This window comes from Actinomyces oris (assembly GCF_006546825.1).
In the GTDB taxonomy this organism is placed as follows: Bacteria; Actinomycetota; Actinomycetes; order Actinomycetales; family Actinomycetaceae; genus Actinomyces; species Actinomyces oris.
The window spans coordinates 227,935-458,620 of record NZ_VICC01000004.1; the positions used below are offsets into that span (position 1 = coordinate 227,935).

At 69.3% G+C, this 230,686-nt stretch carries 198 protein-coding genes, 3 tRNA genes and 1 pseudogene (2 of these 202 running past the window's edge); 136 read left to right on the forward strand and 66 right to left on the reverse strand.

Features of this window, described 5'->3' with window-relative positions:
• The 9 genes from FK267_RS05235 to FK267_RS05280 all read left to right on the forward strand — a co-directional run.
• Positions 1 to 1,096 carry the 3' portion of an ROK family transcriptional regulator gene (locus FK267_RS05235; protein ID WP_141406535.1) on the forward strand. Its footprint begins 113 nt before the window's first position, so the window shows 1,096 of its 1,209 coding nt (coding positions 114–1,209); the start codon falls outside the window, past its left edge; its stop codon occupies positions 1,094 to 1,096.
• Positions 1,093 to 2,466 (forward strand): anaerobic sulfatase maturase, encoded by a 1,374-nt coding sequence (locus tag FK267_RS05240; protein ID WP_141406536.1) that lies wholly within the window; start codon positions 1,093 to 1,095, stop codon positions 2,464 to 2,466. The genes FK267_RS05235 and FK267_RS05240 overlap by 4 nt, the downstream gene beginning before the upstream one ends.
• Positions 2,467 to 2,472: 6 nt before the next feature.
• Complete coding sequence (locus FK267_RS05245) at positions 2,473 to 3,258, forward strand: sulfite exporter TauE/SafE family protein (protein ID WP_141406537.1); 786 nt, start codon at positions 2,473 to 2,475, stop codon at positions 3,256 to 3,258.
• Positions 3,259 to 3,347: 89 nt separating this feature from the next.
• Positions 3,348 to 3,674, forward strand: a complete 327-nt coding sequence (locus tag FK267_RS05250; protein WP_141406663.1) for a HigA family addiction module antitoxin — start codon at positions 3,348 to 3,350, stop codon at positions 3,672 to 3,674.
• A 58-nt stretch (positions 3,675 to 3,732) separates the two neighbouring features.
• Positions 3,733 to 5,166, forward strand: coding sequence for a dihydrolipoyl dehydrogenase family protein (locus tag FK267_RS05255; RefSeq protein ID WP_232622518.1), 1,434 nt, complete (start codon positions 3,733 to 3,735; stop codon positions 5,164 to 5,166).
• Between the two features lie 104 nt (positions 5,167 to 5,270).
• On the forward strand, positions 5,271 to 5,720 hold the full coding sequence (locus tag FK267_RS05260; protein ID WP_075378668.1) for an RpiB/LacA/LacB family sugar-phosphate isomerase: 450 nt from the start codon (positions 5,271 to 5,273) through the stop codon (positions 5,718 to 5,720).
• A gap of 175 nt (positions 5,721 to 5,895) precedes the next feature.
• Positions 5,896 to 6,243 (forward strand): VOC family protein, encoded by a 348-nt coding sequence (locus FK267_RS05270; RefSeq protein ID WP_141406540.1) that lies wholly within the window; start codon positions 5,896 to 5,898, stop codon positions 6,241 to 6,243.
• 313 nt (positions 6,244 to 6,556) lie between these two features.
• Positions 6,557 to 7,213, forward strand: a complete 657-nt coding sequence (locus tag FK267_RS05275; RefSeq protein WP_141406541.1) for a TetR/AcrR family transcriptional regulator — start codon at positions 6,557 to 6,559, stop codon at positions 7,211 to 7,213.
• Between the two features lie 96 nt (positions 7,214 to 7,309).
• A complete protein-coding gene (locus FK267_RS05280) occupies positions 7,310 to 9,025 on the forward strand; it encodes an MDR family MFS transporter (protein WP_141406542.1) in 1,716 nt (571 codons plus the stop codon).
• 28 nt (positions 9,026 to 9,053) lie between these two features.
• Here the strand turns inward: FK267_RS05280 and FK267_RS05285 are convergent, their stop codons facing one another.
• Positions 9,054 to 11,258, reverse strand: a complete 2,205-nt coding sequence (locus FK267_RS05285; RefSeq protein WP_141406543.1) for an NHL repeat-containing protein — start codon at positions 11,256 to 11,258, stop codon at positions 9,054 to 9,056.
• 248 nt (positions 11,259 to 11,506) lie between these two features.
• Here FK267_RS05285 and FK267_RS05290 point away from each other — a divergent pair, with 248 nt between their 5' ends.
• The 14 genes from FK267_RS05290 to FK267_RS05355 all read left to right on the forward strand — a co-directional run bounded on the left by FK267_RS05290 (position 11,507) and on the right by FK267_RS05355 (position 24,023).
• Positions 11,507 to 12,001: a methyltransferase family protein gene (locus FK267_RS05290; protein WP_141406544.1), complete on the forward strand. Its 495-nt coding sequence runs from the start codon at positions 11,507 to 11,509 to the stop codon at positions 11,999 to 12,001.
• A gap of 83 nt (positions 12,002 to 12,084) precedes the next feature.
• Positions 12,085 to 13,152 (forward strand): LLM class flavin-dependent oxidoreductase, encoded by a 1,068-nt coding sequence (locus FK267_RS05295; protein ID WP_141406545.1) that lies wholly within the window; start codon positions 12,085 to 12,087, stop codon positions 13,150 to 13,152.
• Between the two features lie 48 nt (positions 13,153 to 13,200).
• Positions 13,201 to 13,650: a hypothetical protein gene (locus FK267_RS05300; RefSeq protein WP_232622519.1), complete on the forward strand. Its 450-nt coding sequence runs from the start codon at positions 13,201 to 13,203 to the stop codon at positions 13,648 to 13,650.
• Between the two features lie 181 nt (positions 13,651 to 13,831).
• Positions 13,832 to 14,044, forward strand: a complete 213-nt coding sequence (locus FK267_RS05305) for a hypothetical protein (protein ID WP_003780572.1) — start codon at positions 13,832 to 13,834, stop codon at positions 14,042 to 14,044.
• Positions 14,044 to 14,259, forward strand: a complete 216-nt coding sequence (locus tag FK267_RS05310) for a hypothetical protein (protein ID WP_060957359.1) — start codon at positions 14,044 to 14,046, stop codon at positions 14,257 to 14,259. Before FK267_RS05305 ends, FK267_RS05310 begins: the two co-directional genes overlap by 1 nt.
• Before the next feature lie 65 nt (positions 14,260 to 14,324).
• A complete protein-coding gene (locus tag FK267_RS05315) occupies positions 14,325 to 15,737 on the forward strand; it encodes a Rep family protein (protein ID WP_232622520.1) in 1,413 nt (470 codons plus the stop codon).
• Positions 15,734 to 16,324: a hypothetical protein gene (locus FK267_RS05320; protein ID WP_009212769.1), complete on the forward strand. Its 591-nt coding sequence runs from the start codon at positions 15,734 to 15,736 to the stop codon at positions 16,322 to 16,324. Before FK267_RS05315 ends, FK267_RS05320 begins: the two co-directional genes overlap by 4 nt.
• Positions 16,321 to 17,607, forward strand: a complete 1,287-nt coding sequence (locus FK267_RS05325; protein WP_141406547.1) for a relaxase/mobilization nuclease domain-containing protein — start codon at positions 16,321 to 16,323, stop codon at positions 17,605 to 17,607. The genes FK267_RS05320 and FK267_RS05325 overlap by 4 nt, the downstream gene beginning before the upstream one ends.
• Before the next feature lie 37 nt (positions 17,608 to 17,644).
• Positions 17,645 to 18,100, forward strand: coding sequence for a hypothetical protein (locus FK267_RS05330; RefSeq protein WP_008731400.1), 456 nt, complete (start codon positions 17,645 to 17,647; stop codon positions 18,098 to 18,100).
• A gap of 88 nt (positions 18,101 to 18,188) precedes the next feature.
• Positions 18,189 to 18,557 carry a Cd(II)/Pb(II)-sensing metalloregulatory transcriptional regulator CmtR gene (cmtR, locus tag FK267_RS05335; RefSeq protein ID WP_003780589.1) on the forward strand — a complete coding sequence of 123 codons (369 nt, stop codon included), beginning with the start codon at positions 18,189 to 18,191 and terminating at the stop codon, positions 18,555 to 18,557.
• Positions 18,554 to 20,458: a heavy metal translocating P-type ATPase gene (locus FK267_RS05340; RefSeq protein WP_029574305.1), complete on the forward strand. Its 1,905-nt coding sequence runs from the start codon at positions 18,554 to 18,556 to the stop codon at positions 20,456 to 20,458. Before cmtR ends, FK267_RS05340 begins: the two co-directional genes overlap by 4 nt.
• A gap of 28 nt (positions 20,459 to 20,486) precedes the next feature.
• A complete protein-coding gene (locus tag FK267_RS05345) occupies positions 20,487 to 21,311 on the forward strand; it encodes an LLM class flavin-dependent oxidoreductase (protein WP_141406548.1) in 825 nt (274 codons plus the stop codon).
• A 218-nt stretch (positions 21,312 to 21,529) separates the two neighbouring features.
• Positions 21,530 to 22,090, forward strand: a complete 561-nt coding sequence (locus tag FK267_RS05350; RefSeq protein ID WP_249039338.1) for a hypothetical protein — start codon at positions 21,530 to 21,532, stop codon at positions 22,088 to 22,090.
• A 574-nt stretch (positions 22,091 to 22,664) separates the two neighbouring features.
• A complete protein-coding gene (locus tag FK267_RS05355) occupies positions 22,665 to 24,023 on the forward strand; it encodes a PAS domain-containing protein (protein ID WP_141406549.1) in 1,359 nt (452 codons plus the stop codon).
• Between the two features lie 25 nt (positions 24,024 to 24,048).
• Here FK267_RS05355 and FK267_RS05360 read toward each other — a convergent pair whose 3' ends face one another.
• On the reverse strand, positions 24,049 to 25,338 hold the full coding sequence (locus FK267_RS05360) for a M48 family metallopeptidase (protein ID WP_141406664.1): 1,290 nt from the start codon (positions 25,336 to 25,338) through the stop codon (positions 24,049 to 24,051).
• Positions 25,339 to 25,615: 277 nt separating this feature from the next.
• Here FK267_RS05360 and FK267_RS05365 point away from each other — a divergent pair, with 277 nt between their 5' ends.
• Positions 25,616 to 26,428, forward strand: a complete 813-nt coding sequence (locus FK267_RS05365) for a peptidyl-tRNA hydrolase (RefSeq protein ID WP_373693185.1) — start codon at positions 25,616 to 25,618, stop codon at positions 26,426 to 26,428.
• Positions 26,429 to 26,686: 258 nt separating this feature from the next.
• On the opposite strand, the gene FK267_RS05370 is transcribed toward FK267_RS05365, so the two are convergent.
• Together FK267_RS05370 and FK267_RS05375 are read right to left on the reverse strand one after the other, a co-directional pair.
• Positions 26,687 to 27,250, reverse strand: coding sequence for a GtrA family protein (locus tag FK267_RS05370; protein ID WP_141406550.1), 564 nt, complete (start codon positions 27,248 to 27,250; stop codon positions 26,687 to 26,689).
• A gap of 96 nt (positions 27,251 to 27,346) precedes the next feature.
• Complete coding sequence (locus FK267_RS05375; protein WP_141406551.1) at positions 27,347 to 28,000, reverse strand: HAD-IA family hydrolase; 654 nt, start codon at positions 27,998 to 28,000, stop codon at positions 27,347 to 27,349.
• 82 nt (positions 28,001 to 28,082) lie between these two features.
• Between FK267_RS05375 and FK267_RS05380 the strand changes: the two genes are divergently transcribed.
• Entirely contained in the window at positions 28,083 to 29,417 is a 1,335-nt protein-coding gene (locus FK267_RS05380) for a M18 family aminopeptidase (RefSeq protein WP_141406552.1), read from the forward strand.
• Between the two features lie 2 nt (positions 29,418 to 29,419).
• Positions 29,420 to 29,875 carry a YchJ family protein gene (locus FK267_RS05385; RefSeq protein WP_141406553.1) on the forward strand — a complete coding sequence of 152 codons (456 nt, stop codon included), beginning with the start codon at positions 29,420 to 29,422 and terminating at the stop codon, positions 29,873 to 29,875.
• Positions 29,876 to 29,924: 49 nt separating this feature from the next.
• Here FK267_RS05385 and FK267_RS05390 read toward each other — a convergent pair whose 3' ends face one another.
• The 3 genes from FK267_RS05390 to FK267_RS05400 all read right to left on the reverse strand — a co-directional run bounded on the left by FK267_RS05390 (position 29,925) and on the right by FK267_RS05400 (position 32,855).
• Entirely contained in the window at positions 29,925 to 30,965 is a 1,041-nt protein-coding gene (locus FK267_RS05390) for a zinc-binding alcohol dehydrogenase family protein (RefSeq protein WP_141406554.1), read from the reverse strand.
• A gap of 309 nt (positions 30,966 to 31,274) precedes the next feature.
• A complete protein-coding gene (locus FK267_RS05395) occupies positions 31,275 to 31,610 on the reverse strand; it encodes a winged helix-turn-helix transcriptional regulator (protein WP_141406555.1) in 336 nt (111 codons plus the stop codon).
• Between the two features lie 138 nt (positions 31,611 to 31,748).
• Positions 31,749 to 32,855: an NADH:flavin oxidoreductase/NADH oxidase gene (locus FK267_RS05400; protein ID WP_141406556.1), complete on the reverse strand. Its 1,107-nt coding sequence runs from the start codon at positions 32,853 to 32,855 to the stop codon at positions 31,749 to 31,751.
• Between FK267_RS05400 and FK267_RS05410 the strand changes: the two genes are divergently transcribed.
• A complete protein-coding gene (locus FK267_RS05410; RefSeq protein ID WP_373693186.1) occupies positions 32,830 to 33,999 on the forward strand; it encodes a patatin-like phospholipase family protein in 1,170 nt (389 codons plus the stop codon). The two genes, FK267_RS05400 and FK267_RS05410, sit on opposite strands and share 26 nt — an antisense overlap.
• Before the next feature lie 2 nt (positions 34,000 to 34,001).
• Here the strand turns inward: FK267_RS05410 and FK267_RS05415 are convergent, their stop codons facing one another.
• A complete protein-coding gene (locus FK267_RS05415; RefSeq protein WP_141406557.1) occupies positions 34,002 to 34,568 on the reverse strand; it encodes an NUDIX domain-containing protein in 567 nt (188 codons plus the stop codon).
• 388 nt (positions 34,569 to 34,956) lie between these two features.
• Between FK267_RS05415 and FK267_RS05420 the strand changes: the two genes are divergently transcribed.
• The 18 genes from FK267_RS05420 (at position 34,957) to FK267_RS05505 (ending at position 60,330) form a co-directional block, all read left to right on the forward strand.
• Positions 34,957 to 35,982 carry an alpha/beta hydrolase gene (locus FK267_RS05420; RefSeq protein ID WP_141406558.1) on the forward strand — a complete coding sequence of 342 codons (1,026 nt, stop codon included), beginning with the start codon at positions 34,957 to 34,959 and terminating at the stop codon, positions 35,980 to 35,982.
• Positions 35,983 to 36,113: 131 nt separating this feature from the next.
• Positions 36,114 to 36,701, forward strand: a complete 588-nt coding sequence (locus tag FK267_RS05425; protein WP_141406559.1) for a biotin transporter BioY — start codon at positions 36,114 to 36,116, stop codon at positions 36,699 to 36,701.
• 114 nt (positions 36,702 to 36,815) lie between these two features.
• The gene (locus tag FK267_RS05430) at positions 36,816 to 37,931 is read left to right on the forward strand and encodes an LLM class flavin-dependent oxidoreductase (protein WP_141406560.1); all 1,116 of its coding nucleotides are present in this window, start codon (positions 36,816 to 36,818) and stop codon (positions 37,929 to 37,931) included.
• Positions 37,932 to 38,094: 163 nt separating this feature from the next.
• Entirely contained in the window at positions 38,095 to 39,720 is a 1,626-nt protein-coding gene (locus FK267_RS05435; protein WP_141406561.1) for an ABC transporter substrate-binding protein, read from the forward strand.
• Between the two features lie 19 nt (positions 39,721 to 39,739).
• Complete coding sequence (locus FK267_RS05440; protein WP_141406562.1) at positions 39,740 to 40,669, forward strand: ABC transporter permease; 930 nt, start codon at positions 39,740 to 39,742, stop codon at positions 40,667 to 40,669.
• The gene (locus FK267_RS05445) at positions 40,662 to 41,621 is read left to right on the forward strand and encodes an ABC transporter permease (RefSeq protein ID WP_141406563.1); all 960 of its coding nucleotides are present in this window, start codon (positions 40,662 to 40,664) and stop codon (positions 41,619 to 41,621) included. Before FK267_RS05440 ends, FK267_RS05445 begins: the two co-directional genes overlap by 8 nt.
• Positions 41,618 to 43,501 carry a dipeptide ABC transporter ATP-binding protein gene (locus FK267_RS05450; protein WP_141406564.1) on the forward strand — a complete coding sequence of 628 codons (1,884 nt, stop codon included), beginning with the start codon at positions 41,618 to 41,620 and terminating at the stop codon, positions 43,499 to 43,501. The genes FK267_RS05445 and FK267_RS05450 overlap by 4 nt, the downstream gene beginning before the upstream one ends.
• Before the next feature lie 240 nt (positions 43,502 to 43,741).
• Positions 43,742 to 44,701 (forward strand): ABC transporter permease, encoded by a 960-nt coding sequence (locus FK267_RS05455; RefSeq protein WP_003787284.1) that lies wholly within the window; start codon positions 43,742 to 43,744, stop codon positions 44,699 to 44,701.
• 30 nt (positions 44,702 to 44,731) lie between these two features.
• Positions 44,732 to 45,718 carry an ABC transporter permease gene (locus FK267_RS05460; protein ID WP_141406667.1) on the forward strand — a complete coding sequence of 329 codons (987 nt, stop codon included), beginning with the start codon at positions 44,732 to 44,734 and terminating at the stop codon, positions 45,716 to 45,718.
• The gene (locus FK267_RS05465) at positions 45,715 to 47,922 is read left to right on the forward strand and encodes an ABC transporter ATP-binding protein (RefSeq protein WP_141406565.1); all 2,208 of its coding nucleotides are present in this window, start codon (positions 45,715 to 45,717) and stop codon (positions 47,920 to 47,922) included. Before FK267_RS05460 ends, FK267_RS05465 begins: the two co-directional genes overlap by 4 nt.
• 119 nt (positions 47,923 to 48,041) lie before the next feature.
• On the forward strand, positions 48,042 to 49,709 hold the full coding sequence (locus FK267_RS05470) for an ABC transporter family substrate-binding protein (RefSeq protein WP_141406566.1): 1,668 nt from the start codon (positions 48,042 to 48,044) through the stop codon (positions 49,707 to 49,709).
• A 73-nt stretch (positions 49,710 to 49,782) separates the two neighbouring features.
• On the forward strand, positions 49,783 to 50,478 hold the full coding sequence (locus tag FK267_RS05475) for a hypothetical protein (RefSeq protein ID WP_232622523.1): 696 nt from the start codon (positions 49,783 to 49,785) through the stop codon (positions 50,476 to 50,478).
• A gap of 75 nt (positions 50,479 to 50,553) precedes the next feature.
• Entirely contained in the window at positions 50,554 to 51,756 is a 1,203-nt protein-coding gene (locus FK267_RS05480; protein WP_170198602.1) for an MFS transporter, read from the forward strand.
• A gap of 208 nt (positions 51,757 to 51,964) precedes the next feature.
• Positions 51,965 to 53,887: a translational GTPase TypA gene (gene typA, locus FK267_RS05485; RefSeq protein ID WP_075379182.1), complete on the forward strand. Its 1,923-nt coding sequence runs from the start codon at positions 51,965 to 51,967 to the stop codon at positions 53,885 to 53,887.
• A gap of 15 nt (positions 53,888 to 53,902) precedes the next feature.
• A complete protein-coding gene (locus FK267_RS05490) occupies positions 53,903 to 56,731 on the forward strand; it encodes a VanW family protein (protein WP_141406569.1) in 2,829 nt (942 codons plus the stop codon).
• 288 nt (positions 56,732 to 57,019) lie between these two features.
• On the forward strand, positions 57,020 to 57,370 hold the full coding sequence (gene fdxA, locus FK267_RS05495; RefSeq protein WP_009394099.1) for a ferredoxin: 351 nt from the start codon (positions 57,020 to 57,022) through the stop codon (positions 57,368 to 57,370).
• Positions 57,371 to 57,424: 54 nt separating this feature from the next.
• Positions 57,425 to 58,633, forward strand: a complete 1,209-nt coding sequence (gene dapC / locus FK267_RS05500; protein WP_170198603.1) for a succinyldiaminopimelate transaminase — start codon at positions 57,425 to 57,427, stop codon at positions 58,631 to 58,633.
• A 275-nt stretch (positions 58,634 to 58,908) separates the two neighbouring features.
• Complete coding sequence (locus FK267_RS05505) at positions 58,909 to 60,330, forward strand: citrate synthase (RefSeq protein WP_141406571.1); 1,422 nt, start codon at positions 58,909 to 58,911, stop codon at positions 60,328 to 60,330.
• Between the two features lie 394 nt (positions 60,331 to 60,724).
• On the opposite strand, the gene FK267_RS05510 is transcribed toward FK267_RS05505, so the two are convergent.
• From FK267_RS05510 to FK267_RS05525, 4 genes and pseudogenes are all read right to left on the reverse strand, one after another.
• Positions 60,725 to 60,973 (reverse strand): ribbon-helix-helix domain-containing protein, encoded by a 249-nt coding sequence (locus tag FK267_RS05510; protein WP_075379185.1) that lies wholly within the window; start codon positions 60,971 to 60,973, stop codon positions 60,725 to 60,727.
• A 65-nt stretch (positions 60,974 to 61,038) separates the two neighbouring features.
• Positions 61,039 to 61,887: a VOC family protein gene (locus FK267_RS05515; RefSeq protein ID WP_075379186.1), complete on the reverse strand. Its 849-nt coding sequence runs from the start codon at positions 61,885 to 61,887 to the stop codon at positions 61,039 to 61,041.
• A gap of 96 nt (positions 61,888 to 61,983) precedes the next feature.
• Positions 61,984 to 62,085: pseudogene (locus tag FK267_RS13600) on the reverse strand (LPXTG cell wall anchor domain-containing protein); the annotation flags it as partial.
• A 312-nt stretch (positions 62,086 to 62,397) separates the two neighbouring features.
• Positions 62,398 to 63,552, reverse strand: a complete 1,155-nt coding sequence (locus tag FK267_RS05525; protein WP_170198604.1) for an MFS transporter — start codon at positions 63,550 to 63,552, stop codon at positions 62,398 to 62,400.
• A gap of 104 nt (positions 63,553 to 63,656) precedes the next feature.
• On the opposite strand from FK267_RS05525, the gene FK267_RS05530 reads away from it, so the two are divergent.
• The 3 genes from FK267_RS05530 to FK267_RS05540 all read left to right on the forward strand — a co-directional run bounded on the left by FK267_RS05530 (position 63,657) and on the right by FK267_RS05540 (position 66,176).
• Positions 63,657 to 64,016: a MerR family transcriptional regulator gene (locus FK267_RS05530; protein WP_075378600.1), complete on the forward strand. Its 360-nt coding sequence runs from the start codon at positions 63,657 to 63,659 to the stop codon at positions 64,014 to 64,016.
• 172 nt (positions 64,017 to 64,188) lie between these two features.
• Positions 64,189 to 65,016, forward strand: coding sequence for a class I SAM-dependent methyltransferase (locus FK267_RS05535; RefSeq protein ID WP_141406572.1), 828 nt, complete (start codon positions 64,189 to 64,191; stop codon positions 65,014 to 65,016).
• Positions 65,017 to 65,186: 170 nt separating this feature from the next.
• Positions 65,187 to 66,176 (forward strand): IS481 family transposase, encoded by a 990-nt coding sequence (locus FK267_RS05540; RefSeq protein ID WP_141406573.1) that lies wholly within the window; start codon positions 65,187 to 65,189, stop codon positions 66,174 to 66,176.
• Positions 66,177 to 66,259: 83 nt separating this feature from the next.
• Here the strand turns inward: FK267_RS05540 and FK267_RS05545 are convergent, their stop codons facing one another.
• The 4 genes from FK267_RS05545 to dapD all read right to left on the reverse strand — a co-directional run bounded on the left by FK267_RS05545 (position 66,260) and on the right by dapD (position 70,915).
• Positions 66,260 to 67,015 (reverse strand): succinate dehydrogenase/fumarate reductase iron-sulfur subunit, encoded by a 756-nt coding sequence (locus tag FK267_RS05545; protein ID WP_141406574.1) that lies wholly within the window; start codon positions 67,013 to 67,015, stop codon positions 66,260 to 66,262.
• Positions 67,012 to 68,973 (reverse strand): fumarate reductase/succinate dehydrogenase flavoprotein subunit, encoded by a 1,962-nt coding sequence (locus FK267_RS05550; RefSeq protein ID WP_141406575.1) that lies wholly within the window; start codon positions 68,971 to 68,973, stop codon positions 67,012 to 67,014. The genes FK267_RS05545 and FK267_RS05550 overlap by 4 nt, the downstream gene beginning before the upstream one ends.
• Entirely contained in the window at positions 68,970 to 69,749 is a 780-nt protein-coding gene (locus FK267_RS05555) for a succinate dehydrogenase cytochrome b subunit (protein WP_081379345.1), read from the reverse strand. The genes FK267_RS05550 and FK267_RS05555 overlap by 4 nt, the downstream gene beginning before the upstream one ends.
• A gap of 182 nt (positions 69,750 to 69,931) precedes the next feature.
• On the reverse strand, positions 69,932 to 70,915 hold the full coding sequence (gene dapD, locus FK267_RS05560; protein WP_141406576.1) for a 2,3,4,5-tetrahydropyridine-2,6-dicarboxylate N-succinyltransferase: 984 nt from the start codon (positions 70,913 to 70,915) through the stop codon (positions 69,932 to 69,934).
• 60 nt (positions 70,916 to 70,975) lie between these two features.
• On the opposite strand from dapD, the gene FK267_RS05565 reads away from it, so the two are divergent.
• Together FK267_RS05565 and FK267_RS05570 are read left to right on the forward strand one after the other, a co-directional pair.
• Positions 70,976 to 71,716 carry a histidine phosphatase family protein gene (locus tag FK267_RS05565; RefSeq protein WP_141406577.1) on the forward strand — a complete coding sequence of 247 codons (741 nt, stop codon included), beginning with the start codon at positions 70,976 to 70,978 and terminating at the stop codon, positions 71,714 to 71,716.
• Complete coding sequence (locus tag FK267_RS05570) at positions 71,713 to 72,483, forward strand: hypothetical protein (protein ID WP_232622525.1); 771 nt, start codon at positions 71,713 to 71,715, stop codon at positions 72,481 to 72,483. The genes FK267_RS05565 and FK267_RS05570 overlap by 4 nt, the downstream gene beginning before the upstream one ends.
• A 45-nt stretch (positions 72,484 to 72,528) precedes the next feature.
• On the opposite strand, the gene FK267_RS05575 is transcribed toward FK267_RS05570, so the two are convergent.
• Positions 72,529 to 72,972, reverse strand: a complete 444-nt coding sequence (locus FK267_RS05575; protein ID WP_141406578.1) for a PLD nuclease N-terminal domain-containing protein — start codon at positions 72,970 to 72,972, stop codon at positions 72,529 to 72,531.
• 109 nt (positions 72,973 to 73,081) lie between these two features.
• Between FK267_RS05575 and FK267_RS05580 the strand changes: the two genes are divergently transcribed.
• On the forward strand, positions 73,082 to 74,446 hold the full coding sequence (locus FK267_RS05580) for an AMP-binding protein (protein WP_141406579.1): 1,365 nt from the start codon (positions 73,082 to 73,084) through the stop codon (positions 74,444 to 74,446).
• Here FK267_RS05580 and FK267_RS05585 read toward each other — a convergent pair.
• Together FK267_RS05585 and FK267_RS05590 are read right to left on the reverse strand one after the other, a co-directional pair.
• On the reverse strand, positions 74,430 to 75,362 hold the full coding sequence (locus tag FK267_RS05585) for a PfkB family carbohydrate kinase (protein ID WP_141406580.1): 933 nt from the start codon (positions 75,360 to 75,362) through the stop codon (positions 74,430 to 74,432). The genes FK267_RS05580 and FK267_RS05585 overlap by 17 nt on opposite strands.
• Positions 75,359 to 76,420 carry an ADP-ribosylglycohydrolase family protein gene (locus FK267_RS05590; protein ID WP_141406581.1) on the reverse strand — a complete coding sequence of 354 codons (1,062 nt, stop codon included), beginning with the start codon at positions 76,418 to 76,420 and terminating at the stop codon, positions 75,359 to 75,361. Before FK267_RS05590 ends, FK267_RS05585 begins: the two co-directional genes overlap by 4 nt.
• 177 nt (positions 76,421 to 76,597) lie before the next feature.
• On the opposite strand from FK267_RS05590, the gene FK267_RS05595 reads away from it, so the two are divergent.
• Positions 76,598 to 77,578 (forward strand): 1,4-dihydroxy-2-naphthoate polyprenyltransferase, encoded by a 981-nt coding sequence (locus FK267_RS05595; protein ID WP_141406582.1) that lies wholly within the window; start codon positions 76,598 to 76,600, stop codon positions 77,576 to 77,578.
• 45 nt (positions 77,579 to 77,623) lie between these two features.
• Positions 77,624 to 78,379, forward strand: a complete 756-nt coding sequence (locus FK267_RS05600; protein WP_232622527.1) for a hypothetical protein — start codon at positions 77,624 to 77,626, stop codon at positions 78,377 to 78,379.
• 555 nt (positions 78,380 to 78,934) lie between these two features.
• Here the strand turns inward: FK267_RS05600 and FK267_RS05605 are convergent.
• A complete protein-coding gene (locus FK267_RS05605; RefSeq protein ID WP_075378495.1) occupies positions 78,935 to 79,516 on the reverse strand; it encodes a YagU family protein in 582 nt (193 codons plus the stop codon).
• 276 nt (positions 79,517 to 79,792) lie between these two features.
• Positions 79,793 to 80,329, reverse strand: coding sequence for a hypothetical protein (locus FK267_RS05610; RefSeq protein ID WP_075378496.1), 537 nt, complete (start codon positions 80,327 to 80,329; stop codon positions 79,793 to 79,795).
• Between the two features lie 224 nt (positions 80,330 to 80,553).
• On the opposite strand from FK267_RS05610, the gene FK267_RS05615 reads away from it, so the two are divergent.
• Genes FK267_RS05615 through FK267_RS05625 form a run of 3 tightly spaced genes read left to right on the forward strand, consistent with a single transcriptional unit; the run spans position 80,554 to position 83,870 of the window.
• The gene (locus tag FK267_RS05615; protein ID WP_075378497.1) at positions 80,554 to 82,260 is read left to right on the forward strand and encodes a cytochrome c biogenesis protein CcdA; all 1,707 of its coding nucleotides are present in this window, start codon (positions 80,554 to 80,556) and stop codon (positions 82,258 to 82,260) included.
• A gap of 39 nt (positions 82,261 to 82,299) precedes the next feature.
• Complete coding sequence (locus FK267_RS05620) at positions 82,300 to 82,932, forward strand: sigma-70 family RNA polymerase sigma factor (RefSeq protein WP_081379346.1); 633 nt, start codon at positions 82,300 to 82,302, stop codon at positions 82,930 to 82,932.
• Positions 82,929 to 83,870 (forward strand): anti-sigma factor, encoded by a 942-nt coding sequence (locus FK267_RS05625; RefSeq protein ID WP_075378498.1) that lies wholly within the window; start codon positions 82,929 to 82,931, stop codon positions 83,868 to 83,870. Before FK267_RS05620 ends, FK267_RS05625 begins: the two co-directional genes overlap by 4 nt.
• 384 nt (positions 83,871 to 84,254) lie before the next feature.
• Here the strand turns inward: FK267_RS05625 and FK267_RS05630 are convergent, their stop codons facing one another.
• The 4 genes from FK267_RS05630 to FK267_RS05645 form a co-directional block, all read right to left on the reverse strand.
• Entirely contained in the window at positions 84,255 to 85,334 is a 1,080-nt protein-coding gene (locus tag FK267_RS05630; protein ID WP_141406583.1) for a 1,4-dihydroxy-2-naphthoyl-CoA synthase, read from the reverse strand.
• Positions 85,335 to 85,399: 65 nt separating this feature from the next.
• Positions 85,400 to 86,071, reverse strand: a complete 672-nt coding sequence (locus FK267_RS05635) for a response regulator (protein WP_003787214.1) — start codon at positions 86,069 to 86,071, stop codon at positions 85,400 to 85,402.
• The gene (locus FK267_RS05640) at positions 86,064 to 86,867 is read right to left on the reverse strand and encodes a sensor histidine kinase (protein ID WP_232622528.1); all 804 of its coding nucleotides are present in this window, start codon (positions 86,865 to 86,867) and stop codon (positions 86,064 to 86,066) included. Before FK267_RS05640 ends, FK267_RS05635 begins: the two co-directional genes overlap by 8 nt.
• 525 nt (positions 86,868 to 87,392) lie before the next feature.
• Positions 87,393 to 87,587: a hypothetical protein gene (locus tag FK267_RS05645; RefSeq protein ID WP_101585841.1), complete on the reverse strand. Its 195-nt coding sequence runs from the start codon at positions 87,585 to 87,587 to the stop codon at positions 87,393 to 87,395.
• A 195-nt stretch (positions 87,588 to 87,782) separates the two neighbouring features.
• Here FK267_RS05645 and FK267_RS05650 point away from each other — a divergent pair, with 195 nt between their 5' ends.
• Positions 87,783 to 89,126, forward strand: a complete 1,344-nt coding sequence (locus FK267_RS05650; protein WP_141406585.1) for an arginine deiminase — start codon at positions 87,783 to 87,785, stop codon at positions 89,124 to 89,126.
• A gap of 19 nt (positions 89,127 to 89,145) precedes the next feature.
• Here the strand turns inward: FK267_RS05650 and FK267_RS05655 are convergent, their stop codons facing one another.
• From FK267_RS05655 to FK267_RS05690, 8 genes are all read right to left on the reverse strand, one after another.
• Complete coding sequence (locus tag FK267_RS05655; protein WP_249039339.1) at positions 89,146 to 90,411, reverse strand: galactokinase family protein; 1,266 nt, start codon at positions 90,409 to 90,411, stop codon at positions 89,146 to 89,148.
• The gene (locus FK267_RS05660) at positions 90,408 to 91,250 is read right to left on the reverse strand and encodes a nucleotidyltransferase family protein (RefSeq protein ID WP_020991768.1); all 843 of its coding nucleotides are present in this window, start codon (positions 91,248 to 91,250) and stop codon (positions 90,408 to 90,410) included. Before FK267_RS05660 ends, FK267_RS05655 begins: the two co-directional genes overlap by 4 nt.
• A 22-nt stretch (positions 91,251 to 91,272) precedes the next feature.
• The gene (locus tag FK267_RS05665; RefSeq protein WP_003787203.1) at positions 91,273 to 92,691 is read right to left on the reverse strand and encodes a phosphoglucomutase/phosphomannomutase family protein; all 1,419 of its coding nucleotides are present in this window, start codon (positions 92,689 to 92,691) and stop codon (positions 91,273 to 91,275) included.
• 88 nt (positions 92,692 to 92,779) lie between these two features.
• Complete coding sequence (locus FK267_RS05670; RefSeq protein WP_141406586.1) at positions 92,780 to 93,643, reverse strand: carbohydrate ABC transporter permease; 864 nt, start codon at positions 93,641 to 93,643, stop codon at positions 92,780 to 92,782.
• Positions 93,640 to 94,593 (reverse strand): carbohydrate ABC transporter permease, encoded by a 954-nt coding sequence (locus tag FK267_RS05675; RefSeq protein WP_003787199.1) that lies wholly within the window; start codon positions 94,591 to 94,593, stop codon positions 93,640 to 93,642. Before FK267_RS05675 ends, FK267_RS05670 begins: the two co-directional genes overlap by 4 nt.
• A gap of 66 nt (positions 94,594 to 94,659) precedes the next feature.
• Positions 94,660 to 95,952, reverse strand: a complete 1,293-nt coding sequence (locus tag FK267_RS05680; protein WP_083303154.1) for a type 2 periplasmic-binding domain-containing protein — start codon at positions 95,950 to 95,952, stop codon at positions 94,660 to 94,662.
• Between the two features lie 142 nt (positions 95,953 to 96,094).
• A complete protein-coding gene (gnpA, locus tag FK267_RS05685; protein ID WP_141406587.1) occupies positions 96,095 to 98,305 on the reverse strand; it encodes a 1,3-beta-galactosyl-N-acetylhexosamine phosphorylase in 2,211 nt (736 codons plus the stop codon).
• Positions 98,306 to 98,402: 97 nt separating this feature from the next.
• A complete protein-coding gene (locus FK267_RS05690; RefSeq protein ID WP_232622530.1) occupies positions 98,403 to 99,614 on the reverse strand; it encodes an ROK family transcriptional regulator in 1,212 nt (403 codons plus the stop codon).
• Between the two features lie 644 nt (positions 99,615 to 100,258).
• Between FK267_RS05690 and FK267_RS05695 the strand changes: the two genes are divergently transcribed.
• The 3 genes from FK267_RS05695 (at position 100,259) to FK267_RS05705 (ending at position 103,299) form a co-directional block, all read left to right on the forward strand.
• Complete coding sequence (locus FK267_RS05695) at positions 100,259 to 101,479, forward strand: quaternary amine ABC transporter ATP-binding protein (RefSeq protein ID WP_141406671.1); 1,221 nt, start codon at positions 100,259 to 100,261, stop codon at positions 101,477 to 101,479.
• A complete protein-coding gene (locus FK267_RS05700) occupies positions 101,479 to 102,357 on the forward strand; it encodes an ABC transporter permease (protein ID WP_075378509.1) in 879 nt (292 codons plus the stop codon). Before FK267_RS05695 ends, FK267_RS05700 begins: the two co-directional genes overlap by 1 nt.
• Positions 102,358 to 102,423: 66 nt before the next feature.
• Positions 102,424 to 103,299, forward strand: a complete 876-nt coding sequence (locus FK267_RS05705; protein ID WP_141406589.1) for a glycine betaine ABC transporter substrate-binding protein — start codon at positions 102,424 to 102,426, stop codon at positions 103,297 to 103,299.
• Positions 103,300 to 103,543: 244 nt separating this feature from the next.
• Here FK267_RS05705 and FK267_RS05710 read toward each other — a convergent pair whose 3' ends face one another.
• Together FK267_RS05710 and FK267_RS05715 are read right to left on the reverse strand one after the other, a co-directional pair.
• Entirely contained in the window at positions 103,544 to 104,128 is a 585-nt protein-coding gene (locus tag FK267_RS05710; RefSeq protein WP_141406590.1) for a hypothetical protein, read from the reverse strand.
• A gap of 102 nt (positions 104,129 to 104,230) precedes the next feature.
• A complete protein-coding gene (locus tag FK267_RS05715) occupies positions 104,231 to 104,803 on the reverse strand; it encodes a hypothetical protein (protein WP_020991766.1) in 573 nt (190 codons plus the stop codon).
• Between the two features lie 214 nt (positions 104,804 to 105,017).
• Here FK267_RS05715 and FK267_RS05720 point away from each other — a divergent pair, with 214 nt between their 5' ends.
• From FK267_RS05720 to FK267_RS05730, 3 genes are all read left to right on the forward strand, one after another.
• Entirely contained in the window at positions 105,018 to 106,118 is a 1,101-nt protein-coding gene (locus tag FK267_RS05720) for an o-succinylbenzoate synthase (RefSeq protein WP_141406591.1), read from the forward strand.
• 124 nt (positions 106,119 to 106,242) lie between these two features.
• Entirely contained in the window at positions 106,243 to 108,015 is a 1,773-nt protein-coding gene (gene menD, locus FK267_RS05725; RefSeq protein ID WP_141406672.1) for a 2-succinyl-5-enolpyruvyl-6-hydroxy-3-cyclohexene-1-carboxylic-acid synthase, read from the forward strand.
• A 211-nt stretch (positions 108,016 to 108,226) separates the two neighbouring features.
• Positions 108,227 to 109,930 (forward strand): S1C family serine protease, encoded by a 1,704-nt coding sequence (locus tag FK267_RS05730; protein ID WP_170198605.1) that lies wholly within the window; start codon positions 108,227 to 108,229, stop codon positions 109,928 to 109,930.
• Between the two features lie 21 nt (positions 109,931 to 109,951).
• Here the strand turns inward: FK267_RS05730 and FK267_RS13605 are convergent, their stop codons facing one another.
• The 4 genes from FK267_RS13605 to FK267_RS05750 form a co-directional block, all read right to left on the reverse strand.
• On the reverse strand, positions 109,952 to 110,755 hold the full coding sequence (locus tag FK267_RS13605; RefSeq protein ID WP_232622531.1) for a hypothetical protein: 804 nt from the start codon (positions 110,753 to 110,755) through the stop codon (positions 109,952 to 109,954).
• 252 nt (positions 110,756 to 111,007) lie between these two features.
• Positions 111,008 to 111,250 (reverse strand): hypothetical protein, encoded by a 243-nt coding sequence (locus FK267_RS05740; protein WP_198498135.1) that lies wholly within the window; start codon positions 111,248 to 111,250, stop codon positions 111,008 to 111,010.
• A 109-nt stretch (positions 111,251 to 111,359) separates the two neighbouring features.
• Entirely contained in the window at positions 111,360 to 112,730 is a 1,371-nt protein-coding gene (locus FK267_RS05745; protein ID WP_141406593.1) for an isochorismate synthase, read from the reverse strand.
• A 34-nt stretch (positions 112,731 to 112,764) separates the two neighbouring features.
• Complete coding sequence (locus FK267_RS05750) at positions 112,765 to 113,490, reverse strand: demethylmenaquinone methyltransferase (protein WP_141406594.1); 726 nt, start codon at positions 113,488 to 113,490, stop codon at positions 112,765 to 112,767.
• Between the two features lie 377 nt (positions 113,491 to 113,867).
• On the opposite strand from FK267_RS05750, the gene FK267_RS05755 reads away from it, so the two are divergent.
• The 17 genes from FK267_RS05755 to FK267_RS05835 all read left to right on the forward strand — a co-directional run bounded on the left by FK267_RS05755 (position 113,868) and on the right by FK267_RS05835 (position 134,937).
• Positions 113,868 to 115,169: a geranylgeranyl reductase family protein gene (locus tag FK267_RS05755; protein ID WP_101558708.1), complete on the forward strand. Its 1,302-nt coding sequence runs from the start codon at positions 113,868 to 113,870 to the stop codon at positions 115,167 to 115,169.
• Entirely contained in the window at positions 115,166 to 115,525 is a 360-nt protein-coding gene (gene ndhC / locus FK267_RS05760; protein ID WP_003787163.1) for an NADH-quinone oxidoreductase subunit A, read from the forward strand. Before FK267_RS05755 ends, ndhC begins: the two co-directional genes overlap by 4 nt.
• 62 nt (positions 115,526 to 115,587) lie before the next feature.
• A complete protein-coding gene (locus FK267_RS05765) occupies positions 115,588 to 116,202 on the forward strand; it encodes an NADH-quinone oxidoreductase subunit B (RefSeq protein WP_175284728.1) in 615 nt (204 codons plus the stop codon).
• Positions 116,199 to 116,975, forward strand: a complete 777-nt coding sequence (locus FK267_RS05770; RefSeq protein ID WP_141406595.1) for an NADH-quinone oxidoreductase subunit C — start codon at positions 116,199 to 116,201, stop codon at positions 116,973 to 116,975. Before FK267_RS05765 ends, FK267_RS05770 begins: the two co-directional genes overlap by 4 nt.
• Entirely contained in the window at positions 116,975 to 118,363 is a 1,389-nt protein-coding gene (locus FK267_RS05775) for an NADH-quinone oxidoreductase subunit D (RefSeq protein WP_141406596.1), read from the forward strand. The genes FK267_RS05770 and FK267_RS05775 overlap by 1 nt, the downstream gene beginning before the upstream one ends.
• The gene (nuoE, locus tag FK267_RS05780) at positions 118,363 to 119,133 is read left to right on the forward strand and encodes an NADH-quinone oxidoreductase subunit NuoE (protein ID WP_141406597.1); all 771 of its coding nucleotides are present in this window, start codon (positions 118,363 to 118,365) and stop codon (positions 119,131 to 119,133) included. The genes FK267_RS05775 and nuoE overlap by 1 nt, the downstream gene beginning before the upstream one ends.
• A complete protein-coding gene (gene nuoF, locus FK267_RS05785) occupies positions 119,130 to 120,461 on the forward strand; it encodes an NADH-quinone oxidoreductase subunit NuoF (RefSeq protein ID WP_101558704.1) in 1,332 nt (443 codons plus the stop codon). Before nuoE ends, nuoF begins: the two co-directional genes overlap by 4 nt.
• 3 nt (positions 120,462 to 120,464) lie before the next feature.
• Positions 120,465 to 123,215 carry an NADH-quinone oxidoreductase subunit G gene (locus FK267_RS05790; RefSeq protein ID WP_075378519.1) on the forward strand — a complete coding sequence of 917 codons (2,751 nt, stop codon included), beginning with the start codon at positions 120,465 to 120,467 and terminating at the stop codon, positions 123,213 to 123,215.
• Complete coding sequence (nuoH, locus tag FK267_RS05795; protein ID WP_075378520.1) at positions 123,212 to 124,852, forward strand: NADH-quinone oxidoreductase subunit NuoH; 1,641 nt, start codon at positions 123,212 to 123,214, stop codon at positions 124,850 to 124,852. Before FK267_RS05790 ends, nuoH begins: the two co-directional genes overlap by 4 nt.
• Positions 124,845 to 125,546: an NADH-quinone oxidoreductase subunit NuoI gene (gene nuoI, locus FK267_RS05800; protein WP_075378521.1), complete on the forward strand. Its 702-nt coding sequence runs from the start codon at positions 124,845 to 124,847 to the stop codon at positions 125,544 to 125,546. The genes nuoH and nuoI overlap by 8 nt, the downstream gene beginning before the upstream one ends.
• Complete coding sequence (locus FK267_RS05805; RefSeq protein WP_141406598.1) at positions 125,543 to 126,544, forward strand: NADH-quinone oxidoreductase subunit J; 1,002 nt, start codon at positions 125,543 to 125,545, stop codon at positions 126,542 to 126,544. The genes nuoI and FK267_RS05805 overlap by 4 nt, the downstream gene beginning before the upstream one ends.
• Positions 126,541 to 126,846: an NADH-quinone oxidoreductase subunit NuoK gene (nuoK, locus tag FK267_RS05810; protein ID WP_003787144.1), complete on the forward strand. Its 306-nt coding sequence runs from the start codon at positions 126,541 to 126,543 to the stop codon at positions 126,844 to 126,846. The genes FK267_RS05805 and nuoK overlap by 4 nt, the downstream gene beginning before the upstream one ends.
• Positions 126,847 to 126,863: 17 nt before the next feature.
• On the forward strand, positions 126,864 to 128,858 hold the full coding sequence (nuoL, locus tag FK267_RS05815; protein ID WP_075378523.1) for an NADH-quinone oxidoreductase subunit L: 1,995 nt from the start codon (positions 126,864 to 126,866) through the stop codon (positions 128,856 to 128,858).
• Between the two features lie 13 nt (positions 128,859 to 128,871).
• Positions 128,872 to 130,476 carry an NADH-quinone oxidoreductase subunit M gene (locus FK267_RS05820; protein ID WP_075378524.1) on the forward strand — a complete coding sequence of 535 codons (1,605 nt, stop codon included), beginning with the start codon at positions 128,872 to 128,874 and terminating at the stop codon, positions 130,474 to 130,476.
• Complete coding sequence (gene nuoN / locus FK267_RS05825; RefSeq protein ID WP_075378525.1) at positions 130,473 to 132,086, forward strand: NADH-quinone oxidoreductase subunit NuoN; 1,614 nt, start codon at positions 130,473 to 130,475, stop codon at positions 132,084 to 132,086. Before FK267_RS05820 ends, nuoN begins: the two co-directional genes overlap by 4 nt.
• On the forward strand, positions 132,083 to 133,189 hold the full coding sequence (locus tag FK267_RS05830) for a polyprenyl synthetase family protein (protein ID WP_141406599.1): 1,107 nt from the start codon (positions 132,083 to 132,085) through the stop codon (positions 133,187 to 133,189). The genes nuoN and FK267_RS05830 overlap by 4 nt, the downstream gene beginning before the upstream one ends.
• Positions 133,190 to 133,557: 368 nt before the next feature.
• Entirely contained in the window at positions 133,558 to 134,937 is a 1,380-nt protein-coding gene (locus tag FK267_RS05835) for an OmpA family protein (protein WP_141406674.1), read from the forward strand.
• A gap of 12 nt (positions 134,938 to 134,949) precedes the next feature.
• Here the strand turns inward: FK267_RS05835 and FK267_RS05840 are convergent, their stop codons facing one another.
• On the reverse strand, positions 134,950 to 137,520 hold the full coding sequence (locus FK267_RS05840; protein WP_141406600.1) for an HNH endonuclease: 2,571 nt from the start codon (positions 137,518 to 137,520) through the stop codon (positions 134,950 to 134,952).
• Positions 137,521 to 137,984: 464 nt separating this feature from the next.
• On the opposite strand from FK267_RS05840, the gene FK267_RS05845 reads away from it, so the two are divergent.
• From FK267_RS05845 to FK267_RS05875, 7 genes are all read left to right on the forward strand, one after another.
• Complete coding sequence (locus tag FK267_RS05845) at positions 137,985 to 139,472, forward strand: FAD-dependent oxidoreductase (RefSeq protein ID WP_009406996.1); 1,488 nt, start codon at positions 137,985 to 137,987, stop codon at positions 139,470 to 139,472.
• A 114-nt stretch (positions 139,473 to 139,586) separates the two neighbouring features.
• Positions 139,587 to 140,171 carry a GNAT family N-acetyltransferase gene (locus FK267_RS05850; protein WP_075378528.1) on the forward strand — a complete coding sequence of 195 codons (585 nt, stop codon included), beginning with the start codon at positions 139,587 to 139,589 and terminating at the stop codon, positions 140,169 to 140,171.
• Between the two features lie 33 nt (positions 140,172 to 140,204).
• Positions 140,205 to 141,074, forward strand: a complete 870-nt coding sequence (htpX, locus tag FK267_RS05855; RefSeq protein WP_141406601.1) for a zinc metalloprotease HtpX — start codon at positions 140,205 to 140,207, stop codon at positions 141,072 to 141,074.
• Between the two features lie 3 nt (positions 141,075 to 141,077).
• Positions 141,078 to 141,620, forward strand: coding sequence for a P-loop nucleotide/nucleoside kinase family protein (locus tag FK267_RS05860; protein ID WP_141406602.1), 543 nt, complete (start codon positions 141,078 to 141,080; stop codon positions 141,618 to 141,620).
• 14 nt (positions 141,621 to 141,634) lie between these two features.
• Positions 141,635 to 142,633, forward strand: coding sequence for a phosphotransferase family protein (locus FK267_RS05865; protein ID WP_232622532.1), 999 nt, complete (start codon positions 141,635 to 141,637; stop codon positions 142,631 to 142,633).
• 95 nt (positions 142,634 to 142,728) lie between these two features.
• The gene (locus tag FK267_RS05870; RefSeq protein WP_141406604.1) at positions 142,729 to 143,994 is read left to right on the forward strand and encodes a sensor histidine kinase; all 1,266 of its coding nucleotides are present in this window, start codon (positions 142,729 to 142,731) and stop codon (positions 143,992 to 143,994) included.
• Entirely contained in the window at positions 143,982 to 144,626 is a 645-nt protein-coding gene (locus FK267_RS05875) for a response regulator (protein WP_070512283.1), read from the forward strand. Before FK267_RS05870 ends, FK267_RS05875 begins: the two co-directional genes overlap by 13 nt.
• A 20-nt stretch (positions 144,627 to 144,646) precedes the next feature.
• On the opposite strand, the gene FK267_RS05880 is transcribed toward FK267_RS05875, so the two are convergent.
• Complete coding sequence (locus FK267_RS05880; protein ID WP_003787109.1) at positions 144,647 to 145,144, reverse strand: YajQ family cyclic di-GMP-binding protein; 498 nt, start codon at positions 145,142 to 145,144, stop codon at positions 144,647 to 144,649.
• A 159-nt stretch (positions 145,145 to 145,303) separates the two neighbouring features.
• Here FK267_RS05880 and FK267_RS05885 point away from each other — a divergent pair.
• The 6 genes from FK267_RS05885 (at position 145,304) to FK267_RS05910 (ending at position 147,998) form a co-directional block, all read left to right on the forward strand.
• A tRNA-Tyr gene (locus FK267_RS05885) sits at positions 145,304 to 145,385 on the forward strand.
• 110 nt (positions 145,386 to 145,495) lie between these two features.
• Positions 145,496 to 145,568: transfer RNA gene (locus FK267_RS05890), tRNA-Thr, on the forward strand.
• A 38-nt stretch (positions 145,569 to 145,606) separates the two neighbouring features.
• Positions 145,607 to 145,680, forward strand: a tRNA-Met gene (locus FK267_RS05895).
• A 60-nt stretch (positions 145,681 to 145,740) separates the two neighbouring features.
• Positions 145,741 to 145,911 (forward strand): 50S ribosomal protein L33, encoded by a 171-nt coding sequence (rpmG, locus tag FK267_RS05900; protein WP_003779904.1) that lies wholly within the window; start codon positions 145,741 to 145,743, stop codon positions 145,909 to 145,911.
• Between the two features lie 103 nt (positions 145,912 to 146,014).
• Positions 146,015 to 146,821, forward strand: coding sequence for a MaoC/PaaZ C-terminal domain-containing protein (locus FK267_RS05905; protein ID WP_232622533.1), 807 nt, complete (start codon positions 146,015 to 146,017; stop codon positions 146,819 to 146,821).
• A 505-nt stretch (positions 146,822 to 147,326) separates the two neighbouring features.
• On the forward strand, positions 147,327 to 147,998 hold the full coding sequence (locus FK267_RS05910; protein WP_020991756.1) for a MarR family winged helix-turn-helix transcriptional regulator: 672 nt from the start codon (positions 147,327 to 147,329) through the stop codon (positions 147,996 to 147,998).
• 13 nt (positions 147,999 to 148,011) lie between these two features.
• Here FK267_RS05910 and FK267_RS05915 read toward each other — a convergent pair whose 3' ends face one another.
• Positions 148,012 to 148,677 carry a Maf family protein gene (locus tag FK267_RS05915; RefSeq protein ID WP_075378532.1) on the reverse strand — a complete coding sequence of 222 codons (666 nt, stop codon included), beginning with the start codon at positions 148,675 to 148,677 and terminating at the stop codon, positions 148,012 to 148,014.
• A 34-nt stretch (positions 148,678 to 148,711) separates the two neighbouring features.
• Here FK267_RS05915 and FK267_RS05920 point away from each other — a divergent pair, with 34 nt between their 5' ends.
• The 4 genes from FK267_RS05920 to FK267_RS05935 all read left to right on the forward strand — a co-directional run bounded on the left by FK267_RS05920 (position 148,712) and on the right by FK267_RS05935 (position 152,919).
• Positions 148,712 to 149,629: a biotin--[acetyl-CoA-carboxylase] ligase gene (locus FK267_RS05920; protein ID WP_075378533.1), complete on the forward strand. Its 918-nt coding sequence runs from the start codon at positions 148,712 to 148,714 to the stop codon at positions 149,627 to 149,629.
• Positions 149,630 to 149,718: 89 nt separating this feature from the next.
• Positions 149,719 to 150,867, forward strand: a complete 1,149-nt coding sequence (locus tag FK267_RS05925; RefSeq protein ID WP_075378534.1) for an adenylate/guanylate cyclase domain-containing protein — start codon at positions 149,719 to 149,721, stop codon at positions 150,865 to 150,867.
• A 217-nt stretch (positions 150,868 to 151,084) separates the two neighbouring features.
• A complete protein-coding gene (locus FK267_RS05930) occupies positions 151,085 to 151,756 on the forward strand; it encodes a response regulator transcription factor (protein WP_009406998.1) in 672 nt (223 codons plus the stop codon).
• Positions 151,757 to 151,842: 86 nt separating this feature from the next.
• Positions 151,843 to 152,919, forward strand: coding sequence for a sensor histidine kinase (locus tag FK267_RS05935; protein WP_075378535.1), 1,077 nt, complete (start codon positions 151,843 to 151,845; stop codon positions 152,917 to 152,919).
• A gap of 51 nt (positions 152,920 to 152,970) precedes the next feature.
• On the opposite strand, the gene FK267_RS05940 is transcribed toward FK267_RS05935, so the two are convergent.
• From FK267_RS05940 to FK267_RS05950, 3 genes are all read right to left on the reverse strand, one after another.
• Complete coding sequence (locus FK267_RS05940; RefSeq protein ID WP_075378536.1) at positions 152,971 to 153,684, reverse strand: VTT domain-containing protein; 714 nt, start codon at positions 153,682 to 153,684, stop codon at positions 152,971 to 152,973.
• A 111-nt stretch (positions 153,685 to 153,795) separates the two neighbouring features.
• Complete coding sequence (locus FK267_RS05945) at positions 153,796 to 154,356, reverse strand: GtrA family protein (protein WP_075378537.1); 561 nt, start codon at positions 154,354 to 154,356, stop codon at positions 153,796 to 153,798.
• Between the two features lie 40 nt (positions 154,357 to 154,396).
• Entirely contained in the window at positions 154,397 to 155,668 is a 1,272-nt protein-coding gene (locus FK267_RS05950; protein ID WP_075378605.1) for a hypothetical protein, read from the reverse strand.
• A 66-nt stretch (positions 155,669 to 155,734) separates the two neighbouring features.
• Here FK267_RS05950 and FK267_RS05955 point away from each other — a divergent pair, with 66 nt between their 5' ends.
• The 3 genes from FK267_RS05955 to galE all read left to right on the forward strand — a co-directional run bounded on the left by FK267_RS05955 (position 155,735) and on the right by galE (position 159,505).
• Positions 155,735 to 157,030, forward strand: coding sequence for a 5-(carboxyamino)imidazole ribonucleotide synthase (locus FK267_RS05955; protein WP_075378538.1), 1,296 nt, complete (start codon positions 155,735 to 155,737; stop codon positions 157,028 to 157,030).
• 74 nt (positions 157,031 to 157,104) lie between these two features.
• Positions 157,105 to 157,656, forward strand: coding sequence for a 5-(carboxyamino)imidazole ribonucleotide mutase (gene purE, locus FK267_RS05960; RefSeq protein ID WP_075378539.1), 552 nt, complete (start codon positions 157,105 to 157,107; stop codon positions 157,654 to 157,656).
• Between the two features lie 859 nt (positions 157,657 to 158,515).
• The gene (gene galE, locus FK267_RS05965; protein WP_075378540.1) at positions 158,516 to 159,505 is read left to right on the forward strand and encodes a UDP-glucose 4-epimerase GalE; all 990 of its coding nucleotides are present in this window, start codon (positions 158,516 to 158,518) and stop codon (positions 159,503 to 159,505) included.
• An 84-nt stretch (positions 159,506 to 159,589) separates the two neighbouring features.
• Here galE and FK267_RS05970 read toward each other — a convergent pair whose 3' ends face one another.
• Positions 159,590 to 161,086, reverse strand: a complete 1,497-nt coding sequence (locus tag FK267_RS05970) for an LCP family protein (protein ID WP_075378541.1) — start codon at positions 161,084 to 161,086, stop codon at positions 159,590 to 159,592.
• 15 nt (positions 161,087 to 161,101) lie between these two features.
• Positions 161,102 to 162,376 carry an LCP family protein gene (locus FK267_RS05975; protein WP_003787091.1) on the reverse strand — a complete coding sequence of 425 codons (1,275 nt, stop codon included), beginning with the start codon at positions 162,374 to 162,376 and terminating at the stop codon, positions 161,102 to 161,104.
• Positions 162,377 to 162,495: 119 nt separating this feature from the next.
• On the opposite strand from FK267_RS05975, the gene FK267_RS05980 reads away from it, so the two are divergent.
• Entirely contained in the window at positions 162,496 to 163,449 is a 954-nt protein-coding gene (locus FK267_RS05980; RefSeq protein WP_232622535.1) for a glycosyltransferase, read from the forward strand.
• A gap of 35 nt (positions 163,450 to 163,484) precedes the next feature.
• On the opposite strand, the gene FK267_RS05985 is transcribed toward FK267_RS05980, so the two are convergent.
• Both FK267_RS05985 and FK267_RS05990 read right to left on the reverse strand, forming a co-directional pair.
• Complete coding sequence (locus tag FK267_RS05985; protein ID WP_075378543.1) at positions 163,485 to 163,898, reverse strand: DUF2304 domain-containing protein; 414 nt, start codon at positions 163,896 to 163,898, stop codon at positions 163,485 to 163,487.
• 22 nt (positions 163,899 to 163,920) lie between these two features.
• Positions 163,921 to 164,637 (reverse strand): glycosyltransferase family 2 protein, encoded by a 717-nt coding sequence (locus FK267_RS05990; protein ID WP_075378544.1) that lies wholly within the window; start codon positions 164,635 to 164,637, stop codon positions 163,921 to 163,923.
• A gap of 253 nt (positions 164,638 to 164,890) precedes the next feature.
• Between FK267_RS05990 and FK267_RS05995 the strand changes: the two genes are divergently transcribed.
• From FK267_RS05995 to FK267_RS06015, 5 genes are all read left to right on the forward strand, one after another.
• On the forward strand, positions 164,891 to 166,294 hold the full coding sequence (locus FK267_RS05995) for a glycosyltransferase (protein ID WP_232622536.1): 1,404 nt from the start codon (positions 164,891 to 164,893) through the stop codon (positions 166,292 to 166,294).
• Positions 166,295 to 166,514: 220 nt separating this feature from the next.
• The gene (locus tag FK267_RS06000; protein ID WP_075378545.1) at positions 166,515 to 167,171 is read left to right on the forward strand and encodes an acyltransferase; all 657 of its coding nucleotides are present in this window, start codon (positions 166,515 to 166,517) and stop codon (positions 167,169 to 167,171) included.
• Entirely contained in the window at positions 167,171 to 168,304 is a 1,134-nt protein-coding gene (locus tag FK267_RS06005) for a DegT/DnrJ/EryC1/StrS family aminotransferase (protein ID WP_075378546.1), read from the forward strand. Before FK267_RS06000 ends, FK267_RS06005 begins: the two co-directional genes overlap by 1 nt.
• 1 nt (position 168,305) lies before the next feature.
• Entirely contained in the window at positions 168,306 to 169,373 is a 1,068-nt protein-coding gene (locus tag FK267_RS06010; RefSeq protein WP_003787084.1) for a Gfo/Idh/MocA family protein, read from the forward strand.
• Positions 169,374 to 169,399: 26 nt separating this feature from the next.
• Positions 169,400 to 170,749, forward strand: coding sequence for a lipopolysaccharide biosynthesis protein (locus FK267_RS06015; RefSeq protein WP_075378547.1), 1,350 nt, complete (start codon positions 169,400 to 169,402; stop codon positions 170,747 to 170,749).
• Here the strand turns inward: FK267_RS06015 and FK267_RS06020 are convergent.
• Positions 170,743 to 171,861 carry a glycosyltransferase family 4 protein gene (locus FK267_RS06020; RefSeq protein WP_075378548.1) on the reverse strand — a complete coding sequence of 373 codons (1,119 nt, stop codon included), beginning with the start codon at positions 171,859 to 171,861 and terminating at the stop codon, positions 170,743 to 170,745. The genes FK267_RS06015 and FK267_RS06020 overlap by 7 nt on opposite strands.
• A 29-nt stretch (positions 171,862 to 171,890) precedes the next feature.
• The gene (gene wecB / locus FK267_RS06025; protein WP_075378549.1) at positions 171,891 to 172,973 is read right to left on the reverse strand and encodes a non-hydrolyzing UDP-N-acetylglucosamine 2-epimerase; all 1,083 of its coding nucleotides are present in this window, start codon (positions 172,971 to 172,973) and stop codon (positions 171,891 to 171,893) included.
• A 290-nt stretch (positions 172,974 to 173,263) separates the two neighbouring features.
• On the opposite strand from wecB, the gene FK267_RS06030 reads away from it, so the two are divergent.
• From FK267_RS06030 to FK267_RS06040, 3 genes are read left to right on the forward strand one after another with little or no spacing between them, the layout of a single operon-like run.
• Positions 173,264 to 174,418 carry a glycosyltransferase gene (locus tag FK267_RS06030; protein WP_075378550.1) on the forward strand — a complete coding sequence of 385 codons (1,155 nt, stop codon included), beginning with the start codon at positions 173,264 to 173,266 and terminating at the stop codon, positions 174,416 to 174,418.
• A complete protein-coding gene (locus FK267_RS06035) occupies positions 174,415 to 175,836 on the forward strand; it encodes a glycosyltransferase (protein WP_075378551.1) in 1,422 nt (473 codons plus the stop codon). Before FK267_RS06030 ends, FK267_RS06035 begins: the two co-directional genes overlap by 4 nt.
• Positions 175,833 to 177,935 (forward strand): DUF6541 family protein, encoded by a 2,103-nt coding sequence (locus FK267_RS06040; RefSeq protein ID WP_141406605.1) that lies wholly within the window; start codon positions 175,833 to 175,835, stop codon positions 177,933 to 177,935. Before FK267_RS06035 ends, FK267_RS06040 begins: the two co-directional genes overlap by 4 nt.
• Positions 177,936 to 177,990: 55 nt before the next feature.
• On the opposite strand, the gene FK267_RS06045 is transcribed toward FK267_RS06040, so the two are convergent.
• The gene (locus FK267_RS06045; RefSeq protein ID WP_232622537.1) at positions 177,991 to 179,661 is read right to left on the reverse strand and encodes an asparagine synthase-related protein; all 1,671 of its coding nucleotides are present in this window, start codon (positions 179,659 to 179,661) and stop codon (positions 177,991 to 177,993) included.
• 102 nt (positions 179,662 to 179,763) lie between these two features.
• Between FK267_RS06045 and FK267_RS06050 the strand changes: the two genes are divergently transcribed.
• Positions 179,764 to 181,068: a nucleotide sugar dehydrogenase gene (locus FK267_RS06050; protein ID WP_141406606.1), complete on the forward strand. Its 1,305-nt coding sequence runs from the start codon at positions 179,764 to 179,766 to the stop codon at positions 181,066 to 181,068.
• Between the two features lie 31 nt (positions 181,069 to 181,099).
• On the forward strand, positions 181,100 to 183,166 hold the full coding sequence (locus FK267_RS06055; RefSeq protein ID WP_141406607.1) for a DUF6541 family protein: 2,067 nt from the start codon (positions 181,100 to 181,102) through the stop codon (positions 183,164 to 183,166).
• A 21-nt stretch (positions 183,167 to 183,187) separates the two neighbouring features.
• Here the strand turns inward: FK267_RS06055 and FK267_RS06060 are convergent, their stop codons facing one another.
• Both FK267_RS06060 and rfbB read right to left on the reverse strand, forming a co-directional pair.
• Positions 183,188 to 183,472: a putative quinol monooxygenase gene (locus FK267_RS06060; protein WP_141406608.1), complete on the reverse strand. Its 285-nt coding sequence runs from the start codon at positions 183,470 to 183,472 to the stop codon at positions 183,188 to 183,190.
• 117 nt (positions 183,473 to 183,589) lie between these two features.
• Positions 183,590 to 184,585 carry a dTDP-glucose 4,6-dehydratase gene (gene rfbB, locus FK267_RS06065; protein ID WP_141406676.1) on the reverse strand — a complete coding sequence of 332 codons (996 nt, stop codon included), beginning with the start codon at positions 184,583 to 184,585 and terminating at the stop codon, positions 183,590 to 183,592.
• Between the two features lie 410 nt (positions 184,586 to 184,995).
• Between rfbB and FK267_RS06070 the strand changes: the two genes are divergently transcribed.
• The 11 genes from FK267_RS06070 (at position 184,996) to FK267_RS06120 (ending at position 200,654) form a co-directional block, all read left to right on the forward strand.
• A complete protein-coding gene (locus FK267_RS06070) occupies positions 184,996 to 187,476 on the forward strand; it encodes an N-acetylmuramoyl-L-alanine amidase (protein WP_141406609.1) in 2,481 nt (826 codons plus the stop codon).
• Positions 187,477 to 187,599: 123 nt separating this feature from the next.
• A complete protein-coding gene (locus FK267_RS06075) occupies positions 187,600 to 189,642 on the forward strand; it encodes a rhamnan synthesis F family protein (protein ID WP_141406610.1) in 2,043 nt (680 codons plus the stop codon).
• Between the two features lie 97 nt (positions 189,643 to 189,739).
• A complete protein-coding gene (locus FK267_RS06080; RefSeq protein ID WP_020991747.1) occupies positions 189,740 to 190,795 on the forward strand; it encodes a glycosyltransferase family 2 protein in 1,056 nt (351 codons plus the stop codon).
• Positions 190,792 to 191,259 (forward strand): GtrA family protein, encoded by a 468-nt coding sequence (locus tag FK267_RS06085; protein WP_075374382.1) that lies wholly within the window; start codon positions 190,792 to 190,794, stop codon positions 191,257 to 191,259. The genes FK267_RS06080 and FK267_RS06085 overlap by 4 nt, the downstream gene beginning before the upstream one ends.
• On the forward strand, positions 191,249 to 193,258 hold the full coding sequence (locus tag FK267_RS06090) for a hypothetical protein (protein WP_075378557.1): 2,010 nt from the start codon (positions 191,249 to 191,251) through the stop codon (positions 193,256 to 193,258). Before FK267_RS06085 ends, FK267_RS06090 begins: the two co-directional genes overlap by 11 nt.
• Before the next feature lie 35 nt (positions 193,259 to 193,293).
• Positions 193,294 to 194,136 carry an NAD-dependent epimerase/dehydratase family protein gene (locus tag FK267_RS06095; RefSeq protein ID WP_075374384.1) on the forward strand — a complete coding sequence of 281 codons (843 nt, stop codon included), beginning with the start codon at positions 193,294 to 193,296 and terminating at the stop codon, positions 194,134 to 194,136.
• Positions 194,137 to 194,210: 74 nt separating this feature from the next.
• Positions 194,211 to 196,091 (forward strand): rhamnan synthesis F family protein, encoded by a 1,881-nt coding sequence (locus FK267_RS06100; protein WP_070510634.1) that lies wholly within the window; start codon positions 194,211 to 194,213, stop codon positions 196,089 to 196,091.
• Complete coding sequence (locus tag FK267_RS06105; protein WP_075374385.1) at positions 196,088 to 197,194, forward strand: acyltransferase family protein; 1,107 nt, start codon at positions 196,088 to 196,090, stop codon at positions 197,192 to 197,194. Before FK267_RS06100 ends, FK267_RS06105 begins: the two co-directional genes overlap by 4 nt.
• A 184-nt stretch (positions 197,195 to 197,378) precedes the next feature.
• Positions 197,379 to 198,473, forward strand: a complete 1,095-nt coding sequence (locus tag FK267_RS06110) for an NAD-dependent epimerase/dehydratase family protein (protein ID WP_141406611.1) — start codon at positions 197,379 to 197,381, stop codon at positions 198,471 to 198,473.
• A 4-nt stretch (positions 198,474 to 198,477) separates the two neighbouring features.
• The gene (locus tag FK267_RS06115) at positions 198,478 to 199,344 is read left to right on the forward strand and encodes an ABC transporter permease (protein ID WP_141406612.1); all 867 of its coding nucleotides are present in this window, start codon (positions 198,478 to 198,480) and stop codon (positions 199,342 to 199,344) included.
• 8 nt (positions 199,345 to 199,352) lie between these two features.
• Positions 199,353 to 200,654 carry an ABC transporter ATP-binding protein gene (locus FK267_RS06120; RefSeq protein WP_141406613.1) on the forward strand — a complete coding sequence of 434 codons (1,302 nt, stop codon included), beginning with the start codon at positions 199,353 to 199,355 and terminating at the stop codon, positions 200,652 to 200,654.
• 27 nt (positions 200,655 to 200,681) lie between these two features.
• Here the strand turns inward: FK267_RS06120 and FK267_RS06125 are convergent, their stop codons facing one another.
• The 3 genes from FK267_RS06125 to FK267_RS06135 form a co-directional block, all read right to left on the reverse strand.
• A complete protein-coding gene (locus tag FK267_RS06125) occupies positions 200,682 to 201,755 on the reverse strand; it encodes a glycosyltransferase family 2 protein (RefSeq protein WP_141406614.1) in 1,074 nt (357 codons plus the stop codon).
• A gap of 136 nt (positions 201,756 to 201,891) precedes the next feature.
• Positions 201,892 to 202,902, reverse strand: a complete 1,011-nt coding sequence (locus FK267_RS06130; protein ID WP_141406615.1) for a glycosyltransferase family 2 protein — start codon at positions 202,900 to 202,902, stop codon at positions 201,892 to 201,894.
• Positions 202,899 to 204,005 carry a glycosyltransferase family 4 protein gene (locus tag FK267_RS06135; RefSeq protein WP_141406677.1) on the reverse strand — a complete coding sequence of 369 codons (1,107 nt, stop codon included), beginning with the start codon at positions 204,003 to 204,005 and terminating at the stop codon, positions 202,899 to 202,901. The genes FK267_RS06130 and FK267_RS06135 overlap by 4 nt, the downstream gene beginning before the upstream one ends.
• 173 nt (positions 204,006 to 204,178) lie before the next feature.
• Between FK267_RS06135 and FK267_RS06140 the strand changes: the two genes are divergently transcribed.
• The 3 genes from FK267_RS06140 (at position 204,179) to FK267_RS06150 (ending at position 207,998) form a co-directional block, all read left to right on the forward strand.
• Positions 204,179 to 205,300 carry a glycosyltransferase family 4 protein gene (locus FK267_RS06140; protein ID WP_101558649.1) on the forward strand — a complete coding sequence of 374 codons (1,122 nt, stop codon included), beginning with the start codon at positions 204,179 to 204,181 and terminating at the stop codon, positions 205,298 to 205,300.
• Between the two features lie 148 nt (positions 205,301 to 205,448).
• Positions 205,449 to 206,378: an SDR family oxidoreductase gene (locus FK267_RS06145; protein WP_141406616.1), complete on the forward strand. Its 930-nt coding sequence runs from the start codon at positions 205,449 to 205,451 to the stop codon at positions 206,376 to 206,378.
• A gap of 54 nt (positions 206,379 to 206,432) precedes the next feature.
• Positions 206,433 to 207,998 (forward strand): DUF2142 domain-containing protein, encoded by a 1,566-nt coding sequence (locus FK267_RS06150; protein WP_141406617.1) that lies wholly within the window; start codon positions 206,433 to 206,435, stop codon positions 207,996 to 207,998.
• Between the two features lie 91 nt (positions 207,999 to 208,089).
• Here FK267_RS06150 and rfbA read toward each other — a convergent pair whose 3' ends face one another.
• Complete coding sequence (rfbA, locus tag FK267_RS06155) at positions 208,090 to 208,962, reverse strand: glucose-1-phosphate thymidylyltransferase RfbA (RefSeq protein WP_141406618.1); 873 nt, start codon at positions 208,960 to 208,962, stop codon at positions 208,090 to 208,092.
• Positions 208,963 to 209,165: 203 nt separating this feature from the next.
• On the opposite strand from rfbA, the gene FK267_RS06160 reads away from it, so the two are divergent.
• On the forward strand, positions 209,166 to 209,747 hold the full coding sequence (locus FK267_RS06160) for a dTDP-4-dehydrorhamnose 3,5-epimerase family protein (protein WP_141406619.1): 582 nt from the start codon (positions 209,166 to 209,168) through the stop codon (positions 209,745 to 209,747).
• Between the two features lie 32 nt (positions 209,748 to 209,779).
• Entirely contained in the window at positions 209,780 to 210,970 is a 1,191-nt protein-coding gene (gene manA / locus FK267_RS06165) for a mannose-6-phosphate isomerase, class I (protein WP_141406620.1), read from the forward strand.
• Between the two features lie 32 nt (positions 210,971 to 211,002).
• On the opposite strand, the gene FK267_RS06170 is transcribed toward manA, so the two are convergent.
• Complete coding sequence (locus tag FK267_RS06170; protein WP_141406621.1) at positions 211,003 to 211,794, reverse strand: TIGR03089 family protein; 792 nt, start codon at positions 211,792 to 211,794, stop codon at positions 211,003 to 211,005.
• Positions 211,795 to 212,122: 328 nt separating this feature from the next.
• Between FK267_RS06170 and FK267_RS06175 the strand changes: the two genes are divergently transcribed.
• From FK267_RS06175 to FK267_RS06185, 3 genes are read left to right on the forward strand one after another with little or no spacing between them, the layout of a single operon-like run.
• Positions 212,123 to 212,443: a WhiB family transcriptional regulator gene (locus FK267_RS06175; protein ID WP_003787027.1), complete on the forward strand. Its 321-nt coding sequence runs from the start codon at positions 212,123 to 212,125 to the stop codon at positions 212,441 to 212,443.
• Positions 212,440 to 216,489, forward strand: coding sequence for a glycosyltransferase (locus FK267_RS06180; RefSeq protein WP_141406622.1), 4,050 nt, complete (start codon positions 212,440 to 212,442; stop codon positions 216,487 to 216,489). Before FK267_RS06175 ends, FK267_RS06180 begins: the two co-directional genes overlap by 4 nt.
• A complete protein-coding gene (locus tag FK267_RS06185) occupies positions 216,486 to 218,441 on the forward strand; it encodes a DUF5719 family protein (RefSeq protein WP_141406623.1) in 1,956 nt (651 codons plus the stop codon). Before FK267_RS06180 ends, FK267_RS06185 begins: the two co-directional genes overlap by 4 nt.
• A gap of 30 nt (positions 218,442 to 218,471) precedes the next feature.
• On the opposite strand, the gene FK267_RS13610 is transcribed toward FK267_RS06185, so the two are convergent.
• Complete coding sequence (locus FK267_RS13610; RefSeq protein WP_009407400.1) at positions 218,472 to 218,948, reverse strand: metallopeptidase family protein; 477 nt, start codon at positions 218,946 to 218,948, stop codon at positions 218,472 to 218,474.
• Between the two features lie 60 nt (positions 218,949 to 219,008).
• Between FK267_RS13610 and FK267_RS06195 the strand changes: the two genes are divergently transcribed.
• Positions 219,009 to 219,443, forward strand: coding sequence for a DUF3499 domain-containing protein (locus FK267_RS06195; RefSeq protein WP_003787014.1), 435 nt, complete (start codon positions 219,009 to 219,011; stop codon positions 219,441 to 219,443).
• Positions 219,440 to 219,679 (forward strand): Trm112 family protein, encoded by a 240-nt coding sequence (locus tag FK267_RS06200; RefSeq protein WP_003787012.1) that lies wholly within the window; start codon positions 219,440 to 219,442, stop codon positions 219,677 to 219,679. Before FK267_RS06195 ends, FK267_RS06200 begins: the two co-directional genes overlap by 4 nt.
• Before the next feature lie 58 nt (positions 219,680 to 219,737).
• On the opposite strand, the gene FK267_RS06205 is transcribed toward FK267_RS06200, so the two are convergent.
• A complete protein-coding gene (locus tag FK267_RS06205; protein ID WP_141406624.1) occupies positions 219,738 to 220,619 on the reverse strand; it encodes an RDD family protein in 882 nt (293 codons plus the stop codon).
• 14 nt (positions 220,620 to 220,633) lie between these two features.
• Between FK267_RS06205 and FK267_RS06210 the strand changes: the two genes are divergently transcribed.
• Positions 220,634 to 221,629, forward strand: coding sequence for a stage II sporulation protein M (locus FK267_RS06210; RefSeq protein WP_075378577.1), 996 nt, complete (start codon positions 220,634 to 220,636; stop codon positions 221,627 to 221,629).
• 23 nt (positions 221,630 to 221,652) lie between these two features.
• Here FK267_RS06210 and FK267_RS06215 read toward each other — a convergent pair whose 3' ends face one another.
• The 5 genes from FK267_RS06215 to FK267_RS06235 form a co-directional block, all read right to left on the reverse strand.
• A complete protein-coding gene (locus tag FK267_RS06215) occupies positions 221,653 to 222,945 on the reverse strand; it encodes a DUF58 domain-containing protein (protein ID WP_141406625.1) in 1,293 nt (430 codons plus the stop codon).
• Between the two features lie 65 nt (positions 222,946 to 223,010).
• Complete coding sequence (locus FK267_RS06220) at positions 223,011 to 224,114, reverse strand: AAA family ATPase (RefSeq protein WP_141406626.1); 1,104 nt, start codon at positions 224,112 to 224,114, stop codon at positions 223,011 to 223,013.
• Positions 224,111 to 225,322: a DUF4350 domain-containing protein gene (locus FK267_RS06225; protein WP_141406627.1), complete on the reverse strand. Its 1,212-nt coding sequence runs from the start codon at positions 225,320 to 225,322 to the stop codon at positions 224,111 to 224,113. Before FK267_RS06225 ends, FK267_RS06220 begins: the two co-directional genes overlap by 4 nt.
• The gene (locus FK267_RS06230; protein WP_141406628.1) at positions 225,319 to 226,005 is read right to left on the reverse strand and encodes a DUF4129 domain-containing protein; all 687 of its coding nucleotides are present in this window, start codon (positions 226,003 to 226,005) and stop codon (positions 225,319 to 225,321) included. The genes FK267_RS06225 and FK267_RS06230 overlap by 4 nt, the downstream gene beginning before the upstream one ends.
• Positions 226,006 to 226,012: 7 nt before the next feature.
• The gene (locus FK267_RS06235; protein ID WP_141406629.1) at positions 226,013 to 227,332 is read right to left on the reverse strand and encodes a DUF7847 domain-containing protein; all 1,320 of its coding nucleotides are present in this window, start codon (positions 227,330 to 227,332) and stop codon (positions 226,013 to 226,015) included.
• Positions 227,333 to 227,600: 268 nt separating this feature from the next.
• Between FK267_RS06235 and mtrA the strand changes: the two genes are divergently transcribed.
• The 3 genes in view from mtrA to FK267_RS06250 are tightly spaced (at most 34 nt apart) and all read left to right on the forward strand, a layout consistent with a single transcriptional unit that may run on beyond the window.
• Positions 227,601 to 228,281 carry an MtrAB system response regulator MtrA gene (mtrA, locus tag FK267_RS06240; RefSeq protein ID WP_003786992.1) on the forward strand — a complete coding sequence of 227 codons (681 nt, stop codon included), beginning with the start codon at positions 227,601 to 227,603 and terminating at the stop codon, positions 228,279 to 228,281.
• Between the two features lie 34 nt (positions 228,282 to 228,315).
• On the forward strand, positions 228,316 to 230,199 hold the full coding sequence (gene mtrB / locus FK267_RS06245) for an MtrAB system histidine kinase MtrB (RefSeq protein WP_141406630.1): 1,884 nt from the start codon (positions 228,316 to 228,318) through the stop codon (positions 230,197 to 230,199).
• Positions 230,196 to 230,686: the 5' portion of an LpqB family beta-propeller domain-containing protein gene (locus FK267_RS06250; RefSeq protein WP_141406631.1), read on the forward strand. The gene runs 1,315 nt beyond the window's last position; 491 of the gene's 1,806 nt are visible here — the first part of the coding sequence; its start codon is at positions 230,196 to 230,198; its stop codon lies off the right edge, out of view. The genes mtrB and FK267_RS06250 overlap by 4 nt, the downstream gene beginning before the upstream one ends.

The following is a 230,686-nucleotide window of genomic DNA, read 5'->3' on the forward strand; positions in this document are numbered from 1 at the left end:
GGCCACCCGCGGCGAGCTGTGCGACCGTCTGGACGTCTCGCGCACCGTCCTGGGCCGGGCCCTGACCGAGCTGCGTCAGGACGGTGCCGTGCGCGTCGTCGCCTACCGCTCCCGCTCGGAGGGGCGGGGCCGCCCCGTGGAGCAGCTGGGCCTGGCCGAGCGCATCGCCTGCGCCGTCGGCCTCGACGTCTCCCGCACCAGCGCCGGCGGCATCATCCTGGACCGCAAGGGCGAGGTGCTCGCCTCGGTCCTGACCCCACTGTCCTTCGACGGCTGGCGCGAACCCCTCGACGAGCTGTGCCAGGCCCTCAAGAAGGCCGCCGACGACGACGGGGTGGACATGTCCTACGTCTCGCGCATCGGCGTCGGGCTGCCCGTGCCGGTGGGGCAGGGGACCGGTCCGGGAACCGCCCTCGGCGAGGACCTGTTCAGCACCGTGGAGCAGATCGTCTCCCCCTACTGGAGCGGATCGCTGCTCGTGGACAACACGATCCGCATGACCGCCCTGGCCGAGGCCCGCTGGGGCGCCGGGCAGGGGGCGCCCGAGCAGATCTACGTCCACCTCGGGGGAGGGGTGGGGGCCTGCGTCATCGTCGCCGACCGCATCGGCGGGGGCAGCACCGGGTATGCCGGCGAGCTCGGGCACATCACCGTCCCCGGCGGGGATCGCCCCTGCCAGTGCGGCAAGAACGGCTGTCTGGAGACCCTGGCCTCGGCCCCCGCCGTCACCGAGATCGCCGGGGCGGCAGACCTGGAGGACCTGCGGCGCATGCTCGACGCCCACGCCCCCGACGCCGTCGGCGCCCTGGCCGAGGCGAGCCGGGCCGTGGCCCAGGCCTGCGCGATGGCGGTCCTGCTCATGAGCCCCAGCCGCATCGTGCTGGGAGGCGAGCTCGTGACCGCCTGCCCCGAGCTCGTCCCACAGATTGCCGCCGACATCGCCGGCCGCCTCGTGCCGGGAACCAGCTGGGGCGTCGAGGTCGTCGCCGCACGGCTCGACGGGCTCGGCTGCGCCCAGGGGGCCGCCGCCGCCGCGGACTCCTACGTGACGGCCTGCCTGGAGGAGGCCAAGCGCCACCAGAGGAGCTACGCATGAGCGCCGTCACCCTGCCGATGCCTACGATCCGGCCGATCGCAGGGGCGGGGCCTGCCTCACCCTCGGCACCCGGGGCCGCCAGGGCGCAGCTGAATGCGACGGCGGGGCCGCTCCAACGACGCCGCCTGCCCCTGTCCGTCGTCGCCAAGCCGACCGGGGCCGCCTGCAACCTGGACTGCCAGTACTGCTTCTTCCTGTCCAAGGAGTTGCTCTACAACGTCCCGCGCCAGCTCATGAGCGAGGAGACCCTGGAGACCTACGTCGCCGAGTACCTGGCCGCCAGCGGTGACGGAGAGGTCACCATGCTCTGGCAGGGCGGTGAGCCGACCCTGCGCGGCCTGCCCTTCTTCCGCCGGCTCATCGAGCTGTGCGAGACCTACCGGCGCCCCGCCCAGAAGGTGGTCCACGCCCTGCAGACCAACGCCACCCTCATCGATGAGCAGTGGGCCGCCTTCCTGGCCGACAACGACGTGCTCGTGGGAGTCTCCATGGACGGCCCGCCCGCCATGCACGACGCCTACCGGCTCAACCGGGGCGGCCGCGGCACCCACGCCATGGTGCTGCGCGGCTGGAGGCACCTGGTGGACGCCGGCGTGCGCCGCAACATCCTGTGCACCGTCCACGCCGCCAACCAGGACCACGGCGCCGAGGTCTACCGCTACTTCCGCGACGAGCTGGGCGCCACCCACCTGCAGTTCATCCCGATCGTCGAGCGGGTCGAGCCCGAGCAGTTGGCCGCCGCGGAGGCCGGCTGGCGCGCCGACTCCGGCACCCGGATCCTCTACCGGCAGTCCGGCAGCGCGGTGACCTCCCGTAGCGTCGACCCGCGCGCCTACGGGGAGTTCCTCTGCGCCGTCTTCGACGAGTGGGTGACCCATGACGTCGGGCGCGTCTTCGTCCAGGACATCGACTCGGCGCTGTCGGCCATGTTCGGCATCCACCCCACCTGCGTACACGCACCCGAGTGCGGAAACAACATGGCCCTGGAGTTCAACGGGGACGTCTACGCCTGCGACCACTGGGTCGAGCCGGAGTGGCGGCTCGGCAACGTCACCGACGAGCCCTTCGCCGACCTGGCCCGGGGAGCCACCATGCGGCGCTTCGCCACCAAGAAGAGCGCCCAGCTGACCGACCAGTGCCGGCGCTGCCCCGTGGTGCAGCTGTGCTGGGGCGGCTGCCCCAAGGACCGCTTCACCCTCTCGGCCGACGGCCAGGAGGGTCACAACTACCTGTGCGCCGGATACGGCGCCTTCTACTCCCACATCACCGCCGACCTGCTCACCATGGTCCGGCTCCTGGGGGAGGGGCGCCCACCGGCCGACATCATGGACCCGGGCGTCAGGCGCGCCCTGCGGCCCGAGGAGGAGTAGAGGACCGTGGCTGTGCTCACCGCCCTGGGGGTCGGGGTGCTGGTTGGCGTCGTCGTCGGCGCCCTCGGGGCAGGAGGGGGAATCCTGTCGGTCCCGGCCCTCATCTACCTGCTCGGCCAGGATCCGCACGACGCCTCCGCCGGCTCGCTCGTCGTCGTCGGACTGACGGCCATCGTCTCCCTCATCGCACCCGCCCGGGCGGGGCGGGTGCACTGGCGCGACGGGGCGACCTTCGGGCTCATGAGTGTGCTCGGGGCCCTGGTGGGCTCGCGCGCCTCCGTGGCTGTTGACGGCACCGTCCTGCTGACTCTGTTCTGCGTGATGCTGGCCGTGGTCGGCGTGGTCATGCTCCTGCGTGGGCTGCGCTCGCGGCCGGGAGCCGATGATGGAGAGGGCAGTGGGACGGGCGGGGCCTCGGAGCGGCGCGGCCTGCTGGTCGTTGCGGCCGCCGCAACCTTCACCGGATTCCTCACTGGCTTTTTCGGGGTGGGCGGCGGATTCATCGTGGTCCCGATGCTCGTGCTGGCCCTGGGCTTCCCAATGAAGGAGGCTTCCGGGACCTCGCTGCTGGTCATGATCGTCGCCTCGTTGGCCGGGCTGGCGGCACGGGTGGGGACGCACTCGAATGTGGACTGGCCCGTGGTACTTGCCTTCGCGGCGGCATCGATGGTGGGAGGGCTCCTCGGTGGGCCGCTGACGAAGCGGGCCTCGGCATCGACCCTGACGACCGCCTTCGGCATCCTCCTCCTGGGCGTCTGCGCCGTGACCGCCTACGACCTCCTGGCCGCCTGATCCAGGGGAGGGGGCCGACGCACTGAACCCGCGGGCGACGGAAACCAGCCTGGCCTGTATGACGCCATACGTTATACACTGCTTATGTGATGGGAACCGGGTCGGCGCTTACCACTGAGGCGAACAGCAAACTCGCCCCTGTTCATCCGGGGGAGGTCCTTATGGAGGACTTCATCGAGGGGTTCGGTATCACCCAGAACAAGCTGGCTGTTGCTATCGGTGTGCCGCCGAGGCATATCAATGAAATCGTGCACGGTCAGCGTGCGGTGACTGCGGATACGACGCTGCGGCTCGGCAAGCACTTCGGGGTACCCGCGCAGTTCTGGTTGAACCTGCAGACCCAGTATGCCCTTGACGTGGCGGAGGACCGTCTTTCGATGCAGATCGATGCCATCACTCCTCTGCGAGTGGCCTGAGGTTCGACATGCCGCGCAGGTTGGTCGGCCGGCCAAGATGTGTGGCAGCATCGGTGGCATGAGCAAGGAGACAGAGGCTGAGCAGACCAGCACCTACGATGTCGTCGTGATCGGTGGCGGGCCGGCGGGGGAGAACGTCGCCCAGTACGCCATCGAGGGCACCGACCTGACCGCGGTTCTCGTCGAGGGCGAGCTCCTGGGTGGCGAGTGCTCCTACTACGCCTGCATGCCCAGCAAGGCGTTCCTCGTGCCTATCGAGGTCGCGGCGGCGTCCGCCAACCTCGGCGGCTTGCGCCCTGCCGAGCTGTCCGCGCTCGATCTGCTCGAGCGTCGTGACGAGTGGGTTTCCCACTACAACGACGCTGGTCAGGTGCGCTGGGCCGAGGGTGCCGGTCTCGACGTCGTTCGCGGATGGGCACGCCTCGACGGCGAACGGCGCGTCGCCGTGAGAACCGCTGAGGGAGAGCGGGTCCTCCACGCCCGCCGCGCCGTCGTTCTCGCCACTGGCGCGCAGCCCGTCGTGCCCGCTGCGTTCCAAGGCCTCGAGGCCTGGGACTCGCGTGACGCCACCGGCGTGCAGGAGATCCCGCAGCGTCTCGTCGTCGTCGGCGGCGGGGTCGTCGCCTGTGAGGCCGCCACATGGATGTCCGCCCTGGGCAGTGACGTCACCATGCTGGTGCGTGGCCCCCGTCTCCTGTCGGCCGCGGAGTCCTTCGCCTCCCGGCTCATCGAGGAGTCTCTCGCTGCCCGCGGTGTCACCGTCATGACGAATGCTCAGGTGACTGCCGCCGAGCGGTCCCAGGCCAGTGACACCGGGCTCGGTCGTATCCATGGCGGCCCTGTCACGGTCACCTGCGCCGGTCGAACCATCGAGGCCGATGAGATTCTGGTCGCCACCGGCCGTCGCCCGCTCCTGACCGGCATAGGGCTGGAGACCGTCGGCCTGGAGCCCGACGACGTCCTGGCCGGTCGCCTGCCCGACTGGCTCTACGCCGTCGGCGACGCCAGTGGTGAGGCCCAGTTGACCCACATAGGCAAGTACCGAGCACGCGTTGTAGGGGAGAGGATCGCCGCCCATGCGGCGGGCTGCGAGCCCGAACCAGTGCCCGAGAGCATCCCGGTCCCGCAAGTCGTCTTCACCGATCCCCAGCTCGCCTCCAGCGGCCTGACCGAGCAGAGGGCCCGGGCCCTCGACCACGACGTCGTCACCGCCCAGGTCGGTTACACCTCGGCTGCTGGAGCTGCCCTCCTGCGCGACGATGCCCACGGTGAGGCCAAGCTCGTCGTCGACCGGCAGACGGGGGCCGTGCTGGGAGCCACCTTCGTGGGCCCTGGTGCGGGTGAGCTCATCCACGCCGCCACCATTGCCATCACTGCGGGCGTCTCCGTCCATCGGCTGCGTCACGCCGTGCCCGCCTACCCCACCGCCAGTGAGATCTGGCTGCGACTCATCGAGTCCCTCCCGAGCGAGTTGCTCCACCCGAAGAGGTGATATGCGGCGTCACGCGGCGTCCTTGGGAAACGGATGAGAGGTCTTCAGTGATGTCAGCCTGGAGCAGCCTCGCCTTGAGTGGCACCGTCTGAGAGACTGGGCGCATGCGAATCGCCATCGGTGCCCCGGGCAATGGAGCTCTCCTGAAGGACGCTCTTGAGGAACGACTGGTCGGGGACGGGCGCGTGAGCGACGTCGTCGACCTGTCCACGCCGGACATCACCTACCCGGAGGTCTCCTTCCAGGTCGCCCGGGCAGTCGCCGAGGGGCGGGTCGACCGTGGGCTTCTCATCTGCGGTACTGGCGTGGGAACCGCCATCGCCGCCAACAAGGTGCCGGGGGTGCGCGCGGCGACCGCGCACGACCTGCTCACCGTGCGCGGCTCGGTGGAGAACTACGACGCCCAGATCCTGTGCATGGGACAGAACGTCATCGCGGCCCCCGCCGCCTGGGCGCTCATCGACATCTGGCTCGACCTGCGCCACGACCCCACCGGCAGCTACGGCCCCAAGGTCGGCGAGATCGCCGCCTACGAGGCGCGCCTCAACTCCTGACGGCGCCCACGCGAGCCGCCTCACGCGACGCGGGCCGCGCGGGAACTGCGTGCGCCGGCGCGGAGACCCTGGTGTCGAAGCGTGTGCCGGCCAGGCGGAGCTCCACAACCACTCGCCCCTCGGTGAGGAGGAGGCCCGCTGCGGTCAGTCCCAGAGTGTCTGGGACAATTGCTCGGTGCGTATCACTGGAATCGACCACATCGTTCTGACGGTCCGCTCCATCGAGACAAGCATCGACTTCTATTCGCGGGTTCTGGGCATGGGGGTCATCACCTTCGGGCACGGGAGAACGGCCTTGCGTTTCGGGGACCAGAAGATCAACCTCCATGCCGCGGACGATCCGATTGCTCCGCATGCCACGCAGCCCATCCCTGGGAGCGCAGACCTGTGTCTGGTTGCTGACGGCACGATCGACGAGATTCGTGAGCATCTTGCTGCCAAGGCGGTCCCTGTGGAACTCGGCCCCGTCAAGCGGACAGGTGCCCAGGGCACTATCTGCAGTCTCTACGTGCGTGGCCCCTGACGGAAACTCATCGAGGTCGCTGTCTACGAGGGTGCCTGAGGATTGCCCGGGTGCCACAAGAGCATCCGTGTCCAAATCGGATACAAAGGAGTCCGAGGCCCGACATAGTCGCTGACTGAACCGCGGAATCACGCGGTTTCTTTCTGCGCGTCTGAACTGAGGGGCGAGCCTTTGTGTCCGATTTGGACACCGCCCTACACATTGTGGCCGGTCGCGCTGTGCGCGGGGCTGTGATGCCGGTGCACGACCTGCGTGAGGAACCTCGCGCACCACTGCATTGAGTGCAATGATGCACCGAGTGCAAGATGGTGGGGTGACCCGAGCCGACCTGCGCGCCACCCAGGCGCAACGCACCCGCGCCGCCATTCGCGCCGCCGCACTCACCCTGACCCGGGAGCGCGGCTACACCGCGATGACGGTCGATGATGTCGCCGCCCTCGCCGGAGTCTCCCGGCGCACCGTCTTCAACCACTTCTCCTCCAAGGCCGACCTCCTCGTCGTCGGCCTGGAGCCCCCGGCGCCCGCGGTTGTCGAGGCCTTTGTCCACGGCTCGGGAAGCCTTCTGGAGGACCTCGGCGTCCTGCTCACCTCCGGCGCCGAGGCCGTCGAGTCCGAGCGCGGCTGGCTCCTGTCCTTCCCAGAGATCGTGCGGGACAACCCGGAGGTGGAGCGCGCCGTCCACGAGCGGCTGCGCATCGTCGCCCAGTCCTTGGCGGAGGCCGCCGGCCGCCGCCTGGGAGCCGAGCCCGACGACCCGCGCACCCGCGCCGTCGTCGCCTTGGCCATGGCCATCCAGCGCAGCTCCCTGGACCTGTGGTGCGGGCGCTCCCACCCCTGGGAGGAGGCCCGCTTGGTCGACGCCGTCCGCACCATGGTCGAGGCGATCTCCGAGGTGGTCTCCCCACCCCGGTCCGATGCCTCAGCCTCCACCGTTGCTAGCGGCCCAACGCCGTCGAGCTCGCCGGGGTAGCCGCGCGGGCGGCTCGCCCCGTCCTTCTCGCAACTGACTGAACCGACTGCTTCCGCCCTTTTCCATCCTTCGCCCTCAACCGACAAGGCCACACTGATGACTCAACACGCCTCGACGTCGGCCTCCGCCGGCACCGCCCTCCACGAACCGGGGGCGGAGTTCCGCCCCGACCGCCGCTTCTGGGCGGTCTATGCCTCACTCCTGATCGTCATGTTCCTGTCCGCCATGGACCAGACGATCGTCGGCACGGCCCTGCCCACCATCGTGGGCGATCTCGGCGGCGCTGCCCACATGGCCTGGATCCTGACCGCCTACACCCTGGCCATCACCGTGGCCATGCCGGTCTACGGCAAGCTCGGCGACCTCGTGGGACGCAAGAACCTCTTCCTGGTGGCCATCGCCCTGTTCCTGATCGGCTCAGCCCTGTGCGGCACCGCCGACTCCATGACCCAGCTCATCATCTACCGCTTCATTCAGGGGCTGGGTGGCGGCGGCCTCATGATCTCCTCCCAGGCGATCACCGGCGACCTCATCCCGCCGCGGGTGCGCGGCACCTACATGGCCCCCATGGGAGCCATGTTCGGCATTGCCTCCATCCTGGGACCCATCATCGGTGGCTGGCTCACCGACTCGGTCTCCTGGCGCTGGACCTTCTGGATCAACCTGCCGCTGGGCGTCCTGGCCTTCATCGCCATCTTCCTGGTGCTGCGCCTGCCCAGCAGTCGCCTGACCAGCCCCATTGACTGGTGGGGGCTCGGGCTCATGAACGCCGGCGCCATCGCCATCGTCCTCATGGCCACCTGGGGCGGCAACCAGTACGAGTGGACCAGCCCGGTCATCATCGGCCTGGGCGTGGTCGGCCTGGTGTGCTGGGGGCTGTTCGGCTTCGTCGAGACGCGTGCCACCGACCCCATCCTGCCCTGGACGATCCTCACCAGCCGCACCTTCATCGTCTCCACGCTCGTCGGCATGCTCGCAATGGGCGGCATGATCGGTGTGCTGAGCTACCTGCCCACCTACCTCCAGATGGTCTACGGATACTCGGCCACCACCTCCGGCCTGCTCCTGGTGCCCATCACCATTGGGATGCTCATCTCCTCGATCCTCTCCGGTGTGCTCGTCTCGCGCACCGACCGCTACAAGATCTACCCGGTCGCGGGACCCCTGGTTGCCGCCGGCGCCGCCTTCTGGCTCTCCCGCCTGTCGACGACGTCGCCCGTCTGGCAGATCTCCGCGGCCACCTTCCTCATGGGGGCGGGTATCGGGCTGTTCTTCCAGCTCCTGGTCACCGTGGTGCAGAACGCCCTGCCGGCCAAGCACCTGGGCACGGCCACCAGCGGCAACAACTTCTTCCGCGAGGTCGGCGTCTCCCTGGGCGCCTCTCTCATCGGTGCGGCCTTCTCCTCCGGCCTGACCTCCAACCTCACGGATCGGATCGGGGCGCTGGCCCGCAGCGCGGACCCGTCCGTCCTGGGGATGCTGGCCCAGTTCAAGGACGCCGACACCTCCTCGCTCACGCCCGCCCTGGTCAACCAGCTGCCCGCCGCCCTACACGACGCCGTGGCCGGCTCCTACGCCGACGCCCTCCTGCCGATCTTCGGCTGGATGATCCCGCTGTTCGTGGCGACCTCCGTCGTCGCCCTCTTCCTGCCCGAGGTGCCCCTGTCCCAGAAGACCGCCATGGAGCAGGTCGCCGAGGCGGAGGCCGAGGATGAGCTCAGTGGGCCGACGTCGCCGCAGGAGCCGGACTCGGCGCCGCAGCAGGCGGAGCGGGAATCGACGGAGCCGGCGATGGCGGCTGACGCAGAGTGATGGGCGGCCCGGTGGCCGGGCGCCCGCCTCAGCCCGCCGGGAACCGGTAGCGGTAGATCCTGCTTCCCCGCGCGTAGTAGAGACTGCCGTCGGCGCCGAGGGCCAGGGAGTTGACGTAGACCTTTCCTTGAGGCGTGGTGGCGAAGTCGGCGATGACGGTGCCCTCATCCTGCAAGGACGTGCTCAGGGCCCGCAGGCGCCCCGCCATGATCCCGTAGAGCACGCCGTCGCGCTCTATCAGCTGACTGCGGTTGGCGTCGGCGTAGCCCTGCCTGGTCAGCGCCCGGCTGCGTCCGATCGTGAAGTCGGCCGGGCTCATGGCGAAGACGTGCATGCCGGTAGTCCCGTACACGGTGCCGTCGCTGCCCAAGGTCAGGGCCGTGATGGAACGCTGGTCCTTGAACGGCGTCATCACCCGGGTCACCTTCCGCGTCTTCAGGTCGAACTCGAAGAGCCTGGGCGCGCTCGCCTCCGTCTGGTCGGGGTTCATGCCGTTGCCGCTGGCACTGGTCCCCACGTACAGCTTGTCCTGGTGGTGGACGATCGACAGCGGCCGGCGGTCGCTCAACAAGCCCCGCAGCGACGGAGCCGCATAGTTGATCGTGTCCAGCGGGTAGGTGTCGATCTTGTTGTGCGCGGCGTCGTAGATGGACAGTGCCCCGGAGCCGGCCTTGTTCTTGGGAGAGGTGCCGACGGCGAACTCGTCGTCATTGATCGGCACGATGGCGTACGGTCGCGCCTGGCGGGCATCAGACGTGATCCTCACCGACTGGTGATTCTCCAGCGTCGGCCCCGAGGCCCCCATCTCGTACCTGACCAGCTCGCCACTGGGGTAGATGCCCGTGACGAACCACTTGCTGCTGTGCCCGAAGCCCTCGACCTGACCCAGCGGGGCCTGGGGCAGGCTGTACTGCGTCTTGTCCACCTGCGCGTTGGGGGTGGCGCGAAGGAGCATCGGGGCGGTCATGTACCAGGAGGCGTAGAGGTCTCCGCCGGGGACTGCCGTCAGGGACTGGATGTCGCGAGGTGATCCCTGGATCGCGTTGCCTCCGTTCGCGTCCTTGGGAAGGTCCGCCGCGCTGCCGTCGGAGGCGTGGACAATGGCGATGCTGGCGTCGTCCTTGCCCGCTGAGATGAAGTGCTCGTGCGTCGCCCAGCTCGACTGACTCGGCCTGGCTGTGGAGACCAGTCCTTGGGCCAGCGTCCGTGAGGTGTCGGTCCGGGGGTCGTACTCCTGGAGCGTCGGTGTGTTGTCGCTCTGGACGGTGTAGTAGACCTTCTCGGCCTCGCCGGGGCGAGTGACGACCTGGCTGGACCAGGTGCCCACCTCAAGCGGCTTGCCGTCCTTCATCTTCTGCGCCCCGGTGGCCGGGTCCAGGACGCAGGTTCCCCCGCAGGTCGGCCGGACGCCGCCCGGGACGCTCGTGCCGACGTACAGGTTGCCGGCCTTGACCTGCAGCCGCTCGACGTGGGAGAGGCCGGCGATGACGTGACCGGGCACCGCCAGCCTGGTGGTGGCGTTGGTGGAGGTATTGATCCGGACGATGGACGGGTTCTTCGTACCCGTCCCGGCGTAGAGGAACCCGTTGTCGTAAGCGAGGCTGCGCACGTCGCTCTCGCCTGCCTGAACGCCACCCGGCAGCAGGTCGGTCCACTGGCCCCGTCCCTGGTTGGCGGAGGGGTCGTATCGCAGGATGTGGCCGCCGTGAATGCTCTGCGCGGCCACATAGACCCGGTCGTGCTCGTCGACGGCGACGTCCCAGAGGAACGTGCTGTAGGCGGCGACCTGCTCGTAGCCGGGCCGGGACGGATCGCTCAGATTCGTCGCCTTGTGCCCCTTGGGGGCGTCCGGATCGATCTCGAAGAGCTGTCCGCCGCCGCTGGCGAGCATGACGTGCCGGTTCGACAACGTGGCGAACTCCCAGGGCTGCACGTCGGTGTTCTCCGGGACGAGCCGCTCGCGCGACCTCAGTGTGCGGGTACTGAGGTCCACGACATGCAGCAGGCCGCCGTTGCCGCCGGCCACGACGATGCCGACGGGGGTGCCGTCACTCAGGACGGTGGTTCCGACGCTCGGCACGCTGGGGGTGGGTGGCGGTGTGGTGGGCAGGGCCTCCTCCCGGCCTCCCGGGTCAAGGGCGACGGCGGGCGCGGTGATGGACAGGGACAGGGCGAGGGCGGTGGCGAGCGCGCACCACAGGGTGAGAATGGTTGTCCTGGCTGGCTGCTTCATCGCTGTTCTCGCCTTGTGTCGGGGGAGGGGGAGCGGGCCGCCGCCCCGACGGGCTGAGCCCGTCGAAGCGGATGGAACCGCCCGGCCATTGTTCACCGGGGTGAGGTGACGGGCGGCGAAACCAACCGTGAAGTTGATCGATAAATCACTGGGAGGATGCTGGTCGAGGTGCTCTGGTGGTCGCTGGGGGCGTGTTGGCTGAGCCCGGTGTGCTGTCGGGGTGCAGGAGGTGAGAGGATGGCCCGGTGATGAAACGGATCTTCAGGCGACCGCCCCCGGCAGTGCTGCTGGCGATGGCGGGCGCGGCGCAGGGCGCCATGGCTCGTGGTCGGACAGTGACGCCCGCGTCGGTGGCGGCGGCCACCGCCGTCGTCGGAGGCTCGCTGTGCCTGCTCGCCGGAAGTGCGGGTAACTTTCTTCGCCACCGCACCACGGTCGACCCAGTGAGGGTCGAGCGGGCCCAGCACCTCGTTGTGGACGGCCCCAACCGGCTGACGCGCAATCCCATGTACCTGGGCCTGACGGGCCTGCTGCTCTCGCACGCGATCGCGCGCAGGAGCCCGTCCGCGCTGATCCCGCTGGCCGGCTTCGTCTGGCTCATCGACCGCCACCAGATCCCGGCCGAGGAGAAGGCTCTGGAGGAGAGGTTCGGGCAGGACTACCTCGACTATAAGGAGGCCGTCCCCCGCTGGCTGGGTGTGCCGTGCGCTCGAGGGTGCTGTCAGGCGCGCTGCCGGCGCTGAGGGTGTGCGGCGCATGAGGGTGGGGTGAGCTGAATCGCGCGGTCGGCCGGAATGATCCGGCGGAGCGCGTAGTTGAAGGTTGTATGAAAGCATTCGGGTTTCTCAGCTTCGGACACTATGGACACGGTCGCGGCCCTGGCGACCCCGACGCCGGCCAGGCGCTCAAGGAGGCCGTCGAGATCGCCGTCGGCGCTGACGAGATCGGCGTCAACGGCGCCTACTGGCGCGTCCACCACTACGCCCGCCAGGCCGCCGCCCCCATCCCGCTGCTCTCCGCGGCCGGCGCCCGTACCCGGCGCATCGAGGTCGGCACCGGTGTCATCGACATGCGCTACGAGAACCCGCTCTACCTGGCTGAGGAGGTCGCCGCTCTCGACCTGCTCACCGACCAGCGCATTGCCATTGGCATCTCCCGCGGTTCGCCGGAGCAGGCCCGCCGCGGCTGGGAGACCTTCGGCTACACCGGCGGCGTCGACCCGCGCGGGGCCGACGTCGCCCACGCCCACACCGCCCAGTTCCTCGACGCCGTCCGGGGCGTCCCGCAGGCGGACCTCGACACCAGCGGTGGCATGGCTCCCGGCGCCAGCTCCCGCCTGCGCATCGAGCCGCACGCCCCCGGCGTGGACCGCCGCCTGTGGTGGGGCGCCGGCTCTCGGGAGACTGCCGAGTGGACCGCTCGCCAGGGTCTGAACCTCATGAGCTCGACCCTCCTGACCGAGGCCACTGGGGAGGGCTTCTCCCACCTTCAGGCCGAGCAGATCCGCCGCTACCGCGAGGCGTGGAAGGAGGCCGGCCACAACTGGACCCCGCGCGTGAGCGTCTCGCGCTCCATCTTCCCGATCGTCTCCGAGGTGGACCGGAAGTTCTTCGCGCTGCGGGGCGAGGACTCCCACGACCAGATCGGCGTCATCGACGGCCTGCAGTCGACCTTCGGGCGCACCTATGCCGCCGAGCCCGACGTCCTCGTCGAGCAGCTCGCCCGGGACGAGGCGCTCCATGCCGCCGACACCCTCATGCTCACCATTCCCAGCCAGCTCGGCGTCGACTTCAACCTCCACATCTTGCAGGCCTTCGCCGAGCATGTCGCCCCGGCACTGGGGTGGCAGCCCAATACCGCCGGACCGGTGACGGGCTATTCCCTGGAGGTGTAGACCTCCGGCAGCGGTCACCGTCCCGTCTGGTCGCGATACGGTTCCGTCATGGAGGGCGCAGGCGATCAGGCCCCGGTGGTCGTGCACGACCTCGTGATGCCACAGGAGGACGATGGGCCGGATCGCGAGGAGCTGCTGACGGAGCGGAACGCCCTGGTCGATCGGGTGAAGGAGCTGAGCCCGCTGCTGCGCGACATCCATCAGCCGGTCCTGGAGATAACGGCAGCGATCAACGACGTGAAGGCCCGCATCGACGAGATCGACGCGGAGCTGCTCGACCGTTCGGTGTCGGCGGCGGCGAAGCTGCTCGCGGACGTCGAGGAGCCGGTCGGCACCGCGGAGCGCCGCGAGGTGGTCGAGGCGAAGTGGAAGGTGTTGGACGTGGACCGCCGCCGGATGCTCGTGGACGAGCTGGTGACGGTGACCATCGAGCCCATCACGCCCGGTCGCGTGAAATTCGACCCCGACCTGATTCGGATAGAGCCGCGTCGCGACTGACTCATGAGTCGACTCGTCATTGCAATGGTGAGTCGACTCGTGGGAGAATGGTTGCAGACAAGAAGATCCCACCGGGGCCGCGACTTAGAAGCGCGGGGTTCTGCTCCCGGATGAGTAGCCGGTCAAACAGCCCAATTACCGTGGCGGGGAACCGGAAGATACTCATGTCTGAGGACTTCCGATGTCTGTCGTTATCGACGTTCCCCGCGCATCCGCGCTCGACCGCCCTGGCCTCGATCAGGGCTCCACTCCTTCTCCGCAGGCAGACGGCCTCGATCCCGTCATCGCCGCCGCTCGTGCTGCTGGTCGTCTGGCCGGTGAACGCCTGGCTCGCACGCCCCTGACCCCGCGACAGCGCGCCGCGGTCGCCGCCGTGATGGGCGGTGGTCACTGATGAGCGCCAACTCCGCCGCCTTCGACCACGTGAACGGCTTCCGCTGGCGACAGGGCGACCCCTCCCTCGCCGAGTCCGAGGCACGTCTCTACGACCTCGGCGTGCTCCGCTCCGTGCTGGAGGAGTCCGTCGAGATCGCCGTCGCCGTCGCCGACGCCCGCGCTCCGTCGCGTGGCCTCGTGGGATCATTTTGGGTCTCATTTGGGGGTCAATAGGGGGTCATTTAGGCGCCGCACTCTCTCTGAGGCCCTCCGCGCTGTCCGCGGCGGGGGTGGTCGCTGTGGCTAAGCAGGAGAACAACCCGACGAGCATCGGGCTCACGCAGTACCTCGATCCGTCGTACTGGACCTGGGCTGCCGAGGACCCGAACGGGGCCGCGCTGCTCCAGCAGGGAGCCGAGGCGATCCTCGCCTACGTGGTGCAGCGGCTCGAGGCCACCGGCTGCGAGGTCGTCGAGGCCTACGGCATCGTGCATGACAAGGACGAGCGCGAGGTCTGGAGCGACACGGAGAAGGCTCTGGTGATCGAGCCGAAGCCCGATCACCTGCACGCGGTCATCAAGTTCGCCAGCCGTGCGAAGAGCGCACCGCTGGATCGGCTCGCGTTCGGCATCGGCGTCGAGCCCCAGTACGTCGAGAAGCCGGGCCGCGGGCGGTACGCCTACGACAACATGCTGTCGTATCTGACGCACGTGAAGTACGCGGACAAGCACCAATACGCGCCTTCGGAGGTCGCTACGGTGCGTGGGCCTGACTACCTCGGGATCGACGCCCAGCGTCGGGAGACCTGGCTCAAGGGGCGCGCGCACGTGAAGAAGAAGGTCGTCGCCGAGAACTTCGAGGACATGCGCGAGCACGTGCTCCAGGGCGAGTTCACGCGGGATCAGATCATGCTCACGGACGAGCTGTTCGACATCTACTCGCGGCATCAGCGGGAGATCGACGACGCGCTGTCGGCCTACGGCCAGCGCCGCGCATACCGGGCGGCGGCGAAGCTCCGCGCCGGTGAGTTCTCGACGCACGTGGTGTTCGTCCATGGGGATGCCGGGATCGGCAAGACCCGGTTCGCCACGGACTTCATCACCGAGGCGATCAACGCGGCGAACGCGCACGGCGAGCGGTGGCAGGTCTACCGGGCCGCGACGGGGAACCCGCTTGATGACTGGCGAGGCGAGGAGGTGCTGCTGCTGGACGATCTGCGGGCCTCGGCGATGGATGCGAACGACTGGCTGCTGCTGCTTGATCCGTACAACGCCTCGCCTGCGAAGGCTCGGTACAAGAACAAGGGCGAGGTGGCCCCGCGCCTTATCGTCATCACGGCGACGATCGAGCCTGTCGAGTTCTTCTACTACGCCCGCCAGAAGGGCAACGTGGACGAGGCGTTGGACCAGTTCATCCGCCGCTTGGCCTCGGTCGTGAAGGTCTATCGTGCCGACGACATCAATCGTTACCTCGTGCAGCACATTGGGAAGATCGAGCCCTACGAGTGGCACCAGTGCAGCATCCCGACCGCCGCACACACGCCCGGCATGTACGGCAACGCGTATCACCAGAACGTCGGGTCGCGGGAACTGACCTACGGTCCGGAGACCTCGGCGGAACATGACGCTGAGGGCGCGGTTGCTGAGCTGCTGGGCGGGCTCGCGGTGCGGAGCCCTGACGTGCCGCTGGCGCTGATCGGAGGTGCCGCATGAGCACCGAACGCGATGCGCTCTTCCAGGGGGTCGAGGGGGCCGGAGGCCCCTCGCAAGCAGCCGGGGAGGACATGAGCGCCAGCGAAATGTCCGACACGGCTACTGCTTGCCACTCTGGCGTACAGGTGGAGCAGCAGACCGACTCCCAGGTGAACACCGGTCGGGCTGATGCGGAGGCTGTGCGTCAGAGTCACGGCGGCGCGAAGCGTCGTCGTGGGGGCCGCGCGAAGCTCGATACCGACTTCGGAGAGGAGACGCTCGCGGCGCTTCGCACTCGTGCGAAGCGGCTCGGGCTGGCTCCGAGCACGTGGGTGCGGACCGTCGTCCGGGATGCCCTCCACGCCTCTCGGAGCGAGGAGTTGGACGCCGCCGTGGCCGCGCACCTGCTCGGGGTCGAGGCGCGGGTGCAGGCGTCGGCGGATGCTCGCGAGCTGGCCGCGCAGATTCGCCCGCTGGCGATCAACGTCAACGACCTCGACCGCCGGGCGCGGGCTGGTGAGTCAGTGGCGCTGTCGGCGGAGGTGCCCGAGCTGATCGAGTTGCTGCGCGAGGTCCGCGCCCTGCTCGGGGATCGGGCGGCCTCATGAGCACCACGCACTACAGCCCGAGCGCCAGCGCCGCCGACACGGAGCGCTATATCCGTGGCAAGGAGGACGAGCGGGGCATCGCGATCACGTGCGATGTGCCGGGAGGCCCCGGCGCGTTCTCGGCGCGCGCTCGGTCGCTCACGCAGAACACGACGCGCGAGGTCGAGGCGGTGCATTACCGCCAGTCGTTCAGCGACGAGGAGTTCGACCCGAAGAGTCCGGAGGACGTGCAGCGGGTGAACGATCTCGGTTATCAGCTCGCGAAGAAGATGCACCCGGATTCCGACTGCCTCGTAGTCAGTCATGTGGATGGGCGGGGCAAGAAGCCGCACAACCACATCTTGGTCATCAACCACAACAACCGGACGGGGAAGGCGCTCTCGGACTATCGCACGTTCCACGACCGCAAGGCCGGGAATCAGCGGGGCGTCCAGTCGGCGAACGACCAGCTGATGCGAGAACACGGGCTCTCGGTCGTGAAGCGGCTGGAGCACGCACCGAAGGACTGGGAGCTGCGCCGCGAGGACTTCGCCGAGGGATCGCTCGACCGCGAGATGGGCGACCGGATGAGCGCGGCGCTGGCCGATCCCCGGGCGGTGGACAAGGCCGGTCTGGTCTCGGTGATCGAGGAGCAGAACCAGCGGCTCGGCGATGACGGGGAGCGGGTGCCGCGGATGCGGTTGCACAGCCCCGTCAGCAAGAAGGGCAAGCGCGCCGGGCAAGAGACCTGGACGCTCTACATCGAGGATCGCCGCGGCGAGTCCGGCCGCGCCGAGCGCCGCAAGCGCGCGAGCGCCCTCTCGGCGGACTTCACCCCGGAGGGCGCGCAGGCGTTCTTCGACTACCACCAGCAGCAGAAGGAGAAGGAACATGAGCGCAGCGCTCGACAGGCTGAAGCAGCAGAACGAGCCCGAGCAGTCGCAGCAGCAGCTCGGCAGTCCGGAGACGATGGAGCTGTTGACCTCGATCCTCGCCGCCGTCGAGGCGCAGAACACGAGGATCGCCACGCTGACCGAACAGCAGAAGAAGCTCGCGGGTTTCGTGAAGGTCATGGACGAGGAGACGACGAGGCGGCTGGAGCGGATCACGGCCCCGGCGTCGACCTCCTCGCCCTCCAGCGACGTGTCCGCGAGGATCGCGAGTATCGAGAGCAGGCAGAACGAGATCGCGAGCACGCTCGGCGAGTTCGCGCAGAGTCTCAACGGCGAGAGCTTGAACGCCGCTTCGCGGAGCTTGGTCGCGGAGGCGCAGAAGAATCGCGCGGCTACGGCCTCGGCGATTGAGGGTCTGAAGGCGCAGGTCACAGCGAACCAGAAGCTCGTGAGCCAGGTCGGCGGCGCGGTCCAGCGGATCGAGAAGCGCACCGAGGAACGGGTCGAGAAGGCTGTCGAGCAGGTCGCCGGGGAGGCTTCGGCCACGATGACCGCGAGCCTCGACGCCTCGAACGCGCGGGCGGAGCGGATCATCGCCGCGACGGCGAAGCTGGAGGCGCGACAGCTCTGGTCCGCCGCCGCCGCGATGTGCCTCGTTCTCCTGCCGGTGGCCGTGGTCGTCGCCGGTCTCTGGATGGGCATCGCCGGGCTCATCACGGGTGTTCAGTGGGCGCTGGACGTGGACGGGAGCGTGTGGCTCGGCATCGGCCGGTGGCTCGTGGTCGGCGCTGGCCTCGCCGGGGCCGGCTACGGGCTCTTCGCGTCCGTCAGCTGGGTTGCGGGTCTCGTGGAGACCTGGAAGGGCCGCGGGATGCCGAAGTGGCCCCGCTGGCGCAAGAGGTGATCACGCCTCACGAGGGCAAGCGCGCGCAGCGCGTGCGGCAGCCGCGACAACTGGACATTAGGTCAGCGGCTGCTGTATAGTTCAGTGCATGCTGACCATTGCTTCGCGTCTTGACGTCATGAACCGGCTCGGCCGGGCCATGGCCGACCCGACGCGCTCCCGCATCCTGATGTCCCTGCTCGACAGCCCGAGCCACCCCGCGGTGCTCTCGCGCGAGCTGGGGCTGACCCGCTCGAACGTGTCCAACCACCTGACCTGCCTGCGCGACTGCGGGATCGTGGTCGCCGAGCCCGAGGGCCGCCAGACTCGCTACGAGATCGCCGACCCGCACCTGGCTGCGGCGCTGACGGCACTGGTCGATGTGACCCTCGCCGTGGACGAGAGCGCGCCGTGCATCGACCCGGCCTGCTCGGTGCCGGGCTGCTGCGCCGCGAGCAGTTCGGGGGACGCCTCGTGAGCGCCGCCTGCGGCTGCGACGAGCCGACGACCAGCCCCGCGGACGAGGCAGAGGAGGCAGAGCGCCCGTGGTGGCGTGATCCCGGCCTGGTCGTGCCGATCCTCTCCGGCGTCGCGTTCGGCACCGGCCTGGCGCTGGAGTGGTCGGGGCTGCACATCGCGGCGCTGGTCGCGTTCTGGGCGGGCCTGCTGCTGGGCGCGTACACGTTCGTGCCCGGTGCGATCCGGAATCTCGTTGTGAAGCGCAAGCTCGGGATCGCGCTGCTGATGACGATCAGCGCCGTGGGCGCGGTGATCCTCGGCTACGTCGAGGAGGCGGCCGCGCTGGCGTTCCTCTACTCGATCGCCGAGGCCCTGGAGGACAAGGCGATGGACCGCGCCCGCGGCGGGCTGCGCGCGCTGCTGAAGCTCGTGCCGGAGACCGCGACCGTGCTGCGCGACGGGACCTCCGCCTCGGTCCCGGCCAGGGAGATCGCCGTCGGCGACGTGCTGCTGGTCCGCCCTGGCGAGCGGGTCGCGACCGATGGGCTGGTCCGCTCGGGCCGGTCGAGCCTGGACACTTCGGCGATCACCGGTGAATCGATCCCGGTCGAGGTCGCGCCCGGAGAAGCGGTGTCGGCGGGCGCGATCAACAGCGCCGGCGTGCTGGAGGTCGAGGCGACCGCCGCGGGCACCGACAACTCGCTGACCACGATCGTGGAGCTGGTAGAGCAGGCCCAGGCCGAGAAGGGCGACCGAGCCCGGATCGCTGACCGGATCGCCCGCCCGCTGGTGCCCGGCGTGATGGTCCTCGCCGTCCTCGTCGGCGTGCTCGGGTCCCTGCTCGGCGACCCGGAGACCTGGATCACCCGCGCCCTGGTCGTCCTCGTCGCGGCCAGCCCCTGCGCGCTGGCGATCGCGGTGCCCGTCACCGTGGTCTCCGCGATCGGCGCGGCGACCAAGTTCGGCGTCGTCATCAAGAGCGGGGCCGCCTTCGAGCGCCTCGGCGGCATCCGGCACCTGGCCGTGGACAAGACCGGCACTCTGACCCGCAACCGGCCCGAGGTAACCGCCATCGTCGCCGCCCATGGGTTCGACGATGCGCAGGTGCTTGCTTGGGCTGCCGCCGTGGAGCAGCACTCGACGCACCCACTCGCCGCCGCCATCGCCGCCGCGGGCCGGGGAACCCCCGCCGCGCAGGACGTGGCCGAGGAGGCCGGGCACGGCATCGGTGGCCTGGTCGACGGCCGCAGGGTGGCGGTGGGCAGTCCGCGCTGGATCGACGCCGGTCCGCTCAAGGCCCGGGTCGAGGACCTGGAGGCCGAGGGGCAGACCTGCGTGCTCGTCACCGTCGACGGCTTCCTGGCCGGGGCGATCGGCGTCCGCGACGAGCTGCGCCCCGAGGTCCCCGAGGTCGTGCGGAGCCTGCGCGACCAGGGCGTCGAGGTGAGCATGCTCACCGGCGACAACTCCCGCACCGCTGCTGCGCTGGCGAAGCTGGCCGGGATCGGCGACGTGCACGCCGAGCTGCGTCCCGAGGACAAGGCTCGCATCGTCGCCGGGTTCTCGGAGACGTCGCCGACCGCGATGATCGGCGACGGCATCAACGACGCGCCCGCCCTGGCCGGGGCGACCGTGGGCATCGCGATGGGCGCGACCGGCTCCGACGCCGCGATCGAGTCCGCCGACGTCGCCTTCACCGGCCACGACCTCGGCCTCATCCCGCAGGCTCTGCGCCACGCCCGCCGCGGCGGCAGGATCATTAACCAGAACATCGTGCTGTCCTTGGCGATCATCACTGTGCTGCTGCCGCTGGCGATCACCGGCGTGCTCGGCCTGGCAGCGGTCGTCCTCGTGCACGAGGTCGCCGAAGTCGTCGTCATCGCCAACGGACTGCGGGCTGCGCGTGCCCGCAAGCAATAGGTGTTCCGTCCAACGCCATAACTCAGACATGCGCTACGAGAACCTGCTCTACCTGGCCGAGGAGGTCGCCGCCCTCGACCTGCTCACCGACCAGCGCATTGCCATCGGCATCTCCCGGGGCTCGCCGGAGCAGGCCCTCCGTGGCTGGGAGACCTTCGGCTATACCGGCGGCGTCGACCCGCGCGGAGTCGACGTCGCCCGTGCCCACACCGCCCAGTTCCTCGACGCCGTCCGGGGTGTCCCGCAGGCGGACCTCGACACCAGCGGTGGCATGGCACCCGGCGCGAGCTCCCGTCTGCGCATCGAGCCGCACGCCCCCGGCGTGGACCGCCGCCTGTGGTGGGGTGCCGGCTCGCGGGAGACCGCCGAGTGGACCGCCCGCCAGGGCCTGAACCTCATGAGCTCGACCCTCCTGACCGAGGCCACTGGCGAGGGCTTCTCCCACCTTCAGGCCGAGCAGATCCGCCGCTACCGCGAGGCGTGGAAGGAGGCCGGCCATGACTGGACCCCGCGTGTGAGCGTCTCGCGCTCCATCTTCCCGATCGTCTCCGAGGTCGACCGGAAGTTCTTCGCGCTGCGCGGCGAGGACTCCCACGACCAGATCGGCGTCATCGACGGCCTGCAGTCGACCTTCGGGCGCACCTATGCCGCCGAGCCCGACGTCCTCGTCGAGCAGCTCGCCCGGGACGAGGCGCTCCATGCCGCCGACACCCTCATGCTCACCATCCCCAGCCAGCTCGGCGTCGACTTCAACCTCCACATCCTGCAGGCCTTCGCCGAGCACGTCGCCCCGGCACTGGGCTGGCAGCCCAACACCGCCGGACCGGTGACGGGCTACTCCCTGGAGGCGTAGACCTCCGGCACCGGTCGCCGTCCCGTCCGGTCGCGACACGGTTCCGTCATGGAGGACGCAGGCGATCAGGCCCCGGTGGTCGCGTGGATGGAGCACCACCAGGTGGTCCTGTACCTGGGGGCGCTCGTGGCCGGCGCCGGCCTGGGGCTGACTGCTCCTGCAGCCGGCCGCCTTCTTGAGGCGGCGATCTCCCCGGTGCTGGTCACGTTGCTGTTCCAGTGCTCATGCTCATCCAGGCCCTTGTCCTGCCACTGTGGCTGGCCGTTGCTGCCGGCTCACCTGGGGTCCAGGGCGGTGGTATCAGCTGGCGACCCTTCGCGCAGGCCTTCATCCTCATGATCGCACTGCCTATGGGGCTGTCGATCCTCACGCGGCGCGCCGCACCCCGGGTCCGGTCCGCCGCCCGGCTCGCATCAGCGACGACGGCGCTCATGGTTCCGCTCATGATGGCGACCCTGGTGCTCGTCGTCGCCTCCCAGGTTCCCCACGTCGCCTCCCGGCCCGACGTCGTCGCCCGGGTGGTTCCGCTCTTCGTGACTTTCGCTCTGGTGATGCCGGTTGTGGGAGACGTCGCCGGGCGCATGGCCCGCCAGGGACGTCAGGCGCGCCTGGCGCTCGCCTTCTCCGGGACCACCCGTAACTCGCTGGTGGTTCTGCCGTTGGCTCTGGCGCTGCCTGATTCCATGGGGATGGCACCGATTGCGGTGGTGACTCAGACCCTGGTGGAGCTCGTGGTCATGGCAGTCGGTGTCCGTCTGCTTCCCCGCCTTATTCGATAGAGCGGGGACAGAGGGGTTGTGGAGACGAAACCGCCGCAATGATGTCGATAAATGACGTGGCCTGTGGGTCTCGGACTTCTCCGAGCCCCACAGGCCCCTGTCGTTGAGGGCGGCATCGCCTCTGGATCCCATATTCCAGAGGGGACTCAACCCTCCTTCGCCAGAGCGGCTCACGCCGAGCTCCCTATCAACTCGGGCGGCCTCGAAATCCGATCGGTCATTGGGCTCCCCAACCCTCGCGACCAGTTCCGTCCGGCGGCGGTCACTATGTAACCCACTGCTCCTGAGGGAGCACTTCAATGTACCTGAGAATATTCTGGGAATCTAGTTGCGGAATTTGTTTCGTTTTCCTGGGGCTGGAGAAGGCCTTTTCAAAAGAGGGAAATATTGTCAATCTTTGATGTATTTTAAACGTATAGGCAACCCTTTTGTGTTGATTCTCGTCGGTGTTGTCCCGGAAGTGCCGTGTATTGTTCAGCCGTCCAACCGTTAATCAACGGGCGGAAGGTAGTGGTTGTCCGGCTCAGGGCGCCGGATGCCGCCAGCCCCCGATCTCTCCAAGGAGCAGTTGCCTATGCCGCAGGTCACCGGAGCCGTTCATGAAGTGGGTGTCGACCAGCTCTTCTTCTCCACCACTGATGCACGTGGCGTCATCCGCCACTCGAACAACGTCTTCATCGAGCTCTCGCGCTATCGGCGTGACGAGCTCTCCGGCGCCCCGCACAACATCATCCGCCACCCGGAGATGCCCGGTGGCGCTTTCAAGGCCATGTGGGACACCCTCAAAGCCGGCAGCCCCTTCGCCGCCTACGTGCGTAACCTCGCCGCCGACGGCAGTGAGTACGACGTCTTCGCCACCGTCACCCCACTGTCCGACGGCGGCTACCTCTCGGTGCGCACCCGTCCGGTGTGCTCCGACCTGTTCGACACCGCCTGCGCCATCTACAGCGACGCTCGCGCCGTCGAGGATGAGGCCATCCACGCCGGGGCCAACCGCCGGGCGGCGGCCGAGGAGGGGTTGAACCGCATCGCCGAGAAGCTGGCCGGAGCGGGCCTGTCCTCCTACGAGGAGTTCCAGAACACGGCCCTACCGGCGGAGGTGGCGCGTCGGGAGGAGCTCTCCGAGGGCATCCCGGTGCGCCCCGACGCCACCGGGGACCTGCGCGTCATGCTCGACTCGGTCACCAGGATCGCCGCCGGGCTCGACTCGTGGATGTCCGGTCAGCAGCAGCTCGCCGAGCTCTCCGCCTCCCTCAAGGCCGCGGGGAAGGGACTGACCCGAACCCTGGAGGACCCTCGTCTGAACGCCTCACACATCGCTGCTCTGGACCGCTCCGACCCCCGGGTCAAGCCCCTGGCCGACCTGCTGGACCTGTGGACTCAGATGCAGAGCCTGGTCAGTCCCCTCGTGGCGAGGCTCGTCGACACCCTGGCCCAGCTCGACACCAACGGCGCCCGCACCCGCTTCCGTATCGCCCTGGCCCGTCTGCACACCACCATCAGCTCGCTGTTCACCGTCGAGCTCATCGACGGCGTCGGAGACCCGCAGTACTCGGCGCAGGCCATCCCCGACCTCATCGAGTCGCTGCGTGAGGGCATCGCCGAGATGGAGCGTCAGACCCAGGCCCACAGTGCGCTCGCGGCCCAGGCGGTCGCCTACATCGGCGAGGCCAGCCGCATGATGACGATCCCGAACCAGCTCCTCATGCTGTGGACCGGTTCAGCCGCGTCGAGCGACCCGGAGCTGCCCGCCATCGCCGCAGAGCTCTCCAGTGCCGCCTCCGGCGTGGTCGAGTCCGTGGGCCGTCGCCTGGCCGAGCTCGATGACCTCGCCGCCCGCTGCCAAGCCACTCATGTCGCCGACAACTTCGCGGAGCTGGGGGAGGCCCTGGACTCCTTCACGACGGCGGCCGGAGCCGTCGCCCCGAGCTGAAAGGGCTCGCCCCGCCCGACCGGGCTCAGTAGGAGTCGGTCTCGGAGCGCGGGGCGTCCTGAGCCGTTGCCTCAGTGGGCGTCGCCCCCGGGTAGTCCACGTGTCGGTCCTGCACGGGGCTTGCCGGTGAGGCGTACCCGTAGGGGCCGGGTTGCTGCGGCCCGGTGGAACCGGCCGCGCTCGGGGGTGCTGAGAGGGCGCCCTGTCCGACAGACGCGGTTCCCACCGGAACGGGCACGGGAACGGGGGAGGCCCAGCGCAGCTCATCGCGAGGGATCTCGTAGACCACACCGGGGTAGCGACCGAACTGCTCCTCGCTGGGCACGGCCGAGGAGGTGGAGTCCAGCACCGCGAGCATCTGCTCCGGCGTCGGCCACGAACCGGACGGCCCGCTGCCGCTGGGAGCCGGCGGCGGGAACCACGCCGTGAACTCCGGCGGACGGATCATGATCCGCCCCGGGCGGGTGCGGTCGCGCAGGGCGTGGGCGCGCCAGGTGATGACCGGGTGCGTGGACCGCCAGACGGTCATGTGGAGCCACAGTCCCTTCTCCCGCGTGGCGCGATCCGCCAGGGCGTGGGTGTTGACCTCCGCACCCAGGTACTTGCCGCCGGAGAGCACCCCCACGACCCCGGGCACGCCCGCAGGCGCGTAGGTGTAGCCGTGGTTGTCCGCCGTGTACTCCTGGGCCCGAACCAGCGCTTTGCCCAGAAGCGGGACGTTGAGGCCGAGGGTGACGAACAGCAGGCGCAGCATGGAGATGTGACCCGCGGCGAGGTGCCCGACCTCGTGCCCGATCACGAAGCGCAGCGCCTCAGGGTCGCGGGCCCGGCCACCGATCTCGAACATGTCGGAGTGGACGACCACGAAACGCCGGTAGCCGTGGCCGGCCGCGAAGGCGTTGATCTGACCGTTGCCCATGGTCACGTAGGCATCGGGGACCCGGCGCAGGCCGAACTGCTGGGCCGCCTCGACAACCATCCGATAGCCCTCCGGGAACTGGGTGGGACTCATCTGGACCGCGGTCGCGCGGAGCTTGGCGTACAGCATCGCGCGCCCTACCCACAGGATGATCGGGATGAGGGGCACCAGCAGGAGGAACTGCATGCCGCTGTTCTCCTGGCTGAGGAAGAAGTCGCGAACCTGAGCCCCCAAACCGGTGGGCTCGGGCACGGTGACCAGCCAGATCACCAGGGCGATCCACACCAGGTAGGCCAGTGCAGTCGCCATGCTGGTCGCGATCAGGAGTGGGATCTCGGCGGGGTGACGCAGCTTGCGGATGCCCTTGATGCCGTGAACGGTCGCGCCGTTGAACATCCGGGGGTGGGAGGGTGGCACAGCCGGCGGCGGCGAGCCGAGGGGACCGGGGAGGGTGGGTGGAACATGTGGTGGCATGACGGCAACCTAAACGACTCGCCGCTGGGTTCATCTCCTGCCCCAGGAGGATCTTCACCTCTGGCTTATCGGCCGTCTGGTGGGAAAAGGTGTGGTTGGTCGCTTCCCTCGAACGGCGCTGTCGCTCCAGCAGTCCTGCGGGAGGTGGGGATCCGGCGGGACCTGACGCCGTCGATCGCGACCCCGTAGGCTCCTGCCCGTGCCGCACTCCGCCTCGCCGTCTTCGCCGTTCCTGTCCTCGCAGCCTCTGCCCTCCCTGTCCGGGAACCCGGACCACGCCGTGCCCTGGGGCATGCAGATCGCCGTGCGCTACGACAAGGTCCACCCGCCCCGGAGGATCGACGTCGCCGAGGCGGCCGCCCGCGCCGTCGTCTCCCTCCTGGCCTCACCCGCCGCCGCCCCCGGCGGGCCGTGGAACCCGGCCGTCGACTACTGGCGCGACGGGCGCATCCGCAAGCTCGTGCGCCGGGCCCGCGGCAAGCGCTGGGAGGAGGTCCAGGACATCGACGGCGTCACCGTCACCCAGGACGGCCCGGCCGGCTGGGGGCAGGCGGCCGCCCGCGCCTTCGTGCCCGGCCCGGTGCGCCCCCTGCCCGGGGCCCTGGCCAAGACCCAGGTGGAGGGCACCCACTTCCCACCCGGTGACGAGCTGCCCCCACCGCCCGCCGAGATCACTGCGCGCGTCGCCCAGGATCCGGCCGCGGCCGAGCGGATCGCGCTCACGGCGGCGTCGGCCTCCAGCGGGGCCCTCGTGACGATCGAGGTGACCCCCCTGCACGAGATGACCTCGGGCAAGCTGGCCGCCCAGTGCGGCCACGCCGCCCAGCTGGCCTGGGAGAGCAGCGCCATGCCCCCCGCCATGAGGCGGGCCTGGGCCGAGGACGGCTACCGGGTGCGCGTCGTCGTGCCCAGCCGGGAGCAGTGGGAGACCACCACCCGGCCCGTCAGCGTCACCGACGCCGGCTTCACCGAGCTCGACGGCCCCACCGAGACGACTCGCGCCTCCTGGTGAGGGCGCGGTACCTGGGTGTCCCTTCGCGCAGGGGCACCGGCGACCCGCCAGACATCCTCCATCAGCCCGCCATCGCCGCCGGGGCGGCCTGTCCCCGGACTCCCGCCCGGGCGAGCGTCTCAGGAGTCGTGGCGCCCTGGATCGGGAACTGCGTTTCCCGCCCAGAACGTACTTGTCCTCCAGATGACTGAGGCCGGACCTCAGTCATCTGCAGGACAACGCAGTCCTCGTCGAAGAAGGACGTCCCCGATCGGGTACCTACTGGGACTGCTCCTCGGGCTCCGGCACCCCGCGAAACACCCACAGCCGGATGAACACGTAGAGGTAGATGCCCTCGCAGCAGGCCGAGATGACGCGCGCCAGCTCGGCGTTGACCCCGAACCAGTGCAGCAGTGAGGACAGCCCCAGGATGAAGATGACGTACTGGCTGACGACCCCGGCCATGTAGCCCGCCCCCTGCTGGACGACGTGCCCGTGGGCCTGGAAGTTCAGCCACCGGTTGAGCAGGAAGGAGTAGACGGCCGCGATGGCGTAGCCGACCGTGACCGCCACGGGGTAGAACCAGTGAAGGTGGTTGTAGAACACCCACAGGCAGGTGATGTCCAGGAAGAAGGCGGAGCCGTTGATGATCGCGTAGCCGATGAAGGTCACCGGCAGCCGACGGCGCACGAAGCCCGGCAGGACGGAGTGGATCGCCGTGATGAGGCGCAGGAAGACCTCCGGGGCGCGGCGGGTCGTGGAGGCGGAGGACTCGACGGTGGACGCAGCTCCTTCAGCGGTCGTGGTCCCGGGGGCGTGGTCGTCCGTCGCAGTTCCTGCCATGAGGTGTCCTTCCCTGTGAACGCTCCTGTCAGGGGGAGTCTTCCCCGACCGCGCCGGTTGGGCAAGTTCCGGAAGGAGGAACAGCGGCCCGCCGGCTCATCCTTGCGGCGGAGAGGCGACCGGCGTCAGGGCCTGGGCGACCTCGCGGCGTAGGAGCTCGCCGCCGGCGTCGGCCGGGTGGTGGATAGTGCGCAAACCCACCTCGCGGGCCGCGGCGATGTTGGTGGCGTTGTCGTCGACGAACAGGGCCTGGTCGGCGGCCACCCCCGCCAGCTCCAGCAGTCGGTGGAAGTAGGCGGCATCCGGCTTGGCCACCCCCAGCGTGCAGGAGTAGCCGTCGATGTCGCACAGGCCGTCATAGCCCAGCTCCTCGCGCATCCAGGCCCGGCGTTCCCACTGCTGGTTGGTGGCCAGGACCGTGGTGTAGCCCGCCTCGCGCAGGTCACCCACCAGCTGCCAGGCCAGCGGGTCGGGTGTGGCCCGGTGCCACATCTCAAGCAGGTCCGATGCGTTCAGTTCCAGCCTCAGATTGCCCACTACCCGCTCCAGCAGCTCGGTGAGGGTCTCCCGGCCCGTCAGGGCGTCAGTCTCACCATCGATCATGGCCTGGGCGAAGGTAGGGCCGCCGCCGCGGGTCAGCGCCTCGCCCCACGGGGTGCCGATGAGCTGCAGAACGCCGTCGGCATCGAGCAGGACGGCGCGCACGGGCGTGGACGAGGCGGGCGGGATGACTGGCTGAGAGATACTCACACCCCGATTCTGCCCTACCTCACGGTGGGTTTGCTTGGGAGGTCGGTCGGGGCGTGGGGCGCACCGGTGGAAGACTGGGGCCATGACTGATGCCGCCAGCACCCCCACCCGTGACGCTGCCGAGATCCTGCGCGACGACGACGCCTACACCGATTCGCTCATCGACTTCGTCACCGCCTCTCCCAGCTCCTACCACGCCGCCGCCGAGGTCGCCCGCCGCCTGGAGGGGGCCGGCTTCACCGGCGCCGATGAGACCGTCTCCTGGCAGGAGGACCTGCCGCGGTGCGGCTACGTCATCCGCGATGGCGCCATCGCCGCCTGGGCTCTGCCCGAGACACTCGCCCCGAGGGCAGGCCTGCGCATCGTCGGCGCCCACACCGACTCCCCGGCCCTCAAGCTCAAGCCCGCCGCCGCCCTCGTCCGCTCCGGCTGGCAGCTCATCAACGCCGAGGTCTACGGCGGCCCCCTGCTCGCCTCATTCCTCGACCGCGAGCTGGGCCTGGCCGGGCGCCTGACCACCCGCGACGGTGCCGTCCACCTTGTGCGCACCGGCCCCATCGCCCGCGTGTCCCAGATCGCCCCGCACCTGGACCGCAGCGTCAACGACACCCTCCACCTGGACCGCCAGACCCACCTGCTGCCCCTGTGGTCGCTGGCCGGACCCGATACCGCCCCCGACGCCGTCGAGACCCACCTGTGCGAGATTGCCGGCATCGATCCGGCCGAGCTCGCCGGCCACGACGTCCTGACCTACCCCACCCAGGCGCCCGCTCGCTTCGGCCGCGACGGAGAGTTCCTGGCCTCCTCCCGCCTGGACAACCTCTCCTCCGTCCACGCCGGACTGGTCGCCCTCGAGGCGCTCGCGGCCGCCGAGACCGAGCCCGCCGAGCCCGTCATCCTGGTCGCCTTCGACCACGAGGAGGTCGGCTCGGACACCCGCTCCGGGGCGGGTGGCCCCTTCCTCGAGACGCTCCTGCGGCGCCTGGCCCGGGTCCTGGGCGTCAGCGGTGACGGCCTCGAGGCCCTCATGGCCCGCTCGACCTGCGTGAGCGCCGACGCGGGGCACTCCGTCCACCCCGCCTACTCCCACCTGCACGACCCGGCCGTCCAGCCGCTCATCAACCATGGCCCCCTGCTCAAGATCAACGCCCAGCAGCGCTACGCCACTGACGCCACGGGCGCTGCGATCTGGGCGCGGGCCTGCACCGCCGCGGGCGTGCCCAGTCAGGACTTCGTCTCCAACAACGCCGTGCCCTGCGGCTCCACCATCGGCCCCATCACCGCCACCCGCCTCGGCATCACCACGGTCGATGTCGGCGTGCCCCTGCTGAGCATGCACTCGGCCCGCGAGATGTGCGGCGTCAAGGACGGACCCTGGCTCGCCCAGGCCCTGCACGCCTACTGGCAGGGGGCCTGAGCGTGGCGGGGAAGCGGGGCGGACGCAGGGGCCGGCCGGACTCGCCGATCCGCGCCGCCGGCGTGCACGGCGCCTCCCCCTGCCCCTGCGGCAGCGGGCGCACCTACGCCCAGTGCTGCGAGCCGCTCCACGACGGCGCCCCGGCGCCCACCGCCGAGGCCCTCATGCGCTCGCGCTACACGGCTTTCGTCGTCGGCGACGAGGACTACCTCTTCCGCACCTGGCACCCGCGCACCCGTCCCGAGGGGCCCTACTGCCACCCCGGGACCCGGTGGACGGGACTGACCATCCACGAGACCGTCGATGGCGGGGCGGACGACGAGACCGGCATTGTGGAGTTCACCGCCACCTACCGCAGCGGCGACGGGTGCGGGGGAGTGGTGGACGACGCCCTGCACGAGCGTTCCCGCTTCACTCGCCGCGCCGGCCGCTGGCTCTACCTCGACGCCGTCGGATAGCCCGCTGCATACGGCGATCGGGGCCCGCTTCGGTCCCGATTCGGTCGACTCAGCCGGCGTCGGTCACAACGATCTTTCCTATTGTGCGCCCGCTCTCGATGAGGCGGTGAGCTGCCCGTATCTGCGCAGCATTGCGAGGCGTGAGCGTCTGGGACGCACTGCCACGGATTCTTCCGCTGTCGATGAGCTCGGCGATGGTGGAGAGGATGTGGTGCTGGGTGATCAGATCGTAGCCGTGCCTGGGGCGGGCGAACATGAACTCCCAGTGCCATGAGATGGCCTTGTCCTTGAGCGCGTACAGGTCCAGGTCTCGCTCGTCGTCGATGGCGACGATCTCCCCGAAAGGACGAACCACCGTGGTCAGCAGCGGCACGCGCCCTCGGCTCTGCGGGGTGAAGACGTAGTCGACGCCGTCCGGTGCGATGGCGAGAACCTGCTGTGCGAGGTCCTCGGCGAAGTGGTCCACCACGGCGTCGGCACCCAGTGACCGGACCCAGTCGCGGGACTCCTCACGTGAGGCAGTGGCGATGACGGAGACATCAGTGAGGGCCTTGGTCAGCTGGATCACCATGGAGCCCACCCCTCCGGCGGCTCCCAGCACAAGGATCGTGCCTGCGGAGTCCCTGCTCAGGTGGAGCTTGTCGAAAAGAGCCTCCCACGCGGTGAGGGAGGTCAGGGGCAGCGCCGCCGCACTCGCGTAGTCCAACGAGCTCGGCTTCGGTCCAACGATGCGTTCGTCCACGAGCTGCAGCTGTCCGTAGGAGCCAGGACGCTCCAGTGCTCCGGCGTAGTAGACGTCATCGCCGGGCTGGAAGAGGGTGGTCTGCTCGCCGACCGCGATGACCGTTCCCGCTGCATCCCATCCCAGGATGCGTTCCTCGCCGCCGGCGTGGTTGAGGGCGGCGCGCACTTTGACGTCAACGGGGTTGACGGACAGTGCCTTGACCTCCACGAGGATGTCGTGGCCAGTGGGAGCCGCCGGGGCGGGGACGGTGGCATCGACCAGGGCATCCGGGATGTCCACCGAGCCTCCGGATCGAGTGACGACAGCGGTCATGGTGCGTTGGGTGTCAGGGCTGCTTGAGGGCATCGATAGCTCCTTGCTCTCCTTGCTCATCGGCTTGTGCCAGGTTCGACGGACGTGCACCGTCAACGAGCACACACCGTAGTCAGAAGAAAGTGGTTACCCGCAATGACCCCTACTATCAAGAAGATAGTGTGGTGCTGGTGCGTCGGCCGTGACGACGTCCGGATACCCAGGGACTCGTGGGCGCGCCGTAGGCCCGCAGCACCTTCAGCGTCCGATGTCGAGGGCTCGGGTGTGTTCCCGACGAACTGTGCGCAGTGGTGATTCCCCGGGACATGGCCCTGGGGAATCACCTTCGCATCGACACGCGACCTACGGCGTCGACCTCGCGTGAGTCAGCGCATGCGCGTATCGGGACTCGGCCCATTCGCGAAGCGCGAATACCGGTTCGACGGCGCTCCGGCCGACCTCCGTCAGGGAGTACTCCACGTGAAGAGGAACCTCCGGGATCACCTCTCGGTGCACGAGCCCATGGTCCTCCAACCGGCGCAGCATAGCGGTCAGTACCTTCGGCGAGATGCCTTGAAGGCGCCGTTGCAGCTCCCCGAAGCGCAACGGTCCCTCGGCCAGTGCGCCGATGGCCAGCGCGGACCACTTGTTGGCCACGACCTCCAGAAGATCGCGGCACGGGCACTGCGAGGAGTACACGTCCCCGCGGTGCCTTTGCGCACTGGGTGCCGTCGAATGGCTGCTGCCCAAGGATCTACCTCCAGAAGATGGATACGTCGCATGCGACTGAGGACTTCCCAAGAGATAGTACTAGTGTCGGGCGGTCCGAGGACTCGCTCAGCTCCAGGTGCCGCGCCAGTACTGGATGGGCCAGGGGGCCTCGTCCCAGGAGCGTGCCCCCAGGTCGGCCGCCCAGCGCAGCGGCAGGTAGGGGTCGCGCAGGGCGGCCCGGCCCACGGCGATCGCGTCGGCCTGCCCGGCGATGAGCGCCTGCTCGGCCTGGGCCGCCTCCTCAATGAGACCCACGCCCACCACCGGGACGTCGCTGCCGGCCACGGCCCGCTTCACCTGCTCGGCCAGCGGCAGCTGGTAGCCGGGCCCCACCGGCACCGCGGCCGGGACGTTCCCGCCGCTGGAGATGTGCAGGACGTCGACGCCGGCCTCCACCAGCTCGCGGCTGAAGGCGGCGGTCTCCTCACCGGTGACGCCGCCCTCGGCCCAGTCCGAGGCCGACAGCCGGATGTCGAGCACCGTCTCCGACCCGATGGCCTCGCGCACGGCCCGCACCACCTCAAGCGGGAAGCGTTGCCGGTTCTCCACGCTTCCGCCGTAGGAGTCGGTGCGCTGGTTGGACAGGGCGGAGCGGAACTCGTGGATGAGGTAGCCGTGGGCCCCGTGGATCTCGACGACGTCGTAGCCGGCCTCGACGGCGCGCCGCGCGGCCGCCGCGAAGGCCTCCACGATTCGACCGATCCCGGCCTCGTCCAGCTCGGTGGGAACCGCGTGCTGGGTGAAGGGGATCGCGCTGGGGGCCAGCAGCTCCCATCCCTCCAGGGTGCCGGTGCGCGCGCCCTCCACCTTGGGGCGCCACGGTGGGGTCCCTGACTTGCGGCCGCCGTGCCCGATCTGGATACCCGCCAGGGCCCCGCCGGCGTGGATCGCCTCCACCAGGCGGCGCTGGCCGGCGACCTGCTCATCCGACCACAGCCCCAGGTCGTTGGGGGACAGGCGCCCCTCCGGGGTGACCGCCGTGGCCTCCACGATGACCGTGCCGAAACCTCCCACCGCGCGGCTGGCGTAGTGGACCACGTGCCAGTCGGTGACGACGCCGTCCTGCGCCTCGACCGAGTACATGCACATCGGCGGCAGCCACAGGCGGTTGCGGGCGGTCAGCCCGCGCATGGTCATCGGCTCAAGAATGCGCAGCGCGCTGGAGGAACTCATGGCCTCACGCTACTCTCCCGACCGCTCGGCCGACATGGGGCGGGAATCACCCGTGCGATGGCGCCATGGAACCCATAGGCTCCCGGGCGTGATCTCGCGTCCCGTCCCCGTCTCCGACCCTGTCCAACGGCCCGTCCCCGTCTCCGACCCTGTCCAACGGCCCGTCCCCGTCTCCGACCCTGTCCAACGGCCCGTCCCCGTCTCCGACCTTGTCCAACGGCCCGTCCCCGTCTCCGACCCTCACCACCGGCCCGCTCCCATCACCCACGGACCCGACGACGTCGCCCTCGTCTTCGAGAGCGGCGGCATGCGCGGGGCCTACACGGCCGGCCTCGTGCGCGTCATGCTGGAGGCCGGTCTCTCCTTCCCCTGGGTCGGGGGTATCTCAGCGGGCTGCACCAACACCTGCAACTTCGTCTCCCGGGACACCTGGCGCACCCGTGAGGCCTACCTGGGACTGACCACCGATCCCCAGGCCGGCGGCTGGGGCAGCTTCGTGACCGGCAAGGGCTACTTCAACTCCGAGCACATCTACCTGCACACCTCCGCCCCCGACGAGTCCATCCCCTTCGACTGGGAGACCTTCGCCGCCTCACCCACCACGGTGCGCCTGGGCGCCTTCCGCTGCGACACCGGCGAGGAGGTCTACTGGGGCCTGGAGGACATGCCCACCATGGGTGACCTGTTGGTGCGGGCCCGGGCGTCGTCGTCGATGCCGGTGCTCATGCCCATGGTCGAGGTCGACGGCGCCCCCTACGTGGACGGCGCCGTCGGGCCCACCGGCGGCTTCGCCATCGATGCCGCCCGCGTGGACGGCTACGACAAGCTGCTCGTGGTCATGACCCGCCCCGAGGGCTACCGCAAGCCGCCCATGCGTCGCCACGAGATCGAGATCCTTCAGCGGCTCTACCCCCGCTACCCGGCCCTGGTCCAGGCCGTCATCGACCGCCCCGAGAACTACAACCGCACCGTCGAGGAGCTGGAGCAGCTGCGCAGCCAGGGGCGCGCATACCTCTTCCGGCCCGAGCGCATGCCCATCGCCAACGGCGAGCTGCGCTACGACCGCATCGTCACCGCCTTCGAGGCCGGACTGGCCCAGGCCCGCCGCGAGCTTCCCGCCATTGAGGCCTTCCTGGCGAGCTGAGCTCAGTGCGGCAGGGCGACGCCATAGCGGTCGATGTCTTGGCCCTCATCGAATCCGAAGGTGATGATCGGGGGCACCGGCCTCCCGCCGTCGAGGGAGGCGGCCAGCAGCTCCAGGACGTGGCGCTCGTGCGGCGGGACCGCCTCGGGCAGGTCGGTCAGTGAGAACCAGCGCAGACCCGCGTTCTTGGCCGGCTCACGCACGGCCGGCGTGCCCGTCCAGGTCCGCAGCGTGAAGAACAGGTCGATGCGCTGCTCCAGGGCCGCGCCGCCCAGGTCATTGGTGCGGTGCATCGCCGTCAGCGCGTCGAGGTCCTCCGCCTCGACGCCGATCCCCAGCTCCTCATCGGTCTCGCGCAGAGCCGTCTCCAGGACGCTCTCGGCGGCCTCGACGTGCCCCGAGGCGCCGCAGGCCCAGTGCCCGTCCATGTAGCCGGTGTTCCGCCGCAGCTGGAGGAGCACCTGGGTCGCGCTGCTCGCCGCTCCGGCGGCCCGGTCCACGGCACCCGGATCGGGACGCAGGAGGTAGACGTAGGCGGCGGGAACGAGGGTGAAGGAGTGGGCTGCCATGGCGACCACCGTAGACCAGGTGCCGGAGCGGAGCCGGACGGGTGGGGGATATGAGGAGAACGGTCGGGATACGGAAGACGGGGACTCATGAAACCATCAGGAATGTAGGCAATGCTCCGGTGCAGTCAGTCATCAGTGGCCGTCTACGGCAGCTTTGCAGCGTGCCCGTCCTGGGGCATCTGAGAATCACCTCGACGGTAACGCTGCCGGCTCGACGTCGGACAACTAGGATCCACCCTGGGGTGACGGGAGATCTCGGCCCCAGTCCGCGGATCCGACGTCGCCGCCGACCGCCAGTCGTCGACACGATCAATGATGACCGATGCCGACCTGAGCCCGACCGACGCCCCGTTGACGTCGATTGACGACGCTGCTTGAGGAGGACCCGATGCAGACCAGCCTTACTCGGCTCACAGCCGACGACGGAACGCGTCTGGTCGTGCACATCTGGCTCCCCGAGTGGCTCATCGACGGCTCCCTCCTGGTGGCCGACGCCCCCGAGACCGACTCCCCAGCGCCCACCTCGGCCGCGCCGCGTCCGCAAGTACCCGGCGCCGCCCGCCCCCGGGGCATCATCGTCATCGCCCACGGCATGGCCGAGCATGCCTCGCGCTACGCCCGCTTCGCCGCCTCGGCGGTGGAGGAGGGCTATGCGGTCCTGGCCGGCGACCACCGCGGCCACGGGGCCACCGCCGCCCCGGGCGGCTTCGGCTTCGTCGCCGAGAAGGGCGGCTGGGAGAGGGTCGTGGCCGACATGGGCACCGTGCTGGACGCGGCTCGGCGGGCCTGGCCCGATGTTCCGGTCTTCCTGGTGGGCCACTCCTGGGGCTCCTTCCTGGCCCGCGACCTGGCCGCGCGCCGCGGCGGTGAGCTGGCCGGCCTCATCCTGCTGGGGACCGGCTCAGGAACTGGTGCGCTGACCCGTCCCGCCGTCGCGGTCTGTGCCGGGGAGTCCCGGCTGCGCGGCCCGCGCCACCCCTCTCGGCTGCTCAACGCGCTCGCCTTCGGCCCCTACCAGCGCCACTTCGCCCCCAACCGCACCGAGGCCGACTGGATCAGCCGGGACGTTCATGAGGTCGACCGCTACGTCGCCGACCCCTGGTGCGGATTCGTGTGCACCGCCAGCTTCTTCCGCGACCTCGTTGCCGGAGGAAGGGCCGTCAATACGGCCGCCCACGCCACGGCCGTGCCCGCGCAGCTGCCCATGCTCCTGGCCTCCGGTGACCGGGACCCGGTCGGCGCCATGGGGCGGGGCGTCCAGCGCTCCGCCACCCTTTACCGTCGCGCCGGCGTGCGGGAGGTCTGCGTCATCCTCTATCCGGGCGGGCGCCACGAGCTGCTCAACGAGACTAATCGGGATCAAGTCACCGGCGACATCCTCACCTGGATCGACGGACACCTGCCTGAACTGTGAGAACCGACGGGTAATCACGGATTTCAAGGCAGTTAACCGCGCCATCGTTGTAGGAAACCTACAAGTTGCGCGGTGGCTCTTCGGTGGGAACCGGTCGTTCGTCAGTTCTGTGATCCCCGTAGGGTGGGGCCATGGTCACCAAACTCTCCTCCACGTCAGCCGCCGGCAGCCTCGCCCACAGTCCCGCGCTCGCCCGCGTTCGCGAGGCCGGCCTGGTCCTGGCCGGAACGCTCTCCCTGATCCTCATCGGCCAGATCACGATCCCCCTGCCCTTCACTCCCGTTCCGATCACCATGGGCACCTTCGCGGCCCTGGGTGTCGGTGCCGTGCTCGGCTCGCGCCGTGGCGCCCTGTCTGCGCTGCTCCTCGGTGCCCTGGCCGCTGTCGGTGCCCCGGTCCTGGCCGGTTGGAGCGGCGGCACCGTCGTGACCTTCGGTTACGTCATCGGCTACACCCTCATCGCCGCCATCGCCGGACGCGCCGCCACCGTGTGGTCGCGCCACTCCGGCTCTGTGACCTCCCGGGTCGCCACCGGCATCGCCCTCATGCTGCTGGCCTCGGCCTCGGTCTACGTCCCGGGCCTCATCTGGCTGAAGGTCGCCACGGGCGCCAGCTGGAGCACTGCCCTGAGCCTGGGGCTGGTGCCCTTCATCGTGGGAGACATCCTCAAGTCCGTGGTCGCCACCGGCCTGCTGCCCGCGCGCATTCGCCTTCGCTGACCGTCTGACAACGCGGGTCTGACCCTCCGTGTGCCCCGCCGGGTTCCGCGCTCGGTGGGGCACACGGGCCTCAAGGCCCGTTTCGGGGTGGTCGGCGGGGGTTAGAGTGCCCGTATGAGTCAGCCCGAAAGGCGGGCCGCACCCGTCCTGTCCGTCATGGACATGGTCCCCGTCAGCGCCGGATGCAGCCGCACCGACGCTCTCACCGACATGATTGCCCTGGCTCGAGCCGCCGACGCCGCCGGCTACGAGCGCTACTGGTTGGCCGAGCACCACGGCTCCACCACCTACCTGTCCTCGGCGACCATCGTCCTCATGGGGCAGGTCCTGGCCGCCACCGAGCGTCTGGGTGTCGCCTCCGGTGGGATCATGCTGCCCAACCACGCCCCGCTCGTCGTCGCCGAGCAGATCGGAACCCTGGCCACCCTCTACCCCGGTCGCGTCGACCTGGGGCTGGGGCGGGCCCCGGGCACCGACCAGCGCACGGCCGCCGCGCTGCGACGAGGGGCCTCCGATCCAGGGCGTTTCGCCGAGGAGATCCTGGAGATCCTCACCTATCTCGGCGACGAGCCCGTGCCGGAACGGGTCCCCGGCTCCCTTTTCCTGGGCGCCCCCGGCATTCCCGACGACGCCCTCCACGCCCCTGAGCCCGGTGGCCCCCGGGTGCGGGCCATCCCCGGGGAGGGCACCCACCCGACCGTGTGGGTGCTCGGCTCCTCGGTCAACGGCGCCCGCGTGGCCGGCCGGCTCGGACTGCCCTTCGCCGTCGCCTCGCACTTCGCCCCGGTCCAGGCCGAGGCGGCGATCGCCACCTACCGCTCCGTCCTGGAGTCCCGCACGGAAGGTGCCCCCGTCCCCCAGAGCGCGCCGGACGTCCCGCGGGTCGCGGCCGCCGTCAACGTCATGGTGGCCCCCAGCCAGGAGGAGGCCCGCCTGCTGTTCAGCACCGCCATGGCCGCTGCCGCCCGCATCGTCGGCAACCGGCCCGGGCCCCTCGATCCGCCCAGCCAGGACCCTCATGCCTGGCGCGCCTACGCACCCGGCAGGGAGGATGCCGTCGAGGCGGCCATGTCCCTGTCCTTCGTGGGCACCGCCGACGACGTCGCCGCCCGGCTACGTGAGCAGGCCGCCCGGTGGGACCTTGACGAGATCCTCGTAGTCACCTACGCCCACGCCCCGGCCCTGCGACGCCGCTCCTACGAGCTGCTCGCCCGAGCCTGGAACGCCTGAACGCGCTGGTATCTCACGGTTTGACGCGTGTTCCACGTGTCGGTCCTGTTTCCTCGGTGGACGTAGTATCCCCGCCTATGGGCGGTGCCTGAGCCCCTCAGCGCGCCGGAAACCCTGTGTCCCAGTGATCATCCCAGTCAGTTCCATGCCCCATGGAGGTCGCATGAACAACGCCCTGACAGTGTCGCGCCGTGGCTTCGGGCTCGGCGCGGCCGCCTTCGGCCTGCTCCTGGTCTCAGGATGCTCGCGCGGATCGGGTTCGGAAGGAGGTGGGCTAGGCAGCGGCAGCGGCAAGCTGACTCTGGCCTACAACTCCGACGGTCCTCACAAGACCTGGGTTGAGGCCGTGTGCCACTCGGTGTCCAACGTCCTGGGCATCACTATGGAGCCCTTGCCGGTGGCCCAGTTCTCCGAGATGCGCACCGCCATCACCAATCACACTCTGCTCGGCGTCTTCCGCTCCGGATGGTCGGCCGACTACCCCTCGCTGGAGAACTTCCTCAACGCCACCTTCCAGACCGGCGCCAGTGCCAACGACTCCCAGTACTCCTCGAAGACCTTCGACGACCTCCTGGCCAAGGCGGCAGGCTCCGCTGACCCCCAGACCGCCTACGGCTACTTCCGTCAGGCCCAGTCCCAGCTCTTCGCCGACCTGCCCGGCATCCCGCTGTGGTACCAGAACGGCTTCGGCGGCTACTCCCGCAACGCCTCCAACGTCGACTTCAACTGGACCGCTGTCCCGGTCTACGAGGAGGCCCGCTCCAGCGCCAACGGCGGCGTCGTCCTGGCCAATCTCTCGGAGCCGCAGAACTCCTTGCTGCCCACCAACACCAATGAGTCCAACGGTGGGCGGGTCCTCGACCTGGTCTTCGCCGGCCTGGTCCGCTACGACAAGGACGGCAACGTCATCAACGAGGTGGCCTCCTCCATCGAGACCAAGGACAACCAGCATTACACGATCACCCTCAAGCCGGGCTGGACCTTCTCCGACGGCAGCCCGGTGACCGCCGACTCCTTCATCAAGGCCTGGAAGTTCGGCGCCCTGCTGTCCAACGCTCAGCTCGGCTCCTCCTTCTTCGAGAGGATCAAGGGATTCTCCTACGACGAGGACTCCGAGCTGACGGGGCTGACCAAGGTGGATGACCTCACCTTCACGGTCGAGCTGAACGCTCCGGCGTCGGACTTCAAGATCAGCCTGGGGCACTACGCCTACTATCCGATGCCCGAGTCGGCCTTCGCCGATCCCAAGGCCTACGGCGCCAAGCCGGTGGGCAACGGGCCCTACCGGCTTGTCTCCTGGGACCACGACAGCCGGATCGTCCTGGAGCCCAACCCCGCCTACGCCGGCGGGCGCACCGTGGCGAACAAGGGCATCACCTTCAAACTGTACACGAGCTATGACTCGGTCTACAACGACCTGCTGGCCGATGCCATCGACATCACTGACGGAGTCCCCGACTCCTTCCTGCCCATCTTCCAGAAGCAGCTGGGCGAGCGTGCCATCAACAAGCCGGCCGCCTACTTCCAGGGACTCGCCATCGACGTCACCCACGAGCACTGGAAGATGGACGAGGAGGGACGCGCCCGCCGCGCCGCCATCTGCCGGGCCATCGACCGCAAGCTCATCTGCGACAAGCTCTACTACGGCACCCGCACGCCCGCCAAGGACTTCACCGCTCCCACCGTTGTGGGCTGGACGCCGGATGTCCCGGGCAACGAGGTCCTCACCTACGACCCGGACGAGGCCAGACGCCTGTGGGCCAAGGCCGAGGCCATCTCCAGGTTCTGATCGGGAGGAAGAAGGAGACATGCTTCGCTACGTCGCACGCAGGCTGCTGCAGATGGTCCCGGTGTTCTTCGGTGCCACGCTGCTCATCTACGCCATGGTCTTCGCCCTGCCGGGCGACCCGATCGCCGCGCTCGGGGGCCAGCGCTCGCTCAGCCCCGAGGTGATCGACCAGATCAAGGCCAGCTACCACCTCGACAAGCCCTTCATCGTCCAGTACCTGCTCTACCTCAAGGGACTGTTCACCCTGGACCTGGGCCAGTCGCTGCGGGGGACCGAGTCCGTCCTCGACGTGCTGGTGCGGGCCTACCCGATCACCATCAAGCTCTCCCTCATGGCCCTGGCCTTCGAGGCCATCGCGGGCATCGGCTTCGGCCTCATCGCCGGAGTGAGGAAGGGCGGCTGGTTCGACGCCACCGTCCTGGTGCTCTCCCTGGTGGTCATCGCCGTGCCCACCTTCGTCATCGGCTTCGTCCTGCAGTTCATCGTCGGGGTCCGCCTGGGATGGCTGCCCGTGACCGCCGGCGAGAGCCCCGGCTTCACCGAGCTCCTCATGCCCGCCATGGTGCTGGGTGCCGTCTCCTTCGCCTACGTGCTGCGCCTGACCCGTACCGAGGTGGCCGAGAACCTCACCGCCGACCATGTGCGCACTGCCCGGGCCAAGGGCCTGAGCGGGGCCCGCGTCATGATCGTCCACGTCCTGCGCAACTCCCTGGTCCCCGTCGTCACCTTCCTGGGTGCGGACCTGGGGGCCCTCATGGGAGGCGCCATCGTCACCGAGGGCATCTTCAACATCAAGGGAGTGGGAGGCACCCTCTACTCCGCCATCATCCGCGGCGACGGCCCCATGGTCGTGTCTTTCACCACCGTGCTCGTGCTCGTCTTCATCATCTCCAACCTCCTGGTGGACCTGCTCTACGCCGCCCTGGACCCGAGGATCCGCTATGCCTGAGAACACCACGTCCCCCACTACCCGTCCGGGCCAGGAGCGCTTCGTCATCGCCGACGACGAGATCGGCCTGGGCGCCGTCGACGCCGTCGCCGACGAGTCCGCCCCGGCCTCCGTCTGGGTCGACGCCTGGAGGCAGCTGCGCCGTCGGCCCATCTTCTGGGCGGCCTCGGTGCTCATCGCCGTGGCCGTGGCCTTCTCCCTGGTCCCCGGGCTCATCGCCCCGCGCGACCCCGGCTACTGCACGCTGGTCAACTCCTACCAGGGGCCCTCCTGGGGCCACCCCTTCGGATTCGACATCCAGGGCTGCGACATCTTCGCCCGCACCGTCCACGGCGCCAGGGCCTCGGTGAGCGTGGGCATCTTCACCACCCTCATCGTGGTCCTCGTGGGCTCGGCCGTCGGGGCCCTGGCCGGGTTCTTCGGCGGGTTCTTCGACGCGCTGCTCTCGCGCGTCACCGACATCTTCTTCGCCGTGCCCTTCGTCCTGGCGGCCATCGTCGTCATGCAGATGTTCCGCAACGACCGCTCGATCCTGACCGTCATCCTGGTCCTGGCCCTGTTCGGCTGGCCCCAGATCGCCCGCATCACGCGAGGCTCGGTGATGAGCGTCAAGAACGAGGACTATGTGACCGCCTCGCGGGCGCTGGGCTCGGGACGCGTGGCCATGCTGCTGCGCCACGTCATGCCCAACGCCGCCGCCCCCATCATCGTGACCGCTACCGTCGAGCTCGGCGTCTTCATCGTCTCGGAGGCCACCTTGAGCTTCCTGGGCATCGGGCTGCCCTCCTCGGTCGTCTCCTGGGGCGCGGACATCGCGGCCGCCAAGGACGCCCTCAACAGCCACCCCAGCGTCCTGCTCTTCCCCTCCGGCGCACTGGCCCTGACCGTGCTCGGCTTCATCATGCTCGGCGACGTCGTCCGCGACGCCCTGGACCCGAAGGCCCGCAAGTGACACCCTCCAACGCATCCACCGCCACCGCCTCAGGCGCCTCCGACAAGACCTTCGCCCCCGCGCCCTCCTGGAAGGCCGAGAGCGACCCCCTCCTGGAGATCCGTGACCTGGAGGTCGCCTTCCGCTCCTCGACCGGGCTCGTCCCGGCCGTGCGCAAGGCGAACCTGACCCTCTACCCCGGCCAGTCGGTCGCCATCGTGGGGGAGTCGGGCTCGGGCAAGTCCACCCTGGCCCACGCCGTCATCGGGCTGCTGCCCGGAACCGGTCGGGTCACCGGCGGCACGATCCGCTTCCAGGGCCGCGACATCACCCACCTGGGCACCCAGGAGCTCACCGCCCTGCGCGGCTCCTCCATCGGCCTGGTGCCCCAGGACCCCATGTCCAATCTCAACCCGGTGTGGTCCATCGGCTTCCAGGTCAAGGAGGCGCTGCGGGCCAACGGCCTGGCCGGCGTCGCCGACGACCGCCTCGCCCACCTCATGGCCGAACATGCCGGGCACGCCGGACACACCGGGCACGCAGACCGCGCCCAGAAGGCGGCCACCTCGGCCGGCGGGCGCATCGACGTCGACGAGCAGGTGGCCCTCCTGCTGGAGCAGGCCGGTCTGCCCGAGGCCTCCCGGCGGGCCAAGCAGTACCCCCACGAGTTCTCCGGCGGCATGCGCCAGCGCGCCCTCATCGCCATCGGCCTGGCCGCCCGCCCCGACCTGCTCATCGCCGATGAGCCCACCAGCGCCCTGGACGTCACCGTCCAGCGGCGCATCCTCGACCACCTCCAGACCCTCGTGCGCGAGCTGGGCACCGCGATGCTCTTCATCACTCACGACCTGGGGCTGGCCGCTGAGAGGGCCGAGCACATCGTCGTCATGCACCGCGGCCGGGTCGTCGAGTCCGGTCCCAGCCTCGAGGTGCTCCAGGACCCCCGTCACCCCTACACCCAGCGGCTGGTCAAGGCCGCCCCCTCCCTGGCCTCCCGGCGCATCGAGTCCGCCCACGCCCGCGGCATCCAGGTCACCGACGACGAGCTCCTGGGCGCCAGCCTGGGATCGAGCGCCACCGAGGAGATCCTGCGCGTGGAGCACCTCACCAAGGTCTTCGAGGTGCGCGGCGCCAAGGGCAAGGACAAGACCCTCACCGCCGTCGACGACGTCAGCTTCGGTATCCGCAAGGGCACGACGACGGCGCTCGTCGGCGAGTCCGGCTCGGGCAAGTCCACGGTCGCCAACATCATCTTGAACCTCATCGACCCCACCTCCGGCAAGGTGTTCCACGACGGGGTGGACCTGTCCACCCTGGGGCCCAAGGAGCTCTTCGCCCTGCGGCGCATCATGCAGCCGGTCTTCCAGAACCCCTACGGCTCCCTGGACCCGATGTACTCGATCTTCCGTGTCGTCGAGGAACCGCTGCGGGTCCACGGGATCGGCACCGCCAAGGAGCGCGAGGCGCGCGTCGCCGAGCTGCTCGACATGGTCTCCCTGCCGCGCTCGGTCATGCGCCGCTATCCCCACGAGCTCTCCGGCGGTCAGCGCCAGCGCGTCGCCATCGCCCGCGCTCTGGCCCTCAAGCCGCAGATCGTCGTCCTCGACGAGGCGGTCTCCGCCCTGGACGTGCTGGTCCAGGCCCAGATCCTGCGCCTGCTGTCCGACCTGCAGTCCGAGCTGGAGCTGACCTACCTGTTCATCACCCACGACCTGGCCGTCGTGCGCCAGATCGCTGACGACGTCGTCGTCATGGAGCACGGGCGCATCGTGGAGTCCGGGGCCGCCGACGAGCTCTTCGCCAACCCGCGCCAGGACTACACCCGCGAGCTCATCCGGGCCGTCCCCGGAGCCGGCATCGACCTCTACGGCGATGAGGCACCCTCCGGGTCCGAGAGCTGAGGATAGACGTCTGACGACGCGGCGGTGGACTTTCAATCCACCGCCGCGTTTCCTTTCCCCTCGAATATCGACCAGTTGGGCATTTCCTGAATGCTGGAAATGTATCCATTGAGTTTCGCTCGGCAGGTATTGTGACCCTGTTCATTTGTTCGTACACGGTGTCACCTTCACGGCTGTCAGGTGCTCGTGCCACGGGCTGGTGTTCCATGCACCGGTGGGTTGTCCGAAGGAGGAGAACGCATGCTCCCGTACCTGGCGCGCCGGATCGCGAACTACGCGGTCCTGCTGTTCATCGCAACGTCGTTGGCCTATCTGCTGGCCTCGGCCTCCCTGGATCCCTCGGCCCTGTGGAACCGTCAGGATCCCTCCCTCAACTGGGACGCCATTCACGCCAACCTCGTGAAGTACAACATCAGTCACGACCTGCCCGTGTGGGACCGCTACGTCACCTGGCTGCGCAACGTGCTCTTCCACTGGGACTGGGGGCGCACCCCCAAGGGTGAGCTCATCAACACCCTCATCGGCACCAAGATCTTCGTCTCGGTGCGGCTGGTCTTCCTGGGTGCAGCCATCGGCATGGTCGGGGGAGTGGCCCTGGGGGCCTGGACCGCCACGCGCCAGTATCGCTTCTCCGACCGCGCGATCTCCCTGATCTCCATGATTATCATCTCCACCCCCGCCATGGTCATCGCGATCCTCCTGCAGGTCCTGGCCGTCCAGATCAACCGCAGCTCCGGCTTCCAGATCTTCGAGTTCACCGGTGAGGGGGAGGGCGCCCTCGGTCGCCTCCAGCACCTGCTGCTTCCCACCCTGTCGATGTCGCTGGGCGGTATCGCCTCCTACTCCCGCTTTCAGCGCAACCTCATGCTCGACACCCTGGGCGCCGACTACGTGCGCACCGCCCGCGCCAAGGGCCTCATCAAGCGCAAGGCGCTGACCCGCCACGCGCTGCGCACCGCGCTCATCCCCATGGCCACCTACTTCGCCTTCGCCCTGGCCACCCTGTTCACCGGTGCTGCCATCACCGAGCGGGTCTACGGCTGGCACGGCATGGGCGAGTACTCCATCAGCGCGATCTCCGGTATGGACATCAACGGAGTGACGGCCGTGGTCGCCTTCTCCGGGCTGTGCACCCTCACCGGCGCGCTCCTGTCCGATGTCTTCGTGGCGATCGTCGACCCGAGAGTGAGGGTGAGCTGACCCATGGCGCGCAATGCTGAACCCAACGGGATGGCCTCCATCGGCAAGCAGATGACGGTGGGCGGCTACGCCGCCGTCGAGCAGGGCGGGGAGGCCCCGCTGAGCCCCGATGACCTGGGCGACATCACCAAGGAGACCCCCAGGGACTCCCGGCGTCTGACCCGCAGGCAGATCATCACCCGGCGCTTCTGGCGCAACAAGGGGGCCGTCGTCGGCGCGATCGGCTTCCTGCTCATGGTGCTCTTCGCGCTCCTCGGTGACGCCGCGACCCACTGGACCTTCACCGACGTCGACTCCTCCGCCTTCCTGCAGGCCCCCAGTGCCGATCACTGGTTCGGCACCACCCAGGGCGGCCGCGACGTCTACGCGATGGTCGTGGAGGGCACCCGCAAGTCCATGATGATCGGCGTCTTCGTCGCCCTGCTCCAGACGGGCATCGCCGCCGTCATCGGGTCCTCCGCCGCATACTTCGGCGGCTGGTGGGAGAAGATCGCCCTGTGGGCCACCGACCTGCTCCTGGTGGTGCCCTCCTTCCTCATCATCGCGATCCTCTCCCAGCGGGCCGGAGCCGCCAAGGGCTCCATCGCGCTGTTCATCATCCTGCTGGCCGGCTTCGGGTGGATGCTCACGGCCCGCGTGGTGCGCTCCCTGACGCTGAGCGTGAAGAACCTGGAGTACGTCAATGCCGCCCGCTTCATGAACGTGCCCAGTCCCGTCATCATCGCCCGGCACATCCTGCCCAATATCGCCTCCCTGCTCATCGTGGACGCCACCATCAACGTGGCCTACGCCGTCATCAGCGAGACGACGCTGTCCTACTTCGGTTTCGGGGTCCAGTCGCCCAACACCTCCCTGGGCACCCTCATCGCCGAGGGGCAGCGCTCCGCGACCACCTACCCCTGGATCTTCCTGGCCCCGGCCGCCGTGCTCGTCCTCATGCTCCTGTGCGTCAACGTCATGGGTGACGGTCTGCGCGATGCCATCGATCCCTCGTCCAAGTCAGGAGGCAAGGCATGAGCCCCACGAGCAGCACCCGCACGTCCGCCGAGGCCACGAAGAGTGCCGCGGCCGTGCCCGCCGTCGATGCCCGCAGAGGCGACGACGCGCTGCCGGACCCCACCAGCACGGCTCCGCTGCTGGAGGTCACCGACCTGCAGGTCTCCTTCCCCTCCGAGGACGGGCGCGTCAACGCCGTGCGCGGAGTCAACCTGTCCGTCGCCCGCGGTGAGGTGCTGGCCCTGGTCGGCGAGTCCGGCTCGGGCAAGTCCGTCACCTCGACGGCGGTCATGGGACTGCTCGACGAGTCCGCCGAGGTCACCGGCTCGGTGCGCCTCCACGGCACCGAGCTGCTGGGGCGGCCCGACGGCTACATGTCCCGTATCCGCGGCTCCCAGGTCGCCATGGTCTTCCAGGACCCGCTCAGCGCCCTGACCCCCGTGTACACGGTGGGCGCCCAGATCGTCGAGGCCCTGAGGATCCACCAGCCCGGCATGAGCGAGGCGGACGCCCACAAGCGCGCCGTCGAGCTGCTCGACCTGGTGGGCATCCCCAACCCGCAGGTGCGTGCTAAGGCTTACCCCCACGAGTTCTCCGGCGGCATGCGCCAGCGGGCCGTCATCGCCATCGCGATCGCCAACGACCCCGATCTCATCATCGCCGACGAGCCCACCACGGCCCTCGACGTCACCATCCAGGCCCAGATCCTTGACGTGCTGCGTACCGCCCAGAAGGAGACCGGTGCCGGCGTCATCATGATTACCCACGACCTGGGGGTCGTGGCCGGTATGGCGGACCGGGTGGCCGTCATGTACGCCGGGCGCATCGTGGAGACCGGCGACGTCGACGACATCTTCTACCGCTCGCGCATGCCTTACACGATCGGCCTGCTCGGCTCCCTGCCCCGTCTGGACGCGCGCAAGGACTCGGCCCTGGCCACCCTGGAGGGCAATCCGCCCTCCCTGCTCGAGCTGCCCCGAGGGTGCCCCTTCATCCCCCGCTGCCCCATGGCCCAGGCCGAGTGCGCCCAGGAGGAGCCGGAGCTCACCCTCGTGGAGCGCGACGGGACCGACGGCCAGGAGGCCGGCTCCGGCGCCCAGTACTCGGCCTGCCACCGCCGCGACGAGATCGAGCGGGACCAGCTCGACTACTCCCACATCTACCCCGTCCCGGCGCTCAAGACTCCCGAGACCATGAGCCTGCCGCACGCCGAGCGCCCCGAGGTCCTGCGCGTCACCGACCTCGTTAAGGAGTTCCCCCTCATGAAGGGCGCCGTCTTCAAAAGACGCGTGGGCACCGTCCACGCCGTCGACGGCGTCTCCTTCGACGTCCGCCGGGGTGAGACCCTGGCCCTGGTCGGCGAGTCCGGATGCGGCAAGACCACCACCCTCATGGAGGTCCTCTCCCTCCAGGCGCCCCAGGAGGGCACGATCGTGGTCCTGGGCAAGGACACGGCCGACCTGGGGCGGGCCCAGCGCCGCCAGGTGCGCCGCGACCTGCAGATCGTCTTCCAGGACCCCATGGCCTCCCTGGACCCGCGCCTGCCGATCTTCGACATCATCGCCGAGCCGCTGCGGGCCAACGGCTGGAAGAAGGCGGATATCGGGCCGCGCATCGAGGAGCTCATGGAGCTCGTCGGGCTCGAGCCCAGCCACGCCAACCGCTACCCGCGCAACTTCTCCGGCGGGCAGCGCCAGCGCATCGGCATCGCCCGCGCCCTGGCCCTCGAACCCAGCCTCCTGGTCCTCGATGAGCCGGTCTCCGCCCTGGACGTGTCCATTCAGGCCGGTGTCATCAACCTGCTCGACGAGCTGCGCGCCACCATGGGCCTGAGCTACCTCTTCGTGGCCCACGACCTGTCAGTGGTGCGCCACATCGCCGACCGCGTCGCCGTCATGTACTTGGGGCGGATCGTGGAGATCGGCGACGTCGACACCATCTTCGAGGCCCCGGCCCACCCCTACACCCAGGCCCTGCTCTCGGCGATCCCCATCCCGGACCCGGCCAAGGAGCGCGGCCGCAGCCGCATCGTCCTGGAGGGCGACATGCCCAGCCCCGCCAACCCGCCCTCGGGTTGCCGCTTCCGCACCCGCTGCCCGAAGTTCGCCTCAGGACTCACCGACGACGAGCGCTCGGCCTGCCTGGGAGCCATGCCGGAGTTCCGCTCCCAGGGCGAGGACCACGACGTCGCCTGCTACTACCCCGAGCGCACCGCGGTCTTCTGAGGTCCCCCGCCCCGAGTCCTCCCATCGCACTGTCCACCGATCCAGTCCACCGATCCAGTCCACCGATCCTGCCCACCACCGCGCGCCGACGACGGCGCCCTTAGTGAACGGAGATTCCCATGAAGCTCAACCGTCGCATGTTCCTTGCCACGACGGCCTCCGCGGCCGTCCTGACCGCCCTGGCCGCCTGCGCCAAGAACGGCTCCGGCTCCTCGGGCTCCACCGCCGGCGTGCCCACCGCCGCCCCCGACGAGCTCCAGGACGGGGGCACGCTGCGCTTCGGCATCGGCTCGGCTCCGGCGAACTGGAACGTCGCGACCGTGGACGGCAACGTCGTCGACACACGGCTGGTCATGAAGTTCGTCGCCCCCTACGTCGTCGACTGGGCCGAGGACGGCAAGGCGACGCCGAACCCCGACTTCCTCACCAAGCTCGAGGCAGCGGAGGCCGGTGGCAAGACCGTGGTCACCGTGGCCGTCAACGAGAAGGCCACCTGGGGCAACGGACGCAAGTGGGACTCCGAGGACATCAAGGCGTTCTTCGACCACGTCAAGGACCCCAGCTACTCCTGGGCCACCGTCGAGGGAATCGACAAGGTCGAGAAGGTCGAGATCGTGGACAAGCAGACCGCCAAGGTCACCTTCAACTCGGTCTACCCCGACTGGTCCTACGCCCTGGCCGGCATCAGCCCCAAGGAGCTCATGGCCGATGCCAAGACCTTCAACGAGTCGATGGCCGGCGCCACCAAGTTCAACAACGACTACTTCGCCGGCCCCTTCAAGATCAAGAGCTACGACGAGTCCAAGCAGGTCATCACCCTGGAGCGCAACGACAAGTGGTGGGGCGCCGCCCCCAAGCTCGAGACCGTCACCCTGCACGTCCTGGACGACTCGGCCATGGGACAGGCCTTCGCCAACAAGGAGATCGACGTCCTGGACTACATCTTCTCCGCCGACGTCTACCAGCAGGCCAGCGGCCGTGACGACGCCGAGGTCCGCCAGAACACCGGCCTGCAGTGGCGCCACATCATGTTCAACGCCTCCTCCGGCCCCCTGGCGGACAAGGCCGTGCGCCAGGCCATCACCCGGGCCTGCGACCGCGAGGCCATCGCCGCCTCCGACCTGGCGGGCCTGCCCGTGGACGCCAAGAAGACCCTCATGGGCAACCGCTTCTTCCTGCCCGTCCAGGAGGGCTACCAGGACAACTCCACCAGCTGGGGACACGACGTCGAGGCCGCCAAGAAGCTGCTCGACGGCGCCGGCTGGGTGGCCGGCTCCGACGGCGTGCGCGCCAAGGACGGCACGAAGCTCGAGCTGGTGATGACCATCCCCTCCAACGCCCCGGTGGCCACCAACGAGGCCAACCTCCTTCAGAAGCAGCTGGGCGAGGTCGGCATCAAGCTCAGTGTCTCCACGGTCGAGATCGACAAGTACTTCCCGGAGTACATCAACAAGAAGAACTACGCGCTGACGGCCTTCACCACCGAGAACACCCAGTACCCCCTGGCCAACGTGGGCCAGTACTACGCCTCGACCAGCCAGTCCAACTACACCGGACTGTCCGTTCCCGAGGTCGACCAGCACGTCGCCAAGATCGGCTCGACCCCCGACGGCGCTGAGCGCAACAAGCTCGCCAACGAGCTCGACAAGATCCTGTGGGAGAACGTCTTCAACATCCCGATCTACCAGCGCATGCAGCTGACCGCCGTGCCCAAGACGCTGCGCAACTTCGGCGCCCAGGGGCTGGCCTCCTTCCGGCCCGAGAGCATCGGCTACGTCAAGAGCTGAGCCGGTGCCCTCAACCGGAGCGGATGACGACGGACGCGAGCCGGTGCGGCATGATGCGCCCGTGCAAGAAGACGTGCCCACCACCGTGACCACCACTGTGCCTCCGGTCATGCCGACCGTCGTCATCCGCTCCCTGCCGGCCCGCCTGGGCACCGTCCTCATCGGCCTGGCCGCGGTGGGGATGTCCCTGACGATCGGCCTGGCCGACGGCGCCGCCCACGGGCTGCGCACCCTGGCCTGGGCGGGGCTGCTCACCTTCCTCACCTGGCTGCTGTGGTGGGCCCCGCAGATCACCCTGGCCCCGCGGGCCCTCACCATCCGCAACGCCTGGCGCACTCACGTGCTGGGCTGGGACGAGGTCGAGATGTGCCGCACCCGTTGGGGGCTGTCGGTCATCACCCGTGACGACGTCGAGGTGCGGGCCTCGGCCGCTCCCCGCCGCGGCGGCATGGCCGAGTCCTTCCGGCGCCGCCAGGAGCTGCGCGAGCAGCAGGAGCGGCGCGACGGCCTGCGGGACACCGAGCCGGCCCCGGCGGTGCGCCCGGAGTACCTGGTGGGGGAGGGGACTCACCGCACCAACCTCGACACCGGTGATGCCGGGGCCCTCATCGAGGCCTACGCCGAGCAGGTGCGCAGCCTTCCCGCTCGGGCCGCGGACGATGCGGCGCCCGGCGCGGCTACCGGCGCCACCAGCGGCCTCAACCGTCCGGTCGTCGCCGCCGCCGGACTGCTCGCCGTCGCGCTCGCGGCAGTGACCGTGCTGCTGTGACGTGGCCTACCACTGCTCCGATGGACGGCGAGACGGACGAGTGCGCACTGGGAGTGCGGCGGGAGGGGTAGTCGAATGAAGCTGATGGCGGAGGACTACGTCGTTGAGTTTCTTGTGTCGCGAGGCCTGTATGTTCTGGCGAATTCGGCAGTTCCAGTATTGCTGGCGATAGCTGTCGCATCGGAGGGCTACAGCGCCTCCGGTGTCGGGCTCGTTCTCGGCGTGGGTGCGCTGCCGGGCATCCTGGGTGCGTTGTTGGCTCCGCAGATGCTGGTCCACGTCAGCCCCAAGACCATGTTCGGCGGTGCGGCAGCCGCATGGATCGTCATTTGTGGCGGGATCGCGATACTGAGTCGTGCCGGATCGGTTGGCCTCGGCGTCTACGTCACTGTGTCGTTCACATTGGAGTTTGTCGCATCGATCATGTATCCAACGATGGGGTCCTATGTCGCAGACCTTGTGCGATCGGATCTGCTGGATCGGATGAATTCTGCCAGGGCTGTCGTCGCTGGTCTGTGCGCGGTCGCCGGCCCTGGAGTTATCGCGCTGGTGCAGTCATGGCGAGGTGTTTCAGACGCTTGGTGGTTGGTATCCCTACTGATGCTCGTGTGCCTGCTCTCCCAGAGCCGCCTGCCGAAGGGGCGCAGAACGGGTGGTGCGGATCGCGTGACCGCGCTGAAGCGGGGACTGCAGGCCGCTGCACGTTCCCGAGGTGTTCTCGTTGTGCTGGTCGCCTCCGGGGTGTGGCACTTTACTGTGTGGGGGAGTTACATGACGCTATTCCCCGTCGTGCTGCGCGATGAGTATCAGGCGTTATGGTTCATCGGTGTCAGCGAGTCCTTGTTTGCGGTCGGTGGAATCGTGGGGTCCATGGTTCGTCTGCCATCCCGCTTGTCGCGCCCAGTGCTCTGCCTGGTTGCGCTTCTCAGCTTCGTTCCGGTTCCGGTCAGCGTGGTGCTCGGTGCGCCTCTGTGGCTGGTCGCTGTGTCCCTCTTCGTGTCAAGTGCTGTGATTGCGTCGACGAGTGTGGCTTGGGAGACGTTTCTTCAGTCTCGAGTCGAGCGTGATGCACTGCCTTCTGTGCTCGCCTTGGACTACCTCGCCGGGGATGGTGTCGCGCCGCTTGGCTATGTGGCTGTTCCTGCCCTTGCGGTGTGGCTGGGGCAGGGCGAGGGTGTGCTGATGACCGCTGGGGCATGCGTCGTGGTGCTGCTCGGGTGCCTGTGGGCATATGCCGTTTCTCCGGAGGTGGAGGACGTCGAATCGGCTGCGGAGTGATCGGCAGCTCGTGGTTCGCAGTTTCGCGATGCGGTTGATGCTGCCGGTGCCTGAATGGTCGAGGTGAGGGGCGGCACATGCCGGGTGTTGGCCCGGCCATGGCAGGTCGCGACCGGCGTCCTCTAGTCTTTCTCTGTTTCGTGCCCTGTGGTCGGTGCCTGAGCGGTGCCTGGCCCGCGGCGTCCTCCCACCGGAAGAAGTGCCCCCTATGAGCGTGCGCCAGGATCTGCGCAACGTCGCCATTGTCGCCCACGTCGACCACGGCAAGACCACTCTTGTCGACGCCATGCTCTGGGAGGCGGGGGCCTTCGGGGCCCGGGCCACCGAGGAGACCACCGGTGAGCGCGTCATGGACTCCGGCGAGCTGGAGCGCGAGAAGGGCATCACGATCCTCGCCAAGAACACGGCGGTCCACTACTCGGGCCCCTCGGCCGCGGACGCCGGCTGCCCCGAGGGCATCGTCATCAACGTCATCGACACCCCCGGCCACGCCGACTTCGGCGGCGAGGTCGAGCGCGGGCTGTCCATGGTCGACGGTGTCGTCCTCCTCGTCGACGCCTCCGAGGGGCCCCTGCCCCAGACCCGCTTCGTGCTGCGTAAGGCCCTGGCCGCGAACCTGCCGGTCATCCTCGTGGTCAACAAGGTGGACCGCCCCGACTCCCGGCTCGACGAGGTCGTCTCCGAGTCCACTGACCTGCTGCTGTCCCTGGCCAGCGACCTGGCTGACGAGCACCCCGACATCGACCTCGACGCCGTCCTGGACGTGCCCGTCATCTACGCTTCCGCCAAGGCCCGCCGCGCCGACACCGAGGCCCCGGCCGACGGCGAGCTGCCGGCCAACGAGAACCTCGAGCCGCTCTTCCGCACCATCATCGAGCGGATCCCCGGCCCCTCCTACGAGGAGGGCGCCCCCCTGCAGGCCCACGTCACCAACCTGGACGCCTCACCCTTCCTGGGCCGCCTGGCGCTGCTGCGCATCCACAACGGCACCCTGCGCAAGGGGCAGACGGTGGCCTGGGCTCGCCACGACGGCTCCCTGTCCTCCGCCCGCGTCTCCGAGCTCCTCGTCACCGAGGGGCTGGATCGCAAGCCCGCCGAAGAGGCGCACGCCGGCGACATCGTCGCCGTCGCCGGGATCGAGGACATCACCATCGGCGAGTCCCTCGTCGACCCCGAGGACCCGCGCCCGCTTCCGCTCATCACCGTGGACGACCCGGCCATCGCCATGACCATCGGCATCAACACCTCCCCGATGGCCGGGCGCACCAAGGGCGCGAAGGTCACCGCCCGCCAGGTCAAGGACCGCCTGGACCGCGAGCTCATCGGCAACGTATCCCTGCGGGTCCTGCCCACCACCCGGCCCGACGCCTGGGAGGTCCAGGGGCGCGGCGAGCTGGCGCTGGCGATCCTCGTGGAGCAGATGCGCCGTGAGGGATTCGAGCTGACCGTCGGTAAGCCCCAGGTGGTCACCCGCACCATCGACGGCAAGCGCCACGAGCCCATCGAGCGCATGACCATCGACGTCCCCGAGGAGTACCTGGGCGCCGTCACCCAGCTCATGGCCGCCCGCAAGGGCCAGATGGAGACCATGACCAACCACGGCACCGGCTGGATCCGCATGGAGTTCCTCGTGCCTGCCCGCGGCCTCATCGGCTTCCGTACGCAGTTCCTCACCGAGACCCGTGGCACCGGCATCGCCTCCTCCATCGCTGAGGGCTACGCCCCCTGGGCCGGGAAGATCGTCTCGCGCACCACCGGCTCCCTCGTCTCCGACCGCGCCGGGGCCGTGACCGCTTACGCGCTCATTCGCCTGCAGGACCGCGGCAGCTTCTTCGTCGAGCCCACCCAGGAGACCTACGAGGGTCAGGTCGTGGGGGAGAACCCCCGCGGCGAGGACATGGACGTCAACGTGGTCCGTGAGAAGCAGCAGACCAACATGCGCTCCTCGACCGCGGACACCTTCGAGGCCCTTGTGCCGCCGCGCCGTCTCACCCTGGAGGAGGCCCTCGAGTTCGCCGCCGACGACGAGTGCGTCGAGGTCACCCCGGAGGCCGTGCGCATCCGCAAGGTCATCCTCAACTCCCAGGAGCGTTTCCGCGAGAACGCCCGCCGTCGTCGTGCCGAGGCCTGAGAGGAACCGCCGCCCATGAGCCAGTCCGTCAACCGCGGGGAGAAGCCTGCCGCTCCCGAGGCCGCAGCCGACGCCGTCGAGCCCGCCGCGCCTGTCGCAGTTGTTGAGTCCGTCGAGCAGGCCGAGGAGTCCGGGGAGGCTGCGGAGACTCTGGCCGCCGAACGGCCTGAGGACAGGGCTGCCGATGGCGACTCCGCCGAGGGCGAGCACGCCGACGACACGCCGACCCTCAACCTCGATGAGGAGTCCCAGGACGATCCGGACGAGGAGCCCGGCGCCGAGGCCCACGAGCCGCAGGAGGCCGCTGAGGCTGTCGAGGCAGTGAAGCCCGCGGAGGTGGCCGAGCCGGCCGAGTCCATCGAGCAGGCCGAGGAGGTTCCGGCCGTCGAGCGGCCCGAGGATGGGACGGCCGAGGGCGACTCCGCTGAGGGCGGGGACGCCGATGGCACCCCGACTCTCAACCTCGACGGCGAGTCCCAGGACGAGCCGGTGGAGACTGCCGAATCGGTCGAGCCGGCTGAGGAGCCCGGTGCCGAGGCCCAGGAGGGGGAGCCCGCCGGGACAGTTGAGGCCGTGAAGCCCGCTCAGGTGGCCGAGGCGGCCCAGCCTGCTGCGCCTGCCGAGTCCGCTGTGCCTGTTGAGCCGGCTGAGTCCGTCGAGCACTCCGAGGAGTCTGAGGAGGCTCCGGCCGTCGTCGAGCAGCCTGAGGAGAAGGCTCCCGCCACTGAAGCCGCCGAACCGTTGGCGACGCCGGCATCGATGCGCGTCGTCGACGAGGCGGCCACCCCTGCTGAGGCCCTCTCGCCCTATGAGTCGGCCGGCGCCGATGCGTCTGCCGAGACCCGGCGGGGCACCGCATGGAGCCCCGATTCCGGCGACATGCCGCCGTCAATCACACCGAAGAGCCTGTCCGGGGCGTCGCCCTCGGCACCCGAGCAGTCCACACCCGCCGTCGACGCCGACCGAGCCGCTGAACCCGCCAAGGGCGATGCCGATCTGCTGGGGGACAACGCCGCCCCCGCAGCCGTCCCCGGGACCCTGGCCGCGGCCGCGACGACGCACAAGCCCGCCAAGGCCCAGAACGTTGCGAAGAAGACCAACAGCGCAGCAGTCGGGTCGGGCTCCTCGCGCCGTCGGCGCCTCGTCCCCGCTGCCTGCGCCGCCGGGGCTGCGGCCCTGCTGCTGGCCTGGGGCGGCATCGCCTGGTGGACCACCCAGCACATTGCCTCTGGCACCACCGTCTCCGGCGTCGATGTCTCCGGCCTGAGCCCCAAGAAGGCCCACGAGCGCATCGGTAAGGGAGTCGGCGACCAGCTCGCCCAGCCCGTCACCCTCACCGTCGGGCAGGGCAGTTCCGAGCTCGTGCCCGCTAAGTCGGGAATCTCGGTCGACACCGACGCCTCGGTCAAGAAGCTCACTGGATTCACCCTCAACCCCCTCACCCTGGCTCAGCGCCTTGGCGGCCAGCACACTGACGCCGTCATCCGGGTCGATTCCACCGCGCTGCGCGGTGCCCTGGAGGACCGGGTCGACACGATGGCCAATGGTGCGGTCTCGGCGACCGTGACCCTGGATGGCACCAAGCCGGTCACCACGCCCGCGAGCAACGGCATCGGACTCGACGTCGAGGCTTCTCTCAAGCAGATCGGCGGCACCTGGCCTCTGGGGAAGAAGACCCTGGCCATGGCCGAGGGTACCGCGACCCCCGCCATCACCGACGAGGAGGCCTCCGAGTTCGTTGACGGCACCCTCACGCCGCTGCTCTCCAGCGGACTGACCGTGAACACGGCCGGCGCCGGCGCGCAGAGCAAGAACCCTGGCGCGGCCGCGGCCTTCTCCCCGCAGGACACCGCTGAGATGCTGAAGATCTCCTCCGAGGGCGGCACCTTGAGCGCCACCTTCGACCCGACCGCGCTGCGCGACGCCATCGTCGCCAGAGTCGGCCAGGTCGAGACCCCCGCCCAGAACGCGACCTGGAAGATCGACGGCTCCGCCACTGGTGCCCCCGGGGCGCGTCCCCAGTACGTCCCCGCCGCTCAGGGGAAGACCATCGACACCGCCGCCCTGTCCGCGAGCCTGCTCAAGGCCGGCACCTCCGCCTCCGACGTCGCCGGCCGGACCGTGACCCTGCCGATGGTCGTGTCCGAGCCGACGGTGAAGACGCCGCAGAACGAGTGGGGTATCAGCGAGGCGATCGGAGAGTTCGCTACCCCGTACAACGCCGGGGACGCGCCGCGCACCCAGAACCTCACTCGCGGGGCCGAGCTCGTCAACGGCACCGTCGTCAAGCCCGGCGAGGTCTTCTCCCTGGAGAAGACCCTCGGCGAGGTCGACTACGAGCACGGCTTCGCCGACGCCGGAGTCATCTCCAACGGGCAGCACGTCGACTCCCTGGGCGGCGGGCTGAGCCAGGTGGCCACCACCGTCTTCAACGCCGGCTTTGAGGCCGGTATGGACGACACCGAGCACCACGCCCACCAGTACTACTTCGACCGCTACCCGGCCGGGCGCGAGGCCACCTTGTGGACCGGCAAGCTCGACGTGAAGTTCACCAACTCCACGTCCCACGCGGTGTTGGTCCAGGCCTGGCTGGACGGCGAGCAGATCCACGTGCGGATGTGGTCCACGAAGTACTACGACGTGTCGATCACCTCCTCGGACCGGTTCAACTTCCGCCCGGTGTCCACTGAGCGCAAGTCCGGCCCCGGCTGCGAGCCCTACTCGGGCGGCAACCCCGGCTTCGACATCACCGTCACCCGCACCCGCAAGCACGACGGCAAGGCCTTGCCTGACGACGTGCTCACTACCCAGTACGCCGCCGACAACGACATCGTCTGCTCCTGAGACAGGGCGCCCCCCGGCAGCCTGGAGCCCTGCCGGGGTGCAGCGCCGGTGCGGCGTTGATGTCAGCGCCATGGACACTGAGGCCTTTCTCGGCGCTCCTAGGGCGGTGTTACCTGTGACATTCGCGCTGCGGCAGTGACGTAATCACGGTGTGGCAACCCTGAGTTTTCGGCGTGCTGACGGCCACTCTTTCGCCTCTTGGGCCGACGGGCGCCGGGGGACCATACTTGGCCCGACCCCGCTCACCCTCGCGGGCGGATTCCCCTGAGAAGAAAGGACACTGCTGCCATGACGTACGTCATTGCCCAGCCCTGCGTCGACGTCAAGGACCGCGCCTGCGTCGACGAGTGTCCCGTCGACTGCATCTACGAGGGTGAACGCAGCCTCTACATCAACGCCGACGAGTGCGTCGACTGCGGTGCCTGCGAGCCCGTCTGCCCCACCGAGGCGATCTTCTACGAGGACGATGTTCCCGAGGAGTGGGAGGACTACACCCGCGCCAACATCGACTTCTTCGAGCTCAAGGGACTCGGCTCGCCAGGCGGCGCCCAGAGGACCGGCGCGCTGGACTACGACGACCCCATGATCGCCGCCCTGCCCCCGCAGAACGAGGAGTGGAAAGAGGCCAACGGCTACTGAGTCGACGGGCCGGGGGTGGAGACGCCCCCGGCCCGTGAGGAAGAATCAGGGCCCGTGACCACCAGCGCGACACCTGAGACCCTCCCCAGCCTCCACCTGCCCCGCCGACTCGCCCTGCCCGACTTCCCCTGGGACTCGCTGACCCCCTACCGGGAGCGGGCCGCCCAGCACCCGGACGGCGTCGTTGACCTCGCGGTGGGCACGCCCGTCGACCCCACCCCCGAGATCGCCCGCAACGCCCTGTTCTCGGCGGCCAACGCCCCCGGCTACCCGACGGCGGTCGGCGCCCCCGTGGTGCGTGCCGCCATCACCGAGTGGATGGAGCGACGTCGGGGCGTGGCCGGCCTGGGCGATGACGAGGTCATCCCCACCATCGGCTCCAAGGAGTCCGTGGCCCTCCTACCGCTGCACCTGGGGGTGTGTCCCGGCGACCTCGTTCTGCACCCGCGTGCCGCCTATCCCACCTACGACGTCGGCGCCCGCCTCGTGGGGGCCGCCCCCGTCCCGGTGGACCCCGATGCCGACCCCGCCACCTGGGGGATCGCTGAGGACGCGCCCGTGGCCGTCGTCTGGCTCAACAGCCCCGGCAACCCCGACGGGCACGTCCTGAGCGTCGAGCAGATGGCCCGGATCGTCGCCTGGGCCCGGGCGCGGGGCGCCGTCGTCATCTCCGACGAGTGCTACGCCGAGCTCGGCTGGGAGGCGCCGTGGGACGCCCAGCCGATCCCGAGCCTCCTGGACCCCCGGGTCGGGGGAGCCGCGGGCCGAAGCGGCCTGCTCGCCCTGTACTCCCTGTCCAAGCAGTCCAACCTGGCCGGCTACCGGGCGGCCTTCCTCGCCGGTGACGCGCGGCTCGTGGGCGCTGTCACCGAGGTGCGCAAGCACACCGGCATGCTCATGCCGACTCCGGTGCAGGCGGCCCTCGTGGCCGCCCTCGGTGACGAGGCGCACATGGAGGTGCAGAAGGAGGTCTACCGGGAGCGCCGCGAGGTGCTCGTTGAGGCGACCGCCGCCGCCGGGCTCGTCAATGACCCGGCCTCCGTGGCCGGCCTGTACCTGTGGCTCCGGGGGCCCGAGTCGATGAGCGCCTACGAGCTCGTGGGGGCCTTCGCCGAGCTGGGGATCGTCGTGGCCCCCGGCGACTTCTACGGCGAGGCCGGGGCCGGGCGGGTGCGCATGAGCCTGACCGACACCGACGAGCGAGTGGCCGCCGCCGCCGCACGCCTGCGCTCGCCCGAGGCTGCCGCCCTCTTCGCCGGCTGAGACTGGAACAGCCGGCCGAATCAGCCGCTGACCAGCGCCTTGATAAACTTATCAGCCGCCGCCGTGCTTGATAAGTTTATCAAGCATGGGTGGGTATCCGGCTGCTGCCCCGGCGGGCTGATCCGGGCTGATCGGCCGATCCGGTCGTCCGCGGTGGGTCCATGAAACGACGCCGTGACGGCGCACCCCGTACAGTGGGCGCTGGGCCCGCCGGAACCCCGTGGGCCCAGGTCTCGCCGTCGCGATGCGTGCGGCCCCGAGCCCCAGGAGGCATGATGACGAGCACCCCCACCACCGCCGCGGCCGAGCAGCCCGAGCAGAGCCGGCCCAGCGCCGTCGGCGGTCCTGGCCTGCTGGCCGTTGACGGCACCAACCTCGAGCTGCCGCGCACCCCGGCGACCGACGGCGCCGACGGCCTGGGCGTGTCCAAGCTGCTGGGCTCCACCGGCGTGGTGACGCTCGACCCGGGCTTCACCAACACGGCGTCGTGCACCTCGCAGATCACCTACATCGACGGCGCTGCCGGGATTCTGCGCTACCGCGGCTACCCGATCGAGGAGCTGGCCAAGTCCTCGACCTTCCTGGAGGTCGCCTACCTCCTCATCAACGGTGAGCTGCCCGACCGTGAGTCCTTCGCGCGCATGGAGCGGCGCATCTCGCGCCACCGGCTCCTGCATGAGGACTTCCGTGGCTTCTTCACCTCCTTCCCCTCCTCTGGCCACCCGATGGCGATCCTCCAGGCGGGGATCGCGGGCCTGGCCACCTACTACGAGGACACCCTCGACCCGCACGACCCCTACGAGCGCGAGCTCGCCACCGTGCTGCTGCTGGCCAAGATGCCCACGATGATCAGCTACATCGCCCGGCGCGCCATCGGACTGCCGCTGCTCTACCCCGACCCGCAGCGCTCCTACGTCGAGGACTTCATCCGCCTGACCTTCGGCATGCCCTACCAGTCCTACGAGATCGACCCGGCCGTCGTGCGGGCACTGGACATGCTGCTCATCCTGCACGCCGACCACGAGCAGAACTGCTCGACCTCCACCGTGCGCCTCGTGGGATCGGCCGACGCCAACATGTACGCCTCCGTGGCCGCGGGCGTGGGTGCCCTGTCCGGGCCGCTGCACGGCGGCGCGAACGAGGCGGTCCTGCGGATGCTGGACACGATCCAGAGCTCGGGGATGAGCACGGCCGAGTTCGTCCGCAAGGTCAAGGACAAGGAGGACGGCGTGCGGCTCATGGGCTTCGGCCACCGGGTCTACAAGAACTACGACCCGCGCGCCGCCATCGTCAAGGAGACCGCCCACGACGTCCTGACCCGCCTGGGCTCCGACGACGGCGACCGCAAGCTCGAGATCGCCATGGAGCTGGAGGAGACGGCGCTGCGCGACGAGTACTTCGTCTCGCGTAGCCTCTACCCGAACGTCGACTTCTACACCGGCCTCATTTACCAGGCGATGGGCTTCCCCACGAAGATGTTCACGCCCCTGTTCGCCCTGGGGCGCCTGCCGGGCTGGATCGCCCAGTACCGCGAGATGATCGCCGATCCCGCCAAGCGCATTGGACGGCCCCGACAGGTTTACGACGGCTCCACCGAGCGCCACTACGTGGCCATGCACCGGCGCAAGCACGACGACGGCCAGTACCCGGCCACCCGCGCCGGTGTCCCCAGCCTCGACCGCGTCACGAGGGTCTGAGTCACCAGGGTCTGAGGTTCACGGGCCACGCCGGTTGCCCAGGGCTGATTGTCTGTGGCCGGTTGTCTGGGGCCGGGCGGTGCGGTTCGGGAACGTACATTCCCGACGACGACTGCGTTCTCCCCCAAACCACTGAGGTCCGCCCGCAGTGGTTTGGGGGACAAGTACGTCCCCGACGCAAAAGTACGTCGTCGATCATCCGCTCGTGGGATGCCACCAACTGCTCGTAGATCGGACGGCTGTAACCGAGGGTGAACAGGGGACTTCCGGTCGGCACGAAGGTCACCACCGGGCAGTACTCCACCGCATCACGAGGGGCTGCCTGGCCCTCCATCGAATCAGGATGTCTGTTGCAGAGGTGAGGTGGGCCCCTGGTCTGCTGGGCGTCAGTCGATCACGCGACAAAGGCTCGTACGGCTGAGCGGATGATCTCGGAGCGGCTGGTGCCGTCCTTCTCAGCACGTTGGTCGACCGCGGCTACCAGACTGTCGTCCATGCGGACTGGGACGACTCGCGCCGCACCATTCCCGATGGGACGGCGTCCTCGCTTCTTCAGCACTTCGACGTCGTATCCACGTTCCGCTTCGTCAGCCCACTCCTGGATCGTCTCGTCGATGACTGGCACGCCATCAATGGTTTCCATGCGACAAGTGTAATACGAAATACCTGCCTGAACGTCGTCGAGACCGTCGTGGTGAGCTCGGTGGCCTACAGGCCGGCCAGGTTGATCTTGCCCATGTGCAGGAGCTTCTCGCGGGTGGCGGCGTCGGCCATGAGTTCGGCAATGTTGTGGGGGACGACCTGCCAGGAGACGCCCCAGCGGTCGACGCACCAGCCGCAGTGCTCGGCCTCGGGCACGGCCGACAGTCCCGCCCAGTAGCGGTCGATCTCCTCCTGGTCTCGGCAGGAGACGATCATGGAAACCCCGGGTGTGAAGGTGAAGTCGTGGAAGGCCCCCGAGTCCATGGCTGCCATCCAGGTACCGCGCAGCGTGAAGTCGGTGAACATGATGGTCCCCGCCTCCATCGGCCCGCCCTCCCCGTAGCGACGCAGGGCCCCGCGGCGGGCGTCGTCGAACAGTGCGATCCAAGCCTCGGTGGCCTCCTCGGCGTTGGCGTGGTTGGTGCCGCCGAACATGAAGGAGGGCAGGATGAAAGGGCGCGGCTCGCCGGCTGGGTCGGTGAGCATGAGCCGCCAGGTCATGCCGAAGCGGTCGCGGACCCAGGCGTAGCGCGGCGAGAAGGGGTACTCGCCCAGCTCCATGAGCACACCGCCGGTGGACAGACGCTCGTAGAGCTCATCGAGGTAGGCCCGGGCCTGCTCCTCGCCACCGAACAGGAGCGGATCGAAGTTCAGGATGCAGCTGATCGACGGGTTTGGGGCGTCCTGGTCGCCGCCGTTGATAAGCGAGAGACGGAACCCGTGGATGCTGACCGTGGCCGCGTAGCCGGACACCTGCTCGACGACGGAGCCCTCGCGGAAGACGTCGGCGTAGAACTGGGCTGCCTCATCGGCGTTGCCGTTGCACCGAATGGCGGGAGTGATGAGCTGGTCCATGTGGACACCGTAGCGTGACAAGTATTGGGGCCGTTCCGGAGAGGAACGGCCCCAACACTGTGATCGGCAAGCCGGGTCATACCCGGGTATCACCGGCTACGAGGTGACCTTGCGGCGGTAGTGGAGAACTGCTGCGCCGGCGAGCAGCCCGAGGATCGCCAGGGCTGTCAAACTGTTCGCGTTGATCCCTGTGTTGGGGAGGGGGCGCTTTGTAGCAGTAGTTGTCGGAGCGGCCGTGGGCGCCTGGGTGGGTGCTGGTGCGACGGCAGGAGTGGGCGTCGAGCCTCCACTGGGCGCAGGAGTCCGATGAAGGCGTGCCGGGAGACCACTGCATTACGGAGCTCCGAGCCGTACCGGATCCACGTACTGTCACCGATTTGTGTATCCTGATCGGCTAGAATATTATCTTCCATGAACGGAGCGAAGTCGGTACTGGTTTCGCTGGCACATGTCGGCGATTGTTGTCCACTTTCGATGACGGATGGTGGCTACCTCAGTGCATTCTCCATGTTACTGATTTATCTCCTCTCCGAGGCTGCTTGGACGGATCATTATCGCGCTGAAGGTGCTCAGTAAGAATGCGGTGATGCCGATAGCGGTGAAGTTGCCGGTGAGAGTGAGCAGTGGGCCGCCGATAATCCCTGCCACTGTTGTACCGAGGTACATCACCGCGCTGGTGAGGGTGGAGATGGTGCCGCGCGCTGTGCTGTCGAGCTGTTGCAGGTGGAGCATTCGGACGCTGAGCATTGCGCCTCCGCAGGCGAAGAGGGGCAGGAATACCAACCCCACAACGATCGGAGGCGGAGATATGGCGAGCGTCAGATAGGCGATGCCCATCACTACGGCACTCAGGTAGATGGACCGGACCGGGGGCATACGGCCGGTCAGGCGGACGCCGAAAAGGCTGCCGACCGTATTACCGATCCCGCCGGCCAGGATGATGAGCGCCACGGTGACCTTCGACGTGCCCAGGCCGTCCTCCAACCAGGTCGGTGCGTAGGTGAACACGGTGAAGAACGCCAGGGTGTACACGAGGTAGGAAAGGAATCGTGTGATCGCCTGCGGCGCGTGGAGCAAGGTCAGGTATGGCACCTTCTTAGCCGCCGCGGTTGGGTGGATATCGGGGATCTGGCACCAGAGCGTGACTGTTAGCCCCAACGAACAGACCCCGATGATGGGGAAGACAATGCGCCAGTCGATGATTGCGAGGAGGCTCCCGAGAGGAACCCCGACGACCTGAGCGATGGACAGCCCGGCGGTCGTGTATCCCATAACGCGCAGAACGCTTTTCTGATCCGGGCCGACGAGGGTGGGGATCATTGCCCACACTTGCGGTGCAGCGATGGCCGCCGCACCGCCAGTGATGAAACGGAAGATGAACATCATCCAGAATCCTGGGGAGACTGCGCAGGCGGCTGTTGCCAACGCGAAGACCACCATCCCAAGCGTAAGGATGATCCGGCGGTTACCTCGGTCCGAGATTGGTCCGGACACCAGGCCGGTGAGCGCGTATCCGATCGCATAGACGCTGACCAGCCAGCCACTCTGTGTCGTCGACACGTCGTATGCCTTGGCAAGCGATGGCAGTAGTGGTGCGACGACGAAGGTGTCCGAACCGATCAGGAACATGACCGCGAACCCGAGTAGTGAAAGTTTTCGGTCCATAACGTCCTCCAGTCCGTTGAGAGCGCCTCAACGCTAAGCCTTGACAGTGCTGTCAATGTCAAGAGATGCTGGCGCGGTCCAGTAAGTTGATCGAAGAGGGGCGTATGCGCATCACCGAAGCTGCCCGGCATACTGGGACCAGTCCACGGATGCTGCGCTACTACGAGGCTGAGGGGCTGCTGGCGCCCGTGCGTCGTGACAACGGCTATCGCGACTACGGTGCTGGAGAGGTTCTCGCTGCCCGCCAGATCGTCGCGCTGTCCCACGCCGGCTTGCCCCTCTCGCTCATCAGGACGGTGCTGCCATGTGCCACAGAAAGTGGTGCGTTGAGGGCGTGCCCCTCGGTCGCGCCCGAGCTGCGCCGTCGGCTCCGCGACGTTGAAGAACAGATTGACGTGCTCGCGAGCGGCGCTGAGGTCATCAGGAGCCTCCTCAACAACCTTCAAGACGTCGCATCTGCCTAGCCCGCCTTATAGCTGCGTGCTGGTGTCTTACTTGGCGGGCGCGAGCCGAACTTGGCTGCCACGCTGGCGTTTATCTTCTGAGGCCTGAGCCGTCGGGGAGCCCTGCTCGCGTCGTAGAGTCATCGATGTCAGGCTCTGTCCGTGGCAGAACCGATACGGTTAGGCTTGCCTTATGAGCAAGAAGCCCGCTGCCTCTGCCGCCTCGACCGACCTGCCTCTGCCCCATGCCGACCGTCCCATCGCCTCCGCTCCCGGCCACTGGGTCCTGGCCCGCGCCGGCAAACGCGTCCTGCGCCCCGGCGGCGCCGCCCTGTCCGCCGCCATGCTCAACCATGCCGGTCTGACCGGCGCCGACGTCGTCGAGCTCGCCCCGGGCCTGGGGCGCACCGCCGCCGAGATCATCAAGGATCACCCCGCCTCCTATACGGCCATCGACCGCGACCCCGACGCCGCCCGGCGCGTGGCCGCCGTCGTCGGGGACCTCGGCACCGTCCGCCAGGGCGAGGCCGCCGACACCGGCCTGGACGAGGCCAGCGCCGACGTTGTTGTCGGCGAGGCCATGCTTACCATGCAGGGGGACAAGGGGAAGGCCGCCATCGTCGCCGAGGCCGCCCGCGTCCTGCGTCCCGGCGGGCGCTACGCCATCCACGAGCTCGGCGTCACCCCCGACGACATCGACGAGGAGTACTACACCCAGCTGCGCCGCGACCTGGCCCGCTCCATCCACGTCAACGCCCGCCCCATGACGGCGGCCGCCTGGAAGGAGCTCATGGAGGGCGCCGGACTCGTCGTTGACTGGGTCGACACCGCCCCCATGGCCCTGCTCAAGGTCGGCCGCAACATCCGCGACGAGGGACTGGGCGGCTTCCTGCGGATCGCCCGCAACGTCGCCGCCGACAAGGCGCTGCGCCACCGTGTCCAGGAGATGGCAGCCACCTTCAAGCGCTACGAGAAGGACATGGTCGGCATCGCCCTCGTCGCCCACAAGCCCGAGTCCTGAGCCCCGCTTCTCCCCGGTCGTCGACGTCGCGGTCGTACCTTAGGTGTACTGATCGGGAGGGTTGGTTGAGGGGGTGTGATCTGAGTCTTTGAGGTGAGGAGAGCGCCTTGGGCTGGTTGAGTGGAGGTATTGCAGTTCCCCATCAGCCAGACACGAAAGGTGCTCTCCTCATGTCCCACGCTAACGCAGCCCTAACCCCGCGTGCTCGTGTGAAGGTCGCCCGCCTGGTGGTTGAGGAGGGCTGGCCCGTCAGCGAGGTTGCTGCCCGGTTCCAGTGCTCATGGCCCACCGTCAAGCGCTGGGCCGACAGGTACAGGGCCGGCCAGCCCATGACCGACCGCTCCAGCCGCCCACGCTCGTGCCCTCACCGCACACCCAAGGCAGTGGTCAAACGGATCGTCTCGCTGCGCATGCGCCTGCGTGAGGGCCCCGTCCAGCTCGCTGCCCGCACCGGGGTCGCGGCCTCGACCGTCCACCGCATCCTGCGAGCCGCCCACCTCAACCGCCTGTCGTACACCGACCGGGCCACCGGTCAGGTCGTGCGCCGCTACGAGCACCCCTACCCCGGATCTCTGGTCCACGTCGACGTCAAGAAGATCGGCAACATCCCCGACGGTGGTGGATGGCGCTACGTCGGTGCGCGCCAGGGCGCGCGCAACCGCGCCTCCACCCCCGGCAAGGCCCGTAGCCAGGCCAGCCGCAGACCGGTGATGGGCTACGCCTGCGTGCACTCGGTGATTGATGACTACTCCCGCGTGGTCTACAGCGAGATCCACGACGATGAGAAGGCCGATACCGCCGTCGGAGTGCTCCAGCGCGCGGTGTCATGGTTCAGCGCCCGAGGAGTCAAGGTGGAGCGAGTCCTGTCCGACAACGGTTCTGCCTACCGCTCCCAGGCCTGGCAAGCCGCCTGTCAGGACCTGGGCATCAAGGCCAGGCACACCCGCCCCTACCGCCCCCAGACCAACGGCAAGATCGAGCGCTTCCACCGCACCCTGGCCGACGGCTGGGCCTACGCCCGCCACTACACCTGCGAGACCCAACGCCGCCAGGCCCTACCCGCATGGCTGCACCTCTACAATCACCACCGACCCCACACCGCCACCCAAGGCCACCCACCCATCACCCGCCTCACCAACCTCCCCGATCAGTACACTTAGGTCGCGCGTTCGAGGGGTAAAGGGTGTGAACGCGCGACCTAAGGTACGAACTCGCGGATGCGTCCCTACTTGTGCGATGGGCCCTAGTCGTCGTGGGTCGCCCCGCGCAGACCGGCGCGCAGCACCTCCCGGTTGAGCAGTGCGATCGCCTCGATCGGGATCCCCGCCGGGCACGCCGGCAGGCACTCGCCGAACTCAGAGCACGGCCCGAAGAACGCATCGAGCTCCCGCGTCATCGCCCGAGCCCGGCGGCCCCGTTCCATGCGACCGGCCGGCATGAGCGACAGGTGCGCCAGCTTCGCCCCCGCGAAGAGCGCCGCCGCCCCGTTCGGGCAAGCCGCCACACAGGCCCCGCAGCCGATGCAGGCGGCGAAGTCCAGAGCCCGCTCCGCCTGCAGGTGCCCCTGGGCGACGTCGTCGGCGTCCGGTGCGGTCCCCGCGGCCACGTCCACGGTCCCGCCCGCCCGGATGAGCTCGTCGAGTGCCGTGCGGTCCACCACCAGGTCCCGGATGACCGGGAAGGCCGCCGACCTCCACGGCTCCAACCGGAAGCGCGTGACCCCCGGGAAGGCCCGCAGGTGCTGACGGCAGGCCGGCGTCGTGTCCAGCGGCCCGTGCGGCACCCCGTTGACGAGGAAGCCGCAGGCCCCGCACACCCCCTCCCGGCAGTCCGACTCGAAGACCACCGGCTCGCCGCCGTCCTCAATGATCTGGTCGTTGAGGCGGTCGAGCAGCTCCAGCAGACTCATCTGCGGCTCGGCGTCCTCCACCACGTGGCTCTCGAAGAAACCCCGCGCCCGCGGCCCGTCCTGCCGCCAGATCTCCAGCTCGATCCTCATCGGTAGTCCCTCACCTGCATGGGCACCAGCGAGAAGCTCAGTGGCTCCGTGCGGCGCGTGTGCCCGCCGTCGTCCCCGGTCTGCCAAGCCGATACCGAGCACCAGGTCTTGTCATTGCGTTGGGCCTCGCCGCCCTGGGTCGCATACTCCTCGCGGAAGTGGGCGCCGGCGGACTCGCGCCGGTCCAGGGCGTCGAGGACCATGACCTCCGCCAGCTCCAGGAAGTCGGCGACCCGCAGCGCCTTCTCCAGCTCCTGGTTGAGGCGCGCCTGGCCACCGACCACGGTGACGTCGGCCCAGAACTCCTCGCGCAGGGCGCGCACCTCCTCCAGGGCGCGCAGCAGTCCCGCCTCGGAGCGGCTGACCCCGCAGCCGGCGTAGAGGACCTCACCCAGTCGGCGGTGGAACCACACCGGACGGTGGGTCCCGCCCACCGCCATGAGCGCCTCAATGCGCTCGCGGGTGTCGGCCACGGCCTGGAGCGCCTCCGGTGCGTCGGGGCTCAGGGGCTTGCTGCCCACCAGCCCGGCCAGGTAGTTCGGCACGGCCAGTGGCAGCACGAACCATCCGTCCACGCTGGCACTCAGCAGCGAGTTCGCCCCCAGGCGGTTGGCGCCGTGGTAGTTGTTCGAGGCCTCCCCGCCCACGAACAGTCCCGGGATGGTGGACATCTGGTCGAAGTCCACCCACAGCCCTCCCATCGTGAAGTGGGCTCCCGGGGCGATGCGCATGGGCACCTCGTAGGGGTCCTCCCCGGTGGCATCGAGGTACATCTCGAACAGGTTGCCGTAGCGCGAGGCGATGGTCTCCTTGCCCAACCGCTCCAGCGCGTCGCGGAAGTCGAGGTAGACCGAGTTGCGCAGCGGCCCGACGCCGCGGCCGGACTCGATCTGCTCGCGGGCGTTGCGCGAGGCCACGTCGCGCGGGGTGAGGTTGCCGAAGGCCGGGTACTTGCGCTCCAGGTAGTAGTCGCGCTCGTCCTCGGGGATCTCGTTCGGGGCCCGCTCGTCCCCGGGGCACACGGGCACCCAGATGCGCCCGTCGTTGCGCAGCGACTCGCTCATGAGCGTCGTCTTGGACTGCCAGTGGGAGCTCACCGGCAGCGCCGTGGGATGGAACTGCACCATGCAGGCCGAGGCGAAGGCCGCCCCACGCCGGTGGGCGCGCCAGGTGGCAGTGGCGTTAGAGGCCATGGCCAGGGTCGAGTAGTGGTAGACGCTGCCGTAGCCGCCGGTGGCCAGCACGACGGCGTGCGCGGTGTGGGCCTGTACCTCGCCGGAGAGCAGGTCTCGGGTGACGATGCCCTGTGCGCGGGAGTCGGCCACGATGAGATCGAGCATCTCGGTGCGGGTGTGCATGCGGACGCTCCCGGCAGCGACCTGCTCCTGGAGGGCCTGGGCGCAGGCGATCTCCAGCTGCTGGCCGGTCTGTCCGCGCGTGTAGTAGGTGCGTGAGACCTGCACCCCGCCGAAGGAGCGGGTGGCGAGCTGGCCGCCGTACTCGCGGGCGAAGGGCGCCCCGATCGCCTCCATGTGGTCGATGACCCGGCCGGACTCCAGCCCCAGGCGCACGACGTCGGCCTCCCGTCCCCGGTAGTCCCCGCCCTTGACGGTGTCCTTGACGAAGCGCGCCAGGGAGTCGCCGTCGACCTTGCGGGCCCTGGCGGCGTTGATCCCACCCTGCGCGGCCACCGAGTGGGCGCGCCGCGGGGCGTCGTGCAGGCTGAAGCACTCCACCCGGTAACCCAGGCGCCCCAGGGTTGCCGCCGCCCCGGCGCCGGCCAGCCCGGTGCCCACCACGATGACGGTTAGCTTGCGGCGGTTGGCGGGATTGACCAGGCGGTACTCGTCGCGCCGGCGCTCCCAGGCCTGCTCGGGCGGACAGTCCGGCAGGTGCGCATCCAGGTCCTCACCGACGTCGTACAGGCCGCCGACGGCCCCCGGCGTACTCGCGCTCATCCGATCACCCCCGTGCAGATGAGCACCGGCAGCAGGCCGTTGACGACGGCGACGGCCAGGGCCACGCCCAGGGCGAGGGCGCGGCAGGCCTTGCGCAGCCTGGGGCCGGTGCCGCCCAGGTCGATGACCACGTTCCACAGGCCCTGCGCCAGATGGAGGGAGAGTGCCAGCATGACCAGGCTGTAGAAGAGCGCCATGCCGGGGCGCGACAGGCTTGCCACGAGGTTGTGGTAGGCGCTGACCTGCAGCTCGCCGTTCGACGTCGTCGGCGCCTGAAAGCTCTCAGGGGCGATGAGGCGGCCGATGGTCAGGTCGAGGACGTGGATGAGGACGAAGACCCCGATGAGGACGCCGGTCGCCAGCATGGAACGGGCGCCGATGGTGCGGGCGGGCAGGGCTCGGCGCCGGAAGGCCCCGCGAGCGCTCCTCGCCCGGCGCCACAGCGCGATTCCCGCAGCCATGTGCGCCACGACGCAGGCCCCCAGGGCCAGGCGCATCGCCCACAGGAGCCCCTCGTGCGGCAGGAGCGGGTAGGCGACCTGCCGCAGCCAGGCGGCGTAGCCGTTGAAGGCGTGCGGGCCTGCGAGAACCTTGAGGTTGCCGACCATGTGGACCACGACGAACAGGGCCATGATCGTGCCGGTGATCGCCATCGTCGCCTTGAGGACGCGCTGTGAGGCCCACACGGGGGTGCGGCGCCTGCGCCGGGGCGGCAGCGCGTCGCCAACAGGCTGAGCAGCCTCGGGGACATGGGCGGCCGTGGATGTCGCAGCCATCTGTCCTCCCCTCCATTGCGTAGAACAACCCATCACTATGATAACGAACACTGTGGTGCTGGTGTGGGGAATGCACCGTGTCCTTCGGGGGTCGTCGGACGCGACCGGCCGCCTTCCGCGGTTGAGGCGGAAGACGGCCGGTACGAGAAGCGCGGCGGCGGGGGAGTCGGAGAAGAGGATCCTTACTTGCCGGCGTGCTGCGTCGAGCCCAGCTCGATGCTCTTGCCGCCGCGGGCCAGGGCCTCGACGGCGCCGGACTGGGAGTTGCGGCGGAACAGGACGTTGGAAGCGCCGGCCAGCTCACGGGCCGGGACCACGCGCGGCTCCTTGAACAGGCCGTGGTTGCCGGGCACCACGCCGCCCTGCGGCATGAGGGAGACCTTCGTGCCGGCCGTCAGGTACAGGCCGGCCTCGACGACGCAGTCGTCACCCAGCGGGATCCCGAGCCCCGAGTTCGCCCCCAGCAGGCAGCGCTTGCCCAGGGCCACGCGCTGGCGCCCACCGCCCGAGAGCATGCCCATTGTGGAGGCGCCGCCGCCGACGTCGGAGCCGTCGCCGATGACGACCCCCTGGGAGATGCGGCCCTCGACCATGGAGCGCCCCAGCGTCCCGGCGTTGTAGTTGACGAAACCGGCGTGCATGACCGTGGTGCCCTCGGACAGGTAGGCGCCCAGGCGCACGTTCGCGCCGTTGCCGATGCGCACCCCCGAGGGCAGCACGTAGTCAGTCATGCGGGGGAACTTGTCCACCGAGTGCACCTGGATGGGGCGCCCCACGGCGGCGCGCAGGCGCATGCGGGTGGTTTCGAAGTCCTCGGTGCGGCAGGGGCCGGCGGAGGTCCACACCACGTTGGGCAGGCGGGAGAAGATCCCGTCCAGGTTGACGGTGTTGGGGTGGGCCAGGCGGTGGGACAGCATGTGCAGGCGCAGGTAGGCGCCGGCCACGGTCTGGGGGGCGTCGTCGAGGTCGGCCCAGGTGCGCACCACGGTGGTGTGGACGCCGCGGGCCTCATCGCGCCGCTCCATGGCGCTCAGGGAGGCCAGGAGGTCGGCGTGCCCCTCCTCGGGCTCGTCGCCGAGAACCGGTCGGGGGTACCACACGTCGAGGGTGTTGCCGTCGTCGGTCACGGTCGCCAGGCCGAGACCCCATGCGCTGCGAGTCGTCATGGGAACACCCTACGGTCCCTGGTGGCTGACCGTTGCCGGTGGGCGTGCGAGAATCACCGCATGGCGCGCACGACGATCCACCTCATGCGGCACGGCGAGGTGCACAACCCAGGCGGCATCCTCTATGGCCGTCTGCCCGGGTACCACCTGTCCACCCTGGGGCACCAGATGGCCCAGCAGGTCGCCGACGTCCTGTCCGCCTCCGGGCACGACATCACCCGGGTCATCACCTCACCCCTGGAGCGGGCCCGGGAGACCGGCGCCCCCACCGCCGCCGCCTTCGGCCTGGCGCCGACAACGGATCCTCGCCTCATCGAGGCCGGCAACTCCTTCGAGGGCGTGGCCGTCAACCGCAACCGCTGGATCCTGGCCCAGCCCACCTACTGGTCCAGCTACGTCAACCCGCTGCGCCCCTCCTGGGGCGAGCCCTACCGGGAGATCGTCGAGCGCATGCGCGGCGCCGTCGTCTCCGCGCTCGACCTTGCCGAGGGCCACGAGGCGCTCCTCGTCTCCCACCAGCTGCCTGTCTGGTCGCTGCGCCTCTTCCTGGAGGGCCGCCCCCTGGCCCACGACCCGCGCCGCCGCCAGTGCGCCCTGGCCTCCCTGACCTCCCTGACCTTCGAGGACCGCACCCTGGTGGGGCTGGCCTACTGGGAGCCGGCCGGCGACTTGCTGCGACAGGCCCGCGACATGGTGCCCGGCACCTCCTCCGCCCAGACCGCGGGCAGTGTCAGCCCCGGCAGCCCCGGCAGTTCTGCCGGCCCCGTCGGCCCCGCCGGGCACGCCGAGGCGGCCCGGTGACCCAGCAGCCGCCCTCGCGCCCGCTCGGCGGCGAGGTCGTGCGCACTGGCCCGCCCGGTAAGGTCAGCCGCCCCGGCCGCGCCCGCCCCGCCCCGCGCCGCCCCTGGACCGGACAGGACTTCGTGTGGTGGCACACCGCCGCCGTCCTGACCGCCACCCGCCAGGGCTGCCGCCCCAACCCGGTCTCACCGACCATCGACCCCGTGCGCCCCGCCCTGGGATCCGGGGAGGTCATGCTGGCCACCTGCGACGCCGAGCTGCTCATGTGGCGGCGCGGGGACGCCACCTACAACCCCTCCCGGGGCTTCTTCCTGGCGGGCGGCCCCGTCGGCCTGGCCCTGACGGCCGCCTTCTTCGGCGGACAGGCCTACCTCAACCACCGGCGACGACGCGCCGCCGAGGCCGACGCCGTCGAGAAGTGGCGCCACCTGGCCGGCGCCCGCCTGAGTGTGTCCACCCACGGCATCTACCTGGGCACGGGGGAGGGCGTCATGCCCATCTCCTACGCCGACATCCAGGAGGTCCAGCTCACCGCCACCGGTGAGATCGTCGTCGCCGCCGCCAACGCCTCCGGCTCGGTGCGCCTGAAGATCCGGGCCCAGTGGGCCGAGCTCGTCCTCATCCTGTGGTCGGTGCGCTACATGCCCGAGCACCCCCAGCTCGTCGGGCGCACCTGGATCCCCGGTGACTGGCTCATCCACGCCGCCGCCCACGGCTACGACGTCGACACCACCCCCTGGCCGCAGGCCCGCCCCGCCCTGCCCTGAGGCCGGAGCGCAGAGGCCGGGCCGGCGCGCACCCGTCAGTGCTGGTCAGTGTGAGTCGGTCCCGGAGCGGTCGGTCCCGCCCGTCTCGCCGGTCTCAGGATCCTCGTCAGTTCCGTCATTGCTGGCGTCGGGAGCGCCGGTGGGCTCTTGCGGGTGGTGCTTGCGACGACGGATGTCCTGCTCCAGGTCCCTGAGGAACTCCGGGTCGTCGTCGGGCGCCATGGGCCGGGGGCGTTGCGGGCGACGGAAGGTCGTGCCCTCCTTGGAGGACCACACGGTGGGCTCGATGTAGCCGCCGCGCTCCTCAGCGGCCTTGACCCGCGAGAAGATGATCCAGGCGATCGGGCCGATGGTCGGGAACAGGACGACCAGGGTGATCCACAGGTACTTCGGCATCCGCGCCGGCATGCTCTCATCCGGCGTGCGTGCGCAGTCCAACAGGGCGTACAGCGTCAGAGCGAACACCAGGACGATGAGGACGATACGCATGGGCCAACCCTAACCGAGCCGGAGAGCCCCGTAGACCCCTCACCTGCCCGAACCCTCTCGGTGCCCCCGCCTCGTCCCCAGCCGGCCGGGGCCGTGGCACGATCATGGGGTGCCCGCCCCGCCCGCCCTCCGCCTCCTGACCGGTGGAACCGCCCCCGACGACGTCGCCGCCCTGCGCACCGCCCTCGCCGAGCGCCTGGCCCTGCGCGGCCTGCTCACCAGCGCCGATGGCCGCCCCGCCCCCGCCGCCGAGGACAGGCAGGACCGGGCGGGCTTACCACTCCCGTTGCTCGTCCCCATCGCCCCCGGGGAGGACCCAGCCCAGATCCGCGCCGACCTGGCCCGCCGCATCACCCGCGTCCCCGCGCGCACGGACCTCATCCTGCGCACGTCGGGCTCCACCACCGGTACCGGCCGACTCATCGCCATGAGCGCCGCCGCCCTTGTGGCCTCCGCCCGCGCCACTCACGCGCGCCTCGGCGGCCCGGGAACCTGGCTCCTGCCCCTGCCGGCCCACCACGTCGCCGGCCTGCAGATCCTCATCCGTTCCCTGGACGCAGGAACCGAGCCCGTCGTGGTCGACACGAGCTCAGGATTCAGCCCGACGGCGCTCGCGGAGGCCCTGAGCTCGGCGCGTCGGTCCACCGGGGCGTCCGCCTCCCGGCTCTACGTCTCCCTGGTCCCCACCCAGCTGGTGCGCGTCCTGCAGGACCCGCAGGCCCGCCGGGCCCTGGCAGGAGCCGGCGCCGTCCTCCTGGGCGGCGCCGCCGCGGACCCCGCGCTCCTGGACCGGGCTCGCGGGGCGGGCGTCACCATGGTCACCACCTACGGTATGAGCGAGACTGGCGGGGGCTGTGTCTACAACGGCCGCCCCCTGGAGGGGGTCGAGATCGCCATCCAGGCCCCCGACGCCGAGGGCGCCGGCCGCATCCTCATCTCCGGTCCCGTCCTGGCCGAGGACTACCTCCACACCCCCGGCCACAGCCCCACAGGCAGTCCCAACACCGGTGAGGGATTCCACCGCAGCGGCACTAGGCGCGTCCTGGCCACCTCCGACCGCGGCCGGCTGCACCCCGACGGGCGCCTGGAGGTCCTGGGCCGCCTGGACGACGTCATCATCACCGGGGGCGTCAAGGTCGAGCCCCGCCACGTGGAGGAGGCCCTCACCTGTATCGACGGCGTGGCCGAGGCCTGCGTCGTCGGCCTGCCCGACGAGCAGTGGGGAAGCACCGTCGTTGCCGCCGTCGTGCTTGAGACGGGGAGGGAGCCGGGCAGCCCGAAGCGGCGGGACGGCGCCGCCCTGCGCGAGGCGGCCCGCGCCCGGCTGGACGGCGCTCACGCTCCCAAACGGGTCCTCGTCCTGGAGGCCCTGCCGTTGCGCCCCAGCGGGAAGGTCGACCGGCGCGAGGTCGCCCGGCTCCTTGCCGCGACCACGACAGGTGTGACCGCCGAGCCTTCTACACCAGAGCCCTGATCTCCGCCTCAGTCGGGCAGGTGGCCGGGCCGAAGTGCGTCACGGTCAAGGCTCCGGCCACATTCGCCCAGCGCAGCGCCGTCGTCAGGTCGATGCCCCGGGCCAGGGCCGCGGCCAGGACACCGGAGTGCGCGTCACCGGCCCCGTTGGTGTCCACCGGTGTCACCGGGATGCTTGGAGTATGGTGCGCCGCGCCGCCGTCGGAGAACCAGGAGCCCTGCTCCCCGGCCCGCACCAGCACCGTGCCGAGCCGACCCGATAGTGCCTCGCAGACGCCGGCGTGGTCACCGGCCTCCACCCGCAGCCCCAGGCGGTCGGCGAGCAGCCTGGCCTCACGCTCATTGAGAGACCAGACGGGCCCCAGCGCACCGAGGTGCTCCAGCGAGCTCATGGGGACCGAACCAACCATGGGGGAGACGTCGAACAGTGCCGTGCACCCCGCTCGGGCCTTGGTCAGTCTCCCGGCCAACCGCTCCAGCGCCGTCCTGGAGGCCTCATCGGCCAGGGAGTAGCCGGAGAGGTAGATGACGTCGTCGCCACTCACCTCCAGGTGGTCGAAGGCATCCACCGGGCCACGAGTCTCGGCCCCGCAGGTGGAGATGAAGGTGCGCTCGGCCCTCGCATCGGTCATGGCCACGCAGTAGCCCTGGTCGCCGGCTGCGACCGGGCCGACATGATCCACCCCGATCTCCTCCAGGGCCCGCCGGGCCGCCTCGGCGAAGGGCCCCTCGCCCAGCGGCCCGGCGTACAGGGTCTCGACCCCCATCCGGCGGGCGGCGGCCAGCACGTTGAAGCCACCACCGACCGCCATGGAGGACTCGTCGGCGAACACGTCCCCGCCGGGCTCGGGAATCGCCTCGATGCGCAAGGTCAGGTCAATGACGACCTGGCCGGTGTGAATGACCCGTCCCATCATGGCCGCCTCTGCTCCGGAGCGTCTGGCTGACAGCGCCCGCTGCCGCCGCGCAGCGCCAGCAGCGCCTCACAGATCGGCTCGAGCCGCAGGCCGGAGCGCTCCACCACCCGATCGACCAGCTCGACGGGAAGAAGATGGGGCACGCTCGCCCCCAGGACCGCACCGGCCATCGCGGCAATGGTGTCAGTGTCTCCCCCGAGCTCAGCGGCGAAGCACAGCCCGTCCAGGGGCCGCTGCGCGAACTCCCGCACGATCACCAGCGCGCAGGGGACCGACTCGGCCGACTCCACCGAGGTTCCGACGTAGGTGTGCAGATGCTCGGCCAGGGCCTCCCCGTGCAGGTCGCGACTCGTCTCCAGGGCCAGGCGGGTGCGGGCGGCAACGGAGGCCTTCTCCGTCCAGTGGCCCGCCTCGGGGTGGGCGGCCACGAAGTCCAGCGCCGCCTCCAACGCCCCCGCCGCGTCGACGCCATCGATGGCCGCGCTGACCGCTGCGGCGAGGAGACCTGCGGCCTCGAAGCCCTGCCGGGTGTCGTGGGTGACCAGGCAGGAGGCCTGAACGGCCCGGGCCAGCGCGTCGCCGTCGGCGCTCAGGGAGAAGGCGATGCCGACTGGAGCCACCCGCATCGCGGCGCCGTTGGTGGTGCCCTGTCTGCCGGTGCAGTGTGGGTCCGCCCCGGCGCGCACCCGCTCCAGAGCGAGCTTGGTGGAGGGTCCCAGCAGGTCCAGGGACCCACGGGCGCGCATATCGTCCTCCCAGCGCAGGAGGGCATCGGCGAGCTGGTGGGGGTCGATGCGGCCGCCACCGTCGATGAGGAGACCGGCCAGGATGAGAGCCTGCTCGGTGTCATCCGTGACGCTGCCCGCAGGCACTGAGGGGGCGATGGGCTGCTCGGCGACGGCGTCTCGCAGCCCGGTGATCTCGCCGTAGCACCGGCAGATCTGTGCCGGGCTCATCGACTGGGTGGGCATCCCCAGTGCGTCGCCGAGGGCCAGCCCGGTCAGCGCTCCCAGGGCGCGTTCGCGTGCCGGGGGCTCAGCCGCCGCGGGCTCAGGCATGGGTGAAGGAGTGCGAGGGCGGGGATCGGGCTGTCTCACGGAGGTCCTTCTGGCGATCGCGGTGCCGGCTGCCTTACCGGCCGAGGTGTGGCTCAGGCGCCGCACCGGTGAGGGCCACGGCGCTGGTAGGGTCACTGCCGCCTACCCTAGAGGACTGCGAGAGGATCGGAGGAAGCCGTGAGCGGCGAGAACGGCGAGCACGCGCAGGACAGCGGCCCCCGCGCCACCAGCTGGGGGGAGGTGGTGCGACTGCGCACCCTGCCGGCCGCCGTCGCCCCCGTCATCCTGGGTGCCGGGGCGGCCGCCGCGATGGGGGAGCTCTCAGTGCTGCGGAGCCTGCTGGCCGCGGGCGTGGCCCTGGCGCTGCAGATCGGCTGCAACCTGGCCAATGACTACTCCGACGGCGTGCGCGGCACCGACGACGATCGCACCGGGCCGCCGCGCCTGACCGCCTCCGGGCAGGTCGCCCCCCGCACCGTCAAGCTCGCCGCCTTCGGATGCTTCGGGATTGGAGCCCTCCTGGGCCTGGCACTCGTGGTCCTCAGCGGCCAGTGGTGGCTGCTCGCCGTCGGGGCCGCGGCGATCGCGGCCGCCTGGTTCTACACCGGAGGCTCCCACCCCTACGGCTACGCCGGCCTGGGGGAGGTCTTCGTCTTCGTCTTCTTCGGCCTGGTGGCCACGGTGGGCACCACCTATGTCCAGGCCGGCACGGTGCCGGGGTGGCTGTGGCCCTCGGCCTGCGGGATCGGCCTGCTCGCCTGCTCCCTGCTCATGGTCAACAACCTGCGCGACATCGACACCGATCCCGCCCACGGCAAGATGACCCTGGCAGTTCGCCTGGGGGAGGAGGGCGCCCGGCGCGCCTTCTCCCTCATGCTTCACGTGCCTCTGCTGCTGGGGCCGGTCGCCCTGGTGTGGGCTCGCGAGACCGGTTCGGCCAGCCCCGTCGACGGCGGCGGGCACATCAGCCCGCTGCTGACCCTGGTCATCGCGCTGGCGGCACCGCTCCTGCTCCTGCCACTGGTGCGCCGGGCCACCGCGCCGGTCCGCTCCGGCGCCCGGGGGCGCGCTCTTATTGCCTCCCTGCGTGACGCCGGCCTGCTGGAGCTGGCCTACGGCGTCGTCTTCGCCGCCGCCACCGTCATCATCACCCTGTGAGCCCGGGTTCTGGAGAGCGTTAATCTCATGCGGGGAGATCTCAGGGTGTCAACGAAGTACATCGACTGGGCGCTGGTTCCGTCCCGCTGGATCGAGCGGCGATTCCTCATCTTCACCGCACTGCGCAACCCGGGGTACATCCTGCTGCATCTCGTTGCGGGCCCGCCTCTGGCGGCTGTCGTGGGAATCACCATCGGAGTGCCTCTGGGGCTGATGGGGGTGCCCGAGGGGAAAGGAGTGTGGGCCTTTGTGTTGGGGGCCCTGCTCGTGGCCTCTCTCATGGGGATCCGGCTGCTGAGCTTCACCGTGTTCAACGCCTCGGGCGTGCACATCTTCCGGTTCATCGGATGCTGGTGGTGGCGCAAGGACATCCCCTGGGTGGCCTTTCGCGAGACGGCGCGTGTGGACCTTCAGGAGGCGCCCTATGACATTCACGGCTTCACACCTCCCGATACTCACAATCTGGCGTTGCATCTGACGACCATGGAGGAGTGGGCCAGGTTCGTTGGGGCCAGGGCGGTACAGGGGGATCGCCCTGATCCGCTGGCGGGTCTCCCGCCGAGGGACCGCATGGCGCTGATCGAGGCATTCGGCAAGCAGGGCACGTTCTGGCGGTTGGACAGAGCTTCGACGATCATCCCCGGATTCGTGCGCCTGTCTCGACCTGACGACCGGCGTCAGGAGGCTCAGGAGCGCATCGCCCGCGACTGGCGCGCCCTCATCGAGTGGGCGGAGCAGAAGCAGTACCTGCCCAGGCGGCTCTACCCCTTCGAGTCCTACCCGGGCTTCCTTCCCTGGTAGCCCGGACCTCACGCCTCCGGGTGCCGGCGGTCGGAGTCGGCCTTCGCCCCGCGACCGGTACTGCATCAGTGTGGGCAGAGGGGGAGAGGTCTGGAGGGCCGCTGGTGTCCACGGTGCTGACATCACCCCCTCACCGGCGTTGCACGCCGAGGAGAAATCGCGGAATTTCAACGATTCTTGGCGAGGGCTTTCGCGGTGAGCTCGTTGATGTCAGCACTGTGGACACTGAGCCGTAGGGCTGAACGACTCTGCGGGGTCTAGGTGGCGGGGTGGGCTCTCTCACCTGCGCTGGCCGGTCCTTCCCCTGCCTGTCCCCTTTCGGCTCCTGCTCAAGAACACGGAGGCCATAGTTCGACGTCGGCTCCGGCCCACTCCCGTCCCGAGTCGCCCTACTGCACGAGGATGGGGGTGCACTGGCCGAGGTTTGTGCGTACTGCACGAGACCCCGGCCCCCGTGGAGTACACCCGAGGCTCCCCCAGTAGCCCCCGACCCTCGTGGAGTACTGGCGGACGCCGACCGCCGCACCGATGAGAGACGCACCAAGCCCTGAGGGCTCAGCGGGCCGGTTCGGCGTCGAGCGGAACCCACGGGTCGGGCTGGTGGGTGATGCGGTTGCGCACGTCCCGGCGCACGAGCTCGATCGACCACAACCAGATGACGTGCCCCAGCGCCTCGGAGAAGTGCTCTGCCCAGGTCTGCCCACCGGCGACCCACGGGAAGGGCGAGGGCACCGTGCCCGTCAGCGGCATGAGCACCAGGTGCGCCCCCACCCACACGAGCAGACCGAAGGTGGCCCCCTGCCACAGCGTGATCGACTTGTAGTACTCCGCCATGACGCAGTAGAAGACGGCGAAGACGATCGCGAAGCTGAAGTGGATGATGAAGGAGTAGATCGGCAGCCCCTCATTGCCGTTGAAGGTGACGGCGGTGTGGGACTGCTCCGGGGTCATCCCCAGCTGCTCCAGGAGCTGCTGGGGCGGGTTGGTGGCATTGCGCTCCGGCGTGCGGGGCGGGAAGGGGACCTCCCAGCCGAACTTGACGATGGCGGAGAAGAATCCTCCGATGATGCCGACGATGATCGCGGTGCCGACTCGGCGCCGCGCAGGGTCGGTCCTCTTCAGCAGAGTGGACAGCATGGGTGTCTCCAGGTTGAGGGAACAAACACGGAGACCGGGCCGGTGGACGGCTTGCAGATCGAACGGTGTCTTAGTCGTCCGTTGTCCACCGGCCCGGCTTCCCGGAAGCCTGGCACGGGAGGCGGCCGGGCCGCAACGTCGTCAGGATCCCCTCGCTCGCCTCCGTTGCGCCGTGGTACGGCCGACGTCGAACCGTGGAGAAAAGCCGGCGAGGGCCTCGCCGCAGCCATTGCTGCCACGAGGCCCTCGCCAGACGGATAACGCAGATCTACCGGCTCAGTTGCCGCCGCCCTGCTGGCCCCCCTGCTGGGCACCGGCGCTGCTGTCCGCACCACCCTGCTGGCCGGGCTGCTGGCCACCCTGCTGCTGACCGGGCTGCTGGCCTCCCTGCTGGTTGTCACCCTGAAGGGAACCGCCCTGCTGCTGGCCACCCTGCTGGTTGTCGCCGCCCTGCTGCTGGCCACCGGGCTGGTTGTCACCGCCGGGCTGCTGACCACCCTGCTGGGTGCCTGCGCTGCTGTCCGCACCGCCCTGCTGACCGGGCTGCTGGCCACCCTGCTGGTTGTCACCGCCGGGCTGCTGACCCTGGGGAGCAGTGGGCTGGGCGCTTCCACCGGTGGCGCCACCGGTCATCTTGCTGTCAGCGCTGGGTGTGGCAACACCACCGTCGCTGGTCTTGCCCGCGGTCTGCTTCGTGGCGGGAGTGGTCGAGTCACTCGAGCTGGAACCCGAGCAGGCCGCCAGACCGAGGCCGGCGGTCACGATGAGGAGCGAGGTGGCGAGGGTCTTGGCACGTGTAGCGGTGAATCGCATGAGTTCTCCTATGCGGTTGCTGGTGCAGTGTCAGAGCGGGATGGCCCGCTCTTGCGGGTCCGGAACGCCGTCGTCCATGGAGTTCGAGGAAGAACCCGACGACGCCCGTCACGAGTGATGATCGTCATAGACGGCTATGTGGTTGTTCGACAATCCCCGTTGCCGATGGCTCCGAACCTCTTTCGAGACTAGCAACAAGAAACTGACCGAAAGGGTGAAGTATCGTGACAACCGTCTCGAGTCTGGTGGCCATCGGGCTGCTGGGAGGGCTCATCACGGGTATCTCCCCGTGCGTTCTTCCCGTACTCCCCGTCATCCTCCTCTCCGCAGGAGCACAGGGCGCACGCGGTGATGGCGGCGATGACAAAGGGGGCGACGGCGGCTTCGCCTCCCGCTTCCACCCCTACCTCGTGGTAACCGGCCTTGTGGTCAGTTTCACGGTCTTCACACTCCTCGGATCGACCGTGCTGAGCCTGCTCCACCTGCCGCAGGACCTCATCCGCTGGATCGGCATCGTCATGCTCGCCCTGATCGGCCTGGGCATGATGGTCCCGAAGGTCATGGAGATCCTCGAGCGCCCCTTCGCGCGCTTCCAGCGCTTCGGCGGCTCGAAGAACCCCTCCAACGGCTTCCTTCTGGGCCTGGTCCTGGGGGCTGCGTACGTGCCCTGCGCGGGCCCGGTCCTGGCGGCCGTCGCTGTCGCGGGAGCCACCGGGAGGATTGGCGCCGACACCGTCGCCCTGGCCGTGTCCTTCGCCGTTGGCACAGCGATCCCGTTGCTGGCCTTCGCCCTGGCCGGACGCGGTATCACGGAGAGGATTCAGGCCTTCCGCACCCGCCAGCGCGCCATCCGCATCACCGCCGGCGTCGTCATGCTCGGGCTGGCCGTGGCCCTGGTCCTGGACGCCCCGGCCGCTCTCCAGCGCCGCCTGCCCGACTACACCGCCTCCCTTCAGGCCCGCACCGATGACCTCCTCCACGGTGACTCCTCCTCCGGCCCCTGCCGTCCCGGAGCCGCCACTCTCGGTGACTGCGGCCCCCTGCCCGCCATCGACGGCGCAGTGGCCTGGATCAACACGCCCGGCGACCAGCCCCTGACCCAGCAGAGCCGCGCCGGTAAGGTCACCCTGGTCGATTTCTTCGCCTACTCGTGCATCAACTGCCAGCGCTCGGTCCCCGGCATCGAGAAGCTCTACGAGACCTATGCCGCCTCCGGCCTGCAGGTGATCGGCGTCCACTCCCCGGAGTACGCCTTCGAGAAGGAGGTGGACAACGTGCGTGGCGGCGTCAAGCGCCTCGGCATCACCTACCCCGTGGCCGTCGACTCCAACCTGACCACCTGGACCAACTTCGACAACCACTACTGGCCCGCCCACTACCTGGCCGATGCCCAGGGCAACGTCCGCCAGACCCATGTCGGAGAAGGCGGGGAGGCGGCCACGGAGAAGCTCGTCCGTGAGCTGCTCATGCAGGCCAACCCGAAGGTGACCCTCCCCGCCCCCGTCTTCTCCGAGGCGAAGGACGACGCCGGCACGAACAGCCCCCGCACCCCCGAGACCTACCTGGGCTCCGACCGGGCCTCCGGCTTCGCCCAGGGAACCCTCGACAAGGGGCAGCACACCTTCTCCTTCCCCTCCCGGCTCCAGGCCGACACCTTCGCCCTGGACGGCACGTGGACAGTGGAGCCGCAGTACATCACCCCGACTGAGGGCAAGGGCCGCCTGCGCCTGTCCTACCGAGGTAAGCAGGTCAACCTCGTCGTCTCCGGCGAGGGGGACCTGACCTGGACGGTCAACGGGAAGACCCGTACCACCCACGTCTCCGGCGTGCCCAACGGGATGGAGCTGGTCCACAGCGAGGAGGTGGGATCGGGCGAGCTCGAGCTGGAGGCCTCGCCCGGACTGCAGCTCTACTCCTTCACCTTCGGGTGACCCGGCGGTGAGAGCGGACATGACTCAGGAGACGGTGCGATGAGCCTGGCGACGCTGGAGGCGCGGACCGGGACGCGCACCGTCTCCACCCGCGGTCTGGCCTACCATTCCCCTGTGACACGTAGCAGTTGCGCCGGCTCGGAGGGAGAGTGGATCGCGCAGGTGGCCGATGGTGACGCCGACGCCTTCGCCCGCCTCTACGACGCCTGGTCCTCTCGGCTGTTCGCGCTGATCCTCCAGATCGTCGTCGATCGCGCCCAGAGCGAGGAGGTCCTCCAGGAGGTCTTCCTCGAGGTGTGGCGCACGGCCGGCTCCTACTCCCCGGCGCGGGGCAGCGTCCGGGCCTGGCTGGTGACCATGGCCAGGCGCCGGGCCATCGACCGGGTCCGCTCCTCCCAGTCCTCCCGGGAGCGGGAGAGCCGCTGGCGTGACTACATGCCCGACGTCGACCAGACGGTCCAGCAGGTCGAGGACAGACTCGTGGGCGAGCAGGTGCACCGGGCGCTCGAGGCGGTGGGGGAGCCCTACCGCTCCACCATTGAACTCGCCTACTTCACGGGCCTGACCCACCGCGAGATCGCCCGCCGCACGGGCACGCCACTGGGAACGGTCAAAACCCGCATCAGGGACGGAATGGCACGGTTACGACGAGAGCTGGGGGTGCAGTCATGAGCGACCGCGACGACACTCACGAGGACGCCATCAACGGTGAGGCCGATCTGCAGGGCACCGAGGGGCTCGACGGCGCGCAGGAGCGTGACGTGGTCGAGCTCTTCGACGACGAGCTCGACTCGGAGGCGGCCGCCCTGCTGGGTGCCTCGCTGCAGCCCGTGGACCCGCCGGCCGCGATCCGCTCCTCCCTTCTGGAGACCATTGCGCGCGAGCCTCAGACGGAACGCGTCGACCAGGCTGAGGACACCGCGGAGGAGGACGCCGGCGACCGCGACGCTGTCGGCGGCAGCAACGGTGGCAGTGGCAGTGATGGCGACAGTGATGGCGACTCGGTGGACTCTGAGGTCCTCAGTCTCGATGCGCACCGCCGTCGCCGCTCGGCCTGGCGCACCGGCCTGCTGCGGGCGGCCGCGGCCGTGGTCCTGCTCGGTGTCGGTATCGGTGTGGGGCGCTGGAGCGTGCGGGGCGCGGTCGATGAGGCCATGGACTCCATGGCGAGCTCCATGGCGTCGACCCAGCACTACGCCCACCTCAACCAGGCCCAGGACGTCCAGCGGGTCACCGACACGATGCCCGACGGGCACGTCGCGACCCTCACCTGGTCCCGGGACATGAGCATGACCGCGCTGACCCTCCCGGCCGCCATGAAGGAGTCCGCCGGTGGGCGCAGCCTCCAGGTCTGGCTCAAGGAGGGGGAGACGATCACCTCACTGGGCGTCTACGACCCCCGTGACGGGGCCGGCTTCTCCTTCCTCGATGTCATGCCCAAGCCCGGTCAGCAGATCGTCATCACCATGGAGCCGGCCGGAGGATCGGCCCAGCCGACGACGCCGCCCCTGGTCACCCTGCGAGTGAGTGAGGACGCCGGCCGGTCCGGCGCCGACACCGGCTCGCCCAGTCCTGCGTCCTCGGCCACTCCCACCGGAGACTCCGCCTAGCGGTGGACCGGGGTGGGGCGCGGTGCGCCGGGGCGACACGAGCACCTGAATCGTGATGTATGTAACAGCAAAGTCGCTCTCGAGACACTGAGCCCAATGCTGATGGACGTCAGTACCTCTCGGGTGATTTCCCGTCATTCCGCGGTTTCCTGAGGTCGGGCGGATGCGGCCGGCGACGAGGGCGGTCATCTCCGCGATGAGCGGACAACAATGCGCACTTCTATTTCCGACTCCGGCGGGAATCAGTGGAGAATCTCGAAGGTGCGATCCCCATTGAGATCGTTTTCTTCATTTCGATACTCGCCACAATTCTCGCCGCAATTCTGAATGCCCTCGATATATCGCGCCTGTTCCCTCATATGTGGTCGTGGCGGCGGCTCCGGGTCAGAAGTAGTACGGGAAGGGCGACCAGTCGGGAGTGCGGCGCTGGAGGAATGCATCGCGCCCCTCCACGGCCTCGTCGGTCATATAGGCCAGACGAGTGGCCTCGCCGGCGAAGACCTGCTGGCCGGCCAGGCCGTCGTCGGCCAGGTTGAAGGCGAGCTTGAGCATGCGGATGGCCTGCGGGGACTTGCCCGCCACGGTGGCCGCGTACTCCAGGGCTCGTTCCTCGAGCTCGGCGTGGGGGACCGCCTCATTGACGACGCCCCAGCGCTCGGCGGTGACGGCGTCGTAGGTGCGGGCCAGGAAGAAGATCTCGCGGGCCCGCTTGTCCCCGACCTGCCGGGCCAGGAGCGCGGAGCCGTAGCCGGCGTCGAAGCTGCCCACATCGGCGTCGGTCTGTTTGAAGCGCGCGTGCTCGATCGAGGCCAGCGACAAGTCGCACACGACGTTGAGGCTGTGACCGCCGCCGGCGGCCCAGCCCGGGACGGCGGCGATGACGGCCTTGGGCATGGTGCGGATGAGGCGCTGAACCTCCAGGATGTGGAGTCGGCCGGCCCGTGCGGTGTCGAGGCGGGCCTGGGCGGCGGCGACGTCGGCCTCGTGGCTGTAGGCGCGGTCCTCGGGCTCGCCGGCGGCCGTCGGGGACTGTGGTGAGGTCTCCCGCTCGTAGCGGTAGCCGTCCCGGCCGCGGATGCGCTGGTCGCCGCCGGAGGAGAAGGCCCAGCCGCCGTCGCGCGGCGAGGGGCCGTTGCCGGTGAGGATGACGGCGCCGACGTCGCCGCTCATGCGCGCGTGGTCCAGGACCCGGTAGAGCTCATCGACGGTGCGGGGCCGGAAGGCGTTACGGACCTCGGGCCGGTTGAATGCCACTCGGACCACCGGCAGGTCCCGGAGCCAGGTGCCGTGCTCGTCTCGGACGCAGCCCCTGTGGTAGGTGATGTCCGTCAGGGCCTCCACCTGCTGCTGGGAGGGCTCCGTGCCGGCCTCGGCGTGGGGAAAGCCGGACACCTCCCGCCAGCGGTCGGGGGAGAAGATCTCTGAGACTCGGCGTGGCAACGGGTGGGCGGTGGTGGCGTTCATGGCCTCAGCGTAGGGCCGCCGAGGCTCGTCCCGCCCCAGGTGCCGGTGCGGTCGTCGCAGCCCCCTTAGTTCCCCAGGGCCGCGGCGATGAGCTCGGTGCGCGAGGTGTGGCCGAGGCGGTGGAGGACCTCGGAGACGTAGATGCGCACGGTGTTCTCAGAGATGCCGAGCTTGCGGGCGATGCGCCGGTTGGTCAGTCCCTCCAGGAGACAGGTGTAGATGTCTCTCAGGCGGGGTGGCAGCTCGTTGACCAGCTCCTGAATGCGGGCCTCCGCAGTGGCGCGCTTCTGCTCGGACTGGTAGGCGCTGACGAGCATCTTCGTGGGGCGCGAGGACATGACGGGCTCACCACGGCTGGCGCGCAGCAGCGCCGCAGCGACGTTCTCGGTGCTCTCGTCCTTGGTGATGAAGCCGTTGACGCCCTCGGCCAGGGCCTCGGCGAGCATCTCGTCACGACTGAAGACGGTGAACATGACAATGGGCATCCGGGGGAAGCGCTCATAGATCGCTCTCGCGGTCTGGGCTCCGTCCATATCCGGCATGTCGCTGTCCAGCAGGACGACGTCGATGGGCTGCTGCCCGGTCATGAGCAGGCTGATGGCCTGGCGTCCGCCGGAGGCGGCGGCGACGACGGTAATGGCCCGCTGCGAGTCGAGCTGTTCGGCGAAGGTGGTGCGAATGAGCGGGTCGTCATCGACGATGAGGACTCGCAGGGAACGCAGGGTGTGGCTAGGCATAAGCGGCTCCGTCCGGTGGCGACATGAGGGATCTCGCAGTAGTGGTCGGTGTGGCGATATCGTTCCAGGGAAGACTGGCGAGAACGGTCCAGGAGGCTCCGATCCGGTTTGAGCTCAAGGAACCCCCGGCATTCTCGAACCGGTCCTGAAGGGCCCATAAACCGTACCCCCCGTGCATCTCCTCAGGCACCTTCTGATCATGCCAGGGTGAGCTGAAGCTGATGAAAAGAGTGTCCTGCTCCTGCTCCACGACGAGGGAGACAAGATCGCGGGGGAAGTTGTACTTGAGGGCGTTGAGAGTGTTCTCGCGGATGAAGGCGACCAGGAGCCGGCCGAGCTCGGAACGATGCAGCGTCGGAATCCTCTGGATGCCGTCGAGGTCGGCATCCAGAACGATCTCGCGCTGCGCCAGCGTGGAGGCGCTGGAGTCGACGATCTCCTGAAGGGTGGGCTCCTCCTTGGGTGGCCCCTGGGAGACGGCGAGGTTGTGAATGAGCAGGCGCAGGTGGGCGAGGGCCTGCTGAGTCCGGTCCTGCAGGTCGAGGACGCGGTCGCGGTCATCGCCATGGGGGAGTCTGATGGATCGGGAGATGATGAGCATGCGCGTGAGGTCGGCGGCCAGGTCGTCATGGAGGCTGTCGGCGATGTCGCGGCGCAGCTGCTGAATGAGCTCGGCGGCGATCTCCTTGGAACGCTCCGCCTCCCGCTGCATCTCCTCCAGGCGGTCTTTGGTGTTGCGGATCAGGACCCCGAAAGAGGCGGATAGGGTTCCCCAGAATAGTGTCCAGACTGTCACGGGAAGGAGGGGGAGCCCAGATATGAGCTGCGCCAGAAAGAATGTAGAGAGTGAAATAAGAGTAAGCTTGAATTTTCTGGCCACCGTGAGGTCGGCGACTATGATGTACACAAGAATCCATGCCCATGCCAGGCGTGATCCTGCAACAGAAAAGATGGTGAGGAGTGCGGTAGAGAAAGTGGCTACTCCGACTCGCCGGTCTTTTGCGTAGACGTACGGAAGGAATGAGAGTATCTGAAATAGTTCCCCGAGAAAAATCGGGCCTATATTTTCTCTAGTTGTGAGATAAGTGTAGGTGTCTAGGAGAATTAGGGGGATAATGAATGAAATGAGCGTGGCTCGCCTCAGGTGCGGCAAATACCTCTGGTGTCGTATCCAGAGTCGCGAGAGAAAACTGCTGTTCTGCATGGTCCTTGAGGTGAGTGCTGAAACTGTGGTCGGAATCTGTTCTATCTCAGATGCTCGGCACTGGAAAAAGCTGCCACCTCTAAGGGATGGGCTTAGGGGTGGCAGCGGAGATGTTTCTCAGGAGAACCAGCGGTTGTTCTTTCGGTCGCACCAGAGGGAGGGTGGGAAGACGCACCAGTCGTAGTAGGGCTTCCCGAAGACGCTCGCTGAGTCGTCGTGGCGGGCGGGGGCGGTGGCCGGCGCGGCGCTGGCCGGCGCCGCGAAGCCCGCCATGAGGAGGGCGACAAGGGAGATGCGGACAACAGATTTCATGAAGGGAACTCCTGTCTCAGGGGGTGTTATGAACAATTTATCTTACCATTCCTGTGGTTTGCGCCAACTGCGTTCTTCGCCGTGCCGGTTGATTCTTCGCTCAACAAAACCAGCCGATGGTGGGCGACGACGGTGGCACGGACCATTCCTCGCGACCGGGCTGAGACGCCCCTGACCTCCGACTACTCTGGGCCCATGACACAGACCGGTGCGACCGCCAGCCGTCCCTTCGTTCCCGTGGCCGAAGGCGGAGGGAGAATCGACTCCGAGACCGGCGCCCTGCGCGAGGTGATCGTCCACCGTCCCGGCGGGGAGATCGCCCGCCTGACCCCCATCAACGCCGACTCCCTGCTCTTCGACGACGCCCTCAACATCCCCCGGGCCCAGGCCGAGCACGACGCCTTCACTGCGATCCTGCGCTCCGAGGGCGTCATCGTCCACGACTTCCGCGAGCTGTTCACCGAGGTCCTGGCCGTCCCCGAAGCCCGCCGGCTGGTCCTGGACGAGGCCGTCGGCCCCGACGTCGTCGGCGTCTCCGCCTCCGAGCTGCTCATCGACTACTTCCAGTCCCTGCCCGACGCCGACCTCGCCGAGGTGCTCCTGGGCGGCATCACCCGCAGCGAGCTGCGCGAGCGCCTCAGCTCTTCCGAGGGGCGCGACCTGTTCTCCTCCACCTACCTGTCCACCCTGGAGGGGCCGTTCGTCGTCACTCCGCTACCCAACCTGCTCTTCACCCGCGACGCGTCGGCCTGGCTCTACGGCGGGGTCTCGGTCAACTCCATGGCCCTGGAGCCGCGCCGTCGTGAGGCCATTGGCTACGAGGCCGTCTACCGCCACCACCCGGCCTTCGGTCCACGTCTGGCCGAGTTCGCCGGCTCCGATGGCCCGGAGGCCCGCCTGTGGCGCGAGGTGGGGCGGGTCTCGGCCGCCTCAACCATCGAGGGCGGCGACTTCCAGATCCTGGGCAACCGGACCCTCGTCATGGGCCTGACCCACCGTTCCACCGCCGCCGGCGTGGAGCGCCTGGCCTCCCAGCTCTTCGCCTCCGGCGTGGCCGACCGGGTCGTCGGCGTCCACATGCCCGACGCCGCCTTCTACACCCAGCTCGAGGCCGTCATGCACCTGGACACCCTCATGACGATGGTCAGCCCCGACACCTACCTGCGCTTCCCCGGCTTCACCGAGGTCACCACTGTGGAGATCGAGCCCGCAGCGGCTGGACGCTCCCTCCAGGTGACGGTCCACGAGGGCTCTCAGATGGATGCGGTCCTCGCCCGCGCCGCCGGCATCGACTCCTTCCGTGTCATCAGCCCCGGCGCCTCCGACGAGGCCGAGGCCCTGCGCGAGCTCGCCCGGGACTCCTGCAACGTCGTGGCCCTGGCCCCCGGGCGCGTCATCGGCTACGCCCACAACCAGCGCGCCAACGACGCCCTGCGCAAGGCCGGCATCGAGGTCGTCGAGACCCCCGGCGTCGAGCTCGTGCGCGGCCGCGGCGGCTCGCACTGCATGACCTGCCCCGTCACCCGCGACGCGGTGTGAGACCGGCCGGTCAGGGCGCTCAGAGCAGCCGGCAGGCCCCCGGCCCCGGCCTGGTAACGATCACCGCGGCCTGCTCCGCGCCCGGCTTGCGGTCCCGGTAGGCCTCGATCCACTGCGCGGCGAAGGCCTCGGCCTCATCGGCCCGCACCAGGGCGTACACCGACCCGCCCCACCCGGCGCCGAAGGAGGAGGCGCCAATGGCGCCTGCCTGGCGGGCCAACGACACCATGAGCCGGGTCTGCGGCACCTGGTTGCCCAGGCCGCGGTCGGCCAGCTCCTGGGAGCGCCGGAGGACCTCACCCACACCCGGGTCGGCCGCAGCGATCATCCGGGCACCGGCGGGAACCAGGACGAGGGACTCGATGAGGAACTGCTCGATGCGCTGCCTCTCGTAGCCGGGCTCGCACAGCCCCAGCAGCTCCTTCAGGGCCGGGTCGCCGGCCGCCTGCTCGCCGGTGGCCTCCCCGACCAGGTGCCTGACCGCACCGGCCATGGAGGCGTCAGTGCGTCCGGTGGTCTCATTCCACCTGGCCAGCACCGCCTGGACGGTGCTCGGCCCGCGGTTGTAGTCCTCCAGGGCCGCACCCGTCTTGTGGGCCAGCACCCCGCTCACACCGACGACGAGCGCCCACTGGGTGGGGAAGGAGATGGTCTGATCGATGCGCATCGGGTCGAATCCGGCCAGGAGCAGCCGGTCCTGGGCGCCGCACAGCATGCCGGTGTGGTCCTCGCTCCCGCCGCGGGTGCCCACCCCTCTGGTCCCCGGCAGGTCCCGCCACGCCCGTCCGCCCTCCACGGCGGCGAGGTATCCGGCCAGGGACAGCCGGTCGGGCATCGACTCGACCCACCGGGGATCCTCGTCCCAGCCGTTGAGGGAGGCCAGGGCCAGGGCCGTGGCGCACACCAGTGCGGAGGACGAGCTCATCCCGGAGGCCGGCGGCAGGTCCGAGGAGAGGGACAGGTGGGCCGCGGCGCCCGCCCCGAAGTTGAGGGTGAGGCGGTCCAGCACGGTCTGAAGGTAGCGGCCCCAGTGGCCCGGCTCCAGGCCCGGGTCCACCCCGGCGCGCAGGGTCACCGGATCGCCGTAGTCCGTGGTGGCGGTCAGGGACCCCGGCGGCCCCGCCACGCGACGCGCCCGAGCCGTGATCGCCCGGTCGACGGCACCGACCAGGACCGAGCCGCCGGCGTAGTCGGTGTGCTTGCCCAGCACCTCGACGCGCCCGGGCACCCGCCAGGCGGTCTCCTCGGGCGCCTCACTCAACGCCCCGTGCGTCTCCTGGCTCACAGCGACACCGCCGTCCCGGACAGGCGGGCCTCGACTTCGGCGATGTCCTCACGCCGCGACAGGTCCAGGACCCCGCCGGTCACAGGGAGGACCGAGACCGGACCGGGCAGGGCGCGCACGGCGTCGACGATCTCCAGCTCCCCGCGCGGCGAGGGGGTGATGCGGCGGCAGGCGGCGAAGATCTCCGGGGTGAACCGGAAGGCGTTCATTGACACCGGGGCGTGGGGCCCGGCGGCCCGAACCACCTCCGCTGAGGGCTTCTCCACGATCTCCTCCAGCGCCCCGTCGCGGGCGCGCACGAGGGCGAAGGCGGCGATCCGCTCGGCGGGGATGTTGGACTCGGCCACCAGGGCGGCGCGGTCGAAGCCTGCCAGGGCGTTGCCCCGGTGGCGGGCCAGGTCGCGCAGCACCTGACGGGGGTAGTAGTTGTCCCCGTTGACCATGAGGAAGGGCTCCCCGCCTACGGCGGCCTCGGCGGACAGGACGGCGTCGGCCGTCCCCAAGGGGTTGACCTGGACGGCCAGGTCGATCGTGAGCCGGGTGAGCTCCAGGGAGTCGATGTGGCGGCGGAAGTCCTCGTGCTCGGGCCCCACGACCAGGACGGCCCGCTCGATCCCGGCGTCGACCAGGGCCGAAAGGCTGTAGTCGATGAGCCGGTGCTCGCCGATGGGCATGAGGGCCTTGTAGCCGCTGGCCGCGGCCGTGGCCTGCTGAGAGGTCAGGCCGGAGCCGGCCGGGCTGCTCGCCCGCATGCGTGTGCCCAGGCCCCTGGCCAGGACGACGGCGACACGGGTGCGCTCCGCCGCGCCGTCCACCGTCTCAGTGATCGCGTCTGTCATGGGTTCCTTCCTCCTACCCGTCTCAGGCATCCAGGCCGTAGTGGCTCGCGACGGCGGCCGCGGTGGCCCGGGCCTCGTCACCGGTGGGCATCTCGGCGAAGACCCGCAGGAGCGGCTCGGTCCCCGAGAAGCGGATCGTCACCCAGCCGCCGCAGGTGAAGTAGACCTTGCAGCCGTCCTCCCACGAGACGCGCTCGACATCGTGGGTGAAGTCGGGCAGGTCGTGAGCCCCGAAGATGCGCTCCTCAAGCTCGGTGCGCCGCTCGGAGGTGAAGCCGTAGGCGTTCTCCACCATGACGAGCTCACCGTACCGGGCCACGATGTCGGCGTAGAGCTCGGAGAGCCGCTTGCCCGAGGCCGCCACCGCCTCCACCAGTAGCGAGCCGGCGTAGACCCCGTCCTTGCCGGGGATGTGACCGCGCACGGTCAAGCCCCCGGAGGACTCGCCCCCGATGACGGCCCCGGTCTCGGCCATCTTGGCGCTGATCCACTTGAAGCCCACGGGCACCTCGTAGCAGACCTGCCCGTGGGCGGCCGCGACCCGGTCCAGCAGGTGAGTGGTGGACATGTTGCGCACAGCCGGACCGCTCCACCCCTTGCGGGTCAGCAGGTAGTCGTAGAGCAGGACCAGGACCTGGTTGGGGGTGAGGTAGGCGCCGGTGTCATCGATGATGCCCAGGCGGTCCGCGTCCCCGTCGGTGGCGATGCCCAGGTCCGCGCCGGACTCGACGACGGCGTTGCGCAGGGTGGTGACGGTCCCCTCAGTGGGTGAGGGCATGCGGCCCCCGAAGAGAGGGTCGTGGCGGTCGTGGATGACGTCCACCTGGCAGCGGGCGGTCAGCAGGATCGTCTGCAGGCTCGTCTCGGAGACCCCGAACATCGGGTCCAGCACGATGTGCATGTGGGCGTGGCGGATGGTCTCGGTGTCGAGCTTGTCGATGATGGCGTCCAGGTACCAGTTGATGGAGCGCTGGATGGTGACGAACTCGCTGGAGCGGGCCTCATGAGGCTCGACGCTGCGCACGTCCGCGTCGGTCAGGCCGTGCAGGGATGCGGTGAGCTCGTCGGTGACCGCCAGGTTGGCGTCGCGGCCGCCGGGCAGGAAGATCTTGATGCCGTTGTACAGGGCCGGGTTGTGGGAGGCGGTCACGGCCATCCCGTAGGCGGCCCCCAGGCGGCGCACCGTCCACATGGTGGTGGGGGTCGGGGAGGGGCGGTCGATGAGGGTGACCCGGATGCCGTTGCCGACGAGCACCTCAATGGCCCACCAGGCGGCGGTATCGGACAGGAAGCGCCGGTCGTAGCCGATGACGACGCCCTGCTCGGCCGTGCCCTCCTTCAGGATGCGGTTGGCCAGCCCCTGGGTCAGGAGCCTGACATTGGCGCGGGTGAACTCATCGCCGATCACGGCTCTCCAGCCGCCGGTGCCGAAGTGGATCATGGGGGTTCCTCTGCGGAGGCGCCGTTGCCCGGAACGGGGCGGCGAGGTGGATAGGGGTGTGGTGAGGGAGAGGCGCTGGGGGAGGGGCTCAGCCCTTGACGGCGCCGGCCGCCAGACCGGACTGCCAGAAGCGCTGCAGGCCCAGGAACAGCACGATCAGGGGGATGACGCCCAGGAGAGTGCCCTGGAGGAGCGCCCCGTACTGGGGGTTGAAGTAGGTCGACATGCCGTAGAGCCCCAGGGTGACGGGCTTGAGCTCGGCGGAGTTGATGGTCATCAGCGGCAGGAAGAAGTTGTTCCAGGTGGCCACGAAGATGAACAGGAAGATGGTCACCATCGCCGGTGCGAGCAGCCGCAGCACGATGGTGAAGAAGATACGGATCTCGCTGGCCCCGTCGATGCGGGCGGAGTCGATGATCTCGTTGGGCACCGAGGAGTCGGCGTAGACGCGGCCCAGGAAGACCCCGAAGGGGCTGACCGAGCACGGCAGGATGATCGACCAGACGGTGTTGGTCAGGTGCACGGCGTCGAGGACCAGGTACAGCGGGATGGTCAGCAGCGCGATGGGCATGAGCAGGCCGGAGAGGATGACGACCTGGACGGCGCCCCTGCCCGCGAACTCGAACTTCGCCAGGCCGTAGCCGGCGGCCACCGACAGGAGTGTGCCCAGCACCCCGGCGACGCTCGAGTAGATCAGGGAGTTGAGGATCCAGCGCCAGAAGAGCCCCTGGGTCCAGCTCATGAGCGCGCTGTAGTTGGTGGAGAAGCTGTTGCGTCCGGAGAACCACCACCCGGAGGTGGTCAGCAGGTCGGAGTTGGACTTGGTGGAGGAGATGATGAGCCAGTAGACCGGGCCGAGCATGTAGGCCAGGACGATGACCAGGACCGCGATGGTCACGGCCCGTGCGGGCACCGACGGGCGCAGCGAGCGAGGAGTGTCGGTGGGCTTCACTTGTCGATCCTGTTCTGCACGAGGGCGTAGAGGGCGGCCAGGACGCCGGCCACCAGGGCGATGAGGACGGAGATCGCCGAGGCCGGCCCCGAGCCGGACGGTGAGAGCGCACCGGTCATCGAGTTGTAGGCCATCATCATTGGCGTGTAGTCCAGCCCCATCCACTGGTTCTGGCTGTAGAGAACAGTGGGTTCGTTGAACAGCTGCACCGTCCCGATGATGGAGAGCAGGACCGCCAGCAGCGAGGCGGAACGAACCATGGGGATCTTGATACGCCGGACGATCTGCCAGCCGGTGGCCCCGTCGATGCGGGCGGCCTCGTAGAGCTCGCGGGGCACGGACTGCAGCGCCGCCAGGAAGATGAGCATGTTGTACCCGGTGAAGGTCCACGTCGTGATGTTGGCCATCGACCACAGGATGATGCTGCGACCGAAGAAGTCGACCTTGAGACCCACCAGTCCCAGCAGCTCATTGATGGGGGAGAAGCTGGGGTTGTACATGTAGAGCCACATGATCGCGGCCACGATCCCGGGGATCGCGTAGGGCAGGAAGAAGCCCAGGCGGAAGACCGTCACCCGCTTGACCAGGAGGGAGTCGAGCACCAGTGCCAGGGCGAGGGCCGCCAGGATCATGACCGGGACCTGGACCACGCCGAACAGCAGGACCCGCCCCAGTCCCTTCCAGAAGGCGGGCTGTCCCGCCGCCTGGACGTAGTTGTCCAGGCCCACGAAGGTGCTCACCTTCTCCCCGCCGCCGTAGAGGTCCGAGCCGGAGGCGACGTCGCGGAAGAAGGACCGGTAGACCGACACCACGATCGGAATGAGGAAGACGACGGCGAACATGGCCAGGAACGGGGCCACGAACCCGATGCCCGCCCGGGCCTCCCTGCGCTTTCGCAGCGAGGTGGTGCGGATGGCGGATGCGCCCGTGGTCGTTGTCGTCGTGCTCATGATGCTCTCACTTCGATCGTGGTGCCGGTGGCTGCCTGTGTCTGCCGGTGGGCTGTGCTCGATCGCCTACTCGGCGACGGGCAGGTTGGCGTCCTTCAGGGAGCTGACCGAGGTCTTCTGGGCCGCCTGGAAGATCTCATCGACCTTGCCGGTCCCCTTCCCGGCCGCCTCGGCGGCCTTGGTCATGGGGTCGGCCAGGGAGGGCCAGGTCGGCATGAAGCCGAACTTGGAGTTCACGGCCGCATTGGCCTTGGTGAACTCGGCGTAGACGTCCTGGCCTCCGAAGAAGGTGGAGATGGTCTGCGGGGTCTTCACCGGGGCCTTCGCGGTCAGGACCAGTCCCTGGGTGGCCAGGTCGTCGACCTGGGTGTTGAACCAGTCGTTGAAGGCCATGGCTCCCTCGGGGTTGGAGCAGCCCTTGAGGACGGCCACGCCCGAGCCGCCGTCGGGACCGGACATGGCCTTGTCACCGAAGGCGGGCAGCTGGGCGACCGCCCAGGACCCGGCATTGGGGGAGTCCTTCATGGTGTCGGCCAGGAGCGCGCCCTCCCAGGCGGCCCCGATGGTGCCGATGAGCTGCTGGTCGACCAGCGCCTTGCCGAAGGAGTCGTCCCAGCGGTTGGCCACGAGGGCCGACTTGGAGTCCAGGACCCCCTGCCAGAAGGAGGAGACCTTGGCGGTCTCGGGGCTGGAGACGTTGACCTTCCACTTGTCGTTCTCAGCGCTGAACCACTGGGCATTGGCCGCGGCTGCCTGGCCCGCCAGGGTGTTGGGGGCCTCGTCGGGCTCGAAGGCCAGGGCGTACTTGCCCTGCTCGGCCGCCTTCTTGGCGACCTCGGCCAGTTCGGCGCTCGTCGTGGGCACCTTCAGCCCGAGCTGGTCGAAGGCGGCCTTGTTGTAGAAGTAGACCAGTGGGCCGGAGTCCTGCGGCAGGCCAACGACGGTCTTGCCCACGGTCATCAGCGACATCGACCCCTCGGAGAAGTGCTCCTTGTACTTCTCGGCCTGGGCGGAGACGTCGGTGAGCAGGCCGGAGGCGTAGAGCTTGGGGATCTCGGCGTAGCCGACCTGGGCCAGGCAGGGGCCGGTCCCGGCCTTGACGTCGTTCTCCAGCTTGACGTTCATGTCCGCGGCCTTGCCGTCGAACTTGGTGGCCTCGACCTTCATGTCGGGGTGCGCGGCGTTCCAGCGGGCCACGATGTCGTTGACCTTCGTCATCCCCTCGCCATCGGGCAGGCGGTGCAGGTAGCGGATGACGCCGCCGGAGGAGGCCGAGCCGGATGAGCCGGTCGTGGCCGAGCATCCGGCGGTGAGCATCGCGAAGGCGAGCAGCGAGGCGGCCAGTGCGTGTTTCTTCATGGGAGTTTCCTTCTTCGTCATTGAAAAGGCCCGGCGTCTGCCGGAAGGAGTGGGGGCGCGGCGGAGCGGTGACGCGGAGTCGTCGATGCTGTTGGTGCCGGTGCGCGCCCGAGAGCGGAGAGTGGATATGGAACGGGGGTGCTCACTGCGAGGCAGCGGTGAGCCACTGGTGCCCTCCTTCCTCCAGACGGACCGTCCGGGGGCCCTGGGGGGTTGGCACCGTCGTGGTGACGGGCTCCAGGGAGTTGTTGATGACGAGGGTGGTGCGGCCGTCGGGGTAGGCGGCCACCTCCACCCTGGGGTCGAGGGCGGCCCACTGGGAGAACTCCTCCTGGCGGCCCGCGGCCCAGAAGACGGCCCGGTGCAGCAGCCGGGAGTTCTGGGCGCTGTACGGCAGGCCCGTGGCGTACACCGCCCGGCCCCGACCCGGCTCGTGGACCGCGAGGCGGACCTGGCCGTCCTCGGCGTCGAGAACCCGGGTGGCGGGACTGGTGACGACGATGTCGGGGGTCCCCTCGCCGTCGTCGAGGCCGCCGGTCAGGTCCTGGGTGATGAAGTGCTCCTGCACCTCGGGAGGCCGACGGCGTGTGCTCAGGCCCCAGCCGATCTCCCGGTCGACGCCCAGGACGTCGGCGAGCTGGAAGGTGACCCCGTGGGCGGGGTGGGCGCTGGGAGCCCCCACCCCGATGAGGCCGCCGCCGCCGGCCACGAAGGAGCTGACCGCGGCCACCAGCTCGGCATCCGCCCACTGCTCGCCCCCGGAGAAGGCGGTGCCCTCGGCGCCGGCGCAGATGAGGACCTTCACGTCCGGGGCCAGGCCGGCGCGCACGTCGTCGAAGGACAGGAACTCCACGTCCACCGGCAGGCCCGACAGCGCCTCGAGGACCCCCAGGTAGGTGTAGGTCTGGCGGTACCACAGCGCGTGCGCGACCATGTGCGTCATCCAGGAGCGCAGGCGGCCCCAGGAGTTGACGACCGCGACCTTGAAGCCGGGGGTCAGCGGCCGCCGCCCCGCGGAGCGCTCGTGGATGGAGCGGAACTCCGCGACGATCTGCTCGACGCGGTCGATGAAGTCGGGGTGCTCCACGGCCAGGGACAGGTAGCCGCCGTAGCCGATCCGGTCCAGGGGGGAGCGCACGATGGCGCGCCGGGCCTCCAGCCAGCTGCGGTTGGCCTCGGAGACGGGATCGCCCCCCGGGTGGAAGACATCGGGGAAGAAGTACGGCAGGAACCGACCCTCGGTGTAGCGCACGTGCGGGATGTCGGCGATCATCCGGCAGGTCGCCCCGGATCCGACCGAGCCGACGACGGCGTCCAGGCCGGTGCTGGCGAAGTGCTCGCCGTAGGGCTCGGTGCCGATCCAGTTGTCACCCAGGAACATCATCGCCTCCTTACCCTGGGCGTGGACGGCGTCGGTCAGCTCGCGCACCCGGGAGCACACGAAGCGCTGCTGGAAGTCGATCCAGTCGCGGAAGGCACGGGTGGGAACCCGGAAGGGGGAGTTGTAGTAGCCGGAGTCGACGAAGTCCTCGGCGGTCAGGCGGTAGCCGTACTCCTCCTCGAAGGCCTCCAGGGCGGGGACACTCACCGAGGCGGAGTAGCCGAACCAGTCGACGAAGCGCTCGGTGGCGTCGGCGCCGTAGACGAGGGTGAAGTGGTAGAAGAAGGTGGTGAAGCGGACCACGTCCACCTCGGGGTGCTCAGTGAGCCAGGCGCCCAGGTGGGTGCGCACGTGCGACCACGTGGCCTCGTGGCGCACGTCGAAGGGCTTCTCCTTGACGCGCGTGGGGTCCTCGTCCCAGCCGTTGGTGAGGTAGTTGTACATCTGGGTCGGGTCCCAGGTCTGGACCGCCAGGAAGCTGACGGTGTAGACGTGCCCGGCGAGGGCCTCGTGCACGGTCACCGTGCGCCCGTCGGCCTCGATGCTCCACGCGGAGGTGGGCAGCTCCTCACCGGTGGTGCGGTCGTGGGCCTGCCACCAGCGCGTCACGTCGCAGCCGGTGTCGGGGCGGACTTGGTCGGCGAACCAGGAGGCCAGCAGGTCGATGCTCACGGGGCCATCGGCAGTGGCGGCGACCCTGTCGGACATGAGGAAGATGCGCGTGGCCTCATCGGGGTGGGCGTCGGCCCAGGCGTTGTCGCCGCGGCCCACGAAGTAGGTCGAGTAGACCTTGGTGGCCAGCTCCGAGACGATGCCGGGCAGCTCGGTGCCGTCGGAGTTCCGCACGGCGTCGGCGCCCAGGCGGGCGATGAGGCGGCGGACCTCCTCATCCATGCCGGTCTGGATCGGCAGGGTGAGGCGTCCCCCCGCCTGAGAGGGGAGCGGCGCCGCGGGCTGGGTCTGAAGAGACATCAGCACTCCTTCGGGCTGAATAGTCTGAACTCCGAACAAACTACAGCATGCGGCTCCCGTCCGCTACTGGCGAGGCGGTCGATATGCCTGGTGGTGGCTAGGAGGCGGGCCTGAGATCGACCAGGGTGGGGTTGTCGAGCACGGACTCCAGCGCCACCAGGGCCGCCCCGTACGACGAGGCCCATTGGCCCAGGTGGGAGGTCTCCAGCCTCACGGCGGCGCGCTGGTCCAGCAGCCGGTCCTGCAGGGCGGAGGCAGTGGGGGAGATGAACACGTCGGCGAAGGCGGCCAGGTACCCCGACAGTACGATCACCTCGGGGTTGAGGACGTCCGTCAGGATCGCCAGGGCGCGCGCGAGCGCCCGCTGGGAGAGCTTCAGCCTCCGGGTGAGCTCGGCATCTCCGGCGTCGAAGCGCCGGCGCAGGAACTCGATGCGCTCATCCAGGGAGGTGGTCTCATCGCGCACCGCGTCGCCCGGCGGGTAGATCGAGGTCAGGGCCTGCAGTCCGGAGCGGGTCTCCCAGCAGCCGCGCCGCCCGCAGCGGCACTCCAGGCCCTCGGGCTCCACGGGCATGTGGCCAACCTCGCCGGTCAGGCCCAGCCAGCCGCGCAGGAGGTGGCCGTCGGAGATGATGCCGGCGCCGATCCCCTCACCTCCCGACAGATAGAGCAGGTTGCGCACCCCGTCCTGCGCGTAGCGCTCATAGGTGGCCAGTGCAGCGAGCTTGGCGTCGTTCTCCAGTGTGATGGTGGGGACGCTCCGGCCGGGGCCGATGCGGCGGGCGACTGCGTCGCGGACCCGGGCCGCCACGGCGACGTCGTGCCACTCCAGGGTGGAGGAGTAGCGCACGGTGTTGTCGGCGTAGTCGATGATCCCGGGCTGGGCCAGGACGATTCCCGGAACCGTCGTCCCCTGCCGCCTCAGCTGCTCCAGGGCCTGGGACAGCATGGCCGCCACGTGCTCGATCATCGTCTCGGGGCGGTGTCCGGCGTCGTCGACGAGCTCGCAGCGGCGCGCGACGACCTCTCCGGTCAGGTCCGTGATGGACAGCAGCAGTGAGGCGCCACTGATCTCCAGGCCGATGCCGGCCGCCGTGCGTGGAGCCGTGCGCAGGCCCGTGCTCGGTCTGCCGACGTTGCCCGACAGGTCCGGCTCCTCCTCGATGAGCAGCCCCCGGGAGCACAGGTCGGCCACCAGGGTTGAGACCGTCGCCTTGGACAGCCCCGTCTCACGGGCCAGGCGCGTGCGCGACAGAGCGGGACTCGTCTGAAGGTGACGCAGGATGAGGGACATGTTCGAGATGCGCACGTCGGCGTGGGCCTTGGGTCTGTGCGCGCCCGGGCCTCCGAGGGGTCCCCAGAGATCCGGTCCGTCCGCCGGGATCCATCCTGCAGCCGGCACGGCAGTCTCCTCCTCCGTCGGTGCCCGGTTGGTCCTGCGGACCGCGGGCGTGTCCCTCAGCGTAGTGATTCCAGGCGAGAGGGGAGTGGGTTTGGATGCGCGCCATGTTTGTTCCGCTGAGGGGTGGAGTAAGCCTGCGAAGCAAATATGACTATTGTCACACTTTAAGGCTCTGCGGACTTCCAGTTGCGTGTATGGACGTTGTTGGTTATGTGTTGCCGTTGGGTGCGTGCTTTGTGGGACTCTGGGGAAGACTCGATGTTCGTGATGATTTCAAGCATTCTCGATGCTCGTGGACCGCGGTGTCCGGCTGTGTGCGGCGGGTGGGTCCTGCCCCGTTCTGCGGCCGTGGCGCCGGGCACGCCCGCGGGCGTGTCAAGGCCTGAAGTCCCCTGAATTCGCGGGATTCTGCGCCTACTCAAATTGACCACTCGAACACTGCGCAGGACCATAAGACGGGCTTGCCGTCGTCGTTGGGTCCGGACGCGGCTCTCACAACTCGTCTTCCGGACTCTCGCGGCCAGGCCAGGAGTTAGATCGTGAGGAGTGCAGTGAAAGTCATTGAGGCCAACCATGTCTACAAGGTCTTCGGGCGGCGACCGTCCGATGGCGTCAAGAAGCTCAAGGCCGGCAGGACGCGGGACCAGCTGAGGAAGTCAGGGCAGACCGCCGCCGTCATCGACACCTCCTTCGATGTCGACAAGGGCGAGATCTTCGTGGTCATGGGTCTGTCGGGCTCGGGCAAGTCCACTCTCATCCGCATGGTCAACGGCCTGCTGCCCATCACGGCCGGCAGTATGACCCTCTACGGGGAGGACCTGGCGCATATCTCGAAGACGAAGCTGCGCGAGCTGCGCCGCGAGCGTGTCTCCATGGTCTTTCAGAACTTCGCCCTTCTGCCGCACCGGACGGTGGGGGAGAACGCCGCCTACGGTCTGGAGATTCAGGGAGTGAGTCGCTCCGAGCGCGAGCGCCGGGCAGAAGAGGCCCTGTCCCTGGTGGGCCTGGAGGGGTGGGGCGGCTACAAGCCCGGTGAGCTCTCGGGTGGCATGCGTCAGCGGGTCGGCCTGGCCCGGGCCCTGGCCGCCGAGACCGACATCCTGCTCATGGACGAGGCCTTCTCCGCGCTCGACCCGCTCATCCGCCGGGAGATGCAGGACCAGCTCATCGACCTGCAGGGCAAGCTCGGCAAGACGATCCTGTTCATCACCCACGACCTCAACGAGGCCATGCGGCTGGGGGACCGGATCGCGATGATGCGCGACGGCCGCGTCGAGCAGGTCGGCACCGCCGAGGAGATCCTGCGCGACCCGGCCTCCGACTACGTCTCCCGGTTCGTGGCCGACGTCGACCGCACCCGGGTCCTGACGGCGGGCTCGATCGCGGAGCCCCCGTACGCGATCCTGGGCTCGGACCGCAGCCCGCGCGCCGCCCACAAGCTCCTGCGGGAGAACCAGCCCCCGTGGCTGCTGGTGCAGAACCGGGACCGCACGCCCTTCGGCTATGTCTGGGAGGACGATGTCGCCCGGGCGGTCAAGGAAGGGTCCAACGCCCTGCCGCTGTCCACGGTTCACGAGATGCCGGTCGTGTCGCACTCGACCCCCGTCAACGAGCTGTTCTCCTACGCCGCGCAGCACGCGGCCCCCATCGTCGTCGTCGACGACGACGGACGGGTCTCCGGCGTCATCCCGCGCGTCACGCTGCTGGCGGCCATCAGTGAGCAGGCCGTCGAGGCCAGCGAGACCAACGAGTCCGAAGGAGCCGACGCCTGATGATTCCCTCACAGACCCCTCTTCCCAAGATCCCTCTGGGCTCCTGGGTCGAGACCCTTATCAACTGGATCCAGACGCATCTGCACGGCTTCTTGGGTCTGATCTCCCAGAGTGGGACCTCGGTCAATGACGCCCTCGTCGACGTCCTGCTGGCCATCCCACCGCTCGTCATGGTGGTGGTCTTCGTACTGATCGCCTGGCTGGCGAAGTCCTGGAGGCTGGCCGTGGGGACCGCCGTCACCTTCCTGCTCATTATCTCGATGGGCCAGTGGACCAACGCAATGGAGACTCTGGTCCTCGTCACCCTGGCCACGGTCACCGCCCTCATCTTCGCCATCCCCTTGGGGATCTGGGCCGCCCGGAACAAGTACGTCAGCGCGCTGGTCCGCCCGGTCCTTGACCTCATGCAGACCATGCCGGCCTTCGTCTACCTCATTCCCTCGGTGCTGTTCTTCTCCATCGGCGTGGTTCCCGGCATGTTCGCCACGCTCATCTTCGCGATGCCCCCCGGGGTGCGCATGACCGAGCTGGGTATCAAGCAGGTGGATAAGGAGACTGTTGAGGCGGGGCGCTCCTTCGGAGCGACCGACTGGCAGATCCTCAGGGGCATTCAGCTTCCGCTAGCCGTCCCCACGATCATGGCGGGCGTCAACCAGGTCATCATGCTGGCGCTGTCGATGGCCGTCATCGCGGGCATGGTTGGTGCCGACGGCCTCGGGAAGGAGGTCGTCAAGGCGCTCGCGACGATCGATATCGCCAAGGGCACCGAGGCGGGACTGTCCATCGTGTTCCTGGCGATCTTCCTGGACCGGGTGACCGCGGCCCTCGGAGCACCGCGGGAGGAGGGCTCGCTGCTCTCGTTCCTCAAGAAGCGGTGACCCATGACTCGACGACGCTTTTCCGCTCCGCCCTCGCAGGCGGCAGGCGCACACCGAAGGAATGCTATGCAGGCCTCCCGTCGTACCTTCACCACGGCTCTCGCCTCCCTCATGGCAGGAGGTGCGCTCGCCGCCTGCGGCCGAGGCTCGGGTGGCGGTAAGACACTCCGACTCGGCTTCATCCCCTCCTGGAGTGACGGTCTGTCCATGACGCATCTGGTCAAGACCCAGCTCGAGAAGGCCGGGTACCGGATCAAGCTGACCGACCTGAGTGAGGCGGGGCCTCTCTATGCCGGGCTCAGCCAGGGGGCGGTTGACCTCTACCCGTCGGCCTGGCCGGACGTGACTCACAAGGAGTACATGGACAAGTACCGCACCTACATCGAGGACCTGGGGACCTACTACGACGCCGCCAAGCTGACCTGGGCGGTTCCCTCCTACTCCTCAATGAAATCGATCGAGGACATCAAGTCCCACGCCTCGCAGATCGGCAACAAGATCATCGGTATCGAGCCGGGTGCGGGTCTGACCAAGGTGTCGCAGGAGGACGTGATCCCCGCCTACGGTTTGGGGGACATGAAGTTCCTGACCTCCTCCACCACCGGGATGCTGGCCGAGCTCAAGAAGGCCGTCGATGCCAAGCGGGAGATCGTCGTGACCCTGTGGCACCCCTTCTGGGCGAACACCACCTATGGCATGCGGGACCTGAAGGATCCCAAGGGTGCGCTCGGTAAGGGGGAGGGGCTTCACTTCCTGGGGCGCGAGGGCTTCGCGCAGGACTACCCGGAGATCGCGAAGTGGCTCAAGTCCATCACGATGGATGAGGCCACCTACGGCAGCCTCGAGGACCTCGTCGTCAACACCTACGGCGAGGGCCGGGAGGATGAGGCCGCCATCGCCTGGTCCAAGAAGCACCCGCAGTACGACTTCAAGAAGTCCTGACGCCGGAGAGTCGAAGGGCTTGGGTGGGGTGCCCGCCAGGTGGTGCAAGTGCAAGCCGCCGGGCGGTGCGGGTGGGGCCCACCGACGGGGACATTTCGTGCGGCCGGGTGCGGCCCGCTCCAGCCGGGGGTATTCGACGCCGTCGGGGACCACAATCCGGTCCCCGCACGCGCAGGATGTCCCCGGCCAGGACCGGCGCCGCCGCAACTCGCGCTTTGAGCGCAGTGACCGTGGGAGGGCCCTCTCAGTCCTCGATGCGGTTGCCGTCCTCGTCGAGGTAGTAGCCCTCGTCGTCGATGGGGCGGAAGGTCATCCGGCCATCGGCGATCTCCTCGGCGAAGTGCTCCCGGGTCATCAGCCGGGTCTGACGACCGCGTTCCTTCATCTCCTCATAAGACATCGGTGTCTTCCATGGCCGATCCACTGCGCAGAAGATGAGCAGGGAGGTCGCCCAGGTCAGCAGCGTCAGGTGAGTGAGGCGGTGCGGTGCGAAGACCATGGCCGCCACTGCTCCGCCAATAGCTGGGCAGATGAGAGCGGACAGGATCCGTTGCGCCGTGCTCATGTCGTTGGTGCGTCGGATGCGCATGGTCAGGCGCATGGATATCGCATCCAGGGTCTCGTACACCGCGGTCGTCAGGATGGCGAATCCTGAGATCTGGTCGTAGGTGAGTCCGGCGCGAGTGAGGGCGGACCAGATGGCCAGCACGACTCCGACAGCGAGTGCGTCGAAGACTCCCAGGAAGACTCTTCCCCCAATCACCGCTGACAGGGGGACAGCCGGCTTCCAGGGCCGGTCTGGTGTGCTGGTGACGTCGCGTGTGCTCATATGCCTTCCCCTGACGCTCCACGCTCACAGATGACGCTCTCTCACCCTGACAGGCCTGTGATCGTCATCGCAGTTGAGGTCTGTCGAGGTCGGGTTTGATGGCTACAGCGCCGCGTGGGCCTGTGCGATGCGGCGGAGCTCGGGCAGGTACTTGCGGGCGTCGCGGAAGTCGGCGGTGACGTACTCCGGCGGGATCGGCTGGGGCTGATGGATGCGCTCCTGGAGGGCGTCGTATCCGAGCGAGGTGTCCCACGGCCTCTCAATGAGAGCGACGAAGGCCATGAACGGCAGCCACGTGAGAGCCGTCAGCGCCGTCGTCGATGCCGGGGCGAGGAGGCGAGCGGCCAGGAATCCTGCGACCGCGGGGCAGGTCGCGGCGATGATCGTCAGCAGCAGGCCGTGCGGATCCCTCGAGCGCCAGGCCCGCATGATGAGCCGGTGGGCCGAGGCGTCGATGAGCTCGCGAATCGCCACCGCTACCAGGGAGAACACGCACGCCCTGCCGAATCCCAGCCCGGCGCGGGTCAGTGTCGACCAGACCAGCACGATGATCGTCAGGCCGACGGCGCTGGGCAGCCCGAGAACCAGGCGGCCCACAACCATCGCGGAGACGGGCGTGACGGGCTTCCAGTGATGGTGCCCCGCGTCCCCTGACCCCGTGCTGCCCTCGTTCATGGCTTCCCCTTGGCGTGATCGCGAATTCAACCGCACGAGCCATTCTACAAAGGCCCGCGGACAGGGGCCTGCGCTCACGGCCACGCTCGACGCCGGCACGGGGCGCGAGACGGCGCCGGACAGTCCAGTGCTCAGCCCCGTGGGCGTTTGCCGAGGTGGGCCCTGCCACCCTTGTCCCGGTTTCGTCGTCTTGATTGAAGATCGTGCGTATTCTGTGCCCGTGAGTCCGGACCATCAGCATGCCAACGGCGAGATCGACATCGCCTCTCTTCATGCTCAGGACTCCACCGGACTGCTGGATCGCATCGACCGCGCGGTCGTCTGGGACATTCCTCTGACGACGCCGTTTCGCGGCATCACCCGCCGCGACGGAGTCCTGCTCCACGGCCCCGGGGGCTGGGGTGAGGTCGCGCCCTTCTGGGACTACGGGTTGGAGGCCAGCGCTCCCTGGCTCGCCTCCGGACTGTGCCAGGCCCTGGGAAACTCCCTTCTTCCCCGCTACCGCGAGACCATCTCCGTCAACGTGACCGTCCCCGAGGTCGGCGCTCAGGACGCCTCCGATCTGGTGCGGTCCTCCGGAGCCAGGACTGCCAAGGTCAAAGTCAGCGGCAGCAGCGACAAGCGCTCGGCGGACCTGGAGCGCCTCGAGGCGGTCCGCTCGGCCCTGGGGCGTTCCGGCAAGGTGCGTATCGACGTCAACGGCGCCTGGGACCTGGACACCGCCCGCGAGAACCTGCCCCTCATGGACCGGGCTGCCGGAGGGCTGGAGTACGCCGAACAGCCCTGCGCCACCGTCTACGACCTGGCCGACCTACGCCGCGCCGTCGACGTGCCCATCGCCGCTGACGAGTCGATCCGGCTGTCTGCCAACCCCCTGGAGATCGTCCACCGGCGCGCTGCCGACGTCGCCATCCTCAAGGTGGCCCCGCTGGGCGGGGTGCACCGGGCCCTGGACATGGCAGAGCGCCTTGGACTGCCCGCTGTCGTCTCCTCCGCCCTGGACACCTCCGTGGGCATCATGGCCGGCGCGACGCTCGCCTTCAGCCTGCCCTCCCTCAGTCACGCCTGCGGCCTGGGGACCACGCGCCTGCTGACTCAGGACGTCGCCGAGCCCAGCGTTCGCCCCAGCAACGGGATCCTGCGTCTAGACGCCGCCGCCCCCGTCTCCGAACGCCTTCTGAACGAGGTCAAGGCGGGGCCCTACCTCACCAAGCACTGGCAGACGCGTCTGCTGCACCTGGCCGGCGCCCTGCACGCCCGCCGCCAGCGCGAGGCCCGTGACCCCAGCCGGGCCGTGGCGGGGCTGCCGCTGTAGACCCACCCCAGCCGTGCGCATGGCTCACCGGACTGTGACCAATCGCAGCGCAGTGCAGGCGGTGCGCTCTCGTATCCTCGCCCCTGTGACCGACTCCCCGGAGCGCCCGCAGCTCCCGCCCGCCATGGCCGACGCGCGCAGCCTCGTGGCGGCCCTCCTGGCCGAGGGCGTGCGCGAGGTCGTCCTGTGCCTGGGATCGCGCAGCGCCCCACTGGCGGAGGCCCTGGCCGACGCCGCCGACGCCGGGCGCCTACGGCTGCGCGTCGTGCTGGATGAGCGCAGTGCCGGCTTCATCGCCCTGGGGGCCGCCCGCGCCCACGTCCTGAACGGGCGCGGTCGCTGCGCCGCCGTCGTGACCACCTCGGGCACGGCCGTCTCCAACCTTCACCCGGCCGTCAGTGAGGCCGACGCCGCCGGCATCCCCCTGCTCGTCATCAGCGCTGACCGGCCCCACGAGCTGGTCGGCACCGGTGCCAGCCAGACCACCGAGCAGACCGGGCTCTTCGCACCGGCCCTGCGCCTGGGGGTGGATCTGCCCGCCGACCTGGCAGCCGACCTCGGGGGCCATGCGGCCGACGCCGCCATCGCCGGGCAGGTGCGCCGCGCCGTCTCCGCCGCCACCGGGACCCTCAGTCAGGATCCCGGGCCGGTCCAGATCAACGCCCGCTTCCGTCCGCCCCTGACGGTGGAGAACTCAGCGGAGAGCTCAGTGGGGGACACCGTGGAGGATGCGGTGCCGGCCGCTCCGGCGCCGCCCTTCCCGCCCATGGTCCCGGCTGCCCGGGCAGCCGTGCTGGCCGGAACCCCGGAGGCCGGTGCCGGCCAGCCGGCCGGCTCTGGCTCTTTAGCGCAGGGGAGAGGGATCGTCGTCGCCGGGGATACCGCCCACCCGGGCGTTGGCACCCTGGCCAGATCTCTGGCCGAGCACCTCAACTGGCCACTCCTGGCCGAACCCACCTCCCAGGCCCGCAGCGGCCCGCAGGCCCTGAGCCGTTACGCCGAGCTGCTGGGCACCCCTGCGGGTCGCGCGCTCGCCCAGCAGGCCGAGCACCTCCTCGTTCTGGGGCACCCCAGCCTCAGTCGTTCCATCACCGCGCTCCTGGGGCGCGAGGACCTCGACATCACCGTCCTGACCGAGCGCGCCCGGTGGCCCGACGTCTCCGGGCTGGCTCGACGGGTCGTTCCTATTGACGGTCCCGATCATGAGCCTGCCGACGCCGCCGCCCTCCGTTCGGCCCGTCTCGTCGCCTCCCTCGGCCTGGAGAGCGCCGACACGGCCTGGACCGACTCCTGGCGCCAGGCCGTGGCGGATCTTCCCGAACCGGACCACTCCAGCAGCGCCGACGCCCTGGCCCGGGCCGTGTGGGAGGCGAGCCTGGCCCCCGGCGCCCCCACCCTCCTGGTGGGCTCGTCCATGACGGTGCGGCGCCTGGACCGACTCGCCCAGCCCGGCGCCGCTGCCCCGAAGGCGGTCGCGAACCGCGGCCTGGCGGGCATCGACGGCACCATCGCCACCGGGATCGGACTGTGGATGGCCTCAGGGGAACCGGTTCGCGCCGTCATGGGAGACCTCGCCTTCCTCCACGACGCCATGTCCTTGAACCGGGGCGTGCGAGAGGAGGAGGCCGACCTGCAGGTGATCGTCGTCGACGACGGCGGGGGCGCGATCTTCTCCCACCTCGAGTACGCCCGCACCACGCCAGCGGGCCGGTTCGAACGGCTCTTCACCGCCCCTCAGCGGGCGGATATCGCTGCGCTGGCCGCAGCCCTGGGGGCCCGCGTCCAGGTCCCCCATGATGTCGAGGCCCTCCGCGGACTCCTGGCTGAACCGGTCGACGGCGTGAGCGTCGTCGTCTGGGAGACCACGAGGCACGGTCCTCACACCGTGACAACATGAACGACGATAGAGATGGACGGCAACCAGCGGGATAGGACCTGCGGCGGTGGCCCCGGCTCAGCCCGAACCCACCGCCGGGCTCTCAGCCCGCTGCGATACAACAGTTACACGATCCACAGCACAGCCTCAGGGAATCATCGGAAACGGCACAGAGCCCTGGTGTTGTCTACCCGTGGATCTGAGAGGGCGACACGCCCGAGGAGGAGCACAGATGAGCGGATACGACGAGACGAACCCGGAGGCATACCGGCCCACTGAGCCCGAGGCGGCGGCGGACGGCGCTCACTCCGGTGTCGACTCCTGGTCCGCCAGCAGCCAGGCCAGCCCGGCAACGGCGTCTTCCGTCAGCGAGGGCGCGAGCGTGACCGAGGACCACGGCGGCTACGCGGATCTCTCCCAGGCCTACACCGCCGACGCCTCCCAGCCCGAGCCGCCCACCTCTCAGCTGCCTGCCGAGCCGCCGACCTCGCAGTTGCCTGCCGAACAGACCGCGTCGCTCTACGCGCAGCTCGCCCAGGGGCAGTACCAGCCCCAGCAGCCGTCCTACCAGCCGCAGCAGCAGCCTCAGGGGCAGTACCCCGCCCCTCAGGTGCAGCAGGCGGCGCCGCCCAGTTACTCATCCGCCCAGCAGCCCTACCAGGGGCAGCAGACGCACCTCGGCTCGCCCTATATGAGCGTCCCGACGACGCCCGGTGGCTACGCGCCGGCCGGCGCCCCCACCGGGGAGTCCTTCTATGCGGCCTCGAAGGCCACAGGCGCTGACAGCGGCACCAAGAGGCGCCGGCGGGGGCCGGGCTGGTTCGCCCTGGTCGCCTCCGTACTGGTCGCCTCCCTGCTGGGGGCCGGTGGGGCTGTGACCGCGGTCAGGTACATGGACGCTCGCGGCGGGGATGTCTCATCGCGTTCCACGACGGCGCCCACCGCCATCGCCACCGGGAGCACGACCAAGACCGTCGACAGCGCCGGCCAGGCCCCCGACTGGGAGGCCGTCTCGGCCGCCGTGTCCAACGCCGTCGTCTCCATCGGCGTCGTCACGGACAGGGGCGAGGCCCTGGGCTCCGGAGTCATCTTCGACAAGGAGGGGCACATCATCACGAACAACCACGTGGTGGCGGGGGCCTCCAAGATCCAGGTGACGCTGGCTGACGGCCGCGTCTATGACGCTGAGACCACCGGTACCGACCCCGCCACCGACCTGGCGGTCATCCAGCTCAAGGACGCCCCCGACAACCTCACGGTCGCCCAGCTCGGAGACTCCGACAAGCTGGCCACCGGTCAGGACGTCATGGCGATCGGTAACCCGCTGGGCCTGTCCTCGACCGTCACCACCGGAATCATCTCGGCCCTCGATCGGCCCGTCGTCAACTCCCAGAATGAGGACGGATCGGGCGGTTCGGCGGTCTACACCAACGCCATCCAGATCGACGCCGCCATCAACCCCGGCAACTCTGGAGGGCCGCTTTTCGACGAGAAGGGGCGGGTCATTGGGATCACCAGCTCCATCGCCACCATGGGCCGCTCCGGCGGTGGCGAGGGAGGCTCGGGAAGCATCGGCATCGGTTTCGCCATCCCCGTCAAGCTGGCCGACAAGGTCGCCAAGCAGCTCATCAAGTCCGGTACGGCCACGCACGCCTACCTGGGAGTCACCCTTGACACCGCTGGTGCCAGGGCCGACGGCGAGAAGCGAGCCGGCGCCAAGATCACCTCGGTCGAAGGCGGCTCACCGGCCGACAAGGCCGGACTGAAGAAGGATGACGTCGTCATCGCCATCGATGGGAAGACCACCGCCCAGGGGTCGGCTCTCACCGGCTACGTGCGCCAGTACTCCGCCAACGACAAGGTCAAGCTCACGGTCATCCGTGACTCCAAGAAGCAGGACATCGACGTGACCCTGGCTGAGCGCAAGGACTCCTGACCGGGGCAGCTCCTGACTGCTCTACCGAGACCGACGGCTCCAGGTCCAGGAGCCGTCGGTCCGTTCTTCCTCGGTGGGTTCCAGGACGGCGAGGACGGTGCTGAGAGCCTCTGGGCCTGAGATCCTGGCGCGCAGCCGGCCGTCGGTGGAAAAAGTGTTCAGGAGGCGTTCGAACTGGCGCATGCTCAGGGGCAGGTAGCCGATGGGGTATCGGGTCTCTCGATGATTCTTGAGAACGATGACGGCGTCGGCCTGGTGTACTCCGATGAGACGCGGGTGCTCCTTCCATGGAATCTCGTGGCTGTGTCCGTTGGTCTGAGTCAGCTCGATGCCGCTCTTGCTGACCGTAATACGACGTCTCACGGGGCGAAAGCCTTGAAGGGCCTGTAGGAGATAGGGGAGGCTCAGTGTTCCCAGTGCTGCTAAGGCTGCTGATCCGATCCAGTCACCCTGGCGGTGCAGCAACCAGGCGACTGCAGCGAGCGGTACTCCCAGAACACCCAGCAGTGGAACACCGACTTCAAATAAGAGCATGCCGGTTGGGGTCGTCATGACGACTTGATGGCTGTCGTGACTCCAGTATGTTCGGCCGGCTGAAAGAAAGTACTTGAGGCACCAGGCTGCAACCGCGTAGCTGACAATGAAGATAGCGAGGTAGATCATGGCCAGCGCTGTGGTGGTGCTTCCTGTGAGAAACATGGGGATGCTGAACATGGCTGCGGCCACGGCAATCGCTCCGAAGAACAGAGGTGCCCGATACCGGTTCTTGTCGATGCGTTCCGGCGTGATGATGGGCTGGGCTGCCTTGCCTGTCAGGAAACTCATTGCGGTCATCCTTGCGTTGGCGTATGTGCTGTCTAACGGCTCCAGATCCAGGAGCCATCGGTCCGTTCTTGCTCGGTGGGTTCCAGGACGGCGAGGACGGTGCTGAGGGCATCGGGTCCTGAGAGCTTGGCACGGAGCCGAGGTGGCCGTGGATCTCCTGCTAGTTCTTGAAGGCGATGACCGTCTCACCCCGCGGGGTGGGATGGTCTGCGTCAATCGATGAAGGTGATTTCTATTAATAGGTCGTCAGAATCAGCCTGCTGTCAACATACTCACCCAGGAACACGTCCTCATAACCATTCGCCCCTTGCCGTCAATGAGCTGCTTCGCTTTGACGTTGTGCTGCTTGATCCGCTTCGGTGACAGGACGTAGTTCTGAACCTGTTCACTCGCAGATGACGGAGCCAGGTTGCCTTTTCCAGAAAGGTTGATGATGATCGTCAGGGCAAAAAAGCCGATGAGTAGCTTTAATGTCACCAGAACGAATCCGCTCATCATTTTCTCGTTTCTCGTTTCTCGTTGAATTATATTGAATGTGCACTACAGGGGGTGTTGTCAGTATTTTTGGTGGTCAGGTGCTGCTCGCCAATGCGCCGGGCAGAGCTCAGTCGGGCACACCCAGCGCCCCCAGCATGGGGCGCATCTTGGCGGTCGTCTCCGCCAGCTCGTCGACCGGCTCGGAGTCCGGCATGATGCCGCCGCCCCCGAACACTCTCGCGGGCGACTGCGGTCCGGGACCTCCTGTGGGCAGCTGGGCGCTTCGCAGCGCGATGCACCACTCGCCCTCGCCGTGCCAGTCCACCCAGCCCACGGGCCCGGCGTAACGTCCCCGATCCATGGACTCGGCCTCCTCGATGAGGCGCGCCGCCGCCTGGGTTGGCGTCCCGCACACGGCCGCCGTCGGGTGCAGCGCGTCCACCAGGGCCAGCGCCCCGGTGTCTCCGGCAACGACCCCGGTGACGTCACTGGCCAGGTGCAGGACGTTCGGCAGCGTCAGGACAAAGCGGGCCGGGGCTTCCACCACCGAGCACAGCGGCTCCAGCGCCGTGATCGCCGAGTCCCGGGCCAGCTCATGCTCCCGGTTGTTCTTCTCCGAGCCCTCCAGCCAGGAGGCCAGGCGTGCCGTCGCCAGAGCGTCCTCGCCGGCGTGCCGGCGGGCCGTACCGGCCAGCACCCTGCTCATGAGGCGTCGATCCCGCAGGCGCAGCAGCAGCTCAGGACTGGCGCCCACCATCTGCTCGACGGCGAAGACCCAGGTGGAGGGGTAGTCGCTGGCCAGGCGCCGCAGGACCGTACCGGTGGCCAGCGGCCCGCCCGGGTAGGCCAGCACGTCGCGGGCCAGGACCACCTTGCGGGCCTGCCCCGCACGCATCCGCTCCTGCGTGGCGCAGACCGCCCGGCACCACTGCTCCTCGCTGAGCGCCCCGGCCTCAACGGCGGTGGTGCCGCCGGAGTCCCCGGAGTCCCTGTCGGTGCCGGCCTGCTCCCGGTCGACCGATGCACGAGCATCGGCCACCAGCGCCGTCAGGAGCGAGCCGGGATCCGGGTGCTCTGGCTCGCTCCCGTCGTCAGCCCCGGACACCACGGTCGTCAGCCAAGCACCGGAGTCATCCAGCCCAACGAGGACCTCGGGAACCACCAGGACCGAGGACTGCTCGGAGCTGGGGGAGAAGGTGATTGCGCCCAGCGCCACCGGCCCTGTTCCGGGGCGGACCAGCGCATCACGCCACCAGGCCGCACCGACGACGGCCCGCCACGCGGCCCGCAGCGCCTCAATGCGATCCGCCCCGCTGGCCTCGATCACCAGAACGTGGCCCAGGCCGATGAGTCCGCGCCCCTCGTGAACCCAGGAGCTGACATCCTCGCGGCCCGCCAGTAGGTCGATGAGAGCCAGCCCCTCCAGTGCACCCTCAGGCAGCTCATGGGTGCGGAAGGACAGCCGCGGCGGGGCGGCCAGGCAGTGCTCTGCCCTCACGACGTCGGCCCCGGGTCGCTGCTCAGGTCGGTTCTCACTGCTCGCCCTGGGCGGGCAGGGGCCGCGTGGCCCGGTGAACCGCGACGATCCCGCCGGAGAGGTTCTTATAGCCCACGCCCCGCCAGCCGGCCTCCTGCATGAGGCCGGCCAGCTCCCGCTGGTCCGGCCAGGCCAGGATCGACTCGCCCAGGTAGTCGTAGGCCTCGGTGTTCGACGAGACCAGGCGGGCGGCGGCCGGCAGGGCGCTGCCCAGGTAGAAGCGGTACAGGTGGCGGAAGGCCGGCCAGGTCGGGGTGGAGAACTCCGCGATGACGATCCGCCCGCCCGGTACCGTCACCCGGCGCATCTCCGACAGTGCCCGCGCCGTGTCCTGCACGTTGCGCAGCCCGTAGGAGATGGTGACGACGTCGAAGCTCTCGTCGGCGAAGGGCAGCGCCGTGGCGTCCCCGGCCACGAAGGCGATCTCGGGGTGGCGACGCTTGCCCTCGGCCACCATGCCGGTGGAGAAGTCGCAGGCCACGACCTCGGCGCCGTCGGCGGCGTACTCCACCGAGGAGGTGCCGGTCCCCGCGGCCAGGTCCAGGACGCGCGTCCCCGGCCTCGCGGCGACGGCCGCGCGCGTCACCCGGCGCCACATGTGCACCTGGAACAGGCTCATCACGTCATTGGACAGGTCGTAGCGGCGCGCAACGGCGTCGAACATCCCGGCGACCTCGCGTGGGTCCTTGGCGAGGCTGGCTCGAAGGGGGGATCGGCTCATGGGGGTCATCATCGCAAATCCCGGCCGCGGTCTCGCCGCCAAGGCGTGCCGCAGACCGCTCCCAGCCGGCCTCCGACCGCGCCGGTGCCGCTCTAGGACGCAGGTCCCGTCCGACAGTGTTGAAATTCGTCACTCACTTGCAGCGTAATTCTGGGGTGCCACCATCTGCCGTTGAGGTGGGGACTTCTCTGAGGAATGCCGTCACGGCAACGAAAACTGCGGTTCGCCTCCTGTCTCGCCGCTCCCGTCATGGAGGCGTCGGCCGCCTGGGTACAGTCGGCACAGGCTCCGCCCAGTGCGGGGCCTGCATTACGGTGCCAACTGTGATGCCTATGACAACGCCCGCTGTACCAGAAGTGCCGAGGAGGGAAGCCCGAGTGAGCCAGGCAGCCGCCCAGTCCAGCGCCTCCGCCTCTGCCGACGTCATCGTCGTCGGGGCCGGCCCGGCCGGCTCCTCGGCGGCCTACCACATGGCCACTCTTGGCCTCGACGTCATCCTCCTGGAGAAGCAGGAGCTCGGCCGGGACAAGGTCTGCGGGGACGGCCTGACCCCCTCGGCCGTGCGCGAGCTGGTCTCCATGGGGATGGACACCACCGGCTGGCAGCGCAACCGCGGCCTACGCGTCATCGGCGGCGGGCACCTCCTCCACTTCCCCTGGCCGGAGCAGGCCTCCTTCCCCTCCTACGGGATGGCCCGCCCTCGCGCCCTGCTCGACCGCGACCTGGCCGAGCACGCCGCCGCAGCCGGCGCCCGCCTGCTCACCGGCGTCACCGTCACCGCCCCCGTCACCTCTCCCACCGGGCGCGTCACCGGTGTTGAGGCCCGCCCCACCAACCGGGTCGCCTACCCCGGCATCGAGGGGCCCACCACCTTCACCGCCCCGCTGGTCGTCGACGCCGGAGGCGTCTCGGCCCGCCTGGCTACCGCCGTCGGGCGCACCAAGAACGAGCGCCGCCCCATGGGCGTGGCCGTGCGCGCCTACTTCCGCTCCCCGCGCGCCAAGGACGCCTGGATGGAGTCCCGTCTCGAGCTGTGGGACGGCACGCCCGGCAAGTCCGACCTCCTGCCCGGCTACGGCTGGATCTGGTCCGTGGGGGAGGGGCTGGTCAACGTCGGACTCGGCTCGGTCTCCTCGCGCGCCCAGGCCACCGCCATCGACTACCGCGCCGTGTTCAACCGCTGGATGGACAATGTCCCGGCCTCCTGGGGCTTCACCAAGGAGAACCAGGTCGGCGGCCTGGTCAGCGCCGCCCTGCCCATGGCCTTCAACCGCAAGCCGCACTACGCAGACGGCCTCATGCTGCTGGGCGACGCAGGCGGCATGGTCTCGCCCTTCAACGGCGAGGGCATCGCCCAGGCCCTCATGTCCGGCCGCCTGGCCGCCCAGGCCGCCGCCCAGGCATCAGCCCGCACGACCACCTCCGGCCGCGAGCAGGTCCTGGCCCAGTACCCCAAGGCCCTCAGCTCCGAGATGGGCGGCTACTACACGCTCGGCCGTGTCTTCGTCGCCCTCATCGAGCACCCCGAGGTCATGCGCCTGTGCACCCGCTACGGGCTGCCGCGCAAGCGCCTCATGAAGCTCGTCACCAAGCTCCTGTCTGACGGGTGGGAGCGCCGCGGCGGCGACGGAATCGACCACTTCATCCAGCTCCTGACAAGGATGGTGCCGGAAGCATGAACCCCTACGCCTCCCTGCTCATCATGGCCGCGCTGGCCCTCCTGGTGGCCGTCGGCGGTCTGGCCATGAGCGCCATCATCAGCCCCGCCCGGCGCAACCGGGTCAAGGTCGCCAACTACGAGTGCGGCATCGACCCCACCCCCGCCAACACCGAGCACGGGCGCTTCCCCGTCTCCTTCTACCTGGTGGGCATGACCTTCATCATCTTCGATGTCGAGGTGGTCTTCCTCTACCCCTGGGCGACGGCCTTCGGGCGCCTGGGCTTCTTCGGGCTGGGGGCGGCCGTCCTGTTCATCGGCCTCATCACCGTGCCCTACATCCTCGAGTGGCGTCGCGGCGGACTGGACTGGGACTGAAGCCGCTCTGAACGGCCAGGACCCAGCCCGACGATCCCAAGGAGAACACAGCAGTGAAGAGCATGAAGAAGCACAACGCCTACATGGCGTCCATCCCGTCCAAGCGGAATGACCCCTACGCCGCCGCTGCCGCCGAGGTGGACAGCCCGGGCTTCCTGCTGACCACCGTCGAGAAGCTTGCGGGCCTGGCCCAGGCCCGCTCCATGTGGCCCGTCACCATGGGCCTGGCCTGCTGCGCCATCGAGATGATGGCCGCCGGCACCCCCCGCTTCGACATGGCCCGCTTCGGCTGGGAGGTCTTCCGCGCCTCCCCGCGCCACGCCGACGTCATGATCGTCTCGGGCCGCGTCTCCCACAAGATGGCCCCCATCGTGCGCAACGTCTACGACTCCATGCCCGAGCCCAAGTGGGTCATCTCCATGGGGGCCTGCGCCTCCTCGGGAGGCATCTTCAACAACTACGCCGTCGTCCAGGGCTGCGACCACATCGTCCCGGTGGACATCTACCTGCCGGGCTGCCCGCCGCGCCCCGAGATGCTCCTCAACGCCATGCTCGAGCTCACCCGCCAGATCGAGAAGAAGCCGCTGTTCAAGCACCGCGAGGAGATCGCCCGCGCCGTCGAGGCCGCCGCGCTGTCGGCCACCCCCACCCATGAGATGAAGGGCCTGCTGGCATGAGTGAGAAGAACACCCCGGCACACGACTCAGGCTCCGAGGCCCTGACCGAGACTCCCGCGGTCCCCGCGGTCCCCGAGGTCGCCGGCACCCCCGTGCGCCCCGAGCTGCGCCTGGAGGTCATCACCGCCCCCACCGGCCAGTTCGGCGCCTCCGACGCAGGCGACACCACCGGCTACGGCGAGCACCGCAGCGTCGTCACCCTCGCCCCCGCCGCCGCGCGCCCCTACGGCGGATGGTTCGACGACGTCGTCGGCGCCCTCATCGAGGACCTCCAGGAGGCCGGCATCGACCCGGCCGCCGCCATCGAGAAGGTCGTCATCGAGCACGACGAGCTCACCCTGTTCATCGCCCGCGAGCACCTGCTCGACGTCGCCTGCCCCCTGCGCGACGACCAGGACCTGCGCTTCGAGCTGTGCCTGGGCGTCAGCGGCGTCCACTACCCCGAGCTGGCCGGGCGCGAGCTGCACGCCTGCATCCAGCTCATGAGCCTGACCCACGGCGGACGCCAGCTGCGCCTGCAGGTCGCCTGCCCTGAGACCGACCCGCACGTGCCCTCCCTCGTCTCGCTCTACCCCGGCAACGACTGGCACGAGCGTGAGACCTGGGACCTCATGGGCATCGTCTTCGACGGCCACCCCCACCTGACCCGCACCGCCATGCCCGACGACTGGGTGGGCCACCCCCAGCGCAAGGACTACCCGCTGGGCGGCATCCCCGTCGAGTACAAGGGCGCCCAGACCCCGCCCGCCGACACTCGGAGGTCCTACCGCTGATGAGCACCGCACGCACCTTCCGCGCCTCCGGCCCCGCCACGGACGAGCTGTCCGCCGGCGCCGAGCAGTTCACCGTCAGCGGCGGGGACTGGGACGACGTCGTCGCCCAGATCGCCGAGCGCGACGAGGCCGACCGCCTGCGCAACGACCGGATCGTCCTCAACATGGGCCCGGTCCACCCCTCCACCCACGGCGTGCTGCGCCTGGTCCTGGAGGCCGACGGCGAGGTCGTCACCGAGGTCCGCGTCGGAACCGGCTACCTGCACACCGGTATCGAGAAGAACATGGAGTATCGCACCTGGGTGCAGGGCGAGACCTTCGTGACCCGCATGGACTACGTGGCCCCCTTCTTTCAGGAGGTCGCCTACGCGCTCGCCGTCGAGAAGCTCCTGGGCATCACCGACGACATCCCGGAGAAGGCCACCGTCACCCGCGTGCTGCTCATGGAGCTCAACCGCATCGCCTCCCACGTCGTGGCCGTGGGCACCGGGGGCAACGAGATGGGCGGCACCACGCTCATGACCATCGCCTTCCGCTGCCGCGAGAACATCCTCAAGGCCTTCGAGATGGTCTCCGGGCTGCGCATGAACCACGCCTACGTCCGCCCCGGGGGCCTGGCCCAGGACATCCCCGAGGGCTTCACCGAGTTCGTGCGCTCGGTCATGCCGGACATCAAGAAGGACATCCATGAGCTCGAGCTGCTGCTCCTGGAGAACCCGATCCTCAAGTCCCGCTTCATCGGCGTGGGGGAGATCAGCCTGGCCGGAGGGCTCGCCCTGGGCCTGACCGGGCCCTGCCTGCGCGCGGCCGGCTACCCGCTGGACCTGCGGCGCACCAACCCTTACTGCGGCTACGAGACCTACGACTTCCGGGTCCCCACCTACAAGGTCTCCGACTGCTACAACCGCCTGCGCATCCGCCTGGACGAGGCCTACGAGTCCCTCAAGATCGTCTCCCAGTGCCTGGACCGCCTCGAGGAGATCGCCGCCCGCGGCGACGACCCCTCCAACACCACGATGGTGGCCGACCCGACCATCGCCTGGCCCGCCCGCATGTCCATCGCCACCGACGGCCAGGGCCAGTCCCTGGAGCACGTGCGCGAGATCATGGGCAGCTCCATGGAGTCCCTCATCCACCACTTCAAGCTGGTGACCCAGGGCTTCCGGGTCCCGGCCGGGCAGGTCTACCAGACCGTTGAGCACGCCAAGGGGATCCTGGGCGTCCACGCCGTCTCCGACGGCGGCACCCGCCCCTACCGGGTCCACTTCCGCGACCCCTCCTTCTCCAACCTGCAGTCGCTGGCCATGATGGGGGAGGGCGGCATGATCGCCGACCTCGTGCCCACCCTGGCCTCCATCGACCCCGTCCTGGGAGGCGTGGACCGCTGATGAGCACCACCGAGAACGCAGTCAACCCGGCCGTCGAGACCATCGCCACCGTCAGCGCGGTCGGCCCGGTGGGCACCGTCGCGCAAGCCGCCGTGGCCGCCGGCTACAGCTCAGAGGTCGCCCAGAGCCTGCAGGTCGACATCGAGCGGATCATCGCCCGTTACCCGGCGGGCAAGGAGCGCAGCGCCCTCATCCCGATGCTCCACCTCATCCAGTCCGTGGACGGCTACGTCTCCCCGGCCGGCATCGCCCTGTGCGCCGCCCGGCTCGGCCTGGAGCGGGCCGAGGTCAGCGCCGTGGCCACCTTCTACAGCCAGTTCCGCCGTCACCCGGTGGGCACCTACCACGTGGGCGTGTGCACCAACGCCCTGTGCGCCGTCATGGGCGGGGACGAGATCTGGAAGGCGGTCACCGAGCACACCGGCCTGGGCGCCGAGGAGACCAGCGAGGACGGCACCATCAGCCTCGAGCGCGTCGAGTGCAACGCCGCCTGCGACTACGCCCCCGTGGTCATGGTCAACTGGGAGTTCTTCGACAACCAGACCCCTGACTCCGCCGTCGCCATGATTAAGGCCCTCGAGCGCGGCGAGGACGTCGCCCCCACCCGCGGTCCCGAGACCGTCCCCACCTTCCGAGAGAACGAGCGCCTGCTGGCCGGCTTCGAGGACGGCCGCACCGACGAGGGGCGCGGCCCCGGCGAGCCGACCCTGCGTGGCCTGCGCATCGCCCGAGAGCAGGGCTGGACCGCGCCGAAGGAGGAGACCAAGTGAGTGACACCGCCACCTACACCGCGCCGGGGACCCTCACCCCGGTCCTGAGCGACCTGTGGGACCAGGAGCGCTCCTGGACCCTGCAGAGCTACCTCGACCACGGCGGCTACGAGGGCCTCAAGAAGGCCAAGACCCTCAGCTGCGAGGAGCTCATCGGCCTCATCAAGGACTCCGGTCTGCGCGGACGCGGCGGCGCCGGCTTCCCCACCGGCCTGAAGTGGTCCTTCCTGCCCCCGGTCGACGGCGGCCCGCGCTACCTCGTGGTCAACGCCGACGAGTCCGAGCCGGGCACCTGCAAGGACATCCCCACCATCATGTCCAACCCGCAGGCGCTCATCGAGGGCATCGCCATCACCTCGCGAGCCATCGGCGGCGACCACGCCTTCGTCTACCTGCGCGGCGAGGTCCCCCACGTCTACCGCCGCCTGCTCAGCGCCGTGCGCGAGGCCACCGAGTCCGGCCTGCTGGACACCGGCTTCGGGCTCGACGGCCAGCAGCGGCTTCGCATCACCGCCCACGCCGGTGCCGGCGCCTACATCTGCGGTGAGGAGACCGCCCTGCTGGACTCCCTGGAGGGCCGCCGCGGCCACCCCCGCCTCAAGCCGCCCTTCCCCGCCGTCGCCGGCCTCTACGCCCGGCCCACGGTGGTCAACAACGTCGAGACCATCGCCTCGGTCCCGGCGATCCTGGCCCGTGGCGCCCAGTGGTACTCCACCATGGGCACCGAGAAGTCCAAGGGCCACGGCATCTTCTCCGTCTCCGGCCACGTGGCCCATCCGGGCCAGTACGAGGCCCCCTTCGGCATCACCATGCGCGAGCTCATCGAGCTCTCCGGCGGCATCCGTCCCGGCCACGAGCTGAAGTTCTGGGTGCCGGGAGGCTCCTCGACGCCGATCTTCGGCCCCGACGAGCTCGACGTCCCCCTGGACTACGAGTCCGTGGCCGAGGCCGGCTCCATGCTGGGTACCCGCGCCCTGCAGGTCTTCGACGAGACCGTCTCCGTGGTGCGCGTGGTCACCCGGTGGACCGAGTTCTACCAGCATGAGTCCTGCGGCAAGTGCACCCCCTGCCGCGAGGGCACCTACTGGATGCGCCAGATCATGCTGCGCCTGGAGGCCGGGCGCGGTCTGCCCGGCGACGTCGAGAAGCTCGAGTCCATCGCCTCCAACATCGCCGGACGCTCCTTCTGCGCCCTGGGTGACGCCTCCGCCACCCCGGTCCTGACCGGCATCAAGCGGTTCCGCGAAGAGTTCGAGGCCGGCTACACCGCCGCCGCCGGCGAGCTCTTCCCCTACGCCGCCTCCTCCGTCTTCGAAAGCGCACGGTGAGCCATGACTGCTGAGACGACCACCAAGAGCTCCGCACCCGCGGCGCCCCCGGCCCCCGAGATGGTCCACATGACCATCGACGGGCTGCCCGTCGAGGTCGAGAAGGGTACCCTCCTCATCCGCGCCGCCGAGCAGGTCGGCGTGCGCATCCCGCGCTTCTGCGACCACCCGCTGCTCGCGCCGTCGGCCAACTGCCGCCAGTGCCTGGTGGAGGTGGCGATGCCGGGGCGCGACGGCGTCGTGCGGCCCATGCCCAAGCCCCAGCCCTCCTGCGCCATGACCGCCATGGAGGGCATGGAGATCTCCACCCAGGCCACCAGCGAGGTCGCCGCCAAGGCCCAGGCCGGCACCATGGAGTTCCTCCTCATCAACCACCCGCTGGACTGCCCGGTGTGCGACAAGGGCGGCGAGTGCCCTCTGCAGAACCAGGCCCTGGAGCTCATGGCCTCCGGCGCCCAGTCCGCCACCCGCTTCACCGATGTCAAGCGCACCTTCCCCAAGCCGCTGCGCCTGACCAGCAACATCCTGCTGGACCGCGACCGCTGCATCCTGTGCCAGCGCTGCGTGCGCTTCGCCGACCAGATCCCCGGTGACCCCTTCATCGCCCTCCAGGGCCGCGGCGGCGGGCACCCCTCCTTCGACATGGACGGCGAGCCCGAGCACGCCGGGGGCCTGTACTCCGAGCAGATCGGGCGCTTCGACGCCCGCGTCCTGGACTTCCACACCGAGGCGCCCCAGGAGGGACTCGACGCCGACCTCCAGACGATCCGCGGCGTGCCCTCCCTGAGCGCCCTGGGAGACCTGACCGGCCCAGGCGGCGAGCCCGGGGCCTCCGACGGCACCGACTACGGCCCCGACCTGGGTGCCGGCCGCGAGGACCTGGACGCCTCCGGGCGCCCCTTCGCGTCCTACTTCTCGGGCAACATCATCCAGATCTGCCCCGTGGGCGCCCTGACCTCCGCGAAGTACCGCTTCCGGGCCCGCCCCATGGACCTGGTCTCCACCGACTCCGTCACCGAGCACGACGCCTCCGGATCCGCCATCCGCGTCGACATGCGCCGCGGCGTCGTCCTGCGTCACCTCGCGGGCAACGACCCCGAGGTCAACGAGGAGTGGATCACCGACAAGGACCGCTTCGCCTTCACCTGGTCCTCCCAGCCCGACCGCCTCACCGTGCCGCTCGTGCGCGACGAGGAGACCGGCGAGCTCGTCACCACCTCCTGGTCCGATGCTCTGGACGTGGCCGCCCAGGGGCTGGCCCGCGCCGCCGCAGACGGGGGAGTGGGGCTTCTGCCCGGAGGCCGCCTCACCCTGGAGGACGCCTGGGCCTGGTCCCGCTTCGCCCGCACCGTCCTGGGCACCAACGACATCGACCAGCGCGTGCGCAGCCACAGCCAGGAGGAGGACTCCTTCCTGGCCGCCCGCGTGGCCGGCACCGGGCTGGGCGCCGTCACCTACCGCCACCTGGAGCGGGCCGGACAGGTCCTGCTCCTGGGCCTGGAGCCCGAGGACGAGTGCGGTTCCCTGTTCCTGCGCCTGCGCAAGGGCGTGCGCGCCGGCGGCGTCAAGGTGGCCACCGTGACCACCTGCCTGAGCGCCGGCAGCCGCAAGCTCTCCGCCCAGGCCATCCTCACCCCGCCCGGTGAGGAGGCCCGCGTCGTCGCCCACCTCAGCCAGACCCACCCCGAGCTCGTCGAGGCCCTGCGGGCAGACGGCGCCACCATCCTCATCGGTGAGCGCGCCGCCCGCGTCCCCGGCCTGCTGAGTGTCGCCGACGCCCTGGCCACCGCCACCGGCGCCCACCTGGCCTGGGTACCGCGTCGCAGCGGCGAGCGCGGCGGCATCGAGGCGGGCCTGCTGCCCGGCCTCCTGCCCGGCGGTCGCCCCGTGGCCGACCCCGAGGCCCGCGCCCAGGTCGAGCAGGCCTGGAACCTGGGCCCCGAGCACCTTCTGCCTGCGGCACCGGGCCGCGATGCCACCGCCATCCTCTCGGCCCTCCTGGAAGGGAGCCTGGGCGGTGCGGTCGTCGGCGGCATCGACCTGCGCGACTTCCCCGACCCGGGCCTGGCCCGCGCGGCCCTGGCCGCCAGCGGCTTCACCGTCCAGCTCGAGGTGCGCCGCAGCGAGGTCAGCGAGCACGCCGACGTCGTCCTGCCCGTGGCCCCGGCCGTGGAGAAGAACGGCACCTTCGTCAACTGGGAGGGGCGCGTGCGCCCCTTCGGCCAGGCCCACGTCTCGCGCTCGCGCACCGATCGCCAGGTCCTGGGCATGCTCGCCGACGAGATGGGAGTCGACCTGCAGGTCGACGACCTGGTCGTCCTGCACGAGCAGCTCGCCGACCTGGGCCTGTGGCGCGGGCAGCGCCCGTCGGTCGCCTTCGGGCCCGCCCCGGCGGTCTGCGCCGGCGCCCCCGCCCCCGCCGACGACGGCGTCGAGGCCCGCCTGACCACTCACAAGCCCATGCTCGACGCCGGGCGCCTCCAGGACGGTGAGCCCTTCCTGGCCGCCACCGCCCTGCGCCCCATCGCCCGGGTGGGTGCCGACCTCGCCCAGCGCCTGCCGCTGACAGCCGGCCAGGAGGTGACCGTGGCGACCGCCGCCGGATCCATCACCCTGCCGGCCGTTGTCGGCGGAGTCAGCGACGGCACCGTGTGGCTGCCCGAGTGCTCGGCGGGCTCCACCGTCCACCAGACCCTGGGCGCCGGGCACGGCTCCCAGGTCACCGTGACCCATGCAGCGGAGGTACTGAGGTGAACCCGATCTACGCGGCTCAGGCCGCTGCCGACGACGCCCTGCCGAATGGGGGCGTGACCGCCGACTTCTCCGCCGAGACCTGGTGGCTGACCCTCATCAAGGCCGGCTTCATCGTCGCCTTCCTCATCGTCAGCGTCATGATGGCGCTGTGGGTGGAGCGGCGCGGCCTGGCCCGCATGCAGACCCGCCTGGGCCCCAACGTCAACGGCCCCCTCGGCCTGCTCCAGGCGGTCGCCGACGCCGGCAAGCTCATCATGAAGGAGGACTTCTGGCTCAAGGGGGCCGAGAAGGTCATCTACCTCCTGGCGCCACTCATCGCCGCCTTCAGCGCCTTCATGGTCTACGCGGTCATCCCCTTCGGGCCGCAGGTGAGCATCTTCGGCCACTCCACACCCCTGCAGCTGACCGACTTCCCGGTGGCGGTCCTCTACATCCTGGCCATCACCGCCTTCGGCGTCTACGGGATCATCCTGGGCGGCTGGTCCACGCACTCCACCTACCCGCTCTTCGGTGCCGTGCGCAGCGCCGCTCAGGTCATCTCCTACGAGCTGAGCATGAGCCTGTCCATCCTCACGGTCTTCCTGGCCTCGGGGACCATGTCCACCTCCGGGATCGTGACCGCCCAGCAGCGCATCTGGTGGGCCGTGGCGATGGTGCCCAGCTTCATCATCTACGTCATCTCCATGGTCGGTGAGGTCAACCGCCTCCCCTTCGACCTGCCCGAGGCCGAGGGCGAGCTCGTCGCCGGCCACATGGTCGAGTACTCCTCGATGAAGTTCGCCTGGTACTTCCTGGCCGAGTACATCAACATGTTCAACGTCTCGGCCGTGTGCGTCACCCTGTTCCTGGGCGGCTGGCGCTCGGCGATCCTCAGCCTGTTCTGGGAGGGCGCCAACTCCGGCTGGTGGCCGATGCTGTGGTTCGTCGCCAAGGTCTGGGCCGTCATGTTCTTCATGATCTGGACCCGCGGAACCCTCGTGCGCATCCGCTACGACCACTTCATGAAACTGGGCTGGAAGGTCCTCATCCCGATCTCCCTGGTCTGGTTCGTGCTGGTGGCCGTGGTGCGCGCCTTCCGCACCTTCTCGGGCGCCTCCGTGCAGGCCCTGCTGCTGCCGATGGCCGTCGTCTTCTGCGTCATCATGTTCATCCTCTTCCTCATTCCCGACAAGGAGGAAGAAGAGGAGCTCTACGAGGACTATGAGGACGACGACGAGGACGCCGACGACGAGGATGTCGAGATCCTGGACGCCGAGGACGACCACGTCGCCTTCCTCGAGGGCTTCCCGGTCCCGCCGCCTCCGGGCACGTCCCTGCCGCCCTCACCGCGCGCCCGCCGCGCCGCTCTGGCGGCGCAGGCGACCGGCGCGGCTGGAGACCCCGAGACCGGGGCGGCCACCGCCGTCGGCCTCCTGGAGGACACCGACATCGAGGACGACGACGCAGCCGGTTCCGCAGACTCCGCCGCCTCTGCCGAGTCCCCCGACTCAGCAGATGTGGCCGGCACGACAGTCCCGGCCGGTAAGGACGCAGCCACCGCCCTGCCCACCTTCACTCTTGACCTCAAGGCCGACCCGGCCGGCGACAAGAACACAGACACGGCCGCTGAGGCACCCCAGGAGGGAAAAGATGACTGATCGCCCCCACCGTTCCCGGGGCTCGCAGCACGACAAGTGGCTGCGTGACGCTCCCTCCGCCCTGGCCCGCGCCTTCGCGCCCGTGGCCGGCTACGGGGTCACCATCTCCTCGATGTTCCGCCCGGTGGTCACCGAGCAGTACCCCTTCGAGCCCCCACAGGTGATGCCCCGCTACCACGGGCGCCACCAGCTCAACCGCTACGACGACGGCCTGGAGAAGTGCATCGGCTGCGAGCTGTGCGCCTGGGCCTGCCCCGCCGACGCGATCTACGTCGAGGCCGCCTCCAACGAGCCCGGCGCCCAGTACTCGCCCGGCGAGCGCTACGGGCGCGTCTACCAGATCAACTACCTGCGCTGCATCTTCTGCGGCATGTGCATCGAGGCCTGCCCCACCAGGGCCCTGACCATGTCCACCGACTTCGATGAGCTCGTCGGCCCCGGCCGCGAGGGCCTCATCTACGAGAAGGAGGACCTGCTGGCCCCCGTGCCCGAGGGCGCCGTGTCCGCGCCTCACCCGATGGTCGAGGGCACCGAGGACGGCGACTACTACCGCGGGAAGGTCGTCGGCTCCACCCAGGCCCAGATCGACTGGGTGCGGAGCCACCGACCCGAGGATCCCAGCCTGGAGTCCGCCCGCGCCAAGGCCGCCTCCGGCCGGGGCAGCCGCCACACCGTGAAGGGAGCCCTGCGATGAGCACCCTGCTGATGACCGGAGCCCCCGCCGTCGCCCCGACCGCTCTGACTCAGGACGGTCACCTGGGGCCGGGCGAGGCCATCGTCTTCGGCGTCGTCGCCCTGGTCACCGTGGCCTGCGGCATCGGCGTCCTGACCGCCAAGCGCGCCGTGAACGCCGCCATCAACATGATCGGCATCATGATCTCGCTGGCCGTCCTCTACATCGTCAACGAGTCGCCCTTCATGGGCATCACCCAGGTCGTGGTCTACACCGGCGCCGTCATGACCCTCGTCCTGTTCGTCATCATGCTCGTGGGTGTGGGCGGTGACGAGCCGGTGGGTGCCGCCGGTACCGTCATGAGGCGCCCGGTCCTCATCCTCCTGGGACTGGGGCTGGCCGGCGCCCTGACCGCCGTCGTGTGGCGCTCCACCCTGCCGAAGCCGGCCGGTCTCAAGGACGGCGCCAAGGCCGCTCCCGACCTGCTGGCCGTCACGCTCTACCACGACCACGTCGTCACCATGGAGCTGACCGCCATCCTGCTCATCGTGGCCGCCGTCGGCGCCCTGACCCTCACCCACCGCCAGCGCATCCGGGCCCGGCTCAGTCAGCGGGCGGTGGCCGCGAGCAAGATGCAGGACTACGCCGCCAAGGGCGCCCACCCGGGCCAGAAGCCCATGCCCGGCGTCTACGCCTCCACCAACTCCGCCGCCGCCCCGGCCCTGGACGCCCAGGGCGAGGCCGTCGAGGAGTCCGTGCCCCGGGTCCTGCGGGCCCGCGGCCAGGGCCTGGAGCTGTCCGACGTCTCCCCAGAGATGGGACTGGCCCAGCGCTCGGGCACAATCGTCTCCCGCCTGGCCGGGGCCAGCCAGACCGGTCGGGCCAGCGGCCCCCGGGACGCCCGCCGCTCCGGGATGCCGTCCATGCCCGGCGCCGCCGCCCCCACCGTCAAGCAGCCCGTCCTCAGCGATGACGGGGCAGCCGACTCGGCCGCCCCGGAGCAGAAGGAGGAGAAGTGAGTCTCCCCATCACCGTCTACCTCATCCTGGCCGGGGTGCTGTTCACCCTGGGGGCACTCACGGTGCTGCTGCGCCGCAACGCCATCATCGAGCTCATGGGGGTTGAGCTCATGCTCAACTCCGTCAACCTCGTCCTGGTCACCTTCTCCCGGATCCACGGCAACCTCACCGGCCAGGTCTTCGCCTTCTTCGTCATGGTGGTGGCCGCCGCCGAGGTCGTGGTGGGTCTGAGCATCGTCGTATCCATCTTCCGCACCCGCAGGTCCACGTCGGTCGACGACGAGAACCTGCTCAAGAACTGAGGGGAGAGACCACCGACATGCTTCCCGCTTCTGTCACCGCCGTCGTGACGCCCCTGACCGAGGCCACCGGCCTGGCCTCCTGGGCCTGGCTGCTCATCGCCGTCCCCGCGGCCTCCGCCGTCTTCCTGCTGCTGGCCGGCCGCCGCTCCAACGCTTGGGGCCACTGGCTGGGCCTGGCCGCCTCCTTCGTCGCCGCCTGCCTGGGCGTGGGCATCCTCGTGCAGGTCCTGGGCCTGCCCGCCGAGGAACGCGTCATCGGCCTGCCCCTCTACCACTGGTTCTCCGCCGGGAACCTGAGCGTCGACGTCGGCCTGCGCCTGGACCCGCTGTCGCTGACCTTCGTCACGCTGGTCACCTGCGTCGGCTTCCTCATCCACCTGTACTCGGTGGCCTACATGGCCCACGACCGCGACCGGCGCCGCTTCTTCGCCTACCTCAACCTCTTCATCGCCGCGATGCTCACCCTGGTCCTGGGTGACTCCTACATCGTGCTCTTCGTCGGCTGGGAGGGCGTGGGGCTGGCCTCCTACCTGCTCATCGGCTTCTGGAACACCGCCGACGCCGACGCCCCCCAGGGCGAGCAGGCCACCAGCCGCGAGAATGCCGCTGCGGCCAAGAAGGCCTTCATCATGAACCGTGTGGGCGACGTCGGCCTCCTGCTGGCCATGATGACGATGGTCGGGCAGGTCGGCTCGGTCTCCTTCGACGCCGTCTCCGCCGCCTCCCTCGACGGCTCGGTGAGCACCGGCTGGCTCACCGCCATCGGCTTCTTCCTGCTCCTGGCGGCCTGCGGTAAGTCCGCCCAGTTCCCCCTCCAGGCCTGGCTGGGTGACGCCATGGCCGGCCCCACGCCGGTCTCGGCCCTCATCCACGCCGCCACCATGGTCACCGCGGGCGTCTACCTCATGGTCCGCTCCGCCGCCGTCTTCGAGGGCGCCCCCAGCGCCCAGACGGCCGTGGCCGTCATCGGCGCCATCACCTTGCTGCTGGGGGCCGTCATCGGAAGCGCAAAGGACGACATGAAGAAGGTCCTGGCCGCCTCCACCATGAGCCAGATCGGCTACATGATGCTGGGAGCGGGCCTGGGCCCGGTCGGCTACGCCTTCGCCATCTTCCACCTGCTCACCCACGGCTTCTTCAAGGCCCAGCTCTTCCTGGGGGCCGGCTCGGTCATGCACGCCATGGGCGACCAGGTCAACATGCGCCGCTTCGGCGGCCTGCGCGGCGCCATGACGATCACCTGGATCACCATGGGCATCGGCTGGCTCGCCATCCTGGGGGTGCCGCCCTTCTCCGGCTTCTGGTCCAAGGACCGCCTCATCGAGGCCGCCTTCGTCGGCGAGGGCGCCAAGCCCTGGATCCTGGGGACCATCGCCCTGCTGGGTGCGGGCCTGACCGCCTTCTACATGTCCCGCCTGTTCTTCATGATCTTCCACGGCAAGCAGCGCTGGACCACCAAGAAGGACCTGGAGGGCGAGGTCCACCCCCACGAGTCCGGCTGGCTCATGACCCTGCCCCTGATCGTCCTGTCCGTGTTCTCCGCGGGCCTGGGCGGGCTGCTGACCTACAACAACATGTTTGTCACCTGGCTGGAGCCGGTCACCGGTCACGCCGAGCACGGCGAGCCGGTCCTGCCGGCTACCGTCATCATGGGCGCCACCCTCGCCCTGGTCGTCGTCGGGGTTCTCGTGGCCTGGTGGATGTACGTGCGCCGCCCGGTGCCCGTCGTCCTGCAGCCGGCCAACCCCCTGGTGGAGGCCGCCCGCAAGGATATGTACCAGGACGCCATCAACGAGGCCCTGGCCATGCGCACCGGCCAGGGACTGGTCCTGGCCACCGACGCCGTCGAGCGCTACGTCGTCGACGGCGCCATCGAGGGTGCCGCCGCGGGCACCGGCGCCCTGGGGCGCCTGACCCGCCGTACCGAGTCCGGGTACGTGCGCTCCTACGCCGGCTACATGCTGGCCGGAACGGTCCTCGTACTCATCGCCGTCCTGGCCGCCAGGTTCTGAGAGGACACGACACATGCCGACTCTTCCCGCATCGCTGCCCGTCCTGACCGTCATGGCGGTCACGCCACTGGCCGGGGCGCTCCTGCTGTGGCTGGTCCCGCCACTGCGCCGGCTCCACGCCCGCGCCGTGGGCCTCGTGTTCTCCCTGGTGGTCCTCGCCCTGGGGCTGTGGGCGCTGAGCGCCTTCGACCTGGCTCAAGCCAGCACCGTCCAGCTGACCGACACCCACTCCTGGATCCCCGCCATCGGCGCCTCCTGGGCCCTGGGCGTCAACGGCCTGGGCCTGTCCATGGTGCTGCTGGGCGCCTTCGTCACGCCCCTGGTGCTGCTCGCCTCCTGGGGTGAGGTCCCCGCCGACCGGCAGGGCCTGTTCACCGGGCTCGTCCTGACGCTGGAGTTCTTCGTCGTCGTCATCTTCTCGGCCCGGGACCTGCTCCTGTTCTACCTGTGCTTCGAGGCGATGCTCATCCCGGTGTACTTCCTCATCGGCTGCTTCGGCGGGCAGAATCGCCAGCGCGCCGCCCTGAAGTTCCTCCTGTACTCCCTGGCCGGCGGGCTCATCATGCTCATCGGCGTCATCGCCGTCTCCCTGCACTCCGCCAAGAACGGTGTCCCCAGCTTCCTCATCGACTCGGTGGCGGCCAACCTGCACGTGTCCACCTCCGCCGGTCACTGGATCTTCCTGACCTTCTTCATCGCCTTCGCCATCAAGGCGCCGCTGGTCCCGGTCCACACCTGGCTGCCCGACACCGCCGAGCAGGCCACCCCGGGCACCTCGGTGCTGCTCATCGGCATTCTGGACAAGATCGGCACCTTCGGGATGATTACCCTGGTCCTGCCGATCTTCCCGGAGGCCTCCCGCTGGGCCGCCCCGGTGATCCTGGTCCTGGCGGTCGTCTCCATCATCTACGGGGGCCTGGCCGCCATCGCCCAGGACAATCTCTACCGCCTCATCTCCTACACCTCCGTGAGTCACTTCGGCTTCATGGTCCTGGGGATCTTCATCGGCAACCAGGTGGCCGCCAACGGCGCCATGGTCTACATGGTGGCCCACGGGCTGTCCATTGCTGGCCTCTACCTGGTCACCGGCTTCATGGCCCGGCGCACCGGGACGGTCGCCATTAGCGAGCTCGGCGGCATCGCCCGGGTCATGCCGCTGGTGGCCGGCACCTTCCTGGTCAGCGGGCTGGCCTCCATCGCCCTGCCGGGCCTGAGCGGGTTCGTGCCCGAGTGGATGGTGCTCACCGGCACCTTCTCGGTCTCGCTGGCCCTGGGCGGTGCGGCCGTCGTCGGCGTCGTCATCGCCGCCGTCTACATGCTGCTGCCCTACCAGCGGGTCTTCACCGGGGCGCCCGCCCCCGAGCGCGTGGGCAGCCCCGACCTCGACGGGCGCGAGCGCCTCGTCGTCGTCCCCATCATCGCCGCGATGCTCGCGCTCGGACTGGCCCCGGGCGTCTTAACGTCCGCCTTCGACGACGTCGCCCGGCAGGTCGCGCTCACGGTCACCAGCTCCTCGCAGGCTGAGGCCTCAGCCCGCGGCGCCGGTGACAGCCCCGATGCCGGCGGTGCGACTGACGCTCCCGCCGCCTCCACCGCTACGGAAGGGAACACCAAGTGAGCCCCTCAGCCACTGCCCCGATCGTCAACTGGGACGCCCTGACGCCGGTCCTCATCATCCTGGGCGCCGGTGTCCTGGGTGTTCTCGTGGAGGCCTTCATCGCTCGTCCTGCCCGTCTGGCCATCCAGTCCACGCTGAGCTTCCTGGCCATCCTGGCCTCCGGGGTCTCCCTGTTCCTACGCTGGGGCGAGGTCAAGGCCGCTGGGGCCGCCGCCGCGGCTGTACCCCAGTTCCGGCTCCCCAAGGGTTTCCTGCCGGGCGCCCGCATGTCCGCGGGTCTGACCGAGGACCCCTTCTCCATCGCCGCCCAGGGCATCCTCCTGGTCATCGGGCTGCTGGCCGTCCTGGTGATGGCCGACCGCACCTCGGTCGGTGATGGGGCCTTCGCGGCCCAGGCCGCCGACCGGCCCGGCAGTGCGGAGGAGAGCGAGTCCATCCTGGCCGGCTGGACCACGACCGAGATCTTCCCCCTGACCCTGTTCTCACTGGGCGGCATGATGCTCTTCGGGGCCAGCAGTGACCTCATCACGCTGTTCGTCATCCTGGAGATGATCTCCCTGCCGCTGTACATCCTGGCGGCCACCGCCCGCCACCGCCGGCTCCTCAGCCAGGAGGCGGCGCTGAAGTACTTCGTGCTGGGGGCCTTCGCCTCCGCCTTCCTCCTCATGGGCTCGGCCCTGCTCTACGGGGTGGCCGGCGCCGTCGACTACAAGACCCTGGGCGAGGCCGTGAGCAGCGCGGCGGGGCAGGACTGGCTCATCCTGGCCGGCCTCATGCTGGTGATCGTCGGCTTGCTGTTCAAGGTGGCGGCCGTGCCCTTCCACGCCTGGAGCCCGGACGTCTACCAGGGTGCCCCCACCCCGGTCACCGGGTTCATGGCCGCCGGCGTCAAGGCCGCCGCCTTCCTGGCCCTGGTGCGCTTCTACTACCTGATCGCCGGCGCCATGGGCTGGGACCTGGCCCCCGCCCTGTGGGCCGTGGCAGCACTGACCATGCTCCTGGGCACCGTCGTCGGGGTGGTTCAGCGCGACGTCAAGCGCATGCTCGCCTACTCGGCCATCGCCCACGCCGGCTTCATGCTCATCGGGATCGGGGCCTACTCCAAGGCGGCGATCTCCGCGCTCAGCTTCTACGCCCTGACCTACGGGATCGCCACCGTGGGGGCCTTCGGCATCATCACCCTGGTGCGCTCCCACCGCGACGGCTCCGTGGGCGGTGAGGACGGCGACCTGGATGCCTTCAAGGGCCTGGGACGCCGCAGCCCCTGGGCGGCCGGTGCCATGACCGTCTTCCTGCTGTCCTTCGCCGGAGTGCCCCTGACGGCCGGCTTCATGGCCAAGTTCCGGCTCTTCGCCACTGGCCTGAGCGGCAACGGGACGCCCTTCGTCATCCTCGCCGTCGTCTGCTCGGCCGTGACCGCCTTCTTCTACATGAGGCTCATCGTGCTCATGTTCTTCCATGAGCCCGACGGCGAGCGCTCCGTGGTCGTGGGCAGCCGCGGCCCGATCATCCTGGCGGTCAGCGTTGCGGTGATGGCCACAATCGGGTTGGGCATTTTGCCGCAGACCGCCTTCGACCTGTTCGACCAGACGGCTATGCTCCTTCCGTGATCGGATCACTGCCGCTGAGCGCCCCCGAGCTGGAGTCGCGCATCATTCCCGCCCTCCAGACCATTGAGGACCGCCTCATGGAGGTGGTCACCAGCGCCGACGAGACCATCAACCCGCCGACCTCGCACCTGGCCGAGGCCGGGGGCAAGCGCCTGCGCCCGGTCCTGGCCCTGCTGACCGCCCAGCTCGGCGACCCGGCCTTGGCCACCGGTGAGGAGATCCGCGACGCCGGGGTGGCCGTGGAGCTGACCCACATCGCCACCCTCTACCACGACGACGTCATGGACGAGGCCCCGCTGCGCCGCGGCGCCCCGAGCGCCCAGACCGTGTGGGGCAACTCCGCCGCCATCCTCACCGGCGACGTCCTCGTGGCCCGGGCCTCCCAGCTGGTGGCGGCCCTCGGTCCGCAGGCCGTTATGGCCCATGCCAAGACCTTCGAGCGCCTGTGCATGGGTCAGCTCCACGAGACCCTGCCACGCCCGGCAGGGACCGATCCGGTCGACCACTACATCCAGGTTCTGGCGGACAAGACCGGCTCCCTCATCGCAGTGTCCGCCCGCTACGGGGCGATGCTCACCGGTGCCGGGGCGCGCACCGAGCAGATCGTCGAGGAGTTCGGCGAGCGGATCGGTGTGGCCTTCCAGCTGGCCGACGACGTCATCGACCTCATGAGCGACTCGGCCACCACCGGCAAGACCCCCGGCACCGACCTGCGCGAGGGCGTGGACACCATGCCGGTCCTCCTCCTGCGCAAGGCCCTAGCGGCCGGCGAGCTCGACGCCGCCGGCCAGGCCATCCTCTCGCGCCTGTCCACCGGCGACCTCTCCGACGACGCCTTCCTGTCCGACGTCGTCGCTCGCCTGCGCGAGCACCCCGTCCTGGCCCGTACCCGCGAGATGGCCATGGACTGGGCCGCTCAGGCAGTGGAGGGCCTGGAGGGACTGGAGGAGGCCGTCCTTGACGGAACCCGGCAGCGCCTGGCCCAGACTGGCATCGAGGGCGAGGCCGCCGCGGCGGCTATGACTGATGCCGGTGAGCGGGTGAGGCAGGTGCGTGCGGCCATGGAGGACTTCGCCCGCATCCTCGTGGACCGGGCCGCCTGACCTGCAGGCCTGAGAACTGATGAGGCTCCGCAACTATCCATGACTCCCCATGGGTTCATGGGGAGCAGATGGGGAGTGATGGGGAGTTCTCCATCGCGGGTAGTGGATTGCGGTGCATAGGGTGCCACGTACGTGTTCCCAATGCGTTGAAAGGTCCTCGACATGTCGTCCTTGACGCCGCTGTCTCCTGATGTCTGTGCTCGACTGTCCCGACGTGGTGTCCTGACCCTGCCCGCCCTGGCCGGTGGGGGGCCGTCCTGTCGGGGTGCGGGGTGCTCAAGAAGGGCGATACCGCCTCCTCTGGGAAGAGCTCGGGTGCCGCGTCCCCACGTGCGGTCGCGACCGCGACTGGTCCTCATGGTGGGGTGATGTTGGATTCGGGGTTAGACGGGAAGGCTGTTTCGGTTGAGGTTGGTCCTGCCGTCGTGGTTGATGATCACACGGTGGTCAGGCTTGTGATGTCTAATCCAGGTGACGGGTACTATTACGTCTCTAGTACGTTTGGGACGATGGGGTCGCCGCTGTCGTTGCTGGACATCACAATGTTCTCTCTAGGTAAGGGGTTCGTATTTCCTCAGTTGAGCGTCGCGGGCAGCGATTTCCTTACGGAGGTGAGGAAGGATAGGCCCCTTGAGCTGTTTCCGGTGTTTGCCTCCTTGGGTGATGGGATTAACGCCGTGGAGGTTCTTCTGCCGCATCTTGGAATGGTAGTCGGGGTTCTGGTGGTAGATGAGGCTCATGCTGGATTCTCGGTCGCCGACGTGCTGGCAAAGACAGAGCTGGTCAAGAAATCTCCTGGACCGTTCAGACTGCAGAGCCATACGCTTTCTGCTGATGGGGCTTCGGACACGAAGCAGGATGAGAAGTCGACAACGGTGACGGTGGCCGGGGATGTCACGTTCGCGACGGACTCCGATCAGCTCTCGGCTCAGGCTGACAGTGTGCTGGCGACTGTGGTGGAGCAGATCAAGAAGTATCCCTCCGGTGGGGATCTGACAATCACGGGCCATACCGATGATGTCGCTGATGACGCACACAACCAGGATCTGTCGGAGCGGCGGGCCAAGGCAGTGTCAGAGCGGCTCAAGAAGCTGACGGACTTGTCTGCGTGGAAGGAGTCGGTCTCGGGCAAGGGGGAGTCCTCGCCGCGGGTTCCGAACGACACTGATGAGCATCGGCAGGCTAACCGTCGTGTGGAGATCACGCTAACACCATCGAAGCCGGCTGAGTCCAGCGCCCCACCGAGCGCGAGCGCAGGACCATCGTCGACCGCCATGCCGAAAGCCGCAGGGCCCGTGGGCAAGGGGCCTGAGGGGGTAGACGTGATTGTGGACGGCAAGAGACTGCATATGTCCATGGAGCGCATGTTTCGGATAGGGAGGTATCTGACAGGCTCGGTAGAACTGAGGTCGCAGCAGCAGATGGAACTTCAGATGGCGTCGTTCGCGCTGCCGTCAACTATGCAGACCCTGGCGGACTGGGTAATGGGCGGGGTGTACAGCCTCACCCTTTTGAGCGGGGACACGCGATACATGGAGGCCGATTTCGAGTCCGCTGATAGGGGACGGTTGCCTGCGGCCATGACAGCTCTCAACGGATCGGTCCATCCCGGTGAACCGCTGCGTCTTCCAGTTGTCTGGCCAGACATCGGAGGCGATTCAGCCGTCATCGACATACCAGGAGGCGAAGCAAGAGGCCCAGGTCGAGTTGTCGCGCGGCTTACCGACATCCCGATTATCAACGCGTAGTGGCCCGGTCACTTAGAAGGGTGGGGTGTGGTCGATGAGGGGTGCCAGTCCGAGGGTGTGGGCGGCCTGCGGGTAGGGGGTGGTCTCGTAGTCTCCGGGTTTCTGGCCGGGTTGGGGGCCGCGGGTGACGAGGCGGGCGCTGCCGCTGGGGTCGGCCCCGATGCCGGTGCCGGTGCTGGTGCTGTTGAGGGCGGTGTTGAGGCGGTTGAGGATGTCGGGACTGATCTGCTGGCTCAGGTCGGCTGGGACGACCGAGCCGGGGACGTAGCGCTGACGGGGCCCGACCCGCTTGGGCAGGCGGGTGATGGTGCCGTTGGGGTGGCGCTGGTAGACGGTCTTGTCGGGGGTGTGCCAGGACAGGGTCCCGGTGGTCTGGTCTCTGGTGAGTGCCCAGCCGGGGGTGTGCTTGAGGCGGTGGTGGGCCTCGCACAGGGTGGCGAGGTTGTTCAGGCTGGTGGTTCCGCCTTGGCTCCAGGCGGTGAGGTGGTCGATGTCGCAGCGTTCGGCGGGGGTCTGGCAGGTGGGGAAGACGCAGGCTCGGTCGCGGGCGCGCACCAGGTCGGCCAGACCGGCCGGGGGACGGTAACGGGTGCGGCCCACGTCCACGACGGTGCCGCCCACCGGGTCGGTGACCAGGCGCCTCCAGGTCCCACCCGCGGCAAGAGCCCAGGCAGTCATAGCCGGCACCGCCACGCTGCGCGCCCCGATACGCACCTCCGCGACCCCGGCTGTGGCGGACAACGAGGCGGAGAACTGGGCGACGGGCGAGGAGGCGGGAGCAGCGGAGAGCGACGCGGCGGGTTGGGAAGAGGGAGCAGCCGGGCCTGGTTCGGGCAGACTCCTCCCACTGGAACTGGGCAGACTCCTGGCGCTGGCGGTGGGCAGGCTTCTCCTGCCGCCTGGGGATGCTGCACCGTTGAGAGGAACAGACGTGGTGGCGGGGCTCTCGCCAGGGCCGACGTCGTCGGATTCGAGGCAGTAGGGGGCGTCGGGGCACTGGCCGTCCCCAGGACCACAGCCCCCGCGATCGTCGTCCCCAGGGAGACGTCCCTCTGGGGCGCCGTTGCGGGGCCGGTTGCTTCCGATGCTGGTGGCGGGGTCGCGGCCGCCAGGGTCGTGTGTGGCTGGGGCGTGGTCGGTGGTGTCTTCTGTCTGGGCCAGGCTGTCTGGGGCGGTGAGGCTGTTCAGGGGGACGGTGACCTGGACGTCGATGTGGATGTTCTTGGGGAGGGGGAGGTGTCCGGTGCCTGAGGGGGTCCACCATGGGCTGGCTGAGCCCACCAGGGAGCTCAAGGCCCCCAGAAGCCCTTCCAGGGGCACCCCGTCAGGCAGCAGACGACCCAGGGAGGCAGAACGCCTGGGAGGAGAGAACGAGGCAGGCACTGAACCCAGCTCACTCACACCGCCAAAGTCTCCAGTGCTGCTGCCGAGACCGCCACCACCGCCAGTGCCGCCACTGGTGTCGTCGTCGGGGGCTTGTGTGGGTCTGTGGTAGGCGGCTTGTTGGCTGGTGCGTAGTGTGGACAGGGTCATGGCGGTGATGGCGTCGGCGCGCAGCTGGGCCAGGGTGCGCTGCTCACCGGCTGCCCGGGCTGATGCGGCGATCGCGTCCAGGGTGGCGTCCAGCAGCAGCGCGTCCATGGTCGGTAGCAGCAGGCGGACCTGGGACATGCCCTCGCCGGCGGGCCTGGGACGCGTCACGCACCGCCGGGAGGCATTGACTCGCACCCGCTCAGCATGCCCGGCGGGGTCGACCTCCATTAGGGCCCGCTCGATGTCGCGTCCCACCTGGGACACGCTGCGCCTGGGAGCCTGAGGCAGGACCCGCTCCTGAACGGCCAGCGCCACCGGGGCCGGCACGTCTCCCAGGCGGCGAGTCACCAGCGACGCCTTGGCAGGCTCCAGCACCCCGCACCGCTCCATGGCCTCAGTGGGACCGAAACCCATGTCCATCAGGGCGCTGCCGTGATCGATGATCTGACCGACCCGACTCCGCGAGACGCCCAGGCGGGCTGAGAGCAGGCAGGTGGCGTTGAACCTGCGCTCCTCATAGCCCACCACCTCCGAGACTTGACCGTCTGGCCCCCACTGGCCGGGATGGGCCGACAGCTCACCACAGGCGGTCAGGCACGCCGCCGCCAGCGCCTCACCCCACGTAGCCCAGGCCGCCAGACGGTGGCAGGCCGCCGCCAGCTCCCCCAAACCCACAGCCCCCAGGCCAAGCAGCCCAGTGCCGCCGGCCTCCTCCAGGGACACGACCCTGTGTCCCTCAACGGCAGCCACCAACGCCGCGTCAGCATCCGACTCACCGGCGAACAAGCCCTCACGACCACCGCCGACGCCGCCGATGTCGCCATCGCCGTCGCTGTCGTCGTTGTTGTGGTTCTGGGTGGCCACCAGCAGCCGGGCCAGCAGCCCCTCGACCACACCGGCCAGTGCCCCGCCCGCGGTCAAGGACCCCAGCAGACCCGCCACGTCCTCTGACGAGATCGAAGGTTCCGACGTCGGGCCACCGGCAGGCGCGCCCAGTGTCCCGGCCGCACTACCGGCCGGGACACGAGGAAGCACACCATCTTCGAACATATGTACAGTATAGTCCGATCCTCCGCTCCTCGCACGCTGAAGCAGTCACCCAGAATCACCGGCACAGCAACGAAAACCAGGAACCTCGGCCCTCGTGGCCGGAGGCACACGGAAGCAGGGTGGGGCGGTCCTCGTACCTGCGCACCGAATCAGGACCCGCGCCTCGAACCCGCTCCCGCCTCCTGTGTCCGCGTCGCGCTCCCGCCGCCCCGAGTGGACCGTTCCGAACTGACCTCCCCGCACCCACCTCCGGACCCCGCCTCCCGCCCCCACCTCCTCCCCGACGTGACGTGGCTCAAAGCCGCGTTGTTGCCCACACCCTGGGGGAGCCCCTGCCTTCCTCCATAGACTGTGGCGCGGTACCCCGCCGTCATCGCCGTCGCCCCGGACCGGAACAACCGGTTCTCCCGACAGCGGGAACGCGGGTGCCACGTCCACGTCCCCTGAAACAGGAACGAAGAACAGTGAACGCACGTCCTCTCAATGTCGCCGTCATCGGAGCAGGCCCCGCAGGCATCTACGCCTCGGACATCCTCTCGAAGTCGGGCATGGAGGTCTGTATCGACCTGTTCGAGCGGCTTCCTGCGCCCTACGGGCTGGTGCGCTACGGCGTCGCCCCCGACCACCCGCGCATCAAGCAGATCATCGTGGCCCTCTACAAGATCCTCCAGCGCGGGGACATTCGGCTCATCGGCAACGTCGAGGTCGGCCGCGACATCTCGGTGGCCGAGCTTCAGGAGCACTATGACGCCATCATCTTCTCCACTGGAGCCGACACCGACGCCCCCCTCGACATTCCCGGCGTCGACGCCCCCGAGTGCTACGGCGGCGCCGACTTCGTCTCGTGGTACGACGGTCATCCCGACCACCCGCGTACCTGGGACCTGAGTGCCAAGGAGGTCGCCGTCATCGGCGTCGGCAACGTCGCGCTGGACATCGCCCGCGTCCTGGCCAAGCACGCCGACGACCTCATGACCACCGAGATCCCCGCGAACGTGGCCGCCACGCTCCAGCAGTCCCCGGTCACCGACGTGCACGTCTTCGGTCGCCGCGGTCCGGCTCAGGTGAAGTTCACCCCGCTGGAGCTGCGCGAGCTCGGCAAGCAGGCCGACGTCGACGTCCTCGTCGACGAGGAGGACTTCGAGTACGACGAGGGCTCGCAGGCGGCCCTGGCCTCCTCCAACCAGCAGCGCCAGGTCGTCAAGGCCCTTGAGGGGTACGCGATGCAGGAGCCGGAGGACCTCACCGCCTCCCACCGCATCCACATCCACCTCTTCTCGGCGCCCCACGAGGTCCTCACCGACGACGACGGCCACGTCGTCGGCCTGCGCACCGAGCGCACCCGCCTGACCGGCGACGGCAACGTCACCGGCACCGGCGAGTACCGCGACTGGCCCGTCCAGGCCGTCTACCGCGCCGTCGGATATGCCTCCAGCGCCATCGAGGGCCTGCCCTTCGACGCCGAGCGGCACGTCGTCCCCAACGAGGGCGGCCGCGTCCTCGGCGAGGACGGCAAGCCTCTGACCGGCCTGTACGCCACCGGCTGGATCCGTCGCGGCCCCGTGGGCCTCATCGGCTCCACCAAGTCCGACGCGCAGGAGACCATCACCAACCTCGTGGCCGACGCCAATGCCGGCCTGCTGCACGCCGAGACCAGCGACGAGGCCCAGGTCGGTCACGACGCCATCATCGCCCTGCTGGAGTCCCGCGGCATCCCCTTCACCAACTGGGAGGGCTGGGAGCTGCTGGACGCCTACGAGCGCGAGCTCGGTGAGGGCTACGGTGAGGTCGTCGTCACCGGAGGGGCCTCCAAGCCGCGCGAGCGCGTCAAGGTCGTCTCCCGCGATGCCATGACCGCGATCTCCCGCTCCACCGAGGTTCCCGAGGACCTCATCGGCCAGCCCGAGACGGGTCGCGTCCCCGAGCGCGTCGCCCACCGCCTGGCCGACTGAGCCGAGCACGGTCTACGGCTCAAGCCCAGCCGACATCGCATCACCCGTCCGGCACCGGTCCCCGCGGCCGATGCCGGACGGGCGTCGTCACCGACACGGAGAGGAAGAAGTCCGATGAGAACCCGCCGCATCCGCTTCGCCGGCGGAACCAACCGCTGGGCGCGTGACCTCTACCTGCGTGCCTTCCCCGAGGATGAGCGCATTCCCTGGGCGCTCATCCACGTGCTCAGCCTGCGCCGCGGCGTCGACCTCGTCGCCTGGTGGGACCAGCCCGCCGGACCGACCCGTGCGGCCCGCCCGGATCCTGTCGCCCTGACCTGGACCGTGCGTCGCCCCGGCTCCCGCCTGCTCTACCTCTTCTACCTCGCCGTCGACGACGCCGCACGCGGCCGTGGCGTGGGCACCCGCCTCCTGGCCGAGCTCGAGCGCCGTCACCCCGGCTGCACCATCGTCCTGGACATCGAGCCCGTCATCGCCGAGGCCGACAACGCCGAGCAGCGACGCCGTCGGTTCTCCTTCTACGAGCGCTCCGGCTTCCGTGACACCGGGTACGCGGTCCAGGACTCGACGGGGGAGTACTGGACCCTTGCGCGTGAGGCGCCGGGAACCACCTTCGATCCCGACGACTTCCGCGACACCCTGCGCTGCCTGGACTGCGGCCTCATCACCGCACGAGTGGTCCCGCGCCAGCAGACATAGGTCAGACACAGGTTCATCCCATAGTCTCCACCCATGACAAGGACCCACCACTACAACGGTCTCAAGACCGCCGTCCTCCTGGGCGGCATGTGGAGCCTGCTTCTCCTGCTCGGCTACGCGCTGGCCCGGGGGACCGGCTCCGCCATCTGGCTGCTCATCGCGCCGGTCATCGGCCTGGCGCAGACCGCCTACGGCTTCTGGAACTCCGACAAGATCGCCGTGCGCTCCATGGGCGCCATCGAGGTCACCGAGGCCCAGCAGCCCCAGATGTACGCCATCGTGCGTGAGCTCTCCGCTACTGCCGGCCAGCCCATGCCGCGCCTCTACGTGGCCCCCACGATGAGCCCCAACGCCTTCGCCACCGGCCGCAGCCCCTCGCACGCCGCCGTGTGCTGCACACAGGGCATCCTCCAGCTCCTCAACGAGCGCGAGCTGCGCGGCGTCCTGGGCCACGAGCTCTCCCACGTCTACAACCGCGACATCCTCACCTCCTCGGTGGCCGCGGGCATCGCCGGCGTCATCTCCTCGCTGGCCACCATGGCCCTGTGGTTCGGTGGCGGCAATCGACGCGACCGGGACGGCGGCAACATCATTGCCGTCCTGCTGCTCTCCCTCCTGGCGCCGCTGGCCGCCGCCATCACCCAGTTCGCTATCTCCCGGACCCGCGAGTACGACGCCGACCACGACGGCGCCGAGCTCACCCGCGACCCGCTCGCCCTGGCCAGCGCGCTCAGCAAGCTCGAGTCCGGCATCTCACGCGTGCCCATGGGGCAGGACCCGCGCCTCGAACCGGTCTCCTCCATGATGATCGCCAACCCCTTCGGGAGCCTGCGCAACCTGTTCTCCACCCATCCGCCCATGGACAAGCGCATCGCCCGCCTCGAGCAGATGGCCGGGTACTGACGGATGCCCCTGACCGTCGTCGGCGGGCTGCCGGCCGTCGGCAAGACCGCCGTGTGCCGGGAGATCCTGCGTCTGCGGGCCGAGGTACAGCCGCAGAGCCAGCCGCCGACCTGGCTGCGCATCGACTCCATCGAGCAGGCTCTGCGGGACAGCGGCGAAATGCTCCCCGGCATGCCCGCGGGCGCCGGATACTACGTGGCCGCCGCTGTGGCCCGGGACGTCCTGGCCTCGGGCGGGGACGTTCTGATCGAGTGCGTCAACCCGCTGCCCCTCACCCGCCGCCTGTGGGGGAAGACAGCCTCAGACCTGGGCGCCCGGTTTCTCGCCGTCGAGCTCATCTGCTCCGATGAGGCCGAGCATCGGCGCCGCGCCCAGCAGCGGGTGAGCGACATCAAGGGACTTGATCTGCCGGGGTGGCAGGAGATCACGCACCGTGATTACGTCCCTTGGCCCGAGGCCGACCTCCGCCTCGACACCGCCCGGCTCACCGTCACCGAGGCCGCCCGGGCCATCGTCGACCTCGGCCTCGCGGATGGAACCCGATGACGGTGGACAGGGGAGTGGACACTCCACCTCCCACTGGAACCGACGACGACATCGCCCCACGCATCAGGGCTGCCGTCGAGGCCGGTGAATTGCGCGGCGTGACGGCGGGACCGGTCGAGCGGCTGGGGGCCGGCGAGAGCTACACCGCCTGGCGAGTCGGCTCCGGGGAGCAGGCCCGGGTCCTGCGCCTTCCACGACGCCCGCCCCATGACCTGCCCCGCTCCATACAGGCCGAGTTCGAGGTTCTCAGACGCGTCTCGCCCGAGCTGGGAACCAGCGCCGTCGCCCTGGAGACCGGTAGCGACAACCCGCTCGGCACCCCCTACATGGTGACCACCCACGTCCCCGGTCGAGCCCTGCGCACCGCCGACTGGAACCCGCGGCTCGCCACCGCCCTCGCCCACCAGATCGCCCGCCTGCACGAGGCACTCGCCACCGCCACCGCGCCGTCGGCCGCCTTCGTGCCGAGCGCCGACGAACAGGGGGAGGAGCTGGTGACCTGGTGGGGAGAGCACCATCCGCAGACCCTCACCGACCCCCGCGTCCGCCCGCTCCTGCCCGCCTGGCGGCGTGAGCTCGACCGCCTCGCCCCGGCCTTCGAGACGGTCCCCACCCACCGACTCATCCACGGCGACGCCGTCGCCCCCAATGTCATCCTCGGCCCCGACGGCCTGCCGCGACTCATCGACTTCGAGTGGTCCGGGCCCGGCGATACCGCCAAGGACCTGGCCCTCATCGGGGGCCTGGTGACCGGCGGGCCCTGGTACCTGCCCATGACGCCCGACGACGTCACCGCCTTCGTCACTGAGTACGCGCGGTACTCGCGGCGCTCGCGGCTTGCGCAGGACACGGGTGCCGCCGACCTGCAACGGCTGCTGGAACGCCGCGAGGCCTACGAGCTCCTCGACCGCCTGGGCAACCTCCTGTACTGCCTCAGCCGCCCCGGCGAGGCCCGCTACGGCAGATGGGCCGATGAGCTCGCTCGCAGCCTGACCGCCCGACTCGGTGGCTGAGCCGCCCGCTTCAAGGCAGTGTCGGGCTAGCCCCACCACGGCCCCGCCAGGTGGCAGGATTGGGCGTGATTCCGGCCCTGAGGAGGATATGAGGCATGAACCGATCAGCATGGGCCGCGCGCTACCGCCAGCTCGGCAGGGACGCCGCCTTCCTCCTCCTCAGCGGGCCACTGAGCCTGCTCGCCTTCTACCTGGTTGTGCCGCTGACCGCCCTCGGTGTGGTCACCACCATCATCTGGGTGGGGCTGCTGCTGCTCATCATCGACCTGAGCATCGCCGGGGGCTTCGCCAACATCGCCCGCCTCGCCGTGGCGCGCGTGGACGGGCGCGAGCCGGTACCCGGCGGCTACCTCGAGCCCGAGCCGGGGGCCTCCGCGCGCCGTCGGCTCTTCCGGCGCCTGCGCGACCCTCAGCGCTGGATGGACCTGCTGTGGGCCGTCATCTACTTCCCGGTCTCCCTTATCACCTGGATCATCAGCGTCGTGTGGCTGGCCCTGGCCGTGGCAGGTCTCCTGGCCCCCATTGCCGACATCACCCTTGACCTGGTCCTCGATCCGGCCGTGGGGCAGCGTCAGGGACTGGCTCATCTTCTGGGCCTGCAGCCGGAGCTGTTCTGGGACATCGGTTTCAACCTCACCTGCGGCATCGTCTTCTCCCTGACCGCCCCCGCCGTCCTGCGGGGCCTGGCCGCCATGCAGACGGGTCTCATCCGCGCCATGCTCTCCTGGCGCAGCGAGGTCAGCCGCCTCCAGACCTCCCGGGCCGCCGTCCAGCGCGCCGAGGCCGACACCCGCCGCCGCCTGGAGCGCGACATCCACGACGGCCCCCAGCAGCGCCTCGTGCGCCTACGCATGGACCTGGCCCGTGCCCACCGGCAGGCCGAGAAGGACCCGGCGGCCGCGTCGGCCATCATCCAGGGCGCCATGGAGCAGACCCAGCAGACTCTCGACGAGTTGCGTCAGCTCTCCCGCGGCATCGCCCCACCAGTCCTCATCGACCGTGGCCTGGCGGCCGCCATCACCGAGGCCGCCACCCGCTCCTCCGTCCCCGTCACCGTGAGCACCGAACTGCCCGACCTGCCCGACCACGTCTCCCAGGCCGCCTACTTCGTGGTCAGTGAGGCGCTGGCCAACCTCAACAAGCACTCCGGGGCCACGGCCGCCGGCGTCGATGCCCGTATCGTTGACGGCGCCCTGCTCGTGAGGATCAGTGACAACGGCATCGGAGGGGCCTCGACCGCCAAAGGACACGGCCTGGCCGGCCTGGTCGAGCGCCTCAACGGGGTCGACGGTAGGCTCTTCATCACGTCCCCGACCGGCGGACCGACCACACTGGAGGCGAGAATCCCGTGCGCGTTCTGATCGCTGATGACTCCGTCCTCCTGCGCGAGGGACTGGCACTCATCCTGGCCGACGGCGGCCACGAGGTCGTCGGGGGAGTGGGGGACGGTGAGGCCCTCGTGAGCGAGGCCCTGCGGCTGCGGCCCGACGTCGTCGTCGCCGACATCCGCATGCCGCCCTCCCACACCGACGAGGGACTGCGGGCCACCACCCGCATCCGCGCCCAGTGGCCGGGTGCACCCATCCTGCTGCTGAGCCAGTACGTCGTCGCAGGCTACCTGCCCGAGCTCCTGGCCGACGGCGGCGGCGCCCTGGGCTACCTCCTCAAGGATCGGGTCGGCGACATCGACGCCTTCCTCGGTGCGGTCGAGCGGGTGGCGCGCGGCGAGCTCGTCCTGGACCCCGACGTCGTCTCCCAGGTCCTCCAGCGAGGTCGGCGCGATGACCCGCTCACCGAGCTCACGCCCCGCGAGCGGGAGGTCCTGGCCCTCATGGCCGAGGGCCACACCAACGCCGGCATCGCCACGATCATGGTGGTCACCGAGGGGGCCGTGGAGAAGCACACCCAGCGGATCTTCGCCAAGCTCGGCCTGCTGCCCGACGCCGCCGTCCACCGCCGCGTCAAGGCCGTCCTGACGCTGCTGTCTGCCTAGTCGCCGGGGGCGAGTGCCGCTCAGCGGTAGTTGACGAACTGGAGGGCGGCGTCGACGTCGAGGTTCTTCAGCAGGGCGATGACCGTCTGGAGGTCGTCGCGGGACTTGGAGGTCACCCGCACCTCGTCGCCCTGGATCGTGGCCTTGACGCTCTTGGGGCCCTCGTCACGGATCGCCTTGGTGATCTTCTTGGCCACCTCCTGGGTGAGTCCCTCGCGTAGCGGGCAGGCCAGGCGGTAGATCTTGCCCGAGGGGCGCGGCTCCTTGTCCCCCAGGTCCAGGGCTTTGAGGGAGACGCCGCGGCGGAAGAGCTTGGACTCCAGGACGTCCAGGATCGCCAGGACCCGCTCGGCCGTGTTGGCCTCCAGGGTGATGGTGTCGCCCGACAGGCTCACGGAGGCGTCAACGCCGCGGAAGTCGTAGCGCTGGGAGATCTCCTTGGCGCACTGGTTGACGGCGTTGTCCACCTCCTGGCGGTCGAGGCGGGAGACGACGTCGAAGGAGGAGTCGTTGGCCATGGCGGCAGTCCTTTCCGGGGTGGGGACTTCAGTCGCCCCGAGTCTAGGTGGGTTGTTCTGTGAGGAGGGTCCTACGGGGGCGATTGGCGTTTCGCGCCGCTGCCTTGCTATTCTTCCACGGCGCCAAGCGATGACCGAGAGGTCGGAGCGCGGAGCCAAGGCGGGTTGCCCGAGCGGCCAATGGGAGCTGACTGTAAATCAGCCGCGTAATGCTACGGGGGTTCGAATCCCTCACCCGCCACGGCGATCACTCGCGATCGCACCTCGCCATCCGGTGAGGGCCGCAGTGAGCGAAGCCACGGCGGAACGAATTGCCAGAGCGATTCGAATCTGCCTAGGATTCGGCTCGTTGCCCCGATAGCTCAGTCGGCAGAGCGTCTCCATGGTAAGGAGAAGGTCAAGGGTTCGATTCCCTTTCGGGGCTCTCACAGCGGGGGCCACTGGCCCCCATTGTGTTCCTATGGCGAGGTAGCTCAGCTGGTTAGAGCGCACGACTCATAATCGTGAGGTCGAGGGTTCGAGTCCCTCCCCCGCTACGCAAGCTTTCGAGTACAGCGTTCCGTCGCATGCTCGAGGATCGACACGAGGAGACAAACGTGGCCAGCAAGTCCGCCGACGTTCGCCCCAAGATCACTCTGGCCTGCTCGGAGTGCAAGGAGCGCAACTACATCACCAAGAAGAACCGTCGGAACACCCCCGACCGTCTCAGCATCGCCAAGTTCTGTGCTCGCTGCGGCAAGCACACCGAGCACCGCGAGACCCGCTGAGCATCGCACAGCGATCCCGGTCTCGGCCGGATAGCGAGCCCCGTCGACATGACGTCGGCGGGGCTTCGTCGTCTCCTCGAAGCGGGTGCCTAGCATCGTGAGGGTGAACGGTCTCAGCTCCTGTGACGACGCCGTCGAGCGGCTCGCAGCAGTCCTGAGTGGGGTGCTCGCAACCGGCTCCTCCGAACTGTCCGACCGCGAGGCTCACCGCCAGGCCCGGCGGGGAGCGACAGCGATCCTCCCCGCTGTGCATGCCCTGCACCGGATCCAAAGCCGGCTGCGGGACTGCCGGGGAGAGGCTGCCTGGGAGGGCCTGGTGCACCGCCGTTGCCGGATGAGTGCGAGCCCCACGGGTGGCGGCGTCGCCCCGGGGCCGGCCGCGGCCGATGGAGTCTCGATCCGGCAGGTCGAGCGCGCCGGGTGGGAGCTCATCCAGGCGACGGTCGAGGTGCCGGTGGAGGGGCGTTACTGGTGGGTGACCCATGAGCTCGCCCGCCGGACGTCGCCGCCCGGGCCAGACGCCGTCGAAAACGGGACACTCACGGCCCCGGGGGCCGGATTTGATACACCGTCGGGCTGCGTGTTCTACCGGCTCGCTGACTCCGATGTGGTCTCCTGGGCACAGGCCAGCGGAGACCGGAACCCCATCCATCTCCTTCCCGGAAGGGCGGCTGAGGCGGGTCTGTCGGTCGGTTCCGGCGAGGTCGTCGCTCACGGCTTGCTCCTCGGAGCGATCAGTCTCGCCCTGGTCCAGCCTTCGCCTTCACGGCAGGTCGGCCTCGTATTCATTGGTTCTGCTGATGTTCCGGCCTCCGAGTGCGGCGCGGAGGAGTCGTGGGCGATGCTCGCCGTCGATCCTGTCAGCGGAGACATCACTCAGGGCCGGCGTCCCGTCCTGCGCCGCCAGTGATTCCATCCATCCCGTCAACGCCACCGGAGATGGTGCGGAATCCAGGCAGTCTCCCGATCGGTACATGAAGGAATAGTGATCGCTTACTGGAGGGAATTCTGACGGAGATTCATTACTGCCTTGAAGGAAGTGACACGAGGACGTGAAAATAAATTATAGACCCCCAGCCAATCATCGGTAGATGGGGATGATAGCGTAACAAAGGTGGGTATTTGGGATGTCAAACTGATGTATGTCAGGTGACATGAAGTCAGTGCCTGAATTGTTTTCCTGCACAGAAGTGGATCTCCGAGATCCGCTCAGTATCAACGAAAAGTGGAGGGGTTGCCTGTGTTTCCAAGGTTGCCTGATGTTGTGGGTCACTGTGGTGGAGTGCTGAGTCTCCGACCGAGTGTGATAAAAAAGAAGTGGAGCCGCGCTTGTATGAAAGCCAAAGTCGATCAACAAGTTCGTGCTCGAGGGTTCGCGACCTGCCACAGGTCGGTGCTGAGAGGAGTCGATAAAGGTGATTACCGCAGAGCGGACGATGGTGGAACCGACGGCCTGCGTCGAGGATGTCGAGATGACGTGGACTCAGAGCGATCAGGAAGCCGTTGAGGCCACCTACGGCCAAGAACTGGCCGGGGCTGCGGGATCTCCCGAGGACGGTCTGGAGCCGGCCGGTGGCTGCGGCCAGAGCGACTCCTTGGAGCAGAAGGGCTTCCGTCGGCTCGATGAGATCGAGATGGATGCCTGGCGCTCCTTCCTGGCGGCCTCCACCTCCGTCACCGCCCGTCTCAATCGTGAGCTCGAGGCCGGGTGCGGCATCTCCATGCACGAGTACGAGATCCTGGTGCGCCTGTCCGAGGCTCCTGAGCAGACTCTGCGCATGTCCACTCTCGCCGAGCACGTCTCGCATTCCCGCTCACGGCTGACCCACACGGTCCGACGCCTGGAGAACGTGGGGTACGTCGAGCGCAGTTCCTGTGACTCCGACCGTCGCGGCGTCAACTGCACGCTGACGCCGCAGGGTCTCAGCTTCCTGCGAGAGGCGGCTCCGGTACATCTCGACGGCGTACGCCGCCATGTCGTCGACCGTCTCAGCCGTGAGCAGCAGGTCGCCTTGGCTGAGCTCATGAGGGTCATCGCCCAGGCCCCGGACTCCTCCTGTGGGCTCTCGGCGGCCTCGGCCTCCTGAGACTCCTGCGCGATCAGTGGGCGTCGTCAGCCGGTTTCGTCATCGGTGGCGGCGCCCACAAGTCTGTCCAGACTACGTCCAGGTCCGCCAGAAGGCGGCGCAGCAACGGCAGGGAGATGCCGACGACTCCGTGAGGGTCGCCGTCAATCCCCTCGATGAAGGCGCCGCCCAGGCCGTCAATGGTGAAGGCTCCGGCGCACCACAGCGGTTCCCCGCTGGCGATGTAGGCCTCGATCTCAGCCGGGGACGGGGAGCCGAAGCGGATGGTGGCCGAGCTGACCCCCTCGGCGATGGCGCCGTTGGCGGTGCGCACCAGGAAGTGCCCCGTGTGCAGGGTGCCGGTGCTCCCGCTCATCATCCGCCAGCGCTCACGGGCATCGGCGGCGTCGATGGGCTTTCCGACGACCTGGCCGGAGATCTCCAGCATGGAGTCGCAGCCCACGACCACCTCGGCCTCCTGCGGGTCGGTGGACGCCACGACGTCGAGGGCCTTGGCCCGAGCCAGGGCCTGGACCTGCTCAGCGGCGGTCGGGGCCGCTAGCCCGGCCTCGCGGCGCCGTCGGATCAGCTCGTCGAGCACGGCCTCCTCGTCGACGTCGGAGACCCGCACCAACGGCTCGACCCCTGCGGCTCGCAGGGTGGCCAGTCGGCCGGATGACTTCGAAGCCAGGAGAATCACGTCGCCAGACTATACGGGCCGGTAGTCTCGGATCATGATCTCAGGCGGAAGCCCCTTCTCTCGTCTCGACACCGTTCCCGTCACCGGATCCACCCAGGACGACCTGCGCGCAGCCCTCACGGGACCTGAGCGGGCATCCTGGCCGCACCTGTCGGCACTGCGAGCACTCGCTCAGACCGCCGGCAGAGGGAGGTCCGGGCGCGCCTGGGTCACCCCCGACGACGGAGGGGCCCTCCTGGTCTCCGTGGTGCTCAGGCCCCTCGTCCCCGCCCAGTGCCTGGGCTGGCTGCCGCTGCTGGGCGGCCTGGCCGTCCGGGACGCTCTGACCCCCCTCGTCGAGGACCTGCCCTGGCGCGTGGGGACCAAATGGCCCAACGACGTCGTCGCCCTGCCCGATGACCCGGCAGCCGTGCCCGCAGTGCCCGGCTGGGCCGGCACACGCAAGATCGCCGGCGTCCTCAGTGAGCTCATCATGCCGGAAGCCGCCGCAGGGGGTGCCGCCCGCGTCCTCGCTCCAGACATGGTTCCAGCCGACCGTGATGAGGCGCCCATGGTCATCCTCGGAGTCGGCGTCAACATCGGGCAGGCGGCTGAGGAGCTGCCGGTGCCCTGGGCCGGCTCCCTGCGCACGCTGGGCGCGGTCGGTACGGGGAGCGGACCCGATCCGGAAGACGCCGTGGAGATCGTTCTGACGGCGATCGGCCACCACCTGGCCCGGCTTGTCGGACAGTGGGAGGAGGTCGGCGGGAATGTCGACGCATCAGGCGGCGCGCTCGGGCGCCGGCTGCGCGAGGCGCTGAACACCCTGGGGAAGCAGGTCAGTGTCCAGGCTCCTGACGGTGAGCTCGGTGGGCTGGCTGTCGACGTCACCCCCGCCCTCGTGCTGCGCACCCAGGCCGGTGACACCGAGGTTCGCGCCGGCGATGTGACCCTCGTGCGAATGGAGGGCTGAGAGGGTCGTGAGAATCATGAACTCGTTGCTAGTGAATGCGGTCTGTCGCCCAATGGGCATAAGCGTGTGATCTGCGCTACTGTGGCAGGGTGACATTGGACAGCCAAGCGAGCGAGGAGCTCGCACCGGACTCCCGCGGGGGTGTCTCCCAGCAGATGGCTCACCAGGGCGCGCATCGTGTCGAGGGTGAGGCCGCTGCTGAGGTGGACTCCGCGGAGAGAACCACCCTGGTGGGACACGAGAGCCTGCTGCTGGGGGCGCCCCCCAGCCTCACCCTGACCGAGCTGGCTCAGCGAGCTGGAACCAGCATGGAGGTGGCGCAGAAGTTCTGGCGCGCCATGGGCTTCGCCGATGTCCAACCCGATGAGGTCCGCTTCACTGACCAGGATGTTGCCGCACTTCAAGACACCGTGGCGCTGCTGGATGAGACCAGCGACTCCTCCCTGGCCTCGGCCAGCGTGCTCGAGCTCCTCAGGGCCCAGTCCTACACCATGGACCGCCTGGTCCTGTGGGAGCTGGAGACTTTCGTCACGGACCTCAGTGAGCGTCTCGGGCTGGATGACACCGCCGCACGGCTGGTGGCCCTCGATCGCATCGACGGCCTCGTGGAGCTCCTGTCGCGCCAGCTGACCTACGTGTGGCGCCGTCACATGGCCTCCATCCTGGGGCGCACCGATGCGGAGGTGTCGACCCGGGGCAGGGAGGACACCGGCCCCGATCTCTACCCGCTTATCCGCTCCCTGGGCTTCGTCGACATCGTCTCCTTCACCCAGCGCGCTCAGGGCATGAGCAAGGCCGCCCTGACCCACATGCTCGAGGACTTCGAGAACACGGCCCGGGATGTCATCACCTCGCGGGGCGCGCGGGTGGTCAAGACGATCGGGGATGCCGTCATGTACATCTCCGACGACCTGCTGATCGCCGCCGACGTCGTCACCGCCTTAGTCGAAGAGCTCCAGAAGGGGCCGGATGCGATCCGGGTGCGGGCCAGCCTCGTCGAGGGGCGGGTCATCTCCCGCTCCGGGGACGTCTTCGGTCCCACCGTCAACCTGGCCTCCCGGCTCGTGGACGCGGCCGAGCCCGGCGGCATCCGCCTGGACGAGTCCACCGCCATGGCCATTCTCCGCTCGCCCGAGGCGGGGCGGTACCGGGTGGGGCAGTGCCATGAGGTCGTGGCCAAGGGGCTGGGGCAGATCGTGCCCTGGTCGCTGGAGCGGACCTCGCCGACCCGCCCCTGAGTCGAACCCCTCGTTCCGTTACCATCTCGTGATTTTCTGTCCCTTCGGCTCGTGAAGGGGCTGCTCGATCCTGGGGTTTTCCGCGGTATCCTCGCCGAAACGTGGTCTGGCTGTCAGAGGTTCGGGGAGCCAATGCCTCGGAGGTGGTCACGTCTTGATATCTTCTCCACCTCTGGGACGATGGCGGAGGGGTGCGTCGTCACCTAACATCGCGGATGTGACAACTGTTCTGCTCGTCGAAGACGATCCTGCCATCTCCGAGCCCCTCGCCCGTGCCTTCGGACGCGAGGGCTATGAGGTCCTGACCCACGGCACCGGTAAAGGCGCCCTCGAGGAGGTCTCGGCCGCCGACATCATCGTCCTGGACCTGGGACTGCCGGACATCGACGGCCTGGACGTGGCCCGTCAGGTGCGGGCCCAGGGTCTGACGATCCCGATCCTCATGCTCACCGCCCGCAGTGAGGACTCCGACCTCGTCGTCGGTCTGGACGCCGGGGCTGATGACTACGTCACCAAGCCCTTCCGCCTGGCCGAGCTGCTGGCTCGCGTGCGGGCACAGGTCCGCCGCGCCTCGGGGGAGGCCACTGAGGACGAGCTGAGCGTCGGGGAGATCCGGGTCGACGTCGCCGCTCACCGGGCCTTCGTCGGCTCGCGCGAGCTGCAGCTGACGACCCGGGAGTTCGAGCTGCTCCGGGTCCTGGTGCGTGCCGGCGGCAAGGTCGCCTCCGGTGAGGACATCCTCAAGGAGGTCTGGGGTGAGGACCCCACCGGGAGTCCCCAGACCCTCCAGATGCACGTGACCTGGCTGCGTCGCAAGCTCGGTGACGATGAGGAGCGGCCTGCGCTTCTGCTGGCCCAGGAGGACGGTTACCTCCTGACCGCCGGCTGAGTCGCTGACCGGGAGGGCTTCCCGAGAGGAGTGCTGGGTTCCCAAGGCGCCTCGATGAACTGATCGGGGCTGAAGGAGGGCTTGCCATGCGTCGTTACGCCATGACGATGACGATGTCGGCGGTGTCGGTGGCCGTCCTCCTGTTGGGACTGCCGCTGGGGGGCGCCTGGATCGCCAGCGCGTTGCGCTCCGCCGGAAGCGGCGACCGGGTCGTCATCATCGGCACGGTCATCCTCACGGTTCTGGTGCTCACCGGTACCGCGCTCACGGCGGCCTCCGTGGTGGCCTCCCGGGTGTCCAGGCGCATCTCGGCCCCGCTCATCTACCTGGCCGCCGAGGCCGAGCAGCTCGGCAGCGGCCAGGTCCGCCCGAGGCTGCGCTCCTCGGGGATCGAGGAGATCGACCTGGTCCAGGCCGAGCTGGTGCGTTCGGCCGAGCGCGTGGCCGGACGCATCGCCGCTGAGCGGCAGTTCGCCTCCGATGCCTCCCACCAGCTGCGCACACCGCTGACCAGCCTGTCGCTGCGCCTGGAGGAGATCGAGCTGCTCGCCGGCGAGGAGGAGGTGCGTGCCGAGGCCCACGCCTGCCTGGAGCAGGTCGAGAGGCTCACCGGCGTCGTCGAGGACCTGCTCAAGGTCTCGCGCCGCTCCGGGGGCGGGACCACGGAGGCGCTTCACCTCAAGGACATCTTCGCTCAGCAGCGCGAGGAGTGGGAGCCGGCCTTCGAACAGGCCGGGCGCACCATCACCTTCTCCGACGAGATCAGCCACCCGGTCCTGGCCACGCCCGGGTCCCTGGCCCAAGTGCTGGCCACCGTCATCGAGAACTCCCTGTGCTACGGGGCCGGGACGACCTCGGTGAGCGTGCGCGGGGCCAACGGCGGTCACGCGGTCTTCATCGACATCGCCGACGAGGGCGAGGGCGTGGCTGAGGACATCGCACCGCACGTCTTCGAGCGGCACGTCTCCGGCTACGGCTCCACCGGCGTCGGGCTGGCCCTGGCCAAGGACCTCGTCGAGGCCGACGGCGGCCGCATCGAGCTGTCCCAGCGCAGCCCGGCCGTCTTCTCCATCCTGCTCAACGCCGTCCCCAAGTCCCTGGACCCCAACAACGTCCTGCCGCAGGGCGCGCTGGTCTCGGTGGGCCGGCGTCGTCGCTTCTGAGTCGCCGCTGAACCCTCGCGCGACGGAGAGGTGAGGGCTGAGAGGCGGGCGTCAGGAGTTCTGGCGGCGGGACTTGATGACCTTTGAGATGGCGGAGGCGAGCATCGGCGCCACCGAGATGAAGACGATGACAAGGATCATCGTGTCGATGTTCTCCCGGATCCACTCGAAGGATCCCAGGAAGTAGCCCAGCCAGGTGATGCCGAAGGCCCAGAAGGTGGCGCCCAGGATGTTGAAGGTGATGAAGTGGCGGTAGCGCATCTTGCCGACGCCGGCGATGACGGGCGTGAAGGTGCGCACGATCGGCACGAACTGGGCCAGGGTGACGGCCTTGCCGCCGTGGCGCTCGAAGAACTCTGAGGTGCGCTCCACGTACTCCTGCTTGAACAGACGGGAGTCGGGCTTGTTGAAGACCGCCGGCCCCGCCTTGCGGCCGATGAGGTAGCCGGTCTGGTTGCCGGCGACGGCGGCGAGCCATACGAGGGGGGCCGCCACCCAGATGTGTACGCCGATAGCGCCGGTGCCCACGAACATCCCCAGCGTGAAGAGCAAGGAGTCGCCCGGCAGGAAGAAGCCGATGAGCAGGCCGGTCTCGGCGAAGATGACGAGCATGACGCCGAGGATGGCCCAGGGGCCGAACCACTTGACGATGGTCGTGATGAGGTTGGCGGCGTCGAGCCACTCGGGGCCGAGCATCGGTGCGTGGACTAAGGGGAGGGCTGTGGGCAGGTTCAGCGCCGGTGCGAAGGCGTTCAGGGCAGTCACCGTGCAAGGCTAAACGGTGTCCCGGCGGCCATGCCGTGAGAGTGATCCCCTCGGGGCTGTGGCATCGGGCACCCCTCAGGCCGCTGCCAACCGGGCCGGTCTTGTTGGGCCTCAGGGGCGAGTTGAGACGGGAACGGCCGAAGACACGGCCTCGCCGCCTGCCTGCCCCTGGGTGTCGGTGCTGTCGGTGTCGTCGTCGGGGGAGTGGTCCTTGTGCCCGGTGAAGACGATGTAGTGGTAGAAGACGAAGCGGAATGCTGTCCCCAGGCCGAAACCGACGACGTAGGCGGCGACGTTGTCCGCCAGCGGGGAGGTCAGCCCCAGGACGTGGTGGGTGAACAGCAGGCAGAACTGTGTGATGGCGATGCCGCCCAGGTTGGCCAGGACGAACAGTGTGGCCTCGCGGGCGACGTTCTTCTGGGTGCGACCCCGGTAGGTCCAGTAGCGGTTCGCGATCCACGAGAAGACGGTCGCGGTCGAGGAGGCCAGCAGCTGGGCGGAGTTGGGGTGACCGGAGAGGACACCGGTGGGGCCGTGCTGGAGCAGGTTGAACAGGCCGACGTCGATCACGTAGGCCGCGGCGCCCACCATGCCGAACTGCATGAACTCCTTGACGAGTGCGATGAGCCTCTGGGTCAAGGAGTTGCCGGAGGAGCGCGTCATGGCGGGCATCCTATGTCGATCACAGTCAGGTCACGCAAGCCGGGGCCGCTCACGGCACCCAGTGAACACTGACGCTGCCCAGGTCCCACACCCACGAGACCCACAGCAGCTGGCCGGTGACGCAGGCCGCCAGCAGGGTCAGTTGCCGGCGGGTGGTGCCGGCCGCCGCGGCCAGCGCCCAGCCCGCCGGGGCCAGGGGTAGCAGGAGACGCAGCACCGACGTCGTCGGATCGAAGAAGACCAGGAGGTAGAGCAGGTAACCCAGGCACCAGAACCAGGCTGCGGGCCCCAGGGCCCGCAGGCTCGGGGCGCTCAGGAGCAGGCCCACCGCGACCAGCACAACGGCCAGCAGGGCCGGACCCAGGTGCGGGCCCACCCAGTCGCCCAGGCGGATCGCCCACTGCACGACGGGCGCCAGGTCCGCCCCACGCCAGGAGGTCTCGGTGGCGGTGTAGGCGTCCTGTCGGCCCGTGACCAGCCAGGCGATGACCGGCCAGCTCAGGGCCGCCGAGCAGGTGAGCAGGGCCAGCACCAACAGTCGCAGGCGTGCGCCTGGCGCCTGCGGGGCGTGGCCGGGCACCAGACGCGCGAACCAGGTGGGCGGGACCCAGCCGCGGTCGCAGGCCACCTCCCAGGCCCACCACAGCCCCAGCGCCGCCCCCAGCGGGACACCGATGGGGCGGGCGAAGCAGGCCGCCAGCGCCAGGGGAATCGCCGTCAGTGACCGCCCGCGGCTCGCCAGCCACAGCGTCAGACCCACCAGCACCAGCCCCAGGGACTCGGCGTAGGGGACCTGGAGGACCGCGGCGCACGGCGAGGACCAGACCAGGGCCACCGCCCACAGGGAGGCCCGCCTGCCCGCCACCGGTGAGAGCCAGCGGTCCATGACGACCGCTGCCGCCGCCGAGGCCAGGACCGATACGAGGGCGGCGCGCACGTAGAAGGACCAGCCGGTCCAGCCCAGCAGGGAGGCCGCGGCGCTCAGTAGCGGCATGAACGCCCAGGTGTTCTGGGCCACCCGTCCGTCGCCGCCCACGGGCAGCCGCTCCGGGTAGCCCTCCTCGACGATCCGGTTGTACCAGCCCGAGTCCCAGAAGCGCAGGTGCTCCTCCCAGGACGGTGCGGCCCCGGCCCACGGGGTGGCGGGCGTGTCCTGGGCGCCCAGCCGCAGGATGAGGAGGGACACGGCGCTCGCTGCGGCCCAGACCGCCAGGACCTGGAGCCAGTGGTGCGGCCCCGAGGCGGAGCCGTGCGTCGAAGATGATGGCGGGGCATGCCGGGCGCTGGAGGACGCGGAGGACTCTGAGACGGGTGGGGTCACGGCCCCCACCCTACGGTCTGGACCTGTGCGCGGTGAGGATGAGCGACATGCGGGTAGCCTTGGGGCGTGAGCGCACCCATCGTCGCCGTGATCGGAGGCGGGCAGCTGGCCCGCATGATGCAGGAGGAGGCCAGTGCTCTGGGGATTCACCTCAGGGCGCTGGTGGAGGCCGCGGACGGGTCCACCGGACAGGTGACCCCGGACGCCCCCGTCGGAGCCGCCGACGACGAGGCTGCCGTACGCGCCGTCGTCACCGGGGACGGTAGTGACAGGCCCGCAGGTGGGCCGGCCTCGGTCCTCACCTTCGAGCACGAGCACCAGGACTCGGCCCTCCTGGAGAGGCTCCAGGCCGAGGGGGTCAGTGTCCAGCCCACCCCGCAGGCCCTGACCCTGGCCCGCGACAAGCTCGCCATGCGGAGGAAGATGAGCGGGGCCGGGCTCCCGCAGCCCGCCTGGGCGGAGATCGGCGGGCCGCAGCAGGAGAGCGCCGAGCAGATGGTCGACGCCATTGAGGCCTTCGCCGTCGAGCACGGCTGGCCAGTGGTCCTCAAGACGCCGCGTGGAGGCTATGACGGCCACGGGGTGCTGCTGGTGCGCAGCGCCGAGTCCCTGCGCCAGGGCGAGGCGGCCGAGTGGATCGCCTCGGTGGCGCGCGCCCGAGCTGGCCAGGGCGACGGCCGCGGGGCCGGCGGGGGAGGCAGCCTCGGAGGAGCAGCGGTGACCAGTCTCCTGGTGGAGCAGGCGATCCCCTTCACTCGCGAGCTCGCTGTCCTGCTGGCCCGCACCCCCAGCGGGCAGGTGTCGGTGTGGCCGGTGGCCCAGACGGTCCAGGAGGACGGCATGTGCGCTGAGGTCCTGGCGCCGGCACCAGGTCTCGACTCGACCGCCGTCGAGGAGGCCGAGCTCATCGGCCGCACGGTCGCCGAGCACGCCGGGGTGACCGGGGTGCTCGCCGTCGAGCTCTTCGCCGTGGAGACCTTCGGGGAGCCCACGCGCCTGTACGTCAACGAGCTGGCGATGCGCCCCCACAACTCCGGTCACTGGACCCAGGACGGGGCCGTCACCAGCCAGTTCGCCCAGCACCTGCGGGCGGTTCTCGACCTGCCGCTGGGCGCCACGGAGGCCACGGCGCCCACCACCGTCATGGTCAACCTCATCGGCGGCCGGCGCGAGCCGGGGCCCGATTCCCTGGCCCGGGCCATGGCCGCTCATCCCGAGGCCCGCATCCACCTCTACGGCAAGCAGTGGCGAGCGGGCCGCAAGCTCGGGCACGTCACCATGACGGTCGGTCCGGACCAGGAGGTCGCCGACGTCGTCGAGCAGGCGCGCGGGGCCGTCGCCATCCTGCGCGGTGACGCCTGAGCCGGACGCATCCAGACCGCAGCACGCAGGACACGACAGAACACGGCAGGACACCGAAGACAGGGAGGACGTTGATGAACGAGGTCAGCGCAACGACGACGGGCACGCAGAACGCGGGGCGGCCGGTGGTCGGCATCGTCATGGGGTCGGACTCGGACTGGCCGGTCATGGGGGCCGCCGCCGAGGTCCTCGACGAGTTCAAGGTGGCCTATGAGGCCGACGTCGTCTCCGCCCACCGCATGCCCACCGAAATGATCGACTACGGGCGCGCCGCTGCTGAGCGGGGGCTGCGCGTCATCATCGCCGGCGCCGGGGGAGCGGCCCACCTGCCCGGGATGCTGGCGGCCGTCACCGAGCTGCCGGTGATCGGGGTGCCGGTGCCGCTGAAATACCTCGACGGCATGGACTCCCTGTTGTCCATCGTGCAGATGCCCGCCGGGGTCCCGGTGGCCACCGTCTCCATCGGCGGGGCCCGCAATGCCGGGCTGCTGGCGGTGCGTATCCTCGCCTCCGGTCAAGGACCGGAGGCCGCTCGCCTGGGCGCTGCCATGCGGGCCTTCCAGACGGACCTCAGCGAGGTCGCCCACGCCAAGGGCGCCGCCCTGCGCGAGCGGCTGAGTCGCTGAGATCGTGTTGCGGAGAGGGCGCCGGCGATCGTGTTCGTAGGGTAGGGCTCAAGGACGTACCCCAAGGTGCTGTGTTGTCTCATGGCTTCTGAGAGTTTCGGATGTCATGACATCTCAAGACACCGGTCGGGGGTGGGTCTGCCGGTTGGGAGAGCTGCTGATTCGGCCTGTCGGAGGGGCTGCCCTGGTCACTGTGGTGGCTTCCGGCGTCGTCTGGATGCACTGCACGAGGGTGGGGTGCTACTGGAGGAGGGTCGGGTGCACTTCGGGTAGGTGGGGCCTTCGTGCAGTACGCACAACCCTTGGTCAGTGGATCCCGACCCTCGTGGAGCAGGCCGACTCGGGCAGACTCGGGGCGGAGCCGGCGTCGAACCATGACCACCGGGACCCTGTGTAGACAGCGGGCAGGGAGCGGTGGGGGTGGACCTGTGACGGAGGCGTCGGGCTGTGCCGTAGGAACCCCTGACTCACTCCTGCGCGGCCCGGTGTCCACAGCGCTGACATTACCGAGCCTGCCGGCGAATCACCCAGCGGAGATCGTTGGAATTCTGCGGTTTTTCCTCGGCGAGCAGTCCCGATTAGGGGTTAATGTCAGCGCTGTGGACACCGACGCCCCACCAGACCTCTTCCCTTCGTCCTCACCCTCGCCCCCTGGGCCACCAGCCTGCCCCGGGTTCCCGCCCGAGCGGGTGTCTCAGAAGTCATGACACTCAGATGTCTCAGAAGTGAGGAGACAACACAGTACCCCAAGGTGCGACCTCGAGCCTGAGGATACGAACTCGTGAATGACGGGGAGACGACTCGTGGATCTCGCGTTCGTTTCTGTTCGTTTCTGAGCGAGTGTGGGTAGACTGGGGGCATGAGCATTCTCGTTGCTGGAGGCGCCGGCTACATCGGCGCGCACGTGGTCCGACTTCTCCTCGAGCGCGGGGAGGAGGTCGTCGTCGTCGATGATCTGTCCTACGGGACGCCGGAGCGAGTCAAGGGGGCCTCCCTCGTCGAGCTCGACGTCGCCAGCGGCCAGGCCCCCCAGACCCTCGCCGAGGTCATGGACTCGCACGGCGTCACCGCCGTCATCCACTTCGCCGCCCGCAAGCAGGTGGGCGAGTCCGTCGAGCGCCCCGCCTGGTACTACCAGCAGAACGTCGGCGGCCTGGCCAACATGCTGCTGGCCATGGAGACCGCCGGCGTCAAGCAGATGATCTTCTCCTCCTCGGCCGCCGTCTACGGCATGCCCCCGGTGGAGGTCGTTCCCGAGGACATCGACTGCCGCCCCATCAACCCCTACGGAGAGACCAAGCTCATCGGGGAGTGGATGATGGCCGACGCCGAGAAGGCCTGGGGACTGCGCTGGGCGGGCCTGCGCTACTTCAACGTCGCCGGAGCCGGCTGGGACGACCTGGGCGACATGGCCACCCTCAACCTCATCCCCATGGTCCTCGACCGCCTCGCCAAGGGCGAGACCCCCAAGATCTTCGGCACTGACTACCCCACCCCCGACGGCACCTGCGTGCGCGACTACATCCACGTCAAGGACCTGGCCGTCGCCCACATCGCCGCCCTGGACTACCTGGCCGGCGGCCAGGAGATGGCCGAGCACGTCTTCAACGTCGGCACCGGCCAGGGCGCCTCGGTGCGGGAGGTCGTCTCCAAGGTCATCGCCTCCACGGGCCTGGACCTGGAACCCGAGGAGCTCGCCCGCCGCGCCGGCGACCCGCCCCAGCTCATCGGCAACGCAACCCGCATCGGCGAGGTCCTGGGATGGAAGGCCGAGCACGACCTGGACGACATCGTCGCCTCCTCCTACACCTCCTGGCAGGCCGACCCCAACCGGCCCCACTTCGGCTGAGCGGTCCCAACACCACGACGTGCGGGCCGGTTCCCCCTCTCCCGGGGAACCGGCCCGCACGTGTTCGTCTTCGGTGACTGAGCGTCAGGACTGGTTGAAGTCCGCCGCCGTCAGCTTCCCGTCGCGCAGCTTCGAGAAGAAGTCCGGTGCGGTCGTGTCCCGCAGCAGCACCGTTTCGCCGATCTCGGCGTCCTCGGGGGAGTAGGCGGGATCCTCAATGGGCGGGGCCCCGGTCAGGCCGCCATCGGAGGCGGAGCGGAAGGCCAGCACCATCTGGGCGATGCTCATGGTGCCGGCGCTGCGATCCACCGTGAGCGCGTTCGTACCGGCGTCGACCAGCGCGTCCTGCCGGGAGAAGGAGAAGGCGGTGGACGGCGCTGCCGCCTTGGAGACCACTGCGGAAATGACGGCGCGCTGGCGCTGACCGCGACCCACGTCACCGGTCGGGTCCGACTTTCGCATCCGGGAGTAGGCCAGCGCCTTCGTCCCGTCCACCGTCTGACACGTGCCCTGAGAGGTGTCCCAGACCAGACCGGAGTCCTCATCGGCGACGTCGTAGTCCAGGCAGACGTTGACCCCGCCGACGGCGTCGACCATCTGGGATACCCCGGTCATGCCGACCTCCACATAGTGGTCCACGGTCAGCCCGGAGAGCTTCTCCACGGTCTGGACCAGCAGCTTGGGGCCGCCGAAGGAGTAGGCGGCGTTGATCTTGTTCTCCCCGTACTCGGGAATGTCCACGAAGGTGTCACGCGGCAAGGAGGTCAGGCTCGTCTGTCCGTTCTCCGCCTTGTGCAGCAGCATGACGGAGTCGGCACGAGCCCCCTCGGTCTCGTCCTGGACAGCACCTCCGCGCGCGTCCGAACCCACGATGAGCCAGGTCTCGCCCGGAGTGTCCGCCGCCCCGGACAAGGCGTCGACGCGATGGAGCTGGGAGGAGACGTCGTTCCACAGCCAGGCGACCCGCGCTGCGATGAGAGCCAGGGCGACAACGATGACGACGACCGTCCAGCCCACGATCCGGCGCCACCTGGGACGAGCGCGCTTCGGCCGCTGCGGCCGCTGGGGCGTGAGTGAGGGTCCACCCGCAGCGGGCTCCTGCGGCGACTGCCGGCCCGCGGAGCCCACGGGGTAGGTGCCGCGCCGCACGGGCAAGGCCTGCGTGCGCTCCGGCCCGGCTGCGCCGCTGCCTCCGTCGGTGTCCGTTTCCAGGGGGATCGCACTCGACCCGGCCCGGGCGTGGCTGCCCCGTTGAGACGGGGCGGAGGGACGACGGGGCTGGACCGAGGACGGCTGCTGTCCTCTGCGCGTAGAGGCGGGCTGAGCCGAGGCCGGCTGGTCGCCGTCCTGACGGCCCAGGACCGAGTGCCGTTGGGGGTTGCGAGCGGCGGTTGATGACGGGCGGCGCGGGGCGCCGCCGGCAACGTCAGTGGGTTGGGCGACTGCCTCGCCGCCGGATGCCTCCCCGCGCTCGCGGCTGCGCTGGTTGACAGCATCGATGGGACGCTGCCTGCGTTGAGGCCTGCCTCCGCTGGAGCCGGGGGTGATTGAGGGCGGTAGTGAGTCGTCTGTCGGAATCACACCACTGATTCTGCCTCAGGCGGGGCAGGCAGGGGTGGTCGGCTTCGCGGCGGGTTGCTGCTGGGGGGTGCTCGTCTTGGGGGCCTGGGTGGCCGGAGCCGGCGTCGGGGTGGGCTGGGAGGGCTCGGAGGACTCCGAGGAGTCGTCAGTGCTCTCCGAGGTGGAGCCGTCCGCGGTGGCGCTCGAGTCCGACGAGGCGGGGGCCGAGGTGTCGGAGGGGATGGGCTTGTCGTCCTCGAGGGCCTTCCAGACCTTCTTGGCGCCCTCGGCGGGGACCACCTGGTTCGGGTTGTCTGCGGGCTGGTTCGGCATGGTGACGAAGTTGATCTTGTCGACGCCCACACCCTGGATGGAGTAGGCCAGGCCCGACAGGTTGCCGATCTGACCGATGCGCTCGGACGTGGTGAGGGTCTCCAGGGTGGAGGTCAGGAAGCCGGACTGCGTCAGGAGGCTGGAGGACAGCGCCTTGGAGGCCATGGCCCGCATGAGGTTCTGCTGACGGGTGATACGGGAGAGATCCGAGCCGTCACTCACCCCGTGCCGGACGCGGGCGTACTGCAGGGCGTTCTCGCCGTTCAGCTTCTGGCAGCCCTCATCGAGCTTGAAACCGGTGTACTCGGAGTCGTCAATGGCCTCATCGACCTGCACGTGGACGCCGCCGAGGGAGTCGACCACCTTGGACAGGCCTGAGAAGTCGACGACGACGAAGTCGTCGATACGCACGTGCGTCAGCTTCTCCACGGTCTTGAGGGTGCAGGCGGCTCCGGAGGCAACGGCCTTCTTGTCGTCGCTGCTGCTGCCGGCTCCGTTGGCGAAGGCGGAGTTGAACGGTGCGTCCTCGCTGGCGTCGGTCTTCCCGCCGTCGAGGGTCGTGCACTCGGGGATGTCGACCAGGGTGTCGCGGGGGATGGACACGGCGTCGACGCGCGAGCGATCAGCCGAGATGTGCATGACCAGCGCCGTGTCGGAGCGGGCCACGGAGACCTCGTCGTCGCCCTGCGAACCGTCGACGTTGTTTTTCCCCGCGCGCGAGTCGGTGCCCAGGATCAGGAGGTTGACGGCTCGGCCCTCGTAGCTGTCCGGCGGCTTCGTGCCGGGCCGGTCCTCCTCGGTCAGGAGGCTGTCGATGTTGAACCAGGCGATCCGCGACTGGATGTTGTGCCACGCGAAGCCCGCGGCGGAGACGACGAAGATCGTCACCGCGAGCAGGCTGAGTCCCACTCGCCTGGCCAGGCGGCGTCCGAGTTCCTTGGAGGAGTGTCGCGCATTCGGCTTACTGAACTGAGGCACGGAAGCGATCATAGGGAACGAGACTGCTAAACCATATGGGTCTGCCTACACCTGTTACATGAGATTTACCCAATGCTGGGTGAAGCCCCTCACACGGGTAACGGGGCTAGGCTCTGTCCGTGACCAGTGTTGCCAAACCCACGTCGACCAGTGCCTCGGCCGCTCCCGTCAGTGCTCCGGATCAGGTAGGGGAGTGCTCGGAGGTTCGGGCCCTCGCACCTGACGAGCAGAGCGTGCGAGTGGTGACGGTCGCCTTCAACCCAGGTGAGGAGCTGGAGCGCTTCCTGGCCTCCTTGGCCACGGCGACGGCGCGCAGGCTCGTCGTCGTCATCGCGGACAACGGCACCGAGCACGACGTCGTCACTGCTGCTGCTCAGCGGCACGGGGCGCGCGTCGTCGGGGACGCCACCAACCTCGGTTACGGGGCGGGCGCCAACCTGGCGGCCGCGGATCTGGAGGAGGACTGGATCGTGGTGGCCAACCCCGATCTCGTCTGGAGGCCCGGGAGTCTCGACGTCCTCATTGATGCGGGCCTGGCCAACCCGGCGGCCGGCTGCCTGGGGCCCCTCCTGCTCAACCCCGACGGCACCGTCTACCCCTCCGGGCGCGCCCTGCCCTCCTTAGTCAAGGGTGCCGGGCACGCCGTCCTGGGCCGGATTTGGCCGGCCAACCCCTTCTCCGCCGCGTATCACACCGCCGATCAGGGCGGCTCGGGCGGGTCGCGGACGGTGGGCTGGCTCTCGGGGGCCTGCCTACTGCTGCCCGCCGCCGCCTGGAGGCGCCTGGAGGGCTTCGACGACGACTACTTCATGTTCTTCGAGGACGTGGACTTAGGGGAGCGGGTCGGACGGGCCGGCTGGCTCAACGTGCAAGTGTCGGACTCCGTCGTCGTCCACGAGCAGGGGGCCAGCTGGAAGGCCCGCCCCGAGAAGATGATCCGGGCGCACCACGCCTCCGCCCGCCACTACCTCAACGGCGTCTACGACGCCCCGTGGCAGGCGCCGGTGCGCTGGCTGCTCAGCGGCGGGCTGCGCCTGCGTGAGGAGCTCGAGGTCCGCGCCTCCAGGCACTGAGGGGGAGTGCCCGCTGCTCTCCGGGAGCCTCGGGGTCAGTCGTCGGTCTCAGCGGTGAGCCGCGCGCCGGCAGGGGGCTCGGGGGCGTTGTCCAGGGCGATGCGGCGAGCCAGGTGAGTGATCTGCCGCTCCCTGGCGCTGTTGCGCCTGAAGGAGGAGAGGATCTGCGCCAGGAAGGCGATGACCAGGGAGTAGAGCAGGAAGTCAGTTCCTCGCCCGACTCCCATCCGGTGCGCGATCGAGCTCATCACCCAGGGGAAGGTGATGTTGAAGACGGCGAAGGCCACGAAGGCCAGGGTGACCAGCCTGCGGGCGGCCATGTGGCGGGCCCCGCCGGGGGTGCGCAGCATCATCCAGCCGACGGCGATCACGGCCAGGATCAGGGCGGCCTGGATGTAGAACTGGTGGTTCGTGATCGGCGTGACCCGGGTGGCGAACTGATGAATCATGGGCTGTGCCTTCCGTGCGGGCTCAGGAGAAGAGCAGGTCGACCAGGATGTTGACCGAGTTCCACAGGGACTGGCCCTTGGCGCGGGAGTAGTCGGTGTAGACGATGTGCACCGGGAACTCGCGCCAGGGCATGCCGGTGGCGCCGATCTGGCGAATGATCTCGCTTGCGTGCGCCATCCGGTTCTGCCTGAGGTCGAGCTGCGCCAGGACGTCGCGGCGGAGCACCCGCAGGCCGTTGTGGGCGTCGGTCAGGCGCATGCCGGAGGTGTGCGAGCTGACGGCCGCCGCCGTGCGCAGGACGATCCGCTTGAGCCACCCCACCGGGGAGGGGCCCTCGAGGAAGCGCGAGCCGAGGACGACGGCGAGATTCTCAGCTCGCGCCGCGGCCACCATGGCGGCGGCGTCCGCGGTGGAGTGCTGGCCGTCGGCGTCGAAGGTGACGACGTAGTCGGCATTGGTCTTCTCCAGCACGTAGGAGAAGCCCGTCTGCAGCGCTGCGCCCTGGCCGAGGTTGATCGGGTGGCGCACGACTACGGCCCCCGCGGCGGCGGCCTCCCGGGCAGAGGCGTCCTTGGAGCCGTCGTCGACGACAACGACATGGGGGAAGACTGTGCGGGCCTGGGAGATGACCTCGCGCACGACGGTCGCCTCGTTGTACAGGGGAATGACGAGCCAGGTGTCGGTGACCGGGAGCGCCGGGGTGGGCGCCCCGGTCTGCGATGCGGTGGAGGTAGTCACCACCGCATTCTTGCACGCGAACAGAGGGCGCCAGCCCTCTTGCGGGAGGCGGGGGCGGTCGGCCTTGGTGGGGTAGGTCTCCTTCGGGGCGTGCCCGGGCGGCGTCTGGCGGGGGTGGGTCCCCTAGGATGGGGCCGGTCGTGCAGTGCCCGCCGCCTCCGGCGACCGGAGCGGCACGGCTTCCGGCAGCCACCAGGCTGCCCGGACTCATTCGATCGTCAGGGCGGTGCGAGCCGTCCGCACAGGAGTCGCCGTGGCCACCAGCATCGCCCCGTCCGCCGATGTCCCTCCGGGTTCCACCCGGGAGGGGAGTGACGGCGCTCATGGTGCCGGTGGCACCGGCCGCGCGTCCGGCCGTGCGGATGCGGCGACCGCGTCCCCGAGGGGTGCTGGGGCGGTGGGCCGGCGCAGTCTGCTCCTGCTCACCGACGCCTTCCCCTATGAGGTGGGGGAGGAGTTCCTCGAGCAGGAGATCGAGACCCTGTGCGCCGCATACGACGAGGTCGTCATCGTCCCGATGCGCCTGAGCCAGGGGGCCCGTCAGACCCGCGGCCTGCCGGCCAATGCCCGCTGCGCCCTGCTGCCCGCCTCGCGGCTGGCCGACTGGCGCCTCCAGGCCCTCCTGCGCGCCCCGCAGATTCTGCTGGGCCGCGAGCGCATGGTGGAGACCCCGGTGTGGAAGAGCTTCGGCCGCTTCGGCATGGATGTGCGCTTCGCGGCGATCGCCCTGAGCGCGTACGGACGAATGCGTCGGCTCCTGCCGAGCCTGGGGCTGGAGGGGACAGGGCACCTGACCATCTACTCGTACTGGTTCTTCACCGGGGCAGCACTGGGCGGCATGCTGCGGCGTCGGGAGCTGAAAAGGCGCCCGGTGACGGTGGTCTCGCGAGCGCATGCCTACGACGTTGACGAGGCCGACGCCCCCCGCGGCTACATCCCCTCACGCGCCTTCGTCATGCGGGCCGTGGACCGGGTCTATCCGATCTCGGACTACGCGGCCTCCTTCCTGCACCGGCGCTTTCCCGAGGCCCGGAACATCGAGGTGCGCCGGCTGGGGGTGCCGCCCGCTCCGCGCCACGAGCGTCACCGGACTGAGCCCTTCCAGCTGGTCTCCTGCTCGCACATGGCCCCCTACAAGCGGGTCCACCTCATCGTGGAGGCCGTCGCCGAGCTGGAGCGACGCGGTCGGAGAGTCTCCTGGACCCACATCGGCGAGAACGACGCCGATCGTCTGGCCGCCATGCGCGCCCGGGCCGAGGAGCTGATCGACTCGACCCCGGTGACCTTCACCGGGCACCTGACCAACCGCGAGGTGCGCGAGCTCTATGCCGCCACCGACTTCGCCTGCTTCCTCAACTGCTCCGACGGTGAGGGTGTCCCGGTGGCCGTCATGGAGGCCCAGGCGGCGGGTATGCCGGTCGTGGCCACTGCCGCCGGTGGGACCGGCGAGATCGTCCACGACGGCGAGAACGGCCGGCTCGTCCCGGTGGAGGTCACCGCCGCGCAGGTGGCCGACGCCGTCGAGTCCGTGATGGACCTCAGCGACGCCCAGTACGCAGCCATGAGTGCGCAGGCCCACGCCACCTGGGCGAGGATGTCGGACGCGCAGCGTCAGTACCGGGAGTTCGTCGACGGCCTGGTGGCCCTGGAGGGCTGAGGTCATCTGCCGGGACCGTCTTCCTCCGCCTCTTCTCAGCGGCGTCGCAGAGGAGAGGCGCCGGCGATGTCGTCTCGCGGGGGTCAGTCCCCTAGGATGGGGCCGGTCGTGCAGCGCCGCCGCCTCCGGCGACCGGAGCGGCACGGCTTCCGGCAGCCACCAGGCTGCCCGGACTCATTCGATCGTCAGGGCGGTGCGAGCCGCCCGCACAGGAGTCGCCGTGGCCACCCGCATCGCCCCGTCCGCCGATGTCTCCGAGGAAGCCGTGCTCGGAGAGGGCACCAGCATCTGGCACCTCGCACAGGTCCGTGAGCACGCCGTCCTCGGACGGGACTGCATCGTGGGGCGCGGCGCCTACATCGGTGAGGGCGTCGTCATGGGGGACAACTGCAAGGTGCAGAACTACGCCCTCGTCTACGAGCCGGCCCGCCTGGCCGACGGGGTCTTCATCGGCCCGGCGGTCACGCTGACCAACGACCACTTCCCCCGGGCCGTCAACCCCGACGGCTCGCTCAAGTCGGCCGCCGACTGGGAGCCCGTGGGAGTCACCATCGAGGAGGGCGCGTCGATCGGCGCCCGCGCCGTGTGCGTGGCTCCGGTGCGTATCGGGGCCTGGGCCACGGTGGCCGCCGGCGCCGTGGTCACCAAGGACGTTCCCGCCCACGCGCTGGTCGCCGGGGTCCCCGCCCGCCGCATCGGCTGGGTCGGGCGCGCCGGTGAGCCCCTTACTCCCTCCGACCCCGGCCCCGACGGCGCCCCGCGCTGGCGCTGCCCCGTCACCGGGACCCTGTACGAGCAGTTCGTTGCCGAGCCCGCTGCCGGGTCCGGCTCGCAGTCCAGCTCCGAATCCACCACCATCCGAGAGGTCACCCACTGATGTCACGCGAGTTCATCCCAGCAGCCAAGCCGATCATCGGGCAGGAGGAGCGCGACGCCGTCGACGCCGTCCTCACCTCGGGCATGGTCGTTCAGGGGCCCCAGGTCAAGGCCTTCGAGGAGGAGTTCTCCTCCCAGGTCGTCGACGGTGTCCACTGCGTGGCCGTCAACTCCGGCACCTCGGCCCAGCACGTGGCCACCCTGGCCACTGAGCTCCAGGAGCGCGCCGGCGGGGCCCCGGAGGTCATCGTCCCCTCCTTCACCTTCGCCGCCACCGGCAACTCGGTGGCCATCAGTGGTGCCGTGCCGGTCTTCGCCGACATCGACCCGGTGACCTTCAACCTCGACCCCGCCAGCGTCGAGGCCTCCATCACCGAGCGCACGGCGGCCATCGAGGTGGTCCACCTCTACGGTCTGCCCGCCAACATGCCGGAGATCCTCGCCATCGCCGAGCGTCACGGCCTGGCCGTCTTCGAGGACTGCGCCCAGGCGCACGGCGCCGCCATCGAGGGCAAGCCCGTGGGCACCTTCGGGGCCTGGGGCTCCTTCTCCTTCTACCCCACCAAGAACATGACCAGCCTCGAGGGCGGCATGATTACCACGGCCGACGCCGAGCTGGCCCGCCGCTGCCGCCTCATCCGCAACCAGGGCATGGAGCAGCAGTACGCCAACGAGCTGGTGGGCCTCAACAACCGCATGACGGACGTGGCCGCCGCCGTCGGCCGCGTCCAGCTGACCAAGCTGGCCGGCTGGACCGCTGCCCGCCAGGCCAACGCCGCGCGCCTCAACGAGCTGCTGGCGGGCGTCGACGGCGTCGTCACCCCCTTCGTTCCCGAGGGCTACACGCACGTCTACCACCAGTACACGATCCGCCTCGAGGGCGCCACGGGCGCCGAGCGCGATGCCGTCCAGGCCGCCCTGCGCGAGGAGTGGCAGGTCGGCAGCGGCGTCTACTACCCGATCCCCAACCACCGCCTGGCCTCCCTGGCCCACTACGCCGAGGGCCTCGAGCTGCCCGGAACCGAGAAGGCCGCCCGCGAGTGCCTCTCCCTGCCGGTCCACCCCTCCCTGAGCGATGCGGACCTGGAGCGCATCGGCCAGGCCGTGGCCGCCACCGTCAAGGCAGGTGCCTGACATGGGTGAGAACGTCGCTCTCGACGGGCAGGCCACCACTGCGCTGCCCGAGGTCCACCACCTCACCGACAAGGGCACGGCGGACAACCCGCTGCGCGTGGGCCTCATCGGCCTGGGCTCCATGGGACGCCACCACGCCCGGGTCATCCGCGCCACTGAGGGCATGGAGCTCGTGGCCGTGGCCGACCCCGGCGGCGACCGCTTCGGCGTGGCCGGCGAGCTGCCGGTCCTGCCCGATGTCCACGCCCTCGTCGACGCCGGGCTCGATGCCGCCATGGTGGCCGTCCCCACCGTCTACCACGAGGACGTCGCCCTGGCCCTGGCCGAGGCGGGCGTGCACACCATGGTGGAGAAGCCCATCGCCCACGACGCCGCCGCGGGCCGCCGCGTGGCCGCCGCCTTCGCGGAGCGGGGCCTGGTGGGTGCCGTCGGCTACGTGGAGCGCTGCAACCCGGCCCTGCGGGCCCTGCGCGAGCGCCTCGACGCCGGTGAGCTCGGTGAGGTCTACCAGGTCCTCACCCGCCGCCAGGGCCCCTTCCCGGCCCGCATCAGCGATGTCGGGGTCGTCAAGGACCTGGCCACCCACGACATCGACCTGACCGCCTGGGTTGCCGGCGCCCGCTACACCTCCGTGGCCGCGCAGGTCACGCACCGCTCCGGCCGCCAGAACGAGGACATGATGGTGGCCACCGGCCTGCTGGAGGGCGGCATCGTCGTCAGCCACCAGGTCAACTGGCTCACCCCCTTCAAAGAGCGCGTCACGATCGTCACCGGCGAGAAGGGCGCCTTCGTGGCGGACACCCTCACCGGGGACCTCACCTTCCACGCCAACGGCACCGTGGCCTCCACCTGGGACCAGGTCGCCGCCTTCCGGGGCGTCAGCGAAGGCGACGTCATCCGCTACGCGATCCCCAAGCGCGAGCCGCTGGCCCTGGAGCAGGAGAACTTCCGCGACGCCGTGCGCGGCGTGGCCCAGCGCCACGTCACCATGGCCGAGGGCGTGGCCACGCTCGACGTCGTCGAGGCGGTCCTGACCTCGGCGAGCGAGAACCGGACGGTCGCGCTCTGAACCGCTCAGCCGCACCGAGCGGCCCCGTGGCGGGAGTACTCGCCCGGGTCCGCTCGGTCATGGAGTCCTCCCCGTTCCTGCGCCACGTCCTGACCCTGGTCAGCGGCACGGCCACCGCCCAGGCCATCGTCTTCGGCATGACGATGATCCTCACCCGCATCTTCTCCGACGCGGACCTCGGCCAGCTGGCGCGCTACACCTCGGTCGTCTCGATCATCACGGCCGTGGCGGCCCTGCGCTACGACATGACGATCATGCTCCCCAAGAAGGACGCCTGGGCCCTGGCCTGCGCCCGCCTGGGAATGGTGTGCATCGTGGTGGTCTCGGTCGTCTCCAGCGTCGTGGCCTTCCTCCTCAAGCCGCTGGTCACCCGGTACTGGGGGGCGGATATCGCCGTCTGGATGCCGCTGCTGGGCGTGACCACGCTGCTGCTGTCCACGGTCCAGCTCCTCCAGTACTGGTACAACCGCCAGTCGGACTACCGGACGATCTCGATCAACCGGGTCGAGCAGCAGGTCGGGCAGTCCCTCGGCCAGCTCGTCCTGGGGGCGGCGGGGATGGTCAGCGTCGGAGGCCTGCTGATCGGTCAGACGATCGGGCAGGCCTGGGCCTTCGTCAACCTGGGGCGCAAGGCCAAGCCCCTGCACCGGCCGCTGCCGCCGGAGGCGCCCACCCTGTGGCAGGTGGCCCGCCGCTACCGGCGCATGCCCCTGCTCAACGGCCTCAACGCCTTCGTCGACGCCGTGCGGCTCAACGGCATCAACCTGCTCGTGGGCTCCTACTCGGTGGCCAGCCTGGGGCAGTTCAACCTGGCCTGGCGCTGCCTGGAGGTTCCGCTGGCTCTCATCAACGCCGCCGTGGGGCAGGTCTTCTTCCACAAGCTCGCCACCCTGCGTCCCGGACAGATGCGCCCCCTGGTCCGCCAGGTCATCAAGCGGGTCCTCATCATCGGGACCGCGCCGTTCGTCCTGCTCTACATCGTGTCGCCCTGGCTCTTCCCCCTGCTCTTCGGCAGCAGCTGGACCGAGGCCGGCAGCTTCGCCAGGGCCCTGACCCCCTGGCTGTTCATCCTCCTGGTCACCTCCCCGCTGTCGACTCTCTTCGTCGTCACCGAGAACCAGGACTGGCTACTCCTGTTCTCGGTGGTCTACGCCGCCGTCCCCCTGGCCTGGCTCTGGTTCAGCCCGTACTCGCTGCTGACGACCACCTACGTCCTGGGCGCCCTCATGTGCCTCATCCTGGTGGTGCAGATCCTCATGGCCGATGCCGCCGCCCGCCGCTTCGACGCCAGGCCCCCCGCCAGTGAGGCCGACGAGGGCCACTACGAAGCCGCTGACGACTCCGGGGACGCAGCCGGCACGCCCGAGGATCAGTAGGATGTCGAGTACTGGGCGATGGCGGCCTCGTAGGCGCGGCCGTAGGAGTGCGCCACCTGACTGGGGGAGAAGGCCCGCGGCAGCCTGTCCTGGATGTCGCGCGCCGTGAGGTCCGTGCACCGTCCCATGACGTCGACGACGGCCCTGGCCCACGCGGCGGGGTCGTCCTGAGAGACGATCTCGCTCACAGAGGAATCCAGGAAGCTGGTGTGCGCCCCCCGGTCACTGGTGACCACTGGCCGGCCGGCGGCAACGGCCTCGGCGGCACCCAGGAAGAAGGTCTCGGCGAGCGTGGGTACGAGGAAGAGGTCGTTGTCGGCCAGGACCTGCTGCACCTGATCGCCCGGCAGCTGACCGGTCAGCTCCAGGTCGACGCCCAGGGCGGCCGCGAGATCCGTGCAGCGATCGGCCAGGGGCCCGCCACCCACCCAGGTCAACCGGGCCGGAACCCCCTGCTGTGCCAGCGCCGCGACCGCCTCAACCGCCAGGTCCGGCCGCTTGCGCTCGATGAGCCCCCCGATACCGACGATCCGCAGCGTGTCACGCCCCAGCTCAACGCTGCGGCGCGGCGCCGGCTCCTCAGGCATGGTGACCTCATTGGGGACCGTCAGGATCTCACCCTCGGGGCGGTAGGCCCGCAGGTCGGTGGCGAGCTGGTCGGAGACGGTGGTGACGACGTCGGGCCGGCGCTCCAGGCGCAGGACCACCTGAGCCCCCGCCCGCGCCAGGGAGCCGAGCTCGGCGCCGCGCTGGGCGATCCCCGACCAGTGCTCCGTGTGGAGCCACGGCTGACGGGGTCGACTCAGGGAGTAGGGCAGGAGGGTGGAGACCGCGTGGGTGTGGACGACGTCACTGTCCCGAGTCAGCGCTGTCAGCTCCCGCCTGGCCGCGAGCACCTCGTGGGGCCGCGACAGCGACATGGGCAGGCGCACGACGGGCAGCCCCATCACCCGGTCGCGGCGCACCCCGTCGTCGACGGAGGCCGAGGCGAGGTGGACGACGCGAATATCGTGGCCGGCCGCCGCCATGGAGGCGGCGTGGCGTGCCACGAAGACCCCCAGACCCGGTGAGCGGTGCGTGGGGAACCAGGTGGTGACGATGGTGACGCGCATGATGCTGCCCAGGGAGCCAGTGCGGGCGATCAGCCGGGCAGGTGCTCAGTGAGGGCCTGGACCACTCGGGCCGCGGCGTTGCCGTCCCCGTAGGGGTGGGCATCGGCGTCGGCGGGCTCGGTCGGCCGGGTACGGGAGGCGGCGTCGACCAGGGCCTGACCGGGCTCGACCAGGACGTTCCAGCCCAGGTTGACGGTCTCGACCCACTCGGTCTGGGGACGCACCGTGGTGCACGGCGCCCGCAGGAGGAAGGCCTCCTTCTGCAGGCCGCCGGAGTCGGTGACCACGCCGCGGGCGTGCAGGGTCGAGGCGACGAGCTCGGGGTAGGCCAGGGGCGGGTGCATCCGCAGGTTACCCGAGTCCTCCAGGGTGATGCCGTGCTCGGCGCACTTGGCCACCAGGCGCGGGTGGGCCAGGAGCACCACCGGGTGATCGACCGCCGCCAGCGACTCCAGGATGGAGCGCAGGCGCTCGGGGTCGTCGGTGTTCTCCGCCCGGTGGATGGTGGCCAGCGAGTAGCCGCCCTCGGGCAGGTCCAGCTCGGTCATGACGGGGGAGGGGGTATCGATGACGGAGTCGCGCACCGAGAACAGGATGTCGGTCATCACGTCGCCCACGACGACGGTGCGCTCTGCCAGGCCCTCGTCCGCCAGGTGGGCGGCCCCCACCTCGGTCGGTGCCAGCAGCAGGTCGGCGGCGTGATCGGTCAGGATCCGGTTGATCTCCTCGGGCATGGCCCGGTTGAAGGAGCGCAGGCCCGCCTCCAGGTGGGCGATGGGCACGTGGAGCTTGACGGCGGACAGCGCCCCGGCCAGCGTGGAGTTCGTGTCCCCGTAGACCAGGACCCAGTCGGGGCGATGGGTCTCGATGGTCTCGTCCATGGCCGCGAGCATCGTGCCGGTCTGCACCCCGTGCGACCCCGAGCCGACCCCGAGGTGGACGTCCGGGGCCGAGATCCCCAGGTCGCTGAAGAAGACATCGGAGAGCATCGGGTCGTAGTGCTGCCCGGTGTGAACAATCACATGGTCGATGCCGGCCTCACGGAAAGCGGCGTCGATCGGGGCTAGCTTGACGAACTGGGGCCGGGCGCCCACCACTGACATGACACGCATGGTTGAGACTCTACCGTGACTGCACGGGCTCCAGTGCCATCGAGCGCCAGGGAGTCAAGGACGCGGAGGCCTTTTCGAACGGTCGTGAACATCGTTGGGGCGGCGCTGAAAAGGCGGTACTTCCACGGAGGCCGCCCCCGGCTGCTGAGCTCCACCGCGAGGTACCGGACCTCCGACGTCGTGTCATAACTGTGATCGGCCGATGGTACTATCATTCGCGCTCGAGTCTGTCTGCCTGGTGCGGCCGCGCCTGGTTCCTGAGATACCCCCTAAAGGAGGCGAGGCACCGTATGGCTGCGATCGTCTACCACGCCCCTTTCCCCCTGGATCGGGAGGCGTCGTCGGCTTCCGGTATCCGGCCTGTGCGCATGCTCGATGCCTTCCGGGAGCTCGGTTACACCGTGCTGGACGTGACCGGCTCGGCCCGGGAGAGATCGCGTCGCCTGCGCGCTCTGAGGGACCGCCTCCAGGGTGGGGAGCGCATCGAGTTCCTCTACTCCGAGTGCGCGACCATCCCCACCATGCTGACTGAGCCGCGCCACCTCCCGCCCCACCCCTTCGTCGACCCGGCGCTCATGGGGCTGATGCACCGGCATGGCGTACCCACGTCCCTGTTCTACCGGGACATCTACTGGGCCTTCCCCGACTACCGCGAGAGGGTCGGGGCCGCGCTGGCCACGGCCATGGGATGCGTCTACCGCTATGACCTGGCCTGGTACTCGCGCTACATCGACCGCCTCTACCTGCCCTCGATGCGCATGGGCGCCCACGTCCCCGGGTTCCCCGAGGAGCGCATGGCCCCGCTGCCCCCGGGCTGCGAGATCGTTGACGAGGCGCCCTCCTCCCGCCCCGACGGCGAGCTCCACCTGCTCTACATCGGCGGGCTGGGCGGCCACTACCGGCTCCAGGAGTGCCTGCGCGCCGTCGTCGACGTGCCCGGCACCAGCCTGACCATCTGCACCCGCCCCGACCAGTGGGAGGCGGCCGGCGACCAGTACGCCGACCTGGTGGAGGCCGCCGGCGGCCGGATCGAGGTCGTGCACCGTTCCGGGGAGGAGCTCACCGCCCTCTACGAGCGCGCCGACCTGTGCGTCCTGTTCGTCGAGCCGGACCCGTATCGGGAGTTCGCCTCCCCGGTCAAGCTCTACGAGTACCTCGGACGCGGCAAGCCGGTCATCGCCTCCCAGGGGACCCTGGCCGCCGAGGTCGTGGGCGCCGCCGGCGCCGGCTGGACCCTTCCCTACGACGCCGCAGTGCTCTCCGGGCTGCTGCGCAGGCTCCTCCAGCACCCCCAGGAGGTCGCCGAGGCCGCCGGCCGGGCCCGGCAGGCCCGCCAGGAGCACACCTGGCTCAGTCGGGCGCGCACGGTCGCCCAGGACATGCAGGCGGTTCGGGCCGGCGCACTGGCCCAGGCCCGCACGCTGCGAGCAGGAGGGAACCGATGAGCGCACGGGGCTTCGTCAAGGCGTCGCTGGGCGCTCTGGTCCTCGGCGGCGCCGCGGCCGCGCTGGCGACGGCGGTGACGTCGCGTCGGTGCGCCCGTTCCGGTCGAGCCGACGGCGTCCTGCTGGCCACCCGCATCCACCTGCCCGAGGCCGCAGCCGCCTCCTTCCGGCTCGACAGCGTGGAGAAGGCGCTTGTGGCCGACGGGACGGCGGTGCGGGTCCTCACCAGCCGGGCCCCGGCCGACGCGCCGCAGGGCGAGCCCGATCCTGAGGGGGTCCAGGTCTCGCGCTGGCCGGTCCTGCGGGACTCCTCGGGCTACCTGCGCGGCTACGTGCCCTACCTGTCCTTCGATCTGCCCCTGGCTCTCAGGCTGCTGGTGGCCCGTCGGCCGGAGGCGATCCTCGTGGAGCCGCCCCCGACGACCGGCGCGGTCGTACGGGTCGTGGCGGCCCTGCGCGCGATTCCCTACGTGTGGTACGCCGCGGACGTCTGGTCGGCGGCAACGGCCTCCACCGGAGCGGCCGACATCGTCGTGCGGGCCGTCGAGAAGCTCGAGGCCTTCGCCGTCGGCGGGGCGGCTCGGGTCATCGCCGTCAATGACGGAGTCGCCCAGTCCGTCGCCGAGCTCGTGAACGCGGCATCGGACGACGAGTCCTGGGCACAGCGGATACGGGTCGTGCCCAACGGGATCGACACCGCTGTCTTCGACGCCCACGGGCCGACCCCCTCCGAGCCGGACCGTGCGCGGATCGGGCTGAGCGGGCCGTACTTCGTCTACGCCGGAACGGCCTCGGAGTGGCAGGGCGCCGACGTCTTCGTCCACGCCCTGGCCCAGGTGCGGCGCACCCACCCGAAGGCCCAGCTGCTCTTCCTGGGCCGGGGAACGGCCTGGCAGGAGATCACCCAAGCCGCCTCCCAGCTGCCCGCGGGCCCCGACGGCGCCCCGGCCGTCATCATGCACCAGGCCGTGCCTGCGGCCGAGGCCGCCGTGTGGCAGCGGGGCGCCGCAGCGGCCCTGGTGTCCATCAAGCCCGGGCAGGGCTACGACTTCGCCTACCCCACCAAAGTCCTCTCCGCCCTGGGATGCGGCACACCGGTGCTCTTCGCCGGTCGCGGGCCGGTGTCCGCGGACGTGCGCGACTTCGACCTGGGATGGGCGGCCGAGCACGACGCGGCGGCGGTCGCCGAGGCCATGCGCACGGCGCTGGACACCTACGACGCCGAGATCGCCTCGGGTACGCGGCCCGCCACGGCGCAGCGCTTCCACGACTGGGTCGAGGACCATCGCTCGCTGCGTGCCACGGGGCAGTCCGCCGCCCGTGTCGTGCAGGAGGCCGCCGGCAGAGCCGGTGACAGCAGCGAGGAGAGTGCTGGGGGCCATGAGGTACGTCGAGTGAGTGAGGCGCAACGTTGGTGACCAATAGCCTGGTCGACTGGTTCAACACCCTGCCAACCGCGGTCCTGCTTCTGTCTGCGCTCTTCGGGGTCGGGTGGCTCGTGCTGCGCGCCGCCGGAATGAGAGGGATCCGTCCCGTCGCGCTGGCCCCGACTATCAGTGCCCTCATCCTGACGGCCGACGGGCTCTTCCAGGCCGCCGTCGGCAAGCCCTGGGGCTGGATCCCCGTCATGGTGACGACCGCGCTCCTGGCCCTTGCCGCCACCACGGCGAAGCGCCTCATCGACCGCTGGGACCCGGGGATCCTCCTCATGCCCGAGGACCAGCGGGAGGGCATGACCATGCGCACCGACGGCGGACGCGCCGAGCGCAGGCTCTTCCTGACGGTCCTGGTGTTCTGGGCCGTCACCGCGCTGCCCGTCATCCTCACGATCCCGCCCAACGCGGTCTCCCAGAGCGGCGACGCCCTCTACCACTACATGCAGGTCGCCATCATCGAGCGCGAGGACTACGCCTCGATGTTCAACCCGAACGCCGGCATGTTCGGGCTCACGAGCCACGCGGGCTTCTACCCGATCGTGTGGCACCAGGTCGCCAGCCTGGGAGCGTGGAGCTGGCGCGAGACGCTCATCGCCAACAACGTCCTGCTGCTGGCCGTGGCGCTGGTGTGGTACCTCGGCCTGGTCTACCTGGCTCGTACCGCCCTGCCCAAGGTCCGACACGCCCCCTACCTGGCGCTGGCCGCCTCGCTCCTGGCTCCGGTCTTCCCCTGGCGGCTCACCTACGGTGCGGCGCTGTGGCCCTACTGCATGGCGGTGGCCACCTGCCCGGCCGTTATCGCCATGTCGATCGAGTGCTGGCGCCGTGCCCGCACCCTCATGGTGGTGGCCGCCCGGGAGCAGAACACGTCGGTTTGGGGCGCACGGGCGCGTGTCGCCATGGCGTTGAGCGCCATCATCCCCTTCTTCGTCGGGTCCTGCCTCATCCACACCTCAGCGGCGGCGATGCTCCTGTGGCCGCTGTTCGGCATCCTCCTGTGCCAGGCAGTGCACTCGGGGATCAGGAGCTGGCGCACCGAGCGACGCGCTCAGGCCGCGGCCTGGTGGATCGGCGCCCTCCTGGCGGTGGTCGCGTTCGTCGCCTTCGTCGTGCTGCCCGGTCCCCAGCAGCACCATTTCGGCAGGTACACCGAGCTGGACTGGAGCAACCTGACCACCAAGCTCCTCATCCCCATCACCCTGGACTACTTCGGCGGCTGGGCCATCGAGTGGATCGAGATGCCGTTGGCGGCCCTGAGCCTCCTGGGCGCCGCAATCTGCCTGTGGCGGCGGCGCAACTGGGAACTCGTCGTGGCCTGGATCTTCAGCATGTCCCTCATCCTGGCCGCCATTGCCCCCATCCCGGTGCTCTCGGCGTTCACCGGCCTGTTCTACCGGGTTCCCCACCGCATCAAGGCGATGACCGCCGTCCTGGCGGTGCTCCTCGTCGTCGTCGCCCTGGACGCGTTGCGCACGTGGCTCAGCCCGCTGGGAGCGCGGGCCGGCTCCGCGCTGCGCGGAGCCCTCGGACGTATCGGCCTGGCCTCCGTGAGCACAGCGGTACTCAGGGCAGGGGCCGCCGTCGCCGCCCTGGCCGTGTGCCTGCCCATCATGCTGATTGGGAGCCGGGCCGTGGCCACCGATGTACGCGAGGGATATCTTCCCGTGCACGGCGACACCCGCTTCATCGCGGACAAGGCCGAGCTCGACATGATCCGCCGGCTGCCTGACGAGCTGCCGGACAACGCCGTCGTCATCGGCGACCCGGTGGCCGGGACCGGCTACATCCCCATCCTCACTGGTATGCGCAGCGTGTGGGTTTTCCCCGGTCAGGCCGCCGACGATCAGGACGGGATCTACCTGCGTGAGAATTTCAACCGGATTCACACCGACCCTCACGTGTGCGAGCTCCTCCAGCGGCACGGGATCCATTACTTCTACGCCGACAAGGACATCGTCTTCAACGGCAACCGGCTCAGCAAGTTCCGACCCGGCCTCTACAAGGTCGACACCTCCAGCGGATTCACCCTCGTCGACTCCGGTGGCTCGGCCTCGCTGTGGCGCATCGACATCTGCGGCTGACGGCCTGCTGACGCTCTGACAGCGCCCGTATCGGGGACTTGAGCTCTCAGAGCTCTCAGCTCATGGGGACGACGGGCTCGGCGCCCCAGGTCCCGTCCAGGAACAGCTGTGTCCACAGGCCCGTTGAGGTGGCTCCCCTGGCCATGCGCAGGATCTGCTCGGCGTAGGGCATGGGGGCGTTGAAGGCCTCGAAGGCCATGGGGTGGCGCAGCATGGTGCGCATGGAAACCGCTCGGGACAGCGCCGTGCGGGTGCCGGTGGCGGTCAGTGCTGCCATGAGCGCTCGCCGCGGCCCAGCCGGGATCCGCGCGGCCGGCGCCTCGAAGAGCTGGGAGGCAGTGCCCGTCGCCTCGCCGTAGACCTCCGCCGTGAACTGCGCGTACCAGTCGCGAGTGGCGGTCAGCTCCTCCGATCCCCGCAGCCAGGCGCGCCACATCTCGGTGTCGAGCATCGGCAGCGCCCAGCCGTATCCGAAGGCCTCGTAGGCCTTGAAGGACTCGTTGATGTACTTGGCCTGACGTTCCTGGAGGTTGACCCACTCCAGGAGCTCCTGGACGCAGCGCCCGCCTCCAGGAAGGTCCTCGCCCGGGTTGGTCGGGAAGGAGACCTCCTGGGCTCCCTGCACCACGGCCCGGCGCAGCAGGGGCAGGTGGCGCCACGCATCGCGGTCCCCCTGAAGCAGCGAGTGGTGGCGGGCCACGGTGGTGAGTACCTCGTTGCGTGAGGGGCTGCCCTCGAGCAGGTGCTCGTCATGCATGTTGCCGACGATCGTGTGGCCGGGCAGGAACACCGCGTTGGTGTCGATCAGGGCCTTGCGGCGCATCTGGAGCAGGGCGTACCAGTCCTGGACGTGCGGCAGGGAGGTCAGGCCCCAGGTGCGCCTCTGGAAGTCGACGCCGTCGGGCCCGGCCCAGCTGCGAGCCACCTCGGCGGGGTCCAGGTCGACCGTGAACCAGTCCAACTCGAGCGCCTCGGCCACGCCCCGGGAGATGGCGACCTCAGAGCTGCCCGGCACCCCGTAGGTGAAGGTCACCACGTCGCGGGCCCCGTGGCGCTTGAGCCAGACGGCCAGCAGCCGGGAGTCCAGCCCACCGGAGAGGGGAACGAGGATCTGGCGGCCGTCGATCTCCTGAAGGACGCGCTCGACCGCGGTGTCGAGCGCGCTGCGGAAGACGGCCGCGAACTCCTCTGGGGAGGTGATCGGGTCAGCGGCGTACCGGTAGGTCTCCCACGAGCGGCTGCTCCAGGTGCCGTCGGGGCGCAGCTCCACCACCGATCCGGCCGGAGTGGCGTAGACCTCGTGGGCCAGTGTCCGCGTCCCCGGTGTGAAGCCAGCGTGCAGGAAGACCTCGGCGGCCTCCTCGTCGCGCACCCAGGCCGGGGCGTGTCGGCGCAGCTCCTCAGGGTCGTCGCTGATGACCCAGGTGTCGCCCGCGCGGGTGAACAACAGGTGGTGGGAACGGGTGCGGTCCGTGGTCAGGCGCACGAGGCCGTCGTCGGCCTCGATGAGTGTCCAGGCCCCCGTGCGCCGCTCGGGTTGCTCGCGCCGCAGGGACTCCAGGTCACCGGACCCGGGCGGTAGCGGTCGCCACAGGTGGTACTGGGGCGCTGTGGGCGCTGAGGACTCAGTGTCCGCGGGACCACTCGTCCACGTCGGAGACGTCAGGTGAAGGCGGTATCCGGAAGGGGACGTGTCCGTGCGGTCCGTGTGGTCCAAGTCGTGCATGTGGACATGGTAAGCGCCGTATCATACGGAGGGCTGCTATCCGAGCCGCCACCTGAGCATCAACCTGAGCCTCAGCCTGATCCGTCGGAAGGACCAACCCGTATGCGCATCGCCGTCGTCGCCCTGGGCAAGATCGGACTGCCTCTGGCCGTCCAGTACGCAGACAAGGGCCACGAGGTCATCGGAGTCGACGTCAACCCCGCCGTCGTCGAGGCCGTCAACGCCGGAACCGAGCCCTTCCCCGGCGAGGCCCACCTGGCCGAGAAGCTCGCCGCCCTGAGCCCCGCCACCGGCAACGGCGCCCTGCGCGCCACCACCGACTACGCCGAGGCCATCCCCGAGGCCGACGCCATCGTCCTGGTCGTGCCGCTCTTCGTCAACGACGCCACCTGGGAGCCGGACTTCGCCTGGATGGACGACGCCACTCGCTCCCTGGCCGCCCACCTGACCCCCAACACCCTCATCTCCTACGAGACCACCCTGCCCGTCGGCACGCTGCGGGGCCGCTTCAAGCCCATGATCGAGGAGATCAGCGGCCTGAAGGAGGGGACCGACTTCCACCTCGTCTTCAGCCCCGAGCGGGTCCTCACCGGCCGCGTCTTCGCCGACCTGCGCCGCTACCCCAAGCTCGTGGGCGGTCTGGACGAGGCCGGCACCCAGGCCGGTATCGCCTTCTACGAGTCCGTCCTCGACTTCGACGAGCGCGACGACCTGCCCCGCCCCAACGGCGTGTGGGACATGGGCACCGCCGAGGCCGCCGAGATGGCCAAGCTCGCCGAGACCACCTACCGCGACGTCAACATCGGCCTGGCCAACCAGTTCGCCGTCTACGCCGACAAGGCCGGCTTCGACATCGAGCGCGTCATTGAGGCCTGCAACTCCCAGCCCTACTCCCACATCCACCGCCCCGGCATCGCGGTGGGCGGGCACTGCATCCCGGTCTACCCGCGCCTGTACCTGTCCACCGACCCCGACGCCTCCGTGGTGCGCACCGCCCGCACCTTCAACGCCACGATGCCCGCCTACGTGGTGGGTCGGGCCACCGAGGTGCTCGGCTCGCTCAAGGGCCTGCGCGTCGTCGTGCTGGGGGCCTCCTACCGCGGCAAGGTCAAGGAGACCGCCTTCTCCGGGGTCTTCCCCACCGTCGAGGCCCTGCGCGAGGCCGGCGCCGAGGTCTTCGTCCACGACCCCATGTACACCGACGAGGAGCTGGCCGGTTTCGGCTGGACCCCCTACCACCTGGGGGAGCAGGTCGACGTCGCCATCGTCCAGGCCGACCACCCCGAGTACGGCGAGCTCTCCGCCGCCGACCTGCCCGGGCTGCGCCTCCTGCTGGACGGACGCCGCGCCACCGACGCCGCCAAGTGGACCGGTGTGCCGCGCCTGACCATCGGCGGAGGCGAGTGACCCCGCAGGCGCTCTGAGGTCGGCAGGAGGAATGACTGCGAGCGTGGCGGCGGGGCTGTCCGGAGACTCCGGCTGGATTCTGACGGCCGCCACGCTCGTCGTGGCCGGGCTGCTCCTGGCGCCCGGCTGGATCGTGGGACGCTCGGCGCGTCTTGCCGCACTGCCGTCGCTGGCGGTGGCTCCCGCGCTCAGCTCGGCGATTATCGCGGCGGCGGAGATCCTCGCCCACACCCTCGCGTTGCCCTGGCTCCCCTGGGGGTGGGCGGTGATCGCCGGCCTGACGGCGGTCGTGGCGTTGATGGCACGGCTGCTCGTCGGTGCTCCGCCGGAGCGTGCGCGACGAGCGGCGTCGCAGAGCCGGGCCGAGTGGGTGATCCTGGCTGCAGGCCTGACCGTGGCCGTTGCCGTGCCGGCCGGGGTGATTCTGACCGTCCTGCCGGGGCCCGGCTACCCGGCGCAGGTCTTCGACGCCACCTTCCACCTCAACGCGGTGGCGGCCATCCGTGAGGGCGGCAACGCCTCCATGCTGGGGGGCCTGTCCGCCCTCTACTCCGGCCGCGCCGTCTACTACCCCACGGTCTGGCACGGGCTGGTGGCGCTGGCACCGGGCAGCCCGGCCCCGGTCAGTACCGCGGGGGTGCTGGCCCTCACCGCGGTGGTCTGGCCGCTGAGCCTGCTGGGGCTGCTCGCCCGGGCCACAGGTCTTGACGCCGCCCGGGCCTCGGAGACGGACCGAGCCCGCCGCAGGCAACGGACCTGCGCGGTCGCCGCTGTGCTCGCGCTCAGCGCCGCAGTGGTGGGCTTCCCACTGCTGCCCATGACGGCCTTGGCAGTGTGGCCTTACGCCCTGAGCGTTGCGGGGCTTCCCGGCGTCCTCGTGCTCTACGACCTGCTGCGTCAGGAAACCGTCTCGTGGCGCCTGCGTCTGGTACTGGTCCTCCTCGCCATGGCCGCCGCCGGCGGCGTGGTGGCGGCGCACGGCACCGGCCTGTTCAACCTCGCCGTCTTGAGCCCACCCTTCTTGGTCAACCTCCTCGTCTCCCGATGGCGTCGCAGCGCCACCAGGCGGGGCGGCCGCGCCCTCCTGGTGGCCGGAGCGGTCGCGTCCGTGCTGGTCCTGGCCATGGGGGCCTGGGTCATGCGCGCCTCCCTGGCCTCTGTCCTGGGCTATCAGCGCCCGGCCGGGGGAGTGGGCGGCATCGTGGCGACCCTGGGGCAGGCGCTCATCGACCTGCCGATGTATGGGGCGGACCCGGGGGCCTCCCTGCCTGTCGGGATCGTGTTCGGCGGACTCACCCTGGCGGCGGCATGGTCGGCACGTGTACACCGGGATCAGCGCCCCTGGCTCGTCATGTGGCTCCTGTCGCTGCTGCTTGTGGTCCTCGTGGGGGGACCCCAGTGGGCCGGCCGTCAGCTCGGGGCGCCCTGGTACCTCCAGAAGGCCCGGATCCTTCCGCTTGTCATCCTGCCGGCGCTCGTCCTCATGGTGCAGGCCGGGGCCGGGCGGCCTGGGCGACGACTGTGGGGGCTGCTGCGTCGACTGGCCTCACGGGTTGGCGGGGCCCGGCCGCAGCGTGCGGCGGTGGCCATGCTGGCAGCACTTGTACTTCTGCCGGTGGTGGCACGGGTCCCCCTGGAACGCAACCTCGTCGCCTCCGTCTACGACCCGCAGCGCATCAAGTATGGGACCTTGCTGACCGAGGACGCCCTGGCGCTCATTGAGCGCTCGAGGAGCGTCCTGCCTCAGGACGCGGTCGTCCTCGGAGCGCCATCGCGAGGTGCCGCCCACCTGTGGTCCTTGGGCGGGGTCCACGTCGTCTACCCGACGCGTGACCAGACAGCACCTGGAACCCCGGGTGCGACCCTGCCCTCTGCCTGGCCCACCCTGGGGCAGAAGGACTCCCAGACCTGCGCGCTCCTCAACCGGCTGGGGGTGCGCTACTTCTACAGCAGCTCGGACGCCACGGCCGCGGGCTCCGTGGCAGGAGCAGCCCCCCTGCGCTGGGACGCCCCGCTGACCCGAATCCCCAGCGAGGGGCTCGAGCTCATCGACTCCCAGGGCAGCACCTCACTGTGGCGCATCACCGCCTGTGACTGAGGCGGCCTTGGCGTTGTGCGCTCAGACCTCGGTGTACTGAACCACTGACGGCGGCTCGACGCAGAGGCCAACCATCCGAGGCACAAGGGTGGTGAAATGTGCTGAGGCATTGTGGGCCTCGATTGCGGTGTCGTTGCGCCAGGTCTCGAGCACGACGAAAGAAGCGGAATCGTCCCTGGCCACGCACAGGTCGTAGGCGAGATTGCCATCTTCGGCCCGTGAGGCCTCCACGAGTTCGCCGGCAAGGGCGCGGAACTCCTCAACGGCATCGGGACGGACGCGGAACGTGGCGACAATACGGATCATGGGGCTCTCCTCACACTGAGTCAGAACTAGGGCTTCTGCGGGAACGCGTGTGGGGCCCCCGCGGGGACCCCACACGTCATGACTTGTCGATGGCGGCTCGATGGCTGCGCCGCCCGGTCACTGCCCCTGGGCGGCGTACTTGGCCTCGACCTCAGCCTTGAGCGGGCGCCACCAGGCCTCGTTGTCCCGGTACCAGTCGATGGTGGCCTGCAGACCGGAGCGGAAGTCGGTGAACTTCGGCGCCCAGCCGAGCTCCTCGACCAGCTTGGAGTTGTCGATGGCGTAGCGCATGTCGTGACCGGGGCGGTCGGCGACGTGCTCGTAATCGTCGGGAGCGTGGCCCATGAGCTCCAGGATCAGCTCGACGACCTCCTTGTTGTTCTTCTCGCCGTCGGCGCCGATGAGGTAGGTCTCGCCGATGCGGCCCTTCTCGATGATGTCCCACACGGCGTCGTTGTGGTCCAGGACGTGGATCCAGTCGCGGACGTTCTCGCCGGCGCCGTAGAGCTTGGGGCGCACGCCGTCGATGAGGTTGGTGATCTGACGCGGGATGAACTTCTCGATGTGCTGGTAGGGCCCGTAGTTGTTCGAGCAGTTGGAGATGGTGGCCTCCACGCCGAAGGAGCGCACCCAGGCGCGCACGAGCAGGTCGCTTCCGGCCTTGGATGAGGAGTAGGGGGAGGAGGGGTTGTAGGGCGTCGTCGGCTCGAACTTCGCCGGGTCGTCCAGCTCCAGGTCCCCGTAGACCTCGTCGGTGGAGATGTGGTGGAAGCGCACCTTGTGGCGGCGCACCGCCTCCAGGAGGGTGAAGGTGCCCACGAGGTTGGTCTGGATGAAGGGGGAGGGGTCGCGCAGCGAGTTGTCGTTGTGAGACTCGGCCGCGAAGTGGACGACGACGTCGGCCTGGGCGACGAGCGGGTCGACGACGTCGGCGTCGGCGATGTCCCCGACGACGAGCGTGACGCGGTCGCCCAGGTCCGCCAGTGAGCCCTTGTTCCCGGCGTAGGTGAGCTTGTCCAGGACGGTGACGGTGGCGTCGGGGTGGCGCACCAGGGTCTGGTGGACGAAGTTGGCGCCGATGAAGCCGGCGCCTCCGGTGATGAGGACGTGCATAGAACTCGCTCCGATACGTGGGAACTGCGGGCGCTGAGCGCCCATCATGGCCAACGCCATCATGCCACAGGAGTGCGCTCGAGCTCACGGGCGGCCGCAGAGCGCGACTTTCGGGCCGGCGCAGTCGGACCGAGGGTCCTGGGGTGGTGAGACCAGATTGCAATAGACGTGCCGTGAACCGGTAAAACCGCGGAGCCTCAAGAAAAGGTGTGGGGTGGGCCGGTGGTCTCCGGGATTTTGGGTGCCGATGCAGCCTGCGCCGTCAAGGACCCTCCGTGACATTCAGTAAACTATCAACAATCTCTTGGAAATTGCTCAGAAATTTGATTTCGTGCCTCTCGAGGGAGCGCGTCGTCGGTTGTGATGGTGAGGCCTGATGGACGCCCGTCGGTATCACCTCAAAGGAACCCATGAACGTCCCTCGCGCACTTGGTCGCATCGCTCCCCGCGGCGGCCATCGCCTCAGTGGCCATGCCGGTGGTCTCAGCGCCCGCGCACACGCGTGCCGCTCTGCCGGGCTCATCGCCCTGACCTCGCTGCTCCTGTCCAGCCTGGTCCCCGTGGCCGGTGCCGCTCCGGGTGCCGGCGACTCCGGTGGTCAGGGCGAGGCCCCCGCTCCGGTGCAGATCCTCGACCTGACCACCGCTAGCGGGCAGGCCACCGAGGTGGCGCAGTCGGGGCTCGACGACGTCCAGGCCTCGCCGGGGCAGGGCTCCGGCTCGGGGTCGCGCGATGGGGCGGGCGCCCAGACGCCAAGGCCGTCGACCGAGGAGGCCAGTGGCTCCGATAACGCCGCCTCGGTGAGCCCGGCGACGGTGCGCGGTGCAACCGCCACCGTGCCCGCCCTCGCTCAGGCCACGGGCGCAGCCGACGCGCCGGCCCCGTCGATCCTGCCGGCGGCCACGGACCCGCAGGCGGACGCTGCCTTGCTCACCGACCCCCTCGAGGTCGACCGCTTCTTCGTCGCCGGCTTCACCTGGACCGGCGGCGCCGACCTGCCCGACGGCGTGCGCATCTACCTGCGCGTGCGGGAGAACGGGAGCTGGTCGCCCTGGTACCTGAGCGAGGCGGCCGACTCCGGCCGCGACGATCGCGCCACCCCCGGCACGGGGGAGTTCGTCACCGGCGGGGCCGACGCGATCCAGGCCTCCGTCGTCGGCAGCTCGCTTCCCGCCGGGCTCAAGCTGGCCATGGTCCCCTCCCGCCCGCAGGGCGAGGAGGTCCTCGGTGCAGACGACCTCAAGACCACCGAGGCTGCACCGACCCCCGTCATCGAGGATGCCTCCGCCATGGAGAACCAGGGCACTCAGGTGGATCCGGCCGCCATGACGCTGTCCGCGAGCCCCGCGCCGGTCGCCCAGCCGGCCGCAGCATCGGTTGCTTCGCCAGCCACGGCACCAGCCACTGTGCCTGTCGTTGCGCCGGCTGCGACGACCGCCAACGGCCTGCCGGTTGCGGTGACCACCCGGGCCGAGTGGGGGGCCAATGCCTCCTACATGAGCTGGGATCCCGAGTACGCGAGAGCCGGCCACGTCGTCGTCCACCACACCGCAGGCACCAACAGCTACTCAGCAGGCCAGTCCGCCTCCATCGTGCGGGGCATCTACTACTACCACGCGGTCGTCCTGGACTGGGGCGACATCGGCTACAACTTCCTCGTCGACAAGTTCGGCACCGTCTTCGAGGGGCGCTCCGGCTCCGTGGCGGCACCGGCCGGCAGGATGAGCATCGGGGCGCACGCCCGCGGCGTCAACACCGGCACCATGGGCATCTCCATGATGGGGGACTACAGCACGGTATCCCCCTCGGACGCCCAGCTGAGCTCCGTGGGCAAGATGGCCGGATGGTTCCTCAAACGAGCCGGCATCTCCGATGTCACCGGCTGGGCGGGCCTGCACGTGTGGACCACCGAGCGCTACCAGGCCGGCTCCACCATCTCCATGCCCCGCATCCTCGGGCACCGCGACGTCGGCTACACCACCTGCCCCGGCAATGTCGGCTACTCCAAGCTCGGCACCATCCGCGCCATCGCCAAGGCGCAGGGCTCCTCCCCGCAGGGGGGAAGCAGTGGTGCGTCGTCGACCGTCCCCCAGGACCATCCGGGAGCCGTCGCCCTGCGCAGCGCCCTGGGCGTCAACGGCTGGATCGGAGCGGCCACCTCCGGCGTCCAGGCCTCCACCAAGGGTGGGGTGTTCCAGAGCTTCGAGCACGGGGTGGGCTACTGGAGCCCGGCGACTGGTGCGCAGTTCGTGGGTGAGCCGGTGCTCAGTGCCTGGGGCGCTTACGGCTATCAGACCGGGTCCATGGGCTACCCGCGCAGTGGTGGCGTGGTAGGAGTCGGCGGCAGCCGTCACCAGATCTTCGAAGGCGGCATCGCCTACTGGCGCCCCGGGGGCCGGGTCAGCTTCATCCACGGCTCGATCCTCAACGCCTGGGCCGCCGCCGGCTGGGAGCGCTCCTGGCTGGGGCTGCCCACCTCCAACGAGACCGCCTCCACCATGGGTGGGGTGTTCCAGCGCTTCGAGCGCGGGGTGGCTTACTGGAGCCCGGCGACTGGTGCGCAGTTCGTGGGTGAGCCGGTGCTCAGTGCCTGGGGCGCTTACGGCTATCAGACCGGGTCCATGGGCTACCCGCGCAGTGGTGGCGTGGCGGGAGTCGGCGGCAGCCGTCACCAGATCTTCGAAGGCGGCATCGCCTACTGGCGCCCCGGGGGCCGGGTCAGCTTCATCCACGGCTCGATCCTCAACGCCTGGGCCGCCGCCGGCTGGGAACGTTCTAAGGTGGGGCTGCCCACCGGGCGCGCAGTGCGCCAGGCCGACGGCACCACGACCCAGACCTTTGAGAAGGGCAGCATCTCCGTGGCGCCCAACGGGAAGGTGACCATCCGCTGACATCCCGCACCGGGGGAGCGGCGAGGCGGCCAGAAGTGCATGAGACAGCTCATGAGACACTGGCCGCCTCACCGCTTCCTTACCAGCCGCCTTCATCGACCACCTGCCGGGAAGGACCTCCACATGAACCGAGGACTCGTCTACTTCCACTTCGATCCTCATCATCAGGTCCGCGACTACGTCGTCGCCGCGCTCAGCTCCCTGCGGCCCCACGCCAACCACATCCTGCTGGTCTCCAACTCACCCATCAGTGAGGTCGACCGCGCCCGCCTGGCGACCTGCTGTGATGAGATCCTTCCGCGTCCCAATGAGGGGCTCGATGCCGGCGCCTACCGAGCCGGCCTGGAGCACCTGGGCTGGGAACGGCTCGCCGACTTCGACGAGCTCATCCTGACCAACCACACCTACTACGCGCCGCTGCGGCCCTGGGAGGAGGTCCTCACCCGCGCCGCGGGCTGGGGCGATATCTCCTTCTGGGGTATGACCGAGCACGCCACCATGCGCCCCCACCCCTTCCTCGCCCAGCGCGAGCTGCCCCGCCACCTCCAGTCCCACTGGATCGCGGTGCGCCGCAGGCTCCTGACGGACCCGGCCTTCCGGGAGTACTGGGAGCAGATGCCGCCGGTCTCCTCCTACCGCGACTCCATCCAGTGGCACGAATCGCGCTTCACCGGCCACTTCGCCGAGCTCGGCCACACCTGGCAGGTCGCCTTCCCCGTGGACCGCTACCGCTCGGAGAACCCGGCCATCGAGGAGGCCCCAGCGCTGCTGGCCGACGGCTGCCCCCTGCTCAAGCGCCGCGCCCTCTTCCACGACCCGCTCCACCAGGACCGCCAGGCCGTCGTCGGCGGGGAGCTGCTGGAGGCCGCCGCCCGGGCCGGCTACAGCGAGGACCTCATCCTGTCCGACGTCGTCCACACCGCGGCCGCCCGCGACCTCATCGTCAATGCCGGCCTCACCGAGGTCGTGACCGGGTGCGTCCCCGGGGCCGCGGGGGCCGGTGCCGAGACGAGCTCGCCTGAGCGGCGGCCCACGGGCTGCGTCGTCGTCCACGTCCCGGCCGGGAGGGAGGCGCTCGAGCGTGCCGAGGCCGATGGCCTGGCCCGGCGCCTGGCGAGCCTGCCGGCGCACTGGCGGGTCGTAGTCACCTCGCCCGAACGGCTGGATGCCGCCGACCTGGAGCGGGTCACCGGCCGCCGTCCCAGCCAGGAGGACACACAGGAGGCAGCGCACGGGGAAGGGGATGTGTCCTTCCGCTTGGTGCGCGACCTCGACCCGCGGGGCACGACCGCCTTCCTCACCCAGTGTGACGACCTCTGGGATCCCGGACGCGGCGACGACGGTGACGAGGGCGGCGACGGTGGCCCCCTGGTCCTGCGGATCACCGTGGGGCCCCCGCCCGTCCCCGGTACGCGGGCCGACGACGTCGCCCACCGGCAGGCACTCGACTGCCTGCTGGACTCGCCGGGGTACACGGCCGGCCTCATCGACCTCTTTGTGCGTCACCCCGGCCTTGGCGTGGCCATGCCCACCGCCGGCCACATCGGGCAGGCTCATGGAGGACCCACGTGGGACGGGCTGGCCGGCGCCGCCAAGGCCCTGTCCCGGCGGCTCGGTCTGAGCGCCGAGCTGGATCCGCTCGCCCCCGTGGCTCCTCCCGGCGCGATGTTCATGGCCCGCCCCGAAGCGCTGCGCACCCTGAGTGAAGGGGCCAAGGAGCTCGTGCGGCTGACCGACCAGGCCGCCGCCGGAGCCGAGCAGTCCGCCGAGCGCCTCAGACGCGCCCGCGCCGCCGAGGTGCTCGAGCTGCTGACCGTCTATGCGGCCATGTCCAGCGGCTTCCACCCCCGCGAGGTGCTCACTCCGGTCTGGGCCGGGCGGCTCTACGGGGCCCTGGCCTACAAGCATCGAGTCGTCACCGCGGACCTTCCGGCCCAGACCGATGAGCAGGTCAGGTTCCTCCAGGCCCGGTTCGGACCGCTGGCCGGAGTCGGCGCCCGGGTGCGCACCTACGTTGACGTCCACCACCCCGACATGGGCAGTGCTCTCAAGCCCGCCTACCGCTACCTGACCGGTGGGGCCTCGGGCCTGGCGCGCGCCGCGACGAGTGCCGGCAGGCGTCTGCGCGGTGTCGGCCGCCATCGGGAGGAAGACAAGGGGGATTGAGCGAGGTGTTAGCATAACGAGAGGTGCTCCCCGCACCTCCTGCCGGCATGGTCGGGTATGCCCCTTGGAGCCCCTGTTGGAGCCCCTGCCTCGATCAATGAGTCACGTGAGGACCTTTGACCTGTCCATGAAGAAGATCAGCGTCGTCATCCCCAGTTACAATGAGGAAAAAAGCGTCAGGTTGATGTATGACCGACTGAACTCGGTATTTCACACGCATCTTCCTCAGTACGACTACGAGATCATCTTCGTCGATGACTACTCGACGGACGGCACCCGCGATGCGATCCGCGCTCTGGCGGGTGAAGACAAGCGGGTGAAGGCCGTCTTCAACGCCCGTAACTTCGGTTTTCACCGGAATGTCTTCTCGGCGCTCACCTACGGCTCGGGGGACGCGACCTTCATGCTCTTCGGCGACCTCCAGGACCCTCCGGAGAACCTCCCGGAGTTCGTGGCCCGCTGGGAGGCCGGAGCCAAGGTCGTCATCGGGCAGAGGAGATCCTCTGATGAGGGCTTCATCATGACGGGATGCCGTCACCTCTACTACAAGCTCATCGACTGGTTCGCCGACACCCCTCAGATCGCGCGCTTCACCGGATACGGGCTCTACGACGTCGAGTTCATCGATGTTCTGCGGCAGATCGGCGATATTCAGCCCTACTTCAAGACGGTGGTCGCCGAGTACGGGATCGGGCTCGAGATCGTCCAGTACGATCAGGCCCAGTCCTCCCGAGGAAAGTCGAACTTCAACTTCCTGCGCAACTACGACTTCGCCATGCAGGGCATCACCAGCTCCACCAAGCTGCTGATGCGCATGGCCACCTTCGTGGCCACCTTCGTCGGCATCATCTGCCTGGGTCTGGCCACCTTCGTCCTGGTCAAGAAGCTCATCGATTGGAACGCCTATCCAGTGGGAGAGGCCTCGCGCACCGTGGGCCTGTTTTTCCTGGGCTCCATCCAGTTGTTCTTCATCGGAATCCTGGGCGAGTACATTCTCAGCATCAACGGGCGCGTCGTCAGCAAGCCTCGCGTGGTCATCGGTGAGCGCCTCAACTTCGGGCCCTCCGAAGGTCCTTCGAGCTTTGGAGGCGGCCCGGCGTCGTCGCAGGCGGGTCCCTCCGCGCAGGAACGCCCCGGCGGGAACGCCTCTTGAGCACCCTCCAGGAGAAACTGCGTCCCCTCCTTGCGCAGTTCGGGCGATTCCTCGTCGTCGGCGGCATCTCCTTCAGCGTTGACTTCGGCCTCTTCACCGTGCTGTACGGGCTGGGCGTACCCCACCTCATCGCCAGTGCGACATCCTTCTCCACCTCAGTGGTCCTCAACTACATCCTCTCCAGGCGCTACGTCTTCGAGGCGCAGGAGAATGTCAGTGTCCTCAAGGAATTCACGCTGTATGTTCTGCTCAACGTCGTCGCACTGGGCTTGAACACACTCATCCTCTACGTCTGCGCCGACCTCGCCGGCATGAGCCCCTTCCTGGGGAAGATCCTCGCCACGGCGATCGTGCTCATCTACAACTTCATCTCCCGCAAAGCCCTCCTGGAGCGTCTCGGCGCCTCCGGCGGGGCGACCACTGTCCACCACCCCGATGAACAGGCAGGCTCTCGTGTCCGGTAAGTCCGCGAAGAACAAAACGAGTCAGGTCAAGAACAACGACGCCGAGAAAACCGATCACGACTCCACGCCGCAGACCCGCTCCGCCGCCGGCCTCGCCACGCGGATGCGCGCGCTCACTGAGACGACGAGCGATCAGGGACGCCGGCTGGTCGAGCGCGTGGTGGACAGCCGCTTGGGCTCCTGGTGGAGCAGTACCGAGCGTCCCGGCCTCGTGGACTGGGCACTGCTGGGAATTATCCTGATCGGCGCCTACGCCTTCTTCCTCTACGGGGACGTGCGAGCCACCTTCGAGCACTCCTTCAACTTCCTGGACTCGGTTCTTCAGGGGAGGATCAGCGACTTCTACCGGATCGCGATCGAGCACACCTCGACCGGACACCCGGCGGTCTACGACGTTCCGCTCTACCTGCTCTTCGGGCTGTGGAACCTGCCGACCTACATCATCTACCGGATCACCGGCTTCCAGTACCTGCTGTCGACGCCGGCACAGCTGTGGCTCAAGACCATGATGGTGCTGGCCGCGCTTCTCGCCGCCAAGGTGCTGGTGGATATCGCGCGCGACCTCGGCGTCAGCCGGCAGCGCAGCAAGTGGGTCGCCTTCTTCTTCCTGTCCTCGATGACGTTGTTCGTCCCGGTCTTCGTCATCGTCCAGTACGACATCATCATGATCGTCTTCATCCTGCTGGGACTGCGCGCCTACCTGCGCGGCCGGCTGGGCAGGTTCCTGCTGTGGTTCGCGATCGCCAACACGCTCAAGCTCTTCGCCCTGTTCATCTTCGTGCCGCTCCTGCTGCTGAGGGAGAAGCGGCTGCGCGTGGTGGCCCTCCAGGTCGTTGTCGGGCTCATCGGTCTGGTCGGGTGCCGCGCCATCTACCACGGCAATGTGGCCTACAAGGCGTCCACCGGCGGATTCATGAGCAGCATGCTTCAGAGGCTCACGGCCGTGGGGGTGCCGTGGCAGAGCAGCATGATTCCGATCTTCGTGGTGTTCATGGTCGGGATCGTCATCTTCGCCTACCTGCGCCGCCCTCAGGGGACGAAGGCCTTGGCGGCCGACGCGGTCTACATCTGCATGGCCATCTACCTCGTCTTCGCCACGGTCGTCCCGCTCAACCCCTACTGGGCCGTCATGGTCTCGCCCTTCGCGGTGCTCATCATCTTCCTCAACCCGCGTCACGTGCTGCTCAACTCTGCTCTTGAGGTGGGTGTTGGAACCGCGTTGTTCCTCATGTACACCTTCACCGGTTTCTCCATGTACAACCGGTCGATCCTCGATCAGCTGCTCCTGCCTCACCTGATGACTCCAACGGCGCAGCCCCGGTATGAGACCCCCGCGCAGTTCCTCGACGTCATGGGAATCAGCCGGCAGGGCTCCTTCATCGTCGGCTTCATGATCGCCTGCGCTCTGGCGTTCCTCTTCATCAACTTCCCGCGCACCGAGATGGTCGAGAAGCTGGGGCAGGGCGAGCGGGTCCCACGCTCCGCGGCCTGGTCGCGTCTGACCATGCCGGCGGCGTTCAGCGCGCTGGTGCTGCTCCCCTACTTCGTGCCGGCTGCTCCTGTGGCGTACTCGGCGGTCACCGACACCCCTCAGGCGGGGAGCGTCAACATCCTCGGCGATGGGGCCAGGGTCTCCGAGACCATCACCCTGCCGTCCACCGTGGAGGTCAGCTCCCTCAATATCGCCTTCCTGGCCGGAGACATCCAGTGGCTCGACTCCTCGGTGGTCAACGTCGAGGTCACGGACGCCTCCGGTGCCCGGGTCTTCAAGACCGCGGCGCCGGCGAACTCCCTCCACGAGGGTCTGCACGAGTTCCCGGCCAAGGGACTCGTCCTGCGCGGTGGCGAGAAGTACACCGTGACGATCACCAGTGAGCTGACCGAGGGCGGCAGCGCCGTCGTCGAGATCAATCCCGCGGTCGACCAGTTCCCGACCACGGAGAACGGAATGACCGTCAACGGCGATCTCCTCATGTCCATCAACGGCAGAACCAAGTGATTGCTCCACAACCGCACCTGTTAGGATCCAGAACCATGGCAAAGACAGTTCTCGTCACTGGAGCAGGCGGCTACATCGGTCGCCACGTCGTCACCGCGCTCCTGGAGCGCGGCCTGGACGTCAAGGCCCTCGACCTGCGACTCGACGGCGTCGACGAGCGGGCGGAGAGGCTTACCCTGGACCTCTTCTCCGGGGACGCCGACATCTACGACCAGATGGGGCACCCCGACGTCGTCCTGCACATGGCCTGGCGCGACGGCTTCAAGCACGCCTCGTCCGCCCACATGGACGACCTGGCCAAGCACGTCAACCTCATTGAGAACCTCTATGCGGGCGGTCTCAAGCAGCTCGCCGTCATGGGCACCATGCATGAGGTCGGCTACTGGGAGGGTGCCATCGACGAGAACTCCCCGTGCAACCCCGCCTCGCTGTACGGCATCGCCAAGAACGCACTGCGGGAGACCACCTTCCTGTCGGCCAAGGCACACGACGCCGTCGCCCAGTGGATCCGCGCCTACTACATCGTGGGCGACGACAAGTTCGGCAACTCGATCTTCTCCAAGCTCCTGGAGGCCGCCGAGGAGGGGCGCACCACCTTCCCCTTCACCACGGGTAAGAACCGCTACGACTTCATCTCCGTGGACGAGCTGGCCACGCAGATCGCCGCGATCGTGGACCAGACTGAGGTCGACGGCATCATTAACGCCTGCACCGGTGAGCCGATGAGCCTGGCCGAGCGCGTCGAGGCCTACATCCGGGACAACGACCTGGACATCACCCTGGAGTACGGAGCCTTCCCGGACCGGCCCTACGACTCGCCGGGCGTGTGGGGTGACCCGACCAAGATCCGCCGTATCCTCGCCTCAAGCGCGGGCTGACGCGCCCGGGAAACCCTATTACTCCGCTCTCCCGCTACGGTGAGCGGCTCGAACCACTGCCCAGAAGGGACATTATGGCAACGCTCGGCCAGGACCCGAAGCGACTCGGGATCTTCTTCTTCTTCGACGCTCAGGGCATCGTGGACTCCTACGTGGAGACCCTGCTCACTGACATGGTCAAGAACCTCTCCGAGCTGGTCATTGTCGTCAACGGTGAGTTGACCGCCAAGAGCTATGCCAAGCTGACCGCCTTCACGGACAACATCATCCTGCGGGAGAACAAGGGCCTGGATGCCTGGGCCTACAAGACGGCCATGGAGAGCTACGGCTGGGACCGGCTCGTCGAGTTCGACGAGGTCGTCCTGTTCAACGCCACCATCATGGGACCGGTGTACCCCTTCGAGGAGATGTTCACCGAGATGGCGGGTCGAGACATCGACTTCTGGGGAATCACCTGGTTCCATCTGGCTCCCGGAGACCCCTTCGGGCACGCCCTGGAGGGGTACCTGCCCCGTCATCTTCAGTCCCACTTCCATGCCTACCGGCGTTCCCTGGTCTCCTCCAAGGCCTTCCAGGACTACTGGGACAACCTTCCTCAGATCAATTCCTACGAGGATTCCGTGGGGCTCCACGAGGCGCCCTTCACCCAGCGCTTCGAGCGGCTGGGCTTCACCTCTGACGTGTATGTCAATACTGAGGACCTCGAGGGCTTCACCCTGCAGCCCATCCTCTTCGCCCCCAAGCAGCTCATTGCGGAGAGGCGCTGCCCCATCTTCAAGCGCCGCTCCTTCTTCCACAGCTACGAGGACGTGCTTCACCAGGCCGTGGGTAACGCAACCGTGGAGCTCTACGAGTACCTGCGCGACCACACCGACTTCGACACGAACCTCATCTGGGACAACGCCCTGCGCTCCATGAACATGGCGGACCTGGTCAAGAATCTCCAGCTCACCTACGTCCTGCCCACGCAGGCGGTGGCCCGCGAGCCCAAGCCGCAGAAGGTCGCCCTCATTGCGCACCTGTACTACATGGACCTCCTGGAGCCCACGCTCGCCTACGCCCGGTCCATGCCCGAGGGGACAGATTTCATCCTCACCGTCGGTTCTCAGGAGAAGGTGGAGCTGGTGGAGGAGGCCTGCAAGGATCTCCCCTACAACGTGACCGTGCGCCTCATTGAGAACCGGGGTCGGGACGTCAGTGCGCTCCTGGTGGGCTGCAAGGACATCGTCAGCGACTACGACCTCGTCTGCTTCATACATGACAAGAAGGTCACCCAGCTGAGCCCGTACACCGTGGGCGAGGGCTTCGCCCGCAAGTGCTTCGACAACCTTCTCCCGACTCGAGAGTTCGTCGAGAACGTCATCTCCACCTTCGACTCGGAGCCCCGACTCGGTCTGCTGTCGCCGACCCCTCCCAACCATGCCGACTACTTCCCGATCTACTCCTACAGCTGGGGGCCGAACTTCGATCGCACGAAGATGCTCCTTGAGAAAGAGTTGAATCTGAGCGTCCCGCTCGATGCTCACAAGGAGGTCATCGCCCCGCTGGGCACCATGTTCTGGTTCCGGCCGGCCGCTCTCAAGCCGCTCTTCGACCACGACTGGCAGTGGGAGGACTTCCCGCCTGAGCCGAATGACATCGACGGGACCATCCTCCACGCCATCGAGCGCGCCTACGGCTATGTTGCGCAGGCCTCGGGCTACTTCTGCGGATGGCTCTTCTCCGACTCCTTCGCGAGGATCGAGCTGACGAATCTGTCGTACTACACCAGGGAGTTCACCACCGCGGTGTCACAGCACTGGGGGGTTGACGTCGAGCAGCGAATGGTCCAACAGATCCGTAGTGCTCGCAGCACTCGTCAGCAGGTCAAGGATCAGGTCAGCCGCTGGATCCCGACCGCAGTGCGCTCACCCCTCAAGAGTGCCTACCGCCGAGTCAGGAGGATCGGGGAGTGACCGAGACGGGCGGGTCGGCGGGGGCGGCGGGTGTCAAGCCGGTCGCCAGGAAACGGACCAGGATCTTCTACCTCGATCTGGTCCGAGCCTTGGCAGCGCTTCTCATCGTCCTCACCCACTTCAACAACCCCTACCTGGCTGATGGCGGCTACGTCCTGACCAACTTCCCCTTCGGCATCTATGTGGGTGGGTTGGGCGTCTCCTTGTTCCTCATCATCTCCGGGGCCGCCCTGACGGTGACCTATCGGAGACCGATCAATCTCAAACGGTTCTACTGGAAGCGCTGTCTCAACATCTACCCGATGTTCTGGACCGCCTGGGTCCTTGCGACGCTCTACTTCTTCGTCACGACCGGGGGGCGGCCGCCCAACAGTGCCCCGACCCGCTCCCTCATCTTCACGGTCCTCGGCGTGGACGGCCTGGTCGCCAACTTCCAGGTGCGTACCGCCTACCTCCTGGGGGAGTGGTTCCTCGGGTTCATCCTCCTGTACTACCTCGTCTTCCCAGCGCTTTTGTGGGCCATCGACCGCTTCCCGGTCGTCACCGGCGTCGTCATCCTGGCGGCCTATGCCGCCACCGTGATCGTCATGCAGCGCTACTTCGCGGGCTACCCCTCGGCGATGATCCTCACGACCAGACTCCCCGAACTGGCCTTCGGCAGCTACTTCGTCCTCTACGTCCGCCGGGTTCACTGGGCCGTCGTCTTTCCGGCAGCCGCGGTCCTGGCCGTCTCGGCGATGCTCCCCGAGGAGATCCCCGAGGACGTGGCCACCACACTCGTTGGCATCTCGGCCTTCCTCATCCTCGTGGTCGTCGGTCGCTATGTGGCGATCCAGCCGGTACGTGCGCTCGTCGACCTGATCGCCAAGTACTCCTATCCGATCTTCCTGGTCCACCACGTCGTCATCATGGTCCTCTTCGAGAAGATCAACGTGGCGGGCTTCGTGCCGGTTCAGCGCTACACGATGCTGGCCGCGACCTGCGTCATCGTCTTCGGCCTGTCGGTGGCGCTGGTGAGGATCACCGACCACATCGTCGCTTTCGTCACCAAGGCCTTCAAAGGCATGAGCTGGCATCCCGAGGTCTCCGAGGTCGAACGCTGATATGTTCGGCGTGCGGCTCCGGGCAGGGACGAGCTCGTGTCCAGCGCCTCTGAGGCGTGTCGAAGGCAACGGCGGCCGCCGGCCCGCACGGCTCCGGGAACGCCGAGAATAGTGACGAGGCCGTTGTACGACGCGTGAGAGCTCGTCCCACCGCCCCGACTCGACTACACCAAGGGAGACCCTCGTGACCCGTACCTGCCTCGTGACCGGTGGTGCCGGATTCATCGGCTGCGCGATCTCGCATGACCTGGCGGACGCCTTCGACCGTGTCGTGGCCCTGGACAACATGCACCCGCAGATCCACCCCTCCCAGGCTCGCCCTGCCGAGCTCGACGAGCGCGTGGAGCTGCGCCGCCTGGACGTGTCCGTCGCCGAGGACTGGGACTCGCTCCTGCCCGAGGTCGCGCCGGATGCCATCGTCCACCTGGCGGCGGAGACCGGGACTGGCCAGTCCCTCACCGAGGCCTCCCGGCACGCCAACGCCAACGTCGTCGGCACCACCCAGATGCTCGACGCCCTCGTGCGCCACGAGATCCGTCCCGACAAGATCGTCCTGGCCTCCTCCCGGGCCGTCTACGGCGAGGGGAAGTGGATCGATGCTGCGGGACACCCCTCCTACCCCGGGCAGCGCACCCACGCGATGCTCGAGGCCGGTCAGTGGGACTTCACCGGCCTGACCCCCTCGGTCCAGTCCTCCACCGAGGTCAAGGCCTCCCCGGCCAACGTCTACGCCGCCACCAAGTTCTGCCAGGAGAACCTCGTGACGTCCTGGTGCGGCTCCTTCGACGTTACCCCGGTGCTCTTCCGGCTTCAGAACGTCTACGGACCCGGCCAGTCCCTCATCAACCCCTACACCGGCATCGTCTCCCTCTTCGCCCGCCTGGCCAAGCAGGGCCAGTCCATCCCGGTCTACGAGGACGGCCAGATCGTGCGGGACTTCGTCTTCATCGACGACGTCGCCTCCGCCATCGTGGCCGGCGTCCTGCACTCGCCGGCCACCTCCACGCCCTACGACATCGGCCTGGGGGAGCGGACCACCATCATGCAGATCGCTCAGACCATCGCCGAGCACTACGGAGCGCCCGCACCGCACGTCACCGGCCAGTTCCGTGACGGCGATGTGCGTGCCGCCTGGGCGGACACCGCGCGTGCCCGCCAGGCGCTGGACTGGGAGCCCCGGGTCGGCGTCACCGAGGGCATCAACCGGCTGTGTGACTGGATCGATGCCCAGGAGGGGGCGGTTTCCCCAGCGCCCACCGGCACTGCGACGGAGGTGTGAGCCTATGAAGCTCTCTCGACTGCTCCGCTCGGAGGATGCCCGCCAGACGCTGGACCTCACCCTGCGGCTGACTCAGCGCTCGGTCTCCTCGGAGTTCAAGGGCACGGCCCTGGGGCGCCTGTGGTCATTCATCAACCCCCTGGCCACCATCGCCATCTTCGCCCTCATTTTCGGCGTCGTCTTCCGCGGAGGCGTGGAGCCGGGCCGCAACTCCGGCATCAACTCCTTCGCGCTGTGGATCGGCATCGGGGTGCTCAGCTGGACCTTCTTCTCCAGCGGCATCATGGCCTCCATGAACGCCCTCGTGGACAACGCGGGGCTCCTCACCAAGGTCTACTTCCCCCGCCAGGTCCTCATCTACTCCGCGGTCCTGTCACTGGCCGTGGACTTCGCCTTCGAGCTGCTCGTGCTGGTCATCATCGCCATGATCTTGGGAGGGCCGGGAGTCCTGGCGATGATCCCGGCACTGCTCGTCGTCACCGTACTGGTGGGGATGTTCGCCGTCGGACTGGGCCTCATGCTGTCCATCGCCACTGTCTACTTCCGGGACCTGGGCCACCTGTGGCAGATCTTCAACCAGATGTGGATGTACGCCTCCGGGGTCGTCTTCCCCCTGACCATGGTTAACAAGGTCCAGAACGACCTGTTCGACAAGGGCTGGCAGGTCAACGGCGGGCCGATCCCGCTGACCACGATCCTGCGTCTCAACCCCGCCGAGACCTACCTCGAGGCCTTCCGATCCTGCCTGTACGACTTTGCCCTGCCGTCGCTGCCCGTCTTCCTAGCCTGCCTGGCATGGGCGGTCGTCATGCTTACGCTGGGCCTGGTCTTCTTCCGCCGGCACTCGGCGAGTATCGTTGAGGAGCTCTGACACGCCAGATGACCGCATCAACCGGATCGTCCGCATCATCACTCACGTCGTCGGTGTCGGCTGCCTCGGCATCATCCTCGGCAGTGCCAGCCGTGCGCATCGAGGACGTCTCCAAGCGCTTCCGGATCTATCACCACCGCAATCAGTCCCTCAAGGGCGCCATCCTGCAGCGGGGCCGCGGCGTCTACGAGGACTTCTGGGCGCTCAAGGACATCACCTTCGACATCCCCGAGGGCAAGACCTTCGGGCTCATGGGGCACAACGGCTCAGGCAAGTCCACGCTGCTCAAGTGCATTGCTAAGATCCTGGCTCCCGACTCGGGCTCCATTACCGCCCGGGGGCGCATGGCCGCCATGCTGGAAGTCGGCTCGGGCTTCCACCCCGAGCTCTCCGGGAGGGAGAACATCTTCCTCAACGGCGCCATCCTGGGGATGAGCCGCAAGGAGATCGAGGCCAAGTTCGATGACATCGTCGACTTCTCCGGGGTGGGTGAGTTCATCGACCAGCCGGTGAAGAACTACTCCTCGGGCATGTACGTGCGCCTCGGCTTCTCCGTGTCCATCCACGTCGAGCCGGAGATCCTCCTGGTCGACGAGGTCCTGGCCGTCGGCGACATGGAGTTCCAGGAGCGGTGCATGGACAAGTTCGCCGAGTTCCGCGAGGACGGCCGCACCGTCGTCGTCGTCTCCCACGGCCTGGAGCAGATGCGCACCTTCTGCGATGAGGTCGCCTGGCTCGACCACGGCCACCTCAAGGAGGTCGGCCCGGCCCCAGAGGTCATCGACAAGTACTCCGACGTCACCCACGGAGCCAAGAAGGTCAAGGAGGGCCAAGGCACCCGCTTCGGCAGTGGTGAGGCCCAGATCCGCCGCATCGAGCTGCTCGACCGCACGGGCCGGCCGGCGACCTCCATGCGTACCGGGGACGAGGCCACCATTCGCCTTCACTACCACTGCGAGGAGACGATCGAGAAGCCCGTCTTCGGCTGCTCCATCGACACCCGTGAGGGCATCTTCGCCTGGGGGCTTCACGGCCTCGACGACGGCTTCCAGCCCGAGAGGATCGAGCCGGGGGAGGGGACCGTGGACATCTCCATCCCCGCGATGATGCTACGGCCGGGCGCCTACCTCATCTCCGCCTCCATCCAGCCCTGGCAGCTCTCCAGCGTCATTGACGCCTACCAGAAGGCCACGGCCTTCGACATCATCCCCGGGCCGCGCATGGAGTCCGGGGGCCTGGTGGCCCTGGGGGCCCACTACGAGCGGATCGACCCGCCTCGCCCCATGTTGAAGCACACCAAGGACGACTGAGGCTCGGCGGGCGGACAGTGCCGCTACTCAGCGTCTCTGCATCTTCTTGACCCCTTGGGCCACAGTGCGGAAGAAGGGCTTGGCCGTGGCCTCCACATGGTCGACCTTCAGGTTGATCTCATAGGCGTGCATAAGGACCTGGCGCATCGTGTCATGCAGGTCGCCGATGGTGAAGCGTAGGTCGTGCATGGCCTTCTTAAGGTGCGCGATCTCCTCGTCCTGCTGCTCCAGCCTCTTCTGGATCCGGTGGTAGTACTCCGCTGAGACGAGCAGGAGTCCGAGGTTCTCGGAAGCGGCCGCCACGCCCTGCGGGGAGGACTCGGTCCCGGTGCAGCTCACGGACAGACGGGCGTAACGGTCCCGGATGGCGAGGTTGTCGGTACGGTGGTGGGCGGCGTCGACGACGACGGAGTTACCCATCGTCCCGTCGGTGGAGTCACGGTGGTGCCAGTGCGCCAGCGGCTCGTCACTGATGAATCCCACCGGGGAGGTCGCCAGCAGCCGCAGATTGAAGTCCCAGTCGGCCTGGGTCAGCAGGGTGCCGTCCCAGTGGCCGATGCGATCGGCCACCTCACGACGGATGAGCTGCGAGATCGGCGGGACATAGTTGGCCACCATCGTGTCGATGAGGGTCCAGCTCTCCCTGTCCTGCGTCATCACCCACCGGCCACGCTCGACCAGGCCGTCGTCGGTGACTATCTCATCGACGACGTCGCAGCGCGTCGCCACGGCACCGTGCTCGGGGTGGTCATCGAGGTGGGCCACGCAGGCGGCCAGGAAGCCGGGCTCCCAGGAGTCGTCGTCGTCATGGATCGCGAAGAACTCGCAGGAGGAGACGGCCAGACCGTCCTCCAGGGCGGCCTCGCGCCCGTGAGAGGTCTCGTTGGTGACCACCCGGGTGCGCTCCCTGAGCCACTCGGGAGCGCTCTCCAGAGCGCTGTCCACCGACTCGGTGCTTCCGGCGTCATTGACGATGACGAGCTCGAGGTCCTGGAAGGACTGCGCCCCGACCGACTGGAGTGCGCGCCTGAGCATCAGGGGACGGTTACGGGTCCGGGTCACCACGGTGACTCGGGGGGATTGTGCGGCGTGTCCAGCCATTGTCGGGGATCCTCCTTGATCTGGTCAGGGGCGCATCATGCTTGGCGATGTTACCGAACCGCCTGGGGCGTCTGACAAGGTTTCAGCCCCGTCACTGTATCGAGTGGGGTGGCGCTGGCGTAGGCGCTTGCCACAATCAACAACTTCTCGCCGAGCCGCGTGCGCGGCTCCTCGCCCGCCGATGCAGCTCGCGGGGCAGGCCGGCGAGAGCCTGAGCCAGTCCCCTCAGCACCGGGCCGCGCTGCGGTCCTCGCAGGGAGCGCACCAGCGTACGGGCCAGTGCCTGCATCACCACTGGGGCCGGACTGTGGGCAGCTGCCGTTAGGATCCGGTTGCGGACGTTGACCCGGATGAACATCGGTGAGTCCGTGCCCGAGGAGGAGGCGTGCTCGTGGCGCGCCACGGCCTCACGCACGTAGAGGACTCGCCACCCGCGCTCACGCAGGCGCCAGGACAGGTCCGTGTCCTCGTAGTACATGAACAGGTCCTCGCGAAAGCCTCCCAGGGCTTGCCACGCCTCACGTCGGATCGCGCAGGCGCCCCCGCACAGGCCGAAGACCTCACTGGGGGAGTGCTCCTGCCCAGCAGGCACCAGCCAGTCCCGGTCATAGCCGTTGCCGGAGGCGTCCACCAGGTTGCCCGTGGAGTTGACCAGGACCTCCCCCTCGCCGCGGGCAGCGGCCTCATCGTCAACCCGGGTCCACCGCCCGGTGCGGGGGGAGACGAGGGCGTCCCGCTGGCCGGGGGTGGCGGGTTTCCAGCGGCCGGCCAGCAGAATCCGCGCCGTGGTCGCGGCCGGAGCCGCCGCGGACGGCGGGTCGCCCAGGGGGGCCAGGAGTGCCTCGAGGAAGCCGGGCTCGGCCACCGCGTCATTGTTGAGCAGGACGAGGACATCCTCGACCATGCCCCGGGCCCCAATGTTGACGCCGGCGCCGAAGCCCCGGTTCTCAGGGGACTCGACCACCGTGAGTCCCTCTCGGCGCAGACGCTCGGCCGAGCCGTCGCCGGAGGCGTTGTCCACGACGACCAGCACGTCCCCGTCTCCCAGCTGCTCACGGATGGAGCGGGCCGTCCGGATCGTCAGCTCGGCCTGGCGCCAGTTGACGACGACGACGCGAGCTGAGGGACGCCTGACGGGCTGGGTCACACCGCACCCCCGATCAGGGCGTGATAGACCTCCGTGTGCGCGGCGGCGCAGGCCTCCCAGGTGAAGGTCCGGGCGCGCTCGCGGCCGGCCTCGGCCAGCTCGTCGTGCTGCGGTCCGATGGCCTGGGCGAGCAGGCCGGCGATCTCACGCGGCGAGGCGGGGTCGGCCAGCAGGCCGGCCTGTCCGCACACCTCGGCCATGCAGGTCCCAGCACTGGTGACCACCGGGGCCCCATAGGCCATGGCCTCCAGGACCGGCAGGCCGAAGCCCTCCCAGATGGAGGGGAAGCAGAAGGCGCGGGCGCCGCTGTAGGCGGCCGCCAGCTCGTCGTCGTCGAGCCTGCCGGTGACGTGGACCCGATCACCCAGGCGGGTCAGCAGCTCGCGCTCGGCGGCGTCGTCGCCCCACCCGGCCGGACCGACGAGGACCAGGTCGAGGCCGCCGGCGTCGTCATGCTCCTCGATGAGGAGGGCGAAGGCGCGCAGCAGTCCCAGCAGGTTCTTGCGGGGCTCACGGGTACCCGTCCACAGGACGTAGTCGCGCGTGAGGCCCCGGGCGGCTCGGAAACCCTCGACCTGCTCGTCGGTGACAGTGCGGGTGCGCACCCCGTGGGGAATGACGTAGAGGCGGGCGGCGTCGATCCCCGCCGCGATGCAGTCGTCGGCGGTGGCCTGGGAGGGGACGACGATGGCGCTGGCCTCAGCGATGACGCGCTCCAGGCAGCGGCTGAAGTAGGCGTTGCCGCGCGCGGTGAAGTGCTCGGGTGAGCGCAGGAAGGCCAGGTCGTGCACGGTGACGACCAGCGGCAGCGAGGTGGGGGGCAGCGCCCAGGTCGTGGCGTGGATGAGCTGGGCGCCGGGCAGGATGGACTCGGCCCGCGGCAGCCCCAGACGGTTCCAGGACTCGTACAGGGCGGTGCGCGGCAGGTGGGAGGAGCGCATCGGCATCGGCGGCAGTCCGACCTGGCGCGGCGAGGCGGCCCCCTGGTGGTGGGCGGCGATCCCGGCCACGGGTACCCGCCGGGCGCGCAGGGCCTGGGCGAGCTCGACAATGTAGGTGCCCGAGCCCCCGGGCACGGGCTGCCACAGCTGCTCCACCACCATGCCTACGCGTGGTCCGCGGGGGCGAGCCGGTGGACGGGGGCCCTTGGCGGTGGAGGACGCGGTGCGGGAGGCGGGGGAGGGGGAAGGGGCCGGGGAGTGCGCCGGGCGGGAATGATCTGCGCTCATGGGCTCAGAGTACGGGGTGACCGCGCCAGGCGCGGTAGCCTGCCGTCATGAAGGTTCTTCTCGATGCGACGGCGATCCCGGCTGACCTCGGAGGCGTGGGTCGCTATGTCGACGACCTCGTGCCCGAGCTCATCGCCTGCGGCGTCAACCTGGCCATGGCCGTCCAGCAGCGGGACGTGGCGCACTTCTCCGCCAAGGTGCCCCGCGCCCACCTCTTCCCGGTCTCGCAGTCCATGGAGTCGCGCGGCGCCCGGATGGCCTGGGAGCAGACGGGGCTACCGGCACTCATCCGCCGCATCCGCCCCGACGTCCTGCACTCGCCCCACTACACCTTCCCGGCCCTGCATCAGGTACCCGTGGTCGTCACCCTCCACGACGCCACGTTCTTCTCCCACCCGCAGGCGCACTCACCCCTCAAGCAGAGGTTCTTCACCAGCGCCATCCGCCGGGCCGTGCGCCGGGCCGATGCACTCGTCGTGCCCTCACAGGCCACTCGCGACGAGACCATCAAGTACGTCGGAGGCGACCCCGAGCGCTTCCACGTCGCCTACCACGGCGTGGACACCTCCGTGTTCCACCCGGTCGACGACGCCGAACGGGCCCGCGTGGCCGCCTCCCTCGGACTGGAGGGCCGGCGCTACATTGGCTTCCTGGGGACCCTGGAGCCCCGCAAGAACGTTCCCAACCTGGTGCGCGCCTGGATCGACGTCTTCCGTGACTGTGAGGACGCCCCGGCCCTGGTCCTGGCCGGCGGACCCGGGTGGGACGAGGACATTGAGCCCGCCCTGGCTCAGGTGCCCCGGCACCTGAACGTCCTGCGGCCCGGCTACCTGCCCCTGGAGGACCTGCCCGGATTCCTGTCCGGCTGCGAGATCCTGGCCTATCCCTCCATCGGTGAGGGCTTCGGCCTGCCGGTCCTGGAGGCCATGGCCTGCGGGGCCGCCGTGCTCACCACCCGCGAGCTGAGCCTTCCAGAGGTCGGGGGCGACGCCGTCGCCTACTGCGGATCGGACGTCCAAGCCATTGCCCGGGGCCTCGTGGTCCTGGACGCCCAGCCCGAGCGGCGCCGGGCCCTGGGGGTCGCCGCACTCGAGAGGGCCGCCGAGTTCACCTGGAGGGCCTCCGCCCAGGCGCACGTCGAGGCTTACCGCGCCGTCCTGGCGCGCTAGTGCCTACCCCTGAGCGGAGCGCGGTAAGCCGTTTGTCCTTGGTGATATCGACCAACGTGGCCGGTGCACTCGTGTAGTGTTCATCGACGGGTTATGCCCATGGTGAGACGTCGGCGATACGACGCACGCGGGAAGGAAGAGACGGCCAGTGAACGAGACCATGCCGGTGCAGACTGAGGGGACCTCTCTCCCCCGTGCCGGGCACGACGAAGGGCAGATGCGCGGACGGGTTCTCGTCACCGGCGCCAACGGCCAGCTGGGGCGCGCGCTCATGACCCTGCTGCCACAGGCGGGCTTCGAACCTACCGGCGTCGACCTGCCCGAGGTGGATATCTCGGACGCGGCCGCCATGTCCTCCTGGGACTGGACTGGCTACGACATCGTCATCAATGCCGCGGCCTGGACCAACGTGGATGGGGCGGAGACTCCTGAGGGGCGCCGCCTGTCGTGGCGGGCCAACACGGTCGGCCCGGTCAACCTGGCCCGGGCGGCCGTCCAGCACGGCCTGACGCTGGTGCACCTGTCCACCGAGTACACCTTCGACGGGGCCACGGCCCTCCACACCGAGGAGGAGACCCCCTCGCCGCTGGGGGTCTACGGCCAGTCCAAGGCCGCCGGGGACGCCGCCGTCAGTGTCTGTCCCCGGCACTACCTGGTGCGCACCTCCTGGGTGGTCGGTGATGGTAAGAACTTCGTCAAGACGATGCTCTCCCTGGCTGAGCGCGGCATCACGCCGAGTGTCGTGGCCGACCAGACTGGGCGCCTCACCTTCGCCTCCGATCTGGCGGCGGGCATCATCCACCTCCTCACCTCGGGCGCCGAGTTCGGTACCTACAACCTCTCCGGTGATGGGCCGATCGTCTCCTGGGCCGATGTCGCCAAGCGGGTCTACGAGCGCGCCGGCCATAGTCCCGACGAGGTCACTGCCGTCACCACTGAGGAGTACTACGCCGGTCAGGATGGGATCGCACCGCGGCCACTGAGCTCGGCCCTGGACCTGGCGAAGATCAAGGCTGCAGGTTTCACCCCGGCTGACTCCACGGAGCGCCTGGAGGCCTATCTCCAGGGCCTCCTGTAAGTTGAATCAGACCGGTTTACACTCCCTCGCACCCGTTTCTCGTCGGAGATCAGCATGAGACGTGAGCTCACCAAGTACTTACGACTGCCGACCATGAGTCGTATGGAAACCGGCGCCGTGCTGTCCCGGCGCCCGGCAGTGGTGGGCGGGCTCCTCCTCATCCTGATGCTGCTGACCGGACTCGGGTGGGCGGTGTCCTCTCCGGTGGAGTCGTCTCCCGACGACAACTATCACCTGGGCAGCATCTGGTGCCCACGTCCGGCGGGTGAGTCCTGCCAGACCAGTGTTGTCGACGGCGATCCGGTGGTCCGGGTTCCGATCGCGGTGGCGGACGAGTCAATGAGGTGCTACGTCCTGCAATCGAATAAGTCGGCGGGATGCGCGCTTGGGTACGACGATTCTCATATGGTGTGGTCCAAGCGCTTCGACAATGGCGCCTACCCAATTGGCTACTACCACTTCCATCACCTCCTCGTCGGCAAGGACGTGCAGACCTCGGTCCTGGTGATGCGCGGCGTCAATGTGCTCATCGCCGTGACGCTTCTGGGAACCATCGGCTTCTGTGCGCCGCGGCAGTTGAGGCGGCCATTCATCGGCGCGATTGTCGCCTCGTGGGTCCCCATGGGGGTCTACTTCATCGCTTCCAACAATCCCAGCTCGTGGGCCGTCTCCGGGTTGATTGCGTACTCCGCGGCAACATTGATGGCCCCGCAGCAGAACGGGCGTCGTCGTATTGCCCTCGTGATCTGCGCGGTGATCGGCGCCGTGATGTGCTTGACGTCGCGATATGACGCCGCCTTCTTCCTCCTTGTTGTCGGCCTTGCCCTGCTCTTCGCGGTGCCGTGGAAACGAGGGGGATGGATAGGGCTGAGTGCCCTCGCCGGAGTGGCCCTCCTCGGGTTCGGCACCTTTATGGCTTCGTCCCAGGTGTCGAAGGTCGCATACTTCCTGCGGGTTTTCGAGGCGTCTGATCCTGCAAAATCTGCCGACAAGCAGCCGTTCTTCGAGAAGCTCCTCGTTGGGCTGGAGACTGCTCCGAAGTATCTCGGCGGATTTTGGGGGCACACATGGACCCCGGGGTGGCACGATGTTCCTCTGGGGGCCCGTGCCCCCTATGTGCTCACCATTATGGCGGCCGGTGCTTTCGTGGCCGTCGGCTTGCGCCGTGGCGGTTGGCGGAAGTGGACCGCTCTGGCGATCATCGTGGGGTCGATGGTCCTTCTTCCGGCGTTGTTCTACGCCAACGGCGCCATGGACACCATCGAGCTCTATCAGGCCCGGTACATCTTCCCGCTGCTGGCGCCCACCTTCTTCCTCATGCTGGCCGTCGATCAGGATGAGGGGGCGTGGTTCACAGTTCCGCAGGCCGTCTGGGTCACCGTCTTCATATCGCTGTGCCAGACAATCACCCTGCATACGCTGCTGCTGCGATTCGTGCAGGGTGCCCAGGAACGGTGGGAACTCGACCTCAACAAGCATATCGAGTGGTGGTGGAGTGCACCGGTCTCACCCATGATGGTCTGGTTCCTCACGACCTGCTTCGCCACTGCGGCACTGGGAACCGCCATCGCAATGCTGACGCGCACAGCCGAGAAGTACGAGGCGCCCCAGGAGTCGTGAGCACTGTGGGCGGGCGGCGCGGAGTGGCGCCCGCCCGCCCACACGTCATGAGGCAGGAACGGAGCAGGCCGGAGGTCTCCGGCCAGAATCCTCAGGACTGCTGGTTCTCCAGCAGACCCAGGAGGTAGGCGCCGTACCCGGACTTCACCAGGGGCTCGGCGCGCTGGCGCAGGCCCTCGTCGTCGATGAAGCCCATGCGCCAGGCGACCTCCTCGGGAGCGCCGATGTTGAGGCCCTGACGGTGCTGGACGGTGCGGATGAAGCTGGTGGCGTCGGCCAGGGAGTCGAAGGTGCCGGTGTCGAGCCAGGCGGTGCCGCGGGGCAGGACCTCCACGGTCAGCCGGCCGGCCTCCAGGTAGGTGCGGTTGACGTCGGTGATCTCGTACTCGCCGCGGGCGGAGGGCTGGAGGTTCTTGGCGATCTCGACGACGTCGTTGTCATAGAAGTACAGGCCGGGCACGGCGTAGTTGGAGCGGGGCTGGGCCGGCTTCTCCTCGATGGAGATGGCCTTGAAGCTCTCATCGAACTCGACCACGCCGTAGGCCGTGGGGTTGGCGACTTGGTAGGCGTAGACGACGCCGCCGTCGGGGCTGGTGTGACGGCGCAGCTGGGTGCCCATGCCGGGGCCGTAGAAGATGTTGTCGCCCAGGACCAGGGCGGCGCTGTCGTCACCGATGAAGTCGGCGCCCAGGACGAAGGCCTGAGCCAGGCCGTTGGGCTCCTGCTGAACCGTGTAGGACAGGTTGACGCCGAGCTGGGAGCCGTCGCCCAGGAGACGGTGGAAGGAGGGGGCGTCGTGGGGGGTGGTGATGACCAGGACGTCCTGGATCCCGGCGAGCATGAGGGTGCTCAGCGGGTAGTAGATCATCGGCTTGTCGTAGACGGGCACCAGCTGCTTGGAGGTCCCCAGGGTGATCGGGTTGAGTCGCGTGCCGGAGCCTCCGGCCAGAATGATTCCTCGCATGCTCCAAGCATGACCTATTGAGGCCCTCAATGGCGCCAGGATCGGGCGGATCGGGAGCTCATGTTCGTGTTTCCCGGCACGTTCCGCCCCTGGTGGCCTCGTCCTTCGGGGTGTCGACGGGCCACACCGATAGACTCGGGCAATGGCGCCTGACGGATACGGGGCGCTGAGACCAAGACCTGTGCGCACAGAAGGGGCCATCAATGGGGCAGATCGAGCTGGGCAAGCCGCTTGCCATCGAGGAGACGCCGATTCCGGGATTCCTGCGGATCGACCTGACTGTTCACGGGGACAACCGCGGCTGGTTCAAGGAGAACTGGCAGCGGGAGAAGATGCTGGCCCTGGGGCTGCCCGACTTCGGGCCGGTGCAGAACAATATCTCCTTCAACAACGAGGTCGGGGTCACCCGCGGCATCCACGCCGAGCCCTGGGACAAGTTCGTCTCGGTGGCCACCGGCCGCGTCTTCGGCGCCTGGGTGGACCTGCGCGAGGGACCCTCCTTCGGAGCCGTCTACACCTGCGAGATCGACCCGTCGGTGGCGGTGTTCGTGCCTCGAGGCGTGGGCAACTCCTATCAGACGCTGGAGCCCAACACCGCCTACACCTACCTGGTCAATGACCACTGGTCGGCCGACGCCCGGTACACCTTCCTCAACCTGGCCGATGAGACGGTGAATGTGCCCTGGCCGATCCCTCTGAGTGAGGCGATCCTCTCCGACAAGGACAGGGCGCACCCCCGCCTGGCCGAGGTCACCCCCTTCCCGGCTCCCGGAGCCGAGGCCTAGGACGTGCCCGCGCACCGGTACGGTGAGGCGCCATGAGACGACTTGAGCCGGCGCGCCAGCGGTACGCCTGGGGGTCGACCTCCGCCATCCCAGCCCTCCTGGGCAGGGCTGACGACGGCGACCCCTGGGCTGAGGCCTGGTACGGTTCCCACCCGGCCGGGCCCGCCCAGGTCACCGAGGGCGGTGTGCTCTCCGAGCTCATCGACGCCGAGCCGGAGCGCCTCCTGGGGGAGGACATCATCTGGCGCTTCGGGCGCCGGCTGCCCTTCCTCCTCAAGCTCATCGCGCCCGAGCAGCCCCTGTCCCTCCAGGTCCACCCCAGCCAGGCCCAGGCCGCCGAGGGCTACGCCCTGGAGGACGAGGCGGGCATCGCCCTGGATCACCCCTGCCGCAACTACAAGGACACGAACCACAAGCCGGAGATGGTCCTGGCCCTCACCCGCTTCCAGGCCGTCGCCGGTTTCCGCGCCCCGCGCCGCGCCGTCGAGGTCTTGGCCGGCCTGGACAGCCCCCTGGCCCGCCGGATGCGTCGCACCCTGCGCCTCAACCCCACGCGTTACGGCATCCGGCAGGTCTTCTCCGACGTCGTCTCGGCCGCCACGCGTCCCAGCCCTCAGGAGATCGACGCCCTCGTCACTGAGATTGCCGCCAGGTTCGAGGCCGGTACCTCCCCGTCGCTGCGAGTGGACTCCAACGTCGTGAAGATGGCCGACACCTTCCCCGGGGACCCCGGCATCGCCGCCGCGCTCCTGCTCAACCCCGTCACCCTGCAGCCCGGTGAGGCGCTGTTCGTACCGGCGGGAAGCGTGCACGCCTACATCTCCGGTCTGGGCGTGGAGGTCATGGCCTCCTCGGACAACGTGCTGCGTGCCGGACTGAGCGCCAAGCACATTGATGTCCCCGAGATGCTGGCCTGCGTCGACTACGTGGCGGCGCCGCCGGTGCGCCCCGCCCCCGAGTACCTCTCTCGCGCCACCCGCGCCTACTACGCGCCGGTGGATGACTTCGAGCTCATGGTCACCACTGTGGTGGCCGCCGACGGGCGCCTGCCGGTCCCCGGACGGGGGCCGCGCATCCTCCTGGCCGTCGAGGGAGCCATGACCCTGGTGACCCAGGCCGACACCCAGACGCTCGCCCAGGGCGAGGCCGTATTCGTCAGTGCCGACGAACGCAGCCTGTCCGTCGAGGGGGAGGGCACCCTCGTCCAGGCCGACGTCCCCTAATCCCGGGGGTGGCGGGACTGAGCCCTGCCGACTCAGGCGGTGATGCCCTCCTGCCGGATGGCGGCCGCGGCGACGTCGTCATCCGCCTCGGGGGTGAGAACCACCGCGGTGCGCCCGGCGCGCCAGGCGACCAGCACCTCCTGGAGCATCTGGGCCGTGTCGGGGCTGCGCACCAGGACCGCACGTGAGGCAGAGCGATTGCCGGCCCCTGTGGATGCGCCTGCCGCCTCGACCCGGGCTGCCAGCTGGGCGCGCGTCAGGGTGGAGGGCCGCTCGCCTGAGGGGACGGTGGCCGCAGTGGTGCCCGGAGCCGCAGGCGCTGCCCCCTCGGCGGCGAGGTCCCTGAGGCACACCGAATCAGCCGCAGTGCTCACCGGTGTGAAGCGGTCGGGATAGTGCATGAGGTCGGCGGCGCCGTCGAGCACGAGGGCAGGCAGCTCACCTGGCCAGCGCAGCGCCAGCGAGGCGGGCGGGACCAGTGCCTGCGCCTCGGCCTCATCGAAGAGGCTCTCCGGGGCGAAGGCCACGCTCAGCTCGGGGAGGAGGCCGGCGGCGTGGATGTGCGCGCTGCTTCCCAGGAGCACGCTGCGCCCCGCCAGCCACGTACCGCAGGCCCAGGCGACGCTCCGCCAGTGCGCAGGGAGGCCCACATGGACTCCGTCACCGGGCGTCGACTCCGATGTGACGAATCCCGCGATCTTCGCCAGCCACATGGACAGGACGTGCCCGGTCAGCTCGACTCGTTCGTCGATTCCATAACAAACGAGCCATGGCCTGTCGGCGTCCTGAGGACCGGGAAGCAGTGGGAGCAGGGGATCTGACATGACCCCGATTGAAGCAGATCCTGTGGCTTTCAGGAACTTCCCTGGTGGTGTCCAGTCGGTAGGGGCATGATGTGAACGTGCGTCAGGCGTCCTGAAATCCTCTGCAGTGCCGTGGGTATTTCCACTGTCAGCCAGGCAGTGGGAGCCTCTCAGGGGTTTTGTAGGAAGTCGACATATGGTTCCATCCAGATGGGGATGTTCCTTGATGTATCAAGGAATGATGTCGACGGTCACGAGAGGGTGAACTTTCCCTCGCTGGCTTGACTGGCCTTGTCTCACACGCATGTAATTCTTACTGGCAAGAAGCTCGGATCGAAGGGAGGCCGGCATGTGGAACATCCTCGGCGACGGCCCACTGAAGCACCCAGAGGAGCCTGACGCAGAGGTACTGTCGCTCCTCTTCGGTGGCGGTGACGACGTCGATGAAGGTCCTCTGGCGTGGCAGGAGCGCGCTCTGTGCGCCCAGACGGACCCTGAGGCCTTCTTCCCTGAGAAGGGTGGTTCCACACGTGAGGCCAAGCGAGTCTGTGCGACTTGCGAGGTTCGTGAGGAGTGCCTCGAGTACGCTCTCGCCAACGACGAGCGCTTCGGAATCTGGGGCGGCATGTCGGAGCGCGAGCGGCGCAAGCTCAAGCGTCGCGCAGTATGACCCCCGCCGGCTCCACACAGGGAGCCAGTCGGGTAGGAGCCCTGGCCGTCGTCGTGTCGGCCGGGGCGAGCCCGTTTCTGGCGCAGACACTGTCCGCGATCACCTCACAGACCTGCGCGCCCGACGTCGTCCTCGTCGTCGACGTCGCCTCGCGAGCCAACGGGCTGGGGGACGGAACCCCGATCGAGGAGCTCGTGCAGAGGTCGGGGCTGGACGCCGTCACTGCCGTGCGCGTCGTCAGGGCCAAGGAGGCCAAGAACTTCGGCGACGCCGTCTCACGGGGATTGACCGCTTACGCCGGGCTTGTCGCCGCCGGTAACCGCAAGCGCCGCAGCTCCGAGGCCCTCGACGGCGCAGAGGGCTCAGATGCTGACACCACCTCGAGCGGGCCGCGCACCTCGGTGCGGGACCTGCTGCTGTCGGGCTCGGGTCCCATCACCGGTCCCACCGGCGCGCTCTCGCCGATCACCGCCTACGAGCAGCGGCTCGTGGCCCCCACCGAGGCCACCCCGGAGATGCCGGAGCACCAGGTGTGGTTCTGGCTGCTCCATGATGACTCCGCGCCCGCCGAGGACTGCCTCGAGCGGCTGCTCACCGCCGCGACCAACGCCCGCTCCGTGGGAATCGTCGGACCCAAGCAGGTGGGCTGGGACAACCCCGAGCTGCTCCTAGAGGTCGGGCTGCGCGCCACTGCCTCGGCCCGCCGCGCCAATGACATCGTCCCCGGCGAGGTCGACCAGGGTCAGCACGATGACCGCAGTGACGTCCTGGCCGTAGGAACAGCCGGAGCCCTCATCGACCGGGCCGTGTGGGAGGAGATCGGCGGCATCGCCCCGTGGCTCGGCCCCTTCGGCGACGGCCTGGAGCTCTCGCGCGCCGCGCGCCTGGCCGGATACCGCGTCATCGTCGAACCCACTGCCGTCATCCGCCACCGACGGGCCTCCTACCAGGGGCTTCGTCGTCCCGCATCCGTCTCCCACTCCTCCGACGCGCTGCCCCGCACCGATGCCGAGGCCATCGAGGTCGCCCTTCCCGAGCCCGACCCGGAGCGATCCTTCCGGGCTCGGCGCAGCGCCCAGCTCATCAACTGGGCGGCCTTCTCCACCCGTCCCATCGGTCTGCTGCTGACCTGGTTCGTCATTCTCGGACTGATGCGGTTCGTATGGCGCCTGGCCTCCAAGGCTCCGGGGCTGGCCCGCGACGAGCTCGGGGCGGCTCTGGCCGTGGCCGGCCGCGGCCGACGGGTCAGGGCCGCCAGACGCCGGCTCGCGCAGCACACCAAGGTGCCTGCATCCGCGCTGGGGCGTCTGTACGCCACGGCGGCCGAGATCCGCGGGGTGCGCCGTGATCGCAGCCGCCAGGAGCGCGAGCGTCGCGCCCGTGCGGCGGCCCCCAGTGAGCTCGAGCTGCGCGAGCTCGCCGCACTGGCCCGCAGCCGGCGCCGCACCCTGAGTGCGGTCATGGTGCTGGTGCTGGCGCTGAGCACCTACGGCCTGTCCCGGCTGCTGCTGACCCGCTCGATCACCGGCGGGGCCCTGCCCCTGTTCAGCGGCGGCTGGCGTCAGATGTGGGACAGCGCCTGGAGCACCTGGATCGCGACCGCGGACGGCTATCCGGGCGGCGTCACCCCATTGCTGGGCATCCTGGCGCTACCGGCGGCTCTGGGAAGACTGGTGGGGCTGGAGACCAGCGCGCTCATCAGCGCTCTGGTGCTCCTGGCCGTGCCCCTGGCGGCGCTGGGGGCATGGTTCGCCGCCGGCACGATGACCCGGAAGGTAGTGCTGCGGGCCTGGGCGGCACTCGTGTGGGCCCTGTCTCCCAGCCTCCTGCTCGCCCTGGGCCAAGGGCGCCTCGGTGCCCTCCTGGTCCACCTCGTCCTGCCCTGGGCGCTGCTGGCGCTGGCCCGCGCAGTGGGCGCCGACCGGCGGGACCTCGTCCTGTCCGGACTGGTGGGTGCCCACCTGCTCACCGACGAGGAGCGCGCCGAGCTCGACCGATTCTCCACCGAGAAGGTCACCGACCTCGCCCACCTGGATGAGGAGGCACAGGCCGAGTCGAAGGCCGAGGACACCGAGGACACCGACGACGCCGCGGCCACCGAGGATGCAGTGCATGCAGTGGATGTTGAGGGTGATACTGCGGGTGATGCCGAACCCGCCCAGGACGGGGAGGCCGACACGACCCCCGCCCGGGAGGATGCCTCGGACGATGAGGATCATGACCGCGGTGAGGATGAGGCGGAGACCGGCCCTGCCGTCCGCGCCCCGGCCGCTCGCGAGCCCGAGGTCGACCTGCCCCCCACGGAGAAGTACGGCTACGGGTCGGCGACTGCTGCCGCCGTCGCAGGGCTGCTGCTGAGCGTCGTCGTCGCGGCCATCCCGGCCACCGCCGCCGTGCTGGCAGTCATCATCCTTCTGCTGTCGGTGACCACGCGACGCGGCTTCAAGCTGGTCCTCACCCTGGTCCCCATGCTGGTTACCGCCGCCCCGGCCTGGTGGGGCGCCTGGCTCCTGGGCCACCGGGCGGGCTGGGCCGAGGGGGTCCGGCTGCTGCTGACCGACATCGGCCTGCCCGTCTCCGCGCCGGCGCCGAGCAGTCTCGACCTGCTGGTCGGCTCCCCGATGGACCTGGACGCCCTGGTCTCCTCCGGGGCTCTGAGTGTCCTGCTGCGGGTACTGCTGGCGCTGGTCCCGGTCCTGGGCGTCGTCGGGCTCTTCGTCTCCCGGCGCGTCCGGGTGGCCCGCACCGGCATCCTCCTGGCCCTGGGCGGCCTCATCCTGGCCGGGCTCTGCCTGCGCACCCCGACCGGTCTGGGACCGGACGTTGCCGGAAGCGGCCTGGCTCCCGTCAACGGATGGTCCGGGGCCGGTCTGTCCCTGGCACTGAGCGGTTTCCTCGCGGCGGCCCTAACCGCCGGCGAGACCATCTGGGACCTGCTTGGGCAGCGGTCCAGAGGCGGCCGTCGAGCGCTGGAGCGCAGGAGCCGGAAGGATGCTGACGCGGCCTCCTCCTTGGCCACAGACCCGACGGTGAGGCGGAAGCGATCGCGCCGCCTCAAGGCGGCCTTCACGACCGCGGCCTGCCTCGTCCTGCTCGCCCCGGTGGTGGTCGGTGGCATCTGGTCCTACCAGGCTCACCGCGCCAGTAACCCGCGGGTCCTGGCGCTGCACTCCACGCCCCAGCAGATCCCGCTCATCGCTGAGCAGTTCCAGGGCTCGGAGGCGGCCGGACGAGTTCTCAGACTCACTTCCACGACGCAGGGGCTCCAGGCCACCATCTGGCGCGGGCCCGGCACCCAGATCAGCGACGTCCTGCCCGGAGCGGTCAACGTCGAGGCGCGCACCCGTGCCGCCGCGGCACTGGCCGACCCCGGGCTCAAGCCCGGCAAGGACGCTCAGAGGGCCAGGCCCAACAGCGGAGCCTCAGGTCAGGCACTCGTCCTGGACGACCCCGCCGACGTCGAGCTCGCCCAGATCGTCACCCGCGCCACCGCCGGACAGGACAAGGGAGCCGCCGACGCCCTGGCGGCCCACGGCATCGCCGTCGTCGTGCTCGATCATCAGGAGGGCGACGCCGTCACCGCCGAGGCCCGCGTGGGCCTGGCCTCAACGCCGGGACTGGAGCAGCTCGCCCAGACCGCCTCGGGCAACTCCTGGAGGGTCACGTCCTCGGCTCACCCCGACTCGGCCCGCCTGAGCCTCCTGGACGCCGGAGGTGTGGTCACCCCGGTCGCCTCCACCGGTACCGGCTCAGGGACCCGCACCGAGATCCCCGCCGGAGCCGGCCCCCGCACCCTCGTCATGGTGGAGCGCTCCGACGCCGGCTGGAGCGCCACCCTCGATGGCCGGCGCCTTGAGGCCACCACGGTTCGCGCCCAGGACGGCAGCTGGAAGCAGGGCTTCACCGTCGGCTCTGAAGGCGGGGAGCTGGTGGTCACCCACACCCGCAGGTCCACGGCCGCCGCGACCTACACGATCTGGGCCGTCTGGGCCCTGACCCTGGTGGCGGCACTGCCCCTGCGACGCGGAAAGGAGATGGCCTCATGACGCAGCCCCGTCAGGACGACGCCGACAGCCAGCAGGAGTCGGAGGAGAAGGCCGAGACCCAGCCCCCGCAGCACAGGTCGACCAGGCCGGACCCGCAGCAGGCCGACGACGAGACCGCCTCCGCGGAGAAGACCGACGACGAGACCGCGGATGAGATCGCGGACGAGGCGGTGAACAAGGAGGCGGACACGCAGGCGGAGGAAGGCGATGACAGCCCCGCCGGCCAGGACCAGGACTCAGGCAGCACCCCCACCGACGAGGCCACTGACGACGCCCCCCGTAGTGATGCCGAGGATGCTGCCGACACCGATGCCGAGGCGTCGGATGCCACCGATGCCGAGACGGTGGATGAGACTGACACTCCCTCCACCAGCCCCTCCACGAAGCGGCGGAGGAGCCCCGCCAGCACCAGGCGGCACCGCCGGTCACTGGGGCAGACGGTCTCCCGCGGCGTCGGTGTCCTGACTTCCCTCGCGCTGGCCGCAGCCGTCGGAGGCGTCACCTGGTGGGGGTACACCGCACCGACCACACCGACCCCGCAGCTGCAGGCCCTGAGCCTGGCCCAGCCCGGAGGCACCACCACCTACGTCTGCCCGCACGCGCCCACCAATACATTGCGGGGCACCGACGTGGGCGCCATGGAGTCCTCCACCGCCATCGTCCCGGCCAAGGGAGACGGGGCCGCCAAGTCGGCCACCTATGCCGGTTGGAGCATCCCCACCGACACGGCCACCTCCATGAGTACCGCCGAGGGCGGCATCCTCACTCTCGCGCCCGCGGACGGCCGGGTGGCCAACGCCGTCGGGGCGGTGACGACTCTGACCAAGAGCGGTGACTTGCGGGGGCTCACCGCCGCCCCCTGCACCCAGCCGTCCGCCATGTCCTGGATCGTGGGCGGCTCCATCGCGGCGGGCTCCTCGGCCGAGCTGCGACTGGTCAACCCCGGCGTCACCCCCGCCACCGCGAAGGTCACCCTCTACGGTTCCATCGGCCGGCTCAGCCTGCCCAGCAACGGGGAGATCACCGTGCCGGCGGGCGGCTCCTCCTCCCTGGCCCTGGAGACGAAGGGCAGCCAGGACCCGCGCATCGCCGTATCCGTCGAGGCCGACGGCGGCTCCGTGGTGCCCACCCTCGTCACCGAGTCCCTCGACGGGGAGACCCCCGCCGGCACCGACGTCATCACCCCGGGAGCCGCCCCGGCCACCGACCTCGTGATCCCCGGCGTGGAGATCACCGAGCCGGCCACACAGGGTGAGGTGCCCGACGCCAAGACCGGTGCGGACTCCTCCGACACCCCGGCCGTGCGCATCGTCAACCCCGGTGCCGCCCCGGCGACCGTGTCGGTGACCATGCTCGGCAAGGACGGTGCCCGCCCGCTGAGCGGGGCGCAGTCCGTGACCATCGACGCCGGCTCCGTCTTCGACATCCAGCTGGCCGGCGTGCCCGCGGGCACCTACGGGGTGCAGGTCACCTCGAACACACCGGTGGGAGCCGCTGTCCGCATGGTGCGCAGCGGCGGCGAGTACCCCGCGCGCTCCAAGGCCCTCGTCCACGACCAGGCCTGGGCGCAGGCCGCGCTGCCCGGTGCCGCGGACTCCGGCCTGCTGGCGGTGCCGCGCGCGGCCTCCCTGAGCTCGGCGGTCACCGTGGCCAACAGCGGTGAGACCACCTCGGTGACCCTGTCCTCCCTCGACGGCTCCTGGAAGCAGGACGTCAAGGTCGCCAAGGGCAGTTCCAGCGTCGTCGAGGTGCCGGCCAAGGTCTCCGCCGTCCGCCTGAACGCGGCCGGTCGGAAGGGCTCATCGGGGACCTCGCACACCCCCAGTGGCCTGGCCGCCGCAACCATCGTGACCGCGCAGGCCGGTGGGGACCTGGCCGGCACGCTCATCTCCACCGTGCCGGCTCAGCCCGACGCCACCGTTCAGGCCCAGCGCCGCATCCTGCTGGACTGACGACACCGGGCCCCGGGCGGGAGGTCCGTCTCACAGGGCCGAGCCGGGATCGATCTCCTCGGGGCGGCGCCCCAGCATGAGGGCCACCTGCTCGACGACGACACGGTGCACCAGGTCGGCCAGCTCGGCATCGTTCGTGGCCCGGGAGGCCACCGGTCGGCGGTAGATGACGACGCGCGCCGGCAGTCCCGCACGGGGCTCAGCGGTGAAGCCGCGTCCCAGCACCACCGAGCGCTCCCAGGGCGCCGGATCCGAGGGCGGGACCTCCTCGACGGCGAACTGGATCTGATCCACCGACGGCCAGCGTCTGGCCAGGTTCTGGGCCGCGTCCACGACGAGCTCGTCGAAGCGCTCGGCGCGAGTGCGCCAGGCCGGCAGATGCGGCGGCAGGAGTGGACCGCGCAGCCCCCGGCCGTGGCGGTCACGACGACTGCTCGGGCGGCGCCCCGGTGCCGCGGCGGAGCGCGGGGGGATCCGCCCGGGCGAGAAGGGGAACAGGTCGGTCACATCGGCCAGCCTAAGCGGCGTGTGGATGACCGGCGGGCAACGGCACGGTAACCTGCGAGCGTGAGAAGAGTCCGACACTGCCGCAAGCCCGGCTGCGAGCGCCCAGCCGTGGCCACCCTGACTTCCGTCTACGCGGACTCCACCATCGTGCTGGGGCCACTGGCCACCGAGGCCCAGCCCGAGGCCTACGACCTGTGCGACAAGCACGTCTCCTCCTTCACGGCCCCCCGCGGCTGGCAGATCATCCGCCTGGCCACCGAGTTCGAGCCGGCTCCCCCCAGTGAGGACGACCTCCTGGCCCTGGCCGACGCCGTGCGCGAGGCCTCCCGCGCCCCACGCCCGGTCGCCTCGCCGGCCGAGCACCGACCCCGCCCCGGCGGGATCATGCCGGCCTCCCTGACGGCCCCGCTGCCGCCCCCGCCGGAGATCGCCGAGGACGAGATCCTGCGGCGCGGGCACCTGCGGGTCCTGCGCGGACAGAAGGGGGACGCATGAGCCGGTCGGACGTTCCCGTGCCTGAGCAGCGAGCGGTCCTCCCCTCCGGACTGAGGTCCGCCCTGCGCTGCCCGCTCAGCGGCGAGGAGCTCGTTGACGGCCTCGACGAGGCCGGTCGCCCCGCACTCGTCTCCCGGGGCACGGGCCTGGCCTATCCGGTGCGCGACGGCGTTCCGATCCTCCTGGTTCACGAGGCATCACGCGTGCCCGCTCCCGGTCCCGACCCTCAGGGCTGAGGCGCCGCGCCCCCGCTGCGACCCGGGTGGCCCGTCGTGGGGCCGAGCCCGGGGTGGTTCAACGCCGTCGGGTCTCTCCGCCCACCCCATAGGGCGGGCGGGCCATGTCCCGCAGCACGTCCTCCTCCAGCCGGCGGTCGCGGCTCTCCAGCACCAGCTCACGGTTACGGCGCTCGGTGAGAACCGCGGCAAGGAACCGTTCGGGGTGCGTGCCGGCGGGAGGCGGGGGAGAGACGTATCCCTGGACCTGAGAAGCCAGCTCGAGTCCCAGCTGGTGGCGGGAGGAGGGCACGGGGGAGGAGGCGCGCTGCAGGAAGGTGCGCGCCGTCAGGCTCAGGTTCCCGGGCAGGGCGCGCAGGTCCGTGCCCGCCGCCCACTGAGCCAGCTCGGGGGGCATCAGCAGCGGTGGCGCCATGTGGGAGCGGTGATGCTCTCGAACCACGTAGGTGCCGGCCAGCATGTCCCCGAACCGCTTCCCCCGCTTGGAGACGATGCTGGCGCACAGGGCCGGTACGGCCCAGGTGCCCCAGATCTCGACGACGGCCAGCAGCGTGCGCACCAGGCAGTGGCGCAGCCTGACGGTACCGCCGTCGTCGCGCACCACCCGGGCCCCGGTCACCATGCGGCCCAGGCTCCGGCCCCCGCTGAGGAGCTCGACGAGCAGAGGGATGACGACCATCCAGGCGAGGAGGGCCAGGGACAGCATCGCCCGGGTCAACGCGAGATTCTCTTGGAACTCCGAGCCCGTGGAGATGGCCAGCACCAGCACCACGACCACGGACAGTCCTGCCCCCAGGGCATAGACGGCGTAGTCGATGAGTCCCGAGGTGATGCGATTGGCGACCGTCGCCGGGGTGATCTCCAGGGCGACCGCCTCCCCGGTGATGAGCAGCTCGGGCTCGATCATCCGCTCGGAGGATGTAGGGGATGCGGCAGTCATGACAGACTCCTTGCGTGGATCTTGATGCTTTCTCCGCGGCGCACCGCGATCAGTGGGAACGTCTCGATGTGCTCGTGGGGCGCGGCCACCTCAGCGGGGCTGAGACCGATGAGCTCGTGGCTCTCTACCGCACCTGCGCCCGTCATCTGTCGCGGGTGCGCTCGGCCGCGCCGGATCCGCAGCTCATCGCCGAGCTGTCCTCCCGAGTGGCCGCGGCTCGCGGCCGCCTGACCGGAACACGGGAGGTGAGGAGCCGTTCGGTGCGCCGCTTTGTTCTCCAGTCCGTGCCGGCGGCCCTGTACCGCATCCGGTGGTGGACCTGCGGGGTCATGGTTGCCGAGATCGCCCTGGCGCTGGTGGTGGGGGCGTGGACCCTGCGCAGTCCGGAGGCCATGGCCGCTCTGGGCACCCCCGAGAAGCTGGACACCTACGCCCATGAGGCCTTCGAGTCCTACTACTCCACGTACTCCGCCCCCGACTTCGCCGCTGCGGTGTGGACGAATAACGCCCGTATCGCAGCGATCTGCGTGGCCGGAGGGATCACGGGGTTCCTGCCGCTCTACATGCTGTACCAGAACGCCGTCGGCGTGGGACAGGCCGGGGCGATCATGGCCGACCACGACATGCTCGGCGTGTTCCTCTCGCTCATCTCGCCGCACGGCCTGCTGGAGCTGACCTGCATCTTCGTCGCCGGCGCGGCCGGACTCAAGCTCTTCTGGACCATGCTGGTCCCCGGCCGGCGCAGCCGCACGGCCGCGCTGGCCGCCGAGGGACGGGCCCTCATCACGGTGGCCGTGGGCCTGACCGCAGCCCTGGCGGTCGCCGGACTCATCGAGGCCTTCGTGACTCCGGCCCCCATCCCCTGGTTGGTCAAGATCGCCATCGGAGCCGGTGCGTTGGCACTGCTGTGGGCATACACCCTCATTCTGGGCCGCTCCGCCGTCGCCGCAGGGTCCACGGGTGACCTCGAGGAGGATGAGGCCGGCTACGTCCAGCCCGAGGCCGGCTGAACCGGGCGTCGTCGCAGTGCGCCTCATAGACGCCCCGCGGCCTTGAGGTCCAGGTAGCAGTCGGCCAGTGCCGGAGCAAGCCCCTGGTCGGGTGCCTCCACGACCTCCACCCCGCCGCGACTCAGGCGGCGGCGCACGGCGTGCATCTCCACCAGGTCCTTCTCCGCGGAGGCGGCCACGTACACCGAGTCGGTGTCGTCACGCGTCGACCTGAGCTCCTCCAGCTCGGGGTCCAGGGCCGAGGCGAGAACAACCGTGTGCTCCCGGGCCAGAGCCGCCAGCGTCCGAATCATCGTCGCGTCCCCGGCGCTGCCGTCCAGGGCGGAGATGACCACCACCAGTGCGCGCTGCGAGAGCGTGGTGCGCACCAGAGAGGCCACGAGGGTCCAGTCGAGCTCGGTCAGGCGCGGCTCCACATCGGTCAGGTGCTCGGCCAGCTCGGTCATGAGCACCGGTCCGGCGCTGCCCCGCACCTGTGCGCGCACGGCGTCGTCCATGGCCAGGACGTCGACCCGGTCGCCGGCGCGGGAGGCCAGGGCCGCCAGCAGCAGGGTGGCCTCGATCTGGGCGTCGAGCCTGGGGGCGTCCCCCAGCCGGGCAGCGGACAGTCGACCCGAGTCGATGATGACGAGAACCCTCCGATCGCGCTCCGGGCGCCAGGTGCGTACCAGCACCTCGCCCCGGCGGGCAGTGGAGCGCCAGTCGATGGAGCGCACGTCGTCTCCGACGACGTACTCGCGCAGGGAGTCGAACTCGGTCCCCTCCCCGCGCACCATGACGGCGCTGCGTCCGTCCATCTCCCGCAGCCGGGCCAGGCGCGAGTGCAGGTGGCGGCGCGAGCGGAAGGCCGGCAGGACCCGGACGGAGGCAGGGACCTCCAATGACGCCTGCCGCCCCGCGATGCCCAGGGGACCCATCACCCTGACAGTCAGTGGCCCCGCCTGACGCTCCCCCCGGCGTCGGGGCGTGAGCACCGTGGAATGACGACGGCGCTGGGCCGGGGGGAGCGTCATCGCCCCGCGATCGTGGGTCGCCCCGGCGCTGGGGGGCCAGGCATCGCGCAGCAGGAGGCGGGCCGTGCGCCGACCGGTGTTGGTGAGCGTCAGTGTCGCAGTGATCGACTCGCCCAGCCGCACGCCGTGGCTCACGGAGCGCGAGGCCCGCAGCACTGCGGGCGAGGGGGCGCTCACCACGTCGATCACGACGAGGACCATGACCACGCCGGCCCAGGCCAGCACGGTGGCCGGGCGCGGCGCGATGAGGACCAGGGCGATCCCCGCAAGCATCGCCCATACGGCGCGCATCGTCAGGAACATGCCACTCCTGTCGTGAGTCGGTCAGCTGATCGGTTCTGTGCTCGTGGTCTTCGGCGGCCGATGCCTCAGCGCGGGACCGGCACGGTTCGCAGCACGGCCTCGATGACGGACTGAGGGGTGATGCCCTCCATCTCGGCCTCGGCGTGCAGCTTGATGCGATGGCGCAGAGCCGGAAGCGCCAGTGCCTTGATGTCATCGGGAGTGACGAAGGACCTGCCGGCGAGCCAGGCCCAGGCCCGTGACGCGGCCAGGAGCGCCGTGGCCCCACGCGGTGAGACCCCCAGGGCCACCGAGGGCATGGAGCGGGTGGCGCGCACGAGATCCACCGCGTAGGCCAGCACCTCCGGCGTGACTCCGACCGTGCTCACCTGGGCCCGGGCCTGAGCCAGTTCCTGGACCCCGGCGACGGCCCGCAGCCCCGCCGAGAGCAGGTCGCGCGGATCGAATCCTGAGGTGTGGCGGGAGAGCACCTCGATCTCCTGGGCCCGCTCGGGCAGGGGCAGCACCAGCTTGAGCAGGAAACGGTCCAGCTGGGCCTCGGGCAGCGGGTAGGTCCCCTCGTACTCCACCGGGTTCTGGGTGGCGATCACCATGAACGGATCCGGCAGGGCCCGGGGCTCGCCGTCGATGGAGACCTGACGCTCCTCCATGGCCTCCAACAGCGCCGACTGCGTCTTGGGCGGGGTGCGGTTGATCTCGTCGGCCAGCAGGAGGTTGGTGAAGACGGGACCGGCCCGGAAGGAGAACTGGGCGCTGCGGGAGTCGTAGATGAGTGAGCCGGTGACGTCCCCGGGCATGAGGTCGGGGGTGAACTGGATGCGTTTGGTCTCCAGATCCAGCGCGGTGGCCAGCGACCGCACCAGGAGGGTCTTGGCCACGCCGGGAACCCCCTCGAGCAGGACGTGCCCGCCGGCGAGCAGGGCGATGACCAGCCCGGTCACAGCTGCCTCCTGACCGACGACGGCCTTGCCCACCTCGCTGCGCACGGCCACCAGGCGCCTGCGCGGGTCGGAGCCGTCCTCCCCGCGGGGGGAGGGCGGTGAGACCTGTGGGGCGCTGTGGGTTCCCGAGGCGTCCGGGCCATCGGGGGCCTGGGAGTGGGGTGCGCCGGTATCCGCGTCACCTGCGATGCCCGGGGTGCGGGTGGGGTCGGTGCTGTCCGTGCTCATGTGGAGTGAACCTCGCTCTCGAGTTGGTCGAGCTGAACTGCCAGGGTGGCCAGGGCGTTGTCGCTGGTTGGCGGCGGGCCGTAAAGAAGAGAGTCCACCGTGGCCGGGGCGATGCCCGAGGCCAGGGAGACGGCGGCGATGACGTCACGGCGCGAGGTCCCGGGGGGCAGGCCCAGGGTGGCGCCCAGACGCAGCGCGGCACCCGAGCGCAGGGCCTGGGCCGCACGGGGCCGGTCCGAGCCCTGACGGTAGAGACGTCCGCGGGCCACCGTGGTCTCGATGGAGCGCACGACGACGGGCAGGTCCTCGCTCACGATGCCGCCGAAGCGACGCCCCTGGACGATCGCCAGCACGCCGGCGATGACGAGGAGCTGGAAGATGAGGACCGGAAGCCAAGGGGGAGTGGAGGAGGAGTTCCACACGGAGGGCGCCTCCATGTGCTCTGCGTCCAACCACAGCACGCGGCTGTGGTGGCCCAGTGCGCGCACTCCCAAGGCTGCGTGCCCCTCCTGGGCCAGGTGAACGTTGGTCACCGGCGCGGGATCGGGCAGGACCCGCAGCGTGGCACCGCTGGGCAGGGAGTCGGTGGCATAGGCGTAACGGTCCTCGCCCACCGGGAAGCAGCCGACGGCGTCGCCATCGCCCTGCAGGGACACCGAGGCGCGCGTGCCGGCCAGGCTCCGGGCGGCCTGGGCATCGGCGTCGTTGCACTGTGGCGCCCGGGTGGAGGAGGCCGCTGCCGCGGTGCCCTTGGCGGTCATGCCCGTCAGCCCCGCCAGGGCGTCGCTGCCGCTCTCGGCTCCGACGACGACGACGTCGCCGCCCGACTCGGCCAGGGCCCGCCGGTCCTGGTTGCTGAGCCGGTCGGCGTTGACCACGGCGATGGTTGCGCCCTGGCGGCCGGCGTCCACGGCCTGGGAGAGGCTGCCGGCCTTGCTCACGGAGATCCCCTCGTCGCGCAGCAGCTCGGCGAGCGCCATGGTTCCCCAGTCCTTGGGGTTGTCGATGGCCAGCGGCGTCGTGGAGGTGATGGTCCGAGTCCACACGGTCACCAGGACGGGGATGAGCATGAGGGCCACCGCGATGACTCCTGGGCGCCACCGGCGCCAGCGCCGGGACCAGCGCGGACCCGTCACCTGGGGCGGGGCGGCCTCGAGAGGGGAGTCCGGGGGAGGCGGGGGCTGCGACGTCGTCGTGGGGGTGCTCATGCCGGCGTCCCCGGGGCGTGGGCGGAGGCGCCGACGAGGGCGTGTCCGCTGGGGAGGCGGACCGTGGTCATCTGATCGGCGAGCTCGCGCATCTGCTGGTCCTGGGCGCTGGTGGAGACCACTCGACCGTAGAGGACGGCGTCGAACAGGTGGGCGGCCTCGTACAGCGCGGCCACGACCCCGTGCTCGCCGAGGGCCTGGCGGGTGAGTGTGGCCGCCTCCAGGGCCGTCATGCCCGGGTACTCGTCAATGATCCCGCGCTCATCGAGGGAGCGGATGATGGCGCGGAAGCGTTCGACGACGGCGGTGGTGAAGTCGGCCTGCGCGGCCGCCGTGTCCGCGGCTCGGGTCAGAGCGTCGGCATCGCGGTCGTCGGTGAAGACCGACAGCGACGGCGGCGTCGCCACCCGGCGGGCCGAGGACAGCCTGGTCAGCAGGAGGGTCAGCAGCGCGATACCGGCGGCGACGACGAGAACCACGATGAGCGTGGACACCCAGGAGGGAACCCCGGGGACCATGCTGCCGACATCGAAGAGCCCCCTGAGCCAGCTCCAGATCCGGTCCCACAGATCGTGATGGTCGTGGTAGATCGGACGGGAGAGCTCCCTACCCGCGGCGCGCCGGGCCTCGTCGGCGTCGGGGGTCGCCGGGGCCTGCGCGCTGATCGTCCTGAGAGGTGTCACGGCCGGCTCATACTCCGGCGGCGTGACGCAGCTCGACGTCCAGGCCCTCGGAGCGCATCCGCAGGTCGGTGTACATGAGCGCGACCACGGCGGAGTCGAAGGGCAGGATCGCGGCCTGGACGAGACTGCTGAGAAGCGTCGATGCCACCAGGATCGCGAGGGTCATGTCCGGGGCGGCGTAGAGGAGCCCCTGCATGACGATGGACACGCCCTGGGACACGATCTGGGAGGCGAAGAAGACGATGATGAAGGAGAGCAGGCGGATGCCGAAGATCCGCCAGAAGTAACCCCGCGTGAGGGTCCAGGAGCGGGAGATCCCCTCCATGACGCCGATGTTCTCCAGGACCAGTGCCGCCGGCGCCAGACACAGCTTGCACATCAGCGCGAAGATCGCCAGCCCGAGCACGGCGATCACCGCCAGGATCGCCAGGATGGCGAGGATGATGGTCCCGGCGGAGTCCTCAGCGGCCCCGTTGGCAATGACGTTCCCCAGGAGGGCCCAGCCGATGCCGACGGCGACTGCGGCGAAGACGGCGGTGATGACGGCGAGGATGAGCTCGATGAGGAGCGTCTGGCCGATGAGCGCCCACACTCGCGGCCGGGTGCGCTGCCACACGTCGCCGAGGGACGCCTTGCGGCCCAGAATGGTGCGTGAGACGGTCACGATGAGCAGGCCGATAATGATCGAGGTGGCCATCATGCTCAGCACGCTGGTCACGCCGAGCTGGACGAGCAGGCCCACCAACGATGCCCCGATCTTGTCCAGGTCGGCGTCGGAGAGCTCAACCTTCCCGGACGTCAGGTTCGGCAGGCCGAGCCGGGACAGGAACAGGGCGAAGCTGCCGGCGGACAAGAGCCCCACAACGCTCATCACCACCAGCGAGGGTACGAACATGGCCTTGGGGTTGGCGCGCAGGGACTCGAAGGCTCCCCCGAGGATCTCTCCGATGGACAGCGGCCGCAGGGGGATGATCGAGGGCTTGGGGGCAAGTGCCGACGTGTAGCCGCCGTAGCCCGGGTATCCGGGGCCGCCGGGAGCTCCCGGGTACCCCGGTGCTCCGGGATAGGGGGCGCTTCCGGGGACTGAGCCGCCTGCGTAGCCCGGCTGGCCCACCGGTGGCGTCTGGTAGCCGCCGTAGCCGGGGTACTGGGGTCCCGCTGCTGAGCCCGGAGCCGGGTAGGAGGGAGCTCCTGTGAAGGCGCCGGCGTCGGGGGCCTGCCATCCGTCCTGATCGCCTCCGACGAAGTCGCTGCCGGAGGTGCCGTGAGCCTCGCGGTCCGGCTCTCCGCTCGGACCGCTGCCGTCAGGGGGGAAGTCGGTACTCATAAGCCCATGCTGTCATGTCCGGCCGTCATCTGGCCCTCCCCCTGGAGGAGGAAATCGTGCCTCTGGAGCTCTGCGTGTGCCCTGAGCCAGGTTCAGGGGGCGCAGCGAAGATCACGGTTCGGCCGCAATAATCCCGGCTTCTGGGCGCGATGACGCCGGTTTTTCCCGTAACTGAGGGGATTCTCTTAATTTCCTGGAGAAACTGTGGGCGCCACCTCGGTGGTCCGGGTGTCCCTCGGGTCCTGGGGCTCATGCCAAGATACGGGCTATGAGCACGCGCATTCTGGTCGTCGACGACGATGCATCCCTGGCCGAGATGATCGGCATCATGCTGGAGTCGGAGAGCTACACGCCCACACTTTGTCATGACGGGGCCAAAGCCCTGGACGCCTTCCACGAGGTCAACCCCGATCTGGTCCTGCTCGACCTCATGCTTCCCGGGCTCGACGGCGTCGAGATCTGCCGGCTCATCCGCTCCGAGTCCGACGTGCCGATCATCATGCTGACCGCGCGCACCGACACCCAGGACGTTGTCGCCGGTCTTGAGGCCGGTGCGGACGACTATGTGACCAAGCCCTTCAAGTCCAAGGAGCTGCTGGCCCGTGTCTCCACCCGCCTGCGTCGCACCAACCCCGGTGCGGCCGAGCACGTGCGTGCCGGGGACCTCGACATCGACGTCGCCGGTCACCAGGTCAAGCGCGGCGAGTCGGTCATCTCCCTGACGCCGCTGGAGTTCGAGCTGCTGGTGACTCTGGCCCGGTCGCCGTGGAAGGTCTTCACCCGTGAGGAGCTCCTCAGCCAGGTGTGGGGTTACCAGCACCCGGCCGACACCCGACTGGTCAATGTTCACGTTCAGCGCCTGCGGGCCAAGATCGAGAAGGACCCCGAGCGTCCCTCGATCGTGGTGACGGTGCGCGGTGTCGGCTACAGGGTCGGCGAATCCGCGTGAGCGACGGCGCATCGGGCGCCATACAATGAACCCGATGCGTAATTCAGGGGGCACGTCGATGGGGTCATCGGTGGGCACCGCGGAGGAGCGGCTGGTTCGGCGTCTGCCTCTGCCGGGGCTGCTGCGCCGCAGCCTCGAGGTGCGCATGGTGTGCACCGCCACCGTCATTGGTCTGCTTCTCATTGTGCTGCTGCTGACCTTCGTGACCGACCGGATCCGCTCCGAGGTGTTCGCCGATCAGCGTGACGTCATCCTCGCCGATGCCGCGTTGCGCGCCAGCGTCGCTCAGGCCGAGTTCGACTCGACCACGGCAGTCACTGTCGACGAGGTCTCAGCCGCCGCCGAGCGGCAGGTCAACGGCGCCAAGGACTCGATCTCCTCCTCCGGGGGAGTGGGGGTCCTCATGCTGCGCAACGAGGAGGAGACCTCGACGACGGTCGTCAACGACCTCGAGACCGACACCCGTCTGCGCTCCCTCATCACCCCTGAGATGACCCGGGCCCTCGATGAGGGCGGGGCGCGCGCCCAGTACTGGCAGTCGGTGGCGGTTCCCAACGATGAGGGGGGCACGGATCCGGGGCTCATCGTGGGGACCCGGGTGAGCCTGCCCCTGGCAGGGGAGTACGACCTCTACCTCGTCTACAGCCTGGCCAGCGAGCAGCGCATCGTCTCCCTGGCCTCGCGCAACATCACCATTGGGGGGCTGGGCTTCCTGGCCATCCTCATCGTCGTGGTGTGGGCCTTCACCAGGTGGGTGCTCAGCCCCGTGCGGCACACCGCCCGGGCCGCTGAGCGGCTGGCCTCCGGACTGCTGGCCGAGCGGCTGAGCATCCAGGGGGAGGACGAGATATCCACCCTGGCCAGATCCTTCAACCACATGGCGACCTCGCTGGAGGACCAGATCGAGCGCTTGGAGTCCCTGTCCAAGGTGCAGCGCCTCTTCGTCTCCGACGTCTCCCACGAGCTGCGCACCCCGCTGGCCTCGATCCGCCTGGCCACGGAGCAGATCCAGGACGCGCGCGAGGAGATCTCCGATCCCTTCGCCCTGCGCAGCATCCAGGTCCTGTCCAGCTCGGTGGACCGCTTCGAGACCATGCTCACCGACCTGCTGGACATCTCCCGCATCGACTCCGGGAATGTCAAGCTCCGGCTGGAGGAGATCGACCTCGCCCAGGTGGTCGACACCGTCATCGAGACCACCCAGTTCCACTTCGACGCCACCGGCACCGAGCTGCGCCTCCACCTCCCCGAGGAGCCGGCCACCGCGGAGATCGACGTCACCAGGGTCGAGCGCATCATCCGCAACCTCGTGGTCAACGCGCTCGAGCACGGTGAGGGCAAGCCGATGGACGTCACCGTCGCCGTGGATGCCGATGCGGTGGCGGTGCGGGTGCGCGACCACGGCATCGGCATGAGCCCCGACGTCGTCACCAAGGTCTTCGACCGCTTCTATCGCGCCGACCCCTCGCGCAAGCGCAGCCTGGGAGGCACCGGACTGGGGCTGTCCATCGCCATGGAGGATGCCCGTCTGCACGGCGGGCGCCTCTCGGCCTGGGGGTGGCCGGCCGACGGCTCCTCCTTCCTGCTGGTCCTGCCCCGCACCCAGGGGGCCGACGGCGGTCCCGGCCGGCTCAGCGGCCCCGGCCCCCTCGAGCTCGTCCCGCAGGACGCGCCCGCGGTGGCCCGCGCCGGCATCCCCATCGACGAGGAGTCCTCCTTCTCCCCGGTCGGCCCCCTGGGGCCCGCGCCCGCCACCCGCCGGGCCCGCCAGAGCGTCGTCCTGGGCGACATCCCCCTGGCCGGGGAGAGCCACGACGCGGTCACCGAGGACGTCGGCCGAGTCGTCGTCGTCCTTCCCGGTCAGGAGCCCGCCACCCGCACACCCGAGGAGGCCGAGGAAGAGGGGTGGCGCCGATGACGCAGCCGATGAACCGCGACGCGCCCACTCAGGGGCGCAGATCCGCCGAGTCCGCAGAGCCCACCGGGCCCACCGGGCCCACTGAGCCCACCGGGATCCTCGGAACGGTTCCGGCCAGATTGTCACGACGCGGCGCGCTGGGGCTGCTCTCGGCCACGGCCGCCGGAGTGCTGGCCGGCTGCACGGCGCTTCCGAGCTCCAGCCGCGTCACCCGCTCCGGGGTGGCCGCCTCCGACACCAACGCCCTCATCGAGACCGCTCCCGGGCCGGGTGAGGGGGACTCGGCCGAGGACATCGTCAACGGTTTCCTGCGCGCCACCATCGCGGGGTTCGCCGACGACTTCGCCACCGCCAAGCAGTTCCTCAGCGATCACGCCGTCGCGCAGTGGAAGCCCCTGGAGACGGTGAGCGCCTATAGCGGGTCGACCGAGCCGCAGGTCTCGGTGGCGGCCAACGGCTCCTTCACGGTGACCTCCGGGCAGGTGGG

Coding starts and splice junctions, on each gene's coding strand:
- FK267_RS05240 (WP_141406536.1), top strand. CDS start 1,093: ATGAGCGCCGTCACCCTGCCGATGCCTACGATCCGGCCGATCGCAGGG.
- FK267_RS05250 (WP_141406663.1), top strand. CDS start 3,348: ATGGGAACCGGGTCGGCGCTTACCACTGAGGCGAACAGCAAACTCGCC.
- FK267_RS05255 (WP_232622518.1), top strand. CDS start 3,733: ATGAGCAAGGAGACAGAGGCTGAGCAGACCAGCACCTACGATGTCGTC.
- FK267_RS05260 (WP_075378668.1), top strand. CDS start 5,271: ATGCGAATCGCCATCGGTGCCCCGGGCAATGGAGCTCTCCTGAAGGAC.
- FK267_RS05280 (WP_141406542.1), top strand. CDS start 7,310: ATGACTCAACACGCCTCGACGTCGGCCTCCGCCGGCACCGCCCTCCAC.
- FK267_RS05285 (WP_141406543.1), bottom strand. CDS start 11,258: ATGAAGCAGCCAGCCAGGACAACCATTCTCACCCTGTGGTGCGCGCTC.
- FK267_RS05290 (WP_141406544.1), top strand. CDS start 11,507: ATGAAACGGATCTTCAGGCGACCGCCCCCGGCAGTGCTGCTGGCGATG.
- FK267_RS05295 (WP_141406545.1), top strand. CDS start 12,085: ATGAAAGCATTCGGGTTTCTCAGCTTCGGACACTATGGACACGGTCGC.
- FK267_RS05300 (WP_232622519.1), top strand. CDS start 13,201: ATGGAGGGCGCAGGCGATCAGGCCCCGGTGGTCGTGCACGACCTCGTG.
- FK267_RS05305 (WP_003780572.1), top strand. CDS start 13,832: ATGTCTGTCGTTATCGACGTTCCCCGCGCATCCGCGCTCGACCGCCCT.
- FK267_RS05310 (WP_060957359.1), top strand. CDS start 14,044: ATGAGCGCCAACTCCGCCGCCTTCGACCACGTGAACGGCTTCCGCTGG.
- FK267_RS05320 (WP_009212769.1), top strand. CDS start 15,734: ATGAGCACCGAACGCGATGCGCTCTTCCAGGGGGTCGAGGGGGCCGGA.
- FK267_RS05325 (WP_141406547.1), top strand. CDS start 16,321: ATGAGCACCACGCACTACAGCCCGAGCGCCAGCGCCGCCGACACGGAG.
- cmtR (WP_003780589.1), top strand. CDS start 18,189: ATGCTGACCATTGCTTCGCGTCTTGACGTCATGAACCGGCTCGGCCGG.
- FK267_RS05345 (WP_141406548.1), top strand. CDS start 20,487: ATGCGCTACGAGAACCTGCTCTACCTGGCCGAGGAGGTCGCCGCCCTC.
- FK267_RS05355 (WP_141406549.1), top strand. CDS start 22,665: ATGCCGCAGGTCACCGGAGCCGTTCATGAAGTGGGTGTCGACCAGCTC.
- FK267_RS05360 (WP_141406664.1), bottom strand. CDS start 25,338: ATGTTCAACGGCGCGACCGTTCACGGCATCAAGGGCATCCGCAAGCTG.
- FK267_RS05370 (WP_141406550.1), bottom strand. CDS start 27,250: ATGGCAGGAACTGCGACGGACGACCACGCCCCCGGGACCACGACCGCT.
- FK267_RS05380 (WP_141406552.1), top strand. CDS start 28,083: ATGACTGATGCCGCCAGCACCCCCACCCGTGACGCTGCCGAGATCCTG.
- FK267_RS05390 (WP_141406554.1), bottom strand. CDS start 30,965: ATGCCCTCAAGCAGCCCTGACACCCAACGCACCATGACCGCTGTCGTC.
- FK267_RS05410 (WP_373693186.1), top strand. CDS start 32,830: ATGCGCAGCGCGCTGGAGGAACTCATGGCCTCACGCTACTCTCCCGAC.
- FK267_RS05400 (WP_141406556.1), bottom strand. CDS start 32,855: ATGAGTTCCTCCAGCGCGCTGCGCATTCTTGAGCCGATGACCATGCGC.
- FK267_RS05415 (WP_141406557.1), bottom strand. CDS start 34,568: ATGGCAGCCCACTCCTTCACCCTCGTTCCCGCCGCCTACGTCTACCTC.
- FK267_RS05420 (WP_141406558.1), top strand. CDS start 34,957: ATGCAGACCAGCCTTACTCGGCTCACAGCCGACGACGGAACGCGTCTG.
- FK267_RS05425 (WP_141406559.1), top strand. CDS start 36,114: ATGGTCACCAAACTCTCCTCCACGTCAGCCGCCGGCAGCCTCGCCCAC.
- FK267_RS05430 (WP_141406560.1), top strand. CDS start 36,816: ATGAGTCAGCCCGAAAGGCGGGCCGCACCCGTCCTGTCCGTCATGGAC.
- FK267_RS05435 (WP_141406561.1), top strand. CDS start 38,095: ATGAACAACGCCCTGACAGTGTCGCGCCGTGGCTTCGGGCTCGGCGCG.
- FK267_RS05440 (WP_141406562.1), top strand. CDS start 39,740: ATGCTTCGCTACGTCGCACGCAGGCTGCTGCAGATGGTCCCGGTGTTC.
- FK267_RS05445 (WP_141406563.1), top strand. CDS start 40,662: ATGCCTGAGAACACCACGTCCCCCACTACCCGTCCGGGCCAGGAGCGC.
- FK267_RS05455 (WP_003787284.1), top strand. CDS start 43,742: ATGCTCCCGTACCTGGCGCGCCGGATCGCGAACTACGCGGTCCTGCTG.
- FK267_RS05460 (WP_141406667.1), top strand. CDS start 44,732: ATGGCCTCCATCGGCAAGCAGATGACGGTGGGCGGCTACGCCGCCGTC.
- FK267_RS05465 (WP_141406565.1), top strand. CDS start 45,715: ATGAGCCCCACGAGCAGCACCCGCACGTCCGCCGAGGCCACGAAGAGT.
- FK267_RS05470 (WP_141406566.1), top strand. CDS start 48,042: ATGAAGCTCAACCGTCGCATGTTCCTTGCCACGACGGCCTCCGCGGCC.
- FK267_RS05480 (WP_170198602.1), top strand. CDS start 50,554: ATGAAGCTGATGGCGGAGGACTACGTCGTTGAGTTTCTTGTGTCGCGA.
- typA (WP_075379182.1), top strand. CDS start 51,965: ATGAGCGTGCGCCAGGATCTGCGCAACGTCGCCATTGTCGCCCACGTC.
- FK267_RS05490 (WP_141406569.1), top strand. CDS start 53,903: ATGAGCCAGTCCGTCAACCGCGGGGAGAAGCCTGCCGCTCCCGAGGCC.
- fdxA (WP_009394099.1), top strand. CDS start 57,020: ATGACGTACGTCATTGCCCAGCCCTGCGTCGACGTCAAGGACCGCGCC.
- FK267_RS05505 (WP_141406571.1), top strand. CDS start 58,909: ATGACGAGCACCCCCACCACCGCCGCGGCCGAGCAGCCCGAGCAGAGC.
- FK267_RS05510 (WP_075379185.1), bottom strand. CDS start 60,973: ATGGAAACCATTGATGGCGTGCCAGTCATCGACGAGACGATCCAGGAG.
- FK267_RS05515 (WP_075379186.1), bottom strand. CDS start 61,887: ATGGACCAGCTCATCACTCCCGCCATTCGGTGCAACGGCAACGCCGAT.
- FK267_RS05525 (WP_170198604.1), bottom strand. CDS start 63,552: ATGGACCGAAAACTTTCACTACTCGGGTTCGCGGTCATGTTCCTGATC.
- FK267_RS05530 (WP_075378600.1), top strand. CDS start 63,657: ATGCGCATCACCGAAGCTGCCCGGCATACTGGGACCAGTCCACGGATG.
- FK267_RS05535 (WP_141406572.1), top strand. CDS start 64,189: ATGAGCAAGAAGCCCGCTGCCTCTGCCGCCTCGACCGACCTGCCTCTG.
- FK267_RS05540 (WP_141406573.1), top strand. CDS start 65,187: ATGTCCCACGCTAACGCAGCCCTAACCCCGCGTGCTCGTGTGAAGGTC.
- FK267_RS05545 (WP_141406574.1), bottom strand. CDS start 67,015: ATGAGGATCGAGCTGGAGATCTGGCGGCAGGACGGGCCGCGGGCGCGG.
- FK267_RS05550 (WP_141406575.1), bottom strand. CDS start 68,973: ATGAGCGCGAGTACGCCGGGGGCCGTCGGCGGCCTGTACGACGTCGGT.
- FK267_RS05555 (WP_081379345.1), bottom strand. CDS start 69,749: ATGGCTGCGACATCCACGGCCGCCCATGTCCCCGAGGCTGCTCAGCCT.
- dapD (WP_141406576.1), bottom strand. CDS start 70,915: ATGACGACTCGCAGCGCATGGGGTCTCGGCCTGGCGACCGTGACCGAC.
- FK267_RS05565 (WP_141406577.1), top strand. CDS start 70,976: ATGGCGCGCACGACGATCCACCTCATGCGGCACGGCGAGGTGCACAAC.
- FK267_RS05575 (WP_141406578.1), bottom strand. CDS start 72,972: ATGCGTATCGTCCTCATCGTCCTGGTGTTCGCTCTGACGCTGTACGCC.
- FK267_RS05585 (WP_141406580.1), bottom strand. CDS start 75,362: ATGATGGGACGGGTCATTCACACCGGCCAGGTCGTCATTGACCTGACC.
- FK267_RS05590 (WP_141406581.1), bottom strand. CDS start 76,420: ATGCCTGAGCCCGCGGCGGCTGAGCCCCCGGCACGCGAACGCGCCCTG.
- FK267_RS05605 (WP_075378495.1), bottom strand. CDS start 79,516: ATGCTGTCCACTCTGCTGAAGAGGACCGACCCTGCGCGGCGCCGAGTC.
- FK267_RS05610 (WP_075378496.1), bottom strand. CDS start 80,329: ATGCGATTCACCGCTACACGTGCCAAGACCCTCGCCACCTCGCTCCTC.
- FK267_RS05620 (WP_081379346.1), top strand. CDS start 82,300: ATGAGCCTGGCGACGCTGGAGGCGCGGACCGGGACGCGCACCGTCTCC.
- FK267_RS05625 (WP_075378498.1), top strand. CDS start 82,929: ATGAGCGACCGCGACGACACTCACGAGGACGCCATCAACGGTGAGGCC.
- FK267_RS05630 (WP_141406583.1), bottom strand. CDS start 85,334: ATGAACGCCACCACCGCCCACCCGTTGCCACGCCGAGTCTCAGAGATC.
- FK267_RS05635 (WP_003787214.1), bottom strand. CDS start 86,071: ATGCCTAGCCACACCCTGCGTTCCCTGCGAGTCCTCATCGTCGATGAC.
- FK267_RS05645 (WP_101585841.1), bottom strand. CDS start 87,587: ATGAAATCTGTTGTCCGCATCTCCCTTGTCGCCCTCCTCATGGCGGGC.
- FK267_RS05650 (WP_141406585.1), top strand. CDS start 87,783: ATGACACAGACCGGTGCGACCGCCAGCCGTCCCTTCGTTCCCGTGGCC.
- FK267_RS05660 (WP_020991768.1), bottom strand. CDS start 91,250: ATGACAGACGCGATCACTGAGACGGTGGACGGCGCGGCGGAGCGCACC.
- FK267_RS05665 (WP_003787203.1), bottom strand. CDS start 92,691: ATGATCCACTTCGGCACCGGCGGCTGGAGAGCCGTGATCGGCGATGAG.
- FK267_RS05675 (WP_003787199.1), bottom strand. CDS start 94,593: ATGAGCACGACGACAACGACCACGGGCGCATCCGCCATCCGCACCACC.
- FK267_RS05680 (WP_083303154.1), bottom strand. CDS start 95,952: ATGAAGAAACACGCACTGGCCGCCTCGCTGCTCGCCTTCGCGATGCTC.
- gnpA (WP_141406587.1), bottom strand. CDS start 98,305: ATGTCTCTTCAGACCCAGCCCGCGGCGCCGCTCCCCTCTCAGGCGGGG.
- FK267_RS05700 (WP_075378509.1), top strand. CDS start 101,479: ATGATTCCCTCACAGACCCCTCTTCCCAAGATCCCTCTGGGCTCCTGG.
- FK267_RS05705 (WP_141406589.1), top strand. CDS start 102,424: ATGCAGGCCTCCCGTCGTACCTTCACCACGGCTCTCGCCTCCCTCATG.
- FK267_RS05710 (WP_141406590.1), bottom strand. CDS start 104,128: ATGAGCACACGCGACGTCACCAGCACACCAGACCGGCCCTGGAAGCCG.
- FK267_RS05715 (WP_020991766.1), bottom strand. CDS start 104,803: ATGAACGAGGGCAGCACGGGGTCAGGGGACGCGGGGCACCATCACTGG.
- menD (WP_141406672.1), top strand. CDS start 106,243: ATGGCCGACGCGCGCAGCCTCGTGGCGGCCCTCCTGGCCGAGGGCGTG.
- FK267_RS05730 (WP_170198605.1), top strand. CDS start 108,227: ATGAGCGGATACGACGAGACGAACCCGGAGGCATACCGGCCCACTGAG.
- FK267_RS13605 (WP_232622531.1), bottom strand. CDS start 110,755: ATGAGTTTCCTGACAGGCAAGGCAGCCCAGCCCATCATCACGCCGGAA.
- FK267_RS05740 (WP_198498135.1), bottom strand. CDS start 111,250: ATGAGCGGATTCGTTCTGGTGACATTAAAGCTACTCATCGGCTTTTTT.
- FK267_RS05750 (WP_141406594.1), bottom strand. CDS start 113,490: ATGAGCCGATCCCCCCTTCGAGCCAGCCTCGCCAAGGACCCACGCGAG.
- ndhC (WP_003787163.1), top strand. CDS start 115,166: ATGAACCCCTACGCCTCCCTGCTCATCATGGCCGCGCTGGCCCTCCTG.
- FK267_RS05765 (WP_175284728.1), top strand. CDS start 115,588: ATGAAGAAGCACAACGCCTACATGGCGTCCATCCCGTCCAAGCGGAAT.
- FK267_RS05770 (WP_141406595.1), top strand. CDS start 116,199: ATGAGTGAGAAGAACACCCCGGCACACGACTCAGGCTCCGAGGCCCTG.
- FK267_RS05775 (WP_141406596.1), top strand. CDS start 116,975: ATGAGCACCGCACGCACCTTCCGCGCCTCCGGCCCCGCCACGGACGAG.
- nuoE (WP_141406597.1), top strand. CDS start 118,363: ATGAGCACCACCGAGAACGCAGTCAACCCGGCCGTCGAGACCATCGCC.
- FK267_RS05790 (WP_075378519.1), top strand. CDS start 120,465: ATGACTGCTGAGACGACCACCAAGAGCTCCGCACCCGCGGCGCCCCCG.
- nuoI (WP_075378521.1), top strand. CDS start 124,845: ATGACTGATCGCCCCCACCGTTCCCGGGGCTCGCAGCACGACAAGTGG.
- FK267_RS05805 (WP_141406598.1), top strand. CDS start 125,543: ATGAGCACCCTGCTGATGACCGGAGCCCCCGCCGTCGCCCCGACCGCT.
- nuoL (WP_075378523.1), top strand. CDS start 126,864: ATGCTTCCCGCTTCTGTCACCGCCGTCGTGACGCCCCTGACCGAGGCC.
- FK267_RS05820 (WP_075378524.1), top strand. CDS start 128,872: ATGCCGACTCTTCCCGCATCGCTGCCCGTCCTGACCGTCATGGCGGTC.
- FK267_RS05835 (WP_141406674.1), top strand. CDS start 133,558: ATGTTGGATTCGGGGTTAGACGGGAAGGCTGTTTCGGTTGAGGTTGGT.
- FK267_RS05840 (WP_141406600.1), bottom strand. CDS start 137,520: ATGTTCGAAGATGGTGTGCTTCCTCGTGTCCCGGCCGGTAGTGCGGCC.
- FK267_RS05850 (WP_075378528.1), top strand. CDS start 139,587: ATGAGAACCCGCCGCATCCGCTTCGCCGGCGGAACCAACCGCTGGGCG.
- htpX (WP_141406601.1), top strand. CDS start 140,205: ATGACAAGGACCCACCACTACAACGGTCTCAAGACCGCCGTCCTCCTG.
- FK267_RS05860 (WP_141406602.1), top strand. CDS start 141,078: ATGCCCCTGACCGTCGTCGGCGGGCTGCCGGCCGTCGGCAAGACCGCC.
- FK267_RS05870 (WP_141406604.1), top strand. CDS start 142,729: ATGAACCGATCAGCATGGGCCGCGCGCTACCGCCAGCTCGGCAGGGAC.
- FK267_RS05880 (WP_003787109.1), bottom strand. CDS start 145,144: ATGGCCAACGACTCCTCCTTCGACGTCGTCTCCCGCCTCGACCGCCAG.
- FK267_RS05920 (WP_075378533.1), top strand. CDS start 148,712: ATGATCTCAGGCGGAAGCCCCTTCTCTCGTCTCGACACCGTTCCCGTC.
- FK267_RS05935 (WP_075378535.1), top strand. CDS start 151,843: ATGCGTCGTTACGCCATGACGATGACGATGTCGGCGGTGTCGGTGGCC.
- FK267_RS05945 (WP_075378537.1), bottom strand. CDS start 154,356: ATGCCCGCCATGACGCGCTCCTCCGGCAACTCCTTGACCCAGAGGCTC.
- purE (WP_075378539.1), top strand. CDS start 157,105: ATGAACGAGGTCAGCGCAACGACGACGGGCACGCAGAACGCGGGGCGG.
- galE (WP_075378540.1), top strand. CDS start 158,516: ATGAGCATTCTCGTTGCTGGAGGCGCCGGCTACATCGGCGCGCACGTG.
- FK267_RS05985 (WP_075378543.1), bottom strand. CDS start 163,898: ATGATTCATCAGTTCGCCACCCGGGTCACGCCGATCACGAACCACCAG.
- FK267_RS06005 (WP_075378546.1), top strand. CDS start 167,171: ATGTCACGCGAGTTCATCCCAGCAGCCAAGCCGATCATCGGGCAGGAG.
- FK267_RS06010 (WP_003787084.1), top strand. CDS start 168,306: ATGGGTGAGAACGTCGCTCTCGACGGGCAGGCCACCACTGCGCTGCCC.
- FK267_RS06020 (WP_075378548.1), bottom strand. CDS start 171,861: ATGCGCGTCACCATCGTCACCACCTGGTTCCCCACGCACCGCTCACCG.
- wecB (WP_075378549.1), bottom strand. CDS start 172,973: ATGCGTGTCATGTCAGTGGTGGGCGCCCGGCCCCAGTTCGTCAAGCTA.
- FK267_RS06030 (WP_075378550.1), top strand. CDS start 173,264: ATGGCTGCGATCGTCTACCACGCCCCTTTCCCCCTGGATCGGGAGGCG.
- FK267_RS06035 (WP_075378551.1), top strand. CDS start 174,415: ATGAGCGCACGGGGCTTCGTCAAGGCGTCGCTGGGCGCTCTGGTCCTC.
- FK267_RS06045 (WP_232622537.1), bottom strand. CDS start 179,661: ATGCACGACTTGGACCACACGGACCGCACGGACACGTCCCCTTCCGGA.
- FK267_RS06050 (WP_141406606.1), top strand. CDS start 179,764: ATGCGCATCGCCGTCGTCGCCCTGGGCAAGATCGGACTGCCTCTGGCC.
- FK267_RS06055 (WP_141406607.1), top strand. CDS start 181,100: ATGACTGCGAGCGTGGCGGCGGGGCTGTCCGGAGACTCCGGCTGGATT.
- FK267_RS06060 (WP_141406608.1), bottom strand. CDS start 183,472: ATGATCCGTATTGTCGCCACGTTCCGCGTCCGTCCCGATGCCGTTGAG.
- rfbB (WP_141406676.1), bottom strand. CDS start 184,585: ATGCACGTCCTCATCACCGGAGGCGCCGGCTTCATCGGCGCCAACTTC.
- FK267_RS06070 (WP_141406609.1), top strand. CDS start 184,996: ATGAACGTCCCTCGCGCACTTGGTCGCATCGCTCCCCGCGGCGGCCAT.
- FK267_RS06075 (WP_141406610.1), top strand. CDS start 187,600: ATGAACCGAGGACTCGTCTACTTCCACTTCGATCCTCATCATCAGGTC.
- FK267_RS06080 (WP_020991747.1), top strand. CDS start 189,740: ATGAGTCACGTGAGGACCTTTGACCTGTCCATGAAGAAGATCAGCGTC.
- FK267_RS06095 (WP_075374384.1), top strand. CDS start 193,294: ATGGCAAAGACAGTTCTCGTCACTGGAGCAGGCGGCTACATCGGTCGC.
- FK267_RS06100 (WP_070510634.1), top strand. CDS start 194,211: ATGGCAACGCTCGGCCAGGACCCGAAGCGACTCGGGATCTTCTTCTTC.
- FK267_RS06115 (WP_141406612.1), top strand. CDS start 198,478: ATGAAGCTCTCTCGACTGCTCCGCTCGGAGGATGCCCGCCAGACGCTG.
- FK267_RS06120 (WP_141406613.1), top strand. CDS start 199,353: ATGACCGCATCAACCGGATCGTCCGCATCATCACTCACGTCGTCGGTG.
- FK267_RS06125 (WP_141406614.1), bottom strand. CDS start 201,755: ATGGCTGGACACGCCGCACAATCCCCCCGAGTCACCGTGGTGACCCGG.
- FK267_RS06135 (WP_141406677.1), bottom strand. CDS start 204,005: ATGGTGGTGGAGCAGCTGTGGCAGCCCGTGCCCGGGGGCTCGGGCACC.
- FK267_RS06140 (WP_101558649.1), top strand. CDS start 204,179: ATGAAGGTTCTTCTCGATGCGACGGCGATCCCGGCTGACCTCGGAGGC.
- FK267_RS06150 (WP_141406617.1), top strand. CDS start 206,433: ATGAGACGTGAGCTCACCAAGTACTTACGACTGCCGACCATGAGTCGT.
- rfbA (WP_141406618.1), bottom strand. CDS start 208,962: ATGCGAGGAATCATTCTGGCCGGAGGCTCCGGCACGCGACTCAACCCG.
- FK267_RS06160 (WP_141406619.1), top strand. CDS start 209,166: ATGGGGCAGATCGAGCTGGGCAAGCCGCTTGCCATCGAGGAGACGCCG.
- manA (WP_141406620.1), top strand. CDS start 209,780: ATGAGACGACTTGAGCCGGCGCGCCAGCGGTACGCCTGGGGGTCGACC.
- FK267_RS06170 (WP_141406621.1), bottom strand. CDS start 211,794: ATGTCAGATCCCCTGCTCCCACTGCTTCCCGGTCCTCAGGACGCCGAC.
- FK267_RS06175 (WP_003787027.1), top strand. CDS start 212,123: ATGTGGAACATCCTCGGCGACGGCCCACTGAAGCACCCAGAGGAGCCT.
- FK267_RS06180 (WP_141406622.1), top strand. CDS start 212,440: ATGACCCCCGCCGGCTCCACACAGGGAGCCAGTCGGGTAGGAGCCCTG.
- FK267_RS06185 (WP_141406623.1), top strand. CDS start 216,486: ATGACGCAGCCCCGTCAGGACGACGCCGACAGCCAGCAGGAGTCGGAG.
- FK267_RS06200 (WP_003787012.1), top strand. CDS start 219,440: ATGAGCCGGTCGGACGTTCCCGTGCCTGAGCAGCGAGCGGTCCTCCCC.
- FK267_RS06205 (WP_141406624.1), bottom strand. CDS start 220,619: ATGACTGCCGCATCCCCTACATCCTCCGAGCGGATGATCGAGCCCGAG.
- FK267_RS06215 (WP_141406625.1), bottom strand. CDS start 222,945: ATGTTCCTGACGATGCGCGCCGTATGGGCGATGCTTGCGGGGATCGCC.
- FK267_RS06220 (WP_141406626.1), bottom strand. CDS start 224,114: ATGAGCACGGACAGCACCGACCCCACCCGCACCCCGGGCATCGCAGGT.
- FK267_RS06225 (WP_141406627.1), bottom strand. CDS start 225,322: ATGAGCACCCCCACGACGACGTCGCAGCCCCCGCCTCCCCCGGACTCC.
- FK267_RS06235 (WP_141406629.1), bottom strand. CDS start 227,332: ATGAGTACCGACTTCCCCCCTGACGGCAGCGGTCCGAGCGGAGAGCCG.
- mtrA (WP_003786992.1), top strand. CDS start 227,601: ATGAGCACGCGCATTCTGGTCGTCGACGACGATGCATCCCTGGCCGAG.
- mtrB (WP_141406630.1), top strand. CDS start 228,316: ATGCGTAATTCAGGGGGCACGTCGATGGGGTCATCGGTGGGCACCGCG.